Consider the following 222063-nt stretch of genomic DNA (forward strand, 5'->3'; position numbering starts at 1 on the left):
TCACCGCCAATCAGGGGCGGCTGGACACGCGCATCGTCGAGGTGAAGGACGGCAAGCCGCGCGTCGTCGCCAATCTCGCGGGCATTGGTTCGTTGCGCGGCTCGCATAACGCGCAAAATGCGGCGGCGGCCTTCGCCGCCTGCTCGGCATTGGGCCTGAGCGCGGAAGAGATCGCCGAGGGCTTCAGGACCTATCCGGGGCTGGCGCATCGCATGGAGGAGCTCGGCCGGATCGGCCGCGTCGTCTTCATCAACGATTCCAAGGCGACCAATGCGGACTCGACCGAAAAGGCGCTGACCTCCTTCCACGGCATCTTCTGGATACTCGGGGGCAAGGCCAAGGACGGTGGCATCGAGTCGCTTCGCCGCTATTTCCCGAACATCGCCCGCGCCTACCTGATCGGGGCGGCGAGCGATCTCTTCGCCGCGACCTTCGACGATGACGGACGCGTCGGCTACGAGCGCAGCGTCACGCTCGACAAGGCCGTGGCCGATGCCGCGCGCGACGCGCTGGCAGCGACAGGCGAGGGCGAGATCGCGGTGCTGCTCTCGCCGGCCTGCGCCTCCTTCGACCAGTTCCCGAATTTCGAGGTCCGGGGCGATGCCTTCCGCAAGCTGGTGACAGACCTGCCGGGCTTCGAGCCGTTCGGCAAGACGAAGCCGCGATAGGTCGCGGCGCTTCCGTCATTCCGGCACGCGGCCCGTGAGCCGGAAGAACAGGTTGGACGTCACCTGCACGGCAGGATCGGACAGGTGGCTCTCCAGCGCCGCCATCTCCTTGTCGAGATCGGCCCGCGCGATGAAGCCTCCATCGACGAGCTTGTCACGGATGTTGTCGATGAGACCGCGCGGGAACCAGCGGCGTTCATGGCCGGCGGGAAAGACGTGGAGAATGGCGTCGACCTCGATATCGATCACGCCTGCATCCCGGAACAGCCGATGGATCTTCCGGCCGACCGACAGATCGATCCCCTGTGCCCGCGCATAGGCCGCGTAAGCCTCGATCAGGCGGCTCCAGGCCGGCAGGGGCGGATCGAGGCAGTGCGGAAGATAATCGGCCTCGAAGTTCGCGACCCAGCCGCCGGGCCGCACGAGGGAGACCAATTCGCGTACGATCCGCTCGGGCTCTGGCACATTGACCAGCAGCAGCCGCATATGGGCGCCGTCGAAGGACGCTCGCGGCAGGCCGGTCTCGTAGGCATCGCCCTCGCGCAGTTCGACCTGGGGCAATCCGCGATCGGCGATGAAATGGCGCGCCAACTCGACAAAATGGCTGCCGCGGTCGATGCCGAGGACCGAACCCGTCGGGCCGACATGCTCTGCCAGCAGATGCAGGACACCTCCGGGGCCGCAACCGAGATCGACGACGTGCTCCCCGCGCTTTATGCCGATCCGATCGAGCTGTGCCCGGGAGTCGGGTGCGAGATTCAGGATCTGACGTTTGAGCCGATCGACTTCGGCCTCGGCCCGCCCAAGCAGATAGATGTCCGGTTTCGTCATCACGCCTCCATTCTGGTCCGCCGGGGGCCGTTTCCGACCCGGCTGACCGTTATGGTTTCATGACCTCGCTTCTCGCCGGGGCGAGGCCGCGTTCGATGGGCTCGAAAGCCGCTCCAGGAGATCGCTTCAGCCGCGCCGGGCGGCCTCGATCTTTGCGACGTCGATCTTCTGCATCGTCATCATCGCGGCGAAGGCGCGCTTGGCCTCCTCGCCACCGACGGCGAGCGCTTCGCTCAGGACGCGCGGGGTGATCTGCCAGGACAGGCCCCATTTGTCCTTGCACCAGCCGCATTCGCTCTCCTGGCCGCCATTGCCGACGATGGCGTTCCAGTAGCGATCGGTTTCCGCCTGGTCCTCGGTGGCGATCTGGAAGGAGAAGGCCTCGCTGTGCTTGAACATCGGCCCGCCATTGATGCCCAGGCAGGGAATGCCGAGGACCGTGAAGGTGACGGTCAGCGCGTCGCCGGCCTTGCCGGAGGGGAAGTCGGTGGGGGCGCGGAAGACCTCCTTCACGGCGCTGTCCGGAAAGGTCTCGGCATAAAAGCGGGCGGCGGCCTCGGCGTCCTTGTCGTACCACAGGCAGATCGTGTTCTTGGCGATGGCCATGATCAGTCCTTTCGCTGTCGAAACTGGTGCAGGGTGCAACTCCTCCCATGGGACGACAATGCGTGTCAGGAGCGGCCTTTGCATCTGACCGGCCGCGTGAGACCGATTTGAGGCGCGCGGCTGATCGAAATGGGCGAGCCTGCGTCGAAGAGGCTGTAAAACGCGGCGCGCCGCTGTGGATCGTGATGCGCTGAGCTCGTCGATCCCGCGCATCGGAATCAATCGGTTAACCATTCATTGACAGAGTGATTCGTCACGCAAGCGCGGCCTCAGCCGCGCCGAATTTGTCGATGGGATGCCCGTCATGGTCTCGCGCGCGGAACCTTCTCTCAGCGGCCGCTGGTGGTGGTCGATCGACCGCCTCATCCTGACCGCACTCGTCGCCCTGATGGTCTCGGGCGTCGTGCTGCTGATGGCAGGCGGGCCGCCGGTGGCGGAGCGGCTCGGGCTCTCGACCTTCCATTTCGTCAACCGGCAGGCCGCCTACCTCGTCGTCGCGATGGCCATCTTTCTCGGGGTGTCGCTGATGACGCCGCGCCAGGTGCGCCGCGCTGCGCTGCTGATCTACCTTGGCTCGCTCGTCATGGTGGTGGCGACGCTTTATTTCGGCGTCGAGGTGAAGGGCGCGAAACGCTGGCTGACGCTCGGGCCGCTGGGCTCGGTCCAGCCATCCGAGTTCCTCAAGCCCGCTTTCGTCGTGATGGCGGCCTGGGCCTTCGCCGAGGGCACGCGCCGGCCCGACCTGCCGGGCACCATCCTGGCGCTGCTCCTGCTGCCTTTCACCATCGTGCCGCTCGTCCTGCAGCCGGATTTCGGCCAGACCATGCTGGTCAGCCTGGTCTGGTGCGGGCTGTTCTTCGTCGCGGGCCTGCACTGGTTCTGGGTGATCGGCCTCGGCGGCGTCGGCGCCGCCGGCATCTTCGTCGCCTATGAGCTGGTGCCGCATGTCCGCGCCCGCATCGAGCGCTTCATGGACAAGGGCTCGGGCGACTCGTTCCAGGTCGACACGGCGCTGGAGAGCTTCGCGCAGGGCGGCTGGCTCGGGAAGGGACCGGGCGAGGGGACGGTGAAGCGCATCCTGCCCGACGCCCATACCGACTTCATCTTCGCGGTCACGGCCGAGGAATTCGGCATCGTCGTCTGCATGCTGCTGGTGGCGCTCTTCGCGGTGATCGTGATCCGCGCGCTGTTCGTGGCGCAGAAGGCGGAGGACCCGTTCATCCGCCTCGCCGTCACCGGCCTTGCCCTGCTCTTCGGCATCCAGGCGGCGATCAACATGATGGTCAACCTGCACATGATGCCGGCCAAGGGCATGACGCTGCCCTTCATCTCCTATGGTGGCTCCTCGCTGCTCTCGCTCGCGGTCGGGACGGGCTTCCTGCTGGCATTGACCCGGCGGCGGCCGCGCTCGGTCGAATTCGGGCGCTGATCCGATGGCGACGGACACGCTCGTCATGCTGGCGGCCGGGGGAACCGGCGGCCATCTCTTCCCGGCCGAGGCATTGAGCCACGCGTTGCATGCCAAGGGCATGCGCGTGGTGCTGATGACCGATACGCGCGCCGCCGAATACGCCGGGAGCTTTCCGGCCGAGGCGGTGCATGCCGTGCCGGCGGCGACGCCGTCCGGCCGCTCGCCATTGCAGAAGGCGGCGGCGCTGTTCAATATCGCCAAGGGCACTTTCGCGGCGCGCGGGATCATCAAGCAAGTCAGGCCGGCCGTCGTCGTCGGCTTCGGCGGCTATCCGACGGTGCCGCCGGTGCTGGGCGCCTCGCTGGCCGGGGTGCGCACCCTGATCCACGAGCAGAACGCCGTGATCGGCCGGGCCAATCGCTTCCTCGCCGGCCGTGCCGACGTGATCGCGACCGGCTTCGCGGAGGTCGGCGGGCTCTCGGAGGCGCAGCAGGCCAAGTGCCGCCATGTCGGCAACCCCGTGCGCCCCGCGGTGATCGCGGCGGCCGGCCACGATTATGACCAGCCGGGCGAAGGCAGGATCAGGCTCCTGGTCTTCGGTGGCAGCCAGGGCGCGCGCATCATGGCCGATATCGTGCCGCCGGCGATCCAGCTCCTCACCGATGCCGAGCGGGCGCGCCTGACCATCGCCCAGCAGGCGAGGCCTGAGGACGACGAGCGCGTGCGCGGGATCTACGAGAAGCTCGGCGTCAAGGCGACGATCGCGCCCTTCTTCAAGGACCTGCCGGTGCAGATGGCGGCGTCGCAGCTCGTCATCGCCCGCTCCGGCGCCTCGACCGTGGCGGAACTCACCGTGATCGGCCGCCCGGCCCTGCTGGTGCCGCTGCCGGGCTCGCTCGATCAGGACCAGGCGGCCAACGCGGCCTTCCTCGAAGGCGTGGGCGGAGCTGTCCGCATCCTCCAGCCGGACTTCACGCCGCGCCATCTTGCCGCCGAATTGTCGAAGCTTATCGCGCAGCCCGCCCACTTGACGACGATGGCCGCAAACGCGAAGAGCGCCGGCATCCCCGATGCCGCCGACCGCCTGGCCGATCTCGTGATCGCCACGGCCAACCTCCCGCACTGACAGGATTCACGACCCATGAAGCTGCCGCCGAAGCTCGGCTCCATCCATTTCGTCGGCATCGGCGGCATCGGCATGTCCGGCATCGCCGAGGTCTTGCACAATCTCGGCTACAAGGTGCAGGGCTCGGACGCTTCCGACGGGGCCAACGTCAAGCGCCTCGCCGACAAGGGCATCACCACCTTCGTCGGGCACAAGGCGGAAAACATCGGCGAAGCCGAGGTCGTCGTGGTCTCGACCGCGATCAAGCGGGACAATCCCGAATTGCTGGCCGCCCGTGAGCAGCGCCTGCCCGTGGTGCGCCGGGCGGAGATGCTGGCCGAGCTGATGCGCCTGAAGAGCTGCGTCGCCATCGCCGGCACCCATGGCAAGACGACCACGACCTCGCTCGTCGCGACGCTCCTGGAGAAGGGCGGGCTCGACCCGACCGTGATCAATGGCGGCATCATCAACGCCTACGGCACCAATGCCCGCATGGGCGAGAGCGACTGGATGGTGGTCGAGGCCGACGAATCGGACGGCACCTTCCTGAAGCTGCCGGCGGACGTCGCGATCGTCACCAATATCGATCCCGAGCATCTCGACCATTTCGGCACTTTCGACGCGATCAAGGCGGCCTTCCGCTCCTTCGTCGAGAACCTGCCCTTCTACGGCTTTGCGGTGATGTGCATCGACCACCCGACGGTGCAGGGGCTCGTCGGCCAGATCACTGACCGCCGCGTCGTCACCTATGGCGAGAACCCGCAGGCCGACTTCCGCCTGATCGACATCGATCTCTCGGGCGGGCAGGCCCAATTCACGCTGCTGATCCGTGACCGCAAGACCGGCCGTGACGAGGTGATCCGCGATCTCGTCATGCCGATGCCGGGCCATCACAACGCGCTGAACGCGACGGCCGCGATCGCGGTCGCCTATGACCTCGGCATTCCGGTGCCCCGCATCCGCGAGGCGCTCGCCGGCTTCGGCGGCGTCAAGCGCCGTTTCACCAAGACCGGCGAATGGAATGGCGCGCTGATCTTCGACGATTACGGGCACCATCCAGTCGAGATCGCCGCTGTGCTCAAGGCCGCGCGGGCCTCGACCAGGAGCAAGGTGATCGCGATCGTCCAGCCGCATCGCTACACCCGCTTGTCGAGCCTGTTCGACGATTTCGCCGCTTGCTTCAACGATGCCGACACGGTGATCGTGGCCGACACCTACGCGGCCGGCGAAGCGCCGATCGCGGGTGCCGACCGTGATTCGCTCGTCGCCGGGATCAAGGCGCGCGGCCATCGCCATGCGCTGCCGCTGGAAGCGTCCGACAAGCTCGCCGGCATGGTCGCGGAGCTGGCCGGGCCGGGCGACTATGTCGTCTGCTTGGGCGCCGGCAACATCACCCAATGGGCCTATGCGCTGCCGGGGGAACTGGCTGCGCTGAAGGGGTGAGGCACGGCACGCCGCAATTGCGCCGTCATGCTCGGGCCTGACCCGCGCATGACGGGCTGTTCCGTCCCGGACCATCATGTTCTAAAGCGACGCCATGCCCTTCGCAGACCTCTCTTCCGATATCCGCGCCTCGGCTCCCGATCTCAGGGGCCGGCTTCTCGCCAATCAGGAGCTTTCGGGCCTGACCTGGTTTCGCGTCGGCGGCCCGGCGCAGATCCTGTTCACGCCGGCCGATGACGAGGATCTCGCCTATCTGCTCTCGAAGCTGCCGGAGGACGTTCCGGTCACGGTGATCGGGCTCGGCTCCAACCTGATCGTGCGTGATGGCGGCATTCCGGGCGTCGTGGTCAGGCTCGGTGGCAAGGCCTTCGGCGAGATCGCGCTGGAAAGCGGCGACCGTCTGCGCGCCGGCACGGCCGTGCCGGACGTCAAGGTCGCGCGCGCTGCGGGCGATGCCTCGCTTGACGGGCTTGCCTTCTATCGCGGCATCCCCGGCTCGATCGGCGGGGCGCTGCGGATGAATGCAGGTGCCCATGGCGGCGAGACCACCGATGTGCTGGTCTCCGCGCGCGGCGTCACCCGCAAGGGCGAGATCGTGACGCTCTCCCATGCCGAGATGGGCTTCACCTATCGCAACAGCGCGGCCTCGACCCGCGACATCATCTTCACTTCCGCCCTGTTCCAGGGCCGGCCAGGCGACCAGGCTCTGATCCAGGCCGAGATGGACCGGGTGACGCAGGCGCGCGAGGCGGCGCAGCCGATCAAGGAGCGCACCGGTGGCTCGACCTTCAAGAACCCCGAGGGCGGCAAGGCCTGGCAGCTGATCGACGCGGCCGGCTGCCGCGGCCTGCGGGTCGGCGGCGCGCAGGTCTCGGAGATGCACTGCAACTTCCTGATCAACACCGGCGGCGCGACAGCAGCCGATGTCGAAGGGCTCGGCGAGGAGGTCCGCCGCCGGGTCAAGGACAATTCGGGCTTCGAGCTCCAGTGGGAGATCAAGCGGCTCGGCGTTGCGGCGTAGCTGCCGGGCTTTGAAAAGGGCAGGGGCACTGCAAGTCGGTTAACTCCCCGTTAACCAAGTTTAACGAGGTTGGACGCATCGCAGGAGCGAAGCGTCGATGACCAAACATGTTGCAGTGCTGATGGGCGGTTGGTCCGTCGAGCGGGAGGTCAGCCTCAACAGCGGCGCGGCTTGCGCGCGGGCGCTGGAGAGCGTCGGCTACCGTGTCACTCGCGTCGACGTCCAGCGCGACGTCGCCGAGGTGCTGGCGAAGCTCAAGCCCGATGTCGCTTTCAACGCCCTGCATGGCCGCTTCGGCGAGGACGGCACGATCCAGGGCGTGCTCGAAATCCTGCGCATTCCCTATAGCCATTCCGGCGTGCTGGCCTCGGCGCTGGCGATCCGCAAGGACCGGGCGAAGACGGTGGTGAAGGCGGCCGGCGTGCCGGTCGCCCACGGCGTCAACGTCTCGCGATTCGCGGCTGCCAGGACGCATGTGCTGCCGCCGCCCTACGTGCTCAAGCCGATCGACGAGGGCTCCTCCGTCGGCGTCGTGATCGTGAAGAAGGGCAGGGAGCACCCACCCCAGGAAATCGCCCGGCCGGACTGGCCTTGCGGCGAGATGCTGCTGGCTGAAACCTTCATCGCCGGGCGCGAACTGACCTGCGCCGTGATGGGCGACCGGAGCCTCGGTGTGACCGAAATACAAGCCGCAACCGGTGAGTTTTACGACTACGACGCGAAGTACGCGAAAGGCGGCTCGATCCACATCTGTCCGGCTCAAATTTTACCGAAAATTTACCAGCAGATCGAAGAGTGTGCGTTAACGGCGCATCAAGCAATCGGATGCCGGGGCGTCAGCCGATCTGACTTCCGCTACCACGACGAGAGCGACACGCTCGTCTGGCTGGAGGTCAATACGCAGCCCGGGATGACCGAGACCAGCCTGGTGCCCGAGTTGGCTGCCCATGCGGGCCTGGATTTCGGTGAGCTCGTCAAATGGATGGTGGAGGACGCCTCCCTCGATCGGTGAAAGCGATGTCGGCGAAGACCGTTGCCATGCCCCGATTCGCGCCTGCCCGGCCGCTCTCCCGGCTCCCGGTCGCGCACGCCGCCCCCCAGCTTCTGGTGGGTGAGCAGCGCCAGGGCCGCTGGATGCGCCGCTCGCGCCGCAGCGCCATCGCGGTGCCACTCGCCCAGCGCTTGCCGGCGAGCCTCGGCACCTGGCTGGCGCTCGGCTTCCTGACGCTCAGCCTCGGCACGGGCTTCGTGCTCGGCGGCCACTGGCAGACCATGCAGGACAATTACGGCGAGCCGCGCCACATGATCGCGCGGGCGCTCGGCTTCGGCATCGACCGCGTCACCATCTCCGGCCTCTCGGGACTGTCCGAGCAGGAGGTCCTGGTCGCGGCCGGCATCGACTCGAAGACCTCCCTGGTGTTCTTCGACGCCGACGAGGCCCGCAAGCAGCTGGAAGCCACGCCGCTGATTCGCGAGGCCGCCGTTCGCAAGCTTTATCCGGGCGAGGTCTCGATCCAGCTCACCGAGCGCGAGCCCTATGCGCTCTGGCAGGTGAAGGGCGAGCGCTTCGTGATTGCAGCCGACGGCACGGTGATCGACAAGATGGATGACGGCCGCTTCGCCTATCTGCCGCTGGTCGTCGGCAAGGACGCCAATAACCGGGCCGCCGAATATCTGGCGATCCGCAACCAGGCCGGCGCCTTCGCCCAGCATATCCGCGCCGCGACCCTGGTCTCCGGGCGTCGCTGGAACCTGAAACTCGACAACGGCATGGATGTGCGCTTGCCCGAGACCAAGCCGGAAGCCGCGGTGCAGCGCCTCGTCTCCCTGGAGAGCGATTATCGCATCCTCGAGAAGGACGTGCTCGCCATCGACCTGCGCCAGCCCGATCGGGTGACGATGCGGCTCTCGGAAGAGGCGGCCGCGGCCCGCGCCGACCAGCTCAAGAGCAAGTCCAGGAAGAAGAGAGGCGAGGCGTGAACCACGTCACCTCCCAGGGTCTGACCCCGCGAATGCGTCCGCTCTCGTCGCGCAAGAGCGCGACCTTGTCGATCCTCGATATCGGCACCAGCAAGGTCGTCTGCCTGATCGCCGAGCTCAGCCCGGCCGAGACCAACGAGCGGCTGCGTGGGCGCACCCATGTCGCCCGCATCATCGGCATCGGCCATCAGCGCTCGCTCGGCCTGAAGGGCGGCGCGATCGTCGATCTCGAAAGCGCCGAGCGCGCGATCCGCGCTGCCGTGGACGCAGCCGAGCGCATGGCCAAGGTCGAGGTCCAGTCGGTCATCGTCAACCTGACCGGCGGGCGCATCGGCTCGCAGCACTACGCCGCCAGCGTCGACCTGCGCTCCGGCTCCGTCGGCGACGCCGATGTGAAGCGCGTGCTGGCGACTGCCGCGACCCATGCCCTGCGCCCCGGCAAGGCCGTGCTCCATGCCCTGCCGACCGGCTATGCGCTGGACGGCGTGCCGGGCGTGCTCGATCCGCGCGGGCTGATCGGCGGCAAGCTTTCGGTCGACATGCATGTCGTCGCCAGCGAAGCGGCGGCGGCGCGCAACGTCATGCTCGCGGTCGAGCGCTGCCATCTCGAAGTCGAGGCTGTGGTCGCGACCCCCTATGCGTCCGGCCTCTCGGTCCTCGTCGACGACGAATCGGAGATGGGCGTCGTCCTCGTCGATCTCGGCGGCGGCTCGACCTCGCTCGGCGTGTTCTCGGGCGGGCATCTCGTCCATGCCGACGCGATCGCCGTCGGCGGCAACCACATCACCATGGACGTGGCGCGCGGCCTCTCGACCCGCGTCTCGGCGGCCGAGCGACTCAAGACGCTGCACGGTTCCTGCATCGCCAGCGCTTCCGACGAGCGCGACATGATCTCGGTGCCGCAGGTCGATGACGACGAACGCGACATGCCGAACCATCTCGCCAAGTCGCATCTGGTCCGGATCATCAAGCCGCGCGTCGAGGAGATCCTCGAACTGGTGCGCGACCGTCTGAACAATGCCGGCTTCTCGGCTCAGGCCGGGCGACGTGTCGTCCTCACCGGCGGCGCCTGCCAGCTGACCGGCCTGCCGGAAGTGGCGCGGCGCATCCTCGGCGGTCAGGTCCGTACCGGCCGTCCGCTCGGGATCAAGGGTTTGCCGGAAGCGGGCAAGGGCCCGGCCTTCGCGGCGGCGGTCGGCCTGCTGGTCTATCCGCAGGTCGCCCATGTCGAGCATTTCGAGCCGCGTGCTGCCGGTGCGCGTTACTTCGCAACCGGGACGGACGGCTACTTCTCGCGTGTCGGGCGGTGGCTGAAGGACAGTTTCTAGTGAGTACGGCTCGCCCAGAGGGCGGGCCGCGGCGTCAAACGTAGCAATCGGGACGGCTCCCGCCAGGCGCCGGACAAGGGATCAAAAGAGGCAACCATGGCGATGAATCTGCAAGCCCCGGACATCCGGGAACTGAAGCCCCGGATCACGGTGTTCGGCGTCGGCGGTGCCGGCGGCAATGCGGTCAACAACATGATCGAGGCCGGCCTCGACGGCGTCGACTTCGTCGTCGCCAACACCGATGCGCAGGCTCTCGCCCTGTCGCGCGCCTCCCGCATCGTCCAGATGGGCCTGCAGGTCACCGAAGGTCTCGGCGCCGGCTCGCAGCCGGAAGTCGGCCGTGCGGCGGCCGAAGAGGTCATCGACGAGATCCGTGACCATCTGGCGGGCGCCCATATGGTGTTCATCACCGCCGGCATGGGCGGCGGCACCGGCACCGGCGCGGCCCCCGCGATCGCTCGCGTCGCCCGCGACATGGGCATCCTCACCGTCGGCGTCGTCACCAAGCCGTTCCAGTTCGAAGGCCAGCGCCGCATGCGCATGGCGGAGGCCGGCATCGGCGAGCTGAACGAGGCGGTCGATACCCTGATCGTCATCCCGAACCAGAACCTGTTCCGCGTCGCCAACGAGACCACCGGCTTCGCCGACGCCTTCGGCATGGCCGACCAGGTGCTCTATTCGGGCGTCGCCTGCATCACCGACCTGATGGTCCGCCCGGGCCTGATCAATCTCGACTTCGCCGACGTGCGCGCCGTGATGCGCGGCATGGGCAAGGCGATGATGGGTACCGGCGAGGCGCAGGGCGAGAAGCGTGCACTGACCGCGGCCCAGGCCGCGATCAACAACCCGCTGCTCGACGATGTCTCGATGAAGGGTGCGCGCGGCCTGCTGATCTCGATCACCGGCGGGCGCGACATGAAGCTCTATGAGGTCGACGAGGCCGCCACCCGCATCCGCGAGGAGGTCGATTCCGAGGCCAACATCATCGTCGGCGCCACCTTCGACGAATCGCTCGAAGGCACCGTGCGCGTCTCCGTCGTCGCCACCGGCATCGACAAGCCGATCTCGTCCCAGGCCGAGAACGACGACACCGAGGCGCGCATCGCCCAGGTGGCGGAGCGCCTGAAGGCCGAAGCCCGCCTGCGCAGCAACGCCGCTGTTGCCGCTGCTCGCCCGGTCGCGCCGCCCGTGCCCGCGATCGAGACGGCCCGCGTCGCCCCGCTGCCGGAGCCTGCTCCGGTCGCCCATGCCGCGCAGGACATCCGCATCGAGCCGGTGCAGCCGCGTCCGGTGTTGGCGGCTCCGGCGCCGGAACCCGTCCAGCATGCCGAGCCGAGCCTGAATTTCGACGAGAGCTTCATCCCGCCGATGCCGGAGCGGGCCGTCGTCCGCCCGACCCGCATGCCCCGCGTCGAGGACCTGCCGGCCCCCGGCCAGGCCCAGCTCAATGCGCATCGCGGCGTCCAGCCCGCGCCGCAGCCGCCCAGCGCCGTCGAGCAGAAGCGGATGTCGCTGATGCAGCGCCTCGCCTCGGTCGGCTTCGGCGGCCGCAAGGACGATGAGATGACCGAGCCGCAGCAGGCGCCGGTGCGCCAGGCCCAGGCTCCGGTCGCCCCGCCGATGCCGCAGGCCCCGGCGCCGAGCGCTGCCCATGCCGAGTACATGCGCCGCCCGGTGCAGCAGCAGCCGGCCTCGCGCCCGGCGCAGGGCCAGCTCGACCCGCATGGCCGTGCTGCCCCGACTCGCTCCAGCGAGGAAGATCATCTCGAGATCCCGGCCTTCCTCCGCCGCCAGGCGAACTGAGTCGGAAGGCGCCCGCCAGCGCCCTCTCACGGCTTTGCAACACAACCCGCCGCGGTATTCCGCGGCGGGTTTTGGCGTGTTAAAAAATCGTTATCTTTCAGCTTGTTATAGTCCGTCCGTGATCGCTTCCCCGCTGTAACACAGCGAAAGAAAGCGTGATTTTGAGAGGCGGCCTCAAAAGCTTATGTTGCGGCCGCATCGGGACAACGGCCTCGTCGGGACCATTCCGGCCTGGCCTTGAAGACATCGCCGGCTGGACGATCCCTGCATCTGCAGGTGACCGCGGCCTTCGCGATCAGGATTGGATAACGGTATGACCTTCGATCGGCAGACGACCTTGCGGGCAGCCGTGACCCTGACCGGGATCGGCGTTCATTCCGGAGCCCCCGCCAGCATCTGCCTGAAGCCGTCCAGCGCCAATACCGGCGTCGTCTTCCTGCGGACGGGCATCGAGGGCATGCCGCCCCAGCTCATTCACGCCAAGCATACCAAGGTCAGTGCCACGGAGCTCTGCACCGTGATCGGCGACCGCGGCCCGGCCTCGGTCTCGACGATCGAGCACCTGATGTCGGCCTGCGCCGGCCTCGGCCTCGACAACGTGCTCGTCGAGATCGACGGGCCGGAAATGCCGATCATGGACGGCAGCGCCCGCGAATTCGTGGTTGCCATCGAGGCGACCGGCATGACGACGCTCACCGCGCCGCGCCGCTACCTCAAGGTCCTCCAGCCGGTCCGCATCGAGCAGGGCCGCGCCTTCGCCGAACTGGCCCCGGCCGAGCACGGCTTCCGCCTCGATGTCGAGATCGATTTCGACAGCGTCGTGATCGGCCGCCAGCGCAAGATCTTCGATCTCGATGCGCAGGCCTATGCCAGCGAGATTTCGAAGGCCCGTACCTTCGGTTTCATGCGTGATGTCGAGCAGCTCTGGAAGGCGGGCTTCGCTCAGGGCGCTTCGCTCGAGAACACCGTCGCGGTCGGCGACGACAAGGTTATCAACCCCGAGGGGCTGCGCTACGGCGACGAGTTCGTGCGCCACAAGGTGCTCGACGCGATCGGCGACCTCGCGCTGGCCGGCTATCCGATCATCGGCGAGTTCCGCTCCTATTGCGGTGGCCACCGGATGAATGTCCGCATCCTCGAGGCGCTTTTCGCCGACCGCGCGAATTTCGCGATCGTCGAATCCCAGCCGGTCTTCGCGACGCCGCGCGCCGTGCAGATGGCTGCGGCTGCTCCGGCCGCCTTCGCGCCGGATTTGCACTGAAGCACGGCGAAACGCGGCTTCGCCTTCCATTCGCCTGTTTTCTGTCCCAGATGCCGCAGCGACGCGGAATCACGTCATAACCGGTTTTCGGCAGTGGCGCGGGGGAAGCGTCTGAGGTAAGGCATGCTTCCCGGAAGTTGGATCGCCACGCGTCCTACCAGACGCGATGTGGCGATCCGGTTCTTGGTTTCAGCATCGGATTGTCCCGAAAAGTGGTTTCCACTTTTCGGGACAATCCGATGCTCGAGGGACGATCGAAAGAGGACGGACGACGTGAGCGTGACGCGGCAAAGCCTTCCGGCAATCCATCGCGGTCTTTCGCCACGCAGGGGCATCGCCCTTGCGCTGGGTGCCGCCATGCTGCTCGGCGGCTGCGATACCCTGTCCTCGCTCAATCCCTTCGACAAGCCCGAGGTCTACAAGCCGGACCTGACGCCGCCGACGCCGGCCGACAAGCTCTACAACGAAGGCCTGGCCCGCCTGCAGAACGGCGACAGCGAGGGCGCCTCGAAGAAGTTCGAGGACATCGACAAGACCGCGCCGTTCTCGCCCTATGCCCGCAAGGGCCTGCTGATGACGGCCTATACCAATTTCCAGGCCTCGAAGTGGGAGGAGGCGATCACCGCCTCGAAGCGCTTCATCGCCCAGAACCCGGCGAGCCCCGACGCCGCCTACGCGCAGTACATCCTGGCGATGTCCTATTACAACCAGATCCCGGACGCGACCCGCGATCAGGAGCGGACGGCCCAGGCGATCCAGGCGCTGGAGCAGCTCATCGCCACCTATCCGAAGTCGGAATACGTTCTCGACGCCAGGGAAAAGCTCCTGGTGGCGCGGGACCAGCTCGCCGGCAAGGAGATGAATGTCGGGCGCTATTATCTGGAGAAGCGCAACTATACCGGCGCGGTGAACCGTTTCCGCGAAGTCATCATCAAGTACCAGACCACGCGCCATGTCGAGGAGGCGCTGATGCGCCTGACCGAGGTCTATATGGCGATGGGCATCACCAACGAGGCGCAGACGGCGGCGGCCGTCCTCGGGCACAACTTCCCCGACAGCCAGTGGTACAAGGACTCCTACGCCCTGCTGCAGAGCGGCGGCCTGGAGCCGCGTGAGGATCGTGGTTCCTATATCAGCCGCGCCTTCCAGGGCTTCTCGCGCACGGTCGGCGGCCTGGTCGGACTGAACCGCCTCTGACGAGCGAGGGCGCCCCTTGCATGACGAGCCACGGGCGATCCTGCCGGCTCCGAAGGATGGGTTGAGCGTCGATGCTGGCGCAGCTCTCGATTCGCGACATCGTCCTGATCGACAGGCTCGACCTCGGCTTCCATGAGGGGCTGAGCGTCCTGACCGGTGAGACCGGCGCCGGCAAGTCGATCCTGCTCGACGGCTTCGCACTGGCGCTCGGCGGGCGCGGTGATGGCTCGCTCGTGCGCCATGGCGAGGCCCAGGGGCAGGTCAGCGCCGTCTTCGACCTGCCGATGACGCATCCGGCCCGCAAGCTCGCCCAGGCGCAGGAGATCGACACCGACGGCGATCTCATCCTGCGCCGCGTGCAATATGCCGACGGGCGCACCCGCGCCTTCATCAACGACCAGCCGGTCTCGGTGCAAATCCTGCGGATGGTGGGCACCGCCATCGTCGAGATCCATGGCCAGCATGACGACCGCGCCCTGACCGACCCGGCGCAGCACCGCACGATTCTCGACGGTTTCGGCGCGCTGGAGGCGCAGGCCGAAGCGGTCGCCGGGGCGAGCGAGGCGCTGAAACGGGCGCGGCAGGCCCTGCAGTCGCAGCGCTTGCGCGTCGAGGCGGCACGCAAGGAAGCGGATTTCCTGCGCCATGCCGTCGAGGAGCTCGGCAAGCTCGCACCGCAAGCGGGCGAGGAGGAGGCGCTCGCCGCCTCCCGTCAGGCGATGATGCAGGCGGAGAAGGTCGCGCGCGATCTCAACGAGGCCTATGAGGCGGTCGGCGGACAATCCTCCGCCGTGCCGACGCTCGCCGCCGTGCTGCGCCGGCTAGAGCGCCGTGCGAGCCAGGCACCGGAGCTGGTCGACCCCTCGATCGCGGCGCTCAACACCGCGATCGTCGCTTTGGAAGAGGCCGGCGAGGCGCTCGCCGCCGCGACGCGTGCCGCCGAATACGATCCGCGCGAGCAGGAACGCACCGAGGAGCGGTTGTTCGCGCTCAGGGCCGCCGGCCGCAAATACGATGTGCCGGTCGATGGCCTGTCCATCCTGGCGGCGACGATGGCGAGCGACCTTGCCGCGCTCGATGAAAGCGAGACCTCGCTCTCGCGGCTCGAAGCGGAGCTGACGGAGGCCGAGGCGGCCTTCGTCGGGCAGGCGCAGGCCCTGTCCGAGGCCCGCCAGGCGGCTGCGGCACGGCTGGATACGGCCGTGAAGGCCGAATTGCCGCCGCTCAAGCTGGAGCGGGCGCGTTTCATCACCCGGATCGAAAGCGACGCGAACGCGCGCGGGCCCGAGGGTTTCGACAAGGTCGAATTCTGGGTCGAGACCAATCCCGGCACGCGGCCGGGGCCGATGATGAAAGTCGCCTCCGGGGGCGAGCTCTCGCGCTTCATGCTGGCTCTCAAGGTGGTGCTGGCCGAGCGCGGTTCCGCCCCGACGCTCGTCTTCGACGAGATCGACACCGGTGTCGGCGGTGCGGTCGCCGATGCGATTGGCGAGCGGCTGGCGCGATTGGCCGGTCAGGTGCAGGTGATCTCGGTCACGCATGCGCCGCAGGTCGCGGCCAAGGCCGGGCAGCATTTCCTGATCGCCAAATCGGCGGAGGAGGGCGAGGCCTCACGCACGGTGACGCGGGTCACGGCGCTGGAAGACCAGGCGCGGCGTGAGGAGATCGCACGGATGCTGGCCGGCGCCTCGATCACCGAGGAAGCGCGCGCGGCGGCCGGGCGCCTGCTGCAGGCGGCTGGCCTGCGCGGCTGAGGCTGTCAGGCCGGCTGCAATTCGTAGCCCGTGCCCTTCCTGACCACCCTCCTGAACCCCTCGACATGGCCACCCGAGACGAGCCAGTTCTCGTGCGCGGCGCGTTCCAGGATACCGCGGCGCGAAGCCACCGCGGTCGCGGCGTCGAAATCATAGACGAAGCCGATAGCCGGGTCTGAAGCCTGGAGATCGGAGAGATGCAGCGCATCGCCCCAGAGCAGCAGGCTCTCGCCATCACCCTCTATCAGGTAGCCGCTATGGCCGTAGGTGTGGCCGGGCAGGGGGATCAACGTGATGCCGGCCTGCGCCTCGCCCGCCGGAACCGAACGGATGCGGCCGGCATAATGCTTCTTCAAAGTCGCGGCGATGGCGAAGGCGCCCTGCTTCTTTTCCGGCGTCCGAGCGCGATTGGCCTCGTCACCATAGAAGCCGAAATCGGCCTCGGGCACGATGATCTCGGCATTCGGGAAGAAGGGCTTGTCGCCGTCGAACAGGCCGAGTGCGTGGTCGCCATGGAGATGCGTGATCAGAACACGGGCGACGTCTTCGGGCGCGATGCCTGCAGCCTCCATTGCAGCCGGGGCATGGCCCATCGCTTTGCCCCAGGAGGGGCCGGTGCCGGCATCGACGAGGGTGATCCCGTCCGCTCCCTTCAGCGCGAAGCAGTTCACGATAATGCTGACCTTCGGTTTGCCCCAGCGCGCGACGGCCTCATTGCGGGCCACCTCCCCATCCGCATGGATCAGGACGTCGAGCGGCGCCTCGAAGACGCCGTCATGCAGGATCGAGACATCGAAGGCGCCGATGCGGCGGGACTGCTGGACCATGGCTATTCTCCGCTTCGGCGTCGCACGGGGTCGGCGAGGTCCGGAAGCTAGTGGGCGCCGGACCTCGCCGGCAAGGCGCGTCCGGCCCGGCTCAGCCCTGCGCCGGGCGCGGGAATGCCGCATTTCCTTTTGTATCACTTTGCTTTATGAGCCGCTGTCATCCGATGGTGCAGCTGCCCGTTAGATCGCCATGAGTCCTTTCGGACGCTCTGGGGGGCGATTTAACTATTTGTTTTGGCATCGGATTTTCCGGAAAGTGAACCCCGCTTTTCGGTCCGATGCTCTAGTGCCGCCTGAACCCATCGCCACGCTTCGCGCCGTTCCTTCATCTTACGCCGCAACCTTTAGGCCCATATCGCATGTCCTTTTCTCTCACGAGCCCGCCGCTCGCGCGCGCGCTCGCCGATCGCAATTACTCCGACCCGACGCCGGTGCAGAGCGCCGTCCTCGAAGACGCCGCCCGCGGGCGCGACCTCCTGGTTTCCTCGCAGACCGGCTCCGGCAAGACCATCGCTTATGGCCTGGCCATCGGCGAGACCCTGCTGGGCACGGCCGAGAAGCTCGGTCCCGCCGCCGAGCCGCTCGCCCTGATCATCGCGCCGACGCGCGAGCTTGCGCTCCAGGTGCAGCGCGAGCTTGCCTGGCTCTATGCCCAGACCGGCGCGCGGGTGATCTCCTGCGTCGGCGGCATGGATCCGCGCCGCGAGGCGATGCTGCTCGACGAGGGCGCGCATATCGTCGTCGGCACGCCCGGCCGTCTGCGCGATCATATCGAGCGCCGTCGCCTCGATGTGTCCGCGCTGAAGGCGGTCGTGCTCGACGAGGCTGATGAGATGCTCGATCTCGGCTTCCGCGACGACCTCGAATACATCCTGAAGACCACCCCGGCGGAGCGCCGCAGCCTGCTGTTCTCGGCGACCTTCCCGAAGGCGATCGTCCAACTCGCGCAGAGCTACCAGCGCGACGCGCTGCGCATCGAGGTGGAAGCGACGCGGCGCGGCCATGCCGACATCGCCTACAAGGCCGTGCGCGTCTTCCCGAAGGAGGCCGAGCTCGCGGTCGTCAACCTGCTGCGCTTCCACAATGCGCCGGTGGCGCTGGTCTTCTGCAACACCCGCAATGCGGTACGCCATCTCGAGGCGATCCTGCTCGAGCGCGGCTTCACCTCCGTCGCGCTCTCGGGCGAACTCGGCCAGAACGAGCGCAACGCGGCGCTGCAGGCGCTGCGCGACGGCCGGGCGCGGGTTTGCGTCGCGACCGACGTCGCGGCGCGCGGCATCGACCTGCCCGGGCTCGACCTCGTCATCCATGCGGAGCTGCCGAACGATTCCGAAGTGATGCAGCATCGCTCGGGCCGCACCGGCCGCGCCGGCAACAAGGGCACGAGCGTCCTGCTGGTGCCGCAGTCGCGCCGCCGCAAGGCCGAGCGCCTGCTGATGGAAGGCAAGGTCGAGGCCGAGTGGATCGGTCCTCCGACTGAAGAGGAAATCCGCGTCCTTGATCAGGAGCGGCTGCTCTCCGATCCGCTGCTCAACGGCGATGGCTCCGAGGACGATGCCGGCATGATCGAGGCGCTGATGGCGGGCCGCGAGGCCCGCGATATCGCCGCCGCGCTGGTCCGACTCTATCGTGCCCGCCTGCCGGCGGCGGAAGAGGTTGGCGATCCTGGCTTCGGCCGCGACGAGCACCGTCCGGTCCGGACCAACGAGGATTATGCTGCCAAGCGCCGCCCGTTCGGCGCGGGGCGCGAGGAGGGCGAGGATGGCGAGCGCCCACGCAAGCCTGCCGGCCCACGCGGCGATACCGTCTGGTTCCGTCTCGATATCGGCCGCAAACAGGGCGCCGATCCGCGCCAGCTCCTGCCGATGCTGTGCCGCCGCGGCCGGATCACCCGCGACGAGGTCGGTGCGATCCGCATCTTCGACCGCGAGACCAAGGTCGAGATCGATGCCGATGTGGCCGATCGCTTTTATGACTCGGTGCGCATCCCGGACCGCGACAAGATCGTGATCGAGCCGACGACCGAAGCCGAGCGTCGCCCGGCGAAGGCTTTCGGGGACAAGGCCGAGCGTCCGGCTGCGCCGCGAAAGAGCTGGGGAGATGAGCAGGCTGCCGGAGACAGGCCGCAGCGGCCGCGATTCGAGCCGAGGGACGCGAATCAACGCGCGCCGCGGAGCGATGAGCGCAAGCCGTATCGCGCCGACAGCAGGCCGCCGCGCGACGACGCGCGCCCGCCGCGCCGTGACGACGGCAAGCTGGGTGGCGGTTTCAAGAAGCCCTATGAGGGCAAGGGCAAGCCCTTCGCTGGCAAGCCTGCCGGCGGGCGCCCGGCCGGTGGCAAGCCCTTCGGCAAGGGCAAGCCGCGCGGCGACAATCGCGGCTGAGTTTCAGCCTCCGCAAAAAAAACGCGCTGTCATTCCGGGTCAAGCCGGGAGTGACAGCGCGAATTCTTTGAAGGACAGCAGGCTTCGAGCGCTGCAGCGTGCGCTCCCGTTCGCCTTCCTCAGCGCAGGCCGAGGAAGGAGAGGATCGCGAGAACGACGACGATAAGACCGACGATATAAATGATGTTGTTCATGAAAAGCCCCCTGGCTGAATGGAGCCTTGCGGCTCGATCTGACAGGGGTTGAACCCGATCCGGGGTGCAATGGTTCCCGCCGGAGCTTTCGAGAGCCTGCGGAGATGACGGAAACCGGCGCCTTCTCGTCCCGGGAATGACGGGGCTGGCCGCTCTCAGTCCACGAGCTTGCGGTAGAGATGCCAGGTGGCATGGCCGAGCACCGGCATGACCACGATCAGGCCGACCAGCATCGGCAGGCAGCCGAGCACGAGCAAGCCCGTCACCGTCAGGCCCCAATACATCATCACGCGCGGATTGGCCTCGACGGCGGCGATCGAGGTGCGGATGGCTGTGGGGGCGTCGACATGCCGGTCGATGATCAGCGGGAAAGATACCACCGAGATCGAGAAGGCGAGGATCGCCAGCAAGAGCCCGATCGCATTGCCGATCACCATCATGATCCAGCCATCCGCGGTGGTGAATACCGCCCGCAGGAAATCGGTGGTCGAGACATCGGCGGGCAGGCCGAGCAGGCCACGATAGAGGAACCAGGCGCTGAACAGCCAGGCGAGGAAGAGCCCGGTCAGCATCGCGCCGAGCAGGGCGATCTGTCCGATCGACCGCGAGCGGAGCACCGCGAAAGCATGGACCCAGGACGTGTCCATGCCCTTCTCGCGCCGGCGGCTGATCTCGTAGAGCCCGATCGCGGCGAAGGGGCCGAGCAATGCGAAGCCCGAGAGCAGCGGGAAGAGCAGGGGGAAGATGTTGTAGCTGACCGTGAGCTGCGCCAGCAGGATGCCGGCGACGGGATAGATCAGCGCGATGAAGACGAGGTGGCTCGGCTGCGCCTTGAAATCGTCCCAGCCGCGCAGCAGCGCCTCGTGCAGATCCCGCGTGGTGATGGTCCTGATGCGCGGTTGCGAGAGCGCGGCAATGTCATGAACTGTGCCGTCGAGATTGGCCATGGCGTGTCTCCCGGTTCCGGCCCGGTTCGCCATATGGCTGTCGACGTGAACCTTGGTGTCAACGGCCTGCGGCGTCGAGCTTCCAATTCCCAGCCCGCAAACTATACGCGCCAAAGCGCGGTTTGTCGCAAGCTTTCGGGGCGGCACAGCCTTGCATGGGCCGCAAAAAGGCTGCTGCCCTTCCTCGTCACGATCATCTCGCCTAATGCTGTGCCATGAGCGACGCCGACGATTCCGCCCCCTCCGAAACGCCGATCGCGGAGCTGACGCCGCGCAAGGCGAAGGCCGAGCACAAGCTGCTGGCCGCAGCGGTGCAGGCGGCGAACGACGCCTATTTCCAGGACGACCAGCCGATCATGGACGACGCCGCCTATGACGCGAAGCGTCGCCGGCTCGTCGCGCTGGAAGAAGCCTTTCCGGCGCTGAAGCAGGAGAGCGACGTCAGCGCCAAAGTCGGTGCCAAGCCTTCCGGCAAGTTCGCCAAGATCCGGCATCGCGTACCGATGCTCTCGCTCGACAATGCTTTCTCGGACGAGGCCGTGGCCGAGTTCGCGGCCCGCGTCTATCGCTTCCTCGGCCGCAAGGAGGAGGACGGCATCGCCTTCACCGCCGAGCCCAAGATCGACGGGCTGTCGCTCTCGCTGCGCTACGAGAAGGGTGAGCTGGTCGCGGCCGCGACGCGCGGCGACGGCGAGGAGGGCGAGGATGTCACGCTGAACGCCCGCACCATCTCCGAAATTCCCAAGACGCTCGCCGGGCCGGACGTGCCTGAGATCGCCGAGGTGCGCGGCGAGGTCTATCTAGGCCATGCCGATTTCGCCGGGATCAACGAGCGCCAGCGCGAGAAGGGGCTGCCCGAATTCGCCAATCCGCGCAATGCGGCGGCGGGCTCACTGCGTCAGCTCGATGTCGGCGTCACCGCCGCGCGGCCCTTGCGCTTCTTCGCCTATGCCTGGGGCGAGATGCCGGCCCTGCCGGCGCCGACGCAATCGGGCGTGGTCGAGGCCTTCAGGCGCTGGGGCTTCCGCACCAACCCGCTGATGAAGCGCTGCGAGAGCGTTGCCGAGCTGATCGCGCAATATCGGCTGATCGAGAGCCAGCGCGCCACGCTCGGCTATGATATCGACGGCGTCGTCTACAAGGTCGACGATCTCGCGCTGCAGGCGCGGCTCGGCTTCGTCTCGCGGGCGCCACGCTGGGCGATCGCGCATAAATTCCCGGCCGAGCTGGCGACGACCGTTCTGGAGGCCATCGACATCCAGGTTGGCCGCACCGGCGCGCTCTCGCCGGTGGCGCGCCTGAAGCCGGTGACGGTCGGCGGCGTCGTCGTGACCAATGCGACGCTGCATAACGAGGACTATATCCGCGGCTTCGATTCCAAGGGGCTGCCGATCCGCGACGGCACCGATATCCGTATCGGCGACACTGTGACGGTGAAGCGGGCGGGCGACGTGATCCCGCGCGTCGAGGCGGTCGATCTTTCGAAGCGCCCGGCGGATTCGAAGCCCTACGAGTTCCCGACGCTCTGCCCGGCCTGCGGCAGCCATGCGACGCGTGAACTCAATCCCCGCACCGGCAAGGAAGACGCCATCCGCCGCTGCACCGGCGGCCTGATCTGCCCGGCGCAGGCGGTCGAGCGGCTCAAGCATTTCGTCTCGCGCGACGCGATGGACATCGACGGGCTTGGCGACAAGCAGATCGAGTTCTTCCATGGCGATCCCGAGCTGCCCGTCAGGGAGCCAGCCGATATCTTTACGCTCGCCGCGCGCGACGCTGCCAATCCCTTGAAAAAGCTCAAGGCCAAGGAAGGCTTCGGCGCCCAGAGCGTCGCCAAGCTGTTCGATGCGATCGAGGACCGGCGCACCCCGCCGCTCAACCGCTTCATCTTCGGGCTCGGCATCCGCCATATCGGCGAAACGACGGCGCGTCTGCTGGCGCGGCATTACGGCTCGTTCGAAGCGCTCAGGGCGGCCGGCATCGCCGCTGCCGACGAGGCCTCGCCCGAGCGGCAGGAACTCGACGCCATCGACGGCATCGGGCCGACCGTGGTCGAGGCGCTGATCGAATTCTTCGGCGAGCCGCATAACGAGGAATTGCTCGACCGCTTGCTGGTGCAGGTCTCGCCCCAGCCGCTGGAGGCGGTGGCCTCGGCCAGCCCCGTCGCCGGGAAGATCGTGGTCTTCACCGGCGCGCTGGAGCGGATGACCCGCGACGAGGCCAAGGCGATGGCCGAGCGGCTTGGCGCCAAGGTGGCAGGCTCGGTCTCGTCGAAGACCGACCTGCTCGTCGCCGGGCCGGGAGCGGGCTCGAAGCTCAAGGATGCTGCCAAGCATGGCGTCGAGGTGATCGACGAGGCCGGCTGGTTCGATCTGGTGGGCGGCTGAGGTCTACTCGGCCGCTTCCGCCGGCGGTGTGAACATCGCCACGGGAGAGGCCTCGCCCGCTGCCCGCACCTGACTCGGCGCCAGCCCGGTGATGCGCTTGAAGGCGCGGCTGAACGAGGCTTCCGACTCGTAACCGAGGCGCTGCGCCACCACCGCGATCCGCAATTTATCACGCGCCAGCCATTGCCGGGCCTGATGCATCCGGACCTGCGCGACATAGCGGGCCGGCGTCTCGCCGACGACCTCGGCGAAGCGCTCGGCGAAGCCGGAGCGCGAGGCGCCCATCAGCTCGGCGAGGCTCTCGACCGTCCAGTCGGTTTCGGGATGGGCGTGGATCGCCGCCAGCACCTTGCCGACCGTTGGGCAGCGCGCCGCCGCGACCCAGCCCTTGGCAGCGCCGCAGCCGCCCTCGACCCAGGCACGGATGATCGCGGCGGCCAGCACGTCGGCGAGGCGTGCCAACATGCCGCCGGCGCCGACCCGGTCCATCGCGACCTCGCGGCCCATCGCGTCGAGCAGATGCGGGATGCTGGGCTCATATGCGATGAAATCGCTCATCCGCATCAGGTCCGGCATCAACCGCAGCAATGGGTGATCGAGATCGACATTGAAGGTCATGCGGCCGGTGAAGACGAGCATATGCGCGCCGGCGCCGCCGCCCTCGACATCGAAGATGTTGCCATAGGCTTCCAGAACCCGGCAGTCGCAGGGTGGGGAGGCGACGACATCCGGCGAGCTCGCCAGGACATGGCCACCGCCACGCGGCAGCAGCACGGCGTCGCCGTCGGCGAGCTCCAGCCATTCGCCGGCCGGCGTCTTCAGCCAGCAGTGGCCGCGCGAGATGAAATGGAAATAGGCCTGATGGGTCGGCGGATAGACGACGCCCCAGGGCGCGGCCAACTGGCAGCGGCTGTAATCGACGCCGTCGAGCCGCAAGCCCCGGAGCATCTCGGTCAGGTGGTCGGCGGAAGCGGTCATGGCATTCCTGGACGAACGGTCATGAGATGCGGATGATATAGCATGGAAACTCCATGGGGCCACGCCCATCTTCCGGCCACCTGATGGAGACCCCCATGTCAGATTCCCTGTCTGCCACGACCCTTGAATTCGACGGTACAGCCGAGGAGGCCCGCGACAAGCCGGCCTGGGCTGCCGTCACATCCCTGACCTTCGGCGTCTTCGGTCTCGTCACGGCCGAGTTCCTGCCGGCAAGCCTGCTGACGCCGATGGCGGCGGATGTCGGCGTGTCCGTCGGCGCCGCCGGGCAGGCTGTGACCGCGACTGCCGTGGTCGGCGCCATTGCCGGTCTGGCCGCCGCCATCGTGACGCGCGGCATCGACCGGCGCATCGTGATCTGGTCGCTGACCGGCCTGCTGATCGTTTCCAGCGTCATCGCGGCGCTTGCCACCAACCTGACGACGCTGCTCTTCGCCCGCGTCCTGCTCGGTATCGGGCTCGGCGCCTTCTGGTCGATGGTCGCGGCGACCGCGATGCGGCTCGTGCCGCCCAGTGCCTTGCCCAAGGCGATGTCGCTGATCTTCGCCGGCGTCTCCCTCGCCACCGTCAGCGCCGCGCCGATCGGCGCCTATCTCGGCAACGTGATGGGCTGGCGCTTCGTGTTCTGGCTCTCGGCGCTGGTCGGGGTTGCCGCACTCGTCATCCAGATGGCGGTTCTGCCGCGGCTGCCGGCGCGCGGCTCGCCCGATATCCGCACGCTGTTCCGGCTGCTCGGCCAGCCCAGCATCGCGCTCGTGCTTGCCGGCATTGTCGTGGTGATCTCCGGCCATTTCGCCGGTTTCACCTATGTCCGCCCGTTCCTGGAGCAGATCCCCAAGCTGTCGGTCGAGGCGATCTCGCTCGTCCTGCTGGCCTATGGAATCGGCGGCTTCTTCGGTAATTTCGCGGGCGGGGCGATCACGGCGCGCAGCGCCAAGGCCTCGGTGATCTTCGGCGCCTTCATGCTCGCGCTGGTGAGCATGAGCCTGCTCTTCGTCGGCACGTCGCCGATCGCTTCGGCCGTGGCGGTCGGGCTCTGGGGCTTCGCCTTCGGTGCGCTGCCGGTCGGTTTCCAGACCTGGCTGGTGCGCGTCGCGCCGGAGGATGAAGCCGAGTCGGCGGGGGGGCTGATCGTCGCAGCCTTCCAGATCGCGATCGCGAGCGGTGCGGTCTTCGGCGGCCTGCTGGTCGATGGCTTCGGCACGCTCGGCGTGATCGCCTATGCCATGGTCGCGACGCTGGTCGGCGGACTGGGCGTGTTGCTGCTGGGGTCCAGGAGTCCCGAGCGGGTCGGCGCTGGCGCTGCCGCGCATGCCCTCTGAGGCTACAATAACCGATGACTGAACCGATCGGGCGCGTGATGCGCCCGATCACTTTTCTTCAAGACAGCAATGACGCGAGAGGGTTTATGCTTGCGCCATGGAAGCAGTCACCCAAGGTGAAACATTAGGCCTCGAACCGCTCGTCGCCGGCGAGCGGGCGAAGCTGTTTCCAGCCGAGCGTTTCGACGGGCTGGACTGCCTTGCCGCGACCTTCCGCCAACACGCCTATGCGCCGCATCAGCACGACAGCTATGTGATGGGTGTCATCGAGGCCGGCTGCGAAACCTTCCGGGTTCGCGGAGTGCGTCATTATGCGCGGCCGGGCCAGATCACCTTCGTCAATCCGCTCGAGACGCATGATGGCGAGCCCTATGGTCCGGGCTACAGCTATCGGATGACCTATCCGGAGGTCGGGCTGATCCGCGAGGTCGCGGCTTCGCTCAGCGGCCGGGATGGGATCGGGACACCGTTCTTCCCGCAGCCTCTGGTGGATGATGCCGAGGGGGCTGCGCTGTTCGCGGCGGCTCATCGCGCCATCGAGGATGGCGGGGACCTGCTGGCCGGCGAGGAAATGCTGCTGCGCTTCTATGCTCGCTGCCTGACGCATCACGCGGATCTCGCCGTCCGGCCGGTGGGCGTGGAGAGCGGATCCGTCGCCCGGGCCCGCGAGGTCTTCGAGGCCCGCTATGAAGAGGACCTGTCGTTGGCCGATCTGGCGCGGCTCACCGGGCTGCCGCGCCACCACCTGATCCGCGCCTTCCGGCGCGAAACCGGGCTGACGCCCCATGCCTATCTGGTCGATGTCCGCGTGCGGCGGGCGCGCGAGCGATTGCGGCGTGGCGAGAAGCCTGGCGACGTCGCGGCAGCGACCGGCTTCTGCGACCAGCCGCATCTGACACGCGCTTTCAAGGCCCGCTTCGGCGTCACGCCTGGGGCCTTCCGCACGGCGCATGCCGCCTGAATAGGTTTTTGAGAGAACATTTCCATGTCAACGATGCGCGACGACATCAGGCGCGGCCTGAACGATATCTGGCCGGCTGCGGTGGCCGCGGCGCCGATCGGGCTGCTCTTCGGCGCGGTCGCGGCCAGCAAGGGGCTCTCGCCCTTCGAAGTCTTCCTGATGAGCATCATGGTCTTCGCCGGCGGGGCGCAGTTTGCCGCGATCGAGCTCTGGGCGAGCCCGGCGCCGGTTGCCGCGCTGGTGTTCTCGACGCTGCTGATCAATGCGCGCCATGTGCTGATGGGCGCTTCGCTTGCGCCGAAGCTCCAGGGTTTCAGCCGCTGGCAGAAATTCCTCGGCCTCTACTACATGGCCGACGAGAATTGGGCGCTGGCCGAGAAGCGCGCCCGCACCCATCGTCTGACGCCGGCCTACTGGTTCGCGATGGTGATCCCCTTCGTCGCGGGCTGGCTGGTCAATTCGACGCTCGGCGCGATGATCGGCGCCGTGCTCGGCGATCCCAAACGGCTCGGCGCGGATTTCGCCTTCACGGCGCTGTTCATCGCGCTCGTCGCCGCCTTCTGGAAGGGCCGGGTGACGTTCTGGACGGTCGCAGCCGCCGGCATCGCCTCGGCCGTGACCTATCGGCTGGCCGGGCCGCCCTGGCATGTCGCGGCGGGCGCGCTCTGCGGATTGCTGGCTGCATGGCTTGCGGCGGGTAGCGAAGAACAGCCGGCGACCGAGGAGGCCAAGGCGTGAGCGTCGACCCGATCAATCTCCTCGCCTTCCTCGGCATGGCGATCGTGACCTATTTCACGCGCGTCGCCGGGCTGGCGCTGGCCGGGCGGCTCAGCCTCTCGCCGCGCGCGCAGGCCGCCTTCGACGCGATCCCGCCGGCCGTGCTGATCGCGGTGATCGCGCCGAGCGCGCTCGCGACCGGCTGGGCTGAGACGGCGGCGGCGGCGATCACCGCGCTTGCCGCGACGCGGTTGCCCTTGCTGGGCGTGGTGGCGGTCGGGGTTGTCGCGGTGGTCGGTTTCAGGATGGTAATGTGACGTTCTTGCCTTCTCGCCCTGAGGGGAGAAGGCAACCAATCACAACGGCCGGCAGGCCGCCTCCAGCCACGCCTTCGCCTCGCCCTCGACCTGCGGCGAGAGCTTCTCCCAGACCTCCGCGTGATAGGCGTCGATCCAGGCGATCTCGCCAGCATCGAGCGTGTCTTTCTCGATCAGGGCGCGCTCATAGGGGCACCAGGTGATGGTCTCGAAGCCGTAGATCACGCGCTCGGCCCCCGGAATCTGGCGCTCCTCGACGACGATCAGGTTCTCGATGCGGATGCCGTATTCGCCCTGCTTGTAGTAGCCGGGCTCGTTGGAGAGGATCATGCCCGGCTCCAATGGCGTGGTGCCGAGCTTGGAGAGCCGCTGCGGCCCCTCATGCACCGAGAGATAGCTGCCGACGCCATGGCCGGTGCCGTGATCGAAATCGAAGCCACCTTGCCAGAGCGGCAGCCGCGCGAAGGCGTCGAGCTGCGCGCCCGAGGTTCCCTTGACGAAGACCAGCCGCGAGATCGCGAGATGGCCCTTGAGCACGCGGGTATAGCGGTCGCGCATCTCCGGCGTCGGTGTGCCGATCACCATGGTGCGGGTGATGTCGGTGGTGCCGTCCTCGTACTGGCCGCCTGAATCGACCAGGAAGATACCAGGCTCCAGCTTGCGGTTGGTCGCTTCGCTGACGCGGTAATGCGGCAGCGCAGCATTGGGGCCGGCGCCAGCGATGGTGGTGAAGGAGACGTCCTTGAGCAGGCCGGTCTTCAGTCGCTCGGCTTCGAGCGCGGCCACCGCATCGATCTCGGTCAGGCCGCCCTTCGGCGCTTCGCGCGCCAGCCAGGAGAGATAGCGGACCATGACGGCGCCATCGCGCAGATGGGCGTTGCGGGCGCCGTCGAGCTCGGCCGCGTTCTTGCGCGCCTTCATCAGGGCGATCGGATCGGCGCCGGCATCGGGCGTGCCGCCGGCATCGCGGATCAGGGTCGCCAGCGCGGAGGCTGCGGTCGTGGCGTCCAACCGGACCTTGGCCTTGGCCGCGCCGAGCTTCGCGATCTGCCTGTCGAGCTCGGCCGGAGGGGCGATCTCGCCGACGGCGCCGATCGCATCGCCGGCCTCGTTGGTGATCTTCTCCGGTGCGAGGAAGACGGTCGGCCGGCCCTCGCGCGGGACGATGGAATAGCCGAGCGGTAGCGGCGTGTGCTCGACATCGCCGCCGCGGATGTTGAAGACCCAGGCCAGCGCATGCGGATCGGAGACGACGAGCGCGTCGACCTTGGCGTCGGTCAGCGCCTTCTGGATGCGGGCGAGCTTCGAGACGCTGTCCTCGCCGGCGAAGGCGGCCGGATGGGCCTTGACCGGCGCGGTGGGCGAGGCAGGGCGGTCGCTCCAGAGCGCATCGATCGGGTTGGCCTTGACAGCGACGAGGCTGCCGCCGGCTGCTGCCGCCGCCTTTTCGAGGCGGGCGAGGCCGTCCACCGTATGCAGCCAGGGATCGTAGCCGATCTTGCCTCCTGTCGGCAGGTTCTGCTCGACCCAGCGCTCCAGCGGCGTCTCCTCCATGCGGACCGGCGAGACGATCTTGGTGTCGGTCTGCTCGGCCGACTGGATCGTGTAGCGGCCGTCGACGATCAGCGCGGCCTTGTCGGCCAGCACCACGGCATTGCCGGCCGAGCCGGTGAAGCCGGTCAGCCATGCCAAGCGGGCCATATGGGCCGGGACATATTCGCCCTGGTGCTCGTCCGCGCGCGGGATGACGAAGCCGTCGAGCCCCTGCGCGGCCAGCGTCTTGCGCAAGGCGGCGACGCGGCCGGCAACCAGCTTCGGGTCGCTCGGTTCGGAGAAGGACTGGAAACGGCAGGTCGGCAGGGTCGAATCGGTCATGGCGGGGTCCGGCACAGAATTGCGCCATGGTCGCCTCGCACCAGCAAAAGCGCCAGCGCAAATCCGTCGGTTTGGAGATGCCTGTTTGGTAGGGCCGCGCTGCCTCCGCGTTCCGCATTGTGCCGATTGGTTATGCAATCGACGCAAACATTAATGGATATGGACGGATCGCATGCGTTTTCTGCATATCTTGCATATGCGAACATATCTTCTCGCAAGTGCGAAATGACCCCATCTTGATCGCATAAGAGAACGAGGAAGCGACCGGGACTGTCCTTCGTTTTTCGGAGATAGACCCATGACTTACGTGTTGAACAATGCCGATGTGCTGCCCGTACCGGTTCGGACCAGGACCGAGACTCGCGCCAGCAAGCCGGGCCTGATGCAGCGCTTCTATGCGGCGCTCGTCGCGAGCCGCGAGCGTTCCGCAGACCGCCAGTTGCGTGCCCGCAACCTCCTCGTCAACGAGGCCGAGATCGTGCTGGGCGGCTTCCCGTCCGCAACGCTGTCGAGCGACGTCTCGCTGCCTTTCAACCGCTGAATTCGCGCCGCTGCGGCCTCGAGTCGCGTGGCTGAAAACCTCAAGGATTTTCCATCATGATCGCCATCATCAAGCATATCGTCGAACAGATCGCCGACGCCGCGAAGTTCACTGCCGCCGTCTGGCACGATGCCCGCAGCCTGCAGGCCGAGGCCGAGAAGAAGTACGGCTATATCGGCTTCTGAGCCGAGCGAGTAACGATCTCGCGCTTCCCCGGAAGCGCCGGAGGTCAGGCAAGGCGGCGCGGCCTCGGGGCTGCGCCGCCTTTTTTCATGACCAGCGTCGCCCAGCCTTCGCGCAGCGAATGGCTGGCGAGATGGACGCCCTGGTGCCGGTAGGCCGAGACCACGCCAGCCACGTCCATCGCCAGCAGGCCGGACAGGATCAGCGTGCCGTTCGACGAGAGCACGCGCGCGATCGACGGGGCGAGGCGCTTCAGCGGGCCGGCCAGAATATTGGCGAAGACGAAGTCGAAATGGCCGGGGCGCCAGGCCTTGGCATGGCGCAGGCCCGGCGCGACATAGAGATCCAGCGCGTTCGGTGCATGGTTGAGCCGGGCGTTATGGGCGGAGACTTCGACCGCGACCGCGTCGATATCACCGGCGACGACCTTGCGCTTGATCTGCTTGGCGAGCGCCAGCCCGAGAATGCCGGTGCCGGTGCCGACATCGATGGCGTGGCGCGGGCGGCGCTTCTTCAGTTCGGCGTCAAGCGCGAGCAGGCAGCCGGCGGTGGTGCCGTGATGGCCGGTGCCGAAGGCCAGCGCGGCCTCGATCTCGATCGCGATATCGTTGGTCCGGACGACGTGCCGGTCATGCGCGCCATGGACGAGGACGCGGCCGGCGCGGACGGGCTTCAAGCCGTCGAGGCTGTTGGCGACCCAATCCTTGGTGTTCACCGTCGTGAACGGCGTCTTGTCGACGAGCTCGCCGACGATCGGGCGCAGCAGATCGCGCACCGCATCCTCATCGGGCGGGTTGGCGAAATAGATCTCCACCTTCCACGGGATGTTCATCGAGAGCGTGGTGATGCCGTCCTCGACCTCGAAGGCCGAGATCGCCGTCTCGGTGGGGTCGAAGATCTCGCCGAGCAATTCGGTGAGGGCCCGGGCCTGTTCGCCCGAGGTGGAGAGTTCGAGGACGGTCGCGACCGTCGCTGGCAGGAGGCCTTCGCGCATGGCGCGGGCTTAGCAGGCGCATCCGCCGCTGTCATCGGAAATGGCCGGGGGCGGCGTAGCTAAACCCGGCGTTCAGCATTCCCTGCTACCCGCAGGCCATGACGGCCTCGACGCGCGCGATCATTCTGAAGGCAAGCCTTGCGACAGCGCTGTCGATCGCGGCTTCGCTCGGCCTGGCGCTGACCGTCGTGCCGATGCTCGGCGGGGTCGTGGACGGCACCGCCTGGCTGATGTGCATTCTCTGTCCGCTATTGATCGCCTGGCCGGCCAGCGCCTGGCAATTCCGGCAGGCACAGCGCCTGAAGGACGCCCATGGCGAGATCGCGCGGCTGCACGGCGCGTTGTCGGCGGCGCATGAGGCCTTGCTGGAAAGGGCGCGCCGCGATGGCCTGACCGGGCTCCTGAACCGCGAAAGTTTCCTGGTCGATCTGGGGCAGGCGATGACGGCCGATAGCAAGGGGACGCTGCTCTTCATCGACGCCGATCACTTCAAGCAGGTCAATGACCGCTTCGGCCATCCAGTCGGCGACGATGCCTTGCGAAGACTGGCGCAGGCGATTGCGGGCGCGGTGGGCGCGAGCGGCTTCTCAGGGCGGCTCTGCGGCGAGGAATTCGCGGTCTATCTCCCGCAAACCGTCCTGACGGAGGCGGAGGCCGTCGCGAAGCAGGTTCTCGATGCGGTTCGGCGCCTCCGGATCGAGGCACCGGGCGGCGAGCCGGTCAGCCTGACCGTGAGCATCGGTGCCGCCGGCTGGGCCGGCGGCACGACAATCGAGCACTTGATCGCCGAGGCCGATGCACAGCTCTACCGCGCAAAGATGCAGGGCCGGAATCGGGCCGCCTGCGCTTTGAACATGGCTGCGGTGGCCTGAGGAGCGCCTGCGTCAGGCGTGTTGCGCGTTCAGCGCCGCAAAGACCTGGCTGAAGCTGCCGGTCGCTTCGGCGAAGCGCAGCGGCTTGCAGCGCTCGACGATGACCTCGCCGGCCTCCGGCTGCGTTTCGAGGATCGTCATCACCTCGCTGGTGAAATCGGCGAGCGGCATCGCGGCCGGATCGACCGCCTGATGCGGGCCGAGCAGTTCGGTCTGCACATAGGGCGGGGCGATCTCGATGACCTCGACCGATGTATCCTTGAGCTGCTCGCGCAGGCCGATCGACCAGGAATGGATCGCGGCCTTGGTCGCGCTGTAGGTCGGGGTCGCCGCCAGCGGCACGAAGGCGAGGCCCGACGAGACGGTCAGGACCGTGGCGCGCGGCTGCTTCAGGAAATGCGGCAGCAGCGACGTCGTCAGGCGGATCGGCCCGAGCAGGTTGGTCGCGATCGTCTCCTCGGCGATGGCGAGATTGTCGGCGGCCGGGACGTTCTCCGGCTTCATGATGCCGGCATTGTTGATGACGGCGTTCAGACTCGGGAAGCGCTCGACCGCCTGCCGGGCGAAGGCTGCGATATCGGCCTCGTCCTGGATGTCGAGCAGCATCGATTCCATGCCGGGATTGGCAGCGGTGACCGCATCGAGCACGGCTTCGCGGCGCCCGGCGATGACGACCTTGTTGCCCTTGGCGTGCAGCGCCTCGGCGAGCGCGCGGCCGATGCCCGAGCCGCCGCCGGTGATGAGGATGGTGTTTCCGGAAATCTTCATGGCAAAGCCTTCTCGTGGTTGCGTGAAACGAGATGGCGCCGATACTCTTCATTGGAAAGAAGGCGCTCGAAAGTGCCATACGCACCAAAAGGAGAGTGTAAGATGCAGGCGATCCGGACCGCGATGGCGGCGATGCATCAGCGCAGCGAGGCGATCCCTCCGGTCAGCCCGGCGGTGGAATCGCTGGTGCGGCAGGTCATCGCGCAGGTCGCCGACAAATGGACGATGCTGGTGCTGGAGGCGCTTGAAGAGCATAGCACGCTGCGCTTCACCGAGGTCGGCCGGATCGTCGGCGGCATTAGCCAGAAGATGCTGACCAAGACATTGCGCGAGATGGAGCGCGACGGGCTGGTCGTTCGCACCGTCCACCCGGTGATCCCGCCGCATGTCGATTACACGCTGACGGAACTCGGGCGCGAGCTCAGCGCCGCCTTTTGCGGGGTCTGGACCTGGGCCGAGACCTACTACGCCGAGGTTTCGGCCGCGCGAAAAGCCTTCCGCGAGCGGGAGGAGGCTTAAGCGCCGGCGTGGCCGGCGTCGCTCCTCCATGGTTTCGTAGGTCAGGCTGAGGCCGCCCCGCCTGTCCTGCGCAGGTAGACGATCTGGGCGCCGACCCCGATGACGAGCGCGGCCAGAATGCCCGCCTGCACCCCAAGCAGGAGCGGGGATTTCAGGTCGGTGACGAAGGGATGGCCATCCGGGACGCGGCGCAGGATCTCGGTGGCCGTCGGCAGCATGAGCAGGAAGGCCGTCACGCTCAGGACGATTGTCTCGATATAGGCGACGGCGCGCGCGGGGAGCGGGGTCCGGCCGATGGTGTAGCCGATGGCGAGCAGCAGGAGCGTCAGCGCGCCGATGATGTGACCGGCAGGCATATGCGTGACGAAAAAGACGGTGACGGCGCCGATCAGCATCGAGACGAGGTAGACGATGCCCGCAGTCGAGCGCGGCACGATCCGGCCATGGATCGCGAACATATAGGCTGCTGCGGGGATGGCCGGCAGGCTGCCCAGCGTATGGACCCAGCCGAGCGGGGTGATGCCAAACATGAGAATGTCCTTTTGTCGCGCCTGTCGCCGATCGCGAGGGCGCCTGGGTTGTGGGGAGAATCTATCTACTAATAGGTAGGTACCTGCGGCGCGTTTCATTCGCCGGGCCGGTGAGGTTCAGTGCCGTGCCATGAGACGCTCCAGCAGAGGGCGGGTGATGACACCGAAGATCGCCGGGTCGCCATAAGCGCGGGCTGAAAGCATCGCGCCGTGGACGCCCGCCATGAAAGCCTCCGCTTCGGCCCTGGCCGTCCCGGTGAAACGCAGGTCGCCCTGTGCCGCGCCACGTTCGAGGACCGAGGCCAGCCAGGCGGAGAGGGCTCGGAAATGGGCGCGGACTTCCAGGGTGACGTCCTGCGGAAGGACCGGGATCTGGCTGGCGAGAAGCGCGCAAAGGCAGAACGGAGCGCTCGAATCGGCGATGCAGGCCTCCCAATAGCCGATATAGGCCCGCAGTTGCCGAGCCGGATCGGGAACCTGCTGCTCCAAAGCGGCGATGCCGGCCTCGGCCTCCTCCCGGTATCGGGCGACGAGCGTGCGGACGAGGTCGGACTTGCTGGGGAAATGGTGGTGGATGCTCGCATTGCGAATGCCGACCACCTTCGCGATGTCGGCATAGCTGAAGCCATTATACCCACCCTGGATCAGGAGGGAGCGGGCGCAGCGCAGGATTTCGTCGGATGTCGAGCCGGTCATGATCCATATCTACCTACTAGTAAGTAGGCAATCAAGCCAAGTCACAGCTTTGTGCAGATGGCTCACCCCGCCTTCTGCACGAACGAGTCCAGCACCATCTTCCGCCCGGCCTTGTCGAAATCGACGGTCAGCTTGTTGCCGTCGACGCTGGCGACCGAGCCGGGGCCGAATTTGACGTGGAAGACGCGGGCGCCGGTGCCGTAGGCGGATTCGCCGGATGATTTCGCCGTCAGCTCGCCCTCGATCATGAGCGGGCCGCGCTGGCGCGAGGAGCTGCCGAAACCGCCCTGGCCGAAGCCGCGGCCGCTTTCCGAGAAGCCGCTGCCGCCGCCGCTGTTCTTCGCGCGGTTCTCCTGCGCACGCTGCCAGCCCGGCGTGTTGTAGCTGGAGCCGAAGCTCTCCATCCGGTCGAAGCGCGAGGCGCCGTAGCCGCCCTGCGAATAGCTGCTCGCTGCCTGCTCGACCTCGACATGCTCCTCCGGCAGTTCGTCGATGAAGCGGGAGGGCAGGCTGGTCTGCCAGAGGCCGTGGATGCGCCGGTTCGAGGCGAAATAGAGCTTCAGCTTCTTGCGGGCGCGGGTGAGGCCGACATGGGCGAGGCGGCGCTCCTCCTCCAGACCGGCGCGACCGCTCTCGTCGAGCGCGCGCTGGTTCGGGAACAGGCCTTCCTCCCAGCCGGGCAGGAAGACCGTGTCGAATTCCAGCCCCTTGGCGGCGTGCAGCGTCATGATCGAGGCGCGGGCCTCGGCCTCGCCATCGGCGACATCCATCACCAGCGAGACGTGTTCGAGGAAGGACGGCAGGTCGGGAAACTCGTCGAGCGAGCGGACGAGTTCCTTGAGGTTTTCCAGGCGCCCGGCCGCATCGGCCGAGCGGTCCTTCTTCCACATCTCGGTATAGCCGCTCTCTTCCAGAACCAGCTCGGCGAGCTCGCCCTGCGGCATATGCTCGGCGCGGGTCGACCAGCGGCCGAAGGCATCGACCAGCTCGCGCAGCGCGGTACGGGCCTTGGGCTTCAACTCGTCGCTCTCGACCGCGGCGCGGGCCGACTGCATCAGCGAGAAGCCGGTGGCGCGGGCATGGTTGTGCAGGAGCTGGACCGTCGCGTCGCCGAGCCCGCGCTTGGGCACGTTGACGATGCGCTCGAAGGCGAGGTCGTCGGTGGCTGAGACGACGCAGCGCAAATAGGCGAGCGCATCGCGGATTTCGGCACGCTCGTAGAAGCGCGGGCCGCCGATGACGCGATAGGGCACGCCGGCCTGGACGAAGCGCTCCTCGATCTCGCGCATCTGCGCGGAGATGCGCACGAGCACCGCGACCTGGCCGAGATCCTGGCCCTTCGCCTGCATCGCCTCGATCTCGTCGGAGATCAGGCGGGCTTCCTCCTGGCTGTCCCAGGCGCCGGTGATGGTGACCTTCTCGCCGAGCGCGTCCTCGGTGCGCAGCGTCTTGCCGAGGCGGCCCTCGTTGCGGGCGATCAGCTTGGAGGCGGTGGCGAGGATATGGCCGGTCGAGCGGTAGTTGCGCTCCAGCCGGATCACGGTCGCGCCCGGAAAATCGTGCTCGAAGCGCAGGATGTTGTCGACCTCGGCGCCGCGCCAGCCATAGATCGACTGGTCGTCGTCGCCGACGCAGCAGATGTTGCGACGGCCCTGGGCGAGAAGTCTCAGCCAGAGATACTGCGCCGTGTTGGTGTCCTGGTACTCGTCGACGAGGATGTAGCGGAAGCGGTCGTGATAGGTCTGGAGCACGTCCGGATAGTCGCGGAACAGCGTCAGGCAATGCAGCAGCAGATCGCCGAAATCGACGGCGTTCAGCGCCTTCAGCCGCTCCTGATAGGCGGCGTAGAGCTTGCCGCCCTTGCCATGGGCGAAGACGGCGGCCTCGCCGGCGGGCACGTCCTTAGGGCTGAGGCCGCGGTTCTTCCAGCTATCGATGAAGCCGGCCAGCATGCGGCCGGGCCAGCGCTTCTCGTCGATGTTCTCGGCCTGGATCACCTGCTTCATCAGGCGGATCTGGTCGTCTGTGTCGAGGATGGTGAAATCGCTGCGCAGGTCGAGCAGTTCGGCATGGCGGCGCAGGAGCTTGGCCGAGATCGAATGGAAGGTGCCGAGCCATGGCATGCCCTCGGCGACCGGGCCGACGAGATGGGCGACGCGCTCCTTCATCTCGCGCGCCGCCTTGTTGGTGAAGGTCACGGCGAGGATCTGCGAGGGATAGGCGCGGCTGGTCGAGATCAGGTGGCCGATGCGGGTGGTCAGCACGCGGGTCTTGCCGGTGCCGGCACCGGCGAGCACCAGTACAGGACCGTCCGTCGCCTCGACCGCCTGGCGCTGCTCCGGGTTCAGCCCCGCCAGATAGCCGGCCGCAGGCTGCGCGGCAGCGCGCGCGGCAAGGCCGCCGGGGCGAGGCGGGGGAGCGGAAAAAGGATCGGTCTCGGACAAGGGTGCGCGGTGCTCGTGCGTGATTCGTTCTCCGGCGAATATAGGGCGTCGATGTCAGGATTGCGCCCTGCCGGAGCGATCATTTTATACTCCGCTCCACAGGGAGGTGGCAGCATCCCCCCGCCTGTCGGCTCAGCGCGCCGGCAGCAGGTATTTCAGGCCCTGCGTGAAGCCGCGCGGCGCGACGCTGAGGTGATCCTCATCGTCGAGGACGACGGACTTCAGATTCAAGCTCGGATATTTCCGGCCGCGCAATGCGGCTTCAAGAGCCCGGTTGTCGGCGACCATATCGACCGTCTGGCTGTAGCGCCGGTCGTTTTTGCGTTGCGCCTCATAGGCGCCGACATAGAGATAGACCTTGGCCGGCAGGTCCTTGCTCCGGGCGGCGTAGCGCGCTTCCAGCTCCAAAGCGTGGCGCTTGTCGTACCAGAGCGAGGGGCTGCCGAGGATATAGCCGCTGAACAGGCCGGGCTCGGTGAACAGGATCTGCGCGCCCAGCAGGGAGCCGTAGGAATGGCCGAGAAAGAGCGCCCTGGCGGGATCGATTCGATAGCGGGCGGCGATGAACGGCTTCACCTGATCGCGGAGATAGGTCTGGTAGGCTGGCCCCTGGCCGTGAACCGCGCCGGCCGGTGCTGTGCGCGGCCCGTTCGGTGTCGGCGTGTAGTCGCGCCGGCGGCTGACAGCGCCATCTTCGCCCTTGGCATAGGACAGCCCGACCAGGATGAAGTCCTCCACCTTGGGTCCTTCGAGGTTCAGGCGGCGGCTGATCTGGCGGAGGATCGGGAAGGCATAGTCGGCGTCGGTGACGTAGAGCACCGGATAACGCCGCTGCGGCTCCTTCGCATAGGAGGGCGGCAAGGCGACGAAAACCTGATAGCCGCGGCGCGAGACCGGATCGGGCACGTCCCAGACCTCGCTGTCGGCAATTTCGTAGGGGCGGCCGTCACCTGCCTGAACCTTCAGCACCGGTTGGGCCTGGGCGTGCGCGGGAGCGACGGAGGCACTGAGGCCGGCGATGAGGGCAATCAGCAGGGTATTCGAAAGGCGTCGCTGCACGTGAGATCTCCGTCGTCACGCACCGGTCGCAGCGCGCGGGGCGAGGTGAGGGAGGAACTCGGGCAGCAATCGGGCGGATTCGCAATCGGCGGATGCCGGCATAGTCTGGTGGTTAACGACGCGGATCGGAGGGAAGGCCATGGCGCAGATGCCGTATGCCGATCAGGTGACCAACCAGGTGCCGGTGCTGGCGGATTACGACGCCTTCGGCGCCGATCCGGTGCTGCCGGGGATCGTTTCTGCTTTCGGGGCGGACTGGGCGCGCGAGCGGCTGCACGAAGCCGGGCGGACGGTCGGCTCCGCCAGAGTGCAGGAGCTGGCCTGGCTCGCCAATCGCTACACGCCCGAATTGAAGGCGTTCGACCGCTTCGGCAACCGCATCGACGAGATCGGCTTTCATCCGGCCTGGCACGAGTTGATGGGGCTCGCCATCGGGCAGGAGACGCATGCGCTCGCCTGGAACCGTCCCGAGCTCGGCGCGCAGGTGGCACGGGCGGCCCTGCAATATCTCTGGTACGGCGCGGAAAGCGGCATCTGCTGCCCGATCAGCATGACCTATGCTGCCGTGCCGGTGCTGAAGCAGGACGCGGCTTTGTGGGAGCGATGGGGCTCGCTCGTCACTTCCGGTCGCTACGATCCGCGACAAGGGCCGGCGCATCTCAAGACGGGCGCGACTGTCGGCACGGCGATGACGGAAACGCAAGGCGGCTCGGATCTGCGCCAGACCCAGACCGTGGCCGAGGATAATCGCGACGGGACGTGGTCGCTGCATGGCAGGAAGTGGTTCTTCTCGGTGCCGCATTCCGACGTCTTCCTCACGCTGGCGCGGACGGGCGAGGGCATCTCCTGCTTCGTCGTGCCGGGCTGGCTGCCGGATGGGACGCGCAACGGCGTCGCGATCCAGCGACTCAAGGACAAGGTCGGCAATCGCTCGAATGCCTCTTCGGAGGTCGAGTTCAGGGGAGCTATCGGCCATCTCATCGGCGAGCTAGGCAGGGGCATCCGCACCGGTCTTTCGATGAACCATAATTCGCGCCTCGATATCGCGGCGGCCTCGTCCGGGCTGATGCGGATGGCGGTCTCGCTCGCGGCGCATCATGCCCAGCATCGCCGCGCCTTCCAGAAGGCGCTGATCGACCAGCCGATCATGCAGAACGTGCTGGCCGATATCGCCATCGAGGCGGAAGCCGCGGCCTGGCTTGCCTTCCGGCTATTCGCGGCGCTTGACCGGCAGGAGGCGTCTGAGAGCGAACGCCTGTTGGCGCGGGTTGGCGCGCCGATCGCGAAATACTGGATCACGCGGCGGGCGCCGGCCGTCGTCGCCGAGGCGCTGGAATGCCATGGCGGCAACGGGTTCATCGAGGAAAATCCCATGGCCCGGCTCTATCGGGAGGCACCGCTGAACGCGATCTGGGAAGGCTCCGGCAATGTCATCTGTCTCGATGTGCTGCGCTCGCTGGCGCGCGAGGAGGGGGCAGTCGACGTGCTGCGGGCGGAGATGATGGCGGCTGCCGGGGCGGACCGGCGCTATGACGTGGCGCTGAAGCGTTTGGAGAGCGAATTGCCGGAGATGATGCGCAACGAGGGGCAGGCAAGGCGATTGACGGAGCGGCTTGCGCTGCTGCTGCAGGGCTCGTTGCTGCTGCGCTTTGCGCCGGCCGCCGTGGCGGATGCGTTCATCGCGACGCGGCTGGGTGAGAGCTGGTCAGGGCAATTCGGCGATCTGCCGCCAGGTGTCGATGCGGCGGCGCTGACACGACGGGCCGTCCCCGCTGTCTGAAACGTCATGCTCGGGTCAAGCCCGAGCATGACGGCGTTGTCAGGCTGCTTCCGGCTCGAAATCCATCGCCACGCCGTTGATGCAGTAGCGCAGGCCGGTGGGTGGCGGGCCGTCCGGGAAGACGTGGCCGAGATGGCCGCCGCAATTGGCGCAATGCACCTCGACGCGGACCATGCCGAACTTGCGGTCCTCGCTGGTCTCGACCGCGCCTTCCAGCGGCTGGTCGAAGCTCGGCCAGCCGGTGCCGCTCTCGAATTTCTTGCCCGATTTGAACAGCTTCTGGCCGCAGCCGGCGCAGGAGAAGGTGCCGGCGCGCTTCTCGTAATTGAGCGCGCAGGAGCCGGCCCGCTCCGTGCCATGGCCGCGCAGGACCTGATACTGCTCCGGCGTCAGCCGCGCGCGCCACTCGGCGTCCGTGAGCTGGAAGGGGAAACTCTCGTCCTGCTTCTTCGGCTCGCCGAACATGCTCATCAGACCCATTGCGATCTCCTTGTCAGCGGGGGCGGCGCCTCATCGGCTTTCGTGCCCCAATATGGCGCTTTGCACCCGAGATTTCAGCCCTGTCGAGTCCAGGCAGCCTCACGATGCCGTGGCAGCGCAACGCAAGACGTCACCTGACCGTCACGCGACTCCTCTAGCAGCCCGGCCACCCGCAAAGGGAGGAAAACCGGTGACGCAACAGGCGACCCAAACGGCCCGCGCAGCCCGCCGCATGACCAGCTCCGGTCTGGGGCAGGCCGTCCGGCGCAGCAAGACGCTGTCCAAGGCCGGCCTACTGGAATGGCTGTTCGCCCGCGCCTTTTCCGGCCTGGTCTATCCGCAGATCTGGGAGGACCCCGTCGTCGACATGGCGGCACTCGGGCTCAAGGCCGACGACCATGTCGTGGCGATCGCGTCCGGCTCCTGCAACATCCTCTCCTATCTGACGGCGGCGCCTATCCGGGTCAGCGCGGTCGATCTCAACGCCACCCATATCGCGCTGGGCCGCCTCAAGCTCGCGGCGCTGGCGCGGATGGAGCGGCAGGAGGATTTCCTGCGCTTCTTCGGCCGGGCGAAGGATAGTGCCAATGTCGCGCTCTACGACCGCGAGATCGCCGGTCATCTCGATGTCGTCTCGCGCGGTTACTGGGAGGGGCGGGGGCTGAACGGGCGGCGCCGGATCAACCTCTTTGCTCGGGGCTTCCACCGCTACGGGCTGCTCGGCCGCTTCATCGGCACGGGTCATATGCTGGCGCGGCTGCTCGGTGGCAATCCCAGGGCGATGCTGGCGGCGCGCGACCGGGCCGAGCAGCGGGCGCTCTACGACAGGCATCTCGCGCCGGTCTTCGAGCGCAAGCTGATCCGCTGGCTGGTGCGCCAGCCGGCCTCGCTCTACGGGCTGGGCATCCCGCCGGCGCAGTACAAGGCACTGTCCGCCGATGGCGAGGACGGCATTCTCGGTGCGCTGAAGCTCCGGCTGGAACGGCTGGCCTGTGATTTCGACCTCAAGGACAACTACTTTGCCCAGCAGGCCTTTGGCCGGCGCTATGGCGAGGGGCCGGATGCAGCCTTCCCGCCTTATCTTCAGCCGGAACATTTCGCGGCGGTGAAGGCGCGGGCCTCGGGCGTGTCCTATCGCCAGAGCGCGGTCACGGACTTCCTGGAGGGCGAGCCGGCCGAGAGCTGCGACGCCTATGTGCTGCTCGATGCGCAGGACTGGATGAACGACGCCGATCTGACGGCGTTGTGGTCGCAGATCACGCGCACGGCCCGGCCGGGCGCGCGGGTGATCTTCCGCACGGCGGCCGACGAGAGATTGCTGCCCGGCCGCGTGCCCGCGGCGATCCTCGACCAGTGGCATTACGAGGAGGAGACGAGCCGCGAGCTCTGCCGGCAGGACCGCTCGGCAATCTATGGCGGCTTCCACCTCTATGTCCTGAAGGGCCAGGGCCGGTGAGCGCGGCGGAGACGCCGGCCGGCCCGGCCGCCGGGCTGATGGACCGAATCTACCGGCACCAGCGCCATATCTACGATGCCAGCCGGAAATTCTATCTGCTCGGCCGCGACCAGCTCATCGACGGGTTGCAGCCCCCGGCCGGCGCGACCGTGCTGGAGATCGGCTGCGGCACCGGACGCAACCTGATCCGGATCGCCCGGCGCTATCCGGATTGCGCCTGCTACGGACTCGACGTTTCCAGCGCGATGCTGGCGACGGCGAAGATATCGGTTGCGAAGGCGGGCCTCGATGACCGGATCAGGCTTGCCCAGGCCGATGCCACTGCTTTGGATCCTCAAGCGCTGTTCGGCCTTGCCGGCTTCGATCGGATCGTCATCTCCTATGCGCTGTCGATGATCCCGCCCTGGCAGGGCGTCGTCGCCGAGGCGCTGCGCCGGCTCGCTGCCGGCGGCTCGCTGCATATCGTCGATTTCGGCGACCAGGCCGGATTGCCGGGGCCGTTCAAGGCCGTGCTGCTGCGCTGGCTCGCGCTGTTCCATGTCACGCCGCGGGAGAACCTGCCGCAGGCCGTGCGGGCCATTGCCGAAGCGGCCGGGGCCGATTGCCGGCTTGACGCGCCCTATCGCGGTTATGCGGTGCATGCCGTCGTCACGCACCGCCGGGCGGCGTAGCGGCACGCCGCGTGAATGCCTATGCTGCCGGCGATGGATTCAGCCGACCCCTCCGACGAAAGCCGCTTCGAGGTTCTCCGCGACCGGCTGCGTCAGCTCTATCACGGCCGCTCGCCCGCCGCGTTGCGCTTCCAGGCGGTGACGACGGTCGTCGATCTCCTGATCATCGCCTTCTTCATCCTGACGCCATTGCTCAGGGAGAATGCGGCCTTCCTCTGGATCGATTACTCGGTCGCGGTGATCATGGTCGCCGAGATCGCGGCGCGCCTGCTGGCCTCGACCAACATGCTCCGGCTGCTGCGCCAGCCGACCATGCTGCTCGACCTCTTCATCCTGCTGACGCTGCTCATGCCGCAATGGCTGGAGAATTTCGGCTTCCTGCGCATCCTCAGGCTGTGGTCGCTGTCGCATAAGGGCATCGTCTGGGCCCAGTTCCGCGAAACCCGCTTCCGCGAATGGGAGAATGTGGTCCGCGCGCTCGGCAATATCGCGACCTTCCTCTTCGTGGTGACCGGCTTCGTCTACACCTTCTTCTTCCGGCAGGAGGGCGGGCTCGAAAGCTACGTCCAGGCGCTCTACTTCACGGTCGCGACGGTGACCACGACAGGGTTCGGCGACGTGGTCCTGCCGGGCATCGCCGGCAAGCTGACCTCGATCCTGGTGATGATCGTCGGGATCACGCTGTTCGTGCGCCTGGCGCAGGCGCTGTTCCGCCCGAACAAAGTGCTGTTTCCCTGCCCGGAATGCGCGCTCCAGCGCCACGAGCCCGACGCGGTCTATTGCAAGGCCTGCGGGCACAAGCTCAAGATTCCCGACGACGATCCCTGAGGCGGCGATTGTTCAATGCCGGGTTTCGGTCTCGGTCTCGCGCTCTTCAGCCGTGTCCTCGACCCGGATCGCCGATTTTCGGGGCATGCCGATGATGCGGCCGATCGTGACTGGCAGCGGCATCATGCTGTGCGCGGCCTTCATCAGGGCGATATTGGCAAGGATATCGGCCGGGAAGGGCGTGACCTTCCGACTGATCATGTCGACATGCAGCGACAGGTTCTCGCTGGTCGCCGCAAGCCAGCCCTCGTTGGCGTGCCGCATCTCAAGATAGTAATGCAGGCGCTTGTCGTCGAAGGCGATGAGCTGCGCGGTGATGCGGACGAGATCGCCCTCGGTCAACTCGCGCTTGTAGAGGATGTGGCACTCCGCCGCGAAGGTGGAGGCGTGGCGCGTCTCGACATAGTCGCGGGTGAGGCCGACCAGCGAGAAGACCTCGTCGACCGCGCGGTCGAACAGCACATGGTAATAGGCCATGTTGAGATGGCCGTTATAGTCGATCCATTGCGGCTCGACCCGCATCGCCGAGGAGACGAAGGGGGCGAAGAACAGCGCCGGGGCGCGCGTATCGTGTTTCATGATCGCCTCCCTGACAGGCGCCTCGTTCAAGGGCCGGCGGCATTATTGCCGCTGCCCATTTCATCGTCGCATGATCTAGTATGCATCGCTCGCAAGCGGCGTCAGCATCTTGGACCGGCCAGTATGGCAGGACCATGTCGAAGCGTAACCAATTGCGAAACCGATCTGTTCCAAGTCTAAGCGCCCAACCTGGATGTTGACAATGAGCCTGCCCAGCGCCGCCCCTCATGCCAGCCCTGCCTCCGCCGCAGTGCTGCCGCCCTCGCCGGAGGCGATCGCGGCGGTAACGCAAGGCTTGGCGGCAAGCTTCGGCAACCGGCTGGTCACCAGCCTCGCCGTGCGCCAGCAGCACGGCCATACGCTGACCTGGATCCCGAACCAGCCCCCGGATGCGGTGGTGTTCCCGCAGAGCACGGACGAGGTCTCGCAGATCGTGAAGCTCTGTGCCGCCCATGGCGTGCCCGTCATCGCCTTCGGCACCGGCACTTCGCTGGAGGGCCATGTCAACGCCGTCTTCGGCGGCGTCTGCATCGACATGTCGCAGATGAAGCGGATCATCGCGGTTCATGCCGAGGATCTCGACGTCGTCGTCGAGGCCGGCGTCACCCGCAAGGAGCTCAACGAGCATCTGCGCGACCAGGGCCTGATGTTCCCGATCGATCCCGGCGCCGACGCCTCGATCGGCGGCATGGCGGCGACGCGCGCCTCCGGCACCAATGCGGTCCGCTATGGCACGATGAAAGACAATGTCCTGGCGCTGACCGCGGTGATGGCCGACGGCTCGGTCGTCAAGACCTCGACGCGGGCCCGCAAGACCTCGGCCGGCTACGACCTCACCCGCCTGCTGGTCGGCTCGGAAGGCACGCTCGGCATCATCACCGAGGTGACGCTGAAGCTGCACGGCATCCCGGAGGCGGTCTCTGCCGGCGTCTGTCCGTTCCCTTCGGTGAAGGCGGCCTGCGACGCGACGATCCTGACGATCCAGACCGGCCTGCCGGTCGCGCGCATCGAATTGCTCGACGACGTGATGATCCGCGGCGTCAATCTGCACGCCAAGCTCGGCCTGGCCGAGACGACGATGCTGTTCGTCGAGTTCCACGGGACCGAAGCGGGCGTGAAGGAGCAGTCCGAGCGCTTCGGCGAGATCGCGGCCGAATTCGGCGGCGGCCCGTTCGAATGGGCGACCAAGGCGGAAGACCGCTCCAAGCTCTGGCAGGCGCGCCATGACGCCTATTGGGCGGCGAAGGCCCTGCGCCCCGGCTTCGATTCGGTCGCGACCGATGTCTGCGTGCCGATCTCCCGCCTGGCCGAATGCGTCGAGGAGACCAAGCGCGACATCGAAGCCACCGGCCTGATCGCGCCGATCGCCGGGCATGTCGGCGACGGCAATTTCCACACGCAGCCGCTGGTCGATCTCGCTGATGCCGCCGAGGTCGAGCGGGCGCAGGGCTTCATCGACCGGCTGGTGAAGCGGGCGCTCGCCATGGGCGGCACCTGCACCGGCGAGCACGGCGTCGGTCAGAAGAAGATGAAGTATCTCGAGCTGGAGCACGGGGCCGAGGCGCTCGCGGTGATGCGGGTGCTGAAACGGTCGCTCGACCCGCGCAATATCCTCAATCCCGGAAAAATCGTCGCCCTGTGATGTCGTTACGGCTTGCGCCCTTGGTTTCCTTCGCCGAAATGTCGTGATCTCGCCGCGACTTGCGGGCAGGATGGGATATTCCGGCGCAGACCGTCCTTGCGACGAAACGGACCCGTCATTCCGGGGCAACTGCGGGATGACGGCGTGGTTCGGTCGCAAGGTCGGGGTAGGCTGAAAAGCGGCGCCGCTCCACGAGCGACAGGGGTAGACAGCGGAATTTGCGTGAGAGTCTCACAGTTCTGGCCGGCCTGCTGGTGCTGGCGCTGCTGGCGGCCCTGATCGGCCCCGGTTTCGTCGACTGGCAGGCCTATCGGCCGCAGATCGAGGCGCGGCTGAGCGAGGCGCTCGGCGTCGAGACGCAGATCGGTGGCGGGATCGGCCTGCGGCTGCTGCCATCGCCACGCATTGCGCTCGAGGATGTGCGGATCGGGCCGGGCGACGGCTCGGCAAGTTCAGCGACGGCCGAACATGTGACCGTGGAATTGGCGCTGGCGGCGCTCGCCCGCGGCGATTTTCGTTTCTCCGAAGCGCGGCTCGACGGTGCGGCGGTTTCTCTCTTGCTGGACGAGGCGGGCTTCATTCGCCTGCCCAAGCGAAGCGGCAAGGGCATTCCGGCAGGGGCGAGCCTCGATCGCCTGACGATCAGCCGTTCGACCCTGATCTGGCGCGAGGCCAGGAAACCAGCCGTCACGCTCTCGCCGATCGCGGCTGAAATGTCGGCGGTGAGCCTTGCCGGCCCGTGGCGCTTCGAGGGCGAGGTCGCGGGGGCGTCGCTGCGTGTCACGACCGGAGAGATGGAGGCCGACGGGCGGCTGCGGACCAAGGCCTATCTCACCGGCGAGGACCTGCAGCTCGGCTTCGACGGCGCGCTGCTCTTCCCGAAAGGGGCGGAAGGCTTCGGGGCGGAACTGGACGGCGCCTTCAATCTCTCGCCGGGCGGGGCAGTCGCGCTGACCGGGCGCGTCAAGGGCGGCAGCAGGCAGCTCGATCTCGCCGGGCTCACGCTCGATGTCGCGGGCGGGGCGGCACGGCTGGAAGGCGAGGGGCAATACCTGCCCGGAACGGGCAAGGGCTCGCTGGCGCTGCGCGCGCGGCGGCTCGATGCCGATGCGCTGATGACGGCGCTGGCTGAGCGGCAGGGCTTCGAACGCGCCTTGCAGGGCCTGCCCGGCGCTTTCGATGTCAGCCTCGATCTCGACCAGTTGATCTGGCGCGGCGAGGATTTCTCGACGCTCGCCCTGCGCGGGCGCCTGCATGACGGCGGCCTGAGCGATGCCTCTGCTTCGGTGCGCGTGGCCGGCGCGTTGCTGGGCGCGAGCGGCAGCCTGAGTTCGGAAGGGGCCTCGGGCCGGTTCAACCTCAAGGCCGACGATGCCCGCCGTGTCGGGCTGGTATTGGCGCGGGCCGGGCTCGACCCGGCGCTGGCCGATTTCATTGCGCGCCTCGGTCGGATCGATGCCGATGCCGTCGGCGCCTGGACGGGCCAGGGCGGCCGGTTCCAGCGCCTGCTGGTCGCGGGCTCGGCGGGTTTGCGGCTCGAGGCTTCCGGCGAGATCGCACCGAACCGGATCGCGGCGAAGGCCTCCGTGAATGGGCTTTCGCTCGATACCCTGCCGCCCGGCACCAGTCTCTCCGGCCTGTTGCGGCAGCGCGATGTGGCGCTGGAGCTCGTGCTCACCAATCTGCGCTTCCGCAACGCGCCGCCGGGCTCGGCCAATCTCGACCTCCGTCGCGAGGGCGATATCTGGCGGCTGAGCCGGCTTTCGGTCGAAGGCTTCGGTGGTGTGGCGGTCACCGGTGCCGGCGCGCTGCTGGCGGAGGGCGGCGAGATTTCCGGCCGGGTGCGGGCGCCGCGCTTCGAGACATTGACGGCGCTGGCCGGACCGCTGCTGCCGGAAACCGCGGTGCAGGCGCTCCAGCGCGTCGGCGAGGGATTGGCGCGGCTCGATACCGGTTTCCGCCTGACGCGCGCGGCTTCGGGCGAGACCAGCCTGTCCGCCGAAGGCACGGCCGCAGCCGGCAAGCTCAAGCTCGACGGACGGATCGACCGGGCCGGCAACTGGAGCCGGGCGGCTTTGGGCTTCGAGCTCAACGACCGGCGGCAGGCCTTTGCGGCTCTCGGCCTGCCGCTGCCGCAGCAGGGTGGCGCGGGGCAGTTCAACCTCGAACTGGACCGGGGCAAGGCAACGGGCTCGCTGGCGGGGCAGGGGCTGTCGGTTGTCGTCGAGGATAGCGGACAGGGGCCTCAACTGAGCATGCAGGCGGATGGGCCGGGACAGATCCTTGCCGAGGGGCCAGCGCGATTGCTGCCGGACGGCGTCATCGATGCGCATGCGCGGCTCACCATTGCCGAGGAGGCGATCCGGCTCGACGAGATCACCGCCCATCTCGGCGGGATGGCGGTAAGCGGCTCGCTGCTGCTGCCGCGTGAGGGGCGCTCGTCAGGTCGTATCGCGGTCCCGACCGTCGATCTGCGTCCGCTGATGAATGCGGCGCTCGGGCAAGTCGCCGTTGCTCCCGGTGCGATCTGGTCGACCGGGCGCTTCGGACGCATTGCCGGGTTCCCCGATTTCGACATCGCAGTCGAGACCGGCGCGCTGCTCGCCTTCGAGGACGGCACCATCCGCAATGCCGCTTTCACCCTGCGGACGGACCAGGACGGCCTCAGGATCGACGATATACGCGGCAGCTATGGCGGCGGGCAGGTCGCCGGGCGACTCGGCCTGCGGCGCGATGGCGGGCTCGCCCAAATCAATGGCCGGCTCAGCGCGATGGCGATCGATCTCGGCGAATTGACCAGGGGCGCCGTCGGCGGCAAGACCTCGGGGCAGATCGAGTTCGGCGGTTCGGGCGAGACGCCGGCGCGGCTGGTCGCGGGCCTGAGCGGTGCCGGCAGCCTGGCGCTCAACGGCACGCGCCTCGCCCGCTTCGACCCCAACGCCTATGCGAGGATCATCGCAGGGACCGGCGAGGATGCGTCCGAGAGCGACGCGTCGCGCTTGCGGGACCGTCTCAGCGAGGCGCTCGACAAGGATGCCTGGGCTCTCGGCGACATTACATTGCCGTTCACCTTGGCCGGCGGGTTGATCCGGCTCCAGCCCTTCGCCTTCGAGCGCAGCGGGTTGCGTGCCGAGGCGAGCGGCGTTCTCGACCTGCGCGCGCTGACCGCCGATCTCAGGCTCGGCCTGAAGCCGCTGGGTGCCCTGCCCAAGGGCTGGCCGGGCGATGCGCCGCAGATCGGCATCGCCTGGCGAGGACCGCTGTCGAGCCTCCGGCGCGAGAGCGATGTCAGCGCCTTGTCGAACACCGTTGCGGCGCGGGCGCTGGCGCGCGAGATCGAGCGGGTCGAGGCTTTCGAGGCCGATGCGCGCGAGCGTTCGCTGCATGCGCGCCGGCTCCGGGCCGAGCGCGAGATGCGTGAGAACGAGCGCAAGCTGGGCGAGTTCCTGAAGGCGCAGGAGGAGGCTCGCCTCGCCGAGGAGAAACGCCAGGAAGAGGCGCGGCGCATCGAGGAGGAACGGCGTCTGGCCGAAGAGAAGCGCGCCGAGGAGATCAGGCGCGCCGAGCAGGCTCGCGCCGAGCTGGAAGCGCGCCGACGAGCGGAAGCCGAAGAGCGCGCCCGGGCCGCAGCCGAGCGGGCGGCTGCGCAATCGGCGGCGCCGCAAGCTCAGCCACAACCGCAGCCCGGCCCGCTCGTGCTGCCGGGGGCGCCGCGCAGCAGCTCGCCGGAAGGAGCGGTCCAGCCGCCGACCGGTGGCGTCGCGCCATTGCCGCCGCCGATGCAGATCCAGCCTGTGCCGCAGCCGCGCAGCGCGCCGGCGCGTTGAGAGCTCGATTCAACGGATTCGCGATTTGATTCCGGATCTTTCGATAAGCGCCTGACCAAGAACGGTATTCTGATTGGCGATGCCGGTTTGTCGATGGCTGGCAATCGACCGCGCCGTCTCAGGCGCCGCCCGCCAACCGCCGGTAATGCGCCAGCGCATGCAGCCGCAGGGCGGAGGAGAGGTTCAGCTCGCCTCGCCCGGAATCGACCTCGGCGACAAGCGCGGCAATCGGGCGATCTTCGCTCGCCGCGATCTCCTTCAGTGCCTCCCAGAAGGGGGCTTCCAGCGAGATGCTGGTGCGGTGGCCGGCGATGCTGAGCGAGCGCTTGCGCTCCGGCTTCATGCCGGCTCCGGCTCGTCGTCGCCGCGGTTGAGCCTGTGCCCGTCGATATGGCGGGCGGCCTTGTCGCGTTCGGCCTCGGTCAGCTTGCGCTCGGCCTTGGTCCGGCCGAAGGAGATGCGGTTCTGCTCGGCCGTCTTCTCAGCCGTGGCGCGCGCCTTCTGCTTGCGCGCCTGACGGAGGTTGATGATCTCGGCCACCGGGCGAGCCTCGTGTCAGGCCGGGCCGAGCATCAGCTCGGGCTTGACCGTGCTGTCGAAGAGCTCGGCGTCGACGCCGGCCTTCAGCGCTTCCTCGCGCAGCGTCGTACCGTTGTGATGGGCGGCCTTGGCGATGCTGGCGGCCTTGTCGTAGCCGATCGCCGGCGCGAGCGCCGTCACCAGCATCAGCGAGCGCGAGAGCAGCTCCTTGAGCTGAGCCTCGTTGGCCTCGATGCCCTCGACGCAGTTGACGCGGAAGCTCTCGGCCGCGTCGGCGAGCAGCCGAACCGATTGCAGGAAGGCGGCTGCGATCACCGGCTTGAAGACGTTGAGCTCGAAATGGCCCTGCGAGGCCGCGAAGCCGATCGTCGCCTGGTTGCCGTGGACCTGGGTCGCGACCATGGTCAGCGCTTCGGCCTGGGTCGGATTGACCTTGCCCGGCATGATCGAGGAGCCGGGCTCGTTCTCCGGCAGGCTGATCTCGCCGAGGCCCGAGCGCGGGCCGGAGCCCATCAGGCGGATGTCGTTGGCGATCTTGAACAGGTCGGAAGCGAGCGCCGCCAGCGCACCATGGGCAGCGGCGAGCGCGCCATGGCTCGCCAGCGCCTCGAACTTGTTGTCGGCGCTGCGGAAGGGCAGGCCGGTCAGCGTCGCGGTTTCCTTGGCGAAGAAGGCGGCGAAGTCCGGATGGGTGTTGAGCCCGGTGCCGACGGCCGTGCCGCCCTGCGCCAGCGCGTAGAGCCCGCCGAGCGCCGCCTCGATCCGGCCGATGCCAAGATGAAGCTGCATCGCATAGCCGGAGAATTCCTGGCCGAGCGTGACGGGGGTCGCGTCCTGAAGATGGGTGCGACCGATCTTGACCAGATGCTTGAAGGCCTCGACCTTGGCGTTCAGCGCCTTTTCAAGGCTGCGCAAGGCGGGCAGCAGGCGGCGCGTGATCTCCAGCACCGCCGCGATATGCATCGCGGTCGGGAAGGAATCGTTCGAGGACTGGCCGCGATTGACATGGTCGTTGGGATGGACCGGGCTCTTGGAGCCGAGGCCCGCACCAAGCAACTCGTTGGCGCGGTTCGCCAGGACCTCGTTGGCATTCATGTTGGACTGGGTGCCCGACCCGGTCTGCCAGATCACCAGCGGGAAATGCCCGTCGAATTGGCCGGCGAGCGCCTCGTCCGCCGCATGGGCGATCGCGCCGGCGACGCGCTGGTCGAGCAGGCCGAGCTTGGCGTTGACATGGGCGGCAGCCTTCTTGACCAGCACCAGCGCATGGACCAGCGGCAGCGGCATGCGCTCGCTCTCGCCGCCGATACGGAAATTCTCCAGGGAGCGCTGCGTCTGCGCACCCCAGTATCGATCCGCGGGCACCGCGATCGGGCCGAAGGAATCGGTTTCGGTGCGCGTTTCGGTCATGGCGTCCGTCGTCGAGGTTTCTTGCGTCAGGGCTTCTTGCGGAAGGAATCGAGGCTGACCACTTCGGCGCCGCCGCGTTCATCGTCACCTTCCACGGCAGGCTCGGCCTTCGCCGGCGCTGCGGCTGCCTCAGCCGCGGGCGCCTTGCCCTTGGTGGCCGGAAGGGCGGCCGGCACGATCCGGGCCGGCGCGGGCGGCGCTTCGGCCGGCTCGGCTTCCTGCATGGCGGCGGCATCCTCGGGCTCGCCCTGGGCCTCGAACTTCAGGCCGAACTGGACCGAAGGGTCGAAGAAGGTCGAGATCGCGTCGAAGGGAACGAGCAGCCGTTCCGGCACGCCGGAGAAGGACAGGCCGACCTCGAAGGAATGGTCGCCGACGCTCAAATCCCAGAACTGATGCTGCAGGACGATCGTCATCTCGTCGGGATGCTTCTCGCGCAGGCGCTGCGACAGGCGCACGCCCGGCGCCTGTGTGCGGAACGTCACATAGAAATGGTGCTCGCCCGGCAGCCCGTCCCGCGCGGCCTCCGTCAGGATCTTGCGGACCACGCCCTTCAGCGCATCCTGCACCATGAGATCGTAACGAAGAACATCCTTGGACATCGAGGCGCGATTTCCGCTTGTTGCGTTCCGGCGGGAACAGCCGGCAGGCCGTCAGAAAAAGAAGTGGAGGCTTCTGTTGCCAGGCGCCTCCGAGCCCCGCCTTACGCGGCTAAACGCAAGGGCTTTGGTTTGGGAACCAGCACCGCTTACGCGGCGACGGCGACCCGAGCATTGTTGTCGTTGGCAACTATGCTTTGGCCCGATAACGGCGGAACCATGCCGAGCAAAAGGATAACCTTTACACCCTCGTCGATCCTGTTTCGCCCCCGCCGCAGCCCTGCAACCGCTCGGCCGCAAGTTCCTGCTGCTCGCGCCGCAGGGCTGGGGTGGAGGCGCCGGGTACTGCCCCCGGGTCCGAAAGGCTTATTTCGAGATCCGTTTATCGCCATAGCCGTTCTTGCGAGCGGCACCTGCGAATATAGGGAAGCCCGTGGCGTTGGGAAAGGGTTCTCATGCGTTTTCGACAAAGAGTGAGGCTTCACCGCCTCAATCGAGAATGCGACCATTTCTGATGTCGATGTCGAGGCTCATCTCGTCGTCCTCTGCGGTGCGGCCGGCAACCTCCCAGCGATCACCGGAACGGACGATCTCCTCGACATGGACAAGCCCGGCGCTCCAGGCGATGTCGCGGGCCTGCCGCTCCGAGATTGTCGCGCCGGCATAGGTCTCCTCGGCATGGGCGGACAGCACGATCAGGGCGTTGAGAGCGAGCGCCGCCAGCAGACGGCGCGGCGGGTTCAGGGTCGGCATGTCGACTATCCCTACGAATCAAGCGCGCGATGAGCGGCGCCGATTGGGGCGGGTTTGCGGACGGAGGAGCCTCACGGGCCGTCGCGTTTGCGTGAGGAGACAGGTTCCCGCCATACGCTGACAGGATGTGCGGCAAAGGCTGGGGATGCCTGCCTGCCGGACAGGGCCAAGCGATGCGTCAGCCGCTATAGTCGCGCGCCTTCCAGAGAGTCGCCATGCGCCAGTATCACGACCTGCTCCAACGCGTCCTGACCGAGGGCGTCCGCAAGGACGACCGCACCAGCACCGGCACGCTGGCCGTCTTCGGCCACCAGATGCGCTTCGACCTGTCGGAGGGGTTTCCGCTGGTCACGACCAAGAAGCTGCACCTGAAATCGATCATCCACGAGCTGATCTGGTTCCTGCGCGGCGACACCAATGTGCGCTACCTGCAGGAGAACGGCGTCACGATCTGGGACGAATGGGCCGATGCGAACGGCGATCTCGGCCCGGTCTATGGCCGGCAGTGGCGGAGCTGGGCGGCGCCCGACGGGCAGGTGATCGACCAGATCGCCTGGCTGGTGAGCGAGATCCGCCGCAATCCCGATTCGCGCCGGCTGATCGTCTCGGCCTGGAACCCGGCCGATATCCCGAAGATGGCGCTGGCGCCGTGCCATTGCCTGTTCCAGTTCTTCGTCGCCAACGGCAAGCTCTCCTGCCAGCTTTATCAGCGCTCGGCCGACGTCTTCCTCGGGGTGCCCTTCAATATCGCGAGCTATGCGCTGCTGACCCATATGGTGGCGCAGGTGACGGGCCTGGGCGTCGGTGATTTCGTGCATTCCTTCGGCGACACCCATCTCTATGTGAACCATCTCGACCAGACCCGGTTGCAGCTTTCGCGCGAGCCCCGCGCGTTGCCGAAGCTCACACTCAACCCGGCGGTGACGCGGCTGGAGGATTTCCAGTTCGCGGACGTCACGATCACCGATTACGACCCGCATCCCGGCATCAAGGCTCCGATCGCAGTATGACCCTCACCATCCGCTCCGCCCGTCCCGGCGAGGCCGGGCTCGTGCTCGGCTTCATCCGCGAGCTCGCCGAATACGAGAAGCTGCTGCATGAGGTCGTCGCGACCGAGGCCGAGATCGAGGCCGCGCTGTTCGGGCCGGACCCGAAGGCGTTTTGCGACATCGCCGAATGGGATGGTCAGGCGGTTGGCTTCGCCGTCTGGTTCTACACCTATTCGACCTTCAGCGGCCGGCACGGGATCTGGCTGGAAGACCTCTTCGTCCGGCCGGACCAGCGCGGGCGCGGCATCGGCAAGGCGCTGATCGCCGGGCTTGCGCGGCGCTGTGTCGCGGAGAAACTGCCGCGCCTGGCCTGGTGGGTGCTGAACTGGAACGAGCCCTCGCGCGTTTTCTATCGGGCGCTCGGCGCCACGGCGCAGGACGAGTGGACCGTGAAGCGGCTGGAGGGCGAGGCGCTCGCGCGATTGGGCGCGGAGGTTTGAACCATGGAGAAACGTCCGATCGTTTTGATCGCGGCCGTCGCCGACAACAATGTGATCGGTGACGACAACCGGCTGATCTGGCGGTTGAAGACCGACCTCAAGCACTTTCGCAGCCTGACGCTGGGACGGCCGGTGCTGATGGGGCGCAAGACCTTCCTGTCGATCGGCAAGCCCTTGCCGGGGCGCGAAATCGTCGTGCTGAGCCGGGATGCCGGCTTTTCGGCGGAGGGGGTGAGCGTCGCGCGTTCGCTCGACGAAGGGCTGGAGATCGGGCAGCGGCTGGCTGCGGCCAGCGGCGCGGATTCCGTCGTGATCGCCGGTGGCGCCGAGGTCTATCGCCAGGCCCTGCCGCTGGCCGACCGGCTGGAGTTGACTCTCGTGCATGCGAAGCCATCAGGCGACGCACTCTTCCCCGACTGGGAGCACGACGCCTTCGAGGCCGGTGCCAACGACCACCACCCGGCCGACGCCGAGAACGAGCACCCCTATACCTTCGTCACCTGGCGCCGACGCAGCTGATCGCCGCTTTCCATTCACGATGAATGGCTTGCGCCGTTGACGAATCCATGGCCCATGACCAAGTCAGCCCAGCGCCTTCGGCCGAAGGCGCTGACAAGCGGCCGTCATTTGCTTATGGCTTGGCCTCGACAGAACGAAAGGGAACGGCTCGAGAATGCCTTGGAGCAATCAGAGCGGCGGTGGCAGCGGCGGGGGAGGTCCCTGGGGTCAGCGCGGAGGTAGTGGTGGCGGCGGTCCCTGGGGCGGCGGTTCAGGCGGCGGTGGGGGCAACGGCAACCCGCCCGATCTCGAGGAAATCCTGCGGCGCAGCCAGGACCGGCTGAAGAACCTGGTTCCCGGCGGCAATATTGGCGGGCGCGGCCTGCTTCTCGGCATCCTGGCGCTGATCCTGATCTGGCTCGGCTCCGGCATCTATTTCGTGCGGCCCAACGAGGTCGGCCTCAACGTCGTGTTCGGCCGCTTCGCCGGCAAGACCGGCGAAGGCCCGAACTGGAACTGGCCCTATCCGATCGGCAGCGTGATCAAGCCGCAGGTGACGAACGTCATCACCACCGAGGTCGGCTTCCGGACGGTCGAATCGATCCGGACTTCGCGCCAGACCGACGTCACCGAAGAAAGCCTGATGCTCACCGGCGACGAGAACATCGTCGACATCGATTTCATCGTGCAGTGGCAGATCGACCCGGCCGCGCCCGAGAACTACGTCTTCAACATCCAGGACCCGTCCGGCACGGTGAAGGCCGTGGCCGAGAGCGCGATGCGCGAGATCATCGGCCGGCGCAACATCCAGCCGGTGCTGACGACCGATCGCGGCGCGATCGAGACCGAGGTGCGCCAGCTGATGCAGGACACGCTCAACGGCTATAATGCCGGCGTGCGGATCAGCCTCGTCCAGCTCCAGAAGGTCGACCCGCCGCAGCAGGTCATCGACGCCTTCCGCGACGTCCAGGCGGCGCGTGCCGACCAGGAACGCCTGCGCAACGAGGCGCAGACCTATGCCAACCGCGTCGTACCCGAGGCACGCGGCCGTGCCGCGCAGCTGACGCAGGCGGCTGAAGCCTTCAAGGAGCAGACCGTCGCCGAGGCACGCGGTCAGGCGAGCCGCTTCAACGCGGTCTACGAGCAATACAAGAACGCTCCGGCCGTGACGCGCGAGCGTCTCTTCCTGGAGACGATGGAACGCGTGATGGGCGGGACCGACAAGATCATCCTCGACTCGACGGGCAACGGGCAGGGCGTCGTGCCCTATCTGCCGCTCGACCAGCTCCAGCAACGGCGCCCGGCTCCGGGCCAGCAGCAGGGAGGGGCTCTGCGATGAACTCCCCCGTGTTGCGCGGCGTGCTCTTCTTCGCCGTCGTCGTCGTCGCCATCGTGCTCTACGCGTCGACCTTCGTGGTCTCGCAGACGCAGTCGGCCCTCGTCCTGCGCCTCGGCGCGATCCGCAGCGTCGTCACGGCGCCGGGGCTGTATTTCAAGCTGCCGGCTCCGTTCGAGCAGGTCACCCTGCTTGATAACCGCATCCTCGATCTCGACCTCCCGGCCCAGGAAATCATCGCCTCGGACCAGAAGCGTCTCGTCGTCGATGCCTTCACCCGCTACCGGATCTCCGATCCGCTGCGCTTCTACCAGGCGGTCAACAATATCCCGCGGGCGAACTCGCAGCTTGCCTCGATCGTGAACGGCAACGTTCGCTCGGTGCTGGCGGAGGCCACCTTCACGGCGATGGTCCGCACGGACCGGACGCGGCTGATGAACCGCATCCGCGACGACGTGAACCGCGAGGCCGCGCGCTTCGGCATGACCGTGGTGGATGTCCGGCTGCGGCGCGTCGATCTGCCGGCGGCCAACTCGGCGGCGGTGTTCCAGCGCATGCAGACGGAGCGCCAGCGCGAGGCGGCGGAAGCACGCGCGCTTGGCGGCCAGCAGTCGCAGGAGATCAAGGCCCGGGCCGATAGGGACTCGACCGTGATCGTGGCGGAGGCGCAGCAGCACTCCGACGAAATCCGCGGCGCGGGCGAGGCGGAGCGCAACAAGGTCTTCGCCGAAGCCTTCGGCAAGGACCCTGAATTCTTCGCCTTCTACCGCTCGATGCAGGCCTATGAAGCCAGCATCAAGCCGGGGGATACGCGGATGGTGCTGACGCCGGATTCGCCGTTCTTCCGTTTCTTCAACGGCCCGAACGCGCAGCGTCAGGACGGCCAGGTTACCGCTCCGGCGGCGCCTGCCCAGCCTGCGCCTGCCCGGCCCTGATCATGGCGAGCGACGCGGATGCTTGATTTCGTCGCGGCGCTCGGCCTGGTCTTCGCTATCGAGGGCATTCTCTTCGCCGCGATCCCGCATCTGGCGAAGGATGCCCTGCGCAGCGCGGCGGAAACCCCGCCGGACCGGATGCGGCTCATCGGCATCGGCTCGGCGGTGCTGGGCGTGATCCTGGTCTGGGTCGCGCGCGGCATCTGGTAGAAAGGGGGGGCAGGCACAGGATCGTGTTCGATGACATGATCGTGCGTCGCCCTTCCGCCGCATTTCGGAGTTCAATCAACGGGCGCGCCCGTCTGCCTCGCATGGTCCGGGCGCGCCTGCCTGCATCGATCGGCCCGTATCTTTCCGACATGAGGACCCCTATGGCATCGAACACCCTTTCCGCAGCCCGGCCTGTCCGCATCGCTCTCGCTGCCGGCGTCGCCGGCCTCGCGCTGCTGGCTTCGCCGGTGCTGGCGCCGGGGCATGCGCAGGCCAACACGCCGCTCCTGCAGGGGCAGACCTCGCTTGCCGATCTCGTCGACAAGGTCATGCCGGCGGTGGTCAACATCGCCGCCGTCACCACCAACGACCAGAAGGGCCGCAACCTGCCGCAGTTGCCGCAGCTCGGCCCCGATACGCCCTTCGGCGACCTGTTCGAGGAATTCTTCAACCGCCGCAACCAGCAGGGCGAGCGTCAGGCACCGCAGCAGCGCCGTTCGCAATCGGCCGGCTCGGGCTTCGTCATCGATCCGTCTGGCATCGTGGTCACCAACAACCACGTCATCGGCGACGCCAACGAGATCACGGTGATCTTCAACGACGGCCTCAGGCTCAAGGCCGAGGTTATCGGCAAGGACACCAAGGTCGACCTCGCGGTGCTGCGCGTGAAGCACGACAAGCCGCTGCCGGCAGTGAAGTTCGGCGATTCCGACAAGATGCGGATCGGCGATCCCGTGATGGCGATCGGCAACCCGTTCGGCTTGGGCGGCTCGGTCTCCTCCGGCATCGTATCGGCGCGCAACCGCGACATCAGCCAGGGCCCCTATGACACCTATATCCAGACCGACGCGGCCATCAACAAGGGCAACTCGGGTGGCCCGCTGTTCAACATGGCCGGCGAGGTCATCGGCATCAACACGGCGATCCTGTCGCCGACGGGCGGCTCGGTCGGCATCGGTTTCGCGGTGCCCTCGACGCTGGCGACCAATGTCGTCGACCAGCTCAAGGAGTTCGGCGAGACCCGGCGCGGCTGGCTCGGCGTGCGTATCCAGACGGTCGATGACGCCACTGCCGAGGCGCTGGGCCTCGGCACGGCGCGCGGCGCGCTCGTCGCCGGCGTCGACGAGAAGGGCCCGGCCAAGCCGGCCGGCCTCGAAACCGGCGACGTGATCGTCAAGTTCGACGGCAAGGACGTGAAGGATTCGCGCGATCTGCCGCGCATCGTCGCGGCGACGCCGGTCGGCAAGGACGTGCCGATCGCGATCATCCGCAAGGGCAAGGAAGAGACCAAGACCGTCAAGCTCGGTCGTCTCGAGGATGGCGAGAAGGTCCAGTCGGCCTCGGCGAACAAGCCGGCGGCGGAGCCGGCCAAGCCGTCCGTGACGACCGCACTCGGCCTCGAATTCTCGCCGCAGACCGACGAGCTCAGGAAGCGTTACACGATCAAGGACGGCGTCAAGGGCGTGGTCATCACCAAGGTGGACGCCAACTCGAATGCTGCCGACAAGCGCATCCTCGTCGGCGAGCTGATCGTCGAGGTCGGCCAGGAGCCGGTCAATGCGCCGCAGGACGTGACCAAGCGGCTCGATGCGCTGAAGAAGGAGGGCAAGAAATCCGCTCTCCTGCTCGTCTCGAACGGCCAGGGCGAGGTCCGCTTCGTCGCGGTGTCGATGAACTGAGACCGGTTGCACCGGCAGAATGTGAAGGGCGGTCCATTGGGCCGCCCTTTTTCATGCCCTGTCCGCAGACCGGCGGCGAGGTGCGTGCGCTGGCGCAGACCGGCCGAACGCGGGTAGAGCTTGGCGACGGCGCCTGGAGAGACCGAGATGAAGATCAGCGACATCCCCTTCGTCACCACCGACTGGTCGACGGTTCCCATCGAACGCCATGCCGGCGACAGCGGCGAGGCGACCTGGCGCGTCCAGTATTTCGGCCCCGAGGACAATCGCATCCGGGTGCGGATGGTCGAGTATTCGCCGGGCTATGTCGCCGATCACTGGTGCTCGAAGGGGCACATCATCCTGTGCCTCGAAGGCGAGATGGAGACTACGCTCGCCGACGGGCGCGTGCAGCCGCTCCGGGCCGGGATGAGCTATCAGGTTGCGGACAATGCCGAGGCGCATCGCTCCGCGACCAAGACCGGCGCGAAGCTCTTCATCGTCGATTGAGCAAGCCTTATCCAGAAACGCGGGTCATCCCGGGCGACCGCAGGGAGACCCGGGATCCATTCCGGAACGCTTCCGATAAAGGTTCCGGAATGGATCCCGGATCTTCGCTTCGCTCCGTCCGGGATGACCCGCGGTTTTGAACGTAAGGTCAGCCCCGGACGATCTCGCTGCCCGTATAACCCTGGGCATAGAGCAGCGCGGTGAGATCGGCATGGTCGAGCCGGGCATCGGCTGCGGCGGCCACCGCCGGCTTGGCACGGAAGGCCGCACCCAGTCCCGCTTCGCCCAGCATGGCGAGGTCGTTGGCGCCGTCGCCGACGGCCATTGTCTGCTCGGGTGCGAGCTTGAAGCGAGCGCGCAATTCGACGAGCGCATCGAGCTTGGCCTGCTTGCCGAGGATCGGATCGGCGACCTCGCCGTTGAGGATGCCGTCATCGGCAAGCAGCGTGTTGGAGCGATGTTCGTCGAAGCCGATGGTCTGGCCGATCGGCCCGGTGAAGACGGTGAAGCCGCCCGAGACGAGGGCCGTGTAGCCGCCATTCGCCCGCATCGTCTGGACGAGAGCCCGCCCGCCCGGCGTCAACGTGATGCGGTCGCGGATGATCTCGCCGACGACGGAAAGCGGCACGCCCTTGAGCAGGGCGACACGTTCGCGCAAAGCCGGCTCGAAATCGATCTCGCCGCGCATGGCGCGTTCGGTGATCGCTGAGACATGCTCCTTGAGTCCCACGAAAGCAGCGAGCTCGTCGATGCATTCCTGGCCGATCATGGTCGAATCCATGTCGGCGAGGAACAGCGCCTTGCGGCGCGTCGCTGCCGGCTGGACGATGACGTCGATCGCGGCGCCCTCCAGCGCCGTGCGGATATCGGCTTCGAGCTTGCGCGCGTCGGCGGCTTCCGCGAAGAGGTCGGCAGCGACCGCGCCATCGAGCACGGCCGTGCGGCTGATGCCGGGGACGGAACGGGTGAGGCGGGCGAGCAGGGCGTCGTCGACGAGCGCCTGGGCGTGGGCGGATACGAGTGTGGCGACGAGCATGTGAGGAACCGGGTGAAGACGGAAGGGCAGTTCGGCGCGGTGCTCATCGCAGGTCCGACCGCGAGCGGCAAGTCGGCGCTGGCGATCGAGATCGCGCGCCGCACCGGCGGCACCGTCGTCAACGCCGATTCCATGCAGGTCTATGCCGATCTGCGCGTTCTCTCGGCCCGGCCGAGCGCGGCGGAGGAGGCGATGGTGCCGCATCGCCTCTACGGCCATGTCGATGGCGCGGTGAACTATTCGGCGATGCGTTATGCCGCCGATGTCGCCACGCTGCTCGAAGAGCTGCGCGCGAATGGCTCGTTGCCGATTCTGGTCGGCGGTACCGGGCTCTACTTCAAGGCCGTGACAGAAGGCTTCTCGGTGATGCCGCCCGTGCCTGAGGATGTCCGGGCTGCCTTCCGTGCCGATGCCGAAGGGCGCGAGACGGCCGCGCTCCATGCCGAGCTTGCGGTCTGCGACTCCGCCATGGCGGAGCGGTTGCGCCCGAGCGACCGGATGCGGATCATGCGGGCGCTGGAGGTTTTTCGCGCTACGGGGCGTTCGCTGGCGAGCTTCCACGGCGAGCGCGAACCGGGGCCGCTGGGCGGCGTGCCGATGCTGCGACTGTTCGTGCATCCCGACCGCGAGGCAGTGAAGGAGCGGATCGACCGGCGTTTCGAGGTGATGATGGGCGAGGGGGCACTCGACGAGGTCATGCGCTTGAAGCAGCGCGGGCTCGACCCGCTGCTGCCGATCATGCGTGCCCATGGCGTGCCCGGCCTGATCGCCCATCTTGATGGCGAGATCACCTTGGACGAGGCGATCCGGCGCGGCCAGGCCGACACGCGTGCCTATGCCAAAAGGCAGGTGACGTGGTTCCGCCACCAGATGGAAGGCTGGGAGGCGGTTGCGCCAGCAGCTGCGCTGGAGGCGGCCGTCCGGCGCCTCGGCTGCTGAAGGTCAGGCCGCTTCGGCGACAGGAAGCGGGTCGGCGAGGCCGAGGCGGTTGCGGCCCTCGTTCTTGGCGCGATAGAGCGCCTGGTCGGCACGGGCCGTCAGCGATGCCAGCGCTTCGCCGGGGTGGCGGGCCGCGATGCCAAGGCTCGCCGTCACCTTGAGCGCCAGGGTTTCGGAGACCGGCATCGCACGGCTGAGCAGGGCGTCCTGGATCTGACGGGCACTCGCTGTGGCGGAAGCCAGGTCGCAGCCCTGCAGGAGGATGCCGAACTCCTCGCCACCGAAACGGCCGACCAGATTGTGCTCGCTGCGGTACTGGCCGAGCAGGAGGTCGGCGCAGGCGCGGATCACGGCATCGCCGGCCGGGTGGCCATAGGTATCGTTGACCTGCTTGAAATGGTCGAGATCGACGATGATCATCGCCAGAGCGGTGCCATCCGCCTCGCTCGCCGCGATGGCGGCATTCGCCTTGTCGGTGAAGGAGCGGCGGTTGAGCAGCGCAGTCAGCGGATCGGTCTCGGCGAGGCGGCGGAGCTCTTCCTCACGCTCCTCGCGCAGGCAGATCTCCTCGGAAAGGGCGCGGCGGGTGGCCCGTTCGCGGCCGATCTCGAGCGCCAGCGTGGCGGCGCGCATCTGCAAGGTCTGGTTGGCGACGGTGAGGTCGGTGATATCGGTCAGCGTCAGCAGCAACCCGTCGCCCAGGGGGGCGATCGCGACCCTGAGCCAGGTCGTCGTGCCGTCATGCGTGAAGAAGGTTTCCAGGGTGTCGGCGCGCTGCAGGTCGATGGCGCAGAGGCAGCGGCGCCAGACCGAAAGGTCGGACAGGAAGGTCAGGCTCTCGCGGCCGTCGGTATCGAGCAGGTCGGTTTCGGGGCGTCCGCTCAATTCGGCGGCACGCCGGTTGGCCGTGACGACGACGGCTTGCTCGATCTGGCCGGCCGCGTCGCGGATGGCGCGCAGGGCGACGATGCCGCTGGGCGAGCTTTCAAGCACGGCATTGAGCAGATCCTCGCGAAACTGCAACGGCCGGCTGAAGGCGACGACGAAGCGGCGCCCGTCATGCGTGACCGTCGGCAGGACGAGGCGCTCCCACAGGGCGACGCGCACCGTCTCGGTCGAGCGATGCACGGTGTAGAGCGGCCGGTCCTCGGCCAGGGCCTGGTCGAAGCTGTCGGCCGAGAAGCGGGCGACCTGCTCGCGCATCCCCGAGAGACGCTGCCCGAGACGGCTGGCGCCGGAATAGCGGATGATCTCGCGCCCGAAATGCAGCCAGCGATAGTCGCCGTCGTCGGTCGGCTCGAGGATCATCAGGTCCTCACCGAAATCCGGGAGCAACGCGGGTGCGAGTTCTTCATAGATCACGGCCGAGCCGTCGCGGCGATGAAGCGCGAAGCGGCGCAGGATCTGCGCGATCTCCGGCGCGTGTCCGCGCGCCGCGATATTCTCGGTGTGGACTTCGTAATACATATCCGTCCCGGTTCGAGCGCGCAGACGCTAAGGGGGAACGCATTGAAAAATCGTTCTGCCACGGCAGCGGATTTTCCGGTGTGGCGCAGACCGGTCGGTAACCATGTTGTTGATGCTTGACCGGCCGCGCGTGCTCCGCTAGCGTTCGGCAACTTTCGTCAAGGATCACGAGCGCGATGCGCAAGCTTATTCTCGTAGAGGTGCGCTGGTAGGGGCCGGTTTTCGAACCGGGCGTCCCCAACGCCAGCGCACGCCCAGGCCCCTCCGAGGGCCTTTTTTATTGCCCGCATTCCAGACAGACCAGAAGACCAGCCGCAGGAGAGCGTAATGAGCGAGATGATGACCGGCGCCGAGATGGTCGTCCGCGCGCTTCAGGATCAAGGTGTCGAGCACCTGTTCGGTTATCCGGGCGGCGCCGTACTTCCGATCTACGACGCCATCTTCCAGCAGGACAAGGTCAAGCACGTGCTCGTCCGCCACGAGCAGGGTGCGGTTCACGCCGCCGAGGGCTATGCCCGCTCCGGCCCGGGCAAGGTCGGCTGCGTGCTCGTCACCTCCGGCCCTGGCGCGACCAACGCCGTCACCGGCCTGACCGACGCGCTGCTCGACTCGATCCCGCTCGTCGTCATCACCGGCCAGGTCCCGACGCATCTGATCGGCTCCGACGCCTTCCAGGAATGCGACACGGTCGGCATCACCCGCTCCTGCACCAAGCACAACTACCTGGTGAAGAGCATCCACGACCTGCCGCGCATCCTGCACGAGGCGTTCTACGTCGCCGCCAACGGCCGCCCGGGCCCGGTCGTGATCGACATCCCCAAGGACATCCAGTTCGCGTCCGGCACCTATAGCCGCCCGCGCGACAACCAGCACAAGACCTACCGCCCGGTGGTCAAGGGCGACCTGAACAAGATCAAGGCCGCGGTCGAGCTGATCGCCGGCGCCAAGCGGCCGGTCTTCTATACCGGTGGCGGCGTGATCAATGCCGGCCCCCACGCCTCGGCGCTGCTGCGCGAGCTGGCGCGGCTGACCGGTTTCCCGGTCACCTCGACGCTGATGGGGCTGGGCGCCTTCCCGGCGGCCGACAAGCAGTGGCTCGGCATGCTCGGCATGCACGGCACCTACGAAGCGAACCTCGCGATGCATGACTGCGACGTCATGATCAATATCGGCGCGCGCTTCGACGACCGCATCACCGGGCGCATCGACGGCTTCTCGCCGCGCTCGAAGAAGATCCATATCGACATCGACCCGTCCTCGATCAACAAGACGGTCAAGGTCGATATCGGCATCGTCGGCGATTGCGCCCATGTGCTCGAGGACATGGTCCGGATCTGGCGCGAGACCGGCGCACAGGCCGACAAGACCGCGCTCGCCGCCTGGTGGACGCAGATCGAGGGCTGGCGCGGCCGCAAGAGCCTCGCCTACAAGCGTTCGGACACGATCATCAAGCCGCAATATGCGCTGGAGCGCCTCTACGAGCTGACCAAGGATCGCGACACCTACATCACGACCGAGGTCGGCCAGCACCAGATGTGGGCGGCGCAGTACCTGCACTTCCAGGAGCCGAACCGCTGGATGACCTCGGGCGGCCTCGGCACGATGGGCTACGGCCTGCCGGCGGCCATCGGCGTGCAGATGAAGCATCCCGAGGCTCTCGTCATCGACGTCGCCGGCGAGGCCTCGATCCTGATGAACATGCAGGAGATGTCGACGGCGGTGCAGTACCGGCTGCCGGTGAAGATCTTCATCCTCAACAACGAGTACATGGGCATGGTGCGCCAGTGGCAGGAACTGCTGCATGGCGGGCGCTATTCCGAGAGCTATTCGCAGTCCCTGCCGGACTTCGTGAAGCTGGCGGAGGCCTATGGCGGCCACGGCATCCGCTGCTCCGACCCGGCCAAGCTCGACGACGCGATCATGGAGATGATCGAGACGCCCGGCCCGGTGATCTTCGACTGCCTCGTCGCCAAGGAAGAGAACTGCTTCCCGATGATCCCGTCGGGCAAGGCCCATAACGAGATGATCCTGCCTGATTTCGAGGGTGATACCGGCGAGATCATCGACGCCAAGGGCAAGCAGCTCGTCTGATCGGGACCTTCCCGTCATTGCGAGCGTAGCGAAGCAATCCAGGGACGGCAGCGCTCTAGGTCCCCCTGGATTGCTTCGTCGCTGACGCTCCTCGCAATGACGACAGAGCAAGGTGAGGAACACCATGGCTACCATCGGTCTGATCGGCGGGATGAGCTGGGAATCGACCGCGGTCTATTACCGGCTCCTCAACGAGGGCGTGCGCGCCCGTTCGGGCGGGCTGCATTCGGCCGACGTGCTCATGCATTCGGTCGATTTCGCTCCCATCGCGGAGATGCAGGCGAAGGGCGACTGGGCGGCGGCTGGCGCGGCGCTGGCTGCGAGCGCGCGCCGCCTGGAACAGGGCGGGGCCTCCTGCCTCGTGCTCTGCACCAACACGATGCACAAGGTCGCGGACCAGATCATCGCCGCGACCAAGCTGCCCTTCCTGCACCTCGCCGATGTCACGGCGCGGGCTGTGCTGGCTTCGCCCGCGCGCCGACCGCTCTTGCTGGCGACCCGTTTCACCATGGAGCAGGGCTTCTATCGCGACCGGCTGAAGGCCTTCGGCGTCGAGGCGCTAGTGCCGCAGCCCCAGGAGCGGGATGAGGTTCATCGGATCATCTATGAGGAGCTTTGCCGAGGGCGGATCGAAGCGTCCTCGCGCGAGCGCTATCGCGCCATCGTCGCGCGCGCGGCCAGGGAGGAGGGCGCCGACGGCGTCATCCTCGGCTGCACCGAGATCGGGCTCCTGCTCTCGCAGGGGGATGTTGCCGTCCCGGTGTTCGACACGACGGCCTTGCATGTCGCGGCGGCGCTGGATTTCGTCGACGAATGGGAGGTTGCCGCGGCATGAAGCTTCTGATCGGCAACAAATGCTATTCGTCCTGGTCGCTCAGGGCCTGGCTCCTGATGCGGGTGACCGGCATCGCCTTCACCGAGCAGCTCGTGCTGCTCGACGAGCCCGGCTTCAAGGAGGCGATCTTCGCGGCCGCGCCCGGCAGCGGCGGCACCGTGCCGACTCTGATCGATGGCGAGATCGCGGTCTGGGAGACGCTGGCGATCTGCGAATATCTGCATGACACGCAGCCGCAGGCCGGCATCTGGCCGCGCGACAAGGCAGCCCGTGCCCATGCGCGCGCGATCTCCAGCGAGATGCATGCGGGCTTCACGGCTTTGCGCGGCGCCTGCCCGATGAATCTCGGCAAGCGTTTCGCGGCGCGCGACCGCGGCCCCGGCGTCGCCCGCGATGTCGAGAGGCTGACCGGCCTGTGGCGGCAGGCGCGCGAGCGCTTCGGCGCCGGCGGGCCTTTCCTCTACGGAGCCTTCTCGGCGGCGGATGCGATGTATGCGCCGGTCGTCACAAGGCTCGATACCTACGGGATCGCCGTCGATCCGGTCTCGCGGGATTACATGCAGGCCGTGCTCGCGCTGCCCGCCTATCGCGAATGGCTTGCCGCTGCGCTGGCCGAGCCCTGGATCGTAGCGCAGGACGAGGTCGACGAACCCGCCCTCGTCAATCTCCGCTGAGCCCGATCTTTCTTCGATTTCATTCGCTCCAACTGCCTCACAGGTCCGTCATGTCGAAGCCCGCCACCCACTACCCGAATGCTCCCAAGGCACAGCCGACCGCGCGCCACACCCTGGCGGTCATCGTCGACAACGAACCGGGTGTTCTTGCCCGCATCGCCGGGCTGTTCTCGGGCCGTGGCTACAATATCGAAAGCCTCACCGTCTCCGAGACCGAGCATGAGAAGCATCTCTCGCGCATCACGGTGGTGACCTCGGGCACGGCCAATGTCATCGACCAGATCAAGGCGCATCTCGACCGGCTGGTGCCGGTGCATCGCGTCGTCGACCTGACCGAGCAGGGCGAAGCGATCGAGCGCGAGCTGGCGCTGATCAAGGTCGTCGGCAAGGGCGATCACCGTGTCGAGGCGATGCGCCTCGCTTCGGCCTTCGGCGCGCGCGTGCTCGATGCCTCGCTGACCTCCTTCGTCTTCGAACTGACCGGCGCGACCGAGGAGATCGAACGCTTCATCAAGACGATGACCGCGGTGGGGTTGACCGAGGTCTCGCGCACCGGCATCGCCGCGATGAGCCGCGGCCCGGACTCGATGTGACCACCGGCTCTTGCCGGTGACGCGCCGCTACGAGATCGCAGTGGCCGGCTGCGGGCCGGCAGGGCTTGCGGCTGCGCTCCTGCTGGAGCGCGCCGGGCATCGGGTGACGCTTGTCGAGCGCTTCGCGACGCCGCAGCCGCTCGGCTCCGGCCTCATCCTCCAGCCGACCGGACTTGCCGTGCTGCGCGAGCTCGACCTTGCCGAGGCGCTGATCGCACGCGGCAGCAGGCTCGACCGGCTCTATGGATTGGGCGCGGCTACAGGCTCTGTCGTGCTCGACGTGCGCTATGCGGCGCTCGGCCCTGACGCCTTCGGCCTCGGCATCCATCGCGGCAGCCTGTTCGAGGCGCTGTTTGCCGCGGTGATGGCACGCGGCATCGCGGTCGAGACCGGCTGCGAGATTGTCGACGTCGAGAATGGCAGCGGCGGGCGGGCCTCGCTCATTCTGGAGAATGGCCGAAGGCTCGGGCCGTTCGATCTTGCCATCGACGCGCTGGGTGCGCGTTCGCCCCTGATCGGCCGGGCCTTGCGGCCGGTGCGGCAGCGGCCGCTGGCCTATGGCGCGGTCTGGGCCAATGCGCCGCTGGCGGAAGGGTTCGATCCGCATGCGCTGGAGCAGCGCTATCGCCGCGCCAGCGTGATGGTCGGTGTGCTGCCGATCGGCCGGCGGCCCGACGACGAGACATTGCTCGCCTCCTTCTTCTGGAGCCTGAAGCCTGCCGAGCACGCGCAGTGGCAGGTGCGCGGTCTCGATGCCTGGAAGGCCGATGTGCTCCGGCACTGGCCGCAGACGGCACCGATGCTGGAGAGCATCACGTCATCCGAGCAATTGCTGCTGGCGTCCTACCGGCATCATACCTTGCCGGTCCCAGCCGGGCATGGCCTCGCCTTCATCGGCGATTCCGCCCATTCGACCAGCCCGCAGCTTGGACAGGGCGCCAATATGGGTTTGCTCGATGCCTATGCGCTTGCGAACGCCGTGAACGAGGCTGCGGATATCGCCGGGGCGCTCGAGCGTTATGCGCGGCTGCGGCGTTTCCATGTCCGGCTCTATCAGGCTGCGAGCCGCCTGTTCACGCCGTTCTACCAGTCGGACAGCGTCCTGCTGCCGCTGCTCCGCGACCGGCTCGTGCCGCCGCTGGCGCGCCTGCCGGGGATCGACAGGCAACTGGCCCTGCTCGTCGCGGGGCTGTATGGCGATCCCCTGCGGGCCCTGAAGCTGGGGCCGGCTTTCCCGACAAATCCCACTCTGGCGAGCGTAAGGGCATGACGACACCGAGCCTCGAACAGATCGCACTTCTCCTCGGCATCGCCGGCTTCGGCTGCTTCGCCTGGCCGATCATGATGCGCCTCTCCGGCAAGGGGCAGGCTGAGCCGCTCGGCAGCGGCAAGAGCCTGCGCTCGCCGCTCTGGTGGACCGGTTTCCTGCTGACGATCGCGGCGATCTTCCTGCAGCGCATCGCCAGCCAGCAGGCCGGCTGAGCCTCAGCCGCTGAAACCGCCTTCGTCGAGGAACACGCGCTCCTGCGCCGTGGTCTCGCGGCCGAGCACGGGGTTGCGATGCGGGAAACGGCCGAAATCGCGGATGATGTCGCGGTGGATCTCGGCATATTTCACGCCATCGGCATCATCGGCGGCGGCGCAGAGCGCGATGCAGCGCTCCTGATCTTCCAGTCCTTCGGAATGCATGAAGGGCATGTAGAAGAAGCGCTTCTCCGGCGGCTGATAGGCCTCGTCGAAGCCGCGGGCGATCGCGCGCTCCGCGACTTCAACCGCTTGCGCATCGGTGGCGAAGGCACGCGGGCTGCCGCGGAACATGTTGCGCGGGAACTGGTCGAGCAGGATCAGCAGAGCATAGACGCCTTCGGCCGTTTCCTCCCAATCGGCGAGCTTGCCTGCGGCGGCGGCTTCATGGGCGGGCAGGAAGCGCCTGGTGATCTCGGCGTCGAAGCCGTCGTTCTTCAGAAACCATTTCTCGGGGCCGGCCTCGCGCCAGAAGCTGACGACGGTATTGGCGCTGGGCAGGGTCATGAGTGGCTCCGTTCCTCGAACTCAGGTGATCGAGAGATAATTCTTCTTCGGTCATGCGCCAGTCGTGAATAACGCTTGCGGGCTGCCCGTCCCTGCGATAGATGCCTGAACCGTAACGTACGGTACTGGATCGTTCCCGCCCCATGACGCGAACTGCCGCAGAGACGCAAGGCGAGGCGCTGACGGCGCGCCAGCAAGCCGTGCTCGATGCCGTGCTGAGCCTGATGGTCGAGAAGGGCAGCGGCCTCACCATGACGGCTGTGGCGCGCCGGGCGAGCTGCTCCAAGGAAACCCTCTACAAGTGGTTCGGCGACCGCGACGGCCTCCTGACCGCCACCGTGCAATGGCAGGCCTCGAAGGTCCGGGCGGGCAATTACGAGCGCCAGACGTTCGATGCCGGCGCGCTGCGCGAGAGCCTGAAGGGTTTCGCCGCGAACTGGCTGGAGGTCATCGCCTCGCCGACCTCGATCGCGCTCAATCGCATCGGCATCAGCCAGGCGGCTTCGCGCGACGGGAATCTCGGCTCGATCGTGCTGGCCAACGGCCGCTTTGCCATCGGCGAGCGCCTCAAGCCCGTACTGGATGCCGGGCGCGAGGCGGGTCTGCTCGCCTTCGACGATACCGAAACCGCCTTCCGTACCTTCTTCGGTCTCGCCGGCCGCGACGTCCAGATCCGGCTCCTGCTCGGCGATACGCTGACGCTGAGCCGGGCCGAGATCGCCGCTGATGCCGAGCGGGCGACCGAACAGTTTCTCACCCTCTACGGCGCGGGGCGGCATGCCTCGGGCCGGGACAAGTCCAACGCGTGACAAAGGAGACACCCATGCGCGTTTATTACGATCGTGATGCCGATATCAACCTGATCAAGGGCAAGAAGGTCTGCATCGTGGGCTACGGCTCGCAGGGCCATGCGCACGCGCTCAACCTGCGCGATTCCGGCGTCAAGGAGATCATCATCGCGCTCAAGGCCGGCTCGGCCACGCGCAAGAAGGCCGAAGAGGCCGGCTTCAAGGTCATGACCCCGTCGGAGGCCGCCAAGGTCTCGGACATCATGATGATGCTGACCCCGGACGAGCTGCAGGGCGACATCTATCGCGACGAGCTGCATGCCAACATGAAGGAAGGCGCCGCCCTCCTGTTCGCGCACGGCCTCAACGTGCATTTCAACCTGATCGAGCCGCGCAAGGACCTCGACGTGCTGATGGTCGCCCCGAAGGGCCCCGGCCACACCGTCCGCTCCGAGTATCAGCGTGGCGGCGGCGTGCCGACCCTGATCGCGATCCACCAGGACGCGACCGGCAACGCCCATGATCTCGGCCTGTCCTATGCCTCGGCGAATGGCGGCGGTCGCGCCGGCATCATCGAGACCACCTTCAAGGAAGAGTGCGAGACCGACCTCTTCGGCGAGCAGGTCGTGCTCTGCGGCGGCCTGGTCGAGCTGATCAAGGCCGGCTACGAGACTCTGACCGAGGCCGGCTACGCCCCCGAGATGGCCTATTTCGAGTGCCTCCACGAGGTGAAGCTGATCGTGGACCTGATCTACGAAGGCGGCATCGCCAACATGAACTACTCGATCTCGAACACCGCCGAGTACGGCGAGTACGTCACCGGCCCGCGGATCATCACGGCCGAGACCAAGGCCGAGATGAAGCGCGTCCTGACTGACATCCAGTCGGGCAAGTTCACCCGCGACTGGATGCTCGAGAACAAGGTCAACCAGACCTCGTTCAAGGCGACCCGCGCCCGCTACGCCGCCCATCCGATCGAGGAAGTCGGCGCCAAGCTCCGCGACATGATGCCCTGGATCAAGGCCAAGGCCCTGGTCGACAAGACCAAGAACTGAGCTGGTGGCCGCCCGCGCCGACGATCGTCGGTGCGGGCTTCCAAGATTGATTCAAGGAGCTCCGAATCTGATTCCGGACCGCCTTGCAGTCAACTGATATCAAACGACTTTCTGTTTGCGGGCGGTGGCCGGGAGGCCGCCGCCCGCTTTCTTTGAAGCGCTGGCAGGAACCGTACCGGTGCTGGAGCGTTTTCCTTGCGGTGCATGGCCCATCGGGCCTGCGAGACCTCAAGGAGACGGTCATGACGGTCGATACCCGACCCAGAGTGCCGGTCGAGGATCTGGACAAGGCCCGCGGCGGCGATCCGATTCCGCCGATGCGCGCCGACGATCACAGCGATGCGGACCCGGCTGTGGAGACACCGATCGAGGCGCGGCAGGGCTTTCTCGGCCGCCCGGTCCTGATGGTGCTGGTTGGTGGGCTCGTGCTCGTGACGATCGCGTGGTTCGCCGTGGAGAAGCTGGTCTACTGAGTTTTGCGAAACCGTTCGTGTTTGCCCGATGCAGGGGAGGCAGTGATGGAACTCTTACGCATTCTTGAAACGCCCGTGGCGATCCGCGTCGTGATGGCGCTGTCGCTCGCGATGATGCTGGCGGTGATCCTCGGTCTCGCCTGACCCACCGCTTCGAGAGACCCGAAATGATGAAGCCTCCGGCGCCTGGCGCCGGAGGCCTTTTTGCATCTGGGGGCCGATCAAAAGGTGATCTTGTCCTTGATCTCGGCCTCGACATTGGCGGGCAGAGTGCCGCGCTTCACCAGATCGGCGAAATCCTTGAACTTCGCCTTGCCGCGCTCCTCGATGATCTTCTTGGAACGGGCCTCGCCGATGCCCTTGAGCGTGTCGAGCTCGGCAGCGGTCGCAGTGTTGATGTTGATCTTCTTGGCCTGGGTCGCTGCGGGCTGGGCAGCAGCCGGGGCCGCGGGCTTCATCGCAGGCGCGGCCGGCGCGGTGACAGGCGCAGCGGGCTTGGCGGGGGTCGCTGGCGTCGCGGTCTGGGCGAAGGCCTGGCCGCCCATGGCGGCAAGCGCGACGAGGGGGATCAGGAAGCGGGACATCGTCATGACTGGGACCTCGCGGGTCGGCCCGGATCATCGCATCCGCCGGGGGCCGGGTCCCTCCGCCGGACGACGCTGGCGGCACGAGGCCGTTCAGCGTGTCGCGCCGGGCTCGCCACGGTGGCGTGCCGCGATGCGACGACGTGAAGAAGCGCCTTTCGGCTTGAACGGTCGCCGAATGGCGCGTTCACCGGGCAGTCAGGTTTCCGGCGGCCTCAGCGGGCCAGGAATTCGCTGAGGCGCCCGACGCCGTAGAGCAGGCCGAAACCCCAGGCGAAGGAGGCCAGCCAGTTGGCGAGCTGGAACTGCCAGGACGGCATCGCGACGATGCCGGCGACGATAGCGATCACGGCGCGCAACGGCCCGAAGAAATGGCCGATCAGGATGCTGGCGATGCCCCATTTCTCGAAGAAGGCATGGCCACGATCGAGCAGTTGCGGGTTCTTCCTGAACGGCCAGTAGTCATGGACGCGCGGTCCGAGCAGGAGCCCGGCCCGGTAGGACACCCAGAAACCGCTGCCCGCGCCGAGCGAGGCTGCCAGCGCCAACGGCACGAGATTGAGACCGGAGGCGCCTGCGACGGCACCGAAGGTGGTAAAGAACACCGTGGCCGGCACCAGCCAGGACAGAATCGCGACGCATTCGGCAAAGGCGACGGCGAAGACGATCGGGACGGCCCATTGCTGATGGGCCTGCATGAAGTCGACGAGCGCCTTCATGGCTTGCTCAAGTTCGGCCATGGCGTTCGGCTCGGCTCCTGCGGGGTCGGGTCGGTCACGCCATATGGCTGGGTCACTGGTACGATGCAAGCGACGGGCCGCCGCATGGGCATCGTTGCCTTCCCCGGACGATCGCCTATTAATTCCGGCAACGCGGAAAAGCTGGCGGCCCGGCACAAGACGGCGCCTGACGGGGAAACGGATTTCATGGAGTTGCAGGATCGCCCGCACCAGGGTGCGGGAGCAGGGCCGGGTCCGTCGGGCGATCCGGCGGTCAAGCTCGGCGGCGTCGACATCACCTTCCATCTCGCCGATGGCGGTCGCTACCAGGCAGTGAAGGGCATCGATCTCAAGGTTCATCCCGGCGAGTTCGTCTCGATCGTCGGGCCGACCGGCTGCGGCAAGTCCACGCTGCTGAATGCGGCGGCGGGGCTGCTCTCGCCCTCGGCCGGCTCGGTCGGGATCTTCGGCAAGCCATTGTCCGGGCTGAACCGGCGCGCCGGCTATCTCTTCCAGCAGGATGCGCTGATGCCGTGGAAGACGGCGCTGGACAACGTCAAGGTCGCGCTGGAACCGATGGGCGTGTCGAATCAGGAGGCTGACCAGCGCGCCCGCGAATGGCTCGGCCGCGTGGGCTTGAGGACCTTCGTCGACCGCTATCCGCACATGCTCTCGGGCGGGCAGCGCAAGCGCGTCAGCCTGGCGCAGATGCTGATCCGCAATCCCGAGATCCTGCTGATGGACGAGCCCTTCGGGCCGCTCGACGCGCAGACCCGGCAGATCATGGGCAATCTCCTGCTCGACCTGTGGTCGCGCGACCGCAAGGCGCTGATGTTCGTGACCCATGACCTCGAGGAGGCGATCGCGCTCTCCGACCGGGTCGTGGTGATGTCGGCGGGGCCTGCGGCGGGGATCGTCGCCGATTACAAGGTCGACCTGCCGCGCCCGCGCGACATTGCCGATATCCGGCTGGAGAAGGCCTTCCACGAGATCCATCGCGACATCTGGTCCTCGCTGCGCGTCGAGGTGCAGAAGGCCTATGCGATGGGCGAGGGCCGGGAACTCGTCGGAGGAGACGCATCATGAAGCGGGTGAAGCTCCTCTTCCTCCAGGTCCTGGTGATGGTGGCCTTCCTGGCGATCTGGCATGTCGCGACGACGACGAGCCTGTTCGGCGACGTGAAGACGATCCAGTTCTTCTTCTCGACGCCGGTCGCAGTGCTGACGCGCACCTTCAAGCAGCTCACCAGCGCGGACATCTACTGGCATCTCGGCATCACGCTGACCGAGACGGTGCTGGCCTTCGTCATCGGCTCGCTCGCCGGCATCCTGTTCGGCTTCGCTTTTGCGCGGCGTGAGCTGCTCTCGGCGGTGTTCGACCCCTATATCAAGGCGGCGAACGCCCTGCCGCGCGTCGTGCTGGCGCCGATCTTCGCGCTCTGGTTCGGCCTGGGCATCTGGTCGAAGGTCGCGCTCGGCTTCACGCTCGTCTTCTTCATCGTGTTCTTCAACGTCTATCAGGGCGTGCGCGAGGTCTCGCCGACGATCCTGGCCAATGCCCGCATGCTCGGCATGAACGAGCGCCAGCTCTTCAAGCATGTCTACTGGCCGTCCGCGCTGACCTGGATGTTCTCGTCGCTGCACACCTCCGTCGGTTTCGCGCTGGTTGGTGCAGTGGTCGGCGAATATCTCGGTTCGTCGGCGGGGCTGGGCTACAAGATCCACGAGGCCGAGAGCGTGTTCGACGTCACCGGCGTGTTCTCGGGCATGCTGATCCTGACGATCTTCGTCATCGCGATCGATGCGCTGGTGACGCTGGTCGAGAAGCGATTGCTGGTCTGGCGACCCGGCCAGAGTGCGACCACGACGACATGAAGGAGGGGGCGATGCGGATCCCGGCGCTGCTCCTGTCCTCCGCGGTGGTGGCCGGCCTGTGCTGCGCGGCGCTTCCGGCGCAGGCGCGGACGGAGGCGATGCTCCAAGTCAATTCCGACGGGCGCGCCAACGCCAAGCGCAACCGCCTCGTGCTGACCAGCAAGGCGAGCGGCGGCCGCGACGTGATGGTTGTAATCTCCTGCCGCGTCGACGACATGTCGACTTATGGCGTCGCGCTCGATTTCGGAGCGGGCGCCGTCTGGGCGGTCGAGGGCGAGGACGTTACGATCTCGCGCGACGGGGGCGAGGACATCGTCCAGCACATGGACAGCCGCGACGACTACCTGACGCTGGGCGGGAGCAAGGCGATCGGGCTCTTCCGGCAGTTGCTCGCCGGCAAGTCGATGGCGTTCGCGGTCAAACGCAAGTTCACCGCCTCCTTCGACCTCGCGCAGGTTGAGCGCCATGTCTCGCGCTTCCGGCAATTGTGCAATCCCCGTTAGATTTCGCTCGCTTGCCGTGGACAAATGATCTCGCCTATCGTTACGGCGAGTGCGCCATCGAGAAGCGCCTTCTTCATTCGACCGGAGGTTTCGCCATGAAGTTTACCCGCCGCGGCGCATTGGCCGTGCTCGCTCTTTCCACCGCTCTCGGCGCTGCGCCGTATGCCGCGCTCGCCCAGAATGCCGAGAAGCCGAAGCTCACGCTCGGTGTCGGCGGCAAGCAGCTCCTCTATTATCTTCCGCTGACGGTCGCGGAGAGGAAGGGCTATTTCAAGGACCAGGGCCTCGATGTCGAGATCAACGATTTCGGCGGCGGTGCGAAATCGCTGCAGGCGCTGGTCGGCGGTTCGGTCGATGTCGTGACGGGTGCCTATGAGCACACCATCCGCATGCAGGCGAAGGGCCAGGATATCCGCGCCGTGATCGAGCTCGGGCGCTTCCCGGCGATCACCATCGCCGTGCGCAAGGACCTCGCCGACAAGGTCAAGTCGGCTGCCGATTTCAAGGGCCTCAAGATCGGCGTGACGGCGCCGGGCTCCTCGACGGCGCTGACCGCGCAATACGCCATGGTCAAGGCGGGCCTGAAGGCGACGGATGCCGCGATCATCGGCGTCGGTGCCGGCGCCAGCGCGGTCGCAGCGATCAAGCAGAAGCAGGTCGACCTGATCTCGCATCTCGATCCCGTCACCTCGAAGCTCGAGGCCGATGGCGACATCGTCTCGCTGATCGACACCCGCACCGAGGCTGGCACCAAGGCGCTGTTCGGCGGCTCGAACCCGGCGGCGGTGCTCTATCTCAAGAACGATTTCGCCGAGAAGAACCCGGTCACGACCCAGAAGCTGGTCAACGCGCTGATGAAGTCGCTGAAATGGCTGGAGACGGCGAAGCCCGAGGATGTCGCGGCGCTGGTGCCGGAGGAGTACCTGCTCGGCGACAAGGCGCTCTATATCCGCGCGGTCAAGAACTCGCAGGAGAGCTATTCGCGCACCGGCATCGCGACGCCCGACGCGATGAAGAGCATGTACGACTCGCTCAAGCTGCTCGACCCCGAACTGACCAACTCGAATGTCGACCTGACGAAGACCTTCATCGACAGCTTCGCCAAGAAGGCGGCCTCCGGCTCGTGATCGTGGATGCGGGCGCGGCGCCTGTCTTTTGACGTCGCGCCCGCTCCGCCTTCCGTGCATGCTGCGCCGATTCGCGCTGGGGGAAACACGTGAACGGCGAAACGGCCTTTCTGGATGGCGGCGGCGAGATGGCCGCTGCCATTCAAGTGCATGACTGGAGTTCCACGCCGCTCGGGCCGATCGCCCGCTGGCCTGCCGCGCTCAAGATTGCCGTCGGCATGATGGTCAATTCGCGCTTTCCCAAATGCATTGTCTGGGGCGCCGATCTGATCACGATCCATAACGATGCCTTCCTTCCGATTCTCGGCGACAAGCCCTGCGCGCTCGGGCGTTCCTTCCGGGACATCTGGCTAGAGGTCTGGGACGAGATCGGGCCGCTGGTCGACAAGGCCTTCGCGGGCGAGGCCACCTTCATCGAGGATTTTCCGCTCACGATCGATCGCTATGGCCACGCCGAGGAGGTCTGGTTCACCTTCTGCTACAGCCCGATCCGCGACGAGACAGGCCGCGTTCTCGGCATCATCGACACGGTGATGGAGACGACGGGCAAGATGGAGGCGGAGCGCAACGGCCGCCTGCTCAATGCCGAGCTCGCCCATCGCATGAAGAACACGCTGGCGATGATCGCCGCGATCGCCAGCCAGACATTCCGTTCGGCCGAGACGCTGGAAGAGGCGCAGTCGATCCTCAGCGACCGCATCGCGACCTTGGGCGAGGCGCACAGCATCCTGACCCGGTCGAGCTGGAGCAGCGCGCCGATCCGCGCCGTGATCGACGGGGCTTTGGCGCCGCATCGCTCCGATATCGGCACGATCCGCGTCGAGGGGCCGCCGCTGCAATTGACGGCCGACCAGGCGATGACGCTCGCGCTTGCCGCCAACGAACTTGCGACCAATGCGGTCAAATACGGCGCGCTCTCGGTCGAGACCGGCGAGGTCTCGGTCCGCTGGAGCGTCGGGCGGCCGCAGACCGAGGATGCTTTCCGCTTCGAATGGATCGAGCGCGGCGGGCCGCCGGTCGCGAAGCCACGGCGGCAAGGGTTTGGCTCGCGACTGGTGGAGCGCGTCATGGCGCAGAAATTCCAGGGCGAGGTCGAGCTGGACTATAGGCCGGAAGGCCTGCGCTACGTCCTGACCACGACGATGGCCAATATCGCGCCGCGGGAGTAACCGCTCTGCGTGAGCGATGGAACGCTTCACCGCTTTCGATTTGCGCCTCGCGCCGGAGCCGTTAGGTTCGCGCTCCCACCGCGAACGGGGTATCGCTTCGGACCATGAATATTCTCTCGATCCAGTCCCATGTCGCCTATGGCCATGTGGGCAACGCCTCCGCAACCTTTCCGATGCAGCGGCTCGGCGTCGATGTCTGGCCGATCCACACGGTGCAGTTCTCGAACCATACCGGCTACGGCAACTGGAAGGGCCGCGTCTTCGACGGCGGCATGATCGACGAGGTGATGGAGGGTATCGCCGAGCGCGGCGTGCTCGCCAATTGCGACGGTGTGATCTCCGGCTATATGGGCTCGGCCGATATCGGCCATGCGATCCTCTCGGCGGTGGAGCGGGTGCGGGCGGCCAATCCCAAGGCCCTCTACTGCTGCGACCCGGTGATCGGCGATGTCGGGCGCGGTGTCTTCGTGCGGCCGGGCATTCCCGAGTTCATGCGCGAGCAGGCGGTGCCGGCCGCCGATATCGTGACGCCCAACCAGTTCGAGCTGGAGCTGCTGACCGATGTCAAGATCAAGACGCTGGCCGATGCGCATCGCGCCGTGGAAGCGCTGCGCGATGCCGGCCCGAAGGTCGTCATGGTGACCTCGCTCGAGACCGAGGAGACACCCGCCGACTCGATCGACCTGATGGCGGCCGATGCGAAGGGCAGCTGGCGGGTGCGCACGCCCAAGCTCGATGTCAGCGTCAATGGCGCGGGCGATGCGATCGCGGCGCTGTTCTTCACGCATTACCTGCGCGACGAATCGGCGGCGGCTGCGCTGTCGAAGGCGGCGTCCTCGATCTATGGGCTGCTGAGGCGCACCAAGGAGGCGGGCTCGCGCGAGATCCTGACGGTCGCGGCGCAGGACGAGTTCGTGACCCCCTCGCAGGTCTTCGCGCCGGAAGCGATCTGAGCGCATTGCGATGAAGCTGCGCGTCGGCACCTTCAATGTCGAGAACCTGCTGACGCGGCACCACTTCGAGCCGGGCGGGCGCACCGAGACCGCCGCCGCGATGTCGCTGTTCCACTTCCCGCGGGCCGACGAGCGCGACGCGGTGGAGCGCTCGCTCGCGGTTGCGCTGGAGGACGACAAGCGCCAGATGACCGCGCTCGCCATTGCCGAGGCGCAGGCCGATCTCTGGATGCTGCAGGAGGTCGATTCGCTGGCGAGCCTGCAGGCCTTCTTCGCCAACTATGTCCACCGCATCGCCGATCATCGCTACGGCCATTTCACGCTGATCGACGGCAATGACCGTCGCAGCATCGATATCGGCTTCGCGGCCCGGCGCGACCTGTTCGGGCAGGGGCAGGTCACGGTGCGCTCGCACAAGGACCTGACCTTCGCACAGGCCGGCGTGCATGACCGCGAACTCGCCCTGTTCGGCATCGGGCCGCAGGCCAAGGTGTTCGCGCGGGATTGCCTGGAGGTGGAGCTGACGCTCGACGGACGACGGCTCAGCCTGTTCGGCTGCCATCTCAAGTCGATGAACAATGGCCGCGAGGATGGGCGGATCGCCACGCTGCCGGTGCGCCGCGCCGAGGCACGGGCCGTGCGCTGGCTGGTCCAGCAGCGCTTCGGCGGCGGCTGGCGCGAAGCCAACTGGATCGTGCTGGGCGATCTCAACGGTTATCGCCATGGCCTCGGCCCACGCGCCGAACTGGTCGATGAGGGCGATAGCGGTATCGAGCCTTTGCTCGATGATTTCGCCGTCGATCCGATGCAGACCCTGCCGGTGCATGAGCGATGGACGCATTTCCGGCGTTACTGGTCGGAAAGCCAGGACAGGCTGGTCGACAGCCATATGCCGCTCGACCGCATCCTGCTCTCGCCTACGCTGGCGGCGGCCAATCCAAAGCCGGCCATGCAGATGATCCGGCGCGGACTGCCTTACCGCGTGCCGCTCGATCCGCGCGAGCCGGACCGCTCGATGGCGAAGCTCGCGACCTGTGCGAACCGCTATCCACGCGTCGGCTGGGACCGGCCCAAGGCCTCCGACCATTGCCCGCTTACCATCGATCTCGACATCCCGGAAGGGTGACCTGATGAAACGCCGCTTCGTCACGCTCGACGTCTTCACCACGCGCCGCCATGCCGGCAATCCGCTCGCCGTGGTGCTCCAGTCCGAAGGGCTCGACACCGAGGCGATGCAGGCCATCGCCCGGGAATTCAACCTGTCCGAAACGGTCTTCGTCGCGCCGCCGGAGAAGCCGGAGCACCGCGCCTCCGTCCGCATCTTCACGCCGGGAGGCGAACTGCCCTTCGCCGGCCATCCGACGGTCGGCACGGCGGTCTGGCTGGCGCTGGCCGACGAGGCTGAGGGCAAGCCTGCCGACATGCTGGTGCTGGAAGAGAAGGTCGGGCCGGTCTCCTGCGCGGTCTCGATCAAGGGCAGTCATGCCGGCCATGCCACCTTTACCCTGCCGCGCCTGCCGGAGCTGCTCCCGCAATCCGTCACGGAGGCACAACTGGCGGAGGCGCTCGGGCTCGATCCGGCCGATCTCGGCTTTGATGCGCATCGACCGAGCGTCTTTTCGGCTGGCGTCGCCTATACGACCGTGCCCGTCGCCGGCCGCGAGGCGATCGCCAAGGCGAGGGTTTCCGGTGCGTTCGAGCGGGTGATGGCGGCGACGCCGAACGGCAACGCCTTCATCTACAGCCGCGAGACTGCCGAGGTCGGGCATCACTACCATGCCCGCATGTTCTGGCCAGGCGCCGGGGTCGTCGAGGATCCGGCGACGGGCAGTGCGGCTGCAGCCTTTGCCGGCGCGATCATGGCCTATGACAAGCCCGAGGATGGCGACCACCGCCTCGTCATCGAGCAGGGCTACGAGATGGGCCGGCCGTCGCAGATCACGCTGGAGCTGAGCGTGCGCGGCGGCATGCTCGCCTCCGCGCGGATCGGTGGCTCGGCAATCGTAGTGAGCGAGGGCGTGCTGCTGTGAGCGATGGTGTCGAGAACGGCACGATCGTCTCGCTGTCGCGGGTCGATGCCCTGGTCGAGCCCTATGACTGGGCCTTCGCGCGCGAGAATGCAGAGCAGATCGCGACACATTGGGCTGAGATCAGCGCCGGCAAGCCGGCGATGTTCAACGGCCGCATCATGCTCCAGCATCGCGCCGCGATCCGCGACGGCGTGTTCGAGGCCGGCTATTTCGAGACCGATTATGCGGCCTTCATGACGTGGCGCGACGCAGGCCATCCCGGCCCGGTCATCCGCAACGGCTTCGCCATGGCGGCGCTCCGGGCCAATGACGGCGCCTTTCTCTGCGGCAGGATGGGCGACCACACGGCCAATGCCGGCAAGGTCTATTTCGCCGCCGGCACGCCGGATCGCGATGACGCCCGCCCGGACGGCACGCTCGATCTCGCCGGCAGCGTCACGCGCGAGCTCGGCGAGGAGACGGGCCTGCGCGTCGAGGAGCTGCAGGTCGGCGAGGGCTGGACGGCATTGATCGAGCAGGGCCGCATCGCCTTCATGCGCGAGGTCAAGATCGATCTGCCGGCGGACGAGGCACGGGCGCTGATGCTGGAGCGGATGAAGCACCTCGAGGAGGAGGAGCTGTCCGACATCGTCATCGTGCGCGATCTCACCGATACCGAAAACCACGACATGCCGCCCTTCATGCGCCGCTATCTCGCACATATCTTCGACGGCAAGTGATCCTGCCTGCCTCACGAAAGTGATCCGATGACTTCTGTTGAAACTGCTTATCCCGAGGCTCTTGTGCTGCCGGCGGAGAACCCCTTCGCCACGCGCTGGGAGACGCCGTTCCGCCTGCCGCCCTTCGCTGCGATCAAGCCGGAGCATATCCGCCCGGCTTTCGAGGCGGCGCTGGCCAAGCACAAAGCCGAGATCGCGGCGATCGTTGCGGATAAGGCAGAGCCGGACTTCGCCAATACGATCGAGGCTCTGGAGCGGGCAGGGCGCGCGCTCTCCCGCGTCGGCGGCGTGTTCTACAACCTGACCGGTGCCGATACGAACGAAGCCTTGCAGGCGATCGAGCGCGAGATGTCGCCGATCACGTCGCGGCACTGGTCGGCGATCATGATGGACGAGGGGCTCTTCGCCCGCGTCGATGCGGTCAATGCCAGGCGCGATGGGCTCGGTCTGAACCCGGAGCAGGCGCGCCTGCTGGAGCGGAGCTACAAGGGCTTCATCCGCTCGGGCGCGAAGCTCGGCTCCGAAGACAAGAAGCACCTCGCCGCGATCAACGAGCGGCTGGCGGGGCTCGGCACGCAGTTCAGCCAGAACGTGCTGAAGGACGAATCCTCCTATGCGCTCTTCATCGCGGACGAGGCTGGCCTCGCCGGCCTGCCTGACTTCGTGAAGGCGGCGATGGCGCGCGCTGCTGCCGATCGCGGCAAGCCTGGCCAGCACGCGGTGACGCTGTCGCGCTCGATCATCGAGCCGTTCCTGACCTTCTCGACCCGCCGCGACCTGCGCGAAGAGGCCTTCATCGCCTGGAGCAAGCGCGGCGAGAACGGCGGTGAGAGCGACAACCGCGCGATCGTTGCCGAGATGGTGAAGCTTCGGGCCGAGAAGGCGAAGCTGCTGGGCTATCCGACCTTCGCGCATTTCAAGCTCGACGATGCCATGGCGAAGACGCCGGAGCACGTGCGCGGGCTGCTGGAGCTGGTCTGGAAGCCGGCCAAGGCGCGCGCGGCGCGTGAGGCGGCCGATCTCGCGGCGCTGGCGCAGAGCGAGGGCGAGAACGGCCCGATCCGCCCCTGGGACTGGCGCCACTACGCCGAGAAGGTCCGGCAGAAGACCTATGCGCTCGATGAGGCCGTGCTGAAGCAGTATCTCCAGCTCGACCGCGTGAGGCAGGCGGCTTTCGACGTCGCCGGCAAGCTGTTCGGGCTCTCCTTCGCGGAGCGGCCGGAACTCAAGGGCTATCACCCGGACGTGCGCATCTTCGAGGTCAAGGAGACCGCGAGCGGGCGCCATATCGGCCTGTTCGTCGGCGACTACTTCGCCCGCGCGTCGAAGCGCTCCGGCGCCTGGATGAGCGCCTTCCGGGGCCAGCGCAAGCTCGACGGCGAGACCCGGCCGATCATCGTCAATGTCTGCAATTTCGCGAAGCCCGCCGAGGGCAAGCCGGCGCTGCTCTCGCTCGACGATGCGCGCACGCTCTTCCACGAGTTCGGCCACGCGCTGCACGGGCTGCTCTCGGACGTGACCTATGGCTCGCTCGCGGGCACGTCGGTTGCGCGCGATTTCGTCGAACTGCCCTCGCAGCTCTACGAGCACTGGTTCATGACGCGCGAGGTGATGCGCGAATATTGCCACCATGCCGAAACGGGCGAGCCGATCCCGGAGGCGCTGATCGAGAAGATCGAAAAGGCGCAGACCTTCAACCAGGGTTTCGCCACGGTGGAATACACCTCATCGGCGCTCGTCGATCTCGCCTTCCATTCGCTGGAGGCCCCGGCCGAGGTCGATCCGCTCGCCTTCGAGGCGGCGGAGCTTGCCCGCCTCGGCATGCCCGCCGAGATCACGATGCGCCACCGCACGCCGCATTTCACCCATGTTTTCTCGGGCGACGGCTATTCGGCCGGCTATTACAGCTATCTCTGGTCGGAGGTGATGGATGCCGACGCCTTCAACGCCTTCACCGAGACCGGCGACGTCTTCTCGCCCGCGGTCGCGGAGAAGCTGAAGCGCTACATCTATTCGGCCGGCGACACCCGCGATGCGGCTGAGGCCTATACGCTCTTCCGCGGGCGGCTGCCGACGCCGGATGCGCTGCTGGAGAAGCGGGGACTGGCGGCTTAAGCCGCCGCATTCCGTCATGGTCGGGCTCGTCCCGACCATCCACGTCTTCTCTCGGGCAATGTTCAAGACGTGGATGCTCGCCCACAAGGGCGAGCATGACGGTGCTGGCTTTTTGGCTCAGCCGGGATAACCGAACTTCGCCTTGGTCGCCCTGATCTGGCCGATCGCGCCGGCATCGTTGCCGCCTGAGCAGGTCGTGCGGGCGCGTGCAATCTCGCTGCTGACCCGGTCATGCACGCCCTTGGTTGTGTGGCCGGTGTTGAAGTCGTTATCGATCACCGCCTGGAAGCGCTCGACCTCACCGGAGCAGCCGGTGCCCGAGGGCATGCGGAAGGTATTCGGCGTCACGCCGGGCGCGGCCTGCGACGGCGACGGCGCCGGGGGCGGGCCGCCCGATGGCGTCTGGCAGGCGGAGAGCAGGAGCGCGGCGAAAGCCGGGATAAGGATGGTAGAGACGCGCATCGGGGAGGCTCCGGCTGATCAAGCTGGGAGCATGCCCGATTCCGCGGGGCCGGCAAAGCTGCTGTCAGTCGGGCTCGGGCATGAAGAGCGCCACGACCGTGAAGAGGGCGGCGGCGCCTGCGGCCAGCCAGACCGCATCGAGCCCGATGCGGCCATGCGCGACAGCGCCGGCGATGGCGCCGCTGAGCAGACCGAGCCAGAGCACGAAATGGCGCAGGAAGGCGAGCTTCGGCCCGCCGAGCAGGGCGCCGGCGATGCGCTGCCCCATCTTCACCAGCGTTCCTGTCATATAGGTCAGGCCGATCGTGACCTCGCCGTCGCGCTGGAAGACGCTGTTCTCCGCGCCCATTGCGATGGCGAGGACGCCGGCGCCGGCGATGCCCAGCCCGATCGAGTCGAGGCCGGCCGAGATCAGCAGGGCGAGCGTGACGAAGGCGAGAACTGCCGCCTTGCGCTGGCGCCCGGCGAAATGCCCCGCGAGCGAGCCGCCGACCACGCCGAGGACGAAGAGCCCTAGGATCGTCACGGCGAGCAGGATGCCGCCGGCGTGGCGCCCGGCGAGCTCGATGGCGAAGCGGGTGGTGTTGCCGCTCATGAAGGAGACGAAGAAGCCGCCGAGGCTGAGGAATCCGAGCGCATCGACAAAGCCCGCCAGGCCGGACAGGCAGAAGGCAAGGCCGATGACAGGCCGGTCATAGCGCATCATGCGCGGCGCTCCGACATTCTGGCCAGCCCCCCAATGTCGCGCGACCGCCGGCCGAATCGCGCTGCGCCATCCTAATTCACAGGAGCCGTCTGTTCTTAATTCAAATCGGCATGCGACATATGCTTGCGCTGGACCCCGTGCTTCGGTTACATCCTGTCCTGTCGATGTGAGGAACGCCCGTGGTTTCGACCGCCCGCCATGACCTGACGAAGGACTGCGCCGCTGCGCAGGTCGTCGGCATGCGCGCTCGCGCTCCGTTCTCGCTTCTTGGCCTTCTTCTCCTTAGCTGCCCCTGAGGGCCGGCCGGGCATGTTGCCTGGGCGCTCAGGGGAGTGACGAGAACCGCCGACAGAAAACCCAGCGCCCGCCTTTTCCAAAATTCCGCGGCGCGCCGACACCCGGAAGCAGAACCATGACCAACCCGACCCAGTCCGGCTCCGTCCAGAAGCCCTCGGACAAGGACCGCGTCCTGATCTTCGACACCACCTTGCGCGACGGCGAGCAGTGCCCCGGCGCCACCATGACCTTCGAGGAGAAGCTGGAGATCGCCGAGATGCTGGACGCCATGGGCGTCGACATCATCGAGGCCGGCTTCCCGATCGCGTCCGACGGCGATTTCGAGGCGGTGTCCGAGATCGCCCGCCGCCTGAAGCGCGCGACCGTCGCCGGTCTCGCCCGCGCCATCAGCGCCGATATCGCCCGGGCCGGCGAGGCGGTGCGCCATGCGGTGAAGCCGCGCATCCACACCTTCGTCTCGACCTCGCCGATCCATCTGGAACACCAGATGCGCAAGACGCAGGAGCAGGTGCTGGAGATCATCACCGGGACGGTGACCCAGGCGCGCAACCTAGTCGAGGATGTCGAGTGGTCGGCGATGGATGCCACCCGCACGCCGATCGACTATCTCTGCCGCACGGTCGAGGCCGCGATCAGGGCGGGCGCGACCACGATCAACCTGCCCGACACGGTCGGCTATGCCACGCCGGACGAGTATCGCGCCATGTTCAAGGCCGTCCGCGAGCGCGTGCCGAACGCCGACAAGGCGATCTTCTCGGCGCACTGCCATAATGATCTGGGCCTGGCCGTCGCGAATTCGCTGGCGGGGATCGAGGGTGGTGTCCGGCAAGTCGAATGCACGGTCAACGGCATCGGCGAGCGCGCCGGCAATGCCGCGCTGGAAGAGATCGTGATGGCGCTGCGCGTGCGCGCCGACGTCTTGCCCTACGACACCGGCATCGACGCGACGCAGTTGATGCGCGTCTCCAAGGCCGTCTCGACCGCCTGCTCCTTCCCGGTGCAGTACAACAAGGCGATCGTCGGCCGGAACGCCTTCGCCCATGAGAGCGGCATCCACCAGGACGGCATGCTGAAGAACAACACGACCTACGAGATCATGACGCCGGAATCGGTCGGCGTGACCAAGACCTCGCTGGTGATGGGCAAGCATTCGGGCCGCGCCGCCTTCCGTTCGAAGCTGAAGGAGATGGGCTACGATCTCGGCGACAACCAGCTGGAAGACGCCTTCACCCGCTTCAAGGCGCTGGCCGACCGCAAGAAGCATGTCTATGACGAGGATATCGAGGCGCTGGTCGACGAGAACATCGCCACCGCCCATGACCGCATCAAGCTGGAATCGCTGACGGTGATCGCCGGCACGCGCGGCCCGCAGCGCGCGACCATGAAGCTCGATGTCGAGGGCAAGCACGTCACCGAGGAGGTCGAGGGCAACGGCCCGATCGACGCGATCTTCAATGCGATCAAGGCGATCGTGCCGCATGAGGTGACGATGGAGCTCTACGATGTCCATGCGGTGACCGAGGGCACCGATGCGCAGGCGGAGGTTTCCGTCAGGCTGTCGCGCGACGGCTCGTCGGTGACCGGCCGCGGCGCCGATCCCGATACGCTGGTCGCTTCGGCGAAGGCCTATCTCGCCGCGCTCAACAAGCTGATCGCGCGGGGCGGCCGCCTGCACGCGCAGGCTGCGGAGTAAGCGAGGGCGCCCTTGGTGAAAGGGTGTCATCCCGTGCGCGCTGCAGCGTGAAACGCTGCGGCGCAGACACGGGACCGCGTGCCGCGCAGGGCTCCTTTCGTCGTGCTCTCCGCAAGGGCGCCTCTTCCTGAACACGGTCCCGTGTCAGCGCAGCGGCATTTCATGCCGCAGCGCGCACGGGATGACAGCCCGGCATCGACCAGTTGATCGTACGCAGCACGTGACGCTTCGATTCCGGTGGATGACGCCGGCGCGATCTGGCGCCGGCTCGCTTTTTGCCTTCATCTGCGCTTCCGGTGCGGTCGCTCCCCCGGCGACCCTGGGGAGCGCGATGCCGATGGGCTATTTTCCGAACTGGACCTTGAAGACCTCCGGCGCCGTGATGCCGGATGAGCGGCTGCCGACCGGCCAGACGGTCGTGGCTGGCCTGCAGCATGTCGTGGCCATGTTCGGCTCGACAGTGCTCGCGCCGGTGCTGATGGGCTTCGACCCGAATGTCGCGATCTTCTTCTCAGGGCTGGCGACGCTGCTCTTCTTCGTCATCACGCGCGGGCAGCTGCCGAGCTATCTCGGCTCCTCCTTCGCCTTCATCGGCGTCGTCATCGCAGCGACGGGCTATGCCGGCTCCGGCCCCAATCCGAATATCGCGGTCGCGCTCGGCGGTATCATCGCCTGCGGCGCGGTCTATGCCGTGATCGGCCTAATCGTGCAGGGCGTCGGCACCGCCTGGATCGAGAAGCTGCTGCCGCCGGTCGTGACCGGCGCGGTCGTGGCCGCCATCGGCCTCAACCTGACCTCGGTCGCGATCAGCATGATCTCGGCCAGCCCCTACACGAAATGGATCGCGCTGTTCACGGTCGTCGCGGTCGCATTGGTTGCAGTCTATGCGCGCGGGTTGCCGCAGCGCCTGCCGATCCTGATCGGTGGGCTTGCCGCCTACATCCTCTATGCGCTGACGGCATCGAGCTTCGGTGCGCCGACGATCGATTTCGGCAAGATCGGCGCGGCCGCCTGGTTCGGCCTGCCGCAATTCGTGGCGCCGGTCTTCGAGATGAAGGCGATCACGCTGATCGTGCCGGTCGCGATCATCCTGGTCGCGGAGAATCTCGGCCATATCAAGGGCATCTCGGTGATGACCGGGCGCAATTTCGACCGCCTGATCGGGCGCGGCTTCTTCGCCGACGGTCTTGGCACCATGATCGCCGGCTCGGGCGGCGGCACGGGCGTCACCACCTATGCCGAGAACATGGGCGTGATGGCGGTGACCCGGGTCTATTCCACGCTGGTCTTCGTCGCGGCCGGCATCATCGCGTTGCTGCTTGGCTTCTCGCCGAAGTTCGGCGCGGTGATCGGCACCATCCCCGTCGCGGTGCTCGGCGGCCTCGCCGTCGTGGTCTTCGGCCTGATCGCGGCGACCGCCGGCCGGATCTGGGTCGAGAACAAGGTCGACTTTTCGGAGCCGAAGAACCTGATCACGGTGGCGACCGCGCTGATCCTCGGCGCCGGCGACCTGAAGCTGCCGATCTTCGGCTATGAGCTCGGTGGAATCGGCACCGCGACCTTCGGCGCGATCGTGCTCTATCACCTGCTGAACCGCCGCACGGCCTGACAATCCACAGCGCGGCCGGGCTATTCCGGCCGCGTATGAAAAATCTGTCACGGATGGGTGGACAGGGGGCGGGGCCTTTGCTACACGCCCCCTGCCTGACGCGGCTAACGCCGCTGACCGGCGGCGCTTCGTGGCGTATGGGTGATTAGCTCAGTTGGTAGAGCAGCTGACTCTTAATCAGCGGGTCGTAGGTTCGAGCCCTACATCACCCACCACGACCTTCCTTGAAATAGCTAACGTTTGGCTTCCCAGCGGTTTTCTGTCGTGAGAACGTGCGGGGAACAGATGACGCCGTATGAGCGATCACAAACGTCACATGTATGACTTCTGTTCTCATCCCTGCTTGCGGCGCGGTTCCGCCGGCGCCTCGGCGTCGTCCTCCTCCTGATTCCAGACTAGGCGCGGACCCATCAATCCCGGCGATCCGGCGGCTGCGGCCCGCGGAGATCCGGGAGATCCGCCAGGCATCGCGCTTCATATTTCCGCGACGCGCGATCGCGCTCTCGCGGGCGAAGGCTGACATGCTCCAGCTTGATCATGACGCGGGCCATCCTTCGGATGATTCAACAAGCGGCGGCTTGTCCAGATTTTAGATTCGGCGGTGCACAAGTGCCGTGCTGCGACGAAGTTCGCGCCCACGCGTGAAAGCGGCAGCTATCTTCCGTTTGGGGAGGGCCGCCGATGAGCGCTGTCGAGGCCGCATTCAAGCCAGCGAAAGAGTCGGTCAGTTGGGCAGAGGAGGCTGTGGCGGAGCTGAACGCCGCCACGGCTGCATGGCTGCGGGGTGACATTGCAGAAATCGTCACCGAGTTCGACACGCAATCCGGAGAGAATGTCCGGAAGTTGCGTTTGCGGGAGGGCCCTCCCGGGGCTTTGCGTCGTAAGGCAACCGAGGCGCTTGTCACCACGCGGCATGCCTTCGACCAAGCGACCTTCGCGGCGCGAAACTTGATATCGGGGCCACCGAAGAAGCGCTCCACCAATTTCCCCTGGTCGGCTAACCCAACGGACCTGGTGCGCCTCCTGAAAGAAAAAGGGATCGATGAGCGGCTGTGGGACGTATTCGCGGCCCATCACCCATATCCGCGATCGGAGACATATGCCGGCGGTAATGACGTGTTGAGAACGCTCGCCACCATGGCCAACGACAAGCACACGGTCGGCCTGAGTGTCACGGCCGATATCGTCAGCACGAGCTCCCCTCCGATCATTGGCCGTTACGTCCAGAGCCTGACCATGCTTAATCCCGAGTGGGACCCTGTAAAGAATGAGGCTGAACTGGTCCGCTGGATCGGCGATGTCGATATCGAGGGCGATTATGAGTTCGGATTCCAGGTAATTCTTCAGGATGCCCGGCTTCCTCAGACGGTGAATGCCGCCACCGGGCTGTCTGGCTTCGCGCGCAAGGCGAAGCTGGTCATAGAACACCTGCAGGCTCGCTGCGCTCAACTGAACGCTCACGCCGCGGCCCCGTAGTGCTGCTCGAGCGCCAAGCGCTGGCGCTTGAGCACCCACGACCTTTCCTGAACATCGCTGAATAGATGCCTCGCTGAAGCGAGCGGCTGGCATGTGCTGCCGCCGCCCGTTCCGCATCGTGCCGGGCTCAGCGGGCCGCGGCGAGGGCTGCGATCATGCCCGTGATGCTGTTGATCAGAATGAACTGATTATCGACCCTGACCCAGCGCTGGCCGCGGCCCGGCGCACGCAGATGGTAGCGGTGATAATCCCGCACATAGCTCTGCCGGTACTGCCGGGGCAGGGCATGCCCGCGCGCCCAACGATCCTTGCGGACGATGACCTTCTTCGTCACATGCTTCTCGACACGGACCGGGCCGTGACGAGCGGGGCCGTGATGCTGTGCCCGGTAAGACTGAGCGAAGCTGGGAGCGGTTGCTCCGAGTAGAAAAGCGCCCGCGATTGCCGAGGCGATAATTTTTTTCATAACGATATCTCCTGTTCTCGATGGAGTTATCGTGAAGCATCGTCATTAAACGGGAGATGAATAGTTGGATTAATTCTCTGTAATGTTCCTGTAAGCTGTAATGAGTTTTTCATTTTCGATCGTTGCTTGACCGCGCTTGGCGTTGCTCTGACGGAGTGGCGTTTTCCGGGGGAGAGGGAGCCTTTCGGCGGCTCGGGCGTTCCTGTCCGAAAGGACAGTTTTCGCATGATGCAATTCGATCAAGGCCTCACGGCCGCGCCTGGCAATACGCCCGCCATCCCCGATCCGCCACCCGAGGCGCCGCCCCTGACGCCGGGCGAGGTGCCGCCGGCTCCGCCGGTCGAATCGCCACCGGACGAGGAACCGCAGGGCATCCCGACCGAGCCACCGCCGGAACTGCCGCCGAATGCGCCGCCGGAGGCTCCCCCGGCGACGCCGATCGATCTGCCGCCGGGGCGCGATCCGCGCCAGCCGCAGGAATAGTCCGCTTAGACCTTCGGGGCGTTGTCCGAACCGATATCCCAGTAGAGCCCGGCCATGGCGACGAGGCCTTCGCGGGCGATGGCGGCCGGCAGGTGCTCGTCCGGGGCGTGCTGCGAGCAGCCGGGATAGGAGTGCGGCACCCAGATCGTGCGCAGCTTCAGGATCTCGGCGAAGATATCGTTCGGGAGCGAGCCGCCGAGATTGGGCAGCAGGGCCGGCTTCTTGCCGGTGCTCTCCGCGATCGACGCGATGGTGAAGCGGACCCAGGCATCGTCGGGGTCGAGCCGCGTCGCACCGAAGCGCTCGGTGCCCGGCATGACGATCTCGACCATGTCGAAGCCATGGCGATCGAGATGGCGGCGGAGCGCCGGGGCGACGTCGCGCGGATCGATGCCGACGACGAAGCGCAAGGCGACGCGGGCCCAAGCACTCGGCGGCACGGCGTTGACCGGGGTTTCCGGGACGCCGGATTTCATCGCCAGCACGTCGAAGGAGCACCAGCCGAAGACCTGTTCGGCCGGGGAGAGGCCGGGCTCGCCCCAGTTCGGATCGATGGTCGGGCCGCCCGGGCCGCCATCGATCTCGCAATCGGCGAGCGCGCGACGCACCCCGGCGGGCAGCTCCTTCGGCACCCATTCATGGATGCGGATCTGGCCAGTGGGCGAGGTGATCGAGGCGATGGCATGGGCGAGCTGGATCGCCGGATCGGAGAGGATGCCGCCCCAGTTGCCGGAATGGTGACCGCCATCGCGCGCCTTGATCTGCAGGTCGAAGGTGATGACGCCGCGGGCGCCGAGGAAGACGGTGGGGCGCTCGGCATTGAGGCGCGGCCCGTCCGAGGCGATCAGGATATCGGCCTTGAGCAGTTCGGCCTCATCCTCGCAGAGTTCGCGCAGGCCGGGCGAGCCGGATTCCTCGCCCATCTCGATCAGATACTTGGCGTTGAAGCCGAGCTTGCCGCGCGTCTCCAGCACGGCGCGCAGGCCGTTGATGTTGATGAGGTGCTGGCCCTTGTTGTCGACGACGCCGCGGCCGTACCAGCGGCCGTCACGCTCGACGAGCTTCCACGGGGAAAGGCCTTCGCTCCATTGTGCGTCGAGGCCGCGGATGACGTCGCCATGGCCATAGCCGAGGATGGTCGGCAGGGCAGGGTCCTCGATGCGCTCGGCATAGAGGAAGGGGCCGCGCGCCTTGGCATGGGTCAGGATGCGGCAGGTGAAGCCGAGCGATTCGAGCAGGGGCTGCATCTCCTTGTCGAGATACTCGCCCAGCACGGGAGCACGGTCGGGGTTCTGGCTTTCGGTCGGGATCGCGACGAGCCGGCCGAGATCGGTCTTCATCCGGCCTGAATCGAAATAGTCCTGAGCTTTCGCGATCGCCTGCGCGCGGGTCATGGTCTTGTGGTCTCCCCAATAAGTGGCCGGCACAGTGCCGGTGGACGGAAGCGAACGCCAGTGCCAAGAGAGCCGGGCGCGCCATGCCTGCCGGGCAGGGCGGGCGCCGCGCCGACCGACAAGGCTCCTCCGACCGCATGATCATGATCCCGCATCCGCACCAGCTCGTCGCTCGCGACGCCATCCTGGCGGCGCGGGCCAAGGGCGCGGCGGGTTTCCTGCTTGGCGACCTCACCGGGCTCGGCAAGACGCTCTCGGCCTGGCTCGCACTCTCGGCCATGCCGGAAGAGGAGGTGCTAGTGATCTGCCCGAAGGGCGCGATCCCGCAATGGCGGCGGACCATGACGCTGTCCGGCCTGCCGGCGAAGCGCGTGACGCTGATGAATTTCGAGAAGACGAAGTCGCTGCTCGCGCCTGTCGCCGACAGCAAGAAGCGCTCGACGCGGGCGAAGAACAACGAGATCGCCAAGCATGGCCGCCCTAAGCGTGCCTGGCCGCTCGTCGTGATCGACGAGGCGCACCGCATCCGCAATCCCAACTCGCAGCAGGGGCTGGTCTGCCGGCAGATGGCGGAAGCCGCCGATTTCACGATCTATATGAGTGCGACGGCCGGCCAGTCGCCGCATGAGCTGTCCTATCTCGCGGGGTTGCTGGCCAAGGCGGCGGGCATGCCCACAGCCGATCTCGACGGGTTTCGCGTGCTGATGAAGCGGCTGAAGATCGGCCGGGCCAAGGGGCGCTGGAAGAACTGGAGCTGGGAGCCGAACGAGGCCGATAGGAAGGTGATGGCCGATCTGCTCTATCGCGGCGCTAACGCCATCGGCCTGCGCCGCCGGCCGGAGGAGATCGCGGGCTGGCCCGAGGTGCAGCGGGAGCTGGCGCCGGTCGCGCTCGATACGGCGGCACGCAAGCTCTATGACGCGACCTGGCGCGAGTTCCGGAAGGAATTGGGGCTGGCCGGCGGCTCGACGCGCAAGCCGCAGGGCTGGGCCGCCGATCTGCGCTTCCGCCAGAAGGCGAGCCTGCTGCGTATCCCCGGTACGGCCGATTTCTGCGAGGACCTCTTGGGCAATGACGAGCAGGTGGCGATTTCCGTCGCCTTCCTCGAAACCAGTGCGATGCTTGCCGATACGCTCAGGGGGCGCGGCTGGCGGACGGCCGAGATCAACGGCGAGCGCTCGGGTCTGCAGAACGAGGAGACCCGCATCGCCTTCCAGACCGGTCAGCTCGACGCGGTGATCTTTACCGTCACCGAGTCGATCTCATTGCATCGGGGCGAGATGCCGGGCGGCGAGCGCGAGCGGGCGCTCGTCATCCACGACATGCGCCACAGCGCGATTCAGCTCCAGCAGATCGAGGGCCGCTGCCATCGCGACGGCCAGCACGCGACGATCTTCTATGCCTATGCCGAGGACACGGTGGAGGAGGCGATCGCCGGTACGGTGATCCAGCGCATGGCGGCGATGGAAGGGCTCGCCGGCGACGATACGCGGATGCTGGAGGCGATCGCCGGGATCGTCGAGGGGCGGGCGGCCGCGTAAGGCTCAGTTGCGGGCGCGCTCGCCGAGTTCCTTGGCGCCCTCGACCGATGAGCCGGTGAGGCGAACGATGCTGTTCCAGGCGTCGCGCGTATAGGCGCCCTGATGGACGACGGCGTCATAGCCGACGACGAGCACGATGATGACCAGAAGCAGTCGGAACACGAACGGAAACCCTCCTCGATAGCGCACCATCAACGCCGCGATCGAAGGACGGTTCCAGTCTGGGCGGGCTTAGCCCGGCGGCAGCAATTCCTTCAGCCGGAACAGGGCGATCTTCTCGACCTCGGCCAGCGCCGTCGCGGTTTCCTGCTCCGGCGTGTTCTTGAGCCGCGCATCGAAGGCGGCGAGGATCTGGGCCTTGGTCGCCCCCTTCACCGCCATGATGAAGGGGATGCCGAAGCGGGCCTTGTAGGCCTCGTTCAGCGCGGTGAAGCGGACGCGCTCGTCGCTGCTGAGGCGGTCGAGCCCGGCGCCGGCCTGCTCCTGCGTCGATTCAGGTGTGAGCTCGCCTGCGGCGGCGAGCTTGCCGGCGAGGTCGGGATGGGCCGCGAGCAAGGATTTCTGCTGTTCGGCTGACCCCTTGCGCATGCTTGAGACCATCGCCGCGTGCAGGCTTTCCGCCGTGTCATGGTTTGCGCCGATGCCGGCGTCGTGGGCGGCCTCAGTGATCCAGGGCGAATGCTCCCAGACGCGGCCGAAGACCTCGGTGAACAGCGCCTTAGGCAGCTTCGAGGGTACATAACCGCCAGCCGGCGGCTGCGTCCTGACCCAGTGACGGGCGATGTCGAGGCGGGTCGCGACCCAGATCCGCTCATGGCTCTGTACATAGTCGAGGAAGCGGGCGAGCGCGGCGGCGCGTCCGGGGCGGCCGACGAGGCGGCAATGCAGGCCGATCGACATCATCTTCGGCGCGGTCTCGCCCTCGGCATAGAGCGTGTCGAACGAGTCCTTAAGGTAGGTGAAGAACTGCTCGCCGGTGTTGAAGCCCTGCGGCGTGGCGAAGCGCATGTCGTTGGCGTCGAGCGTGTAGGGCACGGCGAGCTGCGGTCCCTTCGGTCCGCTTAGCCAATAGGGCAGTTCGTCGGCATAGACATCGGCCGTGTAGAGGAAGCCGCCTTCCTCCATCGTCAGGGGAATGGTGTTCTCGGAGGTGCGGCCCTGATAGCAGCCGAGCGGGCGTGTCCCCGCGAGCTCGGTCTGGATGCGGATCGCTTCCAGGATATCGGCGCGCTCGCGCTCCTTCGGCGTATCGCGATAGTCGATCCATTTCAGGCCGTGGGTCGCGATCTCCCAGCCGGCCTCCTGCATCGAGCCGACGATCTCGGGATAGCGGGCGAGCGCCGAAGCGACGGCGAAGACGGTGACGGGCATGTTCCGCTGCGTGAACATCCGCCAGAGCCGCCAGTAGCCGGCGCGGGAGCCGTATTCGTAGATCGACTCCATGTTCATGTGGCGCTGGCCCGGCCAGGGCGCGGCGCCGACGATCTCGGAGAGGAAGGCTTCAGAGGCCGCATCGCCATGGAGGATGCAGTTCTCGCCGCCTTCCTCGTAATTGATCACGAACTGGACGGCGATGCGGGCCTCGCCCGGCCAGTGCGGATGCGGAGCCGCGCGGCCATAGCCCTTCATGTCGCGCGGATAGGTGGTCTGGCTCATGATGGTCTAGCTGCCGCGATAGGTGGAATAGCTCCAGGGCGAAGCCAGGAGCGGGACGTGGTAGCGCCCCTCCGGCTCGGCAATGCCGAAGCGGACGGGGACGAGGTCGAGGAAGGCGGGCTGCGGCAAGGCGGTGCCGAGGCCGCGGAAATAGGCGCCGATCGCGAAGGTCAGTTCATAGGTGCCGGGCACCAGCGTTCCCGAGAGCAAAGCTGAATCGGTGCGGCCATCGGCATTGGTCACGGCCTCGGCCAGCCGCTCGCGCGTGCCGTCGGCCCTGAGCCGATCCAGCGACACCGCGATGCCGGCGCCCGGGCGACCGTTGACCGTGTCCAGCACATGCGTCGAAAGATGTCCCATGCGCCGGCTTCTCCTGAAGGCGTCGATATCCGGCGGGCGCCGATTCCGGCGTGGCCACGGACCTTCGCGACTGTAAAGCGACCGGCGCGAAAATCGATAGCAGCATGTTCGCCAGGATCGTCTTTCCGGAAGGTCGGCGCGGGGGCGATTTCAGAGACGGCGAAAGCAGGCTAGTTTCCGCCTTCGAAGCCGCATCTTCCGGATTCGGGACGATCATCAGCCTTCGCGGAGCGCAGCGCCATGCTTGCAGCTTATCTGATGGAATGGGGCGGCATGATGCTGCGCTGGCTCCATGTCATCACGGCGATCGCCTGGATCGGAGCCTCCTTCTTCTTCATCCATCTCGATGCCTCGCTGAAGCCGGCCGAGGATATCCCGCCCGGCACAGGTGGCCGCGCCTGGCAGGTCCATGGCGGCGGCTTCTACGAGATGCGCAAATACATGGTCGCGCCGGCCGTGATGCCGGCCGAGCTGACCTGGCACAAGTGGCAGAGCTACTGGACCTGGATCTCGGGCTTCTTCCTGCTGGTCTGGGTCTATTACGCGCAGTCGGAGCTCTACCTGATCGATCCGGCGGTGATGCAGCTGTCGCCTTTTGCCGCGGGCGCGATCGGCATCGCGGCGCTGGTGGTCGGCTGGCTGATCTACGACCTGCTCTGCAAGTCGCCGCTCGGCCGGCATGACGTGTGGCTGGGCCTCGTCGGCTTCGGCTATGTCGTCGCGGCGAGCTGGGCCTTCGCCAATGTTTTCTCCGGGCGCGGGGCGCTGATCCATACCGGCGCGCTGATGGCGACGATCATGACCGCCAATGTCTTCTTCAACATCATGCCCGGCCAGCGGACGGTGATCGCTGCGCTCGTCGCCGGCGAGAAGCCCGATCCGAAATACGGCAAGGCCGCCAAGCAGCGCTCGACGCATAACAACTACATCACCCTGCCGGTGCTGTTCCTGATGCTGTCGAACCACTATCCGGTGACCTACGCCAATTCGAGCGTGATCCCGCTGCTGGTGGCGCTGGTGATCGTGGCCGGAGCGCTGATCCGGCATTTCTTCAATATCCGCCATGCCGACCACGCGAAATCGCCCTGGTGGTGCTGGGCGGTGGCGATCCTGGCGCTCTGGCTCGCGTTCTGGGTGGCGATGTCGTCCTCGCCGGGCGGGCGCGAGCAGCTCGGCCTGAAGCCACAGGATGCGGCCAAGCTCGTCCTGCTGGCGGGCATGACACTGCCGCCGACCGAAGTCTCGAACATCGTGACCGGGCGTTGCGCCATGTGCCATGCGCCGGAGCCGTCCTGGCCGGGCATCCAGATCGCGCCGAAGGGTGTGCTGCTGCATGAGCCCGAACAGATCGCGATCCATGCCCGCGCCATTCGGACGCAAGCCGTGATGACCCATGCGATGCCGCCGAACAACCTCTCCGGGATGACCCCGGCCGAGCGGAAGGCACTGGCGGGCTGGCTTGCTGCCGCGCGCTGAGGCGTTGCGCCGTCATGCTCGCCCTTGTGGCGAGCATCCACGCCTTGAACACATCCCTTGAACAGCGAAGACGTGGATGGGCGGGACAGGCCCGACCATGACGGATGCGTGCTTCGGGGCGCCGTGACCTCGTCCTTCACACATCCATTTCCTCTTTCTTCAGCCTGTCGGCATCCCCGCTCACGGACGCGTGATCGCGTTCAGATTCGGTTCAGGTACGCGGCGTCATGGTCCCGCCACTGACAGGGCTGGAGGCAGGATCCCAGAACGGGACCGTTCGTGCCGAGGACCGTGGGGGTCCAAGTTGAGACGCGTGGATGCAAGGGGCGCCGGTTACCTGCTGGCCGCCATCGGTTTCGTCGTGGCATGGGGCATCCTGTGCTGGCCCTGGCTTTCGGGGGCGGTGACGATTCCGTTCGACGCCAAGGCGCATTTCCAGGCGCAGGTGCAGTTCCTCGCCAACGCGATCCATACCGGCCAGTCGCCCTTCTGGAATCACAACGTCTTTGCCGGCTCGCCGCAGATCGCCGATCCGCAATCGCTGATCTTCTCGCCCGCGATCCTGCTCGCGCTGATCTCGCCGGAACCGAGCTTCCGCGAGGTCGATGCCTATGTGCTGGCGCATCTGCTGGCCGGCGGGCTCGCGCTCATCCTGTTCTTCCGCGATCGCGGCTGGCATGCGGCCGGCGGGCTGATGGCGGCGCTGGTCTTCGCCTTCGGGGCGTCGGCGGCCTGGCGCGTCCAGCATGTCGGGCAGATCGCGAGCTATGCCTTCTTCGCCATCGCCTTCTGGCTGACGGCGCGGATGCTGCAGCGTTCATCCGTCCTGTCCGGTGTCTTCGCCGGCCTTGCCGCCGGCATGATGGTGCTGGAGCCGGACCAGGTCGCGCTGCTCGCCTGCTATGTGCTGATCGCCATGGTGGTGGCGCATTGGATCTCCGGCGGCTGGGCGGCCTTCAAGGCGAGCCTGCTGCCGATCGCCGCGGCAAGCGTGGTCGGCCTCGCCGTTATCGCCATGCCGCTGATCTGGACCTGGCTCTTCGCCGAGGCGACGACGCGGCCCGAGATCGATTTCGCGTTCGCGGGCCGTGGCTCGCTGCATCCGGTGTCGCTGCTGTCCGCCTTCGTCGGCGACCTGTTCGGCGCCAAGGACCCGGCCGTCGAATTCTGGGGCCCGTACGGCAATCCGCAGGTGCTCTATCTCTCCCAGAACATGGCGCAGGTCTATTTCGGCGCGCTGCCGCTGCTGCTGCTGCTGGCGCCCGGCCTGACGCGCGGCTGGCTCTGGGACAAGTCGGTTCGCCCGCTGACGCTGATGCTTGCCTTCATGGTGCTGTTCGCGCTCGGTCGCTACACGCCGCTGTTCCATCTCGCCTACGAATATCTTCCGGGCGTGAAGCAGTTCCGCCGGCCGGCCGACGCGACCTTCCTGATCGGCGGCATCGCAGCGATCCTTTCGGGCTATGTGCTGCATCGCATCCTGACGGCGGAGGCGGGAACCTCGTTCCGCCGCGACATGCTGATCGGGGCGGGTCTGGTGCTCGGCACGCTCGTGCTCGCGCTCGCGGTCTCGCGCGGCTGGGGGCATCTGGCTGATGCCTGGAAGCCGGTCGCAATGGCGCTCGGCTGGTTTGCGGTCGCGGGCGGAGCGTTCTTCATCCTGCAGCGCTGGCGCGGCGCGCTCGGCACTGCCGCCGCGGCGGTCCTGGTCACCGGCGTCGTCGCCGCCGATCTCGGCGTCAACAATGGCCCCAACGAATCGACCGCGCTCGCGCCGCAGCTCTACGACGTGCTGGAGCCGGGCACGAAGAACGACACCATCGCGCTCCTGAAGCACCTGACCTCCCAGCCAGAGGGTTCACCGCGCCGCGACCGGGTCGAATTGCTCGGCATGGGCTTCGAATGGCCGAATGCCGGCATGGTTCACGGCTTCGACCACACGCTCGGTTACAACCCGCTGCGGCTGGAGGATTTCTCCGAGGCTGTCGGCACGGGCGACGGCATCGCCAGGCCGGCCGACCGCAAGTTCACCCCGCTCTTCCCGTCCTATCGCTGCCGTCTCGCGAACCTGCTGGGCTTGCGCTACATCGCCTCGCCGGTTCCGATCGAGCAGGTCGACCACAACCTTGGCGAGAACGATCTCACCCTGATCGCCCGGACGAAGCAGGGCTACGTCTACGAAAACCCGCGGGCCCTGCCGCGCGTGCAGTTCGTCGGCGGCTGGCAGTTCGCCGATTTCGAGAGCATGAAGCTGTCGGGCCGCTGGCCGGAGACCGACCCGACGCAGGCCGTCCTGCTCGATGTCGAGCCACCCGTCGCGACGCCGGAGGGGCCGGTCGCGACCCAGGCCGAGGTCAAGCTGACGCGTTATCGCAATGCCCAGGTCGAGATCGAGGTCACGACGCCTGTCGCCGGCTTCGTCGTGCTCAACGACATCTGGCATCCCTGGTGGAAGGCCGAGGTCGACGGCGTCGAGAGCGAGATCCTGCGGGCCAACGTGCTGTTCCGTGCGGTGCAGGTACCGGCCGGCACGCACAAGGTGCGCTTCAGCTTCCAGCCGCTCTGGGGCGCGCTGGCAGAGCTCAGGGCGCGGATCGAACCGCAGGAGCCGGATGACATGTTGCCGCCTGCTCCAAGGCATGACGAGCCGCAGATCGTCACCGCGCCGGGCGAGATGCCGAGGCTGGCGGGACCGTCCGAAAGCGTCCGCAATTCGCTGGGTCTGGGCACCGCCCAGGTTCCGCCGGCGCGCAACGGCACGGCCGCCGCACATATCCCCGGCGACGCCATCGCGCATTGAAAAAGCCGCGGCGGGGGCCGCTGCTTTCAAGTAAGCGATGTCATCCCGTGCGCGCTGCGGCATGTGAATGCCGCTGCGCAGACACGGGACCGTTTCCCGGAAAAGGCGCCCATGCGGAGGCCGTAAGGACGGGAGCCCCAAGCGTCACGCGGTCCCGTGTCTGCGCAGCAGCGTTTCACGCTGCGGCGCGCACGGGATGACAGGCAATCGTCCGAAACGCCCCGCTCAGGCGACGCCGAGCTTCTTCTGCAAGCTGCTGGAAGAGGTCGTATACTGGAAGGTCAGCCGCTTCTCCGGATAGACGTAGCGGTGGACCTTCTGGGCGCAGAGCGCAGCCTCGTGGAAACCCGAGAGGATGAGCTTGAGCTTGCCCGGATAGGTGTTGATGTCGCCGACGGCGAAGATGCCGGGCACGCTGGTCTCGAATTTCTCGGTATCGACCGGGACGAGGTTCTCGTTGAGGTTCAGGCCCCAGTCGGCGATCGGGCCGAGCTTCATGGTCAGCCCGAAGAAGGGCAGCAGCGTATCGCAGGCGATGTCGAAGGGCTCGTTGTCGGTGCCGCGACAGACCACCGCCTCGAGCTTGCCGTTCTCGCCCTTGAGCCCGGTGACCTGGCCGAGCTTCATGTCCATCTTGCCGTCGGCGACGAGGCTGCGCATCTGTTCGACCGAATGCGGCGCGGCGCGGAAATCGTCGCGGCGATGCATCAGCGTGACGCGATTGGCGATCGGCTGGAGGTTCAGCGTCCAGTCGAGGGCGGAATCGCCGCCGCCGACGATCAGGATGTTGCGGCCGCGGAAGGCCTCCATCTTGCGCACGGCGTAGAAGACCGAGCCGTTCTCATAGCCTTCGATGCCGGGAATCGGCGGCTTCTTCGGCTGGAAGGAGCCGCCGCCGGCGGCAATGATCACGCTCTTGGTGTCGAACACGGTGCCGGCATCGGTGGTGACGCGGAAGCGCGGCGCCTCCTGCGTGCCGGTCGGCTCGACCGCCTCGATCATCTGGTTGAGATGGAAGGTCGGCCCGAACGGCTTGATCTGCTCGAGCAGGTTGTCGACCAGCGCCTGGCCGGTGACCATCGGGAAGCCGGGGATGTCGTAGATCGGCTTCTCCGGATAGAGCTCCGCGCATTGCCCGCCGACCTTCGGCAGGATGTCGACGAGATGCGCGCGGATATCGAGCAGGCCGAGCTCGAAGACGGCAAAAAGGCCGCAGGGGCCGGCGCCGACGATGACGACGTCGGTGGTGATGACTTCGTTTTCGTTGGCGGCAGCCGCGTCGCTCATGATTCTACCTTCGAGCCGGTCCAAACTGTCCGATTTAACGAACTCGCGCGCAGGACATGAGGCTTCGAAGGCCGGTTTGCAAGTGCAAAGTGCTGAAACAGGGGCCCGACCGGGGGGAGGGAAAAAGCCTTCTCTTTCCCCCGGCCGCGGTAGCGGAATCAGGCTCCCGTATCGGCCTTGAGCCCGGCGGCGGCGATGCCGGCGCAGGCAGCGGCCTCGTCATTGTCGGAGGTGTCGCCGGAGATGCCGGCGGCGCCGAGGACTGCGCCCTCGGGCGAGCGGATCAGCACGCCGCCGGGCACCGGCACCAGCGAACCGCCGACGGCATGGGTCGCCGCTTCCACGAAATAGGGCCGATCCAGCGCCATCTTGTGGAGGGCGCGCGAACCCAGGCCGAGCGCGACCACGCCATGCGCCTTGCCGAGCGCGATCTCGCCACGCTTCAGGCTGGTGCCGTCCTGAGCGGCGAAAGCTTTCTGCGCGCCGCGCGCGTCGAGAACGGCAATGGCGAGCGGCTTGAAGCCGGCGGCTTCGGCATGGGCCAGCGCGGTCTGGAGAATGGTCTGGGCCTGGGCGAGGGTCAGCATGGCGAGAACTCCGGTTTCGTCGGCGACGTTCTTGCCAGCCGCGAGAGGTGCGGGAAAGGCCGGTGGGGTCCGCTTTGCGCGATTGGTGCTAGCCGGCAAGCAAAACACCTTTTCCGTAGCCGCTTGCATAGGGCGGCGCGACAGGGCTTGATAGCACACCGACACGAGGAGATTTGCCCATGGGTCTGTTCAGTTTCATCAAGGATGCCGGCGCCAAGATATTCGGCGGCTCGGCCAAGGCGGCGACCGCCGACGATCTGCAGAAGGAGCTCGCCGGGCACGGCCTGCCTGCTGACGTCAACATCCAGATCGACGGCGACAAGGTGAAGGTCTCCGGCAAGGCCGTTTCGACTGAGGAGGCCGAGAAGATCATTCTCGCGCTCGGCAACACCACGGGCGTGGCCCAGGTCGAATCGGACCTCGCCGTGACCAAGGAGGCCGCGGCGGCTGTGTTCTACACGGTCAAGAAGGGCGACACGCTCTGGAAGATCGCCGAGGAGCATTACGGCAAGGGCCAGGGCGCCAAGTACACCGAGATCGTCAAGGCCAACACGCCGCCGGTCAAGAATCCCGACCTGATCCAGCCGGGCTGGGTCCTGCGCATTCCGCCGAAGGGCTGAGGCGCCTCGCCGACAAGGCAGTCGCGCGCCTCGTGCCCGCGGCTGCTTTTTATTTTCGGCACCCGGAAGCGCGGCCGAGCGGTGGCGTTTCCCGGACTGCCGCCCTATCTCAACGGCTCGCCCGACCGGGCTGGAGTGGCCTGCCCATGATCGTGAACGACCTCGATATCGACGCCATCAAGGCGGGGTTGGGCGATGGCTCCATCCTTCTGGTCGACGTGCGCGAGCCGCATGAATTCGCCGCCGGGCATATTCCCGGTTCGGTCTCGCGGCCTTTGTCGCAATTCGACCCCGCGGACCTGCCGAACGAGCCCGGCAAGCGCATCGTCTTGTCCTGCGCGGCGGGCGTGCGCTCGCGGCGGGCACTGGAATTCGCCCAGTCGGCGGGGCTCGACATCGACAGCCACTATGCCGGCGGCTTCAAGGACTGGCTGATGCACGGCGAGCCGGTGGAGCAGGATTGAGGCCCTGAGGCCTCATCCACGCCCACGCCGCCCGTAGACCAAGGATAAAACCATGCTGATCCGAACTTTCTTCTACGGTGCGGCCTGCGCCACCGCGCTGCTCCTGGCCGCTCCGGGAGCCGGCTGGGCGCAGAGCGCCGCGACCGTTCCCGCCGGCAGCGCCAGCAAGGCCGCCGATGACGATCTCCAGGCCGCGATCACCAAGTCGAACGCCTATACCGGACTGATGAACCGCACGCTGCGGGCGATCCAGTCCTGGGAGCGCTATGACAGCTGGGTCGACATGAAGAAGGGCCCGACCGGCAAGGAGCGCTACATCACCTACGGGCTCTACAGCCTTTACGACGTCAACAGCGAGATCAAGAAGGCCGAGGAGGCGATGGCGCGGGAGCCGAAGCTGCCGGCGATCGACGAGACCATGGGCCGCTATATCAAGGCCTATCAGGAGCTGGCGCCGCTGGTCACCAGGGCCGAGCGCTACTACGACCGCAAGGACTATCGCGACGACAATCTCGCGGAGGGCCAGAAGCTGCACGCGCTTATGGTGCCGGCGGCGAAGACCTTCCTCGAGGAGCGGGCCAAGGTGGATGCGCTGATGCGCGTCTACAAGCGCGGGCTCGACCAGCGCGAGCTTGCCTCGGTCGAGCAGCGCGAGGGCAAGTCGGCCCGCTGGCAGGTGCGCAACATCATGATCAACGCGCGTGCCGTGATGGACCTGATGCCGAGCAACGAGAGCCCGATCGTCGACCTCAAGTCCTTCAACGCCGCGATTGCCGACTATGCCGCCGCCGTCCGCGAGATGGACGCGTTCAAGGACAAGGAGCCCAAGGGCGTGCCCTTCATCGAGAGTCAGGCGAGCTCCTGGCTCGGCAAGCTGCGCGATTTCAGCGACAAGCTCGCCAAGAGCAAGGGCGATGTTCGGCGCGGCGCGGCGAACGACGCCAACTGGCTGGTGAGCAGCTACAACACCATGGTCTCGCTGTCGGAGACGGCGGTGCGCATGTCGCGTTGAGTTCGATGCGTGCGGCGCAGCCCCGGCGCGTGGTGTGCCGGGGCTGACGTGGCGCGGTTTATGCTCCAGTCTTTCATTAGACCTAACTGAGGATATGCCTCATGCGTCCCATGAAATTCGGTTTCGGCCAGCCGGTGCGGCGGGTCGAGGATCAGCGCCTGACGACCGGCGCCGGCCGCTATACGGATGACATCGCAGCCGAGGGTGCCCTGCACGCCTTCGTCCTGCGCTCGCCTTACGCCCATGCGCGCTTCGCCGTCGCCGATGTCGAGACGGCCCGCAAGATGAAGGGCGTCAAGCTCATCCTGACCGGTGCGGATGTCTCGGGGTATGGCGATCTGCCGTGCAAGGGGCATGTGAAGACCACCTCCGGCGAGATGTCGGAATCCTTGCCCGTTCCGGTGCTGCCGACCGACACGGTGCGCCATGTCGGCGAGGCCGTCGCCTTCATCGTCGCGGAGACGCTGGCGCAGGCGCGCGACGCGGCCGAGGCCATCGCGATCGACTGGGACCCGCTGCCGGCCGTGACCGGCATTGCCGAGGCGCTGGAAAAGGGCGCGCCGCAGGTCTGGCCCGACCGCAAGGGCAATGTCGCCTTCGAGGCCGAGCAGGGCGACCGCGCCAAGACCGAGAAGGCCTTCGCCAAGGCGGTGCGCACCGTCTCGCTGACGGTCGTCAACAACCGGCTCGCCTCCAACTACATGGAGACGCGGGCCTGCATCGCCGAATACGACAAGGCCGACAAGCGCTGGACCCTGACCCTGGGCAGCCAGGGCAGCCACGGCATGCGCGACCTGATCGCGACCTATGTGCTCAAGGTCGATCCCAAGCGCATCCGCGTGGTGACGCCGGATGTCGGCGGCGGCTTCGGCACCAAGATCTTCCTCTATCGCGAATATCCGCTGGCGATGATCGCGGCCGAAAAACTCAAGCGCCCGGTGCGCTGGGTCGCCGATCGCAACGAGCATTTCCTCGCCGATACGCATGGCCGCGCCAATCTCGCGACGGCGACGATGGCGCTCGACGCCAAGGGCCGTTTCATCGGCCTCAAGGTCGATCTCTCGGCCGAGATGGGCGCCTGGCTCTCGCAATACGGGCCCTTCATCCCGTGGGTCGGCACGACGATGACGCCCGGCTGCTACAGCATTCCGGCCGTGCATGTCGTCTTCCGGGGCGTGCTGACCCACACTACCCCGGTCGATGCCTATCGCGGCGCCGGCCGTCCCGAGGCAGCCTATCTGATCGAGCGGCTGGTCGACGCGATCGCGCGCGAGATCGGCAAGGCGCCGGAGGCGGTCAGGGCGCAGAACTTCGTCAAGCCGACGGAGATGCCGCATTCGACGCAGACCGGCCCGGTCTACGATTCCGGTGAGTTCGAGGGCCATATGCGCCGTGCCATGGATGTCGCCGACTGGAAGGGCTTCAAGGCCCGCCAGAAGGCATCGGCCAAGGCCGGCAAGATCCGCGGCATCGGCCTGGCCTGCTATATCGAGGCCTGCGGCGGCGGCGGGCCGGAGAGTTCGACCGTGATCCTGGAAAAGGACGGCACCGTCACGGTGCTGATCGGCACGCAGTCGAACGGGCAGGGGCATGAGACGGCCTATTCGCAGCTCGTCTCGCAGCATCTCGATATCCCGATGGACCGCATCCGCGTCGTCCAGGGCGACACCGACCGGGTCGAGACCGGCTCGGGCACTGGCGGCTCACGCTCGATTCCGGTTGGAGGGGCGGCGCTCGACAAGGCGACAGGCATCCTGACCGACAATCTCAAGCAGCTCGCCTCGGAGAAGCTTGAGGCGGCGGTCGGCGATCTCGAGATCACCGAGGGCGCAGTGCGCATCGTCGGCACCGACAAGTCGCTCGACCTCGCCGCGATCGCGGCGCTGCCGGGCGCGACGCCGGCCATGCTCAAGGTGCACCAGAGTTGGCAGCCGCCGGAGGCGACCTATCCGAACGGCACCCATGTCTGCGAGCTGGAGATCGATCCCGGCACCGGCGGCACGGAGATCCTCAACTATGTCGTCGTCGATGATTTCGGCGTGACGCTGAACCCGCTGATGCTGCAGGGCCAGGTCCATGGCGGTGCGGCCCAGGGCATCGGCCAGGCATTGATGGAGGAGATTCGCTTCGATCCGGACGGGCAGATGCTGACCGCGACGTTCATGGACTATGCCCTGCCGCGCGCCGTCGACATCCCGAACTTCCATTTCGAGACGCGCAATGTCCGCTGCCTGACCAACGCCATCGGCGTGAAGGGCGCGGGCGAGGCCGGAGCGATCGGCGCCTGCCCGGCGGTGATGAACGCGATGGTCGATGCGCTCGACCGTGCGGCCGGCATCAAGGCGATGGACATGCCGGCGACGCCGCTCAAGGTGTTCACGGCTCTGAAGGAGGCCGGATATCGGCTTTGATGCAAGGTCGGTCTTGCGGCGTTGCAAGCCCGTTCACGCAAAAGCGACTGGCTTAGGTTGTGATCATCGTTTGATCTGGACGAGTTCAAAACAGCGCCGGATGGCGCGGACTTGTCTTTGAGGGGAACTGAATGATCCGCACCGCTCTCGTTCTTGCCGGCCTCGGGCTCGGCCTTACCGCCGTGATGGCGCAGTCGAACCCGATCACGGAGCGCCAGCAGACGATGAAGGGCGTCGGCGGGGCCACGCGCGAGGGGGCGGCGATGGCCAAGGGCGAAGCCGCCTTCGATGCCGCCAAGGCGCAGGCGATCTTCAAGACCTATGCCGATGCGGCCAAGAAGATGCCCACCCTGTTCCCGGATTCCTCCAGGACCGGCGGCGAGACCACGGCCGCTCCGAAGATCTGGGAGGATCAGGCCGGCTTCAAGGCGGCCTTCGCCAAGTTCGAGACCGATGCCGCCGCTGGCGCGAGCGTCGCCAATCTCGATGGTTTCCGCACCGCCTTCGGCGCGGCCACGAAGAACTGCGGCACCTGCCACGAGGCCTACCGCATCAAGAAGTGATCGGCTTCGCGGCCGGTTCCGGAAGCGGGCGCCAGCGATGGCGGCCCGCTTTTTCGTGCGCGGGGGAGCCTTCGCCGCTTACGAGCGTTGGAAACGTGCCAGTCTGGAATTGCTGCGTTTTCAGGGTTGCCGATGAAGTGCCGGCCCGTCCAATCTGCCGGACGTCCTGACGGGAGACCTCGATGCTGTTGCTGCGCCGCCTTTTCGTGACCCTCGTCCTTCTGGCGGCCGTCGCTTTCGCGGGCTTCTACGTGCTGACCGACCCGCGCGTGGTTTCGCCCTCGCCGGAGATCGGGGCGTTGCCGGCAGCGGATGTCGAGAACGGCAAGCTGCTGTTTTCGGCCGGCGGCTGCACCTCCTGCCATGCGACGCCCGGACAGGACGACAAGCTCAGGCTCGGTGGCGGGCTCGCGCTGGAATCGCCTTTCGGCACCTTCCATGCTCCCAATATCTCGCCGCATACGCGCGACGGCATCGGCAACTGGGGCGTGCAGGATTTCGTCGATGCGATGGCCGCCGGCGTCTCGCCGTCCGGGCAGCATCTCTACCCGTCCTTCCCCTATACCTCCTACCGGCTGATGCCGCCGAAGGCGCTGGCCGATCTCTTCGCCTATATCCGCACGCTGCCGCCGGTCGAGGGCAAGGCGGCTGCGCATGACCTGCGCTTCCCCTTCAACATCCGCCGGGTCGTCGGCGGCTGGAAGCTGCTGTTCTTCGAGCGCACGCCGTTCCGGCCCGATCCGAGCCAGAGCGAGGCCTGGAACCGCGGCGCCTATCTGGTCAACGGCCCCGGCCATTGCGCAGAGTGCCATTCCAACCGGAACGCGCTTGGCGCCATCGTCCCGGCAACCCGCTTCGCCGGCGGCCCCGATCCCGAAGGCAAGGGCTGGGTGCCGAACATCACACAATCGGAGAACGGTCTCGCCAAGTGGTCGAAGGAGGAGATCGCGGAACTGCTGAAGACCGGTTTCACGCCGGATTTCGACAGCGTCGGCGGCTCGATGGCGTCGGTCGTGCGCAATATCGCGCAGTTGCCCGAGGGCGATCGGATGGCGATGGCGGAATACCTGAAGTCGCTGCCAGCGGTGGAAGGGCCGGCGCGGCCGCAGGCCAAGGCGCCCTGAAGCGCCGCAGCGAGGCAGCATGCGCTTCAAGGCCGTCATGGTCGACGTCGATGGCGTCGTGATCGCACACCCCGATCCGCGGGGCTGGTCGGCGCATCTCGAACGCGATCTCGGCCTGTCGAAGACACTGCTCCAGTCGGCATTCTTCGAACCGCATTGGCAGGACGTCATTCTCGGGCGAGCGGGCCTGCGGGAGCGTCTCGGGCCGGTGCTGGCCGAGATCGCACCAGGGCTCGGCGTCGACAGGCTGATCCGCTACTGGTTCGAGAACGATGCCCATCTCGATCAAGGGCTGCTGGTGCAGCTCGCGCCGATCCGGGCCGGTGGCGTGACGTTGCATCTCGCGACCGTGCAGGAGCATGAGCGCGCCCGCTACATCTGGGACGCGCTCGGGCTGAAGCAGCATTTCGACGGGATGCACTATGCGGCCGAACTCGGCTGGGCCAAGCCCGCAGCGCAGTTCTTCCAGGCCGCAGCGGCGCGATCCGGCTTTGCGCCGGATGAGATCTTCTTCATCGACGACAAGCAGGCGAATGTCGACGCGGCGCGCGCGGAAGGCTGGAGTGCGGCCCTGTGGGATGGTACCCGGCCACTGGCTGCGCTGATGGCCGAAGCGGCGGAGCGCCCGCCGCCTACTCCATCACCGCGGCCTTGAGGATGCAGACCATCAGGGCGGTTCCGGGCTCGCTGCCGACACAGCGGACGACATGGCGGCGGTCGCAGCGATAGCGCAGCGTCTCGCCGGCCTTGGCGCGCTGGATGATGTCACCGACCTCGACCTCGAATTCGCCTGACGTCACCGAGAGCGATTCGATTGAGCCACGCTGATGGCCCTCGGAATCGAGCTCACCGCCGGGCTCGGACGAGACCTCGTACCATTGCAGCCATTCCACCGTCTTGATCCAGCCGACGATGGCGAGGCGCAGCTTGCCGTCCTCGGAGACGAGGATCGGCGTGTCGGCGCGGGTGGTCTTGTCGATGAAGGGCTCTTCCTCTCCGCTGGAGAGGACGCGCTCGATCGAGATGTCGAGCGCCTGTGACAGCCGCCAGATCGTGGCCAGCGTCGGGTTGGTCTCGTTGCGCTCGATCTGGCTGATGATCGACTTGGCGACGCCGGACTGCTCGGCGAGGTCGGAGAGCGAGAAGTTGTAGGCCTTGCGCAGGCGCTGGATGGTCTTGCCGAGCTGGCCCGAGATGACCTGAGCCCCGGATTCAAGCTCCCGCCCGCCGCGCTCCTTGGTCTCGATTCCCATCCGTCCGGCCCCTGTTCGACTGTGAAATCGTTTGTAACGGCGGACGATCGTTTGAACAAGCGAACTGTGCCGGAGCCGGCCGATGCCGTCAGGTCATGCGGCTGGGGCCGACTTCGCGCTGCTCGCGGCGGGCAAGGCCGAGCTGGCGTTCGCGCAGGATCACGTAGATGCCCGAGGCGATGACGATGGTCGCGCCGATCAGGATCGCCAGAGCCGGCCATTCGCCGAACCAGAACCAGCCGATCGCAACCGCCCAGAGCATGGTCGAGTATTCGAAGGGCGCGATCAGCGAGGCATCGCCGTAGCGATAGGCCTGGACGATCAGGATCTGGCCGAGACCGCCGAGGATACCGATCAGGACCATCATCGCCGCATCCTGGAGGTTGGGCATGTTCCAGCCGAGCAGGATGGTCGAGAGGCCGAGCAGGCTGGTCAGCAGCATGAAGTAGAAGACGATGGCGCCGGTGCGCTCGGTCGAGGTCAGGAGGCGCACCTCGACCGAGGCGAAGGCCGAGCAGAAGGCGCCGGCCAGGCCCAGCATGGCTCCAAGCGCGGCGTTGCTGCCGACCGGATGAGCGCCGGCGCCGAGATGCGGCGAGAGCATGATGAGCACGCCGACGAAACCGATCGTCACTGCGCTCCAGCGATAGATGCGCACCCGTTCCTTGAGGACGAGCGCGGCCAGCACGACGACGGCCAGCGGAGCGGCATAGCCGATCGCGACGGCCTCCGAGAGCGGCAGGAACTGCAGTGCCGCGAAGCCGCAGAACATGCCGGTCGAGCCCATGATGCCGCGCTTGAGATGGCCGCGCAGGTTGTCGGTCTTCAGGGCAGCCGGCAGCTCGGAGCGCCAGGCCAGCCAGATGAGCAGCGGGATCATCGCGAAGAAGGAGCGGATGAAGACGATCTCGCCGGTCGGATAGCGCGTCGAGATCGACTTGATCCCCGCCGACATCAGCGTGAAGGCCAGCGCCGAGACCAGCTTGAGGGTGATGCCGAGAAGAGGGGACAAAGCGCGCGGCCGAGGAGCTTGGGATGGTTTCGAGCAAAACCGTTCGCTTCTTAGATCATGTCGAAGCCGGGAAGCGAAGCGTGAACGTCGCAACCCGGCTAGGTCATTGGCGTGGGACCGCCCTCAGAACGTGCCGCGGAAAGAACCGCCGTCGATCAGGAAGTTCTGGCCGGTGATGTAGCCGGCATGGGCGCTGGCGATGAAGCCGCAGAGCTTGCCGAACTCGTCGGGCGTTCCGAGGCGGCCGGCAGGTACGGCGGCGAGCCGGTTCTTGGTGGCTTGCTCGATGCTGATGCCCTGCATCTCGGCGACCTTGTTGGTCGCGGTCTTGATCCGGTCGGTGTCGAACACGCCCGGCAGGATGTTGTTGATGGTGACATTGGCATGCGCGACCTCGCGGGCAACGCCCGAGAGAAAGGCGGTGAGGCCGGCGCGGGCGGCCGAGGAGACGTCGAGCCCGGTCAGCGGGGTCACCACGCTCGCCGAGGTGATGTTGATGATCCGGCCGAAGCCGCGTTCGACCATGCCGTCGATGACGCGCTGCACCAGCTCCAGCGGGGTTGCCATGTTCTGGACGACGCCTTCGAGCAGCCCCTCGCGCGTCACCTGCCGGAAGGGCTTGGGCGGCGGGCCGCCATTGTTGTTGACGAGGATGTCGGGATTGGGCGCCGCTGCCAGCAGCGCATCCTGGCCGGCCCTGGTCGAGACGTCGGCGACGACGGCGATGACGGTCGCGCCGGTCGCGGCGCGAATCGCGGTGGCGGTGGCTTCGAGCGTCTTGGCGTCGCGGCCGTTGATCACGACGGTGCAGCCGGCCTGGGCCAGCGCTTCGGCGCAGCCGCGGCCCAGCCCCTTGCTGGAGGCGCAGACGATGGCCGTGCGGCCGGCAATTCCCAGATCCATGATGGTCTCCGATCAGAGGCGAGGTGTTCGTGGCTTACCCTGAGCACGGATCGGTCGCGCCGTCATCAAAGCGCAACGCAAATCAGACACACGGCCCTCGCATCGCAGCAGCAGGGGCTTTCCGGCATGAGCGACGAGGATAACAGCAAGCGGGTCCGCAGCATCTTCATCTCGGATCTGCACCTGGGCACCCGCGGAGCCCAGGCCGATCTCGTGCTGGAGTTCCTGCGCGCCTATGATGCGCCGCAGATCTATCTCGTCGGCGATATCATCGACGGCTGGCGCCTGAAGAGCGGCTGGTACTTCCCGCAGACCCATAACGACGTGATCCAGAAGCTGCTGCGCAAGGTCCGCAAGGGCTCGAAGCTGATCTACGTCACCGGCAACCACGACGATTTCCTGCGCGACTTCACCGGCCTGCAGTTCGGCGGCATCACGCTGGTCGACGAGATCGTCCACGAGACGGCCGACGGCAAGCGCCTGCTCGTCATCCATGGCGACCTGTTCGACCTCGTGGTGCGCAATGCCAAATGGCTCGCGCTGCTGGGCGACTGGGCCTACACGGTCGCGCTCGCGCTCAACATGGCGATCAATCGGGTGCGCCGCGTGCTCAGGCTGCCGCACTGGTCGCTCTCGGCCTGGGCGAAGGCCAAGGTCAAGAACGCCGTGAACTATATCGGCGAGTTCGAGGGCTGCCTTGCCGCCGAGGCGCGCCGCCACAAGGCCGACGGCGTGATCTGCGGCCATATCCACCATGCCGCCCAGCGCGAGATCGATGGCCTCACCTATATCAATACCGGCGACTGGGTCGAAAGCTGCACCGCCTTCGTCGAGCACGAGGATGGCCGCTTCGAACTGATCCGCTGGCCGCAGGGGCGGATGAAGACGACGCCTGCCGAGCCGGTTTCGATGCCGGCGCGCCCGGCTCCGGTCCGGGACCTGATCGAGGCCGCGTGATGCGCGTCCTGGTCGCGACCGATGCCTGGCGGCCCCAGGTCAACGGCGTCGTGCGCTCGCTGGAGCAGATGATCGCGGCGGCGCCCGGGCTCGGCATCACGGCGCGGACGCTGACGCCGGAAGGGTTCCATCAGGTCGGCCTGCCCAGCTACCCCGATATTCGTCTGGCGCTGGCGACGCGCCGGGCGCTCGCCGCGCGCATCGCCGATTTCGCGCCCGACCATGTCCATATCGCGACCGAAGGGCCGATCGGCTGGTTGACACGGGCGGCCTGCCTTGCCGAGAAGCGACCGTTCACGACGAGCTACCACACGCGCTTTCCGCAATATGTCGCGGCGCGCTGGCCGATCCCCGAGAGCTGGAGCTACCGGCTGCTGCGCCGCTTCCATGGCCCGGCCGCTGCGGTGATGGTTTCGACCGGGACGGTGGAAGAGGAGCTGCGCCAGCACGGCTTCGAGAATCTGGTGCGCTGGGGGCGCGGCGTTGATCTCAGCCTGTTCCATCCGCGCTCGCAGAGTCTGCTCGACCTGCCGCGGCCGATCTTCCTCTATGTCGGGCGTGTCGCGGTCGAGAAGAATGTCGAGGCCTTCCTGTCGCTCACGCTGCCGGGCAGCAAGGTCGTGGTCGGCGACGGGCCGGCGCGGGCCGATCTCGCGCGCGCCTTTCCCGAGGCCCGCTTCCTCGGCCTGAAGGAGGGCGAGGAACTGGCCGGAATCTACGCGTCCTCCGATGTCTTCGTCTTCCCGAGCCTGACCGATACCTTCGGCATCGTCCTGCTGGAAGCGGCGGCGAGCGGGCTGCCGGTCGCCGCCTTTCCGGTCCAGGGGCCGCGTGATGTCTTCGCCGGCAGCGGTGCGGCCGTGCTCGACGAGGACCTGCGCCGCGCTGCCATGCAGGCGCTCAGAGTGCCGCGCGCGGCCTGTCTGGAGCTGGCGGCTCGCCATAGCTGGGCAGCGAGTGCCGCGCAGTTCTACGGCCATATCCGGCGCGTGGCGCGCGAGGCCGGCTACCTGCCGCGCGAGGCCGAAGGCTCGACCGCTGCGCTCACAGCCTTCGCGAGCGGGCGTGGCGGGGAAGGGCGCGGGCTGCCGCGGCGCCTGACGGCTTGAGCTGGGCGCGGAAGCCGTCGCGCCGCTCATGGACGGAGGCGATGACGAGGCCCATCGGTACGCCGAGCCCAACCAGCGCCGCTTCCGACAGTTGCAGGCTGGCCTCGATGGTTTCGGGGACCGCGTCGTTCACGCCGAGCTCATAGAGATGGCGGGCATGGGCCGCATCGCGCGCACGGGCGACGATGACGATGTCGGGACGTAGCGAGCGGGCGGCGAGGACGATGGCATCGACGGCGCGGGAATTGTCGATCGTCACGATCAGCGCGGTCGCTTCCTCCAGGCCGCAGAGGCGCAGGAATTCCGGCTTGGTCGCATCGCCGTAATAGGTGGGGCGCCCGGCGCGGCGTTGCGCGGTGATCAGCGAGGCATCGGAGTCGATGACGATGTGGGACTTGCCGTGTTCGTCCAGCATCGAGCCGACAAGGCGGCCGACGCGCCCGCCGCCGACGACGATGGCGCGCGGCGTGCGATCGCCCGGGGGCAGCACGGTGGCCTCATCGGGAAGCGTGACCGGGGCTGCGAGCTTCTGGGCGAGATTGCGGGCGATCCGGGCCAGCAGCGGCAGCGCGACCATGGTGAGCGAGACGGCGGCGAGCACGATGCTGGTGGCGGCGGGATCGATCAATTGAGCGCCGGTCGCGGCATTGAGCAGCACGAAGGCGAATTCGCCGCCCGGCGCGACCATGATCGCGGTTTCGAGCGCGGTCGCCGTCGCCAGCCGGAAGCGGCGTGCCAGCACGAAGATGATAACTCCCTTGACCAGGACGAGGCCGAGCGCCCCGCCGAGGATCGCGAAGGGATGAGCTGCGATATCGGCCGGGTTCACGCCCATGCCGACGGTGAGGAAGAAGACGCCGATCAGCAGCGACTTGAACGGGTCGATCGTGACCTCGATCGCGCGGCGGAACTCGGTCTCGGCCAGCAGCAGCCCGGCGATGAAGGCGCCCAGCCCCATCGACAGACCAGCGGCCGCGGCAATGAGGCCGGTTCCGAGAGCGACCAGCAGCGTCGCCGCCATGAAGCTCTCGGTCGAATCGGTCGAGGCGACCAGACGAAACAGCGGACGCAGCGCCAGCCGCCCGATGACGACGATGGTGGCGATGGCCGCGAAGGCCTGGATGAAGGCCTGCGCGAGACCGGCGAGCAGCGAGCCCGAGCCGTTCTGGGCGTCGAGCACGCTGATCAGGAAGAGCAGCGGGATGACCGCAAGGTCCTGGCAGAGCAGGATCGCGAAGCTGGAGCGGCCGGCCGAAGTCGTCATCCGCTTCTTCGCCGCCAGCAATTCGACGACCATCGCCGTCGAGGACAGGGCGAGGCCGAAGCCGATGATGAGGGCTGCCGCGGCCGGCTGGCCGAGCGCATAGGCGGCAAGCCCGATCGCGGCGGCGCAGAGCCCGACCTGGCCAAGGCCGAGACCGAAGACCAGGCGCTTCATCGTCATCAGGCGCTCGAAGGAGAGTTCCAGCCCGATGACGAAAAGCAGGAAGGCGACGCCGAGCTCGGCCGGGCCGGCCAACGCTTCGGCATTCGAGACGGTGATCGTGCTCAGCAGCGGAAGCTTGGAGACCAGGCCGCCAAGGCCGAACGGGCCGAGCAGGGCGCCGCAGGCGACGAAGGCGATGATCGAGTTGACCCTGAGGCTCTTGGCCAACGGCACGACCACGCCGGCCGTCGCGAGCACGACGACGGCGTCCTTGTAGACGGAAGGGTCGACTGTTCCGGCCAAAGGACTGACCTTGCGATTCGGGGCTTGCGGGATGCGTCGGCAATTCTTGCGGTTTGCGGCGGCGCAGCACAACCTTGGAATCGCTGCGGCGGAAAGAAATTCGCCTTGCGGCGCGAGCCTTTAGGCAGGGGTGCTCAGGTGCCGCGGGCGAAAAAGCGGTTTCCGCGCCCGCAAAGGATGGGCTAGCGTCCCGCCATTGGCTCAGAAGGACCGTCCATGCGTTTTGCCGGCACCGAAAACTACGTCGCGACCGAGGATCTCACCGTCGCCGTCAATGCCGCAATCCGGCTGGAGCGCCCGCTGCTGGTGAAGGGCGAGCCCGGGACAGGCAAGACGGTGCTGGCCGAGGAGATCGCGGTTGCGCTCGGCGCTCCGCTGATCACCTGGCACATCAAGTCGACGACCAAGGCGCAGCAGGGCCTTTACGAATATGATGCGGTGAGCCGCCTGCGCGACAGCCAGCTCGGCGACTCCCGCGTCTCCGAGATCGGCAACTACATCAAGCGCGGCAAGCTCTGGGAGGCCTTCGTCGCGCCAGTCCGGCCGGTGCTGCTGATCGACGAGATCGACAAGGCCGATATCGAGTTCCCGAACGATCTGCTGCTCGAGCTCGACCGCATGGAATTCCATGTCTACGAGACCGGTGAGACCATCAAGGCGGCGCAGAGGCCGGTGATGATCATCACCTCCAACAACGAGAAGGAGCTGCCGGATGCGTTCCTGCGCCGCTGCTTCTTCCACTACATCCGCTTTCCCGATGCCGAGACGATGCAGCAGATCGTCGAGGTGCATTTCCCCGGCATCAAGAAGCGCCTGATGGAGGAGGCGCTGCGCCTGTTCTTCGAGGTGCGCGAGGTGCCCGGCCTGAAGAAGAAGCCCTCGACTTCGGAGCTGCTCGACTGGCTGAAGCTGCTCGTCGCCGAGGATATCGGGCCGGAGGTGCTGCGCGAGCGCGACCCGCGCAAGCTGATCCCGCCGCTGCACGGCGCGCTGCTCAAGAACGAGCAGGACGTCTCGCTGTTCGAGAAGCTTGCCTTCATGACGCGGCGGGAGAGTCGCTGAGCGCCCCTCGCAAATCGGCTCCAGCATCGCTAGGTTCTGCTCATGCGACGCCTCATGCTTCTGCGCCACGCCAAGTCCCACTGGCCCACGGGTGTGGCCGACCGCGACCGACCGCTCGCGGCGCGCGGGCGCGAGGCCGCCCCGGTGATGGGGCGCTATCTCGCCGATGAATTGCTGCTGCCCGACCTGGTGCTGATCTCGCCGGCCAAGCGGACGGCCGAAACCTGGGAGATGGTGGCGCCGATGCTGCCCGAGAAGCCGGCGACGCAGTACGAGCCGCGCATCTACGAAGCCAAGGTCGAGCGCCTGCTCGATGTCGTGCAGGAGGTCGAGGGCGATGTCCGGACGCTCCTGCTCATCGGCCACAATCCAGGCTTCGAGGAGCTGGCCCATCTGCTGACCGGCCACGGTGATCGCTATGCCTCGGCGCGGATGAGCCAGAAATACCCGACCTGCGGGCTGGCCGTGATCGATTTCGCCACCGAGCACTGGTACGCGGTTGCCGCGCGGGAAGGCAGGCTCGACCGTTTCGTCACGCCGGGTTCGCTCGGCGAAGGCCCGGACGAGTGAGCGCCGCGGCGCCGTGAGCGACACCTCCTATCTCGACAGCGCCCGCAATGCGGCTCTCGCCTTCGGCGACAGCGTGCTCGGATTCGCACGCCCGCGCCTGCGGATCGGCGTCACCGGGTTGTCGCGCTCGGGCAAGACGGTCTTCACAACCGCGCTGATCCAGAACCTGATCGAAGGCGCGAAGCTGCCGGTGCTGAAGGCGGCCTCCGAGGGCCGCATCGCCCGCGTCAGGCTCGCGCCGCAGCCCGACCCAGAGGTGCCGCGCTTTCCCTACGAGGCGCATCGCGCGGCGATGAACGGGCCAGACCGTCGCTGGCCGGAATCGACGCGGCGCATCTCCGAGCTCAGGATCGAGATCGACTACGAGCGGGCCGCCGGCTGGTTCAAGGGGCCGGCGACGCTGACGCTCGATATCGTCGACTATCCCGGCGAGTGGCTCCTCGATCTCGCGCTGATCGGGCAGGACTACAAGGCCTGGTCGACGCAGGCCGTCGCGGATGCACGCAAGGCGCATCGGCGTGAAGCCGCTGCGGAATGGCTGGCGGATCTGCCGGAGCGGGACCCGGACGGGGAGCCGGACGAGCTTGCGGCGGAAGCCGCGAGCGACCTGTTCAAGGGCTATCTCGCCCGGCTGCGCGCCGATCCTGAAGCGGTCGCGGTGACGCCGCCCGGGCGCTTCCTGATGCCGGGCGATCTCGAAGGCTCGCCGGCGCTGACTTTCGCGCCACTCGATCTCGGCCATGACCGGGACGTGCGGCCGGGCACGCTCGCGGCGCTGATGGCGGAGCGTTTCGAGGCCTATAAGCGGGTCGTCGTGACGCCGTTCTTCCGCGACCATTTCGCGAGGCTCGACCGGCAGATCGTGCTGGTCGACGTGCTCGCCGCGCTCGATGCCGGGGCACCAGCCCTGGCCGATCTCGAAACCGCGCTGGGGCAGGCGCTCGCCGCTTTTTCCGTAGGCCGCAATTCCTGGCTGTCGAGCCTGTTCGCGCCGCGCATCGAGCGCGTGCTCTTCGCCGCGACCAAGGCTGACCATATCCACCATTCGAGCCATGACCGGCTGGCGGCGGTGATGTCGCATCTGGTCGGGCGGGCGCTGTCGCGGGCGCAAGGCGCCGGCGCGCGGGTCGAGGCGATGGCGCTGGCGGCCGTGCGGGCGACGCATGAGGTCCGGATCAAGGAAGGCCGCGAGGAATTGCCGGCCATCGCCGGTGTGCCGGAGGCTGGCGAGACGATCGACGGGCAGGTCTTCGACGGCATCGCGGAAGCGGCCGTGTTTCCCGGCGAACTGCCTGAGCGGCCGGAAGCCATCTTCGATCCCAAGGCGCATTGGCAGGTCCGGGCGCCGCGCTTCCGGCCGCCAATGGTGGCACCGGATGCGGGCGGGCGCCTCAGGCCGCCGCCGCAGATCCGCCTCGACCGTGCGCTGGAATTCCTGATCGGCGACAGGCTGGCATGAGGATGTCGGCATGAACGGGGTTTCGCGATGAGCAAGGCACCGCGCGCGATCCGCCTCGATGGCCCGCAGGCGGGCGAGTCCGCCGGAGAGGCCCCGCTTCGGCGCGGCGACCTCGCGATCCTACCCGAGAGCGAGCCGATCGATGCCGCCGTTCCTGCGGTGTCCGCCAAACCCAGGCGTCGCTTCTCCTGGGGTTCGCTCTTCGTGGCGGGGCTGTCCGGCTTTCTGGCGCTGGCGGCCGGCGTCTGGGTCGAGAACACGATCCGCTCGCTGATGAGCCAAAATCCGGCACTCGGCTATGCCGCGCTGGTCTGTGCGGCGATCGCGACGCTGGCGCTGCTGGTCATGCTGGGCCGGGTGCTGCGCGACATCCTGCGCGAGCGCAAGGTCGAGGCGTTGCGCGAGCGGGCCGTCGCGGCGCTGGCGGGCGGCACGCCCGACGAGGGCCGGGCGATCGCCGACGAACTTGTCTCGCTTTACAAGGGGCGGGCGCAGACGGCTCAGGGCCGCGCCGCCCTACAGGAGGCGCTGCCGCAGCTCTTCGCCGCGCGCGACATGCTGACGGTGGCGGAACGCAGCCTGCTCGCACCGCTCGATGCGCTGGCCACCGCCCAGATCGCGATGGCCGCGCGGCGCGTCTCGCTGGTCACTGCGGTCAGCCCGCGGGCGCTGGTCGATGTCGTCTTCGTGCTGGTCGCCTGCGCGCGGCTGCTGCGCTCCATCGCCGGGATCTATGCCGGGCGGCCCGGCACGCTCGGCCTGCTCCGGCTGGCGCGGCAGGTGATGAACCATCTCGTCCTGACCGGCGGCATGGCGGCCGGCGATGCCGTGATCCAGCAGGTGGTGGGGCAGGGGCTCGCGGCGAGGCTTTCGGCCAAGCTCGGCGAGGGCGTGATCAACGGGATGTTGACGGCCAGGATCGGGCTCGCGGCGCTCGCGGTCTGCCGGCCGCTGCCTTTCGTCGAGGCGGTGGCACCGACCCTGTCCGATGTCGCGGGCGATCTCGGCGGATGGCGCGGCGACAAGGATGGGGAAGCCTGAGCCCGGCAGATTCTGCCGGGCCAGCGGTTTCTGCCCGGCTCCGACTGCCGTTTTACCTTTCGTAAACGATCCAACCCCTTGAAATAGCACGGTGCTGCGCATGGCACGCCCCGTGCAGATACCGCCTCGAAGTTGTGGGCCGCCCTTGGGGGGCTGCCGGTCGAGGTGAGGGTTCCATGGGTGTTTTCAGTGCGCTGACCACGGCGGTTTCGGGGATGACGGCGCAGTCCTATGCGCTCGAGAACATTTCCGGAAACATCGCCAACTCGCGGACGGCGGGCTACAAGCGGGTCGATACCGCCTTCGCCGATCTCGTGCCCGACGCGGCGCTGAACCGCCAGGTCGCCGGCTCGGTCGCGGCCTTCAGCCAGGCGACGAACTCGATCCAGGGCGATCTCAACCCGACCCGCATCGACACCAACATCGCGATCAACGGCGACGGCTTCTTCGTGGTCGACCAGCGCCAGAGCGGCGTCGGCGCCAACACCCAGTTCTCCAACAGCAACCTCTATACGCGGCGCGGCGATTTCGACTTCGACGCCAACGGCTACCTCGTCAACGGCGCCGGCTACTATCTCAAGGGCCTGAAGATCGACCAGGTGACCGGCCAGCTCGTCGGGACGCAGCCGGACGTGCTGCGCATCACCAAGGAGCAGTTCCCGGCCAAGGCGACGAGCTCGATCGAGTACCGCGCCAATATTCCGGCTGTGCCGGCGACGACGCAGAAAAGCCAGGGCGGTACCGAATTCCTGAACCCTGCCTCGGTCACGGCGGCAGGTGCGGCGCCGAACCCCTATGCCGGCAACGCCGCGGTGATGGGCAACAATATCAGCAGCTTCCTGGCGACCTCGATCCCGGGCGGCTCCGTGACCGTCTATGACGAGCTCGGCAAGGCCACCAGCGTCGAGATGCGCTGGGCCAAGATCGACAACGGCAACCCGGCTGCGAACCCGGCCACATCCGGCACCTGGGGCCTGTTCGTCGCCCAGGACACCAGTGCGACCGCGGCGGGCGACGTCGCCTATGTCCAGGCCGGCCAGACCGTCAGCTTCGGCTCCACCGGGCAGATGGTTTCCCCGGCCAGCGGCGACATCACGCTGCCGACCATGACGATCAACGGAACCACCATCACCGGCATCAACCTGACGACCGGCGGCAATGGCGTGACCCAGAACGGCGATGTCAGCGGCCAGATCGACGCCCGCAGCATCCGCCAGGACGGCTACACCGCCGGCACGCTCGATCGCGTCTCGGTCTCGGCCGAAGGCGCGGTGATCGGTACCTTCAGCAATGGCCAGGTCGTGGCGCTGGCCCAGGTCTCGGTCGCCCGCTTCAATGCCGACAACTCGCTGAAGCGGCTCGACGGCGGTGCCTTCGAGGAGACGATCGAATCCGGCCCGCCGATCATCGGCTTGGGCACCTCGCAGATGGTCGGCGGTAGCGTCGAGCAGTCGAACACCGATATCGCCGACGAATTCTCCAAGATGATCGTCACCCAGCAGGCCTACTCGGCCAACACCAAGGTCATCACCACGGCCCAGGAGATGCTGACCGCGGTGTTCAACATCATCCGCTGAGCGACGCATCTGCCTAAGCTGCGGCCCAGGAGGGCCGCATCTCGCAACAGGAGTTGACGATGGGCCTGAGCACTTCCCTGAACACCGCGATCGGCGGCCTCAACGCCGCGCAGGTCGGCATCGGCATCGTTTCGCAGAACGTCGCCAATGCGGGAACGACGGGCTATGTCCGCCGGACCGTTTCGACCGCCGACAGCCTGAGCGGGCTGACGGTCGGCGTGCAGAGCACGCAGGTCCAGCGGCTCCTCGACAAGATCGTCCAGCATCAGCTCTGGCAGGAGGCTTCGGGGGCGGCCTATACGTCGACCCGCGCGAACTCGCTGTCCAATCTCGACAAGCTCTATGGCGCGCCGGGCAGCGCCACGGCGCTGGATACGATCTTCAACAAGTTCACCGGCGCGCTGCAATCGCTCCAGAACGATCCGTCGTCCTACAGCCTGCGCGCGCAGGTGCTCGACAACGCGACGCAGCTGGCGCGCCAGCTCAACACGCTCTCCAACGGCGTGCAGGCCCTGCGCAGCCAGGCCGAGAGCGGCATCGCCACCGCGGTCACCAAGGTCAATGACCTGCTCAGCGCGCTCTCCAAGGTCAATACCCGCATCGTCGGCAGCCCGAACGACAGCGCGACGGCGGGGCTGAAGGACCAGCGCGACCTGATCCTCTCCGAGCTGTCGCAGTATGTCGACATCAAGACGACGGAGGATGCACGGGGCTCGGTCAGCGTCGTGACGGGTTCCGGGACGCAGCTCTTCGATGGGCAGGCGGCCGTCACCTTCAAGTTCGACGAGCATGCCGGTCTGGGGCCGGACGACCAGTGGGACATCGACCCGGCCAAGCGCAGCGTCGGCACGATCAAGATCATCGATGCCTCCGGCAACGCCTCGGACGCCATCGCCAACCGGATCTTCCGCTCCGGCGAAATCGCGGCCAATATCGAATTGCGCGACAAGACGCTGGTCCAGGCGCAGGCGCAGCTCGACGAGATCGCCGCGCAGATGTCGAAGGCGCTCTCGGAGAATTCCCTCCCGAGCGCGGCCTATCCGCCGTCGCCGGCGGCGCAGACCGGCCTCGATCTCGATCTCGGCTTCGATGCCACAAAGCAGCGCCTGAACACGCTGATTTTCGACTACACGCCGACACCTCCCGGCCCGACGCAGCGCTTCACCTTCGTCAACGCGCCTGCCGGAACAGTCCTGCCGATCGGCAGCGACCCGTCCAACAAGACGATCGCGATCGATTTCTCGGCCGGCCCCGCTTCGGTCGCCGCCCAGATCCAGAACGCGCTCGACACGAACGGTGCGACGGGCTTCACGGTGGGCAATCCCAGTGGCTCGCTGCTGCGGATCACCGAGCCGGGCGGCCGCGTCGCCGGGCTCGGCGCCAAGACCGGTGTGCTCGCCGCCGATTCCGCGACCTCCGGGATGCCCCTCTTCGTCGATGCGGACAACAAGCCCTTCATCGGCTCCTATGACGACGCCACGCGCAAGGTCGGGCTGGCGGGCCGGATCGCGGTCAATGCCGACGTCATCCGGAACAGCGCGCTGCTGGTCGGCCCGGCCGGCACCGCGGCCGGCGATGCGACGCGGCCCAAGGCGCTGCTCGAGAGCCTGACGAGCAGCGTCCGCAGCTTCGACAACAGCTCCTCGCCGGACGGGGCGACGGCATCCTTTTCCGGCACGATCACCAATTTCGTCCAGCGCGTGGTCTCCTCGCAGGGGCAGGCGGTCGAGGCTGCCAAGCGCCTCGACGAGGGCCAGCAGGTCGCGCTCGCATCGATCCAGAGCCGCTTCCAGGAGACGTCCCAGGTCAATGTCGACCAGGAGATGTCGATGCTGATCGAACTCCAGACCGCCTATGCCGCCAATGCCCGCATCATCTCCACGATGAAGGAGATGATGGACGTGCTGATGAGAGTGTGAGGCCGCGATGACCATCACCGCTTACGGAACCGGCGCCTATCGCGCGGCCAAGCCCAACGAGTTCGTTTCGACCCGGGCCCAGTTCGACGATCTCCAGCGCCAGCTCGACACCAAGCAGCGCAGCACGAGCTATGGCGACCTCGGCATCGACCGGCGCGTCAGCCTCGATCTCAACGCCAAGGTTTCGCAGCTCGATTCCTGGCTCAGCGGCATCGAGCTGACCAACGTGAATCTGAAGCTCTCGTCACAGAGCGTCGAGAACTTCGCCAAGCTCGTCAACGAGACGCGTACCGATACCCGTTCCAACAGCTACGTGCCGAGCGCCAGTGGCCGCTCCGCGCCGCAATTGCTGGCCGAGGAGAAGTTCAAGCAGGCGCTCGACCTGCTGAACACCGATGTCAACGGGCGCTATCTCTTCTCGGGCAAGACTTCCGATACCGAGCCGACTGCGGGCTTCGACGAGATCATGAACGGAGACGGCGCCGGCAAGGCCGGGCTCAGGCAATTGATCGACGAGCGCAAGCAGGCCGATCTCGGCTCCGGTCTCGGACGGCTGACGACCGGCATCTCCGGCACGACGAGCGTCACGGTCGCCGACGAGAACCATGTTTACGGCTTCAAGCTGGCGGGAGCCACGTCGAGCTCCTCGGCCCTTGCCGTGACCTATAATGCGGGTACTCCGGCGAATCTCGCCGTCGACGTGACGGCGCAGCCCCAGCCGGGCGACAAGGTGACCCTCAAGCTGACCTTGCCCGATGGAACGCAGGAAGAGGTGACCCTCACCGCCCGGGCCGCCGGAACCGATGGCTCGGCCGCCGACAGCTTCCAGATCGGCGCGACGCCGGCCGATACCGCGACGGCGCTGAAAGCCTCGATCGACGCTGCCCTTGGCAGGGAAGCGAAGACGACGCTCCCTGCCGCCTCCGCGCAGGTGGCGGCCGAGGATTTCTTCGCCGGCAGCCCAAGCAATCCGCCGAAGCGGGTGCCGGGCCCGAACTTCGCGACGGCGACCGCACCGCCGAGCAATGCCGGTACGGCTGCGACGACGGTGACCTGGTATCGCGGCGATGACGGCAGCGACCCTGCCCGCAATACGGCGACGGTCCAGATCGACCAGGGGCAGGTCGTGGGGACGGGTGCGCGGGCCAACGAGCAGGCCTTCCGCGTCGGCCTCGCCCAGTTCGCGATCATGGCGACCGAGACCTTCCCGGCCAGCGACGCGAATGCGCAGGCAGGTTACGAAGCGATGGCGTCGCGGGTCGGCGACAAGCTCGGTTTCGGCGACTCCGTCCAGAAGCCGGCTGAGATCATCACCGAGCTCGGCTCGGCCCAGACCGCGCTCGCCAGCGCCAAGGAACGCCACCAGAGCACCAAGAACTACCTGATCTCGACACTCTCCGGCGTCGAGAACGTGACGACGGAGGAGGTCGCGACGCAGATCCTGTCGCTGCAGACGCAGTTGCAGGCGAGCTATCAGGTCACCTCGATGCTGTCGAAGCTGTCCCTGACCAATTACCTCTGAACGCAGAGAAATCCGCTAACAGAAACGCCGCCCATCGGGCGGCGTTTCTGTTTTCAGGTCTTCCGCGGAAAGGTATCAGCGGCCGCGCAAACCTGCGGCGATTTCCCGGTTGATGCTGATCAGCGCACCGAGGCCCTGCGGCTGCGGATCAGCCGAGATCTTGAACGTCTGATTGAAGATGAAATTGGCCAGACCGAGGATGTTGGTCTTGATGCCGACCGGCAGAGGGTTGTCCTCGGCGATCATGGCGGAGACCAGCAGGGTCCAGAGGCGCCGGTTGTAGGTGAGGGCTTCGTCGACATCTCGCCCGCGCGCCTCCCAGTCGTCGGCGACGGCCTGAAGCCGGGTCGCGGCCTTGATCAGCAGGGAGGCTTCAAGTTCGCGGGGCGAAACGACGGATTGGGCAGTCTTGGCCGCGGCGGCGTAGGCGTTAAACCCGTTTTGCATTCTCGATCAATTCCGCTTCATAGGCGATCAGCTTTCTGGCCGCCTTCAGAGCCTTGTACAGGTCGTCGCTTAAGATGCGGTTATTGATCTCATGAACATGCGGCAGAGCGCTGGGCGCTGCATTGATGAACTCGCGCACGAGCTGGAAATAGGTCTCGTGCTCATGCGTCGGGTCCTGCGCCAGGTACATCAGCTGGATGGCGAGGTAGATCTTCTTGGCCGGGGTGTCGGCGCTGGCTGCGGTGAGAATGTCCTTCTCGCGCAGGATGGGCGCATCGCCCTCGATGAAGAAGCGCGTGCGCTGCTCGTCGTTGCGGATCACCACCTGGCCGATGATGATGCGCTCCTTGGGCTTGAGCTCGACCTTGAGGGCCATGTCTTGTCCTTGCCTTCTGGCGGAGGGGAGGGCTGTGCCGTCTTCGGCGTCAGCCGAAGAGCCGGAGCACGCCCTGGTCGGCCTGCGAGGCCAGCGACAGCGCCGTCTGCGAGAGCTGCTGGCGGGTGTTGAGCGCGAGCAGCTTGGCGCCTTCCTCGTTGGAATCGGCGAGAACGAGGTTGTCGGCGCCGATGGTCAAGGTGTTGATCATGTTCTTGGTGAAGTCCTGACGGGTCTGGATCACCGAGAGCTGCGAGCCGAGCGACGAGGCCGAGCTGCGCAGCGAGGTCAGCGCGTTGGTCAAGGCGTCGGAGGCATTGGCCAGGGCGTTGTCGTTCTGGAAATCGATGTCGCCGACGGCGGATCCCGCCTGGGCGATGCCGAGATTGGTCGCGCTGATCTCCTCGCCCTGGATGTCCAGCTTGTTCTGGGCCGCTCCGGTCTTCTCGTTGAAGACGACCGAGAGAGCGTCGCCGGCCAGCAGGTTGATGCCGTTGAAGCCGGCGTCCTTGGCGAGCTCGTTGATCTGGCTGCGCAGCTCGTTGAACTGGTCGACGAGATTGGCGCGGATATCCGAATTGCCGGCGGCGACGACAGCGGCGGCGTCGCTGCCGGCCGCGCCGGTCACGGCGTCCGCGCCGGCGATCGTGAGTGCGTCCGAACCCGTACCCTTGATCGTCAGTTCGCCGGAGTTGTTGACCGTCGCGGTGGCGATGCCGGAATCATTGATCTTGTTGACGACGTCGCGGATCGTCTCGGTGGCGCCGATCGCCACAGTATATTCAGTGTTCCCGGCCGTGATCACGATGTTGCCCGCGGCAGCGACGGTTTTCGCGAGAGCCGCAGCCTTGGTCGCGGCGATGGCGGCACCCGTGGTGCTCGGACGGTTCTGGGCGGCGTCGGCCTGGGCCTGCTTGATGGTCGACTGGGCCGACTGCACCAGCTTGACGATCGCGTCGATACCTTTCGATGCCGTCTGAATCGTCTGAATGCCGTTGGAGATTCCATCCAGCAAGCCACCGAGCTGGTTGGACCGGTCGTTCAGGCCGGCTGCGGTGAAGAAATTGATCGGGTTGTCGATGGCCGAATTGACGCGCCGTCCGGTCGCCAGGCGATTCTGGATCGCGCCCTGCTCGGCGGTGGTCTGCTGGAGCGTCAGCAGGTTGTTGCGCACGCCGCTGGTGAGAATCGTATTGGCCATGTCTGGGTCCTCTGAACGCGCGGCGCTACGCCCGCCCGGATTGCTTTGGACCGATCATTGTTTGTTAAGGCTAATAAACGGTTAATCGCGACGGAGAATCCTTGCTTGTAACGAAGAAAGCGGCGGAGCTTGCGCTCCGCCGCTTTCTTTTGTCTTCGGCCCAAATTCTGTGGGCAAGCCCGCTTCTGCGGACGAAGGATCAGAACAGGCGCAGGACGGCCTGATCGGCCTGGCTCGAAAGCGACAGGGCGGTCTGGGAGAGCTGCTGGCGGGTCTGCAGAGCGAGCAGCTTGGCGCCTTCTTCGTTGGTGTCGGCCAGCACCAGGTTGTCGGCACCCTGGGTCAGGGTGTTGATCAGGTCCTTGGTGAAGTCCTGGCGGGTCTGGACGACGCCCAGGCTGGAGCCCAGCGACGAGGCCGTCGAGCGCAACGAGGTGAGGGCGTTGGTCAGGGAGTCGGCAGCGGTGGCGAGCTGCGTATCATTCTGGAAGTCGATGTCGGTACCAGCTTGGCCGATGCCGAGGTTCGTGGCGCTGATTTCCTCACCCTGAACCTTGAGCTCGTTCTTGGCGGCACCGGTCTTCTCGTTGAAGACGACGGAGAGTGCGTCGCCGGCGAGAAGATTGATGCCGTTGAAGCCGGCGTCCTTGGCGAGTTCATCGATCTGCGTGCGCAGGTCGTTGAACTGATCGACGAGGCTGGCGCGAACGTCGGAGTTGGCAGTGGCCGTCACGGCGGCCTGGTCGTTTCCGACCACGCCGGTAACAGCGTCGGCACCGGCGATCGTCAGAGCGTCCGAACCCGTGCCCTTGATCGTCAGCTTGCCATCGTTGCTGACCGAAGCGGTCGCAATGCCCGACTTGTTGATGTTGTTGACGACGTCGCGGATCGTGTCGGTCGCGGTTGCAGTGACGGTGTATTCCGTCGCGCCGGCGGTGATCGTGATGTCGCCGGCTGCGGCGACGGTCTTGGCCAAGGCCGCAGCCTTGGTCGTATCGATCGCGGCGCTGACGGTGCTCGGACGGTTCTGGGCGGCGTCGGCCTGGGCCTGCTTGATCGTCGACTGGGCCGACTGGACCAGCTTGGTGATCGCGTCGATACCCTTCGAGGCGGCCGTGATGGTCTGGACGCCGTTCGAGATGCCGTCGAGCAGGTTGGTGAACTGGCCGGCGCGATCGTTCAGGCCGGCGGCGGTGAAGAAGTTGACCGCGTTGTCGACGGCGGAGTTGACCTTCTTGCCGGTGGCGAGACGGAACTGACCCTGCTGCGAGGCGGCGGTGGTCGAGGAGAGCGAGGAGAGCGCGTTGCGCACGCCAGCGGAGAGAGAGATCGTCGAGGCCATAATGAGAAACCCTTCTGGGATGATGCCTTCTGGCGTCGTGGCCGTTCTGGCCGCGACGAAAGGACCCTGCCGCGGCGCTTCGTAACGAGACGTAAATTTCGACGTTAGAATGCGCCGCTGACGGGGCAGCCTGCCGGCATGGTGAACGGCGGATTAAGGGCGGCGAGGGAGCCTTGAAACGACGAAGGCCCGCTTGCGCGGGCCTTGCGGGAGGCAACCGAGACGTCGTGGAGCAGGCCGGCTTCAGGCGGTCCGTTCGACCTGATGGGCCTCGCTGGCCTCGCGCGCCCGTTCGCTGAGCTCGCGCGAATAGGCGCGGAGTTTCAGGAGGACTTCGTCCGGCAGTTGCGAGATCGTCTCGCCGGTGTGCGGGTCCTTCTTCTGCAGCACGATCGCGCGCGTCTTGGGATCGATGATCAGCTTGCGCTCGACCGTCTCGTCGGCGGTGCGCGTGGCGGCGCGATCGTTCCGGTCGTTGGCGAATGCCCGGCGCTCGCCATCGGCGCGGCTCTGGGCGTCGCGTGCCTCGGCGCGGACCTCGACATTGACGGCCGCGCCGGCAGAGGCGGATTGCACGGTCTTTTCGGGGGGAAGGTCCACGGCGACGCTGCCGGCCTGCGCCGTAACGTCCGAGCGGGTGACGGGCGGCGCGGCGGTCACGGCCGCGAGCCTGGGGGCGTTGCCAAAATCCATGACCACTCCTTCTGGAGTCGTTCACGGCGCCGTTGCGCCGTTCTCGTCCGGTGCCGGGAGCAGGACGTGCTACCCGACGCTGCGAGGATTGGCAGAAAAGATTGAATCCGGCGTCAAGAAATTAGGTAAATCTTTAGGGTTTCCGGCGCAGCCGGCGCGTAAACCCTTTATATACCAAGGGCCTGGTGGCTGCCGACGGCGAGCCCGCCAGAGCAGGGCGCCGATCAAAGCCGGCGCGAGACGACCAGCGGCCCGGAATTGGGACGGGCGAAGACACCGGCGCCGACAGTCGCGGTCGGGCCGTAGCCATTGGCCCGCATCGGCCGGTTGGCGTCGGCCGCGAGATCGCGAATGACGGATTCCGAAACGGCGCGCGCCGTCGCCAGCACGATCTGGTTGGTTTCGATCAGGCCCTGGAAGGCGTTGTGAGCCTCCTTCAACCGCTTGACCTGGTCCGGCACGAAGCGCGCAAGCGCCACGGCATTCAGCTTCACCTGCTCGACGCCGCGCATGTAGATGCCGGCGAGTTCGGTCTTGCGCGGCTCGCGGGTCATCGCTTCCGGCAGGCGGCCGGCACGAACCAGCTCGGTCTCCTCGCCGACGAGATGCGAGAGGGCGCCGAGCGCCTCCAGGACGGCTTCGATCAGGGCTCGGGCACCAAGCGCGTCGGCGATGCGCGGGCGTTCGTCGAGGACAGGCTTAGCGACCGGCATTCTGGACTCCGCCCGCGGCCTGTTCCTGGAGATTGATCAGGTCGCGCATGATCTGGTTGGAGAGGCCGATGCCGCCGGCCTGCTGGATCTGCTTGGCGTATTGCTGGGTGAGCTGCGAGCGCCAGATGCCGCCGCCGGTGCCGTTCTCGCCGAGCGGGCCTTCGGTGCCCTCGCTGGCGAAGAGCTTCTCGGTCATCTGCTCGAGGAACATGGTCTCGAAATCGTCGGCCTGCTTCTTCGCCTTGGCCTTGGCCGGGTCGAGCGCATCGGCAATGCCGCTGGCGACCTTGCCGGCGACGCCGAGGGCGAGATTCGCGGCGGGAAGCGCGAGGGCAGCAGTCATCACATCACCTCGATTTCGGCCTGCAGCGCGCCTGCCGACTTGATGGCCTGGAGAATGGAGATCAGGTCGCGCGGGCCGATGCCCAGCGCATTGAGCCCGTCGACCAGCTCGGCCAGCGTCACGCTTTCCTTGACCAGGGCGAGCTTGTTGCCGCCGCCGGTATCGACCTTGACGTTGGTCCGGGGCGTCACGACGGTCTGGCCGCGCCCGAAGGGCTCCGGCTGCGAGACCTGCGGCTGTTCGCTGATCGTGACGGTGAGGTTGCCCTGCGCCACGGCGACGGTGGAGACGCGGACATCCTTGCCCATGACGATGATGCCGGAGCGCTCGTCGATGACGATGCGGGCGAGCTGGTCGGGCTCGACGCGCAGCTGCTCGATATCGGTGAGCAGCTTGATCATGTTGCCCTTGAAGCGGGCCGGAATCTGCAAGGCCACGGTCGAAGGATCGGTCGGCTCGGCCGAGTCGCCGCCGACGAATTCGTTGATCGCGGCGGCCATGCGGCGAGCGGTGGTCAGGTCGGGATTGCGCAGCGACAGGCGCAGCGTCTGGAGCTTGTTCAGCGCGAAGTCGATCTCGCGCTCGACGACGCCGCCATTGGCGATGCGGCCGACGGTCGGCACGCCGCGGGTGATCTTGCTGGCCTCGCCCTCGGCCGAGAAGCCGGAGATCGCGACCGGGCCCTGCGACACCGCATAGACCTCGCCATCGGCACCGAGCAGCGGCGTAACCAGGAGCGTGCCGCCCTGCAGCGACTTGGAATCGCCCATGGCCGAGACGGTGACGTCGACGCGGGTGCCCTGCGTGGCGAAGGGCGGCAGGTTTGCGGTCACCATCACGGCGGCGACGTTGGCGGTGCGCATGTTGGCGCCGCGGGTGTTGACGCCGAGACGCTCCAGCATCGCCTGCAGCGACTGCTTGGTGAAGGGCGTGTTGTTGAGGGTGTCGCCGGTGCCGTTGAGGCCGACGACGATGCCGTAGCCGAGCAACTGGTTGGTGCGCACGCCCTCGACCGAGGCGAGATCCTTGATGCGCGAGAGCGCGAACACCGGCTGGGACGACAGGCCGACGACCACGGCCAGCAGAGCGGCCAGCGGCTTCAGCAGCGTCTTCAGGGCGGGGTTGCGGAACATGCGTCTGGCACCAGGGGTGGTTGAACTCATCCGACCCTTGCGAGGGGCGTGCCAAACCGCTCGAATTTGAAAAGCCTTGTTTGTCAGTCCTTTGCAGTTCGGCTTCATGGTTGGGAGGCTCTTGCGGAGCCTGCGCTTCCTGCCGGGGCGGCAGTTTCTGCCGGGTCGTTTACCGGCTGTTAACCGTCTTCCGACAAGGTTTCATTAACCCTTCACGAGGCCGCCGATGATCAGGATCGACCAGCGCGCGCCCGTTTCGAATGCCGGCCCGGCCAGTTCCGCGAGGCGCTCGAGCGGCGCGGCCTTCACGCTTCCGATGCAGGATTCCGCCACCGCGACCCGCAGCAGCGGCGTCAGCGCGGCCGGCCCGCTCGATACGCTGCTCGCCGTTCAGGCGCAGGAGGACACGCAGGACCGCAAGCGCCGGCAGGCAAGGCGCGGGCACGACCTGCTCGACGGGCTCGACCGGCTGAAGGCGGCGCTGCTCTCCGGCCGGGTTTTGCCCTCCGAGCTGGAGCGGCTGCGCACGACGCTGGCGCTCAGGCGCGAGACCACCGACGATCCACGCCTCGACGAGGTTCTGGCGCATATCGAACTGCGTGCGGCTGTGGAGCTGGCGAAGCTGAAGCGCTGAGGCGTGCGCAGGGCGTCAAGCTCGGGCTTGACCCGAGCATCTCGGAAACCAGTATCTTCTCGTCTTGAGATTCTCGGGTCTGCGCTTCGCTTCGCCCGAGAATGACGGCGCCTGGTGTCGGCCGATCTAGCGGATGAACTGATCGACATACTCCGCACCCAGCCCGTTCTGCGCATAATGCGCCCGGCACTTGTCGATGCGGGTGAAGGTGTCGTCATAGCCGAGGCATTTGCCGTCGGGGTCGACATAGATCATCGCGCCGTTCACCTGGAACATGGTGATCATCTCCTCGACGTCGGGATCGACCACCAGCGTGTGGGTCTCGCCGGGCGCCTCATAGACATAGGAGCCCTCGGTCGCGACCCAGTCATGCTCCAGATAGCGCCATTGGCCCTTCAGTACGTAGCCGTGGACCGGCAGCGGGTGGCGGTGGCGCGAGAGCACGCCGGCGCGGCGGACCTTGAGCAGGTTCATCCAGTAGCCGCGCGAGACGCAGAAGAGCAGCGGGCGGAACCAGACATTGTCATCGACCGGCACCCAGACGCGCTCGTCGGTCGGGATCACGTTCGGGACGATCAGCTCCGGCGGCGATTCCTTCGGCTGGGGATGGCGATAGGGCGTCCAGCGCTCCTCCTGGGTGGCCGCGACGGGGATCGGGCTCGTCGTCGTGTTCATGGCGTCTCTCCCGGGCTGATGTTCTGATTCAATACGCTTGCAATTCGATTCAGGTTTCCGGCTCAAGCTGTTGAGCCGGAGGCACTTTCCTAGACCGCGAGATAGCCGCCATCGACCGGCAGGATCGCGCCGGTGACGAATTGTGCGGCATCCGAAAGCAGGAAGGCGATGGCGCCACCAACATCGCCGGGCTTGCCCCAGCGGCCCATCGGCGTGCGAGCGATGATGGGCGCCGAGCGCTCGGCATCCTCGACCAGCGGCCGGGTCAGCTCGGTCTCGATCCAGCCGGGCGCGACCGCGTTGACGCGGATGCCGTCCGGGGCCCAGGCGGCGGCGAGCGACTTGGTGAGCTGGCCGATGCCGCCCTTCGAGGCGGCATAACCCGGCGCGAAGGCGGAGCCGTGGAAGGTCAGCATCGAGGCGATGTTGACGATGGCGCCGCCGGTCTTGTCCGCCCCCCTGGCGGCGAGCTTGTCCCTGGCGGCGACGCACATCCGCATCGTGCCGTTGAGATTGACCTCGATGGTCAGGCGGAAGGCGTCGATCTCGAATTCCTTGCCGCCGCGCTGGATCATGCCTGCGCAGTTCACCAGGGCATCGAGACGCGGGCAGGTCGCGACGATGGCGGCGACCTCGGCGTCGCGGGTCACGTCGAGCCGGGCATGCCGGATCGCAGGATGGGCCGGGGCCGCTGCCACCTCCTCCTCGGTCAGGCCGGTGGCGAGAACGTCGTAGCCGGCCTGTGCCAGGGCAAGCGCGGCGCCGGCGCCGATGCCGCGGGTGCCGCCGGTAACGAGAGCGAATTTGGTCGAAGCCGGGTTTGTCATGGAGCGAGGCTAGAGCGCTCCGGGCCCATGGGAAAGACTGGATGACGCAGGCCGCCATGCGATGGCGGCCGTGCCGGTCAGTCCCACTTGTATTTCAAGGAGAGCATGGCCCGGCCCTGCGTCTCGAAATCACTGGCGACGAGCGGCACCTTGCGCGCCAGCGTCAGGTCGAAGGAGGTCTGCCAGGGCAGGTCGGCGAGCCTGGCGAGATCGACCGAGAGCTTCATCTCCGGTGTGAATGCCGTGTGGAAGCCGTCGCCCGGCGCGAAGACGTAATTGCCGGCCATGGCGAGCTGGGAGGTCAGGGTGAGATGCGGGAACAATTCCTGCCGGTAGCCGATCACGGCCTCGCCGGTCTGTTCGGGATTGCCGTAGAGCGAGCCACCGCCGCCGGTCGCGAGGCTCCAGATGAAGCCCTTCCGGGCTACCGCCGGCTTGCCCAGCCGCCAGCGCAGCTCCGCGTCGCGCGTCGCACCGACGCTCGCCGGGTCGAAGATCGTGGTCGAGAGCGAGAAGATGTCCTGCCCGAGCTTGAAGCCGACGGAGCGGTCCTGCGCTGCGCTCGTCATGGTCTGGCGCGCGGCGAAGCCCTTGCGGATGATGTCGACGGGAATCGGCGCCCGCGCCCGCAGATGGGCGCCGGACGCCGCTGCCGCCCGGCCGAGCGCGGCCAGTCCCGGATCGAAGACGAGAGCATCGGGGTCATCCGCGGCGAGTGCCGGAGCCGCCATCACGTCGGCATCGGGATCGATCAGCGCGCCGCGGGGGACCGGCAGCGGGATCGTCGGTGCTTGCTCGGCCGTGATCGGCGCGGAGGCGAGGGCGGGGCCGAACGTCGCCGCCAGAAGGATCGCGGCCGGCTGAAGACCGGCGCTGAGGTCATGAATGAAACGGAACACGTCGTTCGTCCTGTCGCTATGACGAGCGGCAGAACAGACTAGGCCGGAAAGATGCCGATTTTGCGGCAATGCAGCATAATTCGGTGCGCAGCAGATTGGGCGAAAGCTGCGCTTCCCCCGCCGGCTCTAACGAGCTAGGAAGCGACCCAGCCGCGGGCCGCGGCCAGAAGCCGGCCCCGGATCGTTCTATCTGGAGAGAACAGGGGTCATCGCATGAGCAAGATCAAGGTCGCCAACCCGGTCGTCGACATGGACGGCGACGAGATGACCCGGATCATCTGGCAGAAGATCAAGGACACCCTGATCTTCCCGTATCTGGATCTCGAGCTCGATTATTACGACCTCTCGGTCGAGAACCGCGACGCGACCGACGACCAGGTCACGATCGACGCCGCCAACGCCACCAAGAAGCATGGCGTCGCGGTGAAGTGCGCCACCATCACGCCGGACGAGGGCCGCGTGAAGGAGTTCAACCTCAAGTCGATGTGGAAGTCGCCGAACGGCACGATCCGCAACATCCTCGGTGGCGTGATCTTCCGCGAGCCGATCATCTGCAAGAACGTGCCGCGCCTGGTTCCCGGCTGGACCCAGCCGATCGTCATCGGCCGCCATGCCTATGGCGACCAGTACCGCGCCACCGATTTCAAGTTCCCGAGCAAGGGCACGCTGTCGATCAAGTTCGTCGGCGAGGACGGCAACGTCATCGAGAAGGAGGTCTTCAAGGCCCCCGAGGCCGGCGTCGCCATGGCGATGTACAATCTCGACGAGTCGATCCGCGACTTCGCCCGCGCTTCGCTGAACTACGGCCTGATCCGCAAGTACCCGGTCTATCTCTCGACCAAGAACACCATCCTCAAGACCTATGACGGGCGCTTCAAGGATATCTTCGAGGAGATTTACCAGGCTGAATTCAAGGCCGAATTCGACAAGCTCGGCATCACCTACGAGCACCGCCTGATCGACGACATGGTCGCTTCCGCGATGAAGTGGTCGGGCGGCTATGTCTGGGCCTGCAAGAACTACGACGGCGACGTGCAGTCCGACACCGTGGCGCAGGGCTTTGGCTCGCTCGGCCTGATGACCTCGGTTCTGATGACGCCGGACGGCAAGACCGTCGAGGCCGAGGCCGCGCACGGCACGGTGACCCGCCACTACCGCGAGCACCAGAAGGGCAAGGAGACCTCGACGAACTCGATCGCCTCGATCTTCGCCTGGACCCGTGGCCTCGCGCACCGCGCCAAGCTCGACAACAATGCCGAGCTCGCCAAGTTCGCTGCGCTGCTGGAGAAGGTCACGGTCGACACTGTCGAGGCCGGCGACATGACCAAGGACCTCGCCCTGCTGGTCGGCGCCGAGCAGAAGTGGCTCTCGACCACCGGCTTCCTCGAGAAGGTCAGCGACAACATGCGCAAGGCGATGGCCGCCTGATTACCGGCGCATCGTTGCGTGGAATGAGAAGCCCGGCCGAAAGGCCGGGCTTTTTTCATCAGCGGTGACGGCAGGACGTCATGACTTGAACCTGCCCCATCGCTGCGCGATCAGGTCAATTGACGGCGAAGCAGTAAAGCCGCCCGGCGCCGCCCGTGCCTTTCAGGGCGTCCTGGCTGCAGCCGCCGCGCGAGGCATGTGAGCTGTTCCAGGATTTCGCGGGTGGCGACTCGTCGAGCCCGGTGCGGTCATGGTGGCCCATCATCACCGCGCCCTCCGCGCCGCTTTTCGTATAGTTCCCGCAAGTGCGATCCTCGCCCGGGGCGAAGGCCGTGCCGTCGGGCTGCGAGCCCGTCAGGATGTCATGCTCGTTGGGCGTGTCGCCGCGGCCGTTGACGGCTGCGCCCTTCTCGGTGAGCGCCGTCTGCTTGGTGAGGTTCGCCGCGCCGCCATGCAGGTCCGCGACGCTGTTCGCGATCACCGCACCCTTGGCATTGCGCCAGGGGCCGGCGCCGATCCGATCGCGCGCATTGACCGCGGCGGTGCCGCCGGCTGCCTGCGTCGACAGATAGGCGTGCCAGGTCTTGCTGCCGGCGCCGGCCGCCTGGGCGAGGCGCTGGCAAATCGCATCGGCACCCGCCAGCCCGCCGAGATCCGCGCCCTTGCCGGAGCCAGCGCTCGTGATGAAAAAGGTCATATCCGAGGTCTGAGCCTGGGCGGTGCTGCCGGTTAGCGCCAGCAATCCGAAGGTCGCAGCAAGCGTGACGTATTTTGCGCTCATCGTTCGGTCTCCCTGGTCTTCTTCGCTCTTGGCTACGTTCGTTCAGCGACGCCCGCAGCCGGTGCAGGGGCAGCCTAACATGGCTTTCGGCCTGTTGGGGGCGGCCTCGGCATAGTCGCAAGGAAGTGACTGAAGGGGGCAGGTCAGGCGGCGGGGCGGTTTCGCTCAAGCCGCATCGCGATATGCCCGGTCATTCCACCCTGACCGGCCGCCGCGCCAGGATGCGATGCTCCGCCAGCGGCGCATGCAGGATGTAGCGCAATTCATAGACACCCGGCTGGTCCGGCGCTTCCAGCGTTGCCTCGACATTCTCCGCGGGGAAGAAGCGCGGGCCGTCCGTGTCGGCCGGCGCGTCCGGCTTCACCAGCATCACGCGGTCCTGCTCGCCATTGGGGCCGATGCCGCGCACCGGCACGCCCTGGCCGCGGCCGACACGCTCGGGCGCAGCCAGCGTCGCACTCGGCTCTGTCGTCGCGAGCGGCTGGCGCAGCAGGATCGTGGGCGCGCCGGCCTTTTCCACCGTCAGGCGCAGTTCGTAAGTCCCGACGGCGCCGGGGGTGGGGAGAGCCGGCACCGTGGTCCTGGGCTCGACGACGACGATCGCCTTGTCTGCCGGATCATCCGGGCGCGCGATGGCGAGGCGCGCGCCTTGCGGCATGCGCGTGAGGAAGACGCTGAGCGGCGCGCCGGCGACGATGGTCCGCGCCGCGGAAAGGGCGGGGGCATCGTTACGGCGTTGGGCGGGCTTCGTCTGCGCGGCGGCGAGCGCCGGCAGGAGCAGGGCGGCAAGCCCGATCAGGAAACGGCGTTTCACGTTCATCCTCTCGCCAGCGTCCGGATGCGCTCGGCAAGCCGGGGATGGCGTGTGGTGAGTGCCCGGAAATCGATGGGGTCGAGCACCAGAAGCTTGGAAGGAGCCGTCGCCACCGCCGCTTGCGGGCAGGGCGAGTGGCTCGCGATGGCGATATCATCAAGCTGGAGTTCGCCGAAAAAATGGCCTTCGTCGAGCCGGTCGCGACTGTTGGCGAGCGCGACCTCGACCTCGCCGCTGGCGATGAAATACAGTGCCCGGCCGGGCTCGCCCTGATGCATGATGACGGCGCCGCTGCGCACCGTCTGGGCGCGCAGGAATTGCATTACGGCGGCGATTTCGTTCGCATCCAGCGCGCCGAACAGCGGCACGCGCGCGATCATGCTCCAGGTGACCACGAATTCGCGCCGATGGATCTCCTGTGCGAAGGCGGTGGCGACGATGCCGACCGGCAGGGCGAGCATGACGAGGCCGAGCACCGCGGTGACGGCCGCCACCGCCTTGCCGGCTGCCGTGACCGGGAAGACATCGCCGTAACCGACCGTGGTCAGGGTGATGATCGCCCACCACATCGCATCGGGGATGGTGCCGAACTTGTCGGGCTGGGCCTCGTGCTCGACCAGATGCATCGCGCTCGCCGCCACCAGCATCACGCCCATCAGGATGACGAAGCAGGCGACCAGCGCCTTGCGCTCGGAGGCCAGCGCTGCGGCGAGCGAGGCCATGCCGGGCGAATAGCGGCCGAGCTTGAAGAAGCGCAGCAGCCGCAGCAGCAGCAGGATCCTGATCTCGCCGAAGCCGATGAGACTGGCGGCGAGCGGCAGGATCGCGAGTAGATCGATGATGGCTGGGACGGAGCGGAGATAGTCGAGCCGCGCCCGTGTCGCGCTCAGGCCGCGATAGCGGGCATGCTCGGGCGTGATCCAGATGCGGATGGCATATTCGAGGGTGAAGACCGCGAGCGAGGCGCGCTCTAGCAGGTCGAAACCGGGGCCGAAGCGGGCGGCGAGCGTGGGAACGGATTCCAGCACGATCGCCAGCACGTTGGCTGAGATCAGCGCGACCAGCGCCCGGTGGATTACGGTGGCGACGAGATCATCGCCGGCACCATGATCGAACCACAGGTGAACCTGCCGCCGCCAGCCCTGTTCAGGCGTGGCGGCGGCCATATCCCTGTCAGCCCATCGCAGCCGCGACGGCATCGAGCGCGGCTTGCGCCTTGCTGCCGTCCGGCCCACCGGCCTGGGCCATGTCGCGGCGTCCGCCACCGCCCTTGCCGCCGAGCTGCTCGGAGGCCGCGCGGACCAGTGCGACCGCGTCGAAACGCTCGGTCAGGTCGGGCGTGACGCCGACGACAACGCCGGCCTTGCCGTCATCGGCCACACCAACGATGGCGACGACGCCGGAGCCGACGCGGGCCTTGGCCTCGTCGGCGAGGCTCTTCAGGTCCTTCATCTCGACACCGGTGACGGCGCGGGCCAGCAGCTTGGCGCCCGCGATCTCCTGGATGGGCTCCTCGGCCGCACCGCCGCCACCCATGGCGAGCTTCTTGCGAGCCTCGGTCAGTTCGCGGTCGAGCTTGCGGCGTTCCTCGATCAGCGCGGCCAGGCGGTTGCCGGCCTCGGCGGCGGGGACCTTGAGCAGGCTCGCCAGCCCGTCGAGCAGGCGCGATTCCTCGTTGAGGCGCAGGCGGGCTCCATTACCCGTCATGGCTTCGAGCCGGCGTACGCCGGCCGCGACGGCGCTCTCGCCGACTACGCTGACGAGGCCGATATCGCCGGTGCGCGCAGCATGGGTGCCGCCGCAGAGCTCGACCGAATAGGCGCGGCCGGCCGGGTTGGTGCCCATCGCGACGACGCGGACCTCGTCGCCGTATTTCTCGCCGAACAGGGCGCGTGCGCCGGAGGCGATCGCCTCGTCGACGCTCATCAGGCGGGTCGTGACCGGCTCATTCTGGAGGATGATCGCGTTGGCGATCTCCTCGACCTCGCGCAGTTCCTCGGCGCTGATCGGCTTGGGATGCGAGAAATCGAAGCGCAGGCGATCGGCCGAGACCAGCGAGCCCTTCTGCGCGACATGGTCGCCGAGGACGAGGCGCAGCGCCTCGTGCAGCAGATGCGTCGCCGAGTGGTTGGCGCGGATCGCGGAACGGCGCTCATGATCGACGACGAGCTCGACGGCGGCGCCGAGCTTCAATTCGCCTTCCTTGACCGTGATGCTGTGGGCGAAGACGTCGCCGAGCTTCTTCTGGACGTCGGAAACCTCGACCAGCGCGCCCGGCGCCTTCGCCACGCCGGCATCGCCGACCTGGCCGCCGGATTCGCCGTAGAACGGTGTCTGGTTGACCAGCATGAAGCCGCTCTCGCCGGCCTTCAGCGCGGGGACCTCGGCATTGTCGCGGATCAGCGCGGTGACCACGCCCTCGGCAATCTCGGTGTCGTAGCCGAGGAACTCGGTGGCGCCGACCTTGTCGCGCAGCGGGAACCAGAGCGCCTCGGTCGCGGCCTCGCCGGTGCCGGCCCAGGCGGCGCGTGCCTTGGCCTTCTGCTGTTGCATGGCGGCATCGAAGCCCTCGGTATCGACCGTGATCTCGCGGGCGCGCAGCGCGTCCTGCGTCAGGTCGAGCGGGAAGCCGTAGGTGTCGTAGAGCGTGAAGGCGACGTCGCCCTTGAGGCTCTGGCCGGCGGTCAGGTCCTTCGAGGCGTCGTCGAGCAGCGTGAGGCCACGCGCCAGCGTGGTGCGGAAGCGGGTCTCCTCCAGCTTCAGCGTCTCGGTGATGAGCGCTTCGGCACGCAGCAGTTCGGGATAGGCGCGGCCCATCTCGCGGGTCAGCGCCGGGACGAGCTTGTGGAGCAGCGGCTCCTTGGCACCGAGGAGCTGCGCATGGCGCATGCCGCGACGCATGATCCGGCGCAGCACATAGCCGCGGCCCTCGTTCGACGGCAGCACGCCGTCGGCGATCAGGAAGGCCGAGCAGCGCAGATGGTCGGCGATGACGCGGTGGCTCGCCTTCATCGGCCCGTCCGGATCGACCGAGGTCAGGTCGGCGATGGCCGTGATCAGGGCGCGGAACAGGTCGATATTGTAGTTGTCATGCGTGCCCTGGAGCACGGCCGCGATGCGCTCCAGCCCCATGCCGGTGTCGATCGAGGGGCGAGGCAGGTTGGTGCGGATGCCGCCCGCGGCCTCCTCGTACTGCATGAACACGAGATTCCAGATCTCGATGAATCGATCGCCATCCTCCTCGGCCGAGCCGGGCGGGCCGCCCCAGATATGGTCGCCATGGTCGTAGAAGATCTCGGAGCAGGGGCCGCAGGGACCGGTATCGCCCATGCGCCAGAAATTATCCGAGGTCGCGATGCGGATGATCTTGTCGTCGGTCAGGCCGGCGATCTTCTTCCAGAGAGCGTGCGCCTCGTCGTCCTCGGAATAGACGGTGACCGTCAGCTTGTCCTTGGGCAGGCCGAATTCGCGGGTGACCAGGGTCCAGGCGTGATGGATCGCCTGTTCCTTAAAATAGTCGCCGAAGGAGAAATTCCCCAGCATCTCGAAGAAGGTGTGATGGCGCGCGGTATAGCCGACATTGTCGAGGTCGTTGTGCTTGCCGCCGGCGCGGACGCATTTCTGGGCGGTTGTGGCGCGCGAATAGGGGCGCTTCTCCTGGCCGGTGAAGACGTTCTTGAATTGCACCATGCCCGAATTGGCGAACATCAGCGTCGGGTCGTTGCGCGGCACGAGCGGGCTCGACGGCACGATCTCGTGGCCCTGGGACTTGAAGTAGTCGAGGAAGGTCGACCGGATATCGTTGACGCCGCTCATCGCTCTTTTGCGCTCTGATCTGGGGCAGGAGGCCGGGCGCGCCCGGCAGGAAGGACCGGTTCTAGTCAGGCGGCTTGCCGCTGTCCAGAAAGCTTGACGCAGCGCACACCGGGCAAGGCCTTATCCGCAAACGAAAAGGGCGGCCCGAAGGCCGCCCGTGTCTTCGTCCGGGACAGTACAGGCCGTGATCAGGCCTCGCCTTCGTCGAGATCGTCCGCGGTCGGGTCCGCCTGATCGAGGATGCGGTCTGCGACGAGGCCGGAATTCTGCCGGATCGTGGCCTCGATCTTGGAGGCCAGGTCAGGGTTGTTCTTGAGGAAGGTCTTGGCGTTCTCGCGGCCCTGGCCGAGGCGCTGGCTGTCGAAGGAGAACCACGCGCCCGCTTTCTCGACCATGCCGGCCTTGACGCCGAGATCGATAAGTTCGCCGACCTTCGAGATGCCCTCGCCGAACATGATGTCGAACTCGACCTGCTTGAAGGGCGGCGCGACCTTGTTCTTGACGACCTTGACGCGGACCTGGTTGCCGGTCGCCTCGTCGCGCTCCTTCAGCGTCGAGACGCGGCGGATGTCGAGGCGCACGGAGGCGTAGAACTTCAGTGCGTTGCCGCCGGTGGTGGTCTCCGGGGAACCGTACATCACGCCGATCTTCATGCGGATCTGGTTGATGAAGATGACCATGCAGTTCGAGCGCGAGATCGAGGCGGTGAGCTTGCGCAGGGCCTGGCTCATCAGGCGGGCCTGCAGGCCGGGCTGGACATCGCCCATCTCGCCCTCGATCTCGGCGCGGGGCGTAAGCGCGGCGACGGAGTCGATGACCAGCACGTCAATGGCGCCGGAGCGGACGAGGGTATCGGTGATCTCGAGCGCCTGCTCGCCGGTATCGGGCTGCGAGATCAGCAGGTCGTCGAGATTGACGCCGAGCTTGCGGGCATAGACCGGATCGAGCGCGTGCTCGGCATCGACGAAAGCGCAGACGCCACCCTTCTTCTGGGCTTCGGCGATGGTGTGCAGCGCCAGCGTGGTCTTGCCGGAGGATTCCGGTCCGTAGATCTCGACGATGCGGCCCTTGGGCAGGCCGCCGACGCCGAGCGCAATGTCGAGCCCGAGCGAACCCGTGGAAATCGTCTCGATCTCGATCGACGGCGCGTTCTTGCCGAGCCGCATGATCGAACCCTTGCCGAAGGCGCGTTCGATCTGGGAGAGCGCTGCATCGAGCGCCTTGGCCTTGTCCATCGAGGAGCCTTCCACGAGTTTGAGATTCGCCTGATTCACGGTTCGGGCTCCTTATGGCAGGGCGACGGGGACATCTCAATGCGTCTTGACATGAGGATGGTCACGCTTTGTTCTTGTTCGCAAGTTCTTTTTTTGTTCTCGGTGTCGGTTTTTGTCAGGAGGGGTGTCAGGAGCTGTCACCGGCAGGGCGGCCACAGCGGAGTACGGCGCCCGAATGCGGGCGCCGTCGGCCTCAGCCCATCGCCGCCTTCACGGTCTCGACGAGCTGCTTCATCGTGAAGGGCTTGGGCAGGAAGTGGAATTCCTCGCCCTCGGGCAGGTTCTTGCGGAAGGCCTCCTCGGCATAGCCGGAGACGAAGACGACCTTGGTGTCCGGGTTGCGCTTGCGGAGTTCGCCGAGCAGGGTCGGGCCGTCCATTTCCGGCATCACCACGTCGGAGACGACGAGGTCGATCTTGCCGTCGTTCTGCAGGAAAAGATCGAGGGCCTCGACGCCCGAGGCTGCCTCGTGGACGGTATAGCCGCGCGAGACTAGCATGCGGGCGTTGAGCGCGCGCACCGCATCCTCGTCCTCGACCAGCAGGATGACGCCGGCGCCGGTATGATCGGCGGCGAGCTTCTTCGGCGCTTCCTTGGCCGCGGCCTCGGCGGCGATATCCTCCTGGCTCGGGACATGGCGCGGCAGGAAGATGCGGAAGTTCGTGCCCTTGCCGATGGTCGAGTCGACGAAGACATAGCCGCCGGTCTGCTTGACGATGCCATAGACCATCGAGAGGCCGAGGCCGGTGCCCTTGCCGACCTCCTTGGTAGTGAAGAAGGGCTCGAAGATCTTGTCGAGATATTCCTGCGGGATGCCGGTGCCGCTGTCCTCGACCTCCAGCAGGACGTAGTCGTCGGCGGGCAGGGCGTCCTGACCGAAGGAGGCGCAGTCCTCGCGGGTGACGTTGCGGGTGCGGACCGCGAGCTTGCCGCCGTCCGGCATCGCGTCGCGGGCATTGACCGCGAGGTTGACGATGACCTGTTCGAGCTGGCCGAGATCGGCCTTGACCGGCCAGAGGTCGCGGCCCTGGCGGACGTCGAGCGTGACCTTGTCGGCGACGACGCGCTTCAGCATCAGCGAGAGATCGGAGAGCACCTCGCCGAGTTCCAGCACCTGCGGGCGCAGCGTCTGGCGGCGCGAGAAGGCGAGCAGCTGCCGCACCAGCGCCGCGGCACGGTAGGCGTTCTGCTTGATCTGCATGATGTCCGGGAAGGACGGGTCGGTCGGCCGGTGGCTCGCCAGCAGGAACTCGGAGGCGTTGATGATGACCTGCAGCACGTTGTTGAAGTCGTGCGCGATGCCGCCGGCGAGCTGGCCGACCGCCTGCATCTTGCCGGCCTGGTCCATGTTGTCGCGCAGCTTGCGCTCGGCCGTGGTCTCCAGCGCGTAGACGATGGCGCGCTCGCCGTCGCCGCCTTCGGTGCCGGCGACCGGGGTGAGGTAGAGCTTGGCCGAGCGGCCATCCTCGCCGGCGAGCGCCAGATCGAGCGGGGCGCCACCCGAGCGCCCGGCCACCACCTCTGCCAGCGCCGCATCGAGGCCGGCACCGGAGGCGACGAGGTCGTGGATGGTCTGCGGCCGCAGGCCCGCCGGGATCAGGCGGGCGAAGGCGGCGTTGGAATGCAGGATGGCGCCGGTCTCGTCGATGGTGGCGATCGCCATCGGCGTCGAATGGAAGAAGCGGGCGAAGCGGACCTCGGCGTCGCTGCCGCCGTCGGAGCCGGCCTCGCCGGCAGTGCGGTTGAGGACGAGGGTGCGCGAGGGGCCGGCGCGGCCATCCTGCCCGAAGGCAACCTGATGGTGCAGGCGCACGGGCAGGGGCGCGCCGTTGCGGCGCTTCAGGTCGACATCGAGAACTTCGACGCGGACATCACCGGGCTGGCCGCGGATCGCCTGGAGCAGGGCGGCGGCGGAGGGCGTGCAGACATCGTCGAGATGCAGGCCGCCGGAGCCGAAGCGGGCGAGATCGAAATCGAGCCAGCCGGAGAGCGTCGCGTTGAGATAGGAGATCTCGCCATCGGCATCGATCGAGATGAACCCGGCCGGCGCGTGGTCGAGATAGTCGATCGCGTGCTGGAGTTCCTGGAAGGCGTTTTCCTGGCGCTCGCGGTCGGGCGTGATGTCGGCGACCGACCAGAGCGTCGCGGTCGAGGTCTCGCGGCGGACGGGCGAGACCCGGACGCGGTACCAGCCGACCTCGCTGCGTCCGTTCAGGGCGGGCTCAAGGCGGACCTCCTCGACCAGGCGGCGATGCTCGCGGGCTGCGGTGGCGAGCCGGTAGATCGCTTCGGAGACGTCGGCGCGGCCGGTCAGCAGGCGGCCGACGGGCTTGAGGTCGTTGGCGCCGGTCGCGCCCGCCAGCGCCAGATAGGCCTCGTTGGCATAGACGATCTCGTTTTCGCTCTCGGTCACCACGATGCCGTCATCGGCGCCATCGACGACAGCCTTGGTCAGGTCGTTGCGGGCGGCGCGGCCGGAAAACTGCACGAGTCCGATGGCGAAGGCGAAGAGCCCGAAGACGCCGACGACCGAGAGCAGGGCCAGCAGGCCGAGGATCAGCGGCTGCGCCCATTCATTGGCGAGGAAGCCGAGCGCGATCGCCGCGCCCACAAGCAGGGCGGCCACGAACAGGATGATCCCGATATGGCCGGGCTTGTCGGAGCGATCGATCGTATTGGTCGCCGTGGTGCCGCTCATTGCGGTGGAGTCCGTTCGCTTGGGGCCGCTGCGGAAACTCCGCGGCCATCCTTCCTTCGCATCCCTGCCGAGTTAGGCGCGCCGACCCTTCAGGCGCAAGACGTATCCGATGACTTCGGCGACGGCCTGATAGTGTTCGACAGGAATTTCTTCGTCGATGTCGACCGTGGCGTAAAGCGCACGCGCCAAAGGCGGGTTCTCGATGATCGGCACGCGGTGCTCGCCGGCGACCTCGCGGATCTTCAGGGCCATGGTGTCGACGCCCTTGGCGAGGCAGAGCGGCGCCGCCATGCCGGGCTCGTATTGCAGGGCGACGGCGAAGTGGGTCGGGTTGGTGATGATCACCGTCGCCTTGGGCACGGCCGCCATCATGCGCTTGCGGACGCGGCTGGCGCGGATCTGGCGCAGCTTCGCCTTGACCTCGGGATTGCCCTCCGAGTTCTTGAACTCGTCCTTCATCTCCTGCTTCGTCATCTTCTGGCGCTGGTACCAGGAGAAGCGCTGCCAGCCGAAATCGCCGATGGCAATGATGGCGAAAAGGGCAAGCACCGCACCCATCAATTGGATGGCGAGAGACAGCGTCGCCGGCATCAGCGCCTCGACGCTCATCTGCGCGAAGCCTTCGAGCCGGTCGTGCTGGCCCCAGAGCGTGTACCAGACCACGACGCCGATCAGCGTCGTCTTGGCCAGGCCCTTGGCGAAGTTGACCCAGGCCTCCTTGCCGAAGAGCCGCTTGGCGCCGGCCATCGGCGAGATCCGGTTGAACTTCGGCATCAGCGGCTCGAAGGTCCAGAGCGGCTTGTGCTGGAGCATCGCGCCGGCGAGGCCGGCGCAGAGGATGAAGGCGAAAGGCAGGCCCAGCGCCATGAAGCCGGTGAGCACGCCGCGCTGCGTGACCTGCATGAACGAGGCGCCGTCGGACGGGACCTGATGCGCGTTCATCAGGAAGGAGCGCAAGGACAGCATCGCCTCGCGGGCAGACCAGCCGGCAGCCACCATCAAGGCGAGCGTGAAGCCGCAGAGCACGAAGAAGGTCCCGATCTCCTGCGATTTGGGGACGTCGCCTTTCTCGGTGGCTTCGTCCAGCTTTCGCTGGGTCGGGTCTTCTGTTCTGTCTTCGTTTTCGGCTTCCTCGGACATTGCGCCCCTCAGCCGGTGAACTGACGGAGGAAGGCGCCGAGGTCGTCGATGAAGACGCTCATCATCACGCCGAGCACGACGAGCATGACGAGCATGCCGCCCATGATCGAGGCCGGCACGGCGAGGAAGAAGACCTGCAATTGCGGCATCATCCGCGCGAGCACGCCGAGGCCGAGATTGAACAACAGGCCGAAGACGAGAAAGGGCGCCGAGATCTGGATGGCCAGGGCGAAGCCGCGCGCTGTCGAGCGGATCGCCAGCGCCATCACGTCGGTCATGTCGACGGCGCCGCCCGGCGGCAGCAGGCGATAGCTCTCATGGATCGCGGCGATGGCGATGTGGTGCAGGTCCGTGGTCAGGATCAGCGTGATGCCGAGCATCGTCAGGAAGTTGCCGATCGAGGGATTCTGCATGCCGCCGGTCGGATCGACGGTCATGGCGAAGCCCAGCCCCATGGTCTGCGCGACGAGCGTGCCGGCGGTCTGCAGGCAGGCCATCACCAGCCGGGCGCAGAGCCCGATGACGAGGCCGATCAGCAATTCGCCGACGAGCAGGGTGACGACGCCGGAGACGTCGCCGGGCACGCGCAGGGAAGGGCGGGCGACGGGCACGATCATCAGGGCGATGAAGAAGGCGAGCGACAGCCGCGCCCGCGAGAAGATGAAGCGCTCGCCGATGCCGGGCATCAGCATGACGAGCGTACCGACCCGCGCGAAGACGAGCACGAAAAGGGCGCTGATCTCTGGCAGGATCGCGATCTGCATCGTGCCGCGGGGACCTTCACGCCAAGGATTTGCACGCCAGGACGGGCGCCACGGCCCCGCGCCGGCCAGGGCCGGCAGCAGGCGCGACGGGCTCATCCGCCCGTGGCGATTCGGGCGGCGACTCGCCCCATATAACCCGCCAGCGCGCTTCCCATGAACGGAAGAAACAGCAGCAATCCGGCAAAGACGGCGATGATCTTCGGCACGAAGACCAGCGTCTGTTCCTGGATCTGCGTCAGCGCCTGCACCAGCGAGACGATGAGGCCGACCGCGAGCGCGATCAGCATCAGCGGGCCGCCGACCTTGAGGAAGACGACGATGCCGTCGCGGGCGATGTCGAGAATGGCTCCGGAAGTCATAATGCTCGTCCGATCCTGTCGCCGTCAGACCGGCATCCGCATGATTTCCTCATAGGCCGCGATGACCCGGTCGCGCACGGCGACCAGGGTCTCGATCGCGGCCTCGCTCTCGGCCACCGCCGTCACGACATTGACGATGTCGGCCCGCCCGCCGGCGACGCTTGCGGTCTGGGCATCGGCCTCACGTCCGGTAGTGGCGGTGGCGTCGAGCGCCTTGCCGAGCAGGGCGGAGAAATCCGGCCCGCCCGCTTCCGCTGCGCCCGTGGCGAGCGGCTTGCGCATCAGATTGCCGGCACCCATCCCCTGGATGGAGGCGTAGGCGCCTGCGGCGAAACCCGGAGTGGCCATGGCGGTCTAGTCCCCTTCTGGAGTGCTTGTTTCGGTCGCCGGGCGGTTCAGGCGCGCAGGATGTCGATGGTGCGCTGGATCATCCGGCGCGTCGAAGAGATCAGGTTGAGATTGGCCTCGTAGCTGCGCTGGGCCTCGCGCATGTCGACCATCTCGACCAGCGAATTGACGTTCGGCATCTGCACGTCGCCTTTGGCGTCGGCTGCGGGGTTGCCCGGATCGTGCTTGACCCTGAAGGCGCTCTGGTCGCGCTGGACCTTGCCGAGCGCGACGAGCTGGGCGTCGAGGGTGCGGTCGAAATGGCGCTGGAAGGTCGGGACCTTGCGCCGATAGGGCTCGGCGCCGGCGCGCTCCGGGCCGGAATCGGCGTTGGCGATGTTCTCGGAGATGACGCGCATGCGCCCCGACTGGCTGCGCAGGCCTGAAGCGGCGACGGCGATGCTCTTGATCAGGTCCATGATCAGCGCCCTTTCCCGATCGCGATCTTCATCAGGCCGAGGCCCTTGCTGTAGAGCGAGGCGGCGAGCTGGTAGTCCGACTGGTTCTGCGCGACCTTGAGCATCTCGTCCTCGAGGTTCACCGCGTTGCCGTTGGGTGTGGTCTCGAAGCGCGGGGCACCGGTGCCGTCGAAGCCGCCATTGGTGCTGGTCAGGCTCATATGGCCGGCATTGGTCTGGGCGAGCGCCACGCCGGCGCGCGCCGGATCGACGCTCGGCGGCTTGAGGTCGACCGGGCGGAAACCGGGGCTGTCGGCATTGGCGACGTTCTCGGCGAGGATCTTCTGGCGCGACTGCTGGTAGTGCATCCGCGTCTTCAGCGCCTGCATCAGGCCGCCGCTGACGCTCAAGCCGTCATTCGCCATGGCTCCCGCTCCCCGTTTTCGCCACCGGCGAGGCCGGTCCACTCGGCAAATCCTGCCGGGTGCATGGTTAATATCCGGTTAAGGAGCGGTGTTTCGCAGGTGTGGTTAACCACACGTTCACCATGTTTCCCGATAGCGAAAGCGTTATGCTATAGCCAAGGTGTTCAACCATGGGCGGGACTTAACGGCCGTCCGGGCGGCCGTCGCGTAAGAGGCAGACCTTGCAGAGCTTGTTCGGATTGGAACTCTCCACCGCGCAGAAGGTGATCGTCGCCTCTGTCGTCATTCTCGTGCTGCTCGCCCTGCTGGGCCTGTTCGTGCGGCAGATCCAGGGCGGGCGGCTTCGGCTGCGCGGCCAGGCCGGGGGGCGGCAGCGCCAGCCCCGTCTCGGCGTGGTCGATACCTACGACCTCGACCGCCAGCGCCAGCTCGTCCTGATCCGGCGGGACAATATCGAGCACCTCGTCATGATCGGCGGCGCGTCGGATGTCGTGGTCGAGACCAATATCCTGCGCAGCGGCGGTCGCGCTGCGGCGCCGGCCTATGTCGACACCGCCACAGCGGATCGGCCGCTGCCGCCGTTCGAGACGCTGGTGCCTCCGAGCGAGCCTGCGATGCGGGCGGGGGATGAGGCGCGCCGCGCCGGTTATGCTCCCGAAGGACCGGAGCTGCTGCCGCCTTTGCCGACGCGTCCGGCTTCAGTCCCGGTCGAGCCGGCGGCGCCGACCCCTGCGGCTGCGACCGCTGCCTCGGCAGGTGTTGCCGCCGCTCTGGGCGTTGCAGCCGCCGAGGCGGTTTCGGCCGCTGCCAAGCCGGTCATACCCGCGATGCCGGCGCCGCCCGTCACCACCGGACCCGCGCCCAGCTTTGCACGCGAACATGCGCCGCAGCCCACCGTCAGCCCTGGCGAGCTCGACGACATGACGCGCCAGCTCGAGGAGGCGCTGAAGCGGCCCTTCTCCGCCGTGCGCCCGGCCAATCTCGGCGGCGAGGCGCCGGCCGAGAATGCTGCGCCGGCCGTGGAGCCCCCTGTTCCGGCAGAGAAGCTTTTCCCGGCGCCTGTCGTCGAGGAGGAAGCGCCGCCGGCGGAAGCGGCAGCGCCCGTGGTCGAGCCGTCGGCCCCCGAGCCCGAGATCGAGCCGGAGCCCGAGCCGGCCGCTGCACCGGTTCCGGCCGCTGCGCCGCGCCAGAAGCCGATTCCGAGCGATGTCGAGGCCGAGCTTGCCGCGGCACTCGGGCTGACGCTGGATCGTCCCCTTTCGAAAGCGCCCGAGCCCCGGCCATTCGAGGCCAAGCCGGCCGAGATGCATCATCCGGAGCCGGAACCGGCGCCCGAATCCGAATCGATCGGCGAGGAGGAGGCCGCTCCCGCGGAGCCGGGCCGTGCCGCCAGCGTGGACGAGCCGGCCCCGGCCGAGAGCCCGAAGGCACAGCCCGAGCCGGAAAAGCCGGCCGAGCCGGCTGCAAAGGAGATCGATCCCTTCTCGGTCGACGCGATCGAAGCCGAATTCGCCCGGCTGCTCGGCCGCGATCCCAAGGCCAAATCCTGAGGCGGCAAGCAGCAGGCTGAAGGCCGGCAGCCCGAAGGCGGCCGACCATCAACAGGATACTCGGCCATCCCGGCTCATCGACGCCGCGCATCGGTTGCGCGGCGTTTTCGCATCGGTAGCCTCGGTGCGCCCGGTCGCTCGAGTCGGGCAGTGGCGGCGCGCGTGAATTTCATCGGCGGACGAACGAGACGGTTTCGAAGCGGGCGCACCCTGGCGGCGGCCGCGCTGCTGCTCGCGCTTCAGACGGTGCCGGCGCTGCCGCAGACGCTGTCGCTCGATCTCGGGCAGGGCGGTGGCGTGGCGGAGCGGGCGCTGCAGCTCATCGCCGTCATCACGGTCCTGTCGCTAGCGCCGTCGATCCTGATCATGGTGACGTCGTTCACCCGGATCGTCGTGGTGCTGTCGCTGCTGCGCTCGGCGCTGGGCACGCAGACCGCCCCGCCGAACGCGGTAATCCTCGGGCTGTCGCTGTTCCTGACCGGCTTCGTCATGGCGCCGACACTGCGCGAGGCCTACACGACGGCCGTCCAGCCGCTGGTCGCCGGCCAGATCCAGCCGCAGGAGGCCTATAACCGCGGCGTCGTCCCGTTCAAGACCTTCATGCTCAAGCATGTCAGGGAGAAGGACCTGGAGCTGTTCCTCGACATGTCGCAGGCGCCGCGCCCGCAGCAGCCGCAGGATGTCGGCGTCGAGGTCCTGGTACCGGCCTTCATGATCTCGGAACTGCGCCGGGCCTTCGAGATCGGCTTCCTGCTCTTCGTGCCCTTCCTGATCATCGACCTCGTCGTCGCCTCGATCCTGATGTCGGTGGGCATGATGATGCTGCCGCCGGTGACGGTGGCGCTGCCGTTCAAGCTGATCTTCTTCGTGCTGGTCGACGGCTGGGGGCTGGTCGCGGGATCGCTGGTGAAAAGCTACGGCAGCGGGTGAGAATCCACGAGAATACGAATCCTGTCAGCCGCGTAAGCGCAGTTCTTCAGAATGCGATTCAGGGCCCGCGCCGCTCGATGGTGCGGGTCGGGTAGCCAGCGCCCCGCCGGGTTTCAGCCCACGACCACCCGGCCGCGCTGGATGCGCAGGCTGAGCGAGCCGTCCTTCAGCGCCAATGCCTTCTCGCCAAAGACGCTGCGACGCCAACCCTGCAGGGCTGGCACCTCGGCAAGATCATCGGAGGCGATCGCCTCGAGATCGTCGGTGGAGGCGATGATCTTGGGCGCGACGCGCTCGGCATCGGCGACCGCCTTGAGCAGCACCTTGAGCAGGTCGAGCACGGCGGCGCTGGTCGGCCGGCCACGCTCGCGCTCCAGCCGGGGCAGGGTCTTCGGATCGATGGCGGCGGCGCGCTCGATCGCGGCGAGGACCTCGGCGCCGTTGCGCGAGCGTTCGAAGCCGTTGGGAACGGAGCGCAGCTCCGCCAGCGCCTCGACCGAACGCGGGCCGCGCTGGACGATATCCATCAGCGCGTCGTCCTTGAGCACGCGCTGGCGCGGCACGTCGCGGGTCTGCGCCTCGCGCTCGCGCCAGGCGGCGATCTCCATCAGGTTCGGCAGTTCGCGCGGCTTGCGGATGCGGCCCTTGAGGCGCAGCCAGGCATTCTCCGGCTTGACCTCATAGGTCCCCGGCGAGGTCAGCACGGACATTTCCTCGGCGACCCAGCTCTCGCGGCCGCTGGCGTCGAGATCGGCCTTCAGGGCGAGGTAGATGTCGCGCAGATGGGTGACGTCGGCCTCGGCATAGACGAGTTGCGCCTCGTTGAGGGGACGGCGCGACCAGTCGGTGAAGCGCGAGGACTTGTCGATGCGCGCCTTGGCGAGGTCGTTGGCGAGCTGTTCGTAGCCGACCGAGTCGCCATAGCCGCAGACCATGGCCGCGACCTGCGTGTCGAAGAGCGGCGTCGGCAAGACACGCCCGAGCAGCCAGACGATTTCGAGGTCCTGCCGGGCGGCGTGGAAGACCTTCACGACGGCGTCGTTGACCATCAGCCCGAAGAAGGGGGCGAGGTCGAGATCGGGCGAGAGCGGGTCGACCAGCACCGCCTCGTCCGGCGAGGCGAGCTGGATCAGGCACAGCTTCGGGTAATAGGTGGTCTCGCGCAGGAACTCGGTGTCGACCGTGACGAAGGGGTGGGTCGCGAGGCGGTCGCAGGCGGCGGAGAGCGCGGCGGTATCGGAAATGAGATGCATGGCTTCGGCTTAGCGGAGGAAGCAGGCTTTCGTCGAGTCTCGAAGCTGTCAGCGACTGATGCCGCATTGGCTCCACAGTTCACCCTGATAGGCGCGTCCGGCGCTCGCGACCCAATGGTTCCGGCGACCATCCGGATGTGGCCTCGCGTGCCTTGCGAAAACGCCGGCGAAGCAGCCCGGGTGGGCGTAGCCGCGCTTGCGTGCGATGTTCAGGCCCGCGCTGTAGGCACTGCCGCGATCTTGTGCCTGCGCGGAGGCATCCGCACCGGCGAGCAGCATGGCGGCGAGAGAAAGCGGCGCCAGCGGCTTCATTATCGCTAATCGGACCATGTCGACCCTTCCACGCGCTGTCCGGATACCTCCATGCGAGGCTAGCAGTGCGCCTACCGGATGTCGCGGCCGTTCTTGACATTTCGGGCGCGCGCGTGTGCTTAGCCGCAAGCTGCGGCTGGTCCTACGGACCGGCCTTTGACGTATTTCCGAAAGACCGATCCCGTGACCCTGCATCGCTATCGTTCCCATACCTGTGGCGCACTCCGTGACAGCGATATCGGCCAGAATGTGCGCCTGTCCGGCTGGTGCCATCGCATCCGCGACCATGGCGGCGTGCTCTTCATCGATCTGCGCGACCATTACGGCATGACACAGGTGGTGATCGATCCTGATTCGCCGGCCTTCGCGGATGCCGAGACGCTGCGCTCGGAATGGGTCGTGCGCATCGACGGCAAGGTCAAGGCCCGCCTCGAAGGCACCGAGAACGCCAACCTGCCGACCGGTGCGGTCGAGGTCTTCGCGACGGCGATCGAGGTGCTCGGCCCGTCGGCGGAACTGCCGCTGCCGGTTTTCGGCGATCTCGAATATCCCGAGGATACCCGCCTCAAGTACCGCTTCCTCGACCTGCGTCGCGAGAAGCTGCACAACAACATCATGCTGCGTACGAAGGTCATCGACTCGATGCGCCGCCGCATGAAGGATTCGGGCTTCTCCGAGTTCCAGACGCCGATCCTGACGGCCTCTTCGCCGGAAGGCGCGCGCGACTTCCTGGTGCCGAGCCGCCTGCATGCCGGCAAGTTCTATGCGCTGCCGCAGGCGCCGCAGCAGTACAAGCAGCTCCTGATGATGGCGGGCTTCGACCGCTATTTCCAGATCGCGCCCTGCTTCCGCGACGAGGACCCGCGCGCCGACCGTCTGCCGGGCGAGTTCTATCAGCTCGACGTCGAGATGAGCTTCGTCGAACAGGAGGACGTGTTCGCGACGATGGAGCCGGTCATCACCGGCGTCTTCGAGGAGTTCGCCGAAGGCAAGACGGTCGCCCGCAACTGGCCGCGCATTCCCTATGCCGAGGCGATCGCCAAATACGGCTCCGACAAGCCGGACCTGCGCAACCCGCTGATCATGCAGGACGTCTCCGAGCCTTTCCGCGGCTCGGGCTTCAAGGTCTTCGCGCGCATTCTCGAAGGCGAGAAGAACCGCGTCTGGGCTATCCCTGGGCCCAAGGGTGGCTCGCGCGCCTTCTGCGACCGGATGAACTCCTGGGCGCAGGGTGAGGGACAGCCGGGCCTCGGCTACCTGATGGTCAAGGAAGACGGCGAGGGCCAGGGGCCGATCGCCAACAACATCGGCCCGGAGCGCGTCGCCGCGATCATCAAGCAGATGGGGCTGAAGGGCGGCGATGCCTGCTTCTTCGTCGCGGGCGATCCGGACAAGTTCTACAAGTTCGCCGGCAGCGCCCGTAACAAGGTCGGCCAGGATCTCGGGCTGATCGACGAGAACGCCTATGCCTTCGCCTGGATCGTCGACTTCCCGATGTTCGAGTACAACGAGGACGAGAAGAAGGTCGATTTCTCGCACAACCCCTTCTCGATGCCGCAGGGCGGCCTGAAGGCGCTGACCGAGGAAGACCCGCTCTCGCTCAAGGCTTTCCAGTACGACATCGCCTGCAACGGCTTCGAACTCGCCTCCGGCGGCATCCGCAACCACCGTCCCGAGGCGATGGTGAAGGCGTTCGAGATCGCCGGTTATGGCGAGGAGACGGTGATCGAGCGCTTCGGCGGCATGTATCGCGCCTTCCAGTACGGCGCGCCGCCGCATGGCGGCATGGCTGCCGGTGTCGACCGCATCATCATGCTGCTGGCTGGCGCCACGAACCTGCGCGAGGTCGCTCTGTTCCCGATGAACCAGCAGGCTGTCGATCTCTTGATGGGCGCCCCGGCGGAAGCCTCGCCCAAGCAGCTGCGCGAGGCGCATCTGCGCGTCAATCCGCCCGAGAAGAACGGCTGACCCCATGCCTTCCCTGCCTGCCGGGCGAGCCCTCTCGCTTGCCTGCCTCCTGACGCCGCTGCTCGGCGCCTGCGTCGCCCATGGCGAGAGCAGCAGCGGGCGCGCTTCGGCGCTTGCGACGACGGTGTCGCGCGCCATCACCTGCAAGGCGGGCTCGCCGCAGCGCACGACGCTCGACCGCTTCCTCGCGGCTGAAAAAGCGCGCGGCGCCGACGATCAGCAGATCGCGGCGGCGCGTGCGGCCTATATCGGCGTCTCCGAGGCCGAGATGGTCAATCAGGGTGTGCGACCGCAGGCCTGCACGGCCGAAGAGCGGGCAGAACTGAAGGCACGGATGGGCCGCATCCGGGCCGGGGATTTCAACACGCTCTGAGCCCCGCGATGCCGACGCCTTCGATCCTGAAACCCGCCGCGGCGGTTCTGCTTGCGGCGCTCGGCGCCTGCACGGTTGCCGGGCCGATGCCGGGCACGGTGGAGTATGCCGCCGCGACGGTCTCGCGCGCCTATGATTGCGGCCTGCGCGTCGATCGCCACCGCATCATCGCGCGGCTCAACGGACGGGATCGGCAACGCTTCATCGCGGCCAATGCCGGCTATGCCGTGAAGTCCTACAAGGCGCCGCATCGCTGCGAGAGTGCCGAGCGCGAGCGGATCAAGGGCGAGATCGGTACGCTCGCCCGCCGCTGAAATCGCTTGCTTCGAGCACCGCGACATGGCCACAAGGCCGCAATGCCCGCCGCCGCCATCACCGCCATCGTCGTCAGCTATGACAGCGCCGAGGTCCTGCCCGCCTGCCTCGATGCGCTGGCCGGGGAGGGCGTGGGGGCTATCGTCGTCGACAATGCCAGCGGGGACGACAGCCGCGCGATCGCCGCGGCGAAGGGCGCGCGGGTGATCTCGAATGCCCGCAACGAGGGCTATGGCCGGGCCAACAATATCGGCGTCGCGGCAGCCGAGACGCCCTATGTGCTGATCGTCAATCCAGATCTCGAACTCGGGCGCGGCGCCGCTACGGCGTTGCTGGCGGGGGCCGAGCGCTATCCCGATGCCGGGATGCTGGCGCCACGCATCGTCGAGCCTTCGGGGCGTGTCTTCCTGCAGCCGCGCTCGCTGCTCTCGCCACCGCATCTCAATCGCTCCGGCACGATGGCGATCCCGGAGGGCGATGCCTGCCTGCCTTTCCTGTCGGGGGCCTGCCTGCTGATCCGGCGGGAGCTGTTCATCAGGCTCGGCGGCTTCGATCCGGCGATCTTCCTGTTCTATGAGGATGACGACCTGTGCCGGCGCATGCGCGATGCCGGCCATGCCCTCGTCCATGTTCATGAAGCGGAGGCGCGGCATGGCCGGGGCCGTTCGACGGCGCCGTCGCTGCAACGGCGCTTCAAGGCACGCTGGCACCTTGCCTGGTCCGAGCATTACATCGCCCGGAAATACGGGCTGGCCGGGCCGCGGCCGATCCGCCTGCTGGAGAATATCGGCAAGGCTGCGGGCTACGGGCTGCTGCTCAGGCGCGAGAAGATGTTTGCACATGCGGGCTCGGCTGCCGGTGCCCGTGCCTGGCGGCGCGGCGTGACGGCATTGGCGCATGAAGGGCTGAGGGAAACGCCATGAGCCGGCCCACGGTCGCAGAGGCGCTCGCCAACCCGCATAACAATTTCGGGCTGCTCCGGCTGGTGATGGCGCTTGCCGTTGTCGTGTCGCATGCCTTCAGCGTGACCGATGGGCGGGTGGAGCAGGAGCCCTGGTTCCAGACCACCGGGTTCACGCTGGGCGAGCACGCCGTCAACGGCTTCTTCGCGATCTCCGGCTTCCTGGTGACGATGAGCTTCGTCCGGCGCGGCTGGCGCGACTATGTCGTCGCGCGCTTTCTGCGAATCGCGCCGGGGCTGATCGCGGCGACGCTGGTCGTGGCGCTCGTGCTGGGCGGGCTGATGACGACGCTCGACCGATCCGCCTATTTCAGCGACCCGCGTTTGTGGCGCTTCATCACGGGCACGCTGACCACCTTCAAAAGCGCGGCAGCCTTGCCGGGCGTCTTCGAGAGCAACCCGCTGCCTTTCCCGCTGGGAACGGTCTGGACGCTGAAATACGAGACCTTGTGCTATCTCGGCGTGCTGGCTGCCGGTCTCGCCGGGCTTCTAGCCCGCCCGCGTCTCGCGCTGGCCGCAATGCTGGCGCTGACCCTCGCCGTCGTCCTGCGCGAGGTTATGGCGCCGCATGGGTCCAAAGGCACCGAGACGGCTTTGCGCCTGCCCCTGATCTTCCTCGCCGGTGGCGTCGTCTATCTTTATCGCGAGAAGGTGCCGCTTTCGCTGCCGCTGCTGGCTGTGGCTCTCTTGGCGTTGGTACCCCTGTCCTTCACGCCGCTCTACAAGGCGGCGCTCTATCTCGTCACGGCCTGGGGCGTCCTCGTGCTGGCGCTGGCGCCGGCCCTGACGCGGCGCTCGATCGAGCCGCCGGCCGATCTCTCCTATGGCGTCTATCTTTATGGCTGGCCGGTGCAGCAGGCCCTGCACGCGCTCTACCCGTCGCTCGGCGCGGTGGCGCTGCTCTGGCCGTCGCTCGCGGTGACGGTCGTCGTCGCGGCGCTGTCCTGGTACCTGATCGAGAAGCCGGCGCTCGGGCTCAAGCGCCGGTTGATGGGCGCTTCCTGAGCGCTTCCAGCAGCTGGTCGATCCGCTCGGAGAGCAGAAGCGGGATCAGGCGTTCGATCTCGGCGCGGGGGCGGTTCCACCATGCGGTTTCGAGCAAGGATGCGATCCGGGCCTCGTCGAAGCGCAACCTGACGACCCGTGCCGGGTTTCCGGCGACGATCGCATAGGGCGGCACGTCGCGCGTGACGACCGCGCGCGCCGCCACCACGGCGCCATGACCGATGGTGACGCCGGACATCACCATGCATTGCGATCCGAGCCAGACATCGTGGCCGATCACGACATCGCCGCGGGTCGTGTCATGGCCAGTCATCCCGGCAGCGGGAGGCCAGAGGCGAGGCAAAGCAGGGAAGGGGTAGGTCGTCGCCCAGTCGAGCCGGTGATTGCCGCCGAGCAGGATCTCGACGCCATCCGCGATGGAGCCGTAGCGCCCGATCACGAGCCGGGCGCCGCTTTCGGGAAAGCGCACTTTCGGACGACCATAGGTATAGGGGCAGATGGTGAATTGCCCCGGCCGCCGCGCGACGAGCTTCGCGAGGTGCAGCCGGGTCTGGTTGTCGGGGTTCAGCCGCTTGCGCAGCCAGCCGCGGGGAACCTGCGGCAGGCCTGCCCACCAGGCCTGAAGGCCTGACGGACGCCAGTGGCTGTCCTCGGGCGCGATCACACCCTGTTCTTCACTGCGCATCGGCCTTGAGATCGATCTTCTCGAAGATCTCCGTCGGCTCCGTCATGGTGATGACGTCCGCAAGGCCCAGCCCCGTCGCCGACTTGGCGTTGGCGGAGACCGTCAGGGTGCCGGGCTTGGCGACGAAGCGGGAGGCGGCGCCTGCCACGGCCTTGGCTCCGTCGGAGGGGCCGAGAATGGCGGCCAGCCCGAGGCTCGCGACCATCGTGAATTGCTGGCGGACGTCCTCCACCTTGCGCTTGGACTTGCGCGCCTCGTTCTCGATGAGCTTCTCGACCAGCCCGAAATTCTGCAGCTTGACCTGCAGGTTGCGGGCGGTGGCGCCGAGCGCGGCCACCTGGGCGAGGGCGAGGTCGCTGGCGAACAGGTCCTTGGTGACGTTGCCGAGCGTGCCGGAGGCCTCGATCTGGGCAAGGCCGGCGCTGCCGAAGGAGAGCGTGCGGATGGCGATCTCGTTCTTCGCGGCTTCCCAGGCGAGATCAAGCTTGGCCGAGAGATCGAGCGAGCGGATGCCCATCGCGATCATGTCCTTGGCCGCCGGGTTGCCGGTCGCCTCGGAGACCGGAGTGACGAGTTTGTCGATCGTCAGCGCGAGGCTGGTCGGGATGCCGTTGAGCTGCTCGCCCGCCTTGATCTCGAAGGTGCCGAGCGAGATCTTGACCGGCTCCTTGCCGGTGATGATTGCCGGTGCGTCGATCGAGATGCCCGCGAGGCGCACCGTGCCGAGCGTCGGGATGAAGCGGCGGAAATCGACCTCGTCCATCGGCTTGTCCGGTTCGGCCAGCGCCGCCCGCAACTCGCGGATGACGGAGCCGAAGGCGAAGCCGGAATAGGCGATCGAATCGATGCCGCCCTTGGCTTCGCCCGAGCGGAACTGGAAGCCTTCCATGGCGAAGCCGGATTTCGCCGGGGTGTTTTCGCCGAAGGCCATGCGGGCGATCCGCATGTCGACCGCGTCGACCTTGGCGCTGGCCTTCGGCGGCGGGCTCACGGTCATGACGAGATCGCGGGCCTCGCCGCTGCCGTATTCGAACATGTCGAAGAGCGCGAGCATCGAAAGGCCGAGCTGCCGTTCGGCCTCGGTCTTGGCCGGCGGCTTGTCGGCGTCGGTCTCCTTGTCGTCCTGCTTGCGCTCGACTTCCTCGCTCGCCTTGGCCAGTCGCGAGACCACGTCGAGGAGCGGCTCGGGGCCGACCCTGGCGGCAAAGCCGCGCGCCGTCGTCTTGCCGAGCGACATCTTGCCGGCCTTGCCCATGTCCAGGTTGTAGCCGTCCTGCTCGAAATTCCCGATGACGGGAAGCATCGCCTCGCTGGCGCCGGGCGCGGCCTTCTCGGTCAGCACGCGCGTGATCTGGCGCAGGTCGAAGGCGTCGAAGGCGGTGCGCTTCAATTCGCCCTTCATCGGGCCTGTGGCAGCGCCGTCGGCGGTGATGCTGGCGCTCGCCGATTCGCCATGGCCGATCTTGCCCTCGCGGATATCGGTCAGGCGGATGTCGCGGTAGACCGTGGTCTGCTTCTGGTCGCCGACCGTCTGTTCCAGCGACAGTTCGGGCGCGCTGATCTCGGCGGCGTTCAGTCGTGCAGCCCTGGCCGAAGCGGATTCGCTGGCGGAGGCGCCGGTGAACAGCGCCAGGAAGGCGTCCTTTTCCAGCGTCGAGCCCTTGATCGCGATCTTCGGCGCGTTGATCACGAGCTTGCCGAGGTCGATCCTGACATTGTCGAGCTGGAAATCGGCGGCCCAGGCGGAGGAGGCGAAGGACATCAGGACAGCCACCAGGGCCGTGCCGGCAAGGTGCGTCGTCCGACGAGGGCGCGCAACGATCATGGATATCTCCTGCTTCAATAGCCCGGCGAAACTGCCGCAAGCGGATGACGAAAGAAAGCCGTCAGGGGACGCCGCGTGGCATCCCGCATTCATATGATGACGAAAGGCTTGACCGAAAGGCGGCGAAGGCGGCCATCTGCCGAAGATTTGCCATCGGCCCCTTCTAGAGCGCAAGAGGTCATGGCCGCCACGGAGCCCAAAGCGATGCATGCCCTCAGAAACGCCCTCGCCGCCTTCGCGCTGGCGCTGGTCGCATTGGCACCGGCCGGACTGCAAGCGCAGGGCCAGCCGGCTGCTGCCGGGGGAGCGGGCCTCGAATCGCTCGTCATCGTCAGCGGCGACACGCGCCATGCCTTCCAGGTCGAGGTCATGCGCACGCCGGACCAGCGGGCCAAGGGCCTGATGTTCCGCAATTACATGCCGGCCGATCGCGGGATGCTGTTCGATTTCGCAGTGAGCGAGCCGGTGGCGATGTGGATGCAGAACACCTACATCTCTCTCGATATGCTGTTCATCCGGGCGGACGGCACGATCGCGCGCATCGCCGAGCGCACCGAGCCGCTCTCGACGCGGACGATTCCCTCGGGCGAGCCGGTGCTCTCCGTGTTGGAGATCAATGGCGGCGTCAGCAAGCAGCTCGGCATCAAGGCCGGCGACAAGGTCGAGCACGTGCTGTTCAAGCGTTGAGGGTGCCGGCGGCTGCGTCGCTGCACAAGCTGATGCCGCATGATTGGCTTTCGCTTGCGGGTTGCGCCTGTGGCATGATAGCGAACCGCAACGTTTCGAGTGCCGTCGGGGTATAGCGCAGCCCGGTAGCGCATCTGCTTTGGGAGCAGAGGGTCCCAGGTTCGAATCCTGGTGCCCCGACCACTGGAAACGTCATGCGGCAGCCCGATGTCGGGCTGCAGGGATTTTGGTGACGGCAGAGCGCTTTCATGACCGCACGCATTTATCGCCCGGCCCGCACGGCCATGCAGTCCGGCACGGCCAAGACCGAGCGCTGGCTGCTCGAATACGAGCCGGAGGCGCCGCGCCAGATCGAGCCTCTGATGGGCTGGACCTCGTCGTCGGACATGAAGAGCCAGCTCAAGCTCTGGTTCGACAGCGAAGCCGAGGCCGTCGCCTATGCCACGCGCAACGGCATCGCCTATCGCGTCGAGCAGCCGAACGAGGCCAAGCGCCGTTCACTGTCCTATTCCGATAATTTCAAGTTCTCGCGCGTCGGTCAGTGGACGCATTGAAGCCGACAGGCGAGGGGACATCCTCGCTTTCGGGCCCGTAGCTCAGATGGATAGAGCAGCAGCCTTCTAAGCTGCTGGTCGCTGGTTCGAATCCAGCCGGGCTCGCCATTTTCTTCAGAAATCCCAGACGCTTGCGCGTTCTGGCATCTGGGATTGCTACCGACATGCCAGGTCGGGGTAGCGCCGGGTAGCGCTCAACTGCTGGCTTCTTCAATCTGCTGATCCTCCCATTCGAAGACCGCGCCGGCTGACAGCGAGCGCGTCTCCGCCGCCGGCAGAGTCTCGCCGTGTCGTCAGTTTGAAGGATGCCCGACGCCGTTAGCGGTTCCTATCCTGCTTGGCGAGACGACACAGAACCACTGCCACCCGTGCATGTCGACATCCGGGTTTCGCAGAAGAGGATGTGCGGTTCGGGGAAGGCGAAAAGCGATGCTTCAAACGACCTTCATGCCGGCGATCCAAGGTTATCATTTCAGCAACAGCGACATAAAATGGGAGCTGCATCCCGGCGGGCCGCACGGAGAGAATCTGTGCGGCGGGATGGTCTACAGCGCGCTCGATCATCATTACGCCCGGAAATCCATCCCGAAGGATTCCGATCCTCCGCCGGTTCGTACGCCGCTCAACGCACACATCTATTCGCGCCAGGTAAGCGCCCATGCGTACACGGTGCCCCGCCTGATGCGCAGCACGATCTTTTTCATGTTCCATCAGTTGTATGTCGACAGCGTCGCCAGCGAATACGATTTGATCCGCCGCTCGATCGCCGCCAACCGGCCGGTTCCTCTTTTCCTGATCAAGCTCGGCGCATTCACAGGCCACCATGTCTTGGTCAGCGCCTGCCAAAGCTCGCCATCGCCGGGCGGGCCGATCCTCAAGCTCTACGACCCCAATAACGAGAACACCACAACCTTCATCTACGCGCATCCGACAACGAAGCGCTTCACGATCAGCGCATTGAACGCAACCGACTATCAGATCCGCGGGTTCTTCGTGGACCGGAACTACAGCTTCAAGCCGCCGCCGGACTTCCCCAAGCCGGCGCCGCCTCCCGGCCCTGCGCCCACGCCGCCACCAGGCCCGCGGCCGCCGCCCAGCCCGCCGCCTTTGCCAGGTCCGGTATCGAGGACGCACACGGTACAGCGAGGCGAAAACCTCAGTATGATCTCCCAGAAATATTATGGGACGCAGTCGAAATGGTCGGTGATCTACGCCGCAAACAGGGCGGTCATCGGCAACAATCCGAATCTCATCAAGCCGGGGCAGGTGCTGACGATCCCACCCTGATCGCGGCGTCGCCGCTGCAGTTCGCGCGGAGTCGCTTGACCTGATTCCGGAACGAGTCGCAGCTCTGCATCGATCCGGACTGGAAGCCGCTGGTGAACCATTTCATGCGCTGCGACGAGGAGCGCCGTTCGGCGCTCGCGTGCCAGTTGCTCGCCGCGACAATTCCGGTCGCTGGCGAGCATGGCCCGGGCAACTATCCCGGGATCGGAATCAACCTGTGTGGCTACCACCGGCGGCAAGGGACGCCGCCGCAGCCAAAGGATGACGCCGGCGGCTGAAGCCGCACTCCACCCCCATAGCGCGGGCCGTTGCCATAGCCTCGGTTGTACCCGCCGCGACCATAGCCATAGCCGTAGCCTCCACCGCCGCGGCCATAGCCGCCACCGCGGTAATGCCGCTGCCGGGCCGTGTTCTGCTGAATGATCATCAGACGTTCGCGTTTCGCAGCCGTCATCGAGAATTCGACGGGTGCGTTGTCGAGGCGCTGCGCGACACCAGAGGGTAAGGCTTCGCCTGCTTGAGCCGAGGCCACGATTGCAGCTAGGCCGATCCCCAGGAGGGCAGAGGTTACACCGCGATGCATGGCATTCTCCTTTTGCTTCAACGACAGAAGCACGCGGAAGCATAACGCAGGCTGAACGGAATTGTTCTCCTGCGTCGTCCAGTTCCCTCGCTTCCATCCGACGGAACAGGCGACCTTCACCCCGGTTATAGGAGCGGGGGCCGATGCGGAGTACAGCCATGTTGCGGTTCGTCGCCATCACCGCCCTCGCGGCGGCTCTTTCGTCCCCGGCCCTCGCGGAGCCCGGTTTCGTCAAGACGGTGAGCCTGGCCCCGCTTGGCTCCTCGTATGGGGTCGCTCCGAAGGCAGCGTGCGAACTGCCCGTCGATCTGTCGGCCCTTACAGCCCCGGTGGCGCCGGCAACGAGTCGGGCGATGACCTTGTCGCCGCGGATGATTCAGGCAATTCGAATCGGCGAAGACTCGTCCGACGATTGACGGCCTGCGTCGGCATTGCTGCCCCGTCATGCTTGCCGACCCTTCCCCGGCAGCGTAAACCCGCGCGGCCTCGCCTTGATCGCGCCCGAAAGGCCCGCCATCGGGCGGGAATCGACTTTCAGGACAGGTGCGGCCGGGCGGCCGCGGGGATGGATGATGTTTTCGCTCACGCCAGCGATCGACCGGGTCAGGGATGCGGCCTCCGGCAGCCATCTGCGCGCCTGCATCTTCCTCCTGCTCCTGTCGCTCGCCGCCTTCCTGCCAGGCTTCAGCACGCTCCAGCCGCTCGATCGCGACGAACCGCGCTTCGCGCAGGCGAGCAAGCAGATGCTCGAAACCGGCGATTTCGTCGATATCCGCTTTCAGGACGAAGCCCGCCACAAGAAGCCGGTCGGGATCTACTGGCTGCAGAGCGCGGCGGTGCGGGCGGGTGAGGCCGTCGGCATCCCCGAGGCGCGCACGCAGATCTGGCTCTATCGCATTCCCTCGCTGATCGGCGCGACCGCAACGGTGCTGCTGACCTATTGGGCGCTGCTGGCCTTCCTTTCGCCGCCACTCGCCCTGCTCGGCGGCGCCTTGATGGCGGCTGCGGTACTGCTCGGCGTCGAGGCGCGGATCGCCAAGACGGATGCGCTGCTGGCGGCCTGCGCCGTCGCGACGATGGGCGCGCTGGCGCGGACCTGGCTCGACTGGACGCGCTCGCTCGCCTTCGTGCCGGACCGGCGCAACTGGCTGGTGTTCTGGGGGGCAACCGCACTCGGCCTGCTGATCAAGGGGCCGATCGTGCCAATGGTCTGGGGCCTCGCCATTCTCGTTCTCAGCGCGAGCCAGCGCTCCTTCCGCTGGCTGAAGCCGCTGCGCTTCGGCCCTGGCCTGCTGCTTTGCCTCGTCGTCGCCTTGCCCTGGTTCGTCGCCATCATGGTCAAGACCGGCGGCAGCTTCTTCGCCGAGAGCGTCGGGCAGGACATGCTCGGCAAGGTCGCCGAGGGGCAGGAGAAGCATTGGGGGCCGCCCGGGCTCTACCTGCTGTTCTTCTTCGCGACCTATTGGCCGGCGGCAGCCTTCGCGGCGATGGCGGTGCCCTTCGCCTGGGTCAGGCGCAAGGAGCCGCAGATCCTGTTCCTGATCGCCTGGATCGTGCCGTCCTGGCTGGTTTTCGAGGCGGTGCCGACGAAGTTGCCGCATTACGTGCTGCCGCTCTATCCGGCGATCACCGCGCTGCTGCTGCTGGCGGTGCTGAACGGGGGAATCGACCGCCATCGACGCGGCGCCGTGCTGACCGCCTGCCTCGTCGTGATCGTGCCGCTGGCGCTGATGGCGACGATCCTGTTCGGCAACTGGACGCTCGACCGGGCGGTGCCGTGGCTGGCATTGCCGTTCTTCGCGCTCGTCCTGCTCTGCGCCGGCAGCGTCGTCGCGGCCTTCCGGCGGCTCGATTTCGAAGGCGCGCTCTGGCGCTGCGTGCTCGCGAGCCTGCTGCTGACGATCGCCGTCTATCCCTTCGCCATCGAGAGCCTGCGCTCGCTGAAGCTGTCGCCGCGTCTGGCGGAGACGCTCAAGGCTGCCGGCTGCGCCGATCCGGCCGTGGTAACGCTGGGCTATCGCGAGCCGAGCCTCGTCTTCCTGACCGGGACGAAGCTCGCGATGGCTGCAAGCGGCGCGGACGCGGCGGCCTTCCTGAATCAGCCCGGCTGCCGCGTCGCCTTCGTCGAAAGCCGCTTCGCCGACGATTTCAAGGCGGCCCTGGCGAGCCAGCCGGCGAAGCCGCGCCTGGTGACCACGATCAACGGTTTCAACCTCAATGGCGGGCGCAAGCTTGAGATCGCCGTGTTCGCCCGTTCGCCCGGTTGAGGCACCCTTGCTCTCGAAGCTCTTGCCCTATTCGCCGCGCTGACGCAGTTTGCGGGCCGTTTTTCCGGATGATGCCCCTTTGACCGAAACCTCTTCCCATCCGCTGCTCAGCGTCGTCGTGCCGGTGCGCAACGAAGTCGGCAACATCGCGCCGCTCGTCGCCGATATCGAGAAGGCCTGCGCGGCGATCGGCGCCTTCGAGGTCGTCTATGTCAATGACGGCTCGACCGACGGCACGGCTGCGGCGCTGGCCGAGCTCGCCGCGACGCGGCCCTGGCTGCGCGTCGTCACACACGCCCAGTCCTGCGGCCAGAGCGCGGCGGTGCGCAGCGGCGTGCGCCATGCCCGTTCGGCCATCGTCGCGACGCTCGACGGCGATGGCCAGAACGATCCCGCCTTCCTGCCGGAAATGGTCGAGGCCTTGCAGAAGGGCGGGCTCCAGGCCGGGATGGTGCAGGGGCAGCGCGTCGGGCGCAAGGATACCGGCTTCAAGCGCTGGCAATCGAAGGTCGCCAACGGCGTGCGTGTGCGGGTGCTGAAGGATGATACGCGCGACACCGGCTGCGGGCTGAAATGCTTCCGGCGCGAGGCCTATCTCGCCTTGCCGTATTTCGATGCGCTGCACCGCTTCATGCCAGCGCTGATGGCACGCGAGGGGCACAAGGTCCTGCATGTCGACGTGCGGGACCGGCCCCGGCTGACCGGCGTCTCGAATTACGGTTTCTTCGACCGGCTCTGGGTCGGCATCCTCGACCTGGCCGGCGTGTGGTGGCTGATCCGCCGGCGCAAGCGCGTGCCGCAGATCGTCTCGGAGACGATGTGATGCTGATCGATCTGCAGCAGACCATCGGCCGCTATTTCCACGATGTGTTCGTCAATAATGTCGACTGGTGGGTCCTGCTCGGCGTGGTCGCGCAGGGGCTCTTCACCATGCGCTTCGTGGTGCAGTGGTGGGCGAGCGAGAAGGCCCAGCGCTCGGTCGTGCCGATGACCTTCTGGTGGTTCTCGATCGGCGGCGGCCTGCTGCTGCTGATGTATGCGCTCTATCGGCGCGACCCCGTCTTCATCCTCGGCCAGGGCTTCGGCGTCTTCGTCTATATCCGCAACCTGCAATTCGTCCTGCGCGCCCGGGCGCGCGGCGAGGATACGAATTCCGGGCCGGGTTAGGCGGCCGCCTCAGCTCCGCGACGGTGCCGCCGGCTCGGCCGCCGCACCGTCGGCGGGCGAGGGCAGCTTGTCGGCTGCGGGCGGCTGTGGCTTGCGCATCGCGGCGGAGTAGGCCGGGTAGCGCTCGCGATAGGCCTTCAGGAATTCCGAAAGCGTGTCGGCATTGGCGGTGGCGCGCGCCATCTCGCGGATGTCGGAGGCGCGCGTCCGGTCGGCCCCGGTGACGAAGGCGAAGGTCCTTGCATCGGCGCCCCGCGCCATCTTCGGGGCGAACTTGCTGCGAAGCCGGTCGAGCGACAGGCTCTCGCTCGCCATCACATAGGAGACGCCGGCCCGCATCACGTCGGCGCGCTCGCCGTCGCCGAGCGCGTCGTCGCCGCGCCAGCTTTCGTCGAGCAGGCGCTCATAAGCCTCGCCCGCCTCGCGCCAGCGGCGCCCCGTCCAGTAGATGTCGGCGCGCAGCCTGTCGATCTCGGGGCCGCGCTCGGCTTCCAGCATCTCCAGCGCCTGGTCGGTGCGTGAGAGATCGGAGAGCGCCTTGGCCTCGAGCAGCAGGCGCGCGCGCTTGACGTCGGCGGGCAGTTCGACGAGCCGGGTGGTGTTGAGCGCGCGGATCGCATCGGCCGGCTTGCCGTTCATCAGGTCGATCATGGCAAGCCGGGCCGCGACCGTGGAACGCGCCGCGCCGGTGAGACGCCGGTCCATCTGGTACTTCAGGATCTCCGAGGCCTGGTCGAGCAGGTCGAGCTCGACGAGGCGATCGGCGAGCAGGCGGGTGATCTCGTCGCCGCGCCGGCCGATCGGCAGGAATTCCTTGAAATCGTAGAACAGGGCGAGCGCCTCGATGCGCGGCAGCTTGCCGAGCCCGCTGCCGCTGAACAGCTCTGCAAAGCGTTGGGCGGTCTCATCATGCATGCGCCGCGTCAGCGGATCATCGGTGAAGTTCTCGTTGGCGCGGCGCGCGACCATGAAGGCGTCGCGCCAGCGCTGCTGGTCGGCATAGAGCCGGCCGAGCTCGGCCAGAGCCTCGATCTCCAAGCGGCCGCCGCGCCAGATGACGGAGACCGTCTCCAGCCGGGCGATGGCTTCCTCGGGCTTGATGTCGGTGCGCTTCTCGGTGTCCGCGAGCTTGACCGCGCGCAATTGTGCTTCCGCTGCGATCGGACGGCTCTTCGCCTCGAAGAGCGGCTTGTAGCCGTTCATCGCCGCTTCCGGGCGGCCGCCGACATCGTCGAGCCGCGCCTGCAGCAGGGCGAGATGCTCCTGGTCGAAGCTGCCGCGCGGCATGTCGGCCAGCGCCTGGATCTGACGCTCGGCGACGCCGATATCCTGCTGGGTCAGAGCAGCGCGGGCCATCGCCTCGCGGAACTCGCCCTGGAGGTCGGCCGGGTAGTGGTCGAGCACGGCTTCGGCGCGGCGGAAGCCGACCAGGGCCTGGGCGTTGCGATTCAGGCGCTGCTCGATCAGCGCCCGCCAGAGTCCCGTCTCGGCATCGTCCTTGATCGGGCCGGCATCGAAGGCGGTCAATGCCTGCTGGTCCCGGTGCATCCCGGCGGCGATGACGCCCTTGAGGAAGAGCGCCTCGCGGTTGCCGCGCATGGAGGCATCGTCGGCCAGGAGGGCATTCAGCGGGCCGGCAGCCTCGGGCATCAGGCCGTTGGCGGCATAGAAGCGGGCAAGCGCCAGCCGGGCTTCGGATTTGCGGCTGCGCGAGGCATCGGTGACGTCGAGCAGCAGCGCACGGGCGCGGTCGCGCGGGTTGCCGATGCGCAGCTTGGCCCAGGCATCGCCGTCGAGCAGCGGCGCGGCGTCCTGTTTCCCGGCCGTCTCCTCGGCCTTCCCGCTGGGCTCGCCGATATCGAGGGAGACGTTGAGCCCGCCATTGCGGCCGACCCGGACCTGCTCGGTGCCGGCACGGACGGCGACATCGTCGGCATGCGGCTGGATTGCCAATCCCTGCGCGGTCTGAAGCAGGCCGAATTCGACGAACTGATAGGGTTTGGGTGTCAGCCTTGTCGGGCCTGTCGCGGTGGCGACGGCGACAGGCAGGCCGGCTGGGCCCGATTCGAGCCAGTGAATGCCGGTCAGGCCGGCGAGCGGCACGGCGACGATGGTCTGGCCGCGGTCGTCCATGCTGCGCTGCGGCTCGACCGGAGCGGCGGGCCGGCCGGCATCCTCGCCGAGGTCGAGCGACCAGACCGGGCCGTTGTCGAAGATCCGCGTCAGCGGCTGGCCGGCAAGCCTGAGCCTGACCAGCGTGACCTTGCCCTCGCGGGTCACCGTGCTGTCCTCGATCAGCTTGGGCATCAGCCCGGCGAGCTTGGCGGGGTCGATGGTGTCGCGGGTGTCGAAGACCAGCGTCATCACGCCGGCATCGAGGAAGGCCGCCGCGCCGGTCGGCCGGGTGAAGCGGAAGTCGAGGCGCTTGCCCTCGACCGTGATCGCGACCGGGCCCGGCGGCACCTCGGGAGCGGCAGGAGTTGCGACAGCGGCTTGGGTGACAGGCTCTGCCGGCTTGACCACGGGCGCGGTTGCCGCGGGCTTGGCGGGGGGCTCCGCTGCTGCCGGCGTTGTGCCCGGGACGGGGGCCGGTGGGGGGGACGGCTTGCTCAGATCGGCGAGCGACAGCGCTTCCTGCTTCACTGGCCGGAGCAGGTCGACCACCAGCCCGGTCTCATCGCTGAAGCTGCGGGCCTGCCAGTCCTTGGGCAGGGTCAGGGCCAGGCTCAGCGCCTCCTTGCCGGCATCCAGCCCGGCGAAGCCGATATCGGCCGGCAGGGCGCTGCGGATGGCACCGGCCTCGACATTCATCGGCCGGTCGAAGACCAGCTTCAGCGTTCCATCCGACAGGTCGCTGGTGAGCTTCGTCTCGGCCGGGGCCTTGAAGATCAGGCGCTCCAGCGTCGGGAGGCTCGCCACGCGCATCGTCAGCACCGCCGGAGGCGCGACCGGCTGGCGTGCGGCTTCCCTGGCGCGGGCCTCGGCGAGGCGCAGGCGCTCGGTGAGCTCGGCGATGGCTTCCGGCGGAGGGCCGGGCATGACGCCGGTCCAAGTCTGCGGCAGCAGATCGATGAAGGCCTTGTCGCCGGCCTCGATCAGATTGGCCTTGTAGGCTTGCGTCAGCGCGAAGCGCATGCCGCGCCCGTCGGGGTCGACGCGGGCAATGGAGATGTAATTGGGCAATTCGCGGGCGATGCGTGCGGCATCGACCTGGACCTGGCCGCCGAAGGCGACGATCAGCACGCCGCTGGAGACGCGGATGCGGGTCTGGATCGGCTCATCGAAGGTGAGGGACAGGCGGCCGAAGCCGGCCGGCATGGCCTCGCCGCGCAGTTTCGCGCCAGCCGCAAGGGCACGCGTATCCAGGCCGGCGGCGAGCGCGAGAGCGGCCAGCCCGATACCGAAGGCGAGGGAGCGCGACAGACGCAAACCGTGATACTCGACCCAACGCGACACTGGGCCTCGCCACGCCCTGAGATGTGGCGGCCCTCCGGCACGCTAGCGCGTCAACCATAATGGCGTCTTAACGCTCTCATCTCTCAGACCCCAATGTTTACGGGTTTTTTGGCCAGTCGGCTTTTCACTGCTTAAGAAATTTTGCGGAGGCATGTTCTTCGCCCGTTCCGCGAGAGGCCAGACGCTGGTCAATGTGGCCGCGGTATTTCATCACCATCTGGATCGACATGCCGACCATCGCGGCGATCTGCTGATAACTCTATCGCGCGGACGACCCGGGCGAAGCGCGGGGCTGCCTGACAGATCGCTCGGAACGCCCTTCGCAAGCGCGCGGCCAATCGTCCGCGCGTCGGGAAGCCCGATCGTCAAAGTCCGCTGGATGGATTGCGCTTCGCCGGTCGATGCTCCGACCATCTGCTTATTGGAGGAAGCCTAGCAGGTTGTGGCGTTGACGATCACCCGGTGTGCATCAACATCCAGACCGCAGGTTGGCCGGCTTCCAGGGCTGGCGCGATCGAGCCGGATCGGCCCAACAAGTCTTCCGCTGCGCACCGCAATTGGCCCCTTGCCGCCCTGGAAGTTCGCCCTCGCAACACTAATGTCGGAGACGTCCTGGTCGTAACCATCAACTCCAATGTTCGCCGCGCCCGCACCTCGGCCATTGATCTCTTCGAACCGGATGCTTCGCAAAGGTCCGCGCGCGTAATTGGCCTGCGGAGTAGTATTGAGCCAGACGTGGTGCCGGACCGGCCGGTCTGAATCCAAGCGTCCAACAGACGAATCGGTCACGCTCGAGAGATGCACCGCATCATGACTAGATGTGCCGTCTCGCGCTTCCCTGACACCAATTGAGATATGGCCGGCCTGGAACCCGTCGGTGCATTCGATCAGCACACCTTGCTCGTTCGTGCTCGGAGCGTTGCCAAAGTGGCAGTCATAGATTTCAGCCCGCTTGAGGGTGATGTTTCGAGCCCTGGACCCGTCGCGGCCTGGCTTGCACTTGAACCCGGAGCGGCGAGAGCGACGCGAGATGAAGAGCTCAACCGTGATGCCGGCCGATTCCAGTTCGAAGGTGTTCTTGATCGGACCGCCAATTCGCATCCCGTGCGAGGGGGTGTCGTTTGCCTCGATCCGGCGGAACGTCAGATCTCTGGCACCGTTGCAGAGAACCGCATTGCCGCCGACCTCGGCAGGCTCGGCTCCGTCCGCAAAGCCGGTCTGCTGAACGTCCTCAATGGTTCCCGTTTGGACATTGCGGAGATATAGGCCAAGGACGGCCTTCTTGAAGCGACACGTCCCGATTGAGACGTCTCGCAAGGGATTGGGTTGCCCGGCAGCCACCGAGAATTGAGTAAAAAGAACGGCGGAGTCGATATTTTCTGTTTCTATTCTGCTCAGACGGAAATGGCCTGCGCTATCGTCGGAAGGAGTCGGTCTGCTCTGGTTGCCGACAAAGAGGATCGCGGCATCGAGATCCGAAACCTTGTTCTTCATCCGGCGCGCGGCATGAACCTTGATCGAGTCGACGTTCGCTCGGTCGAAAAAGCGAACCAGACGATTGAAGTTCGCCCCTTCGCTGAGTTCGATATCGAGATCGTTCACCGCGGCATCGGTGCCGAACGTCATCAGATAGCGCCCGCGAGCGATTGGCTTCGTTCGGAGGAAGCGCGCGCCGGCAAGGTCTAGTCGGCAGCCATCGGGTATTTCAACCATCGCATCGCTATCGAGGCGGTAGACATCACCCTTATTTCCTCTGATCAGCGCGCTGGGCTGCTGCCGAGCTTGCTTCGTGAGAGCCAACCACCCCTCTGTTTCGTCCGCCAATCCATCGCCGCGAATGCCGAAATCGCGCACATTCAGCGCTGTATGGCCGCGAGCCTTCGGTGTGAGCGCTAGGCTCCCGAGCCCCGCTAGAAACAGTCGCCGCGTGGCTACCATCTTACCTCGTAAATTGCCGCTGCTAACGCAATCCGATCTATGAACGCACCGGCTACGAACCGCTCATTGGGATGCTTGGACGATTGATCGCTCGGGCGTCCTAGTGCCCAAAGGGCCAATTCCGCATGCATTTCTGGATGGATGCATGCCTTTATGTCCGGGAAAACGTGGCTATCGAGAATAAGTTGGGCAGCTTTTTGCCTACGGGCGTTTGGCGATATTTGGTCTGCGTCCATCTGGAATGCTCTTTTATTGTTTGTGAATTGTACGAGCTTGTCGAATTCCATAGGCTGACGCGGTTTAAATCCGTCCTGATAATTGTGATCGCTATCGGCGAATTTCATTTCACGAGGAAATCTGTCAAAACGCCAGATTGCTCCGAATAGAGGCGTATCGGCGATGCTGGGTGCCAGCTTCTTGATCGCTCCAAAGACCACGCGCTCTGACAATCGGTCGAAAGCATACAGCGCTGCGGCAAACTGAGCCACCCGTTCATCCAACAGCGGGTAACACATGAACGCTTTCGAGGTGAGATCGAGAGCGCTTGGCGCGCTAAACAGACCGAGCCGAAAATCACGGTTTGGGTAAAAGTGAACGTCTAGAGGTTCTTTTGCCAGATGTGGAAGGCGGTCTCTCAAATAGGTATCAATGGTTCGCGTGGTCGTGTCGGTAGCTGATGCTGTCGCCAGTGGAGAGATAATTGCATTGTGCATGGCCCGATTTAGTATTTTGGGGTCGCGCGACATGGTTCGTTGTGACCCGCCTCGAAGCAGGTGTCCGTGCCCATGGAAGTTCGCGTGGTGAGAAGTGAAGGCTAATTCGTGACAGTATGCGTATTGAGCGGAGAAGGATGGTCCTAGGCCATCTGAACACAGCAGCGCGTGCGAGAGGGCATTGAGGGGGTCGGTGATCAGCGCCTGATCGCGAAACTCGAAGTCTGCGCCAACGGCGGTTGCAATCTCCCGGGCAACGACCCCTTCACCAGTCAAGCCGTTACCAAAATTGAACGCTGAGAGCCCTCTGGGTCCAACGCTGCGCAAGGCAGCTATCACCGTGCGGCTGTCCTTGCCGCCGGACATAAATATTCCTGAAGTGGCCCGCTCTGCCGGCCAACAAGCATCCCTAAGAATTTCAGCCAAAGCTGCGGCCTTCTCATCAAGCGGCCGATCTTGCGGAATGGGGTCGAGTGGCGGTGTCGGATGCTCCGCAAATGTGTATTCGCCAGCGCGTAGCAGCACGCTAGTGCCAGGCGGGAGTGCTCGTGTGTTTTGGAATGGGGACAGGCCGTCGACCGCATATCCCGCGGCAATGTACTTCGGCAGGTAATCGATCTCGGGTCTAAAGCCCTTCGACAGAACCGAGGCAGCGTAGGTCAGGCGCGGCCGATTGCCGGCGACACAGAAGCCATCACGATTCTTGGCGACGAACGTCGTGATAGCCGGCGGGGTCGTGCTCCATGCCGTGGCAGTGTTGGCGTCCGGCGCGATCCAGGCCCAGGAGGCTACCCCGCCAGGGCTTTCTGAGAACGAGAGCCGTCCATTCTTGACGTGGGATATTCGATTGATCCCTCCCGTGAGGCCGAGCAATCCTCGGCCTGCATAGTTGGAGCAGAGGAAGGTGCCCTTGTCGTTGGACGAATAATGACCAGGGTTCACGTCTCCGACGAGCGATGCGTAAGGCGTCGCCCAGTAGCAGAGCAGAACTTTGTCCGAAGGTTGAATGATGGTCGGCGCTGTGAAGCCGGATGGCAAAAGTGACGACGCTGAAGAGATGAAATGGCCAATGTCTACAAGATATGCCGGGTTCCTTATGGAGAAAAGTAGGTAGGCATACATTCGGCTTCTCTCGCCTCCCGAGGCAAAGAATGATCTCGGAATCTTTGAGGCATCCCACGGGCACTAGCAAGAGGGTTCACGGTCTGGGCGGCTGCGGCTCCTATAGTAGGTAAAGTACTCTTGCCTTAAATCCGCCGCCAACCGGGAGCGTCTGCAATCATCTGCCGGTCTGGAGCCCGTCATGGACGACCTGTCCTACATCATCCATGACCTCGTTACGAAAGCGCGGCGGATTTCGCGAGGCGCAGGCTACTGCGCTGTAGCTATCGTCGTGGCCTTCTTCGCTTGGCGATGGAGCCACTGACGGTCCCGGTCGGGCCATTCTCCTGGTTGGGGATGGTCTGCGGCGTGATCCTTTCAGCCACGGGAACGCTCGTCGCCGCCGCGGGCAAGGCGCCGGTTCCGATCGCGGCCTTCTTCGTGCTGGTCACGCTGGTGCTGGCCCTGCACATCATCACCGAACGCGTGCGCTGGATCGGCGAGCGGATCGAACGCGGGACGATGTTCCTGCGGGAGCGATGCCTGTCATGGTGCGAGCTCTCGCAGTTCGGTGTGGAACCGACGGGCTACTGCTGGACTTCCGGCTTTGCCGGTCCCCGAATCCGCTTTTCGCCCTATGATAACGGCTTCGATCAGCTCGTGGCGAAGGTGCGCCGCCATCTGCCTGACGACACGCTGCCGGCCGAGGGCATGTCGAATACCGAGCATGCTCTCGCCCTCGTCAAATCGGGCTGAGACGCCATCTTCGCGCTCAGCGCTGCGGCGCGGGGGCGATCGCCGGGAGTTCGTTGCCGGGCAGGGGGGCTTCGTTCGCCACGCGCTCGATGCCGGCGCCGCGCCCGCCCGTCGCGAGCGCGACGGTCAGCTTCTCGGCGCGGTCGGGCGACATCGCCGCCATCACCTCGGACATCTTGCGCGGGTTCATCTGCTGGACCACCGGCACGAGCACGTCGAGGCCGAGACGGTCGAAGACACGGGCGGCGTCCTTCGGCTTCATCGCCTCGTACATGATGACGAGGTTTTTGATCGCCTTGGCTTCCTCGACAGCGAGCTTGCCGGCCGGGCCGCCGGCCTTCTCTTCGAGGACCTTGAGGTCGCCGACGCGTCCGTCGAGCTTCTTCTCGGCGGAGTTCAGCAGGCGCTCGCGCATCTCGAGCTCGCGCATCCGGCCTTCCAGCTCCTCGCGCCGTTCGCCGAGGCGCTCCAGGAGAGCCTTCTCGGCCGGCGATACCGGCTGGACCGAGCCGTTCATGATGCCGGCCTTGTTGTTGGGGTTGGCGGCGCGTGTGGCTTCGGCCTTGGCCTCGGCTTCCTTCTTCTCCTGCTCCTTCTTCGAATCGGGAGCAGGTACGGAGCCGGTCGTCTCGGGATCGAAGACGTCGGGCGCATGGGCCCGCGCGATGATCTTGGCGAGACCCCAGATCTTGGGATCGTTCATGGCCCCGTCCTTGACCGTGGGGGTTTGTGCCATGAGCGGCAGATCGGCCGGAATGTGGCCGGGGGCGGGCTCCGCCGTCCAGGCAAGCAGCTTCAGCGCCAGGAGACCCATGGCGCCGAGAATCACTGCTGGCAGGAGGCGGGGCCGTTCGATCACGCAGCCTGTTCCTCGAGGCGGCGGGCAGCGCGGGCGCGGATGGCGGCGGCGGACTGGGCCGCGCTCTCAAGGCGGGAGACCGGTGCGGGAGCGGCGGGCGCCTCGACCGGGACCTCCTTGGCGCCGACGAGGGTCGCGGCGCTGACGATCTGGCCGATGCGCTCCATCACCGCCTGGCCGGCTTCGACCTGGGCGGCGAGATCGGCGGCGTAGCGCTCGGCCGTGCGCAGGCGCTCTTCCAGCGTCCGGTCGCAATCGCCCAGCGTCGACTTGAGGCCGGCGATGGCGCGCTCGGCATTGTCCGTCGCGGTGATCAGTGCGCCGACGGTCTGGCGCATGCCGGCCTCGTCCGCCTTCAGGCGCTCGATGCGCCTGGTCAGAATGAAGCAGGTGACGATGGTGGCGACGAGGAGGCTGGCGACAAGCACGTCGGCGATGAGATTGATCGTCATGTGTCCTCTTCAGGTCGTGGCGCCGAGATGGCTGGCGAGGCTGTCGAAAGCGGCGATGGTGGTCTTGGAGCGGCGCAAGGGGCTGACGACCTGGACGGCGATCTTGCCGTCGACCCGGCCGATGCGGCCTTCGGTGACGATGAAGTCGCCGCAGCGCAGCGAGACGGTGGCATCCGGGCGGGCGTCGAACATCAGGGTATCGCCGATTTCGAGCTTCATGACGCGCTTAAGCGGCATCCGGGTCTCGTGCAGCACGCAGGTGACGTCGACATCGGCCTGCCAGACCTCGGTCGCGAGATGGTTCTCCCAGGTCGGATCGCGGCCCAGCTTCTCGCCCATGAAGCTTTCGAGCAGCAATTCGCGGATCGGCTCGATCGTGGCGTAGGGCAGGACGATGTGCAGCGCGCCGCCGCGGCCTTCCATGTCGAACTTGAGCTCGACGCGGATCGCGGCATTGGCCGGGCGGGAGATCGAGACGAAGCGCGGATTGGATTCGACGCGGTCGACGTTGAAGCGCACCGGCGAGAGCGGCTTGAAGGCGGCCTCGGCATCGCCCAGCACCAGTTCGATGACGCGGCGGATCATGCGGATTTCGATGGAGGTGAAGGGGCGGCCGTCGATGCGCGGTGCCGGCTGGCCGCGCTTGCCGCCGAACATCGCGTCGAGGACCGAGTAGATCAGCGACGATTCGATGGTGATCAGGCCGAAATTGTCCCATTCCTCGGCCTTGAACACCGAGAGCAGCGCCGGCTGCGAGATCGAGTTGACATAGTCGCCGAAGCGCACCGAGCGGATGCTCTCCAGCGTGACCTCGACATTGTCCGTGAAGAAGTTGCGCAGGCTGGTCGAGAGCAGGCGCACCAGACGCTCGAAGATGATCTCGAGCATCGGCAGGCGCTCATAGGCGACCGAGCCGGAATCGACGATCGCCTGGATGCCGTTGCGGCCGTCCTTCTCGTCGCCGCTGGAGAAACCGAGCATCGTGTCGATTTCGTCCTGCGACATCAGGCGGTCGGTACCGCCTTCCTGTTCGCCGTCGTCCTCCACCATGTCGGGCATGGCGGTCCAGCCGGCCGCCATCCCTTCCGGGGTCAGCGGCTCGTCGCTCGGTACGGAGGTGTCGCGTTCGGTGCTCATCGTTCCGCCGTCATCTCGGTGCGGTCAGCCGGTTGCGGCTCACTGGACCAGCAGTTCCTTGAACAGCACGGCGTCGACCTTGGCCGGATAGACGGTCAGGTTGACGCGACGCAGAAGCTCTTCCTTGAGGCGGTACATGCCGGCCGAGCCTTCGAGATCGGACGGACGCAATTCGCGCATGAAGACCTGGAAGGCGTCCTCGACGCGCGGTAGCAGCGGCTTGACCTGGTCGGCCGCCTTCGCATCGGCGATCTCCAGCACGACCTTGATCTTCATGATCGGCTGGCGGTCCTGCTGGCCGCCATTGGACATGCCGATCATCATGTCCTTCATGTCCAGGAAGGCGATGGGATTCTTGGCCTTCGCCGCGGCTTCGGCGGCTGCGATCTGTTCGGGCGAGGGCTTCTTCAGGAAGAACCAGCCGCCACCGCCGGCCGCTGCCAGCAGCACGACGCCGATGATCATGAAGAGCTTCTTCCTGCTCTTCGGCGCCTCATCACCGGAGGCGCCTTCCTCTTCCGTCTTGGCTTTCTTCGCCATCTCGTCACGCGCCCCGGCAGCCGGGCCGCGTTCTGCCGCCCGTTCGGTCACCTTCGTCCGTTACGGTTAACGCGTCGTTAAGGGCGGCAGAATTTGCCGGGCTGTTCTTGCCGCTTCAGCAGCATGTGCCGGGCCGTGACGGGAGGTGTCATCCGCTCTGTTCTCAACAATATCAATATCTTGTGCCGATTAACCATGTTGGCACGCCGCTTGCCGGTACTGGGCCGTGGCGACTGCGCTGGGGAGCGTCGAGGTTGCCGCGGGACATGATCGGGAGATAAGCCGTGGAGAACGCGCTTCTCATCGGCCTGTCGCGTCAGGTGGCTCTGGCGCGCGAGCTGGACGTCATCGCCAACAACGTGGCGAATGTCGGCACCAATGGATTCAAGGCGCGCAGCGCGCGCTTCACCGAATTCCTCATGCCTGTCGCGAAGGCCGACGCCTTCAAGCCGGCCGACCGGCCGCTGTCCTATGTCATCGACAAGGGCACGCCGCTCGACCTGTCGCAGGGCATGGTGGAGCTCACCGGCAATCCGCTCGACGTCGCTCTGAAGGGCGACAACTATCTCGTCGTGCAGACGCCGAACGGCGAACGCTATACCCGCGCCGGCTCCCTGAGCCTCGACCGGCAGGGCCGGCTCGTCACCCAGACCGGCCTGCCGGTGATGGGCGAGGCCGGGCCGATCGTCTTCGGCTCCAGCGAACATTCCATGCGCATCGCCGCCGACGGCACCGTCAGCAGCGACCAGGGCACGCGCGGCAAGCTGCGGCAGGTGCGCTTCGCCGATCCGGCGGCGCTGGCGAGCGAAGGCACCAACCTGTTCTCCTCCGCCACGCCGCCCCAGGCGGCGGGCGTCGAGGCGCGGCTGGAGCCGGGCGCGATCGAGCGCTCCAACGTCAAGGCCGTGGTCGAATTGACCCGCCTGATGGAGGTGCAGCGCAACTACCAGAGCGTCGCCAATATGATGAGCAAATCCGATGAGCTGCGCAGCCGGGCGATCTCGCGCCTGGCGGACCAGCAGGCCTGATAGGGAGCGAGCACCATGCGCGCCATGCAGACAGCCGCGACCGGCATGATGGCCCAGGAGATGAACGTCCAGGTCATCTCCAACAACATCGCCAACGTCCGGACCACCGGCTACAAGCGCCAGCAGGTTCATTTCCAGGACCTGCTCTACGAGAATTTCCGGCGCGCCGGCTCGGCCACCTCGGACCAGAACACCCAGGCTCCGGCCGGCACCTTCATCGGTTCCGGCGTCAAGACGGTCTCGACCGGCCGCGTCATGACGCAGGGCAATATCAGCCCGACGGAGAAGCCCTACGACGTCGCCATCCGCGGCGAGGGCTTCTTCCGCATCCGCATGCCCGATGGCCGCACCACCTATAGCCGCGACGGTTCCTTCGATCTCGACGCGCAGGGCCAGCTCGTCACCCGCGACGGCTACCAGGTCGAGCCCGGCATCACCGTGCCGAACAACGCCTCCAGCGTCAGCATCAACGCGCAGGGCATTGTGGAGGCGATGGTGCCGGGGCAGACCGCCCCGCAGCAGCTCGGCCAGATCCAGCTCGTGCGCTTCGTCAACAAGGTCGGCCTCGAGTCGATCGGCGACAATCTCTATATCGAGACCGCGGCCTCGGGCCAGCCGATCGACGGCTTCGGCGGCGGCGAGGGCTTCGGCACGCTGCAGCAGAACTACCTCGAGGAAGGCAACGTCCAGGCGGTCACCGAGCTGTCCTCGCTGATCGCCGCGCAGCGCGCCTACGAGATGAATTCCAAGGTCATCACCGCCGCCGACCAGATGATGTCGGCGACGACGCAGATGTTCCGCGGCTAAGGGGGGCGCATCATGATCCGCCTCTCCCTGATCGCCCTGGCTCTCTCCGGCACCGCCGCTCTGGCCGCGCCGCAGCAGGCTCAGCCCGCCCCGGTCGCGGTCGCCTCCGCCGTTGCGGCTCCTGCGGCCGCAGCGCTGCCGTCCAGGCTGCAATTGCGCTCCGAGGTCAATCTCGGGCGCGATCTCGTCACCTTCGGCGATCTCATTCCCGGCCTTTCCGGCGAGGCTGCCGCGACGGCGGCCTTCCGGGCGCCGGCGCTGGGCGAGACCGGCACGATCCAGGTCGCCCGCATCGTCGAGGCCGCCCGCGCGGCTGGCATCGTCCACGATGCCAGCGAGTTCCGGAGCCAGGGTTTCGCACAGGTGGTGGTGACGCGCTCCGCCCGTCGCATCACCGCCATGGACCTCGAAGCCGCCGTGAAGACCGGACTGCAGGAGCGCTTCGGCGTCGATGCCCGCATCTTCGCTCTGGCGATCGATGGCGGAGCACCGAGCATCGCCGTCGAGCCCGAGCTGACGGGCGACGTCGCCGTGGTCGAACTCTCCTTCGATGCCCGCTCGCGGCGCCTGCAGGCCCGGCTCGCGGTGCCCGGCAGCACGGCGATGCGGCTGAAGCCGCTGCGCATCTCCGGCCAGCTCGTCGAGACCATGGAGGTCGTGGTGCCCAGGCGCCTGATCGCCCGTGGCGAGACGCTCGGCAAGGACGATGTCGTCATCGAGCGCCGCCAGCGCGAGGCGCAGGGCGGCGAGGTCATCGGCGATATCCGCGCTGCCATCGACAAGGTCGCGCGCCGCGCCCTGCTTGCCGGCGTGCCGCTGCGCGCAAGCGACGTCCAGCGCGAGGAGATCGTCGGCAAGGGCGATCTCGTCACCATCGTCTACGAGACGCCAGGCCTGCTGCTTACCCTGCGCGGCCGGGCCAACGAGGCCGGCGCGATGGGCGATGTCATCTCCATCACCAATCCCCAGTCCAAGCGCGTGCTGCAGGGCAAGGTGAGCGGTCCCGGGCGGGTTTCCGTCCAGCCTTCCGCCGCCGGCCGCGTCGCCAGCGCTCAGTAAAGTTCCGTGGAAACCGCCATGTCCGCCAACCGCTTCGCCAAGTTCACCGGGCTCCTGCTGCTGACCGCCTCGCTCGGCGCCTGCGGCATCGGCGACCGCCTCGCCAATGTCGGCCAGGCGCCGACGCTGTCGCCGGTCGAGGACCCGACCGCCGCCAAGGGCTACAAGCCGGTGCAGATGCCGATGCCGGAGGTGTCGCACGCCTCCTATGCGCCGAACTCGCTCTGGCGCACCGGCTCGCGCGCCTTCTTCAAGGACCAGCGCGCCCGCAGGGTCGGCGACCTCGTCACCGTCAAGGTCAAGGTCACCGACAAGGCCCAGCTCAACAACACGACCAAGCGCAGCCGCAAGAACGGCGAGGATCTCGGCGCCGAGAACGCCTTCGGCTTCGAGAACAAGCTCGATGCTTTCCTGCCCAACGGCGCCAAGGCCTCCTCCCTGCTCAAGCTGGAATCCGACGGTTCCAGCGAGGGCGCGGGCTCGGTCAACCGCTCCGAGACGCTGGCGACCAATGTCGCGGCGGTCGTCACCCAGAACCTGCCCAATGGCAACCTGGTGATCGAGGGCAAGCAGGAGATCCGCGTCAATTTCGAGGTGCGCGAACTGATCGTCGCCGGCGTGATCCGGCCGGAGGACATCGAGTCCGACAACACCATCGATTCAACCAAGATCGCCCAGGCCCGCATCGCCTATGGCGGCCGCGGCCAGATCACCGATGTCCAGCAGCCGCGCTACGGCCAGCAGGTGATGGATATCCTGCTGCCCTTCTAATCTTTCAACCCTTCCCACCGGAATCCCGGACGGCGCGGAACGCTCCCCCTTGTCTCCGCGCCGGCCGGCCGGCGGTCTCTCCCGAGCCGCCACCCTCCCGGCTGCCTGCCACGCTCCCCAAGCTTTACAAAGGTCGGCGGCCAGAAGCCCCGCGTCCTCCCGACGCGGGGCTTTCCCACGTCAGTCAGAGGTAGCGCCCCCCGGTTCACGCTCACCGTCAGTGGCCGGCCGCGAGCGCCGCATCGCCCTCATGCCGCGAGGCCTGGCAAATTCATGCGGCGGAGCAACGACGCCGGGCGCGAGGGCTATGCGAGCTTCTTCGAGCCGGCGCCTGGGAACGATGGTTCGGCCTGTTGCCGACTGCATTCGGTGAGGTCGCCATTCGAGGTCTTGTGCGTGTGGCAGCGCGCATCGTCGCGGGTGCAAGCCGACACCGTGAGCATCAGAAGCAGGCAGGCGGCCAGATTTCGCGACATGATCGACGGTTCTCCGTTAGACCTCGGAGCGGTTTGCGGCGCCACGATCGCGCTCGTAACGCTTCTTTAGCGGGAAGGGCGGCAGCCAGGCTTCGCGGCGGATGGTCCAGAGCTCGTAGGTCGGCATCAGCTGGTCCGGGGCGTCGAGCGATCCGAGGTTTACCTCGGTCTCGTCGCCGGAGCGCCCGAAGACCGGCGAGCCGCAGCGCGGGCAGAAGAAGCGCCCCTCATAGTCGCGCGCTTCGCCCTCGATCGCCACCGCCTCCTGCGGGAATATTGCGGACGCGTGGAAAAGGGCGCCGTGATGCTTGCGGCAGTCGAGGCAGTGGCAAATGCCGACCCGGTAAGGGCGCCCCGACGCCACGATCCGCAGATTGCCGCACCGGCATCCGCCCGTGAAACGATCCATGCTGCGCGTCCTCCTCGATTGGCGGTTGTCGCCGCGAGGTTAGGGCAGGCCGCTTCCTGACGGTAACGGGCCGTCGAGATAGGGGGCTTCACGCAAAAGGCCCCGCGCCTGTCGACGCGGGGCCTCTTGGACAAGTCGGGCAAGCCTGTCGCGGCTCAATCGTCGCGGAAGACGCGCTCGTTGCGCTCGTGACGCTCCTGCGCCTCCAGCGAAAGCGTCGCGATCGGGCGGGCTTCCAGACGCTTCAGCGAGATCGGCTCGCCGGTCTCCTCGCAATAGCCGTAGGTCGCATCATCGATCCGGGCGATGGCCGCGTCGATCTTGGCGATCAGCTTGCGCTGCCGGTCGCGGGCGCGCAGCTCGATGGCGCGGTCTGTTTCGGATGAGGCCCGGTCGGCGATGTCCGGGTGATTCTCGCTCTCTTTCTGCAAGGTCAGCAGGGTTTCCCTGGCTTCCCGCAGGATCTCGTCCTTCCAGGCGAGGAGCTTGCCGCGGAAATACTCGCGTTGACGGTCGTTCATGAACGGCTCGTCATCGCTCGGCTTGTAATCCGCCTCGAGGATGATCTGCTTCGACATGGGCGCTCTCTCAGTTGTCGGCTCACGCACCCATCGGCTGTGCCGCGGAAGGGGAGCCGATTTGGCGCCCTTATAGCGATCCGTTTCAACTGGAACAATCGCTTCCGACAGGACTTCAACGGCTTCGTGAAAACGCGCGATCCGGCGCCCATTTTCGATGAAAATGGCCGGATTTGCGTCAATTCAGCTTGCGGATCGCGTCGGCGATGTCGGCTTCGACCAATCTGGCGATCGGTTGCCGATAATGACTATGGTCGAAGAACAGCTTCGGATCGCGCAGTTCAGGCCTGTCGACCCGCCAATCGACCAGCGCCGTGCGTGGGCGGCGGGCCGCCAGGTCGGCGAAGGCCTTGCGGCAGGCCGCATCGGCCGCGGCATCGCGCGTGCCGGGCTTCGACAGGGCGGTGACATAGACTGGCGGGCGCAGGAGAATCAGCACGGTCTCAGCCGGGGCCGCCTTCATCAGCTCTTCCAGACCCGTCGCCGCCGGGAAGGCGCCGTCGACATTGCCGCCGCCGGCCTCGATCGGCTTCTGCAACCGGGCGATGATCTCCGGATTGGTGCCGTAGCCCTGCACGCCGTAGCCCGATTCGTAGTCCCAGTAGCCGTCCGGGCGTGCGCGCTCGGCCTTGCCCGACGTCAGGTAGCCGATTCGGCGGGGCAGTTCCTCCAGCAGGTCGAAGCGCATCAGCCCGCCGAGATAGTCGGGCAGGCTGCGGCTCAACAGCCAGAATGGGAAGGGCTTCTCGTTGGGCAGGGCCGGGTTCGCGGTGCACCAGTAATTGTCGATGCCGACCACGATCGCCTGCGGTGGCGCCGCGCGGTGGTGGCGCAGGAACCAGTCGATCGTTGCGAAGGTCTCCTTGGGCTGCGTCGCCGGGGCGATCAGCGAGACGAAGGGGATGCCGGTCTTCGCATGCAGCTCCTCCGGTGAGATCAGCTGGATATGCGAGTTGCCGAAGATGGCGCCGGTGAAGCGCGGGTCGCGCCCGCGGCTCGCCAGCGCCGTGCGCGGGCCCTGCGGGCGCACGCCTTCCCCGAGCTTCAGCGGCGAGCGGCCGGAATCATAGGGATCGATCAGGAAGGCGGCCGTCAGGAAGGCGACCGCGATCAGCACCGCTGCGCTGAGGAAGGCGCCGGTGAAGCCCGTCCACTTCGCCGCCCGAGCGGCCTGCTCAGAACTGGAAGTAGATGAACTCATAATTGGCGTCTTCGCCGATCTTCAGCAGGATGATGACGAACAGGAGCCCGGCGAGGATCGCGAGCCAGCGGGCCGGCGGCAATTTATGGACGAGGTTCCAGGCGGTGGGGCCGATGATGGCGAAGGCGGCTGCCGGCAGCAAAGCCCGCCATTTGAAGCCGGTGCCGACGGGGCCGAGCCCGAACAGGCCCTTGTAGATCGCGAGCGCGGCCTCGAAATTCGTCGCCCGGAACAGCACCCAGCAGAGCATCACGAACAGGAAGGTCAGGACCCAGCCGAGAGCAGCCGGCATCGGCAGGCCGGCGCGGCGCCAGAACAGGGCGACGATCAGCGCCAGTCCGTGCGCCACGCCCCAGGCGACGAAGGTCAGGCCGGCGCCGTGCCAGAGCCCGCCCAGCGCCATGGTCGCGAACAGCGCCCAGATCTGCGTCGGCAGGCCGCTGCGCGAGCCGCCGAGCGGGATGTAGAGGTAATCGCGCAGGAAGCGCGACAGTGTCATGTGCCAGCGGCGCCAGAAATCCTGGATCGAGAGCGAGCGATAGGGCGCCTCGAAATTCTGCGGCAGCACGATGCCGAAGAGCAGGGCGAGGCCCAGCGCCATGTCGGTATAGCCGGAGAAGTCGAAATAGATCTGGAAGGTGAAGGCGAGCGTCGCCTGCCAGGCCTCCATCAGGCTGATGACCTTGCCGGCCGCCGCGGCCGCGAAGACCGGGTTGGCGTATTCGGCGAGGGGGTCGCCGATCAGCACCTTCTTGGCGAGGCCGGCGGTGAGCAGCAGCAGGCCGCGCGCGATCCGCTCGGCCGCGTCCGGGCGCTGATAGGGCCGCTCGTCGAGCTGGTGCATGATCTCGCGCCAGCGCACCAGGGGGCCGGCGAGCACCTGTGGGAAGAAGGCGATGTAGAGCGCGTAGCGGACGAGATCGTAGCGCGGCGCCTGCCCGCGCCGCAGATCCGTCAGGTACATGATGTGGTGGAAGGTGAAGAAGGAGATGCCGAGCGGCAGTGCGATGTCGAATTTCGGGGCCGGCAATCCGGGAATCATTCCAGCGAGATCGGCGAAGAAGTTGAAGTACTTGAACACCGCGAGGACAGCGAGGTTCAGGACGATCGCAAGCGTGATCAGCGCGCCGGACTTCGTCTTCTGGAAGGCCTCGGCGATCAGCCAGTTCAGCCCGATCGAGAGCACGAGCAGCGGCAGGAAGCGCCAGTCCCAATAGCCGTAGAAGGCGAAGGACAGCGCCACCAGCACCGGCAGGCGCCAGCGCGGCGCAAAGCGTTCCGCCGCCCAGTGGAGGGCGAGCGCCAGCGGCAGGAAGGCAAGCAGGAAGACGAAGGAGTTGAAAAGCATCGGGCGGGGAGCGGATCACAGGATGGGTGCCGCCTTAGACCATTATGGACGACGAGTCATGTCGGGGCTGGTGCGGCGCAGGAGGGCGGAAGAAGGCACAGGCGGCGGGCGCTTGTCCCCGCTATTTCAATCAATCGATTGATTGAAATAGCGGGCGATGATATGGATGCGGCATGAAAGCTATTTCCGAGAGCGATGCCGGGACACGCGAAGCGCTGATCCGGGCCGGGCTCGACCTGTTCGGGCGGCATGGATTTGAGGCGAGCTCGATCCGCCAGATCGCCCAGGCGGCCGGGGTCAACAGCGCCGGTATCGCCTATCATTTCGGTGGCAAGGACGGTTTGCGCCAGGCCTGTGCCGAGGCGATCGTCGCGACGATGAAGCAGCGGGTCTTCGGCGCCGCCGCGGCGATGCCGCCGCTCGACGAGCTCGCGCCGGAGGCGGCAGCCGAGCTGCTGTTCGGCATCGTCGGCCGGGTCACGGCCTTCGCGACGCAGGCGCAGGAAAGCGAGACGATCGCTCGCTTCGTCCTGCGTGAGATGATGGAACCGACCCCGGCCTTCGAGACGCTCTATGAGGGGCTGGTCGGGCCGGTCCATGGCCATCTCTGCCGGCTCTGGGCGGCTGCGACCGGGATGGAGCCGGAGGGGGAGGCAACCAAGCTCGCGGTCTTCGCGACGATCGGGCAGGTGCTTTACTTCCGGCTGGCGCGGCCGGCCGTGATGCGGCGCATGGGCTGGAGCGCGATCAACACGGCTGAGAGCGAGGCGATCGCCGGCGTCATCCGCGCCAATCTCCGCGCCAGTATCGCCAGCATGCGGGAGAACAGGTCATGATCCTCGGCTTCCTCTGTTCCTTCGGGCTGATCGCGGCGAGCTTTTCCGCCTGCGGCGGCGATACGGCCCGCATCGCTGGCTATGTCGAGGGCGAATATGTCCGGCTCGGGCCGATCGATACGGCCCGGATCGAGCGCATCGATGTCCGCCGGGGCGACCGCGTCGAGGCCGGCCAGGCCGTGGCGGGGCTCGAACGGACCGATGCCGAGAATGCCGTTGCCGAGGCCGAGGCGCGGCTGGTGCAGGCGCGGGCGCAGCTCGACAATCTGAAGAGCGGCAAGCGCCCGGAAGAGATCGCGGTGATCGAGGCGAGTCTCGCCTCCGCCAAGGCGCAGGAGCGCGAAGCCGACCGGGCGCTCGACCGGCGGCAGGACCTGTTCCGCCGGGGCGTCTCCACCCAGGCCGATCTCGACCAGGCGGTGACGGCGCGCGACGTCGCCGGCGCGCGGGTCCGCGAGATCGGTGCCAATCTTGGCGTGGCGCGGCTGGCGGCAAGGCCTGACGAGATCAAGGCCAGCGAGAATCAGGTCGAGCAGGCGAAATCCGCACTGGCACAGGCGCAGTGGAAGCTGTCGCAGCGCCAGCTCATCGCGCCCGCGGCCGGGCGGATCAGCGACGTCCTGCGCCGGGTCGGCGAACTCGCCGGGCCGAGCGCGCCGGCGCTCCTGATGCTGCCGGACGGCGCCGCCAAGCTGATGCTCTATGTGCCGGAGATCAGGATCTCAGGCGTGACGACCGGCATGAAGCTCGATGTCCGCTGCGATGGCTGTGCGCCCGGCCTGACCGCCACCGTGACTTATGTCTCACCGGAGCCCGAATTCACGCCGCCGGTGATCTATTCGGCGCAGACGCGCCAGAAGCTGGTCTATCTGGTCGAGGCACGGCCGGATGGCGGGCCGCAATCGGCGCTTCAACCCGGCCAGATCGTCGACGTCACGCTCAGGGCGCAGCGGTGAGCGCGCCGCTCGCCATCGATGTGCGGGGGATGACCAAGCGCTTCGGCAAGCGCACCGTGGTCGACGATGTCGATCTCGCGGTCGCGACGGGCGAGATCGTCGGCTTCCTCGGCCCCAACGGCTCGGGCAAGACGACGACGATCCGGATGATCTGCGGCTTGCTCAGGCCCGATGCCGGGGAGGGCACCGTGCTCGGGCTCGATGTCCGCACCCAGAGCGCCGCGATCAAGCGCCAGGTTGGCTACATGACGCAGCGCTTTTCCTTCTACGAAGACCTGACCATCGCCGAGAACCTGACCTTCGTCGCCCGGCTCTACGAGCTCGATCCCGTAGACGAGGCCGTGGCGAAGACGCTGGACAGGCTGGGCCTGACTTCGCGCAAGGACCAGCTTGCCGGCACGCTCTCGGGCGGCTGGAAGCAGCGGCTGGCGCTGGCCGCCTGCATCATGCACCAGCCCAAGCTCCTGCTGCTCGACGAGCCGACCGCGGGCGTCGATCCCAAGGCGCGGCGCGAGTTCTGGGACGAGATCCATCGGCTGGCCGGCGACGGGCTGACGGTGCTGGTCTCGACCCATTACATGGACGAAGCCGAGCGCTGCCACCGCATTGGTTACATCGCCTATGGCCGGATGTTGGCGACGGGAACCGTCGAGGAGGTCGTGAAGGGCTCCGGCCTCGTTACCTTCGTCGTCCATGGCGCATTGAAGCCGGCCCAGATCAGGTCGCTCGAGGCGACTGACGGCGTCGAGCAGGTCGCCCCCTTCGGCGCGACGCTGCATGTCGTTGGCACCGACCGTGGCAAGCTGGAAGCGGCGCTCGAACCGTTGAAGCGCGAGGCCGGGATCAAGGTCGAGCCCGGCGAGACCAGCCTCGAGGACGTCTTCATCAAGTTCATGACCGGCGCGCAGGAGCGGGCGGCATGATTGCGCTGTTTTCCCCACGCCGGCTCGGCGCGATCCTGGCCAAGGAGTTCGTGCAGATGCGGCGCGACCGCATCACCTTCGCCATGATGCTGGCGGTGCCGATCGTCCAGCTCCTGCTCTTCGGCTATGCGATCAACAACGACCCGCGCGGCCTGCCGGCGGCGGTCCTGGCGCTCGGGCAGGACCAATATACCCGCGCCGTGGTCTCGGCGCTGGAGGTCTCGAACTATTATCGCTTCGGCGAGCGGCCGCAGAGCGCGGCCGAGGCCGAGAGCCTGATGGCGAAGGGCGAAATCTCCTTCCTCGTCACCATTCCCAGCGATTTCGGCACCCGCGTCGAGCGGGCGGACGAGCCGCGCATCCTGGTCGAGGCCGATGCGACCGACCCGGCAGCGGCGAGCGGGGCTGTCTCGGCGCTCGGCACGATCGCGAGCCGGGCCTTGCTGCGGGCGCAGGGGCGCGAGCCGGTGACCGATCCCGCAGGGGCCAGTGGCGACAGCCTCTCCTTCGTCGTGCACCGGCGCTACAACCCGGAGAACATCACCCAGTACAACATCGTGCCGGGCCTGCTCGGCGTCATCCTGCAGATGACCATGGTGATGATGACGGCGATGGCGCTGACCCGCGAGATCGAGCGTGGCACCATGGAGAACCTGCTCGCCATGCCGGCGACGGCCGGCGAGATCATGCTCGGCAAGGTGCTGCCCTATCTCGCAATCGGTGCGGTGCAGGTGGTGATCGTGCTGGGAGCGGCGAAGCTGCTCTTCGCCGTGCCCTTCCTCGGCGGGCTTGGGCTGCTGCTCACCTGCGTGCTGGTCTTCGTGCTGGCACTGGTGCTGCTTGGCTACACGATCTCGACGGTGGCGCGCACGCAGCTCCAGGCGATGCAGCTGACCTTCTTCTTCTTCCTGCCCTCGCTGATGCTGTCGGGCTTCATGTTCCCCTTCGCCGGCATGCCGGGCTGGGCGCAGGCACTGGGCGAACTGTTCCCGCTGACGCATTTCCTGCGGATCATCCGCGCGATCATGCTGAAGGGCGCAGGCTTGAGCGATATCGGCGACGAGGTGCTCTATCTCAGCCTGTTCGTGCCGGTCTATGCGGGTCTGGCTCTGATGCGGTTCCGGAGCACGCTGGATTAGCAGGTCAGGCCGTCATTCTCGGGCGGAGCGAAGCGCAGACCCAAGAATCTCTTGACGAGATGGTGCGGCTGGAGCCTCACGCGGCCTGAGATGCTCGGGTCAAGCCCGAGCATGACGCGCGTTGCGATGTCAGAGCGGAATGTTGTCGTGCTTCCGCCAGGGCCGCTCGACGTTCTTGGTCCTGAGCATCGCGAGGGCCCGCGCGATGCGGCGTCGCGTCGAATGCGGCATGATGACTTCGTCGATATAGCCGCGCTCGGCCGCGACGAAGGGCGACATGAAGCGGTCCTCGTATTCCTTGGTCTGGCGCGCGATCGTCTCGGCATCGCCGCCGCGGAAGATGATCTCGACCGCGCCCTTGGCGCCCATCACCGCGATCTGCGCCGTCGGCCAGGCATAGTTCACGTCCGCCCCGATATGCTTCGAGGCCATCACGTCATAGGCGCCGCCGAAGGCCTTGCGCGTGATGATCGTGACCAGCGGCACGGTGCATTCGCTATAGGCGAAAAGCAGCTTGGCGCCGTGTTTGATCAGGCCGCCATATTCCTGCGCGGTGCCGGGCAGGAAGCCGGGAACGTCGACGAGCGAGACGATCGGGATCTCAAAGGCGTCGCAATAGCGCACGAAGCGCGCCGCCTTGCGCGAGGCGTCGGAATCGAGCACGCCGGCCAGCACCATCGGCTGGTTCGCGACGATGCCGACGGTGCGGCCCTCGATGCGGCCGAAGCCGGTGACGATATTGCCGGCATAGGCGGCCTGAATCTCGAAGAAGTCACCCTCGTCGACCGTCTTCAGGATCAGCTCCTTGATATCGTAGGGCTTGTTCGGGTTGTCGGGGACCAGCGTGTCGAGGCTCATGTCGACACGGTCGGGCACGTCGAATGACGGCCATTCCGGCACGCCGGCCGTGTTGTTGGCGGGGAGGAAGTCGAGCAGGCGGCGCACCTGCAGCAGCGCCTCGACATCGTTCTCGAAGGAGCCGTCGGCGACCGAGGACTTCGAAGTGTGGACCTTGGCGCCGCCGAGCTCTTCGGAGGTCACGGTCTCGTTGGTGACGGTCTTCACCACCTCCGGGCCGGTGACAAACATGTAGGAGGTGTCGCGGACCATGAAGATGAAATCGGTCATCGCCGGCGAATAGACGTCGCCGCCGGCGCAGGGGCCCATGATCACGGAGATCTGCGGGATGACGCCCGAAGCCTGGACGTTCCGCTTGAAGACCTCGCCATAGCCGCCGAGCGCCGCGACGCCCTCCTGGATGCGGGCGCCGCCGGCATCGAACAGACCGACGATCGGCGCGCGCATCTTCAGCGCCATGTCCTGGATCTTGATGATCTTCTGGGCGTGGGTCTCGGAGAGCGAGCCGCCGAAGACGGTGAAGTCCTTGGAGAAGACGAAGACGGTGCGGCCATTGACCGTGCCCCAGCCGGTGACGACGCCGTCGCCGGGGATCTTCTCGGCCTTGTCCATGCCGAAATCGACGGCGCGGTGCTGCACGAACATGTCGAACTCCTCGAAGGAGTCCTTGTCGAGCAGGAGCTCGACGCGCTCGCGCGCCGTCAGCTTGCCGCGCTTGTGCTGCGCCTCGATGCGGCGCTCGCCGCCACCCTTGCGGGCGCCCTCGCGCCGGGATTCGAGCTGTTCGAGAATATCCTTCATGGCGGCAGGCTCCCGGCGGGCAAAACGCGTCTCAAAGCCGGCTTAAGCGGCGAAAGGGGATGAGTCCATGACGACGTTTGCGCAAGCCGGAACCGCAATCATGCGGAACGATGGAGGCTGGGCTATCGGAGCGAGGCTGGTGCGATCAGCCGTCGTCGCCGCCTACCCCTTCAGCAGCAGGAGCACCGCAGCGTCGAATTCACGGCGGCGGATGACGCGGCGCTCGGCCGCTTCCTCGTCCTGTCCCCAAATCCCGATCTGGTAGTCTTCGTCGAGATGAGCAGCATCCCAGACCGCGTCCGAATCGATCAGCCCGTTCGCCAGTGCGAGCATCAGGATGGCCGAGCCGGTCAGGGTCATGACGTTATGGGCGCCCGCCAGCGCCAGCGGGGCGGGGATCTTCCCGACCTGATGGGTCACGGCAGCGAGCGTGCCTTCCGGCTGCTGCGCGAAGACGATGCCTTCCGCCAAGAGGAAGCGGGCGCCGATCAGCGCCTCGATATCGCCGAGGATCGGCTGCCAGACCTGGTTCTGCCGTTCGACGAGCGCCTCGGGCTCGCCGGCGCGGTAGCAGAGCGCGTCGGAGCCGGCATAGCGGACGATTTCGGCGCGCACGGCCTCCTGCTGGTCCTCGACGCCGTCGAGTGCCGAGTTGACGAGCCGGGTCAGCGGCATCCGTGCGGGATCGATCCGTTCGCTTTGGGCCTGCCATTCGGCCGCGAGGGCCTCGGCTACCGGGCGCGAGCCGACCGCGAGAGGCTTGCGGGCCGGGGTCCGCGCCGTCTTGCCGTCGAGAGCGACATGGAAGAGGCCGTCGCGCTCCAGCACGCCGGCCTCCTTGTAGAAGCGGGCGGGCAGGGGATTGCGCATCGCCTGCTGGGCCGCGGCGACGGGGTCCGGCTGGCTGGCGCCGGGGGAGCCGAAACGGGCGAGGAAATCGTCGGTGGACATGGCCCCGCCATAGCGCATTCGCGCTCGGCAGGAAACGGTAGCTCAGGCGGCGCGGATGCGGCCGAGGAACTGGGCGACCTCGCTGTCGAGATGCACGGACTGGAGCGAAAGCTTGTCGGCGGATTCGGCGACATGGCCCGCAGCCTCGTCGGTTTCGGCGGCGATGCGGCTGACGATGTCGATATGGCCGGCGGCGAAGACGGTCTCGTCGGCGGCGCGCCGGATGATCTGGGCGATGCCCGCGGCCGCGGCATTCTGCTGCTCGACCACGGTCGCGACATTGCCGGAGATCTGGTTGAGCGAGCCGACCGTCGCGTTCATCGCGTCGATCGCATCGATCGCCTCGGTGCTGGAATCGCGGATCGCGCCGATCTGGCTCTGAATCTCCTCCGTTGCACGCCAGGTCTGGTTGGCGAGCGACTTGATCTCCTGGGCGACGACGGTGAAGCCGCCGCCGGAGCGGCCGAGACGGGCAGCCTCGATCGAGGCGTTGAGCGCCAGCAGGTTGGTGTGCTTGGCAATGGTCGAGATCGCGTCGGTGATATCGCCGACCTGGCCGGCCTTGCGCGACAATTCACCGACCGTGTCGAGCACGGCGCGGGCCTGTCGCGTGGTCTCGCCGACGACGCGGGTGGTTTCCGCGACCTGGCGGTCGACCTCGGCGAATGAATGCGCCAGTTCCGCCGTGCCCTGCGTGACGGCGACGACATTGGACGAGGTCTGGCGCGAGGACTGCGAGGCGGCGCTGGAGCGTTCGGAGACTTCGAGGGCGCCGGCCTTCATCTGCTGCGACGCGATGCGCAGGGATTGCACGGAGGCGATGACGTCGCGGGCGATCCCGGCGATCTCGCGTTCGAAATCGTCGGCCACGGCGTGCAGGACCTGGCGGCGAACCAGTGCGCTCCTCTCCGTGGTTTCGGCGAGATTGCGCCTGGCCTCGTCCGCCGCAGCGCGGGCGACATCGGCCTCGTGGCGTTCGCGCTCCGAGACTTCGAGCGACTGGCGCAGCGACCAGACCACCCAGCTCAGCGCGACCGACTGCACAGCGACGATCGCGCCATGCAGCAGGACGCGGTCGATCTGGTTGCCGCCGAGGAAGACGCCGCTGGGTTGCAGCAGGCTGAAGACGAGGTGATGCAGGACGATGGCGAGAGTCGCCGGGATGAAGATGCGCCAGTCGAGCCAGCCGGCGAGCACAGCCAGCATGGCGAAGAAATACATGTGCATGTCGGACTGATAGGGATGCCCGGCGAAGGCATAGACCAGCAGCATGACCTGGCCCATGGTCACGATGCTGGAAACCTCGCGGGTCATCCAGCCGGTGCGGTCTATGCGCCAGATCATCGTTCCGAGAGCGGCCAGCGCGATGCCTGCCAGCGTGATCGCAGGGCCGTGCAGCGGCGAGAAGGCAGGCGTTCCGACCGCCAGCACGGCGGCATTCGCCCAGAGGATCGCGATCAGGAAACGGGAGAAGCGCTCGCGAAAGCGCGTGACGGCGTTCATCGGCTGCTCCCTGCGGCGCTTCCGGTGCAAAGCCGGGCAAAGGCGGCGTCGATGACGAGCCAGGCTCCGGCTCCGTAGAGGGATGAGACGAAACCGTCGCGCTCGCCCATCGTGAAGGCGACGGCGGCGGCGGTATCGATCTGCAGGAGGCTGCCGCTGGCCTCGGTGACGGCTTGCGCGATATCGGCCGATGCGGTTCCAGCGGGGAAAAAGGCGGCGATCGGTCGTCCCGGCACCGGCCAGGCCGCAATCAGGAGCGCGGCGATCGCCATAGCGACACCGCAGACCAGGCCGAAGCCGATCTCGCGCATAGGGTCCCCCCGGTTGTCCGATCATAAAACGGAAACCTAGGCGGGCAGATTACGGAGGTCGGCTTTATGCTTGGTAAATTACTCCATTACGTTGCGGCATGTTTTCAGGATCGGCTCAATGCCCGAAACGATCCCGCCAGGCAGGCCTGGCGCCGGCGAAGGGCAGGGCCGTTGCCGCGTGGACGCCGCGCGCCACGGCGCGGGCCAGCACATCGGCGGCCGTGGCGCAGAGCTCCGTCATCGCGAAAGCGTCCGAGGGTGCGCCGCTGTAACCCGTTGCGGCGGCGAAGACGATGTCGCCGTCCAACGGGGCATGGGCAGGGCGCAAGGCACGGGCGAGGCCATCATGCGCGGCGAGCGCGAGGCGCCGGGCCTGCGGCTTGGTCAGGACGGCGTCGGTCGCGACCAGCGCGATCGTGGTGTTCTGGCCGGTGCCGCCCTTGAAGCGCAAAGCGGTGTCGTCCGACGTGATTGCGGCAGGCCAACCGATGCCGCCGAACTCACCATCGCACTCATAGGGTGCTGCCCAGAAATGGGGGCCGTCGCCGATCGTGGCCGTGCCGACGGCGTTGACCGCAACCAGTGCGCCGACGATCTGCCCTGTCGCGGCCCGCGCGCTCGCCGAGCCGAGACCGCCCTTGAGATTGGCGGTGGTCGCGCCGTAGCCGGCACCGGCGGTTCCGAGCGCGAATCTGGCGGACGCCGCGGCAGCAGCCTCGGCCCCGAGCCGGGCATAGGGCGTTTCGCCTTCGCCGCGGGCCCAAGGCTTGTCGCCGCCATTCATCAGGTCGAACAGGATGGCCTGCGGGACGATCGGCACGCGGAAGGCGCCGACCGGAAAGCCGCGCCCCTCCTTCGCCAGCCAGCGCATCACGCCATCGGCGGCCCCGAGCCCCCAGGCCGAGCCGCCGGAGAGAACGATGGCGTCGACATGCTCGACGGTCATCTCCGGATCGAGCAGCGCGGTATCGCGGGTGCCGGGCGCGCCGCCGAGCACGGCGGCGGAGGCGATGGTCGGGCGCTCGAAGATCGCGGCGGTGACGCCCGTCCCTGCTGCAACGTCATGCGCATGGCCGACGAGCAGGCCGCGGACATCGGTGATGAGATTTTGCATTGAAAACCCGATGGCGAACCGAATCGCGCCGAAGGCGTTGTCGCTACATTACGATCTTTTCATCCGCTGGCCATTGCCGGGTCAGGCCGGCAGGATCAGGTTCACGCTATCGCCAATCGGCTTCGAGACCCGCTGCGCGACGCTTCGACTGGACTGTTCCAAGGAGATTGCCCGTGAAACCCATTGCCCTCATCGCCGCATCGTCGATCGCGATGCTCGCCGGCAGCTTCGCCCTGGCGCAGCCGCAGCCGGTTCCGCCCGCGGGTGGCAGCGACCAGAAGCAGGAACGCAGCGAAAGCCGTGAACAGCGTCGCGACGAATGGCGCGAGCGTCGGGCCGAGCGCGCCAAGGAGCGGATGGAAGAGCGCTTGTCCAAGGTGCGCGCCGATCTCAAGCTCAGCCCGGAGCAGACGGCTCTCTTCGACAAGGTCGAGGGGCTGATCAAGCAGCGCAGCTCCGAGCGCGGCGAGCGCTGGCAAGCGATGCGCGAGCGGCGCGAGGCGCTGCGCCATGCCGATCTGATGGAGCGCCTCGACGCCACCGCCAACCGGCAGGGCGAGCGTGCAGCCCGCTCCAAGGAATTGGCCGATGCCGTGCGCCCGCTCTGGACGACACTCAGCGACGAGCAGAAGACGGTGCTGCGCCGCTCGGTGCGCGAGGCCATGGCGGAAGGGCGCGAGCGCTTCCGCGAGATGCGCGGCTGGCGTGGTGGCTGGCATGACAACGACCGTGGCGACCGCTGGGAGCGCGGCGATCGTGGTGACCGCGATGGGCGCAGGCACTGGCGGGATCGCGACGACCGGAACGACGACTGAGCGCTGACGTCGGCCCATTCCCAACAGGTCCATGACTGAAAAGAGCCGCACCCTGTCTGGGCGCGGCTCTTCGCTTCTGGCTCGCGGGCGCCCGGTCTCAGCCGCCGACCGCGTCCGAGACGCATTTCTTGGTGAAGCTGTTCTTGGCGGCGCCGGCCAGCTTCCTGTCGGCGGCCTGCTTGTCGCAGGCGGCGCCCGCATCCTTCTCGCATTTGGTCAGGAAGCTCGTCTTCGCCGCACCGGCCAGCTTCTTGTCCGTGGCCTGAAGGTTGCAGCTTTGCGCCTGGGCGGCGCCGGCCATGCAGCACACAGCGAACGCGGTCAGCAGAAGTCTTTTCATGCGAATCTCCTCTCCGGGGAGATGACGCTACGCTACCGTACGGCTGGGAGATATGGACAGGAGCGCTTTCCGCCCTGCTTTCGCCAAAATCCCTAACACACGGAATTCAAAAGGAATTCAGGCATTTACCATATCCATTCAGGTTGGATTCACGCCTCGCCGTTTACGCTTTGTCAGTGATTGCGATGCGAGAGGTGAGCCATGAAGCAGACATGGTCATGTTGGGCGATGCGGGCCTTCATCGGCTCGGTCTTCATCGTCTGCCTGTTCGGGCCCTATGCGCTGTCGATCCTGATCGGCTGCGTGGGAGTGGGCTGCTATTTCTTCCGCAACGAAGTCGGCTCGCATCTCTGAGCCGTTGCACGCCTGGTTCCATTCCCGGCCGAAACCGCTTTTCGTCGCCCAGCCGCGCGCGGCGCATTCTACCTGATCCGGCGCAGGTGACAGGTCTTCACCTTGCCGCCACGGCCATCCGAGCGCCAGACGCAGCCTGAACGGGCCGGGGCGCGATCATAGAGATAGATCTCCGCGCGCCGCTTACGATTGAAGCTTTGATTGGAAAAGTCGTGCCCGCCGACGCGGACATTGCGTCCGAAGCGGACTTCGGCCGACGCGCCTGATGATAGCGCCACGTTCCATCCCACCGCCATCGAGAGCAGGAACGCGGCGGTCGCCAAAGCGCCGAACGTCGCTTTCAAAACCCTCATGCCATTCTCCCGGTCGCGATCGGTGGGCGCATCATGCCGCCAAACCGGCTATCGCCAGAACGAAAAAGGGGACGGCCCGAAGGCCGTCCCCTGAATGTCGTCTGCGCCCCGAAAGGCCAGGGGCGTTGTCGCCGATCAGCGCGAGTAGAACTCGATTTTTGAAGCACGTACCTCATTGAAGATATTGACGTTGAACCCCTTTTTGATACGCATGTGGGGTAGAATACGTGGGGGAGGGTGTGGGGTGGTCAAGGTTGCTGGCTATCTTGAGAAGCGCGGGCCGGGCTTCGTGGCGGTGGTCGAAGTGCCCCCGGCGAAGCGCGTGGCAGTTGGTGCGAAGCGGTTGAAGAAAGGGCTTGCCACACGTGACAAACACGTCGCCGAGGCACGACTTCCAAAGGCCCTGCTGGAGCTGCACGCTCGCATTGACGAACTCTGCCGGCGACGACCAGAGACCGACCTCTTGACTGCCGAGGCGCTGGCGTTGCGCGAGCATCTTCAAGGCGTGAAGTCTGGGGGAGGAGTGTACACCACAACCCGACTGTTCGACCCTGACACGGGCCGCGACGAAGACATTGAGGTGGAAATCGCGGGGGATGTCCTCGTCGATCAAATCCAAACCCGAGGCGAGGCGATCCAGCAAGAGCAGGGGGCAGCTCGCGCCAAAGCCTTCGCGGACATGGCGTTTGGAAGAGCGACCCCACTGCTTCATCATATGGAAACGTGGCTTGGCGAGCCGGGAAAGCGCGGAACGCTGCGGGCTCCCCGGACTGTTCGCGAGTACCGGGGGATGATGGAAGCCTTCCGCGACTGGCTTGGTGCGGAAGGGCATGGCAGCACGGTGGAGGCTGTCAGCCGCAAGGTTGCGGGCGGATACGTCAGCTCACTGCTCAAAGATGGTCTCAGCCCCGCTCGCATCAGGGACATCGCATCAGCGTTCTCGACCTATTGGGTGTGGCTGGAAAGGCGGGGCATCGCCGCTGAGGGCAGCAACCCGTGGCGTGATCAGGGCGTCCCCAAGGTAGCTAAGAGGGAGGTCTTCCTTGTCGGCGAGGATGCCGACGACGACAAGCCTCGTCCGTTCACTGATGACGAGCTGATAAAGCTCTTTGGCACGGCAGACGACGCGGGGCTGCGCGACCTAATGCTGTTGTCGTTACTGTCCGGGCTGAGGATCAATGAGGCGTGCTGCCTTACCAAAGGCCAATGTGGGGGCGGGGAGTTTGATGTGCGGGGGACGAAGACCCGTGCAGCGAGACGCAAGGTCCCCATTCATCCCGAGCTGATGGCCCTCGTGAAGCGGCGTACCGCCGACTGCAACCCCGATGAGTGGTTGTTCCCGGAGGCCGGAGAGCCCGACCAAGACGGGAAACGCGGCGCGAACATGAGTGCTTATTTCTACCGTCTGCGATTAGACGCTGGCGTGGACGACAGGCCGGGAGGTGTTGGTAAGTCCCGTGTTGATTTCCATTCATTCCGGCGTTGGTTCATTACGCAGGCGATCTTGGCCGGACAGCCGCCGCATGTTGTTCGACAGGTTGTCGGACATGAGCAGCCGAAGAACGACCCGACGCTCGGAACCTATTTCAAGGGGGAAATGACGGCGGCAAAGCGCGTCTGCGTCGATGCCGTGCAACTGCCATCAGCAGTACGCGAAGCCTATGAGGCAGCGTTAGAGCCGGCGATGTCTGACTAAAAATCCGAGGCCCCTGCTCGTACAGGCGGAACCGCAGCTTCCCCCGTAGGGCCGCCCTCACTGCCCTTCACGGGCACCGGCCGGGCGCATGACGAATGCCCTGCCGTCAGGCTAATGGCCTGTTGGGGGACCCGGTCGAGGGGATGGACACTGTCGCGTTGTCCCAAACAAAAGGGCACCCCCTGTTTCCAGAAGGTGCCCTAATGCATTCTCAGTCAGTGAAACCAGAAGAGCCAAGAAACCAAACGTGGATGAAATCCACATATGACCCGAAGGCGATAGCTTCTGCTATTCTCCGACTGGCTGGCTTCGAGAGTGAGTGTCGCGAACACGTTCGCTTCTCCATCTATCTCGATTGTGCGAGGGCCCTTGGTGTAGCCGCCGACGCACACAGACCAGCTGTGGGGGAGTTTTCAGTGGCCCTGTGGTGATCCCCCAACACGCTGCGGCTATATCGCGCGGTCAATCCGCTGCGGGCGAAATGGGGAGTCGCGTTCCGAGTTGCAAGAGGCGTGTTGGTCGATGCACCCTGCCTGCGACCTCAATGGCCTTTACCGGGTATGCCGGGTCCGACCGTAGAGCCCGGCCGCGACCGCCCCGGCTACTACCCTATCTGACATGGCAACAGCGGTTCCTGATGAGCAATCCGCGAGCTGCCCTCTACCGTACGATGGTGCAAGTACCGGTCACGACCGTTGAGAGGCTGAATGCGTAGAAGGTGACCATCGGCTTGCCGTCCCATGCCCGCACCCTGAGTACCTCCATGGATGCGGAGACTGGAGTGTTGCGGGGTGTCGCCACAAAATCATCTGTGCCCGAGCCCCGCTGCACGATGACCATTTGCTCTGGCTTGGCCGTGCCGTACCGAAGAACCCCTGTGGCCGTATCCACCAAGACATTCGTCCAATAGTCGGTCCAGAAGCTATTCTCATAAGGCCCCAATGTGCCGTCGTCTTTCGTGGTGAGGACCGTCTTTGCAGAGCACCGATACAGAGCATCGGTAGCGGACGCCGACGACACCGCGAGACCAGCAGAGACCATTGCTAAGATTACAGAGCGCACCAGTTCCTCCCGACCCGTTCGAGGTGACTGTTCGCACACACGGTTGAAACCGCAAGCGGCCAAGGGCTGTCACTTCGGGGTGCACTCTGCGGCGACATCGGAATGTTACGCCCAGAGCGTCACATCAGGGTTGACATCGGCCATTTGTTACGCCAACCGTTGTGGGTCTAAACCCTGATGTTGCACGAGGCTCTGCCATGACGAAGATCGGATACGCCCGCGTCTCGACTACGGACCAAGACTATGAGGGGCAGGTTGACCGGCTGAAGGCCGAAGGCTGCACCATCATCCGCAAGGAGAAAGTCAGCGCCGCAAGCCGGGATGGCCGTGACGAGTTGGCCGCAATCCTCGACTTCCTCCGCCCCGGTGACGAGCTGATGGTGACCCGGCTCGACAGGCTCGGCCGTTCGACACGGGACGTTCTCAACATCGTCTACGAGTGCGACCTGAAGGGGGCCTCACTCACCGTTCTGGAGCCCCATGTTTCGACCCGAGGCGATACGGGTCGGATCGTGCTCACTGTGCTTGGTATGGTTGCAGAAATGGAGCGGGGCTTCATCAAAGCTCGCCAGCGCGATGGCATTGCAAAAGCGAAGGCCGCTGGGGTTTACTCCGGCGGAAGGCGCAGGATCGACCCGAACAAGGTGCTGAGCCTCCGTGCAGAAGGCAAAGGGCCGTCAGAGATTGCTAAGACGCTTGGCATTAGCCGGATGCAGGCTCATCGCCTCCTGAAGGCGGGAGCGGCAGAGCACGTTCAAGAGCCGGGTGCAGAATAGCGGACCCAAGTAAAATTTTGGGTCGGGGCAGAGCCGTGGTTGTCTCCGCATGTTCAGGGCGTGGCAGTGCCTCACAACTCGATCTCAACGGCCAGACAAGAGGCATCGTCGTCGAGTTTCACGGAATCGATCGCGGCGAGTACAGATGTCCAGAATGTGGTGAAGTCCAAATTTGAGGAGGACAGCTCGGCAATCTGTCCACGTAACAATTTGCCGTGAAATCCATCCGTGGTCAGCAATAATCTATCCCCATTTTCAACCGTGAAATTTGTTTCAAACAAATCATAGTCTCGTCCCGCCGACATGGCTGAAAGCAGAACGTTTCGCCGTGGATATCTACGTGCTTGGTTCTTAGTAAGAACGCCATCATCGAGAAGTTTCTGCACTTCTGTTTGATCTCTGGTTCGCCCGAGAACTCCGGCCCCTCGATAATGCGAAATGCGCGTGTCCCCAACATGTCCAATAAATGCTTGGTCGCCGCTTATTCGTAAGACCGACAGCGTAGTGCTGATCGACTTTGCGGTTGGGTTCTCTGCTGCAATCTGTGAAAGCTTCTTGCTCACCTTAGCAAAAAGATCTGACATCGTTTCATCGTTAGAAGCCTGTTTGACCACTTCAAGACTGCTCCGTGCAGCCAGCCCGCCGAGTGCAGAAGAGCCTACGCCATCTGCAATTGCACACCAAACAGAATTTCCCGCTTGAAATGGGTAAAGAATGGCGTCTTGATTCTCGCCCTTTGGTCCCATTAGGCTACAGTGATGAAATTTCATGCGGGGCTCGCCGCAACGAGTTCATGGAGGACTGGATGAAGCTGATCTGAAGTGATTCTTATCGATCCCTCGACATGTCGAATACGCTGTGTAAATGGAAATGATCGAGCAACAATTTCAATCTTAATTCGCTCCGCGAGAGAGGCGTCGCATTCGTGTCCGGCCATCCGCATGAATTGCCGCTCAACGAGCCATCGATTGTGACTTGTGCCGAGATCAAGCATTGCAAGTGCAATCTTCGCCTTCAGGTTAAGATCTCCATGATCAAAGAAAATCTGCGCTTTATCGGAGATTACGTCGCAATAATCAAAATCAAAAGCGTTCACAGATGCGTAATCAGCATAAATTTCGCCGAGCCCATGAAACATATCAGGAGAGCTGTCATTCAGCGATTTGATATGACTGAGCGACAGCGTTCGCATAATGTTTGCATTTGATATGTTCTTGTCAGCGTTGTCATCAATCAAATTAAAGGTCCTGTCCCATTCGTCGTCGGACAAAGTTTCTTTGGCTTTGAGTATCGAAATCACTTCTTCCTCTTCTTGGGAGAAGAATTGGAGCACGGTATTGTCGAGAACGTCGAACAGGTCCTCACGGAGAGCGGCAATCGATCGGTAGCGACGGCGCGTGCTCGATTTCGTGCATTTCTCGATTATTGGCTTCAGAGGTCCGGCGACAGTCAGCTCGCTGTGCGGAATCCGCCCAGTTCCACCCCCAAAGATGTCGTGGAGGATCGCGCCGAACGAGTAGATGTCAGCTTGTTCCGTTGCGCGACGGAAATTGTTGGCGCATTCCGGCGGGCGGTAGAGCGGTGTGCCACCCGCCATGTTTGACACGGTAAGAGTTGAGGTCTGGCCAACTCCGGGGGTCGTTAAGCCGAAATCTGAAATGCTGTATCGGATCGTGCCATCTGGCTGTGGAAATTTTAAAACGTTCGCAGGCTTCAGGTCGCGGTGACGAAGTCCCTTTTGGTGCAGGGCCTCAAGACCGGCCAGAATGTCGAAGAGCGGCTTTTTGGGCGCACCCCCGAGTGTTCTGTCCGCCTCGAGATCGTCCTTCAGACTGCCAGCCGCCCGTGGCATCGCAAACCAAGGGGGACTGGCCGTCAGGTTATGCGCAACTACACGTACAACATTTGGGTGGTCCACCATCTGCTGGTATCTGACCTCACGCTCAAATCGCCGATTGAGGAGCGCGTGATCTTGCTGCTGAAATGCAGAGGGGTTCAGGTATTTAAGGGCATATTGGTTTCCGTCGTCTCCAACGGCCGCGTACACGATGCCGAAGCCGCCTCGGCCAATCTCCATTCCGGGTGTGAAATTCATTTGACCGTCGCCATCGCCAGAGTTGCTCGCAGTCAGCGCCTTTAGCACTTACGTGTTGGAGGTTGTAGAGACCTGTTCACGTAGCCCGGCCACGGGAAGTGGAGGGCTTCGAAGCACACAGCGCCGCATCACAAATCGGAATCGGTCGTGGCTGATCGATTCACTCTTGTCATTGGACGGTCCCGCCCCCGGCACGGCACAAATCTGCCACGGCCAATCCCGGCCTTGGACAGAGACCATGACGACACTGCGCACAGGCTTCCTTTCGCTGCCCCTTATCGGCTCCGCTCACGCCGCCCGTTGGGGTCATTCCCACGGCTTCCGCCTGTCCCTCGACCGCGCCACTGGCGAGGCCACCGCATGGCTCGGCCGTTGGGAAATCAATGCCAGCGGTATGAGCCGGGTCGGCATCGTCGCGGCGCTCCCTCTCCTGACAATGGGGGCCATGCTGGCGGCCCTCGCTGGGGTCCTGAAGGTGTCCCGAGCATGAGGCTGCGGGCAACTCAGCAGTTCCGCTTGTTCGGCGTCATCGGCGTGGCGCTGGTGCTCTCGGCTTGCTCGACCACGCAGACCGTCGTGCCGCTCGCGACAGACACCATACAGGTCACCGTCGCGGCCCATGGCGAATGCGACTTGGAGGCCGCCCGGAAGATCGCGGCCAAGCGCATCGCAGTCGAGACAATCCGGCGCGGCTTTGATGCCTACACGATCACCGGCAGCAGCTCGCGGTCCTTCAACCCGCAGCAGGAGTACACCGCGCGGCTCTACAAGGCAGGCGAAAGGCCCACGGCGTTAGACGCCCGCGCAATGCTCGGGACCGGTTGGTCGAAGGTCGTCGCTGAGCACGATGAACGAAGCTGCCGGGCCTGAGCACGGCGGCAAACAGCGACACCTGAAAGCCCCCTCTGCGGGGCTTTTTCTTTTCAGGGCAGCCATCTGCCGGACGGCCAGCGCCACCGCGCCGTTAGCCCCCACCTCCACTGCAACAAGCCAGAGGACCCACCAGCGTCATGCCCGATATCCCACTCACCAAGGCCATCGGTCTTGTCGAAGAACTACGGAAAATAGACCCCGAGTTGCCGATGCAGGTCGCCCACGTGCTGCTTGTCATCGCGAGATACCCCGGCCTCTGCCAGCGTGAGGTAGCCGCGCGGACGAAGATCGGCAAATCCAGCGCCTCCCGTATCATCGAAGGCTTGTCCGCGAGCGGGCGGGGCCTCGTGAGCGCGACTGAAGACACAGTAGACCGCCGCGTGAAGTTGCTCATGCTAACCGATCAGGGCCACCGGGTGGTGCGGAGGATGGTGAGCGGTCTCTAACGAGCCGCGCCTCGCGACCTCACGTCGATTAACCGCCACCTCCAGCCATAGGAGAACCCTTTGGCCGGGGGCTCAGTCGCGACAACGCCACCTATCACTCATGCGAGCATGGGGGGTAGGGGGGCTTGTCTGTCGTTCAAGACATTATTTCGAGTGAAGCTACTCGTATAGCAGCAGAAGTGCAGTGACTGCACCGGAGCGGGTCAGTGCAGTGGAGCTGCACTTCGATTTCCATCCACCATCACCCTTATCGGGGTAGACATCCTCTTATTATGATCTTGAAGAGTCGCCTTCAGGTGCCCGTATCGTGTTCACTTAGAGAACGCCTCCACTACATCCTTCCAAGAACAATCTCACTGTAGATTGATAGGGGGTGGCTCGGAGGTCTCAGACCACACCGGCGCTCAAAGGCCCACTACATCCGGCTTCGTCTTTCACCATCCGTCTCAACCATCACACCAGCAATCCAATCCCAATGACCCACATCCCCCTTCGTCCGACACGGCGAGGCGTTGATGAGAGGGGCCGCCCCGTCGTGCGCGTGCCACTCGCCTCGATCAACGCCCATGCCCTCCTCGACGCTGCCGACTTCGACGCGCTCATGGCACTCGGGGTCTCAGCAAACTGGAGCTTTTCCGGTCAGACCGTCCGCGTGGCGTGTCCGCCTCTCAACACTCAACGAGTGGCCCGGCTGATCGTGAACCCTCCCAATGGACACGCCGTCCGTCACCGCAATCGGAACGGCCTCGACCTCCGCAGGGAGAACCTCTTCACGGTCCCGCTAAAGCGCCACCCTGCGCCACCGCTAACCGGCAATCACCGGCCCCTTTAACGCACCGCTCGAAAACGGCCGTTCCGTCCCCAGCCTCGGCAACCCTACCACCGAGCCGACGACGGCCGTCGTAAGTCGCACCCGCACAGCAAGAACAGCCATCTATGATCATCACCATCTCCCCAGCCGGGAGAGGGCGCTTCCGCGCCTGCCTCGGCACCCGTCTCCTCTGCACATCCAACTCCCCATTCCTGTCCTCCGCCCGTATTCTTGTGCGAGAGGGCGTGCCCCCTGATACGCCTCTTGAAATGACCCGAGAGGGCAGCAGCGCCGTAGACATGCGTGGCACCGTAGGGGAAGCCGCCCGTTGGACCCTCGTTGAAAATGAACGCATCGGGCCGATCCTTCGCCCCTACCGGCCGTTGCCCGCCAGCCTTCGAAACAAGTCGCAGGAGCTGCCAGCATGTGCGTAGCCGCCGCAGCGGCTGTGATCGGAACCGCCGCAGGCATCGGCGGCCAGATCATAGGCTATCAGGCTCAGAACAAAGCTGCGTGGGAGCATCGGGCATACAATGCCCAAGTTGAGGCCCAGCAGCTCAAATACCGCGCCGAACTCATCAAGTACCAAAACGTCACCTACCAGCAGGAGGTGGACCACGGGCACAAGGTTCGGGAGTGGAAGGAGACCGAGTTCGATCGACAGGCTACGTTCCGAGCCAATGCCCAAGACAGCATCCAAAAGAACCTGTTCGCCCAGTACGCCACCCTGCTTCAGCGGCAGGTGGAAGAGGGCATGGCCTTCACGTTCGACAGCGTCAACACCGCCAAGGACGCCGCTGCGCTGCGGGCAAAGGGCCAAGTTGCGGCGGACGCAAAGGGCATCGAAGGCTCCAGCATCGAGCAGCTCATCGACGACGTATCGCGGCAGGAAGGGGACACCCGAACTGTCATGCAGATGAACCGGAGCGCCACGCAGCGTCAGCTTGCGTTGGAGGCAATGGGGCTCAAGGCGTCCGCCGATCAGCAGCTCTATAACCTGCCGACGAACGTCTTCCAGCCGGAAGCTGCGCTCAACCCGCCGCAGCCCGTCAACCCGGTCAGCCCAGCCGCCCCGGTCGCCAGCCCGAATAAGGGCGCGGTCATCGCCAACGTTGTCGGCAGTGTGGTCTCAGGCATGTCCAACTATGCCTCGTGGTCGGGGCAATCGATGGCGAACGCCTTCAAGTTCTGAAGCCGCCAGAGATCGCCCCCGCAAATCCCATCGCCCCGTCGTGCCCCGTGCTCGGCGGGGTCTTTTTCGTTAGCAACCAAAGGAAGCGCCCAGATGCCCGAAAATACACAGAACCGAACTGAGGAGCGCAGGAGGTACATGCGCGACTTAATGCGAAAGCGGCGAGCCCTCGCACGCGCCCAAACCGGTGTTAGCGTTCCGGCCGTTAGCACTCTCGCTCCGGTTAGCACCCCGGAACCCGTTAGCACCGTCGTTAGCTCGACACCGGCCGTTAGCACCGGAGCGCAGCCCGGCGCCCCGAACAAGCCTCGCGTCGTTTTCCGCCCCGCTGTACATCCGCCGACGGGGCTCACCCCGATAGTGAAGGCGAGAGCCAAGAAGATCTTCCCACTTTTTGCTCACGGCGGCACGGCGGGTGAGCGGGATGCGGCCCGGCTGCGGCTTCACGACATGGCCACGAAAGCGGGGGTGCCCGTCGCGGAACTCCTGGCCGCCATCGGTGCCCCGCCCGATGCATTGGAGATGCCCCATGCGTGACCTGTCACGGACCCTTGCCGTGGACATTCCGGCCGATGATGTCGCCGGCAGACGGGCATTTATTGAGCAGGGCTTGGTGCATCTCAGGGGCAAGCGAGAGGCCGGTTCATTGTCCCCGGAAGAGGCCCTCTTGCTCCGCAGGATGGAAGCCTTTGATGAGGCGCTGCGGGACGGCGCGGCTGTGCAGGCGCGGCTTGAAAGTCTGTTCGCAGAGATTGACCGAGACGAGCGGGGGTAGGCCGGAAGGCTCCAATAGGCCGAAGTCGCGGGCGCAGTTGTCGCGGTGTGCCCAGCCCTGCCTTGGGGGGGGCGAATAGCGCGTTAGGGGCTCCCCAGCCGATCCCACGCTTCCCGGTAAGCCTCCGTGGCATAAGCCTTGGGCTGGAGCCAGTATGACAGTTTCCCGGCCGCGTTCACGCCCTGATGTGCAGCAGCTTTCACCTCCTCCAGCGTGAGGACGTAACAGGTCGGCAAATCTGAGTTGGCATTGATCGTCACTACCCACCAATACGAGCGTAGGTTGTCGAGCGAGTTGCCAAGCGGGACCGGGACGCGCTTCGACAATGCCTTCGACTGAATAGGCAACACACGGGTCTCGTCGTCGCTCGCGGCATACAGGTCGGCACCCCGAGCGTTCCGCACGGTCGGCATGACGTGCCAGCCGCGTCGCGATAGCTCTCGCGCTACATGATAGAGGCCGGCGTTGCCGGTCAGTTGGTGTCGCACAGTTCGGGCATCCAGCGTGGGCCAAGTAAGCACGGGTTCACCGGCTCTATCAGGCGCGAGCGCCGTTAGGCGTCAGCGCATAAGCTCTTGCCGCCGGTACTGCTCGGCCTCAACAGAAGTTGCAAACCTTCGCGTCGCGGAAATCCTGCCGTCAATCCAAACCTCCACATGGAATGCGGTAGCGGGTGGAGTTCCGGGCTTGATCACAACCCGCTTGCCGTTTTTCGGTGCATCGCCGAACGTCAGTTCTGACACGCCAATCTCCCTGCTAAATCTTCAGCCAAATAAATCTGGTTGCTTCTCTTCATCCAGCCGCAGCACCCCAAGCAACTGCCACGTGCGCGGCCTCTTGGCCTGATTTCCAATGGCGAAGACCATACCGGCCTTCGGGTACTTCTCGTTGAAGGTCTCGTCCATCCAGTGAAGGGCCCGGCTTGCGCTGGTCCTTTTGGTCTCCCGCCAAAACATAGTGTGCGCTTCCCAGTCCCCGCATGTGTACGTGTGGGGACCGGCGTCATCCTCGAACGAGAAGCTGAAATGATAGGGTGAAGGCTCAATGGCCGCGAGCTGTGCGTCAAACATCCCCATCTGACGTGCTGCACGGTCGAAGGCGGCCTTCTCGGCATCAATAACGCCGGCCGGCTTTGGCTTTGACCTGAACCGGGTATTGCGCGGCCGGATCAATGCGAGCGATTGACCCTTGGCCATCGCCGCTTCTGCCGAACCTAAAATCAGGGGAGAGAGAAGGCGTATGCGCTCTTGGTCGCCGAGCGAGCCGTCTACCTTGATACTCTCTTCGTGGACGTGGCAGCTCTCAGCCCTCGTGTCCGACTTCGGGCGGCCGTACTCGAACCTGACGAAATCCCATCGCTTGAACTCGCTGCCGCCGTTTAGGTGCCGGAACCGGACAGGATACAGCCGCTTCCACTCACCGGTCTCTGTGACGCCGGCACAGCAGACCGTCTCGCCATACCTACTACTCGGCTGCGGGAGAGCCTTAACGAGGATTGCCGTTCGGCAGCTTTGAGGCATGGCGCAAGTACCTGCCCGGCTCATCTCCGAATAGGTCGAAGATCGTAGCCCCGCGTTCCGCAAGGGCTTTCGCGACGATAGTCCGGTGACAGACCTTCGGGTCTCTCTCAAAACACATCAAGCAGGTTGGCTTGCTGTCCACAACTTCGCCGAGAGAAACGAGGTTTGCTTGTGCTTCCGCGCGACGAAAGTGCTCGCCATAGATGCGCCGGAAGTCATCATACCGACCTTCTCGCGCAGCCTCGCGGCCCGGCTTGGGGTCGCCGAGTTCGGAAAAATGAAGGTACGCGATGCCGACCGCGTTGAGGCGTTCTCGCAGGCCATTCTTTGAGAAGCCCTTCTTCCGCGAGACGGTGACCGCGCGTACGTCAGCAAGCACCTCAACACCCACGTGCTGGAGCGTCTGTACGAACCGCTCGATGTCGGTTCCCTCGTATCCGATGGTGTAGACGACGGCCATGGCGGGAATGTCGCTCTGTGGCGGGGGCGTCGTAGGGCAGGGCGAGCGCCAGCTAATCCCCCCTTACCCTCATGTGGGGTAGAACCTGTGGGGGTATATGTGGGGGAGGGCAATCTCTCGCCCTCGCCCAAGTATTTCATGTTGAACGGATATTTTGATCCGCTCCGACCGGCTCAGCGCGAGTAGAACTCGATGACCAGGTTCGGCTCCATCTGCACCGCGTAGGGCACGTCCGACAGGGTCGGGGTGCGGGTGTAGGTGGCCGAGAACTTGGTGTGGTCGGCGTCGATGTAATCGGGCACGTCACGCTCGGCCAGCGCGGCCGACTCGATGACGATGGCGAGCTGCTTCGACGAATCCTTGACCGCGATCACGTCGCCCGGCTTCACCTGATAGGAGGCGATGTTGACGCGCTTGCCGTTCACGGTGATGTGGCCGTGGTTGACGAACTGGCGGGCCGCGAAGACGGTCGGGACGAACTTGGCGCGGTAGATCACCGCGTCGAGACGACGCTCGAGCAGGCCGACGAGGTTCTCGCCCGAGTCGCCCTTCAGGCGGATCGCCTCGGCGTAGTAGCGGCGGAACTGCTTCTCGGAGATCGAGCCGTAATAGCCCTTCAGCTTCTGCTTGGCGCGCAGCTGCGTGCCGAAGTCAGACGGCTTGCCCTTGCGGCGCTGGCCGTGCTGGCCGGGGCCGTATTCACGACGGTTGACCGGGGACTTCGGGCGGCCCCAGATGTTCTGACCGAGGCGGCGGTCAATCTTGTACTTCGCCTCATGGCGCTTCGACATGTCGCGTGTCCTCTCAGGTTCGCGAGTTGAGGACCGCGCCCTCCTGTCCCCTTGCGGGGCGACAGATCCAGCTTCCGAAGAAGAGCGGATCACGGGTGCGGAAAAAGCCACGCGGCCCCGTGAGGAGCCGCGCGACGAGAGGGCGTATGACGGAAAGCCGGCTTCGAGTCAATTCCGGACAGGCGGAAAGCCGCAATCAGCGCCAGTAGCCATAGGGTCGATAATAATAATGGTGGCGCCGCGGACGGTGCTTGTACCAGCCATAGTGATGGCCGCGATTCCAGCCATGGTGGCGGCGTGGCCCGTGGCCGTAGAAGCCGTGATGCCCGTGGCCTCCGCGCCAGCCATGGGGCTTCGCCTGCGCTTCCGTGCTTGTGCCGACGCCGGCGAAGGCGAGGCTGGCGGCAAGCGCCGACAGCAATAGCAGCTTTCTCATGAGGCTGGCTCCTTCTGCGATGGTCGCCGGAACCCTAAACGCTTCGGGGTCGGGCTGGTTCCCTCAGTTCGCCAGGGGCATGGGCTCGACGACGACCTGTGCCAGGCCATAGCCGGCCAAGGCGATCCGCAAGGGGCCGGTCAGGCCGGAACCATTCGTGAAGACCGCGGTCGCGTCGTGGCAGGCCGGATCGGGCTCGCGGGCGCCGGACAGGAGGTCGGCGACACGGCGCGCGATCGCCGGCGCCGGGTCGATCCACTCGACCGACCAGGGCGCGAGCCGCTTCATCCGCTCCAGCAGCAGGGGATAATGCGTGCAGGACAGGGTGACGACATCGGTGCGGCGGCCATCCTCCTCGATGAAGCAGGGGGCGATCTCGGCAGCAAGGATCGCGTCGTCGACGGCCTCGCCCTTCAGCGCCTGCTCGGCAAGACCGGCGAGCCGCGTCGCGCCGACGAGCGTGACGCGGTGGCTGGCCGCATAGGTCTCGATCAGCTCGCGGGTGTAGTCGCGCGCCACGGTGCCGGGCGTGGCCAGCACCGAGATCATGCCGCTGCGGGTCGCGGCTGCGGCCGGCTTGATCGCGGGGACGGTTCCGACGAAGGGGATGGCGAAGCGTGCCCTGAGCGCCGGGAGCACCAGCGTCGAGGCCGTGTTGCAGGCGATGACGACGAGATCGGGATGGAAGCGCGCAATGAGGCGCTCCATCACGGCGAGCACGCGGGTGACGAGTTCGCCCTCGCCCAGCCGGCCATAGGGAAAGCCGGCATCGTCGGCGGCGTAGACGATATGGGCGCCGGGGCAGGCCTGGGTGGTGCGCGCGAGCACGGTGAGGCCGCCGAGGCCGGAATCGAAGACGAGGATGGTGGGCCGGGGCCGGGGGATCGCGAAGGGGCGGTGGCCCGCGCCGGCGAGGAGATCGACTTGCATTGAGAGTGCCGCAAACGCCAAAGCGCGACTCCGCCAGAGACCGGTTAAGGGACGGTCAACGACGGGTTCAGCGGCTGTCTCGAATTTAGTTGACTATGTCCACTAAATCGGTTGGCATCTGGAGGAGTTCAGCAAAAGTGAGCAGCGGTTTTGCGCCCGGAACTGCGTCGAAACAAAGAGATAGAGCTTTGGAGGCGAACGGGTGCTCGCCGGAAATGCTCTAGCTGGAGGTGCGCCATGGAAACCACCGAGACCGCCGTCGCCGCGATCCGCCGCTTCAACCGCTTCCATACCCGCTGGGTCGGGGCGCTCGGCGGGAGCCTGCACGGCTCGGGCCTCGCGCTCGCCGAGGCGCGCGTGCTTTACGAGTTGGCGCAGCGCGACGACTGGCAGGCGGCCGAGATGGCCAAGTCGCTCGATCTCGATCCGGCCTATCTCTCCCGCATCCTCAAGCGCTTCGCAGGGCAGGGCTGGCTCGAACGCAGCCGCTCGGTAGCCGATGGCCGGGCCTGGCGCCTGCGCCTGACGGCGAAGGGCAGAGCGGCCTTCCGGCCGCTCGACGAGGCTTCGAGCGCGCAGGCGGGGGCGATCCTGGGGCGGCTGGCACCGCTCGAGCAGGCGAGGCTTGTCGATGCGCTCGCCGATACCGAGCGGCTTCTCACCGGCGATGTTCGTGATCGTTCCGCGCCGGTTATCCGTGAGCATCGGGCCGGCGACATGGGTTGGGTCATCGGCGCCCATGGCCGGCTCTATGCCGAGGACTACGGCTGGGATCTGAGTTTCGAGGCGCTCGTAGCGGAAATCGCCGCGAAGTTCCTGCGCGAGTTCAAGCCCGACCGCGAGCGCTGCTTCATCGCCGAGCTCGATGGCCAGCCCGTCGGTTCCGCCTTCGTCGTGCAGGAGGACGAGACGACGGCGAAGCTCAGGCTTGTGCTGGTCGAGAAGCGTGCGCATGGACTGGGGCTCGGCAAGCGGCTGGTCCGCGAGGCCATCGGTTTCGCGCGCGCTGCCGGCTACCGGCGCATGGTGCTCTGGACCAACGACATCCTGCATGCAGCACGCGGCATCTATGTCGGCGAAGGCTTCAGGCTGGTGGCGGAGGAGAAGCACCACTCCTTCGGGCAGGATCTCGTCGGTCAGAACTGGGAACTGGCGCTTCGGCCGAGCGCGGCCTGATACCCGTTAAGCCTTCAGGCGCGTCAGCGCCGCTGCCGCAGCGCGACCGGCGAGCGTCGCGCCGCCGACCGTCATGGCGCCGCCTCCGGCCGTCGCCTCGCCGGCGATGAAGAGGCGGTTGCCGATCGGCTGGGCGAGGGCGTCGCGCGCCGCCTCGTGGCCGGGATCGCAGATCGAATAGGAGCCGCGGGCGAAGGGATCGGTCCACCAGGCCGGGAAGGAGACCGCCTTCACCGCCTTCCGGAAGTCCGAACCGACCATCCTCGCCAGCAGGTCGACGAGATGGGCGCGGGCCTCGTCGGTGCCGGCCTCGGAGAGCTTGCGGGCATAGTCGCCGCCGCAATAGCCGATGACGATGTCCTGCCCGCCGGGGAACATGTCGAGATTCATCAGGCGTTCGGGCGCGGCCGCTTCGAGGAAGCTCGCGCCCGGCGCGATGCCGAAACGGTCGCCCTCGACCTTCAGCGCGATCTTGGTCAGCGCACCCATATGCAAGCCGGCAAGGGCGTCGCGCGTCGCGGCCGGCAGCTCCGGGATGAAGCGGATCGTCCCGGCCTTCAGCACGCCGACCGGGACCGTGACGATGCAGGCATTGGCCCGCAGCGTGCCCGAACGCGTGGTGACGGTGACGCCCGGTCCGTCCCAGCGGACCGTCTCGACCTGCTCGTTCAGGCGGATGTCCAGCCCGGTGGCCGAGCGCGCGACGAGATTGCCGTAGCCGGAGGGGACGACGAGATCGTCTCCAGACCACAGGCGCTGATAGTCGCGCGCGGAGATGCGGCTCGATTCCTCGCCAATGGAAAGCAGCAGGCCGGATGCGGCGACGGGCGCGAGCTCCGGGCCGAGATCTCCCAAGAGCTCGGCGATCGACATGTCGCGTTGCGTGAGATCGACCGTTTCCAGCCGGCGGTCGATCTGGCCGAATGCGCTCCGGCGCCGGTTGCGGTCGGAATCGGCCATCGGTCGGCCGTCGGCGAAGACCTTGAAGCCGCTGCCCCAGGATTCGGCAGGGGTGGCGATGCCGAGATCGCGGGCGATCTGGACCCAGGGGTTGCGCTCGGCCCAGTGGATGAACATCGCGCCCGCATCGTAGGCCGGGCCGAGCGAGGCATCGGTGAAGGCGCGCCCTCCGACGCGGTCCCGCGCTTCGAGTACGACGGCCTGGCGCCCGGCGCCGCGCAGGGCCTGCGCCGCGGCGATGCCGGCCGCGCCGGCGCCGATCACGACGACGTCGGTATCAGACGCGGCTGCCGCCCGGCCGGCCATGGCGAAGCTCGTGGCCAAGGCGCCTGTTCCCGTCAACATCGTCCGGCGGTCGAGCATCTGTAGCGTCCCTTGATGCTCCGCATGTTGGAGCCCTGCCGCTGCATTGCAACGGGAAGCTGGCGGGCGAGGGGCAGGATGCGATCACGAGATCGGGAGCCGGTGAGCCTCGGCTGCAGGCTTCAGCTTAGAACGATGCGATCAAATATTATTGTTTAGATGAATTCTACTATTGTGTTCTTCATGCATCGGAAGATGTCCTTCGTGTGGCAGGCAATTGACAGTCATCGAGTCGCTCAATATCCGAATATTGTCTTATCGTGGCAGGTAAGACCTTGTTTGTATTAATTTAAAACTATTGGGGCGCGGCGGCTTTGACCCGCAGCGTTCAGAAGGACGGGTCAAGGCCATGGGGATGCATTCCGGTACATTGCGCGAAGGGGTCGCGCTCGGCAGCTTGATGGTGGTTCTGCTGGCATCGCCCGCCATCGCGCAGCAGCAGAGCCGGGCCCGCACCGCCCCCGTGGCGCAGAATGCGGACACGCCCGTTGTGCTCGACCAGATCAACGTCCAGGGCGAGGGGCAGCCGGGTGGCGCGCTGCTGGGCGGCCCGACGACGACGCGCACGACGCGCGAGGAGCTTGACCGCCAGCAGATCCAGAGCATCGCAGATCTGTCGCAGCGGCTCGAGGCCGGCATCTCCTTCAACCGGGTGAACGGCTCGGTGAACATCCGTGGCCTGGACGGCGCGCGCGTGCTGACCACGGTCGACGGCATCCGCCAGCCCTTCATCCAGGACACCCGCATCGACCGCAGCATCGGCACGGCCTTCGATTTCGACTCGCTGTCGACGCTCGACCTCCTGCGCGGCGGCAGCGGCGGCAGCACGCTCGGCTCGGGCTCGCTCGGCGGCGCCCTTGCGGTGCGAACGCTTGATCCGGAAGACCTGATCCGCCCAGGCAAGACGGTCGGCGGTCTCGCGAAGACCGGGTTCGACACGACCGACAAGGCCTGGTTCGGCAGCGGCGCGGTGGCCGGCCGGTTCCACAATACCTGGGCGCTGTTGCAGGGGGGCTTCCGGAGAGGGCACGAGGTCGACAACCGCGGCTCGAATCCGACGATCGGCGCTGCTCGCACCGAGCCGAACCCGGCCGATTTCAATCAGTACAGCTTCCTCGCCAAGCTGCATCAGTATGTGAACGAGGTGCATCGCTTCGGGCTGACCGGCGAGATCTTCAAGCGCGACGAGAAGATCCAGACGCGGACCAACGCGGTCTCGCTGACCGGAAACTATCGTCCCGGCGCGCACCAGACCCAGGAGGACGTGGAGCGCAAGCGCGTTTCGCTGACCTATGACTACAAGCAGCCCGGCGGCTTCATCGACGAGGCGCACGCCAATCTCTACTGGCAGGGCGTGAAGCGGAACTCGATCCTCAACGCCTATCGCTACACCAGCGTCGTCGGTCCCTTTGCCCGCAACAACGAGGTCGAGGAAAAGTCCTTCGGCTTCAACGGCCACCTGATCAAGAGCTTCATCACCGGCCCGGTCTCGCACAAGCTGACGCTCGGCACCGAACTGCGCGCATCGACGCTCGACCAGTATTCAGCCGGGCTGGACGGTTGCCGCCCGCCCTATGCGCCTTTCTCGGCCTGCAACAACCTGCATACCAACCAGTCCGACACGCCGCGCGTCGAGGGCAATATGGTGGCGTTCTACGCGCATCATCAGTTCGGATTCCTCAACGACACGCTGCGCCTGACGCCGGGCGTCCGCTTCGATCGGTATGAGGAAAAGCCGAAGGCGACGGCGTCCTATCTCGGGAGTTCGTCCTATGCGGGAATGCCGGCCGCATCCAGCGACGACGCCTGGTCGCCGCGCGTCCGGCTGGAATACGACATCATCAAGAACGCGCCCTACCTGAAGGACGTCACCCTGTTCGCGCAATGGTCGAAGGGCTTCCGGGCTCCGACCGCAAGCGAGCTCTATGCGAATTTCGGCGCGGTCGGCACCTATCTGCGCAGGGGCAACCCTGACCTGCGCCCGGAAACCAGCAACGGAATCGATGTCGGGTTCCGCTTCGGCGACAAGGCGTTCGGCGGTTCGGTGACCTTCTTCCACACGAACTACCGCAACTTCATCGAGACGGTGCAGATCGCGCCTCCGGGCGGGCTCTATCCGCAGGGTGGCATCCAGGGCCCGCAGAACGTGGCGCGCGTCGGGATTTCCGGCGTCGAGGCGAACATGCAATACGCTTTCGCGCCGAACTGGCTGGTGCGCGGCTCCTTCGCCTATACCGATGGCAAGAACAAGATCACCGGCATCGGCCTCAACTCGATCCCGCCGGTGCAGGGCATCCTCGCCATCGCCTATGGCAACGAGAACTGGGGCGGCGAGCTGTCGACCAAGCTGGCCGGTGCCCGCAAGAGCGTCGCCACGACGGGCTCGACGCAGGGCTTCCAGGCGCCGGGCTATGCGATCTTCAGCGCCATGGCCTGGTGGCGGCCGATGCCGCAGATCGCAGACCTTGAATTGCAGGTCGGCGTCTACAATATCTTCGACAGGAAATATTGGGATGCCGTGACGGTGCCGACGGGCGTTCTGGCCCAGGCCCGCGACTATTACAGCGAGCCGGGCCGTACCGTGAAGGCGACGCTGAAGTACCAATTCTGACCGGGCGTTTCGAGACCCCCCGACCAGACGAGCCGGCCCTTCGGGGCCGGCTTTTTTATTCTTCGGCCTCTTCGGCCTGCCTTGCCAGGAGACGTGCCTTCTTCGGCCCCTCGACCAGCGACTTGAAGACGCCACGCAGCGTCCGGGCTTCCTGCTCGGTCATGTCGAGCCGATGCAGGACATCGCGCAGGTTGGCGGTCATCACCGGTTTCTTGCCGGGCGGGAAGAAGCCGCAGAGATCGAGCTCGGCTTCGAGATAATCGAACATCGACAGGATCATCTCGCGCTTGGCCGGCGGCGAGGGGTTGTTCTCGCGGAAGGGCGGCTCGCCATGGGTCGTCTTGAACCACTCATAGCCGTTGAGCAGCACGGCCTGGGCGAGGTTCAGCGAGGCGAAGGCGGGATTGACCGGGAAGGTCAGGATCGCATCGGCGAGGCTGATCTCCTCGTTGGTCAGGCCGATGCGCTCGCGTCCGAACAGGATGCCGACGCGCTCGCCGGAGCCGATGCGCCCGGCGACCTCCGGCATCGCCTCCGCCGGGGTCAGCACGCGCTTCATCTGGCCGCGCTCGCGGGCGGTCGTCGCCAGCACATGGTTGAGGTCGGCGATGGCCTCGGCGGCGCTGTCATAGAGCCGGGCGTTTTCCAGGATATGCGTCGCGCCCGAGGCGGCCGCTGTGGCGCCCTTCTTGAGGCCGCCGCCGGTCGGCCAGCCGTCGCGCGGAGCGACGAGGCGCATCTCGGAGAGGCCGAAATTCGCCATGGCGCGGGCACACATGCCGATATTCTCGGCGAGCTGCGGCTCGACCAGGATGACGACGGGGGCGGGGGCCTGGACGGCCGGGCGGGTGCGGTCGGTGCCGGAACCGGTCATGGGAGGATCGTTTCGTCTGGTCTTCAGTGCGGCCTCCAAACGGGCCGCCGCGGCACGGCATACGTCAAGCAGGGTTCCATGGCGAGCCCGGTCCCGGTGATGGGAGCCGCGGATGGGGCGTGACTCAAAAACTTCCGAGAGCTCGTCCGTCAACTTTAGTTGACGGACGAATCTGCGTCAACTAAAGTTGACGGATGGATGACTTGCGCAACATCGCCATCCCGACGGATCCCGATGAAGCTCTGGCCGCTGTCGTCGCCTTGCGGCGCTTGGCGGACCGGATCGAGCGCGGGGCCGTGCGGTCGGCCCTGCAACAAGGCTGGTCGTGGTCGAGGATTGCCCAAGCGCTCGGGGTTACCAAGCAAGCCGCCCATAAAAGGCTTTCGGACGTGGTCGCGGACGACCGCTTCGCATAAGGGGAATATGATGTTCAAACGCATCAGATCGAAGCTCGACGACATGAGCACGATCAAGCGCCTCTGCGAGCGGGCGGAAGCCCATGCCTTGCACGATCAGCAGCGAGAGCCCGGGGCGGAGCATTTTCTGTTGGCCGCGCTCGACCTTCCCGATGGTACGGCCCGTCTCGCCTTCGAGCGGGCCGGGGCGGAGCCCGATGCGCTGAAGGCTGCGATCGAGCGGCAATATGGCGACGCCCTTCTCTCGATTGGCCTGACAGTGGATACGCCCCCTGACATGCCTGTTTCGGCCAATTCCGGCGCCTATCAAGCCGCGCCGTCCGGGCAGGCCATCATGCAGGAACTGGCGGCAACCCGACGAGATCACGCGCCCTTGCTCGGCGCTCACGTCGTCAGCATCGTGGCCGCCATGCCGCAGGGCGTGGCGCCTCGGGCGCTGCGTGCTCTGGGCGTCGATCCCGTCATCCTGAAATCGCGTGCCGACGCGATCGTCGGGACAAGCGGTCGCTGATCCCCTGCGCTTTCGGGCCGTAGCGCGATTGAGACCGGGGCAAGACGCATCTGCACCCCGGAAAATGCAAGTTTGCGGCTGCCCATGCGTTCCCGCACGGGCAGCGACCAAGCCGGCCGGATGTACCGGCTGATAGCCCCGCTCGAACTACCCTGCCGCCGCTTCAACGGCGCGCAGCACGCGCAGCATGTTGCCGCCGGCGAGCTTGGTCAGGTTTTCCTCCGACCAGCCGCGACGGATCAGCTCCGCGATCACCGACGGGAAGGTCGTGGTGTCCTCGAGCCCGTCCGGATTGACCCAGCCGAAGAAATCCGAGCCGATGCCGACATGGTCATGGCCGATGCGCTTGGCGAGGTATTCGACATGGTCGCAATACTCCGGCAGCGTCGCCTTCGGACGCGGACCGGACTTGGCGGCGATCTCGGCCTCGACCTTGTCATGGTCCACGCCTTCGGGGCTCTTGCCGTACTGGTCCTTGGCCGGGCGATGCCAGTCGCGCGAGGCCTGGCTGATGAAATCCGGCACGAAGGTCGCCATCACGACGCCGCCATTGCCGGCGACGCGGTCGAGCACGTCGTCGGGGACGTTGCGCGGGTGGTCGCAGAGCGTGAAGGCGTTCGAATGCGACCAGACCAGCGGGGCGCTGGAAACGTCGAGCGCGTCATGCATCACCTTCGGCGCGACATGGGCGAGGTCGATCACCATGCCGAGCTTGTTCATCCTCCGCAGCACGTCCTTGCCGAAACCGGTGAGGCCGTTATGGCGCGGGGCGTCGGTCGCGGAATCGCACCAGTCGGTGGTGTCGTTGTGGCAGAGCGTCATCAGGCGCACGCCGAGATCGTAATAGGCGTCGAGCGCATCGAGTTCGCCATCGACCGCCGAGCCGTTCTCGATGGTCATGAACAGGGCGATGCGCCCCTCGGCCTTGGCGGCCTCGACATCCGCGGCGGAGAGGCCCGGACGGAACGCGTCGGCATGGCGCTTGAGGATGCCGCGCATCAGCGCGATCTGGGCGAGCGCGAAGCCGGCGGGATTGGTCTGCTTCGGCGGGACATAGGCCGCGAAGAACTGCGCCGCCATCTTGCCGGCCTGCATGCGCGGGATGTCGGTGTCGCCCTCGGCATGGACCTTGTCGAGGCCGTAGGTGGCGACATCGCCCTTCGCCTTGCCGTCCTTGCGAATGACATAGGGCAGGTCGTTATGGCCGTCGATCAGCGGGACGCGGTCGAGCAAAGCGAGCGCGGCGGCGTAGGCATTGTCCTGGACGGGCGGTTTGGCGAGGGCCATGGCAAGGTCTCGGTCGGGAATCGGGAGCCGGATCGTGGCAGGGAGTGCGGCGGACGGCGAGGGGGCAGGACGCAGGTCTGTCATCCCGCATGCGCTGCCATAGTGTCATCCCGCACGCGCTGCGGCACGCAGTGCTGCTGCGCAGATGCGGGATCGTGCGACGAGAGGGCGCCTTTTCCGGGTGGCGGTCCCGTGTCTGCGCAGCAGCGTTGCACGCTGCGGCGCGCACGGGATGACAGTGCTCTTCAGCGGGCGTGCGCCTCAGGCGAACCGCGCCGGCGCAAACGGAGCCGGGTCCACGAAAACCTTCTGGCCGGTCACCATTTCCGCGATCATGCGGCCGGTGACAGCAGCCAGCGTCAGGCCGTGATGGGCGTGGCCGAAGGAGAACCACAGGCCCTTGTGCTTCGGCGCAGGGCCGATGATCGGCATCATGTCAGGCGTACAGGGGCGGCGGCCGAGCCAGGGCTCGGCATCGAGACGCTCACCGAGCGGGAACAGGGCCTTGGCGATCGGCTCGGCGCGGGCGAGCTGCACCGGCGTTTTCGGCGCGTCTCGGTCGGCGAATTCGGCACCGGTGGTCAGGCGCACGCCCTGCAGCATCGGGGCCAGGAAATAGCCGCGCTCGGTGTCGAGCACCGGATGGTTGAGCACGGCATTGCCCTGCGGCTTGTAATGCATGTGATAGCCGCGCTTGACCGCGAGCGGCAGGCGGTAGCCGAGCTTGTTGCTGAGCACATCGGCCCAGGGGCCGAGCGCGACGACGACATCCTTGGCCTCGGCCGTGGTGCCGTCGGCGAGGGTGACGGTCCAGCCGGCGCCGTTCTGCTGGAGCGTGCCGGCATCGCCGATGGCGAGCTTCCCGCCGAGCTTCTCGAACAGCGCGACATAGGCCTTCGACAGGCCGAGCGGATCGACGACGGTCGTCGGGTCGGTCCAGTGCAGGCCGCCGATCAGGCTGCCATGGTCGAGATGCGGTTCCTCGGCCTTGAGGGTCGCCATGTCGAGCGCGCGATAGTTCAGGCCGAATTCGCGGTTCCAGCGGGCGGCCTCGGCGAGGCGGGTGTCGCGCTCCTTCTCGGTGCGGAATACCTTCATCCAGCCGTCGCGGCGCAGCAGGTTGGTGGCGCCGGCTTCCTGTGCGAGGGCGTCATGCTCGGTGACGCAGTGCTCGATCAGCGTCGCGTATTTATGGGCGATCGCCTCGTGCTGCGAGGCGCGCGAATGCATCCAGTAGGAGAACAGGAACGGGGCGAGCTTCGGGATCGCGCTCCAATGGTAATGTGCGTCGATGGTGTTGTTCATCGCGTAGCGGATGAGCGCGCCGAAATCATGCGGGAAGCCGTAAGGGTAGACGCCCTCGCGCTGGATCAGGCCGGCATTGCCGTAGCTGGTTTCCTCGCCCGGAGCGCGACGGTCGACCAGCAAGGTGGCGCGCCCGGCCTTCTGGAGATGAAGCGCGACCGAAATGCCGACGACACCGGCGCCGAGAACGATCGTATCCACCTTCATGACCTGCTCCTGCCAACCCCTTTTCCCGCAAGGATAGCGGTTTGCGCGGGCTTGTCAGCGTCACGACCGGATTTTGCGCGAAACAGCGCAATCTTTCGCAATTTCTGCGTCTGTTTTTGGGATGGGTCCATGACGTCTTGTTTTTGGCTGTCCAGTGCGCAATTTTGTGCCGGCGCAGGACCGGGCTGCCTTCCCCGCAGGTGACGCTGGGCGCACCTTCAGCCAGTGTGCGTCTGTCTCGCGCGTGATTCCAGAGCCCAACCGATGCACCCTGCCGCCTTCCTCGCTGCCGCGCTCGCGTGGCTTGGCCGTCACGGCACGCAAGGCTTCGCGCTCTCGATCTTCCTGGGCCTGGCACTGCCGCAATTCTCGGCGATGGCGCGGCCGGCGCTGCCGATCACGATCTTCTGCTTCACCACGGTCGTGTTCATGCGGCTCGACATGAGCGTGACGCTCGGGCTGCTCCGGCGCCCGGCCAAGCTCGCTGCGAGCTGCCTCTGGCTGATCGCCGGGCCGGTGCTGCTGATCGGTGGAGCGCTCCTGCTGGTCGGGCGCGAAAATCTCGATCCCGGCATCGTGCTCGGGCTCGCCATCATGGGCGCGGCGCCGCCGATCATGTCCTCGCCGGCGGTCGCTATCCTCTACGGCTTCGAGCCCTCGCTGATCATCGCCAGCGTCATCCTGACCACGATCGTGAGCCCGATCGTCGCACCGATCATGGTCGAACTGCTCGCCGGGGGGGCGGTCCCTCTCGATCGCTGGGCGCTGACGCTGCGCCTGCTGATCTTCATCGGCGGCGGCATGGCGGTGGCTGCCGCGATCCGGATGTGGCTTGGGCTGGCGCGCGTCAAGGCGATGAAGGCCAATCTCGATGGCTTCGGCGTGCTGATGTATTTCATCTTCGCCATCGCCGCGATGGACGGCGTGACCAACGCTGCGCTCGACGATCCCAGACTCGTCCTGTTCGTGCTCGGTTGCGTCTTCGCGGTTTCGGCCGCGGGCCTGATCTCGAGCTGGATTATTCTGCGGCGGCTGCCAGCCTCCGAGCGCTTCATGATCGGTTACGGCGCCGGGCAGCGGAACATGGGCCTTCTCGTCGCAGCGCTGGGGGCGGGCGTCTCGCCGAAGACCTTCCTCTATTTCGCTCTGGCACAGTTCCCGATCTACCTGCTGCCCTGGCTGCTTGGCGGCATCGCGGCCCATATCCGGCGCCGGGAGGCTGCTGACGGGCGCTGACGCAGGGGCTTGCGAGGCTTTCTCCGTCGCAGGAGAGCCGCGCCATGATCACCCTCTATTCCGGGCCGCTGAGCCTGTTCTCACGCAAGGTCGAGATCGCGCTGACCGAGAAGGGCCTCGCCTTCCAGCGCGTCGTGGTGCCGTTCAACCAGACGACCGGCTACGATCCCCGGCATCCCGAGGTCTTGGCGCTCAATCCGAAGCGGCAGGTGCCGGTGCTGACCGATTGCGGGCTCGTGCTCTACGATTCCACGGTGATCAACGAATATCTCGACGAGGCCTATCCCGAGCCGAAGCTGATGCCGGATTCACCCGTCGAGCGGGCGCGTTGCCGGCTCGACGAGCTCTATGGCGACGAGATCCTGTTCCAGGCCCTGAAGCCCTTGATGCATCGCACCGAGCCGCCCGCGCCGGATCGCGACCGCCGCATCGCGCAGGAGGCCGACGCGCTGATCGCCGAGGAGGGGCTGCTGCGCCATTACGACGTGCTGGAGCAGAAGCTGGCGGGGCGTCCGTTCTTCGGTGGCCGGCTTTCCGTGGCCGATATCGCCCTGTTCATGAGCGTGCTCTTCATCCGCCGCCTGGGCGGGCCGTCGCTCGATGGCTATCCGGGGCTGGCCGAGTGGTATGCGCGCTTGAAGCTGCGTCCGGCTTTCGCGCAAGTTGTCGCCGAGATGGCGGAAGCGGACCGCAGGCTGTCCTTTCCGGTGAAACTGCGCTCCGCCTGATTGCGGCAGGCGGCTTGGGGCGTTAAACCCCCGGCCATGACCAGCCCCATCCGCATCGCCCCGTCGATCCTCTCGGCCGATTTCGCCAAGCTCGGCGAGGAGGTGCGCGCGATCGACGCCGCAGGTGCCGACTGGATCCACTGCGACGTGATGGACGGGCATTTCGTGCCGAACATCACCTTCGGCCCGGATGTGCTGAAGGCGATCCGCCCGCACAGCAAGAAGTTCTTCGACGTGCATCTGATGATCGCGCCCGTCGATCCCTACATCGAAGCCTTCGCCAAGGCCGGCGCCGACCTGATCTCCTTCCATGTCGAGGCGGGCCCGCATCCGCACCGCACGCTGCAGGCGATCAAGGCGCAGGGGAAACAAGCCGGCATCGTCCTCAATCCCGGTACGCCGGCGAGCGCTGCCGAAGCGCTGATCGGGGATGTCGACCTCATCCTGTTGATGACGGTCAATCCGGGTTTTGGCGGGCAGAGCTTCATCCACTCGGTGGTCGAGAAGGTCGCGCAGGTGAAGGCGCTGATCGGCGACCGGCCGATCGCACTCGAGATCGATGGCGGGGTGACGCCCGAGACCGCGCCGCTGGTCGTCAAGGCCGGCGCCGATGCGCTGGTCGCCGGCTCGGCCGTGTTCAAGGGTGGGCCTTCGGCCTATGCCGGAAATATCGAAGCGATCCGCAAGGCGGCCGAGGCTGCGCGCGGGTCGTGGGTTTGAGATTTGAAACGCTGACATCATCAGTGGAAGGCCAGAGATGATCCCGCGCTATTCCCGCCCCGAGATGGTCGCCATCTGGGAGCCGCAGACCCGCTTCCGCATCTGGTTCGAGATCGAGGCGCATGCGACCGACAAGCTCGCGGAACTCGGCGTCGTGCCGAAGGAAGCGGCCGCGACGATCTGGGCCAAGGCCAAGGATGCCGTCTTCGACGTTGCGCGCATCGACGAGATCGAGCGCGTCACCAAGCATGACGTCATCGCCTTCCTGACGCATCTGGCCGAGATCGTCGGGCCGGAGGCGCGCTTCGTCCATCAGGGCATGACCTCGTCTGATATCCTCGACACGACGCTTTCGGTCCAGCTCGCGCGCGCCACCGACATTCTGATCGCCGATGTCGACGCGCTGCTCGCCGCGATCCGCCGCCGCGCCTTCGAGCACAAGCTGACCCCGACCATCGGCCGCTCGCACGGCATCCATGCCGAGCCGGTGACCTTCGGACTGAAGCTGGCGCAGGCCTATGCCGAGTTCGATCGCTGCCGCGCCCGCCTCATTGCGGCCCGCGCCGAAATCGCGACCTGCGCCATCTCGGGCGCCGTCGGCACCTTCGCCAATATCGACCCGCAGGTCGAAGCCTATGTCGCTGAGAAGATGGGGCTCGCCGTCGAGCCGGTCTCGACCCAGGTGATCCCGCGCGACCGGCACGCGATGTATTTCGCGACGCTGGGCGTCGTCGCCTCCAGCGTGGAGCGCCTGGCGATCGAGATCCGGCATCTGCAGCGCACCGAAGTCTATGAAGCCGAAGAGTTTTTCTCGCCGGGCCAGAAGGGCTCCTCGGCGATGCCGCACAAGCGCAATCCGGTGCTCACCGAGAACCTGACCGGGCTTGCCCGCCTCGTGCGCGGCATGGTCACGCCGGCGCTCGAGAATGTGGCGCTCTGGCACGAGCGCGACATCTCGCATTCTAGCGTCGAGCGCATGATCGGGCCGGATGCGACCGTGACGCTCGATTTCGCGCTGGCGCGGCTCACCGGCGTCGTCGACAAGCTGCTGGTCTACCCGCAGAACATGCGCAAGAACCTCGACAGGCTCGGCGGGCTGCACAATTCGCAGCGCGTGCTG

General features: G+C 66.5%; 217 protein-coding genes, 3 tRNA genes and 1 other RNA gene (2 of these 221 cut by a window edge). 125 read left to right on the forward strand and 96 right to left on the reverse strand.

Annotated features, from left to right (window positions below; translation table 11 throughout):
- A protein-coding gene (gene murD, locus ASE61_RS10150) for a UDP-N-acetylmuramoyl-L-alanine--D-glutamate ligase (RefSeq protein ID WP_061966775.1) crosses the window boundary here: on the forward strand, positions 1-668 show its 3' end. The gene continues 772 nt to the left of window position 1, outside the view; only the last 668 of its 1440 coding nucleotides appear in the window; the start codon falls outside the window, past its left edge; its stop codon occupies positions 666-668.
- Positions 669-683: 15 nt separating this feature from the next.
- Here the strand turns inward: murD and ASE61_RS10155 are convergent, their stop codons facing one another.
- Complete coding sequence (locus tag ASE61_RS10155) at positions 684-1499, reverse strand: methyltransferase domain-containing protein (RefSeq protein WP_061966776.1); 816 nt, start codon at positions 1497-1499, stop codon at positions 684-686.
- A gap of 126 nt (positions 1500-1625) precedes the next feature.
- Positions 1626-2105: a VOC family protein gene (locus ASE61_RS10160; protein WP_061966777.1), complete on the reverse strand. Its 480-nt coding sequence runs from the start codon at positions 2103-2105 to the stop codon at positions 1626-1628.
- 304 nt (positions 2106-2409) lie between these two features.
- Between ASE61_RS10160 and ASE61_RS10165 the strand changes: the two genes are divergently transcribed.
- From ASE61_RS10165 to recN, 11 genes are all read left to right on the forward strand, one after another.
- Positions 2410-3534: an FtsW/RodA/SpoVE family cell cycle protein gene (locus tag ASE61_RS10165; RefSeq protein WP_061966778.1), complete on the forward strand. Its 1125-nt coding sequence runs from the start codon at positions 2410-2412 to the stop codon at positions 3532-3534.
- Between the two features lie 4 nt (positions 3535-3538).
- The gene (gene murG, locus ASE61_RS10170) at positions 3539-4642 is read left to right on the forward strand and encodes an undecaprenyldiphospho-muramoylpentapeptide beta-N-acetylglucosaminyltransferase (protein ID WP_061966779.1); all 1104 of its coding nucleotides are present in this window, start codon (positions 3539-3541) and stop codon (positions 4640-4642) included.
- Positions 4643-4657: 15 nt separating this feature from the next.
- Positions 4658-6064, forward strand: a complete 1407-nt coding sequence (gene murC / locus ASE61_RS10175; RefSeq protein ID WP_061966780.1) for a UDP-N-acetylmuramate--L-alanine ligase — start codon at positions 4658-4660, stop codon at positions 6062-6064.
- A gap of 94 nt (positions 6065-6158) precedes the next feature.
- On the forward strand, positions 6159-7085 hold the full coding sequence (murB, locus tag ASE61_RS10180) for a UDP-N-acetylmuramate dehydrogenase (RefSeq protein ID WP_061966781.1): 927 nt from the start codon (positions 6159-6161) through the stop codon (positions 7083-7085).
- Between the two features lie 97 nt (positions 7086-7182).
- Complete coding sequence (locus tag ASE61_RS10185) at positions 7183-8097, forward strand: D-alanine--D-alanine ligase (protein WP_061966782.1); 915 nt, start codon at positions 7183-7185, stop codon at positions 8095-8097.
- 26 nt (positions 8098-8123) lie between these two features.
- Positions 8124-9065: a cell division protein FtsQ/DivIB gene (locus ASE61_RS10190; protein WP_244492789.1), complete on the forward strand. Its 942-nt coding sequence runs from the start codon at positions 8124-8126 to the stop codon at positions 9063-9065.
- A gap of 32 nt (positions 9066-9097) precedes the next feature.
- Complete coding sequence (ftsA, locus tag ASE61_RS10195; protein ID WP_061966784.1) at positions 9098-10393, forward strand: cell division protein FtsA; 1296 nt, start codon at positions 9098-9100, stop codon at positions 10391-10393.
- Between the two features lie 96 nt (positions 10394-10489).
- Positions 10490-12196, forward strand: a complete 1707-nt coding sequence (ftsZ, locus tag ASE61_RS10200) for a cell division protein FtsZ (RefSeq protein ID WP_061966785.1) — start codon at positions 10490-10492, stop codon at positions 12194-12196.
- A 313-nt stretch (positions 12197-12509) separates the two neighbouring features.
- Complete coding sequence (lpxC, locus tag ASE61_RS10205; RefSeq protein WP_061966786.1) at positions 12510-13457, forward strand: UDP-3-O-acyl-N-acetylglucosamine deacetylase; 948 nt, start codon at positions 12510-12512, stop codon at positions 13455-13457.
- A 303-nt stretch (positions 13458-13760) separates the two neighbouring features.
- On the forward strand, positions 13761-14654 hold the full coding sequence (locus ASE61_RS10210) for an outer membrane protein assembly factor BamD (protein WP_061967239.1): 894 nt from the start codon (positions 13761-13763) through the stop codon (positions 14652-14654).
- A gap of 71 nt (positions 14655-14725) precedes the next feature.
- The gene (recN, locus tag ASE61_RS10215) at positions 14726-16408 is read left to right on the forward strand and encodes a DNA repair protein RecN (protein ID WP_061966787.1); all 1683 of its coding nucleotides are present in this window, start codon (positions 14726-14728) and stop codon (positions 16406-16408) included.
- A 5-nt stretch (positions 16409-16413) separates the two neighbouring features.
- Here the strand turns inward: recN and aidB are convergent, their stop codons facing one another.
- A complete protein-coding gene (gene aidB / locus ASE61_RS10220; protein WP_061966788.1) occupies positions 16414-17235 on the reverse strand; it encodes an AidB family quorum-quenching N-acyl homoserine lactonase in 822 nt (273 codons plus the stop codon).
- Between the two features lie 359 nt (positions 17236-17594).
- On the opposite strand from aidB, the gene ASE61_RS10225 reads away from it, so the two are divergent.
- Positions 17595-19619, forward strand: coding sequence for a DEAD/DEAH box helicase (locus ASE61_RS10225; RefSeq protein ID WP_082617349.1), 2025 nt, complete (start codon positions 17595-17597; stop codon positions 19617-19619).
- Between the two features lie 349 nt (positions 19620-19968).
- Here the strand turns inward: ASE61_RS10225 and ASE61_RS10230 are convergent, their stop codons facing one another.
- A complete protein-coding gene (locus tag ASE61_RS10230; protein ID WP_061966789.1) occupies positions 19969-20760 on the reverse strand; it encodes a DUF2189 domain-containing protein in 792 nt (263 codons plus the stop codon).
- 215 nt (positions 20761-20975) lie between these two features.
- On the opposite strand from ASE61_RS10230, the gene ligA reads away from it, so the two are divergent.
- Positions 20976-23144, forward strand: coding sequence for an NAD-dependent DNA ligase LigA (gene ligA / locus ASE61_RS10235; RefSeq protein ID WP_061966790.1), 2169 nt, complete (start codon positions 20976-20978; stop codon positions 23142-23144).
- A gap of 3 nt (positions 23145-23147) precedes the next feature.
- Here the strand turns inward: ligA and ASE61_RS10240 are convergent, their stop codons facing one another.
- Complete coding sequence (locus ASE61_RS10240; RefSeq protein ID WP_244492790.1) at positions 23148-24122, reverse strand: AraC family transcriptional regulator; 975 nt, start codon at positions 24120-24122, stop codon at positions 23148-23150.
- A gap of 95 nt (positions 24123-24217) precedes the next feature.
- Between ASE61_RS10240 and ASE61_RS10245 the strand changes: the two genes are divergently transcribed.
- From ASE61_RS10245 to ASE61_RS10260, 4 genes are all read left to right on the forward strand, one after another.
- Entirely contained in the window at positions 24218-25462 is a 1245-nt protein-coding gene (locus ASE61_RS10245; protein ID WP_061966792.1) for an MFS transporter, read from the forward strand.
- A 97-nt stretch (positions 25463-25559) separates the two neighbouring features.
- Entirely contained in the window at positions 25560-26423 is an 864-nt protein-coding gene (locus tag ASE61_RS10250; protein WP_061966793.1) for an AraC family transcriptional regulator, read from the forward strand.
- A 24-nt stretch (positions 26424-26447) separates the two neighbouring features.
- Positions 26448-27161 carry an AzlC family ABC transporter permease gene (locus ASE61_RS10255; protein WP_082617350.1) on the forward strand — a complete coding sequence of 238 codons (714 nt, stop codon included), beginning with the start codon at positions 26448-26450 and terminating at the stop codon, positions 27159-27161.
- Positions 27158-27457, forward strand: coding sequence for an AzlD family protein (locus tag ASE61_RS10260; RefSeq protein WP_061966795.1), 300 nt, complete (start codon positions 27158-27160; stop codon positions 27455-27457). The genes ASE61_RS10255 and ASE61_RS10260 overlap by 4 nt, the downstream gene beginning before the upstream one ends.
- Positions 27458-27496: 39 nt before the next feature.
- Here ASE61_RS10260 and ASE61_RS10265 read toward each other — a convergent pair whose 3' ends face one another.
- The gene (locus ASE61_RS10265) at positions 27497-29332 is read right to left on the reverse strand and encodes an aminopeptidase P family protein (protein WP_061966796.1); all 1836 of its coding nucleotides are present in this window, start codon (positions 29330-29332) and stop codon (positions 27497-27499) included.
- 298 nt (positions 29333-29630) lie between these two features.
- On the opposite strand from ASE61_RS10265, the gene ASE61_RS10270 reads away from it, so the two are divergent.
- Positions 29631-29873 (forward strand): hypothetical protein, encoded by a 243-nt coding sequence (locus ASE61_RS10270; RefSeq protein WP_061966797.1) that lies wholly within the window; start codon positions 29631-29633, stop codon positions 29871-29873.
- Positions 29874-29929: 56 nt separating this feature from the next.
- Positions 29930-30058 carry a hypothetical protein gene (locus ASE61_RS27405; protein WP_274532863.1) on the forward strand — a complete coding sequence of 43 codons (129 nt, stop codon included), beginning with the start codon at positions 29930-29932 and terminating at the stop codon, positions 30056-30058.
- Positions 30059-30102: 44 nt separating this feature from the next.
- Here ASE61_RS27405 and ASE61_RS10275 read toward each other — a convergent pair whose 3' ends face one another.
- A complete protein-coding gene (locus ASE61_RS10275; protein WP_061966798.1) occupies positions 30103-31050 on the reverse strand; it encodes a 50S ribosomal protein L11 methyltransferase in 948 nt (315 codons plus the stop codon).
- A 98-nt stretch (positions 31051-31148) separates the two neighbouring features.
- Between ASE61_RS10275 and ASE61_RS10280 the strand changes: the two genes are divergently transcribed.
- The gene (locus ASE61_RS10280; protein WP_061966799.1) at positions 31149-31922 is read left to right on the forward strand and encodes a GGDEF domain-containing protein; all 774 of its coding nucleotides are present in this window, start codon (positions 31149-31151) and stop codon (positions 31920-31922) included.
- Between the two features lie 12 nt (positions 31923-31934).
- Here the strand turns inward: ASE61_RS10280 and ASE61_RS10285 are convergent, their stop codons facing one another.
- The gene (locus ASE61_RS10285) at positions 31935-32690 is read right to left on the reverse strand and encodes an SDR family oxidoreductase (protein ID WP_061966800.1); all 756 of its coding nucleotides are present in this window, start codon (positions 32688-32690) and stop codon (positions 31935-31937) included.
- 102 nt (positions 32691-32792) lie between these two features.
- Here ASE61_RS10285 and ASE61_RS10290 point away from each other — a divergent pair, with 102 nt between their 5' ends.
- Positions 32793-33209, forward strand: a complete 417-nt coding sequence (locus tag ASE61_RS10290; protein WP_082617351.1) for a winged helix-turn-helix transcriptional regulator — start codon at positions 32793-32795, stop codon at positions 33207-33209.
- 41 nt (positions 33210-33250) lie between these two features.
- On the opposite strand, the gene ASE61_RS10295 is transcribed toward ASE61_RS10290, so the two are convergent.
- The 4 genes from ASE61_RS10295 to ASE61_RS10310 all read right to left on the reverse strand — a co-directional run bounded on the left by ASE61_RS10295 (position 33251) and on the right by ASE61_RS10310 (position 37938).
- A complete protein-coding gene (locus ASE61_RS10295) occupies positions 33251-33739 on the reverse strand; it encodes a hypothetical protein (RefSeq protein WP_061966801.1) in 489 nt (162 codons plus the stop codon).
- 117 nt (positions 33740-33856) lie between these two features.
- Positions 33857-34435: a TetR/AcrR family transcriptional regulator gene (locus tag ASE61_RS10300; RefSeq protein ID WP_061966802.1), complete on the reverse strand. Its 579-nt coding sequence runs from the start codon at positions 34433-34435 to the stop codon at positions 33857-33859.
- Positions 34436-34497: 62 nt separating this feature from the next.
- A complete protein-coding gene (locus ASE61_RS10305) occupies positions 34498-36879 on the reverse strand; it encodes an ATP-dependent helicase (RefSeq protein ID WP_061966803.1) in 2382 nt (793 codons plus the stop codon).
- A gap of 132 nt (positions 36880-37011) precedes the next feature.
- On the reverse strand, positions 37012-37938 hold the full coding sequence (locus tag ASE61_RS10310) for an alpha/beta hydrolase (protein ID WP_082617353.1): 927 nt from the start codon (positions 37936-37938) through the stop codon (positions 37012-37014).
- A 139-nt stretch (positions 37939-38077) separates the two neighbouring features.
- Here ASE61_RS10310 and ASE61_RS10315 point away from each other — a divergent pair, with 139 nt between their 5' ends.
- A complete protein-coding gene (locus ASE61_RS10315; protein WP_244492791.1) occupies positions 38078-39718 on the forward strand; it encodes an acyl-CoA dehydrogenase family protein in 1641 nt (546 codons plus the stop codon).
- Between the two features lie 39 nt (positions 39719-39757).
- Here ASE61_RS10315 and msrB read toward each other — a convergent pair whose 3' ends face one another.
- The gene (gene msrB / locus ASE61_RS10320; protein WP_244492809.1) at positions 39758-40189 is read right to left on the reverse strand and encodes a peptide-methionine (R)-S-oxide reductase MsrB; all 432 of its coding nucleotides are present in this window, start codon (positions 40187-40189) and stop codon (positions 39758-39760) included.
- 241 nt (positions 40190-40430) lie between these two features.
- On the opposite strand from msrB, the gene ASE61_RS10325 reads away from it, so the two are divergent.
- Genes ASE61_RS10325 through ASE61_RS10335 form a run of 3 tightly spaced genes read left to right on the forward strand, consistent with a single transcriptional unit; the run spans position 40431 to position 43153 of the window.
- A complete protein-coding gene (locus ASE61_RS10325; RefSeq protein ID WP_061967248.1) occupies positions 40431-41654 on the forward strand; it encodes a DUF3419 family protein in 1224 nt (407 codons plus the stop codon).
- Complete coding sequence (locus ASE61_RS10330; RefSeq protein WP_413813533.1) at positions 41651-42325, forward strand: class I SAM-dependent methyltransferase; 675 nt, start codon at positions 41651-41653, stop codon at positions 42323-42325. The genes ASE61_RS10325 and ASE61_RS10330 overlap by 4 nt, the downstream gene beginning before the upstream one ends.
- 33 nt (positions 42326-42358) lie before the next feature.
- On the forward strand, positions 42359-43153 hold the full coding sequence (locus ASE61_RS10335) for a potassium channel family protein (protein WP_061967251.1): 795 nt from the start codon (positions 42359-42361) through the stop codon (positions 43151-43153).
- Between the two features lie 12 nt (positions 43154-43165).
- On the opposite strand, the gene ASE61_RS10340 is transcribed toward ASE61_RS10335, so the two are convergent.
- Positions 43166-43732, reverse strand: coding sequence for a thioesterase family protein (locus ASE61_RS10340; RefSeq protein ID WP_061967252.1), 567 nt, complete (start codon positions 43730-43732; stop codon positions 43166-43168).
- A gap of 202 nt (positions 43733-43934) precedes the next feature.
- Here ASE61_RS10340 and ASE61_RS10345 point away from each other — a divergent pair, with 202 nt between their 5' ends.
- Both ASE61_RS10345 and ASE61_RS10350 read left to right on the forward strand, forming a co-directional pair.
- A complete protein-coding gene (locus ASE61_RS10345; protein WP_061966804.1) occupies positions 43935-45374 on the forward strand; it encodes an FAD-binding oxidoreductase in 1440 nt (479 codons plus the stop codon).
- A 218-nt stretch (positions 45375-45592) separates the two neighbouring features.
- The gene (locus ASE61_RS10350; protein WP_082617355.1) at positions 45593-49201 is read left to right on the forward strand and encodes an AsmA family protein; all 3609 of its coding nucleotides are present in this window, start codon (positions 45593-45595) and stop codon (positions 49199-49201) included.
- Between the two features lie 118 nt (positions 49202-49319).
- Here ASE61_RS10350 and ASE61_RS10355 read toward each other — a convergent pair whose 3' ends face one another.
- The 6 genes from ASE61_RS10355 to ASE61_RS10380 form a co-directional block, all read right to left on the reverse strand.
- A complete protein-coding gene (locus tag ASE61_RS10355; protein ID WP_061966806.1) occupies positions 49320-49544 on the reverse strand; it encodes a ribbon-helix-helix domain-containing protein in 225 nt (74 codons plus the stop codon).
- The gene (locus ASE61_RS10360; protein WP_061966807.1) at positions 49541-49741 is read right to left on the reverse strand and encodes a DUF4169 family protein; all 201 of its coding nucleotides are present in this window, start codon (positions 49739-49741) and stop codon (positions 49541-49543) included. The genes ASE61_RS10355 and ASE61_RS10360 overlap by 4 nt, the downstream gene beginning before the upstream one ends.
- A 15-nt stretch (positions 49742-49756) precedes the next feature.
- A complete protein-coding gene (gene fumC / locus ASE61_RS10365; protein WP_061966808.1) occupies positions 49757-51151 on the reverse strand; it encodes a class II fumarate hydratase in 1395 nt (464 codons plus the stop codon).
- 26 nt (positions 51152-51177) lie between these two features.
- Positions 51178-51753 carry an SspB family protein gene (locus ASE61_RS10370; RefSeq protein ID WP_061966809.1) on the reverse strand — a complete coding sequence of 192 codons (576 nt, stop codon included), beginning with the start codon at positions 51751-51753 and terminating at the stop codon, positions 51178-51180.
- A gap of 62 nt (positions 51754-51815) precedes the next feature.
- Positions 51816-52201: a transfer-messenger RNA gene (gene ssrA, locus ASE61_RS10375) on the reverse strand.
- Between the two features lie 38 nt (positions 52202-52239).
- Positions 52240-52503, reverse strand: coding sequence for a PepSY domain-containing protein (locus ASE61_RS10380; RefSeq protein ID WP_061966810.1), 264 nt, complete (start codon positions 52501-52503; stop codon positions 52240-52242).
- Between the two features lie 215 nt (positions 52504-52718).
- Between ASE61_RS10380 and ASE61_RS10385 the strand changes: the two genes are divergently transcribed.
- From ASE61_RS10385 to ASE61_RS10420, 8 genes are all read left to right on the forward strand, one after another.
- The gene (locus ASE61_RS10385; protein ID WP_061966811.1) at positions 52719-53513 is read left to right on the forward strand and encodes a thymidylate synthase; all 795 of its coding nucleotides are present in this window, start codon (positions 52719-52721) and stop codon (positions 53511-53513) included.
- Entirely contained in the window at positions 53510-53992 is a 483-nt protein-coding gene (locus ASE61_RS10390; RefSeq protein WP_061966812.1) for a GNAT family N-acetyltransferase, read from the forward strand. The genes ASE61_RS10385 and ASE61_RS10390 overlap by 4 nt, the downstream gene beginning before the upstream one ends.
- Before the next feature lie 3 nt (positions 53993-53995).
- The gene (locus ASE61_RS10395) at positions 53996-54511 is read left to right on the forward strand and encodes a dihydrofolate reductase (RefSeq protein ID WP_061966813.1); all 516 of its coding nucleotides are present in this window, start codon (positions 53996-53998) and stop codon (positions 54509-54511) included.
- A gap of 154 nt (positions 54512-54665) precedes the next feature.
- Entirely contained in the window at positions 54666-55829 is a 1164-nt protein-coding gene (hflK, locus tag ASE61_RS10400; RefSeq protein WP_061966814.1) for an FtsH protease activity modulator HflK, read from the forward strand.
- The gene (gene hflC, locus ASE61_RS10405; protein WP_061966815.1) at positions 55826-56761 is read left to right on the forward strand and encodes a protease modulator HflC; all 936 of its coding nucleotides are present in this window, start codon (positions 55826-55828) and stop codon (positions 56759-56761) included. The genes hflK and hflC overlap by 4 nt, the downstream gene beginning before the upstream one ends.
- 18 nt (positions 56762-56779) lie before the next feature.
- A complete protein-coding gene (locus ASE61_RS10410; RefSeq protein ID WP_061966816.1) occupies positions 56780-56971 on the forward strand; it encodes a DUF2065 domain-containing protein in 192 nt (63 codons plus the stop codon).
- A 161-nt stretch (positions 56972-57132) separates the two neighbouring features.
- Positions 57133-58650: a DegQ family serine endoprotease gene (locus ASE61_RS10415; protein ID WP_091856473.1), complete on the forward strand. Its 1518-nt coding sequence runs from the start codon at positions 57133-57135 to the stop codon at positions 58648-58650.
- A 147-nt stretch (positions 58651-58797) separates the two neighbouring features.
- Positions 58798-59139 carry a DHCW motif cupin fold protein gene (locus tag ASE61_RS10420; protein WP_061966817.1) on the forward strand — a complete coding sequence of 114 codons (342 nt, stop codon included), beginning with the start codon at positions 58798-58800 and terminating at the stop codon, positions 59137-59139.
- Between the two features lie 148 nt (positions 59140-59287).
- Here the strand turns inward: ASE61_RS10420 and serB are convergent, their stop codons facing one another.
- Positions 59288-60175 (reverse strand): phosphoserine phosphatase SerB, encoded by an 888-nt coding sequence (gene serB, locus ASE61_RS10425; protein ID WP_061966818.1) that lies wholly within the window; start codon positions 60173-60175, stop codon positions 59288-59290.
- Positions 60176-60187: 12 nt separating this feature from the next.
- Here serB and miaA point away from each other — a divergent pair, with 12 nt between their 5' ends.
- Positions 60188-61114 carry a tRNA (adenosine(37)-N6)-dimethylallyltransferase MiaA gene (gene miaA / locus ASE61_RS10430; RefSeq protein WP_061966819.1) on the forward strand — a complete coding sequence of 309 codons (927 nt, stop codon included), beginning with the start codon at positions 60188-60190 and terminating at the stop codon, positions 61112-61114.
- Positions 61115-61117: 3 nt separating this feature from the next.
- Here the strand turns inward: miaA and ASE61_RS10435 are convergent, their stop codons facing one another.
- On the reverse strand, positions 61118-62581 hold the full coding sequence (locus ASE61_RS10435) for a sensor domain-containing diguanylate cyclase (protein ID WP_061966820.1): 1464 nt from the start codon (positions 62579-62581) through the stop codon (positions 61118-61120).
- A 327-nt stretch (positions 62582-62908) separates the two neighbouring features.
- Between ASE61_RS10435 and ASE61_RS10440 the strand changes: the two genes are divergently transcribed.
- The 6 genes from ASE61_RS10440 to ASE61_RS10465 all read left to right on the forward strand — a co-directional run bounded on the left by ASE61_RS10440 (position 62909) and on the right by ASE61_RS10465 (position 68256).
- Complete coding sequence (locus ASE61_RS10440; protein ID WP_061966821.1) at positions 62909-64672, forward strand: acetolactate synthase 3 large subunit; 1764 nt, start codon at positions 62909-62911, stop codon at positions 64670-64672.
- A gap of 124 nt (positions 64673-64796) precedes the next feature.
- The gene (locus ASE61_RS10445; protein ID WP_061966822.1) at positions 64797-65507 is read left to right on the forward strand and encodes an aspartate/glutamate racemase family protein; all 711 of its coding nucleotides are present in this window, start codon (positions 64797-64799) and stop codon (positions 65505-65507) included.
- On the forward strand, positions 65504-66181 hold the full coding sequence (locus tag ASE61_RS10450; protein ID WP_061966823.1) for a glutathione S-transferase family protein: 678 nt from the start codon (positions 65504-65506) through the stop codon (positions 66179-66181). The genes ASE61_RS10445 and ASE61_RS10450 overlap by 4 nt, the downstream gene beginning before the upstream one ends.
- Positions 66182-66231: 50 nt before the next feature.
- Positions 66232-66774: an acetolactate synthase small subunit gene (gene ilvN, locus ASE61_RS10455; RefSeq protein WP_061966824.1), complete on the forward strand. Its 543-nt coding sequence runs from the start codon at positions 66232-66234 to the stop codon at positions 66772-66774.
- Positions 66775-66790: 16 nt separating this feature from the next.
- Positions 66791-68044: an FAD-dependent oxidoreductase gene (locus ASE61_RS10460; protein ID WP_061967255.1), complete on the forward strand. Its 1254-nt coding sequence runs from the start codon at positions 66791-66793 to the stop codon at positions 68042-68044.
- The gene (locus ASE61_RS10465; protein ID WP_061966825.1) at positions 68041-68256 is read left to right on the forward strand and encodes a hypothetical protein; all 216 of its coding nucleotides are present in this window, start codon (positions 68041-68043) and stop codon (positions 68254-68256) included. Before ASE61_RS10460 ends, ASE61_RS10465 begins: the two co-directional genes overlap by 4 nt.
- Positions 68257-68259: 3 nt before the next feature.
- On the opposite strand, the gene ASE61_RS10470 is transcribed toward ASE61_RS10465, so the two are convergent.
- Positions 68260-68805, reverse strand: coding sequence for a DUF924 family protein (locus ASE61_RS10470; RefSeq protein WP_061966826.1), 546 nt, complete (start codon positions 68803-68805; stop codon positions 68260-68262).
- Positions 68806-68948: 143 nt separating this feature from the next.
- Here ASE61_RS10470 and ASE61_RS10475 point away from each other — a divergent pair, with 143 nt between their 5' ends.
- The 3 genes from ASE61_RS10475 to ASE61_RS10485 all read left to right on the forward strand — a co-directional run bounded on the left by ASE61_RS10475 (position 68949) and on the right by ASE61_RS10485 (position 71121).
- A complete protein-coding gene (locus ASE61_RS10475; RefSeq protein ID WP_061966827.1) occupies positions 68949-69614 on the forward strand; it encodes a TetR/AcrR family transcriptional regulator C-terminal domain-containing protein in 666 nt (221 codons plus the stop codon).
- 14 nt (positions 69615-69628) lie between these two features.
- Positions 69629-70648 (forward strand): ketol-acid reductoisomerase, encoded by a 1020-nt coding sequence (ilvC, locus tag ASE61_RS10480; protein ID WP_061966828.1) that lies wholly within the window; start codon positions 69629-69631, stop codon positions 70646-70648.
- Between the two features lie 242 nt (positions 70649-70890).
- Positions 70891-71121, forward strand: coding sequence for a hypothetical protein (locus tag ASE61_RS10485; RefSeq protein WP_061966829.1), 231 nt, complete (start codon positions 70891-70893; stop codon positions 71119-71121).
- 221 nt (positions 71122-71342) lie between these two features.
- Here ASE61_RS10485 and ASE61_RS10490 read toward each other — a convergent pair whose 3' ends face one another.
- Together ASE61_RS10490 and ASE61_RS10495 are read right to left on the reverse strand one after the other, a co-directional pair.
- Entirely contained in the window at positions 71343-71711 is a 369-nt protein-coding gene (locus ASE61_RS10490; RefSeq protein WP_061966830.1) for a ComEA family DNA-binding protein, read from the reverse strand.
- Between the two features lie 209 nt (positions 71712-71920).
- Complete coding sequence (locus ASE61_RS10495) at positions 71921-72445, reverse strand: DedA family protein (RefSeq protein WP_061966831.1); 525 nt, start codon at positions 72443-72445, stop codon at positions 71921-71923.
- 186 nt (positions 72446-72631) lie between these two features.
- On the opposite strand from ASE61_RS10495, the gene ASE61_RS10500 reads away from it, so the two are divergent.
- The 10 genes from ASE61_RS10500 to ASE61_RS10545 all read left to right on the forward strand — a co-directional run bounded on the left by ASE61_RS10500 (position 72632) and on the right by ASE61_RS10545 (position 82914).
- Complete coding sequence (locus ASE61_RS10500) at positions 72632-73510, forward strand: ABC transporter ATP-binding protein (protein ID WP_082617393.1); 879 nt, start codon at positions 72632-72634, stop codon at positions 73508-73510.
- Positions 73507-74298: an ABC transporter permease gene (locus tag ASE61_RS10505; protein WP_061966832.1), complete on the forward strand. Its 792-nt coding sequence runs from the start codon at positions 73507-73509 to the stop codon at positions 74296-74298. The genes ASE61_RS10500 and ASE61_RS10505 overlap by 4 nt, the downstream gene beginning before the upstream one ends.
- A gap of 11 nt (positions 74299-74309) precedes the next feature.
- Entirely contained in the window at positions 74310-74801 is a 492-nt protein-coding gene (locus ASE61_RS10510; protein WP_061966833.1) for a hypothetical protein, read from the forward strand.
- A gap of 95 nt (positions 74802-74896) precedes the next feature.
- Positions 74897-75928 carry an ABC transporter substrate-binding protein gene (locus ASE61_RS10515; protein WP_061967258.1) on the forward strand — a complete coding sequence of 344 codons (1032 nt, stop codon included), beginning with the start codon at positions 74897-74899 and terminating at the stop codon, positions 75926-75928.
- Positions 75929-76017: 89 nt separating this feature from the next.
- Positions 76018-77097 (forward strand): sensor histidine kinase, encoded by a 1080-nt coding sequence (locus ASE61_RS10520; protein WP_244492792.1) that lies wholly within the window; start codon positions 76018-76020, stop codon positions 77095-77097.
- A 104-nt stretch (positions 77098-77201) separates the two neighbouring features.
- The gene (pdxY, locus tag ASE61_RS10525) at positions 77202-78050 is read left to right on the forward strand and encodes a pyridoxal kinase PdxY (RefSeq protein WP_061966834.1); all 849 of its coding nucleotides are present in this window, start codon (positions 77202-77204) and stop codon (positions 78048-78050) included.
- Between the two features lie 10 nt (positions 78051-78060).
- Positions 78061-79176, forward strand: a complete 1116-nt coding sequence (locus ASE61_RS10530; RefSeq protein ID WP_061966835.1) for an endonuclease/exonuclease/phosphatase family protein — start codon at positions 78061-78063, stop codon at positions 79174-79176.
- 4 nt (positions 79177-79180) lie between these two features.
- Positions 79181-80080 carry a PhzF family phenazine biosynthesis protein gene (locus tag ASE61_RS10535; protein ID WP_061966836.1) on the forward strand — a complete coding sequence of 300 codons (900 nt, stop codon included), beginning with the start codon at positions 79181-79183 and terminating at the stop codon, positions 80078-80080.
- A complete protein-coding gene (locus tag ASE61_RS10540; protein WP_061966837.1) occupies positions 80077-80799 on the forward strand; it encodes a hypothetical protein in 723 nt (240 codons plus the stop codon). Before ASE61_RS10535 ends, ASE61_RS10540 begins: the two co-directional genes overlap by 4 nt.
- A gap of 27 nt (positions 80800-80826) precedes the next feature.
- A complete protein-coding gene (locus ASE61_RS10545) occupies positions 80827-82914 on the forward strand; it encodes a M3 family metallopeptidase (RefSeq protein WP_082617357.1) in 2088 nt (695 codons plus the stop codon).
- A gap of 117 nt (positions 82915-83031) precedes the next feature.
- Here the strand turns inward: ASE61_RS10545 and ASE61_RS10550 are convergent, their stop codons facing one another.
- Positions 83032-83376 carry a hypothetical protein gene (locus ASE61_RS10550; protein ID WP_061966839.1) on the reverse strand — a complete coding sequence of 115 codons (345 nt, stop codon included), beginning with the start codon at positions 83374-83376 and terminating at the stop codon, positions 83032-83034.
- A 64-nt stretch (positions 83377-83440) separates the two neighbouring features.
- A complete protein-coding gene (locus ASE61_RS10555) occupies positions 83441-84082 on the reverse strand; it encodes a YoaK family protein (protein ID WP_061966840.1) in 642 nt (213 codons plus the stop codon).
- Between the two features lie 412 nt (positions 84083-84494).
- Here ASE61_RS10555 and ASE61_RS10560 point away from each other — a divergent pair, with 412 nt between their 5' ends.
- The 4 genes from ASE61_RS10560 (at position 84495) to ASE61_RS10575 (ending at position 89157) form a co-directional block, all read left to right on the forward strand.
- Positions 84495-86072: a 2-isopropylmalate synthase gene (locus tag ASE61_RS10560; RefSeq protein ID WP_061966841.1), complete on the forward strand. Its 1578-nt coding sequence runs from the start codon at positions 84495-84497 to the stop codon at positions 86070-86072.
- A 331-nt stretch (positions 86073-86403) separates the two neighbouring features.
- Entirely contained in the window at positions 86404-87681 is a 1278-nt protein-coding gene (locus ASE61_RS10565; protein ID WP_061967262.1) for a solute carrier family 23 protein, read from the forward strand.
- Positions 87682-87820: 139 nt separating this feature from the next.
- Positions 87821-87896 (forward strand) — tRNA-Lys (locus ASE61_RS10570).
- Between the two features lie 466 nt (positions 87897-88362).
- Positions 88363-89157, forward strand: a complete 795-nt coding sequence (locus ASE61_RS10575) for a hypothetical protein (RefSeq protein ID WP_061966842.1) — start codon at positions 88363-88365, stop codon at positions 89155-89157.
- A 127-nt stretch (positions 89158-89284) separates the two neighbouring features.
- Here ASE61_RS10575 and ASE61_RS27485 read toward each other — a convergent pair whose 3' ends face one another.
- Positions 89285-89623 carry an RcnB family protein gene (locus tag ASE61_RS27485; RefSeq protein ID WP_061966843.1) on the reverse strand — a complete coding sequence of 113 codons (339 nt, stop codon included), beginning with the start codon at positions 89621-89623 and terminating at the stop codon, positions 89285-89287.
- Positions 89624-89848: 225 nt separating this feature from the next.
- Here ASE61_RS27485 and ASE61_RS10585 point away from each other — a divergent pair, with 225 nt between their 5' ends.
- A complete protein-coding gene (locus ASE61_RS10585) occupies positions 89849-90106 on the forward strand; it encodes a hypothetical protein (protein WP_061966844.1) in 258 nt (85 codons plus the stop codon).
- A 5-nt stretch (positions 90107-90111) separates the two neighbouring features.
- Here ASE61_RS10585 and ASE61_RS10590 read toward each other — a convergent pair whose 3' ends face one another.
- Positions 90112-91500, reverse strand: coding sequence for a M20 family metallopeptidase (locus ASE61_RS10590; RefSeq protein ID WP_061966845.1), 1389 nt, complete (start codon positions 91498-91500; stop codon positions 90112-90114).
- 83 nt (positions 91501-91583) lie between these two features.
- Here ASE61_RS10590 and ASE61_RS10595 point away from each other — a divergent pair, with 83 nt between their 5' ends.
- On the forward strand, positions 91584-93041 hold the full coding sequence (locus ASE61_RS10595; protein ID WP_244492795.1) for an SNF2-related protein: 1458 nt from the start codon (positions 91584-91586) through the stop codon (positions 93039-93041).
- 3 nt (positions 93042-93044) lie between these two features.
- Here the strand turns inward: ASE61_RS10595 and ASE61_RS10600 are convergent, their stop codons facing one another.
- The 3 genes from ASE61_RS10600 to uraH form a co-directional block, all read right to left on the reverse strand.
- Positions 93045-93203: a hypothetical protein gene (locus ASE61_RS10600; RefSeq protein WP_156407041.1), complete on the reverse strand. Its 159-nt coding sequence runs from the start codon at positions 93201-93203 to the stop codon at positions 93045-93047.
- A 69-nt stretch (positions 93204-93272) separates the two neighbouring features.
- Entirely contained in the window at positions 93273-94697 is a 1425-nt protein-coding gene (gene puuE / locus ASE61_RS10605) for an allantoinase PuuE (RefSeq protein WP_061966847.1), read from the reverse strand.
- Positions 94698-94703: 6 nt separating this feature from the next.
- Positions 94704-95057: a hydroxyisourate hydrolase gene (uraH, locus tag ASE61_RS10610; protein ID WP_061966848.1), complete on the reverse strand. Its 354-nt coding sequence runs from the start codon at positions 95055-95057 to the stop codon at positions 94704-94706.
- A gap of 240 nt (positions 95058-95297) precedes the next feature.
- Here uraH and ASE61_RS10615 point away from each other — a divergent pair, with 240 nt between their 5' ends.
- Together ASE61_RS10615 and ASE61_RS10620 are read left to right on the forward strand one after the other, a co-directional pair.
- Entirely contained in the window at positions 95298-96533 is a 1236-nt protein-coding gene (locus ASE61_RS10615; RefSeq protein ID WP_061966849.1) for a urate hydroxylase PuuD, read from the forward strand.
- 304 nt (positions 96534-96837) lie between these two features.
- Entirely contained in the window at positions 96838-99333 is a 2496-nt protein-coding gene (locus ASE61_RS10620) for a hypothetical protein (RefSeq protein WP_156407042.1), read from the forward strand.
- Between the two features lie 225 nt (positions 99334-99558).
- Here the strand turns inward: ASE61_RS10620 and ASE61_RS10625 are convergent, their stop codons facing one another.
- Together ASE61_RS10625 and ASE61_RS10630 are read right to left on the reverse strand one after the other, a co-directional pair.
- Positions 99559-100620, reverse strand: a complete 1062-nt coding sequence (locus tag ASE61_RS10625; protein WP_061966851.1) for an NAD(P)/FAD-dependent oxidoreductase — start codon at positions 100618-100620, stop codon at positions 99559-99561.
- Between the two features lie 158 nt (positions 100621-100778).
- The gene (locus tag ASE61_RS10630) at positions 100779-101207 is read right to left on the reverse strand and encodes a GlcG/HbpS family heme-binding protein (protein ID WP_061966852.1); all 429 of its coding nucleotides are present in this window, start codon (positions 101205-101207) and stop codon (positions 100779-100781) included.
- Between the two features lie 179 nt (positions 101208-101386).
- Here ASE61_RS10630 and lysM point away from each other — a divergent pair, with 179 nt between their 5' ends.
- The 7 genes from lysM to ASE61_RS10665 all read left to right on the forward strand — a co-directional run bounded on the left by lysM (position 101387) and on the right by ASE61_RS10665 (position 108056).
- Complete coding sequence (gene lysM / locus ASE61_RS10635) at positions 101387-101827, forward strand: peptidoglycan-binding protein LysM (protein ID WP_061966853.1); 441 nt, start codon at positions 101387-101389, stop codon at positions 101825-101827.
- 146 nt (positions 101828-101973) lie between these two features.
- A complete protein-coding gene (locus ASE61_RS10640; RefSeq protein ID WP_061966854.1) occupies positions 101974-102291 on the forward strand; it encodes a rhodanese-like domain-containing protein in 318 nt (105 codons plus the stop codon).
- A 52-nt stretch (positions 102292-102343) separates the two neighbouring features.
- Positions 102344-103303, forward strand: a complete 960-nt coding sequence (locus ASE61_RS10645; protein WP_061966855.1) for a DUF3829 domain-containing protein — start codon at positions 102344-102346, stop codon at positions 103301-103303.
- A gap of 101 nt (positions 103304-103404) precedes the next feature.
- Positions 103405-105714, forward strand: coding sequence for a xanthine dehydrogenase family protein molybdopterin-binding subunit (locus tag ASE61_RS10650; RefSeq protein WP_061966856.1), 2310 nt, complete (start codon positions 103405-103407; stop codon positions 105712-105714).
- Positions 105715-105845: 131 nt separating this feature from the next.
- A complete protein-coding gene (locus ASE61_RS10655; RefSeq protein WP_061966857.1) occupies positions 105846-106277 on the forward strand; it encodes a c-type cytochrome in 432 nt (143 codons plus the stop codon).
- Positions 106278-106459: 182 nt separating this feature from the next.
- Positions 106460-107401, forward strand: coding sequence for a c-type cytochrome (locus tag ASE61_RS10660; protein ID WP_082617358.1), 942 nt, complete (start codon positions 106460-106462; stop codon positions 107399-107401).
- 19 nt (positions 107402-107420) lie between these two features.
- Entirely contained in the window at positions 107421-108056 is a 636-nt protein-coding gene (locus ASE61_RS10665; RefSeq protein ID WP_061966858.1) for an HAD-IA family hydrolase, read from the forward strand.
- Here the strand turns inward: ASE61_RS10665 and ASE61_RS10670 are convergent.
- The 3 genes from ASE61_RS10670 to ASE61_RS10680 form a co-directional block, all read right to left on the reverse strand.
- Positions 108034-108654, reverse strand: coding sequence for a helix-turn-helix domain-containing protein (locus ASE61_RS10670; protein WP_061966859.1), 621 nt, complete (start codon positions 108652-108654; stop codon positions 108034-108036). The two genes, ASE61_RS10665 and ASE61_RS10670, sit on opposite strands and share 23 nt — an antisense overlap.
- A gap of 88 nt (positions 108655-108742) precedes the next feature.
- The gene (locus ASE61_RS10675) at positions 108743-109666 is read right to left on the reverse strand and encodes a DMT family transporter (protein WP_061966860.1); all 924 of its coding nucleotides are present in this window, start codon (positions 109664-109666) and stop codon (positions 108743-108745) included.
- Between the two features lie 123 nt (positions 109667-109789).
- Positions 109790-110569 (reverse strand): SDR family oxidoreductase, encoded by a 780-nt coding sequence (locus tag ASE61_RS10680; RefSeq protein WP_061966861.1) that lies wholly within the window; start codon positions 110567-110569, stop codon positions 109790-109792.
- Positions 110570-110695: 126 nt separating this feature from the next.
- Here ASE61_RS10680 and ASE61_RS10685 point away from each other — a divergent pair, with 126 nt between their 5' ends.
- Both ASE61_RS10685 and ASE61_RS10690 read left to right on the forward strand, forming a co-directional pair.
- Positions 110696-111526: a UDP-2,3-diacylglucosamine diphosphatase gene (locus tag ASE61_RS10685; RefSeq protein WP_061966862.1), complete on the forward strand. Its 831-nt coding sequence runs from the start codon at positions 110696-110698 to the stop codon at positions 111524-111526.
- Positions 111526-112635 (forward strand): glycosyltransferase family 4 protein, encoded by a 1110-nt coding sequence (locus tag ASE61_RS10690; protein WP_082617359.1) that lies wholly within the window; start codon positions 111526-111528, stop codon positions 112633-112635. The genes ASE61_RS10685 and ASE61_RS10690 overlap by 1 nt, the downstream gene beginning before the upstream one ends.
- Here ASE61_RS10690 and ASE61_RS10695 read toward each other — a convergent pair.
- The gene (locus ASE61_RS10695) at positions 112571-114364 is read right to left on the reverse strand and encodes a cation:proton antiporter (RefSeq protein WP_061966863.1); all 1794 of its coding nucleotides are present in this window, start codon (positions 114362-114364) and stop codon (positions 112571-112573) included. The genes ASE61_RS10690 and ASE61_RS10695 overlap by 65 nt on opposite strands.
- Before the next feature lie 216 nt (positions 114365-114580).
- Here ASE61_RS10695 and ASE61_RS10700 point away from each other — a divergent pair, with 216 nt between their 5' ends.
- From ASE61_RS10700 to ASE61_RS10730, 7 genes are all read left to right on the forward strand, one after another.
- Positions 114581-115426, forward strand: a complete 846-nt coding sequence (locus ASE61_RS10700; RefSeq protein ID WP_061966864.1) for an AAA family ATPase — start codon at positions 114581-114583, stop codon at positions 115424-115426.
- A gap of 42 nt (positions 115427-115468) precedes the next feature.
- Positions 115469-115996, forward strand: coding sequence for a SixA phosphatase family protein (locus tag ASE61_RS10705; RefSeq protein WP_061966865.1), 528 nt, complete (start codon positions 115469-115471; stop codon positions 115994-115996).
- Positions 115997-116009: 13 nt separating this feature from the next.
- Positions 116010-117455 (forward strand): YcjX family protein, encoded by a 1446-nt coding sequence (locus tag ASE61_RS10710; protein WP_061966866.1) that lies wholly within the window; start codon positions 116010-116012, stop codon positions 117453-117455.
- 27 nt (positions 117456-117482) lie between these two features.
- Complete coding sequence (locus ASE61_RS10715) at positions 117483-118496, forward strand: YcjF family protein (RefSeq protein WP_061966867.1); 1014 nt, start codon at positions 117483-117485, stop codon at positions 118494-118496.
- A gap of 176 nt (positions 118497-118672) precedes the next feature.
- Positions 118673-120073, forward strand: coding sequence for a flagellar hook protein FlgE (locus tag ASE61_RS10720; protein WP_061966868.1), 1401 nt, complete (start codon positions 118673-118675; stop codon positions 120071-120073).
- Positions 120074-120132: 59 nt separating this feature from the next.
- Entirely contained in the window at positions 120133-121992 is a 1860-nt protein-coding gene (gene flgK, locus ASE61_RS10725; protein ID WP_061966869.1) for a flagellar hook-associated protein FlgK, read from the forward strand.
- A gap of 7 nt (positions 121993-121999) precedes the next feature.
- Positions 122000-123514, forward strand: coding sequence for a flagellin (locus ASE61_RS10730; RefSeq protein WP_061966870.1), 1515 nt, complete (start codon positions 122000-122002; stop codon positions 123512-123514).
- A gap of 75 nt (positions 123515-123589) precedes the next feature.
- Here the strand turns inward: ASE61_RS10730 and flaF are convergent, their stop codons facing one another.
- The 8 genes from flaF to ASE61_RS10770 form a co-directional block, all read right to left on the reverse strand.
- Positions 123590-123961, reverse strand: a complete 372-nt coding sequence (gene flaF, locus ASE61_RS10735; RefSeq protein WP_061966871.1) for a flagellar biosynthesis regulator FlaF — start codon at positions 123959-123961, stop codon at positions 123590-123592.
- Complete coding sequence (gene flbT, locus ASE61_RS10740) at positions 123945-124337, reverse strand: flagellar biosynthesis repressor FlbT (RefSeq protein WP_061966872.1); 393 nt, start codon at positions 124335-124337, stop codon at positions 123945-123947. The genes flaF and flbT overlap by 17 nt, the downstream gene beginning before the upstream one ends.
- A gap of 49 nt (positions 124338-124386) precedes the next feature.
- Positions 124387-125538, reverse strand: a complete 1152-nt coding sequence (locus ASE61_RS10745; protein WP_061966873.1) for a flagellin — start codon at positions 125536-125538, stop codon at positions 124387-124389.
- 199 nt (positions 125539-125737) lie between these two features.
- Positions 125738-126880, reverse strand: coding sequence for a flagellin (locus tag ASE61_RS10750; RefSeq protein ID WP_061966874.1), 1143 nt, complete (start codon positions 126878-126880; stop codon positions 125738-125740).
- A gap of 243 nt (positions 126881-127123) precedes the next feature.
- Complete coding sequence (locus tag ASE61_RS10755; RefSeq protein WP_061966875.1) at positions 127124-127573, reverse strand: hypothetical protein; 450 nt, start codon at positions 127571-127573, stop codon at positions 127124-127126.
- Positions 127574-127797: 224 nt separating this feature from the next.
- Positions 127798-128286: a hypothetical protein gene (locus tag ASE61_RS10760; RefSeq protein ID WP_061966876.1), complete on the reverse strand. Its 489-nt coding sequence runs from the start codon at positions 128284-128286 to the stop codon at positions 127798-127800.
- Entirely contained in the window at positions 128273-128629 is a 357-nt protein-coding gene (locus ASE61_RS10765) for a rod-binding protein (RefSeq protein WP_061966877.1), read from the reverse strand. Before ASE61_RS10765 ends, ASE61_RS10760 begins: the two co-directional genes overlap by 14 nt.
- Positions 128629-129762, reverse strand: coding sequence for a flagellar basal body P-ring protein FlgI (locus tag ASE61_RS10770; RefSeq protein WP_061966878.1), 1134 nt, complete (start codon positions 129760-129762; stop codon positions 128629-128631). Before ASE61_RS10770 ends, ASE61_RS10765 begins: the two co-directional genes overlap by 1 nt.
- A 226-nt stretch (positions 129763-129988) precedes the next feature.
- Between ASE61_RS10770 and ASE61_RS10775 the strand changes: the two genes are divergently transcribed.
- The gene (locus ASE61_RS10775) at positions 129989-130396 is read left to right on the forward strand and encodes a flagellar assembly protein FliX (protein WP_244492796.1); all 408 of its coding nucleotides are present in this window, start codon (positions 129989-129991) and stop codon (positions 130394-130396) included.
- Between the two features lie 126 nt (positions 130397-130522).
- Here the strand turns inward: ASE61_RS10775 and ASE61_RS10780 are convergent, their stop codons facing one another.
- The 3 genes from ASE61_RS10780 to ASE61_RS10790 form a co-directional block, all read right to left on the reverse strand.
- Positions 130523-131071 (reverse strand): 2,4'-dihydroxyacetophenone dioxygenase family protein, encoded by a 549-nt coding sequence (locus tag ASE61_RS10780; protein WP_061966879.1) that lies wholly within the window; start codon positions 131069-131071, stop codon positions 130523-130525.
- A gap of 89 nt (positions 131072-131160) precedes the next feature.
- Positions 131161-131898 carry an SDR family NAD(P)-dependent oxidoreductase gene (locus ASE61_RS10785; RefSeq protein ID WP_061966880.1) on the reverse strand — a complete coding sequence of 246 codons (738 nt, stop codon included), beginning with the start codon at positions 131896-131898 and terminating at the stop codon, positions 131161-131163.
- Between the two features lie 77 nt (positions 131899-131975).
- Positions 131976-132797 (reverse strand): hypothetical protein, encoded by an 822-nt coding sequence (locus tag ASE61_RS10790; protein ID WP_061966881.1) that lies wholly within the window; start codon positions 132795-132797, stop codon positions 131976-131978.
- A 213-nt stretch (positions 132798-133010) separates the two neighbouring features.
- Here ASE61_RS10790 and ASE61_RS10795 point away from each other — a divergent pair, with 213 nt between their 5' ends.
- Positions 133011-134225, forward strand: a complete 1215-nt coding sequence (locus ASE61_RS10795; RefSeq protein ID WP_061966882.1) for an NADP-dependent isocitrate dehydrogenase — start codon at positions 133011-133013, stop codon at positions 134223-134225.
- A gap of 115 nt (positions 134226-134340) precedes the next feature.
- Here ASE61_RS10795 and ASE61_RS10800 read toward each other — a convergent pair whose 3' ends face one another.
- The 12 genes from ASE61_RS10800 to flgB all read right to left on the reverse strand — a co-directional run bounded on the left by ASE61_RS10800 (position 134341) and on the right by flgB (position 147081).
- Positions 134341-135006, reverse strand: a complete 666-nt coding sequence (locus tag ASE61_RS10800) for a hypothetical protein (RefSeq protein ID WP_061966883.1) — start codon at positions 135004-135006, stop codon at positions 134341-134343.
- Between the two features lie 190 nt (positions 135007-135196).
- Positions 135197-135820, reverse strand: coding sequence for a hypothetical protein (locus tag ASE61_RS10805; protein WP_142112472.1), 624 nt, complete (start codon positions 135818-135820; stop codon positions 135197-135199).
- Between the two features lie 2 nt (positions 135821-135822).
- Positions 135823-136986, reverse strand: a complete 1164-nt coding sequence (locus tag ASE61_RS10810; protein WP_061966885.1) for a cyclic nucleotide-gated ion channel — start codon at positions 136984-136986, stop codon at positions 135823-135825.
- Positions 136987-136993: 7 nt separating this feature from the next.
- Positions 136994-139636, reverse strand: a complete 2643-nt coding sequence (gene alaS, locus ASE61_RS10815) for an alanine--tRNA ligase (protein WP_061966886.1) — start codon at positions 139634-139636, stop codon at positions 136994-136996.
- 188 nt (positions 139637-139824) lie between these two features.
- Positions 139825-140910 carry a recombinase RecA gene (gene recA, locus ASE61_RS10820; protein ID WP_061966887.1) on the reverse strand — a complete coding sequence of 362 codons (1086 nt, stop codon included), beginning with the start codon at positions 140908-140910 and terminating at the stop codon, positions 139825-139827.
- 193 nt (positions 140911-141103) lie between these two features.
- The gene (cckA, locus tag ASE61_RS10825; protein WP_061966888.1) at positions 141104-143608 is read right to left on the reverse strand and encodes a cell cycle histidine kinase CckA; all 2505 of its coding nucleotides are present in this window, start codon (positions 143606-143608) and stop codon (positions 141104-141106) included.
- 72 nt (positions 143609-143680) lie between these two features.
- Positions 143681-144748, reverse strand: coding sequence for a flagellar biosynthesis protein FlhB (gene flhB / locus ASE61_RS10830; RefSeq protein ID WP_061966889.1), 1068 nt, complete (start codon positions 144746-144748; stop codon positions 143681-143683).
- An 8-nt stretch (positions 144749-144756) separates the two neighbouring features.
- Complete coding sequence (fliR, locus tag ASE61_RS10835; protein WP_061966890.1) at positions 144757-145512, reverse strand: flagellar biosynthetic protein FliR; 756 nt, start codon at positions 145510-145512, stop codon at positions 144757-144759.
- 92 nt (positions 145513-145604) lie between these two features.
- Positions 145605-145871 carry a flagellar biosynthesis protein FliQ gene (gene fliQ / locus ASE61_RS10840; protein ID WP_061966891.1) on the reverse strand — a complete coding sequence of 89 codons (267 nt, stop codon included), beginning with the start codon at positions 145869-145871 and terminating at the stop codon, positions 145605-145607.
- A 24-nt stretch (positions 145872-145895) separates the two neighbouring features.
- A complete protein-coding gene (locus ASE61_RS10845; RefSeq protein WP_061966892.1) occupies positions 145896-146219 on the reverse strand; it encodes a flagellar hook-basal body complex protein FliE in 324 nt (107 codons plus the stop codon).
- A gap of 47 nt (positions 146220-146266) precedes the next feature.
- Positions 146267-146677, reverse strand: coding sequence for a flagellar basal body rod protein FlgC (gene flgC, locus ASE61_RS10850; protein WP_061966893.1), 411 nt, complete (start codon positions 146675-146677; stop codon positions 146267-146269).
- Between the two features lie 2 nt (positions 146678-146679).
- Entirely contained in the window at positions 146680-147081 is a 402-nt protein-coding gene (flgB, locus tag ASE61_RS10855; RefSeq protein WP_061966894.1) for a flagellar basal body rod protein FlgB, read from the reverse strand.
- A gap of 221 nt (positions 147082-147302) precedes the next feature.
- Here flgB and ASE61_RS10860 point away from each other — a divergent pair, with 221 nt between their 5' ends.
- Complete coding sequence (locus ASE61_RS10860) at positions 147303-148631, forward strand: flagellar biosynthetic protein FliO (protein ID WP_156407044.1); 1329 nt, start codon at positions 147303-147305, stop codon at positions 148629-148631.
- A gap of 162 nt (positions 148632-148793) precedes the next feature.
- A complete protein-coding gene (gene fliP, locus ASE61_RS10865; protein WP_061967269.1) occupies positions 148794-149561 on the forward strand; it encodes a flagellar type III secretion system pore protein FliP in 768 nt (255 codons plus the stop codon).
- A 113-nt stretch (positions 149562-149674) separates the two neighbouring features.
- On the opposite strand, the gene rnd is transcribed toward fliP, so the two are convergent.
- Positions 149675-150814: a ribonuclease D gene (rnd, locus tag ASE61_RS10870; protein WP_061966896.1), complete on the reverse strand. Its 1140-nt coding sequence runs from the start codon at positions 150812-150814 to the stop codon at positions 149675-149677.
- Positions 150815-150862: 48 nt separating this feature from the next.
- Complete coding sequence (locus ASE61_RS10875) at positions 150863-151126, reverse strand: hypothetical protein (RefSeq protein ID WP_061966897.1); 264 nt, start codon at positions 151124-151126, stop codon at positions 150863-150865.
- 189 nt (positions 151127-151315) lie between these two features.
- Between ASE61_RS10875 and aspS the strand changes: the two genes are divergently transcribed.
- Genes aspS through ASE61_RS10900 form a run of 5 tightly spaced genes read left to right on the forward strand, consistent with a single transcriptional unit; the run spans position 151316 to position 155748 of the window.
- Positions 151316-153094, forward strand: a complete 1779-nt coding sequence (aspS, locus tag ASE61_RS10880) for an aspartate--tRNA ligase (protein ID WP_061967270.1) — start codon at positions 151316-151318, stop codon at positions 153092-153094.
- Between the two features lie 4 nt (positions 153095-153098).
- A complete protein-coding gene (locus tag ASE61_RS10885; protein ID WP_061966898.1) occupies positions 153099-153467 on the forward strand; it encodes a hypothetical protein in 369 nt (122 codons plus the stop codon).
- Positions 153468-153475: 8 nt separating this feature from the next.
- A complete protein-coding gene (locus tag ASE61_RS10890; RefSeq protein WP_061966899.1) occupies positions 153476-153781 on the forward strand; it encodes a hypothetical protein in 306 nt (101 codons plus the stop codon).
- A 42-nt stretch (positions 153782-153823) separates the two neighbouring features.
- Positions 153824-154705: a glycosyltransferase family 2 protein gene (locus tag ASE61_RS10895; RefSeq protein ID WP_061966900.1), complete on the forward strand. Its 882-nt coding sequence runs from the start codon at positions 153824-153826 to the stop codon at positions 154703-154705.
- The gene (locus ASE61_RS10900; RefSeq protein WP_061966901.1) at positions 154702-155748 is read left to right on the forward strand and encodes an acyltransferase family protein; all 1047 of its coding nucleotides are present in this window, start codon (positions 154702-154704) and stop codon (positions 155746-155748) included. The genes ASE61_RS10895 and ASE61_RS10900 overlap by 4 nt, the downstream gene beginning before the upstream one ends.
- Here ASE61_RS10900 and ASE61_RS10905 read toward each other — a convergent pair.
- Together ASE61_RS10905 and ASE61_RS10910 are read right to left on the reverse strand one after the other, a co-directional pair.
- Positions 155720-156433, reverse strand: a complete 714-nt coding sequence (locus ASE61_RS10905; protein ID WP_082617360.1) for a CatB-related O-acetyltransferase — start codon at positions 156431-156433, stop codon at positions 155720-155722. The two genes, ASE61_RS10900 and ASE61_RS10905, sit on opposite strands and share 29 nt — an antisense overlap.
- Entirely contained in the window at positions 156423-158258 is a 1836-nt protein-coding gene (locus tag ASE61_RS10910; RefSeq protein WP_061966902.1) for a hypothetical protein, read from the reverse strand. The genes ASE61_RS10905 and ASE61_RS10910 overlap by 11 nt, the downstream gene beginning before the upstream one ends.
- 204 nt (positions 158259-158462) lie before the next feature.
- On the opposite strand from ASE61_RS10910, the gene ASE61_RS10915 reads away from it, so the two are divergent.
- From ASE61_RS10915 to ASE61_RS10935, 5 genes are all read left to right on the forward strand, one after another.
- On the forward strand, positions 158463-158945 hold the full coding sequence (locus ASE61_RS10915) for a DUF192 domain-containing protein (protein ID WP_082617397.1): 483 nt from the start codon (positions 158463-158465) through the stop codon (positions 158943-158945).
- 106 nt (positions 158946-159051) lie between these two features.
- Positions 159052-159128, forward strand: a tRNA-Pro gene (locus ASE61_RS10920).
- Positions 159129-159193: 65 nt separating this feature from the next.
- Complete coding sequence (locus ASE61_RS10925) at positions 159194-159499, forward strand: ETC complex I subunit (RefSeq protein WP_061966904.1); 306 nt, start codon at positions 159194-159196, stop codon at positions 159497-159499.
- A gap of 31 nt (positions 159500-159530) precedes the next feature.
- Positions 159531-159607: transfer RNA gene (locus tag ASE61_RS10930), tRNA-Arg, on the forward strand.
- A gap of 321 nt (positions 159608-159928) precedes the next feature.
- A complete protein-coding gene (locus tag ASE61_RS10935; protein WP_061966905.1) occupies positions 159929-160786 on the forward strand; it encodes a LysM peptidoglycan-binding domain-containing protein in 858 nt (285 codons plus the stop codon).
- Here ASE61_RS10935 and ASE61_RS27560 read toward each other — a convergent pair.
- Complete coding sequence (locus ASE61_RS27560) at positions 160752-160892, reverse strand: hypothetical protein (protein ID WP_156407045.1); 141 nt, start codon at positions 160890-160892, stop codon at positions 160752-160754. The genes ASE61_RS10935 and ASE61_RS27560 overlap by 35 nt on opposite strands.
- Between ASE61_RS27560 and ASE61_RS26800 the strand changes: the two genes are divergently transcribed.
- From ASE61_RS26800 to ASE61_RS10960, 5 genes are all read left to right on the forward strand, one after another.
- Positions 160879-161064, forward strand: a complete 186-nt coding sequence (locus ASE61_RS26800) for a hypothetical protein (protein ID WP_061966906.1) — start codon at positions 160879-160881, stop codon at positions 161062-161064. The genes ASE61_RS27560 and ASE61_RS26800 overlap by 14 nt on opposite strands.
- 463 nt (positions 161065-161527) lie before the next feature.
- Positions 161528-161785 (forward strand): hypothetical protein, encoded by a 258-nt coding sequence (locus ASE61_RS10945; RefSeq protein ID WP_156407046.1) that lies wholly within the window; start codon positions 161528-161530, stop codon positions 161783-161785.
- Positions 161786-161941: 156 nt separating this feature from the next.
- Positions 161942-163636: an ArnT family glycosyltransferase gene (locus tag ASE61_RS10950; RefSeq protein WP_244492797.1), complete on the forward strand. Its 1695-nt coding sequence runs from the start codon at positions 161942-161944 to the stop codon at positions 163634-163636.
- 79 nt (positions 163637-163715) lie between these two features.
- Complete coding sequence (locus ASE61_RS10955) at positions 163716-164459, forward strand: glycosyltransferase family 2 protein (protein WP_061966909.1); 744 nt, start codon at positions 163716-163718, stop codon at positions 164457-164459.
- Positions 164459-164803 (forward strand): lipid-A-disaccharide synthase N-terminal domain-containing protein, encoded by a 345-nt coding sequence (locus ASE61_RS10960; RefSeq protein WP_091856542.1) that lies wholly within the window; start codon positions 164459-164461, stop codon positions 164801-164803. The genes ASE61_RS10955 and ASE61_RS10960 overlap by 1 nt, the downstream gene beginning before the upstream one ends.
- 9 nt (positions 164804-164812) lie before the next feature.
- Here ASE61_RS10960 and ASE61_RS10965 read toward each other — a convergent pair whose 3' ends face one another.
- From ASE61_RS10965 to ASE61_RS26405, 3 genes are all read right to left on the reverse strand, one after another.
- Positions 164813-168259 carry a tetratricopeptide repeat protein gene (locus ASE61_RS10965; RefSeq protein ID WP_156407047.1) on the reverse strand — a complete coding sequence of 1149 codons (3447 nt, stop codon included), beginning with the start codon at positions 168257-168259 and terminating at the stop codon, positions 164813-164815.
- Positions 168260-168691: 432 nt separating this feature from the next.
- On the reverse strand, positions 168692-170113 hold the full coding sequence (locus ASE61_RS10970; protein WP_156407048.1) for a hypothetical protein: 1422 nt from the start codon (positions 170111-170113) through the stop codon (positions 168692-168694).
- Positions 170114-170190: 77 nt separating this feature from the next.
- Positions 170191-172032, reverse strand: a complete 1842-nt coding sequence (locus ASE61_RS26405) for a hypothetical protein (protein WP_156407049.1) — start codon at positions 172030-172032, stop codon at positions 170191-170193.
- A 348-nt stretch (positions 172033-172380) separates the two neighbouring features.
- Here ASE61_RS26405 and ASE61_RS10980 point away from each other — a divergent pair, with 348 nt between their 5' ends.
- A complete protein-coding gene (locus ASE61_RS10980) occupies positions 172381-172767 on the forward strand; it encodes a hypothetical protein (protein WP_156407050.1) in 387 nt (128 codons plus the stop codon).
- Between the two features lie 16 nt (positions 172768-172783).
- Here ASE61_RS10980 and ASE61_RS10985 read toward each other — a convergent pair whose 3' ends face one another.
- The 4 genes from ASE61_RS10985 to fliL are packed head-to-tail and all read right to left on the reverse strand — an operon-like array spanning position 172784 to position 175755.
- Entirely contained in the window at positions 172784-173626 is an 843-nt protein-coding gene (locus ASE61_RS10985) for a MotE family protein (RefSeq protein WP_061966914.1), read from the reverse strand.
- On the reverse strand, positions 173623-174078 hold the full coding sequence (locus ASE61_RS10990; protein ID WP_061966915.1) for a DUF6468 domain-containing protein: 456 nt from the start codon (positions 174076-174078) through the stop codon (positions 173623-173625). Before ASE61_RS10990 ends, ASE61_RS10985 begins: the two co-directional genes overlap by 4 nt.
- Before the next feature lie 9 nt (positions 174079-174087).
- On the reverse strand, positions 174088-175215 hold the full coding sequence (fliM, locus tag ASE61_RS10995; RefSeq protein WP_061966916.1) for a flagellar motor switch protein FliM: 1128 nt from the start codon (positions 175213-175215) through the stop codon (positions 174088-174090).
- A 39-nt stretch (positions 175216-175254) separates the two neighbouring features.
- Complete coding sequence (gene fliL / locus ASE61_RS11000) at positions 175255-175755, reverse strand: flagellar basal body-associated protein FliL (RefSeq protein ID WP_061966917.1); 501 nt, start codon at positions 175753-175755, stop codon at positions 175255-175257.
- A 284-nt stretch (positions 175756-176039) separates the two neighbouring features.
- Between fliL and flgF the strand changes: the two genes are divergently transcribed.
- From flgF to flgH, 4 genes are read left to right on the forward strand one after another with little or no spacing between them, the layout of a single operon-like run.
- Positions 176040-176783: a flagellar basal-body rod protein FlgF gene (flgF, locus tag ASE61_RS11005; protein WP_061966918.1), complete on the forward strand. Its 744-nt coding sequence runs from the start codon at positions 176040-176042 to the stop codon at positions 176781-176783.
- A gap of 15 nt (positions 176784-176798) precedes the next feature.
- Entirely contained in the window at positions 176799-177590 is a 792-nt protein-coding gene (gene flgG, locus ASE61_RS11010; protein WP_061966919.1) for a flagellar basal-body rod protein FlgG, read from the forward strand.
- Between the two features lie 12 nt (positions 177591-177602).
- Positions 177603-178649, forward strand: a complete 1047-nt coding sequence (flgA, locus tag ASE61_RS11015) for a flagellar basal body P-ring formation chaperone FlgA (protein WP_061966920.1) — start codon at positions 177603-177605, stop codon at positions 178647-178649.
- 18 nt (positions 178650-178667) lie between these two features.
- Positions 178668-179420: a flagellar basal body L-ring protein FlgH gene (flgH, locus tag ASE61_RS11020; protein WP_061966921.1), complete on the forward strand. Its 753-nt coding sequence runs from the start codon at positions 178668-178670 to the stop codon at positions 179418-179420.
- A gap of 492 nt (positions 179421-179912) precedes the next feature.
- Here flgH and ASE61_RS11025 read toward each other — a convergent pair whose 3' ends face one another.
- From ASE61_RS11025 to ASE61_RS11040, 4 genes are all read right to left on the reverse strand, one after another.
- On the reverse strand, positions 179913-180305 hold the full coding sequence (locus tag ASE61_RS11025) for a GFA family protein (protein ID WP_061966922.1): 393 nt from the start codon (positions 180303-180305) through the stop codon (positions 179913-179915).
- A 155-nt stretch (positions 180306-180460) separates the two neighbouring features.
- On the reverse strand, positions 180461-180883 hold the full coding sequence (gene dksA, locus ASE61_RS11030) for an RNA polymerase-binding protein DksA (RefSeq protein ID WP_061966923.1): 423 nt from the start codon (positions 180881-180883) through the stop codon (positions 180461-180463).
- Between the two features lie 178 nt (positions 180884-181061).
- On the reverse strand, positions 181062-182084 hold the full coding sequence (locus tag ASE61_RS11035) for a hypothetical protein (RefSeq protein WP_082617362.1): 1023 nt from the start codon (positions 182082-182084) through the stop codon (positions 181062-181064).
- Positions 182059-183432: an MBOAT family O-acyltransferase gene (locus tag ASE61_RS11040; RefSeq protein ID WP_061966924.1), complete on the reverse strand. Its 1374-nt coding sequence runs from the start codon at positions 183430-183432 to the stop codon at positions 182059-182061. Before ASE61_RS11040 ends, ASE61_RS11035 begins: the two co-directional genes overlap by 26 nt.
- A gap of 173 nt (positions 183433-183605) precedes the next feature.
- Here ASE61_RS11040 and ASE61_RS11045 point away from each other — a divergent pair, with 173 nt between their 5' ends.
- The 4 genes from ASE61_RS11045 to ASE61_RS11060 are packed head-to-tail and all read left to right on the forward strand — an operon-like array spanning position 183606 to position 187286.
- A complete protein-coding gene (locus tag ASE61_RS11045; RefSeq protein WP_061966925.1) occupies positions 183606-184268 on the forward strand; it encodes a CerR family C-terminal domain-containing protein in 663 nt (220 codons plus the stop codon).
- Positions 184265-185224: an HlyD family secretion protein gene (locus ASE61_RS11050; protein ID WP_061966926.1), complete on the forward strand. Its 960-nt coding sequence runs from the start codon at positions 184265-184267 to the stop codon at positions 185222-185224. Before ASE61_RS11045 ends, ASE61_RS11050 begins: the two co-directional genes overlap by 4 nt.
- A gap of 29 nt (positions 185225-185253) precedes the next feature.
- Positions 185254-186147, forward strand: a complete 894-nt coding sequence (locus tag ASE61_RS11055; protein ID WP_061967275.1) for an ABC transporter ATP-binding protein — start codon at positions 185254-185256, stop codon at positions 186145-186147.
- The gene (locus ASE61_RS11060) at positions 186144-187286 is read left to right on the forward strand and encodes an ABC transporter permease (protein ID WP_061966927.1); all 1143 of its coding nucleotides are present in this window, start codon (positions 186144-186146) and stop codon (positions 187284-187286) included. The genes ASE61_RS11055 and ASE61_RS11060 overlap by 4 nt, the downstream gene beginning before the upstream one ends.
- Positions 187287-187415: 129 nt before the next feature.
- Here the strand turns inward: ASE61_RS11060 and ASE61_RS11065 are convergent, their stop codons facing one another.
- The 5 genes from ASE61_RS11065 to ASE61_RS11085 all read right to left on the reverse strand — a co-directional run bounded on the left by ASE61_RS11065 (position 187416) and on the right by ASE61_RS11085 (position 192824).
- On the reverse strand, positions 187416-188945 hold the full coding sequence (locus ASE61_RS11065) for an acyl-CoA carboxylase subunit beta (protein WP_061966928.1): 1530 nt from the start codon (positions 188943-188945) through the stop codon (positions 187416-187418).
- A gap of 162 nt (positions 188946-189107) precedes the next feature.
- Entirely contained in the window at positions 189108-189896 is a 789-nt protein-coding gene (locus ASE61_RS11070; RefSeq protein WP_061967277.1) for an ATP12 family chaperone protein, read from the reverse strand.
- 42 nt (positions 189897-189938) lie between these two features.
- Positions 189939-191399: a methyl-accepting chemotaxis protein gene (locus ASE61_RS11075; protein ID WP_061966929.1), complete on the reverse strand. Its 1461-nt coding sequence runs from the start codon at positions 191397-191399 to the stop codon at positions 189939-189941.
- Complete coding sequence (locus ASE61_RS26805) at positions 191396-191671, reverse strand: hypothetical protein (protein WP_162260090.1); 276 nt, start codon at positions 191669-191671, stop codon at positions 191396-191398. Before ASE61_RS26805 ends, ASE61_RS11075 begins: the two co-directional genes overlap by 4 nt.
- 154 nt (positions 191672-191825) lie before the next feature.
- Complete coding sequence (locus ASE61_RS11085) at positions 191826-192824, reverse strand: P1 family peptidase (protein WP_061966931.1); 999 nt, start codon at positions 192822-192824, stop codon at positions 191826-191828.
- A gap of 173 nt (positions 192825-192997) precedes the next feature.
- Between ASE61_RS11085 and ASE61_RS11090 the strand changes: the two genes are divergently transcribed.
- A complete protein-coding gene (locus ASE61_RS11090) occupies positions 192998-193639 on the forward strand; it encodes a Spy/CpxP family protein refolding chaperone (protein ID WP_061966932.1) in 642 nt (213 codons plus the stop codon).
- Positions 193640-193736: 97 nt separating this feature from the next.
- On the opposite strand, the gene ASE61_RS11095 is transcribed toward ASE61_RS11090, so the two are convergent.
- Positions 193737-193979, reverse strand: coding sequence for a hypothetical protein (locus tag ASE61_RS11095; RefSeq protein ID WP_061966933.1), 243 nt, complete (start codon positions 193977-193979; stop codon positions 193737-193739).
- A gap of 201 nt (positions 193980-194180) precedes the next feature.
- On the opposite strand from ASE61_RS11095, the gene ASE61_RS26410 reads away from it, so the two are divergent.
- On the forward strand, positions 194181-194333 hold the full coding sequence (locus tag ASE61_RS26410; RefSeq protein WP_156407051.1) for a hypothetical protein: 153 nt from the start codon (positions 194181-194183) through the stop codon (positions 194331-194333).
- 68 nt (positions 194334-194401) lie between these two features.
- Here the strand turns inward: ASE61_RS26410 and ASE61_RS11100 are convergent, their stop codons facing one another.
- A complete protein-coding gene (locus ASE61_RS11100; protein WP_200959629.1) occupies positions 194402-194686 on the reverse strand; it encodes a hypothetical protein in 285 nt (94 codons plus the stop codon).
- A gap of 244 nt (positions 194687-194930) precedes the next feature.
- On the opposite strand from ASE61_RS11100, the gene ASE61_RS11105 reads away from it, so the two are divergent.
- Together ASE61_RS11105 and ASE61_RS11115 are read left to right on the forward strand one after the other, a co-directional pair.
- Complete coding sequence (locus ASE61_RS11105) at positions 194931-196382, forward strand: tyrosine-type recombinase/integrase (protein WP_061966934.1); 1452 nt, start codon at positions 194931-194933, stop codon at positions 196380-196382.
- 1259 nt (positions 196383-197641) lie between these two features.
- A complete protein-coding gene (locus ASE61_RS11115) occupies positions 197642-198220 on the forward strand; it encodes a recombinase family protein (protein ID WP_061966936.1) in 579 nt (192 codons plus the stop codon).
- A 71-nt stretch (positions 198221-198291) separates the two neighbouring features.
- On the opposite strand, the gene ASE61_RS25930 is transcribed toward ASE61_RS11115, so the two are convergent.
- Both ASE61_RS25930 and ASE61_RS25935 read right to left on the reverse strand, forming a co-directional pair.
- Positions 198292-198990: a PP2C family protein-serine/threonine phosphatase gene (locus tag ASE61_RS25930; RefSeq protein WP_082617365.1), complete on the reverse strand. Its 699-nt coding sequence runs from the start codon at positions 198988-198990 to the stop codon at positions 198292-198294.
- Positions 198987-200315: a serine/threonine-protein kinase gene (locus ASE61_RS25935; RefSeq protein WP_082617366.1), complete on the reverse strand. Its 1329-nt coding sequence runs from the start codon at positions 200313-200315 to the stop codon at positions 198987-198989. The genes ASE61_RS25930 and ASE61_RS25935 overlap by 4 nt, the downstream gene beginning before the upstream one ends.
- 238 nt (positions 200316-200553) lie before the next feature.
- Between ASE61_RS25935 and ASE61_RS11135 the strand changes: the two genes are divergently transcribed.
- The 5 genes from ASE61_RS11135 to ASE61_RS11160 all read left to right on the forward strand — a co-directional run bounded on the left by ASE61_RS11135 (position 200554) and on the right by ASE61_RS11160 (position 204412).
- The gene (locus tag ASE61_RS11135; RefSeq protein ID WP_061966940.1) at positions 200554-200805 is read left to right on the forward strand and encodes a hypothetical protein; all 252 of its coding nucleotides are present in this window, start codon (positions 200554-200556) and stop codon (positions 200803-200805) included.
- Positions 200806-200831: 26 nt separating this feature from the next.
- Positions 200832-201185 (forward strand): hypothetical protein, encoded by a 354-nt coding sequence (locus tag ASE61_RS11140; RefSeq protein WP_156407053.1) that lies wholly within the window; start codon positions 200832-200834, stop codon positions 201183-201185.
- A gap of 140 nt (positions 201186-201325) precedes the next feature.
- A complete protein-coding gene (locus ASE61_RS11145) occupies positions 201326-201634 on the forward strand; it encodes a MarR family winged helix-turn-helix transcriptional regulator (RefSeq protein WP_061966942.1) in 309 nt (102 codons plus the stop codon).
- 1235 nt (positions 201635-202869) lie between these two features.
- Complete coding sequence (locus ASE61_RS11150; RefSeq protein WP_061966943.1) at positions 202870-203637, forward strand: hypothetical protein; 768 nt, start codon at positions 202870-202872, stop codon at positions 203635-203637.
- 529 nt (positions 203638-204166) lie between these two features.
- Positions 204167-204412 (forward strand): hypothetical protein, encoded by a 246-nt coding sequence (locus ASE61_RS11160; RefSeq protein ID WP_061966945.1) that lies wholly within the window; start codon positions 204167-204169, stop codon positions 204410-204412.
- 560 nt (positions 204413-204972) lie between these two features.
- On the opposite strand, the gene ASE61_RS26415 is transcribed toward ASE61_RS11160, so the two are convergent.
- From ASE61_RS26415 to murI, 6 genes are all read right to left on the reverse strand, one after another.
- Positions 204973-205155: a hypothetical protein gene (locus ASE61_RS26415; protein WP_156407054.1), complete on the reverse strand. Its 183-nt coding sequence runs from the start codon at positions 205153-205155 to the stop codon at positions 204973-204975.
- Positions 205156-205176: 21 nt separating this feature from the next.
- Positions 205177-205608, reverse strand: coding sequence for a hypothetical protein (locus ASE61_RS11170; protein ID WP_244492798.1), 432 nt, complete (start codon positions 205606-205608; stop codon positions 205177-205179).
- 289 nt (positions 205609-205897) lie between these two features.
- Positions 205898-206392 carry a DUF488 family protein gene (locus ASE61_RS11175; protein ID WP_061966946.1) on the reverse strand — a complete coding sequence of 165 codons (495 nt, stop codon included), beginning with the start codon at positions 206390-206392 and terminating at the stop codon, positions 205898-205900.
- Positions 206393-206565: 173 nt separating this feature from the next.
- Positions 206566-207183, reverse strand: a complete 618-nt coding sequence (gene rpsD / locus ASE61_RS11180; RefSeq protein ID WP_061966947.1) for a 30S ribosomal protein S4 — start codon at positions 207181-207183, stop codon at positions 206566-206568.
- A 196-nt stretch (positions 207184-207379) separates the two neighbouring features.
- A complete protein-coding gene (locus ASE61_RS11185; RefSeq protein ID WP_082617368.1) occupies positions 207380-207619 on the reverse strand; it encodes a hypothetical protein in 240 nt (79 codons plus the stop codon).
- 63 nt (positions 207620-207682) lie between these two features.
- Positions 207683-208549 carry a glutamate racemase gene (gene murI / locus ASE61_RS11190; RefSeq protein ID WP_061966949.1) on the reverse strand — a complete coding sequence of 289 codons (867 nt, stop codon included), beginning with the start codon at positions 208547-208549 and terminating at the stop codon, positions 207683-207685.
- A gap of 237 nt (positions 208550-208786) precedes the next feature.
- On the opposite strand from murI, the gene ASE61_RS11195 reads away from it, so the two are divergent.
- Entirely contained in the window at positions 208787-209725 is a 939-nt protein-coding gene (locus ASE61_RS11195; RefSeq protein WP_061966950.1) for a helix-turn-helix domain-containing GNAT family N-acetyltransferase, read from the forward strand.
- 6 nt (positions 209726-209731) lie between these two features.
- Here ASE61_RS11195 and ASE61_RS11200 read toward each other — a convergent pair whose 3' ends face one another.
- Positions 209732-211009 (reverse strand): flavin monoamine oxidase family protein, encoded by a 1278-nt coding sequence (locus ASE61_RS11200; RefSeq protein ID WP_244492799.1) that lies wholly within the window; start codon positions 211007-211009, stop codon positions 209732-209734.
- A 388-nt stretch (positions 211010-211397) separates the two neighbouring features.
- Between ASE61_RS11200 and ASE61_RS11205 the strand changes: the two genes are divergently transcribed.
- Entirely contained in the window at positions 211398-213659 is a 2262-nt protein-coding gene (locus tag ASE61_RS11205; protein WP_061966952.1) for a TonB-dependent hemoglobin/transferrin/lactoferrin family receptor, read from the forward strand.
- 55 nt (positions 213660-213714) lie between these two features.
- Here the strand turns inward: ASE61_RS11205 and ASE61_RS11210 are convergent, their stop codons facing one another.
- Complete coding sequence (locus tag ASE61_RS11210; protein WP_061966953.1) at positions 213715-214533, reverse strand: RNA methyltransferase; 819 nt, start codon at positions 214531-214533, stop codon at positions 213715-213717.
- A 203-nt stretch (positions 214534-214736) separates the two neighbouring features.
- Between ASE61_RS11210 and ASE61_RS11215 the strand changes: the two genes are divergently transcribed.
- Both ASE61_RS11215 and ASE61_RS11220 read left to right on the forward strand, forming a co-directional pair.
- Positions 214737-214949 carry a hypothetical protein gene (locus tag ASE61_RS11215; protein ID WP_211200367.1) on the forward strand — a complete coding sequence of 71 codons (213 nt, stop codon included), beginning with the start codon at positions 214737-214739 and terminating at the stop codon, positions 214947-214949.
- Between the two features lie 43 nt (positions 214950-214992).
- Positions 214993-215460: a Clp protease N-terminal domain-containing protein gene (locus tag ASE61_RS11220; protein ID WP_274532870.1), complete on the forward strand. Its 468-nt coding sequence runs from the start codon at positions 214993-214995 to the stop codon at positions 215458-215460.
- A gap of 147 nt (positions 215461-215607) precedes the next feature.
- On the opposite strand, the gene ASE61_RS11225 is transcribed toward ASE61_RS11220, so the two are convergent.
- Both ASE61_RS11225 and ASE61_RS11230 read right to left on the reverse strand, forming a co-directional pair.
- Positions 215608-216747: a dipeptidase gene (locus ASE61_RS11225; RefSeq protein WP_061966955.1), complete on the reverse strand. Its 1140-nt coding sequence runs from the start codon at positions 216745-216747 to the stop codon at positions 215608-215610.
- A gap of 261 nt (positions 216748-217008) precedes the next feature.
- Complete coding sequence (locus ASE61_RS11230) at positions 217009-218259, reverse strand: NAD(P)/FAD-dependent oxidoreductase (protein WP_061966956.1); 1251 nt, start codon at positions 218257-218259, stop codon at positions 217009-217011.
- A gap of 264 nt (positions 218260-218523) precedes the next feature.
- Here ASE61_RS11230 and ASE61_RS11235 point away from each other — a divergent pair, with 264 nt between their 5' ends.
- The 4 genes in view from ASE61_RS11235 to purB are tightly spaced (at most 44 nt apart) and all read left to right on the forward strand, a layout consistent with a single transcriptional unit that may run on beyond the window.
- Positions 218524-219495, forward strand: coding sequence for a hypothetical protein (locus ASE61_RS11235; protein ID WP_061966957.1), 972 nt, complete (start codon positions 218524-218526; stop codon positions 219493-219495).
- Positions 219496-219539: 44 nt separating this feature from the next.
- A complete protein-coding gene (locus ASE61_RS11240; protein WP_244492801.1) occupies positions 219540-220223 on the forward strand; it encodes a glutathione S-transferase family protein in 684 nt (227 codons plus the stop codon).
- 36 nt (positions 220224-220259) lie between these two features.
- On the forward strand, positions 220260-220943 hold the full coding sequence (gene rpe, locus ASE61_RS11245) for a ribulose-phosphate 3-epimerase (RefSeq protein ID WP_061966958.1): 684 nt from the start codon (positions 220260-220262) through the stop codon (positions 220941-220943).
- Between the two features lie 37 nt (positions 220944-220980).
- Positions 220981-222063 carry the 5' portion of an adenylosuccinate lyase gene (purB, locus tag ASE61_RS11250; RefSeq protein ID WP_061966959.1) on the forward strand. It continues 225 nt past the right edge of the window, so 1083 of the gene's 1308 nt are visible here — the first part of the coding sequence; the start codon lies at positions 220981-220983; the stop codon falls past the right edge of the window.

The sequence above is a fragment of the Allobosea sp. Root670 genome (assembly GCF_001429415.1).
Taxonomy (GTDB): domain Bacteria; phylum Pseudomonadota; class Alphaproteobacteria; order Rhizobiales; family Beijerinckiaceae; genus Allobosea; species Allobosea robiniae.

Excerpts from the sequence above, each read along its gene's own strand:
- ASE61_RS10155 (WP_061966776.1), bottom strand. The coding sequence starts at position 1,499 with ATGACGAAACCGGACATCTATCTGCTTGGGCGGGCCGAGGCCGAAGTC.
- ASE61_RS10160 (WP_061966777.1), bottom strand. The coding sequence starts at position 2,105 with ATGGCCATCGCCAAGAACACGATCTGCCTGTGGTACGACAAGGACGCC.
- ASE61_RS10165 (WP_061966778.1), top strand. The coding sequence starts at position 2,410 with ATGGTCTCGCGCGCGGAACCTTCTCTCAGCGGCCGCTGGTGGTGGTCG.
- murG (WP_061966779.1), top strand. The coding sequence starts at position 3,539 with ATGGCGACGGACACGCTCGTCATGCTGGCGGCCGGGGGAACCGGCGGC.
- murC (WP_061966780.1), top strand. The coding sequence starts at position 4,658 with ATGAAGCTGCCGCCGAAGCTCGGCTCCATCCATTTCGTCGGCATCGGC.
- murB (WP_061966781.1), top strand. The coding sequence starts at position 6,159 with ATGCCCTTCGCAGACCTCTCTTCCGATATCCGCGCCTCGGCTCCCGAT.
- ASE61_RS10185 (WP_061966782.1), top strand. The coding sequence starts at position 7,183 with ATGACCAAACATGTTGCAGTGCTGATGGGCGGTTGGTCCGTCGAGCGG.
- ASE61_RS10190 (WP_244492789.1), top strand. The coding sequence starts at position 8,124 with ATGCCCCGATTCGCGCCTGCCCGGCCGCTCTCCCGGCTCCCGGTCGCG.
- ftsA (WP_061966784.1), top strand. The coding sequence starts at position 9,098 with ATGCGTCCGCTCTCGTCGCGCAAGAGCGCGACCTTGTCGATCCTCGAT.
- ftsZ (WP_061966785.1), top strand. The coding sequence starts at position 10,490 with ATGGCGATGAATCTGCAAGCCCCGGACATCCGGGAACTGAAGCCCCGG.
- lpxC (WP_061966786.1), top strand. The coding sequence starts at position 12,510 with ATGACCTTCGATCGGCAGACGACCTTGCGGGCAGCCGTGACCCTGACC.
- recN (WP_061966787.1), top strand. The coding sequence starts at position 14,726 with ATGCTGGCGCAGCTCTCGATTCGCGACATCGTCCTGATCGACAGGCTC.
- aidB (WP_061966788.1), bottom strand. The coding sequence starts at position 17,235 with ATGGTCCAGCAGTCCCGCCGCATCGGCGCCTTCGATGTCTCGATCCTG.
- ASE61_RS10225 (WP_082617349.1), top strand. The coding sequence starts at position 17,595 with ATGTCCTTTTCTCTCACGAGCCCGCCGCTCGCGCGCGCGCTCGCCGAT.
- ASE61_RS10230 (WP_061966789.1), bottom strand. The coding sequence starts at position 20,760 with ATGGCCAATCTCGACGGCACAGTTCATGACATTGCCGCGCTCTCGCAA.
- ligA (WP_061966790.1), top strand. The coding sequence starts at position 20,976 with ATGAGCGACGCCGACGATTCCGCCCCCTCCGAAACGCCGATCGCGGAG.
- ASE61_RS10240 (WP_244492790.1), bottom strand. The coding sequence starts at position 24,122 with ATGACCGCTTCCGCCGACCACCTGACCGAGATGCTCCGGGGCTTGCGG.
- ASE61_RS10245 (WP_061966792.1), top strand. The coding sequence starts at position 24,218 with ATGTCAGATTCCCTGTCTGCCACGACCCTTGAATTCGACGGTACAGCC.
- ASE61_RS10250 (WP_061966793.1), top strand. The coding sequence starts at position 25,560 with ATGGAAGCAGTCACCCAAGGTGAAACATTAGGCCTCGAACCGCTCGTC.
- ASE61_RS10255 (WP_082617350.1), top strand. The coding sequence starts at position 26,448 with ATGTCAACGATGCGCGACGACATCAGGCGCGGCCTGAACGATATCTGG.
- ASE61_RS10265 (WP_061966796.1), bottom strand. The coding sequence starts at position 29,332 with ATGACCGATTCGACCCTGCCGACCTGCCGTTTCCAGTCCTTCTCCGAA.
- ASE61_RS10270 (WP_061966797.1), top strand. The coding sequence starts at position 29,631 with ATGACTTACGTGTTGAACAATGCCGATGTGCTGCCCGTACCGGTTCGG.
- ASE61_RS27405 (WP_274532863.1), top strand. The coding sequence starts at position 29,930 with ATGATCGCCATCATCAAGCATATCGTCGAACAGATCGCCGACGCCGCG.
- ASE61_RS10275 (WP_061966798.1), bottom strand. The coding sequence starts at position 31,050 with ATGCGCGAAGGCCTCCTGCCAGCGACGGTCGCGACCGTCCTCGAACTC.
- ASE61_RS10280 (WP_061966799.1), top strand. The coding sequence starts at position 31,149 with ATGACGGCCTCGACGCGCGCGATCATTCTGAAGGCAAGCCTTGCGACA.
- ASE61_RS10285 (WP_061966800.1), bottom strand. The coding sequence starts at position 32,690 with ATGAAGATTTCCGGAAACACCATCCTCATCACCGGCGGCGGCTCGGGC.
- ASE61_RS10290 (WP_082617351.1), top strand. The coding sequence starts at position 32,793 with ATGCAGGCGATCCGGACCGCGATGGCGGCGATGCATCAGCGCAGCGAG.
- ASE61_RS10295 (WP_061966801.1), bottom strand. The coding sequence starts at position 33,739 with ATGTTTGGCATCACCCCGCTCGGCTGGGTCCATACGCTGGGCAGCCTG.
- ASE61_RS10300 (WP_061966802.1), bottom strand. The coding sequence starts at position 34,435 with ATGACCGGCTCGACATCCGACGAAATCCTGCGCTGCGCCCGCTCCCTC.
- ASE61_RS10315 (WP_244492791.1), top strand. The coding sequence starts at position 38,078 with ATGGCGCAGATGCCGTATGCCGATCAGGTGACCAACCAGGTGCCGGTG.
- msrB (WP_244492809.1), bottom strand. The coding sequence starts at position 40,189 with ATGAGCATGTTCGGCGAGCCGAAGAAGCAGGACGAGAGTTTCCCCTTC.
- ASE61_RS10325 (WP_061967248.1), top strand. The coding sequence starts at position 40,431 with ATGACCAGCTCCGGTCTGGGGCAGGCCGTCCGGCGCAGCAAGACGCTG.
- ASE61_RS10335 (WP_061967251.1), top strand. The coding sequence starts at position 42,359 with ATGGATTCAGCCGACCCCTCCGACGAAAGCCGCTTCGAGGTTCTCCGC.
- ASE61_RS10340 (WP_061967252.1), bottom strand. The coding sequence starts at position 43,732 with ATGAAACACGATACGCGCGCCCCGGCGCTGTTCTTCGCCCCCTTCGTC.
- ASE61_RS10345 (WP_061966804.1), top strand. The coding sequence starts at position 43,935 with ATGAGCCTGCCCAGCGCCGCCCCTCATGCCAGCCCTGCCTCCGCCGCA.
- ASE61_RS10355 (WP_061966806.1), bottom strand. The coding sequence starts at position 49,544 with ATGAAGCCGGAGCGCAAGCGCTCGCTCAGCATCGCCGGCCACCGCACC.
- fumC (WP_061966808.1), bottom strand. The coding sequence starts at position 51,151 with ATGACCGAAACGCGCACCGAAACCGATTCCTTCGGCCCGATCGCGGTG.
- ASE61_RS10370 (WP_061966809.1), bottom strand. The coding sequence starts at position 51,753 with ATGTCCAAGGATGTTCTTCGTTACGATCTCATGGTGCAGGATGCGCTG.
- ASE61_RS10380 (WP_061966810.1), bottom strand. The coding sequence starts at position 52,503 with ATGCCGACCCTGAACCCGCCGCGCCGTCTGCTGGCGGCGCTCGCTCTC.
- ASE61_RS10385 (WP_061966811.1), top strand. The coding sequence starts at position 52,719 with ATGCGCCAGTATCACGACCTGCTCCAACGCGTCCTGACCGAGGGCGTC.
- ASE61_RS10390 (WP_061966812.1), top strand. The coding sequence starts at position 53,510 with ATGACCCTCACCATCCGCTCCGCCCGTCCCGGCGAGGCCGGGCTCGTG.
- ASE61_RS10395 (WP_061966813.1), top strand. The coding sequence starts at position 53,996 with ATGGAGAAACGTCCGATCGTTTTGATCGCGGCCGTCGCCGACAACAAT.
- hflK (WP_061966814.1), top strand. The coding sequence starts at position 54,666 with ATGCCTTGGAGCAATCAGAGCGGCGGTGGCAGCGGCGGGGGAGGTCCC.
- hflC (WP_061966815.1), top strand. The coding sequence starts at position 55,826 with ATGAACTCCCCCGTGTTGCGCGGCGTGCTCTTCTTCGCCGTCGTCGTC.
- ASE61_RS10410 (WP_061966816.1), top strand. The coding sequence starts at position 56,780 with ATGCTTGATTTCGTCGCGGCGCTCGGCCTGGTCTTCGCTATCGAGGGC.
- ASE61_RS10415 (WP_091856473.1), top strand. The coding sequence starts at position 57,133 with ATGGCATCGAACACCCTTTCCGCAGCCCGGCCTGTCCGCATCGCTCTC.
- ASE61_RS10420 (WP_061966817.1), top strand. The coding sequence starts at position 58,798 with ATGAAGATCAGCGACATCCCCTTCGTCACCACCGACTGGTCGACGGTT.
- serB (WP_061966818.1), bottom strand. The coding sequence starts at position 60,175 with ATGCTCGTCGCCACACTCGTATCCGCCCACGCCCAGGCGCTCGTCGAC.
- ASE61_RS10435 (WP_061966820.1), bottom strand. The coding sequence starts at position 62,581 with ATGTATTACGAAGTCCACACCGAGAATATCGCGGCGCGCGGACACGCG.
- ASE61_RS10440 (WP_061966821.1), top strand. The coding sequence starts at position 62,909 with ATGAGCGAGATGATGACCGGCGCCGAGATGGTCGTCCGCGCGCTTCAG.
- ASE61_RS10445 (WP_061966822.1), top strand. The coding sequence starts at position 64,797 with ATGGCTACCATCGGTCTGATCGGCGGGATGAGCTGGGAATCGACCGCG.
- ASE61_RS10450 (WP_061966823.1), top strand. The coding sequence starts at position 65,504 with ATGAAGCTTCTGATCGGCAACAAATGCTATTCGTCCTGGTCGCTCAGG.
- ilvN (WP_061966824.1), top strand. The coding sequence starts at position 66,232 with ATGTCGAAGCCCGCCACCCACTACCCGAATGCTCCCAAGGCACAGCCG.
- ASE61_RS10465 (WP_061966825.1), top strand. The coding sequence starts at position 68,041 with ATGACGACACCGAGCCTCGAACAGATCGCACTTCTCCTCGGCATCGCC.
- ASE61_RS10470 (WP_061966826.1), bottom strand. The coding sequence starts at position 68,805 with ATGACCCTGCCCAGCGCCAATACCGTCGTCAGCTTCTGGCGCGAGGCC.
- ASE61_RS10475 (WP_061966827.1), top strand. The coding sequence starts at position 68,949 with ATGACGCGAACTGCCGCAGAGACGCAAGGCGAGGCGCTGACGGCGCGC.
- ilvC (WP_061966828.1), top strand. The coding sequence starts at position 69,629 with ATGCGCGTTTATTACGATCGTGATGCCGATATCAACCTGATCAAGGGC.
- ASE61_RS10485 (WP_061966829.1), top strand. The coding sequence starts at position 70,891 with ATGACGGTCGATACCCGACCCAGAGTGCCGGTCGAGGATCTGGACAAG.
- ASE61_RS10490 (WP_061966830.1), bottom strand. The coding sequence starts at position 71,711 with ATGACGATGTCCCGCTTCCTGATCCCCCTCGTCGCGCTTGCCGCCATG.
- ASE61_RS10495 (WP_061966831.1), bottom strand. The coding sequence starts at position 72,445 with ATGGCCGAACTTGAGCAAGCCATGAAGGCGCTCGTCGACTTCATGCAG.
- ASE61_RS10500 (WP_082617393.1), top strand. The coding sequence starts at position 72,632 with ATGGAGTTGCAGGATCGCCCGCACCAGGGTGCGGGAGCAGGGCCGGGT.
- ASE61_RS10505 (WP_061966832.1), top strand. The coding sequence starts at position 73,507 with ATGAAGCGGGTGAAGCTCCTCTTCCTCCAGGTCCTGGTGATGGTGGCC.
- ASE61_RS10510 (WP_061966833.1), top strand. The coding sequence starts at position 74,310 with ATGCGGATCCCGGCGCTGCTCCTGTCCTCCGCGGTGGTGGCCGGCCTG.
- ASE61_RS10515 (WP_061967258.1), top strand. The coding sequence starts at position 74,897 with ATGAAGTTTACCCGCCGCGGCGCATTGGCCGTGCTCGCTCTTTCCACC.
- pdxY (WP_061966834.1), top strand. The coding sequence starts at position 77,202 with ATGAATATTCTCTCGATCCAGTCCCATGTCGCCTATGGCCATGTGGGC.
- ASE61_RS10530 (WP_061966835.1), top strand. The coding sequence starts at position 78,061 with ATGAAGCTGCGCGTCGGCACCTTCAATGTCGAGAACCTGCTGACGCGG.
- ASE61_RS10535 (WP_061966836.1), top strand. The coding sequence starts at position 79,181 with ATGAAACGCCGCTTCGTCACGCTCGACGTCTTCACCACGCGCCGCCAT.
- ASE61_RS10545 (WP_082617357.1), top strand. The coding sequence starts at position 80,827 with ATGACTTCTGTTGAAACTGCTTATCCCGAGGCTCTTGTGCTGCCGGCG.
- ASE61_RS10550 (WP_061966839.1), bottom strand. The coding sequence starts at position 83,376 with ATGCGCGTCTCTACCATCCTTATCCCGGCTTTCGCCGCGCTCCTGCTC.
- ASE61_RS10555 (WP_061966840.1), bottom strand. The coding sequence starts at position 84,082 with ATGATGCGCTATGACCGGCCTGTCATCGGCCTTGCCTTCTGCCTGTCC.
- ASE61_RS10560 (WP_061966841.1), top strand. The coding sequence starts at position 84,495 with ATGACCAACCCGACCCAGTCCGGCTCCGTCCAGAAGCCCTCGGACAAG.
- ASE61_RS10565 (WP_061967262.1), top strand. The coding sequence starts at position 86,404 with ATGCCGATGGGCTATTTTCCGAACTGGACCTTGAAGACCTCCGGCGCC.
- ASE61_RS10575 (WP_061966842.1), top strand. The coding sequence starts at position 88,363 with ATGAGCGCTGTCGAGGCCGCATTCAAGCCAGCGAAAGAGTCGGTCAGT.
- ASE61_RS27485 (WP_061966843.1), bottom strand. The coding sequence starts at position 89,623 with ATGAAAAAAATTATCGCCTCGGCAATCGCGGGCGCTTTTCTACTCGGA.
- ASE61_RS10585 (WP_061966844.1), top strand. The coding sequence starts at position 89,849 with ATGATGCAATTCGATCAAGGCCTCACGGCCGCGCCTGGCAATACGCCC.
- ASE61_RS10590 (WP_061966845.1), bottom strand. The coding sequence starts at position 91,500 with ATGACCCGCGCGCAGGCGATCGCGAAAGCTCAGGACTATTTCGATTCA.
- ASE61_RS10595 (WP_244492795.1), top strand. The coding sequence starts at position 91,584 with ATGCCTGCCGGGCAGGGCGGGCGCCGCGCCGACCGACAAGGCTCCTCC.
- puuE (WP_061966847.1), bottom strand. The coding sequence starts at position 94,697 with ATGAGCCAGACCACCTATCCGCGCGACATGAAGGGCTATGGCCGCGCG.
- uraH (WP_061966848.1), bottom strand. The coding sequence starts at position 95,057 with ATGGGACATCTTTCGACGCATGTGCTGGACACGGTCAACGGTCGCCCG.
- ASE61_RS10615 (WP_061966849.1), top strand. The coding sequence starts at position 95,298 with ATGCTTGCAGCTTATCTGATGGAATGGGGCGGCATGATGCTGCGCTGG.
- ASE61_RS10625 (WP_061966851.1), bottom strand. The coding sequence starts at position 100,620 with ATGAGCGACGCGGCTGCCGCCAACGAAAACGAAGTCATCACCACCGAC.
- ASE61_RS10630 (WP_061966852.1), bottom strand. The coding sequence starts at position 101,207 with ATGCTGACCCTCGCCCAGGCCCAGACCATTCTCCAGACCGCGCTGGCC.
- lysM (WP_061966853.1), top strand. The coding sequence starts at position 101,387 with ATGGGTCTGTTCAGTTTCATCAAGGATGCCGGCGCCAAGATATTCGGC.
- ASE61_RS10640 (WP_061966854.1), top strand. The coding sequence starts at position 101,974 with ATGATCGTGAACGACCTCGATATCGACGCCATCAAGGCGGGGTTGGGC.
- ASE61_RS10645 (WP_061966855.1), top strand. The coding sequence starts at position 102,344 with ATGCTGATCCGAACTTTCTTCTACGGTGCGGCCTGCGCCACCGCGCTG.
- ASE61_RS10650 (WP_061966856.1), top strand. The coding sequence starts at position 103,405 with ATGCGTCCCATGAAATTCGGTTTCGGCCAGCCGGTGCGGCGGGTCGAG.
- ASE61_RS10655 (WP_061966857.1), top strand. The coding sequence starts at position 105,846 with ATGATCCGCACCGCTCTCGTTCTTGCCGGCCTCGGGCTCGGCCTTACC.
- ASE61_RS10660 (WP_082617358.1), top strand. The coding sequence starts at position 106,460 with ATGCTGTTGCTGCGCCGCCTTTTCGTGACCCTCGTCCTTCTGGCGGCC.
- ASE61_RS10665 (WP_061966858.1), top strand. The coding sequence starts at position 107,421 with ATGCGCTTCAAGGCCGTCATGGTCGACGTCGATGGCGTCGTGATCGCA.
- ASE61_RS10670 (WP_061966859.1), bottom strand. The coding sequence starts at position 108,654 with ATGGGAATCGAGACCAAGGAGCGCGGCGGGCGGGAGCTTGAATCCGGG.
- ASE61_RS10680 (WP_061966861.1), bottom strand. The coding sequence starts at position 110,569 with ATGGATCTGGGAATTGCCGGCCGCACGGCCATCGTCTGCGCCTCCAGC.
- ASE61_RS10685 (WP_061966862.1), top strand. The coding sequence starts at position 110,696 with ATGAGCGACGAGGATAACAGCAAGCGGGTCCGCAGCATCTTCATCTCG.
- ASE61_RS10690 (WP_082617359.1), top strand. The coding sequence starts at position 111,526 with ATGCGCGTCCTGGTCGCGACCGATGCCTGGCGGCCCCAGGTCAACGGC.
- ASE61_RS10700 (WP_061966864.1), top strand. The coding sequence starts at position 114,581 with ATGCGTTTTGCCGGCACCGAAAACTACGTCGCGACCGAGGATCTCACC.
- ASE61_RS10705 (WP_061966865.1), top strand. The coding sequence starts at position 115,469 with ATGCGACGCCTCATGCTTCTGCGCCACGCCAAGTCCCACTGGCCCACG.
- ASE61_RS10715 (WP_061966867.1), top strand. The coding sequence starts at position 117,483 with ATGAGCAAGGCACCGCGCGCGATCCGCCTCGATGGCCCGCAGGCGGGC.
- ASE61_RS10720 (WP_061966868.1), top strand. The coding sequence starts at position 118,673 with ATGGGTGTTTTCAGTGCGCTGACCACGGCGGTTTCGGGGATGACGGCG.
- flgK (WP_061966869.1), top strand. The coding sequence starts at position 120,133 with ATGGGCCTGAGCACTTCCCTGAACACCGCGATCGGCGGCCTCAACGCC.
- ASE61_RS10730 (WP_061966870.1), top strand. The coding sequence starts at position 122,000 with ATGACCATCACCGCTTACGGAACCGGCGCCTATCGCGCGGCCAAGCCC.
- flaF (WP_061966871.1), bottom strand. The coding sequence starts at position 123,961 with ATGCAAAACGGGTTTAACGCCTACGCCGCCGCGGCCAAGACTGCCCAA.
- flbT (WP_061966872.1), bottom strand. The coding sequence starts at position 124,337 with ATGGCCCTCAAGGTCGAGCTCAAGCCCAAGGAGCGCATCATCATCGGC.
- ASE61_RS10745 (WP_061966873.1), bottom strand. The coding sequence starts at position 125,538 with ATGGCCAATACGATTCTCACCAGCGGCGTGCGCAACAACCTGCTGACG.
- ASE61_RS10750 (WP_061966874.1), bottom strand. The coding sequence starts at position 126,880 with ATGGCCTCGACGATCTCTCTCTCCGCTGGCGTGCGCAACGCGCTCTCC.
- ASE61_RS10755 (WP_061966875.1), bottom strand. The coding sequence starts at position 127,573 with ATGGATTTTGGCAACGCCCCCAGGCTCGCGGCCGTGACCGCCGCGCCG.
- ASE61_RS10760 (WP_061966876.1), bottom strand. The coding sequence starts at position 128,286 with ATGCCGGTCGCTAAGCCTGTCCTCGACGAACGCCCGCGCATCGCCGAC.
- ASE61_RS10765 (WP_061966877.1), bottom strand. The coding sequence starts at position 128,629 with ATGACTGCTGCCCTCGCGCTTCCCGCCGCGAATCTCGCCCTCGGCGTC.
- ASE61_RS10770 (WP_061966878.1), bottom strand. The coding sequence starts at position 129,762 with ATGTTCCGCAACCCCGCCCTGAAGACGCTGCTGAAGCCGCTGGCCGCT.
- ASE61_RS10775 (WP_244492796.1), top strand. The coding sequence starts at position 129,989 with ATGATCAGGATCGACCAGCGCGCGCCCGTTTCGAATGCCGGCCCGGCC.
- ASE61_RS10780 (WP_061966879.1), bottom strand. The coding sequence starts at position 131,071 with ATGAACACGACGACGAGCCCGATCCCCGTCGCGGCCACCCAGGAGGAG.
- ASE61_RS10785 (WP_061966880.1), bottom strand. The coding sequence starts at position 131,898 with ATGACAAACCCGGCTTCGACCAAATTCGCTCTCGTTACCGGCGGCACC.
- ASE61_RS10795 (WP_061966882.1), top strand. The coding sequence starts at position 133,011 with ATGAGCAAGATCAAGGTCGCCAACCCGGTCGTCGACATGGACGGCGAC.
- ASE61_RS10800 (WP_061966883.1), bottom strand. The coding sequence starts at position 135,006 with ATGAGCGCAAAATACGTCACGCTTGCTGCGACCTTCGGATTGCTGGCG.
- ASE61_RS10810 (WP_061966885.1), bottom strand. The coding sequence starts at position 136,986 with ATGGCCGCCGCCACGCCTGAACAGGGCTGGCGGCGGCAGGTTCACCTG.
- alaS (WP_061966886.1), bottom strand. The coding sequence starts at position 139,636 with ATGAGCGGCGTCAACGATATCCGGTCGACCTTCCTCGACTACTTCAAG.
- cckA (WP_061966888.1), bottom strand. The coding sequence starts at position 143,608 with ATGAGCGGCACCACGGCGACCAATACGATCGATCGCTCCGACAAGCCC.
- flhB (WP_061966889.1), bottom strand. The coding sequence starts at position 144,748 with ATGTCCGAGGAAGCCGAAAACGAAGACAGAACAGAAGACCCGACCCAG.
- fliR (WP_061966890.1), bottom strand. The coding sequence starts at position 145,512 with ATGCAGATCGCGATCCTGCCAGAGATCAGCGCCCTTTTCGTGCTCGTC.
- fliQ (WP_061966891.1), bottom strand. The coding sequence starts at position 145,871 with ATGACTTCCGGAGCCATTCTCGACATCGCCCGCGACGGCATCGTCGTC.
- ASE61_RS10845 (WP_061966892.1), bottom strand. The coding sequence starts at position 146,219 with ATGGCCACTCCGGGTTTCGCCGCAGGCGCCTACGCCTCCATCCAGGGG.
- flgC (WP_061966893.1), bottom strand. The coding sequence starts at position 146,677 with ATGGACCTGATCAAGAGCATCGCCGTCGCCGCTTCAGGCCTGCGCAGC.
- flgB (WP_061966894.1), bottom strand. The coding sequence starts at position 147,081 with ATGGCGAATGACGGCTTGAGCGTCAGCGGCGGCCTGATGCAGGCGCTG.
- rnd (WP_061966896.1), bottom strand. The coding sequence starts at position 150,814 with ATGCATCTCATTTCCGATACCGCCGCGCTCTCCGCCGCCTGCGACCGC.
- ASE61_RS10875 (WP_061966897.1), bottom strand. The coding sequence starts at position 151,126 with ATGAAGCCGCTGGCGCCGCTTTCTCTCGCCGCCATGCTGCTCGCCGGT.
- ASE61_RS10885 (WP_061966898.1), top strand. The coding sequence starts at position 153,099 with ATGCCTTCCCTGCCTGCCGGGCGAGCCCTCTCGCTTGCCTGCCTCCTG.
- ASE61_RS10890 (WP_061966899.1), top strand. The coding sequence starts at position 153,476 with ATGCCGACGCCTTCGATCCTGAAACCCGCCGCGGCGGTTCTGCTTGCG.
- ASE61_RS10895 (WP_061966900.1), top strand. The coding sequence starts at position 153,824 with ATGCCCGCCGCCGCCATCACCGCCATCGTCGTCAGCTATGACAGCGCC.
- ASE61_RS10900 (WP_061966901.1), top strand. The coding sequence starts at position 154,702 with ATGAGCCGGCCCACGGTCGCAGAGGCGCTCGCCAACCCGCATAACAAT.
- ASE61_RS10905 (WP_082617360.1), bottom strand. The coding sequence starts at position 156,433 with ATGCGCAGTGAAGAACAGGGTGTGATCGCGCCCGAGGACAGCCACTGG.
- ASE61_RS10910 (WP_061966902.1), bottom strand. The coding sequence starts at position 158,258 with ATGATCGTTGCGCGCCCTCGTCGGACGACGCACCTTGCCGGCACGGCC.
- ASE61_RS10915 (WP_082617397.1), top strand. The coding sequence starts at position 158,463 with ATGCATGCCCTCAGAAACGCCCTCGCCGCCTTCGCGCTGGCGCTGGTC.
- ASE61_RS10925 (WP_061966904.1), top strand. The coding sequence starts at position 159,194 with ATGACCGCACGCATTTATCGCCCGGCCCGCACGGCCATGCAGTCCGGC.
- ASE61_RS10935 (WP_061966905.1), top strand. The coding sequence starts at position 159,929 with ATGCTTCAAACGACCTTCATGCCGGCGATCCAAGGTTATCATTTCAGC.
- ASE61_RS27560 (WP_156407045.1), bottom strand. The coding sequence starts at position 160,892 with ATGAAATGGTTCACCAGCGGCTTCCAGTCCGGATCGATGCAGAGCTGC.
- ASE61_RS10945 (WP_156407046.1), top strand. The coding sequence starts at position 161,528 with ATGTTGCGGTTCGTCGCCATCACCGCCCTCGCGGCGGCTCTTTCGTCC.
- ASE61_RS10950 (WP_244492797.1), top strand. The coding sequence starts at position 161,942 with ATGTTTTCGCTCACGCCAGCGATCGACCGGGTCAGGGATGCGGCCTCC.
- ASE61_RS10960 (WP_091856542.1), top strand. The coding sequence starts at position 164,459 with ATGCTGATCGATCTGCAGCAGACCATCGGCCGCTATTTCCACGATGTG.
- ASE61_RS26405 (WP_156407049.1), bottom strand. The coding sequence starts at position 172,032 with ATGTATGCCTACCTACTTTTCTCCATAAGGAACCCGGCATATCTTGTA.
- ASE61_RS10990 (WP_061966915.1), bottom strand. The coding sequence starts at position 174,078 with ATGACGATCAATCTCATCGCCGACGTGCTTGTCGCCAGCCTCCTCGTC.
- fliM (WP_061966916.1), bottom strand. The coding sequence starts at position 175,215 with ATGAGCACCGAACGCGACACCTCCGTACCGAGCGACGAGCCGCTGACC.
- fliL (WP_061966917.1), bottom strand. The coding sequence starts at position 175,755 with ATGGCGAAGAAAGCCAAGACGGAAGAGGAAGGCGCCTCCGGTGATGAG.
- flgG (WP_061966919.1), top strand. The coding sequence starts at position 176,799 with ATGCGCGCCATGCAGACAGCCGCGACCGGCATGATGGCCCAGGAGATG.
- flgA (WP_061966920.1), top strand. The coding sequence starts at position 177,603 with ATGATCCGCCTCTCCCTGATCGCCCTGGCTCTCTCCGGCACCGCCGCT.
- flgH (WP_061966921.1), top strand. The coding sequence starts at position 178,668 with ATGTCCGCCAACCGCTTCGCCAAGTTCACCGGGCTCCTGCTGCTGACC.
- ASE61_RS11025 (WP_061966922.1), bottom strand. The coding sequence starts at position 180,305 with ATGGATCGTTTCACGGGCGGATGCCGGTGCGGCAATCTGCGGATCGTG.
- dksA (WP_061966923.1), bottom strand. The coding sequence starts at position 180,883 with ATGTCGAAGCAGATCATCCTCGAGGCGGATTACAAGCCGAGCGATGAC.
- ASE61_RS11035 (WP_082617362.1), bottom strand. The coding sequence starts at position 182,084 with ATGAGTTCATCTACTTCCAGTTCTGAGCAGGCCGCTCGGGCGGCGAAG.
- ASE61_RS11040 (WP_061966924.1), bottom strand. The coding sequence starts at position 183,432 with ATGCTTTTCAACTCCTTCGTCTTCCTGCTTGCCTTCCTGCCGCTGGCG.
- ASE61_RS11045 (WP_061966925.1), top strand. The coding sequence starts at position 183,606 with ATGAAAGCTATTTCCGAGAGCGATGCCGGGACACGCGAAGCGCTGATC.
- ASE61_RS11050 (WP_061966926.1), top strand. The coding sequence starts at position 184,265 with ATGATCCTCGGCTTCCTCTGTTCCTTCGGGCTGATCGCGGCGAGCTTT.
- ASE61_RS11055 (WP_061967275.1), top strand. The coding sequence starts at position 185,254 with ATGACCAAGCGCTTCGGCAAGCGCACCGTGGTCGACGATGTCGATCTC.
- ASE61_RS11060 (WP_061966927.1), top strand. The coding sequence starts at position 186,144 with ATGATTGCGCTGTTTTCCCCACGCCGGCTCGGCGCGATCCTGGCCAAG.
- ASE61_RS11065 (WP_061966928.1), bottom strand. The coding sequence starts at position 188,945 with ATGAAGGATATTCTCGAACAGCTCGAATCCCGGCGCGAGGGCGCCCGC.
- ASE61_RS11070 (WP_061967277.1), bottom strand. The coding sequence starts at position 189,896 with ATGTCCACCGACGATTTCCTCGCCCGTTTCGGCTCCCCCGGCGCCAGC.
- ASE61_RS11075 (WP_061966929.1), bottom strand. The coding sequence starts at position 191,399 with ATGAACGCCGTCACGCGCTTTCGCGAGCGCTTCTCCCGTTTCCTGATC.
- ASE61_RS26805 (WP_162260090.1), bottom strand. The coding sequence starts at position 191,671 with ATGGCGATCGCCGCGCTCCTGATTGCGGCCTGGCCGGTGCCGGGACGA.
- ASE61_RS11085 (WP_061966931.1), bottom strand. The coding sequence starts at position 192,824 with ATGCAAAATCTCATCACCGATGTCCGCGGCCTGCTCGTCGGCCATGCG.
- ASE61_RS11095 (WP_061966933.1), bottom strand. The coding sequence starts at position 193,979 with ATGAAAAGACTTCTGCTGACCGCGTTCGCTGTGTGCTGCATGGCCGGC.
- ASE61_RS26410 (WP_156407051.1), top strand. The coding sequence starts at position 194,181 with ATGAAGCAGACATGGTCATGTTGGGCGATGCGGGCCTTCATCGGCTCG.
- ASE61_RS11100 (WP_200959629.1), bottom strand. The coding sequence starts at position 194,686 with ATGAGGGTTTTGAAAGCGACGTTCGGCGCTTTGGCGACCGCCGCGTTC.
- ASE61_RS11115 (WP_061966936.1), top strand. The coding sequence starts at position 197,642 with ATGACGAAGATCGGATACGCCCGCGTCTCGACTACGGACCAAGACTAT.
- ASE61_RS25930 (WP_082617365.1), bottom strand. The coding sequence starts at position 198,990 with ATGAAATTTCATCACTGTAGCCTAATGGGACCAAAGGGCGAGAATCAA.
- ASE61_RS25935 (WP_082617366.1), bottom strand. The coding sequence starts at position 200,315 with ATGAATTTCACACCCGGAATGGAGATTGGCCGAGGCGGCTTCGGCATC.
- ASE61_RS11135 (WP_061966940.1), top strand. The coding sequence starts at position 200,554 with ATGACGACACTGCGCACAGGCTTCCTTTCGCTGCCCCTTATCGGCTCC.
- ASE61_RS11145 (WP_061966942.1), top strand. The coding sequence starts at position 201,326 with ATGCCCGATATCCCACTCACCAAGGCCATCGGTCTTGTCGAAGAACTA.
- ASE61_RS11150 (WP_061966943.1), top strand. The coding sequence starts at position 202,870 with ATGTGCGTAGCCGCCGCAGCGGCTGTGATCGGAACCGCCGCAGGCATC.
- ASE61_RS11160 (WP_061966945.1), top strand. The coding sequence starts at position 204,167 with ATGCGTGACCTGTCACGGACCCTTGCCGTGGACATTCCGGCCGATGAT.
- ASE61_RS11170 (WP_244492798.1), bottom strand. The coding sequence starts at position 205,608 with ATGGCCAAGGGTCAATCGCTCGCATTGATCCGGCCGCGCAATACCCGG.
- ASE61_RS11175 (WP_061966946.1), bottom strand. The coding sequence starts at position 206,392 with ATGGCCGTCGTCTACACCATCGGATACGAGGGAACCGACATCGAGCGG.
- rpsD (WP_061966947.1), bottom strand. The coding sequence starts at position 207,183 with ATGTCGAAGCGCCATGAGGCGAAGTACAAGATTGACCGCCGCCTCGGT.
- ASE61_RS11185 (WP_082617368.1), bottom strand. The coding sequence starts at position 207,619 with ATGAGAAAGCTGCTATTGCTGTCGGCGCTTGCCGCCAGCCTCGCCTTC.
- murI (WP_061966949.1), bottom strand. The coding sequence starts at position 208,549 with ATGCAAGTCGATCTCCTCGCCGGCGCGGGCCACCGCCCCTTCGCGATC.
- ASE61_RS11195 (WP_061966950.1), top strand. The coding sequence starts at position 208,787 with ATGGAAACCACCGAGACCGCCGTCGCCGCGATCCGCCGCTTCAACCGC.
- ASE61_RS11205 (WP_061966952.1), top strand. The coding sequence starts at position 211,398 with ATGGGGATGCATTCCGGTACATTGCGCGAAGGGGTCGCGCTCGGCAGC.
- ASE61_RS11210 (WP_061966953.1), bottom strand. The coding sequence starts at position 214,533 with ATGACCGGTTCCGGCACCGACCGCACCCGCCCGGCCGTCCAGGCCCCC.
- ASE61_RS11220 (WP_274532870.1), top strand. The coding sequence starts at position 214,993 with ATGAGCACGATCAAGCGCCTCTGCGAGCGGGCGGAAGCCCATGCCTTG.
- ASE61_RS11225 (WP_061966955.1), bottom strand. The coding sequence starts at position 216,747 with ATGGCCCTCGCCAAACCGCCCGTCCAGGACAATGCCTACGCCGCCGCG.
- ASE61_RS11230 (WP_061966956.1), bottom strand. The coding sequence starts at position 218,259 with ATGAAGGTGGATACGATCGTTCTCGGCGCCGGTGTCGTCGGCATTTCG.
- ASE61_RS11235 (WP_061966957.1), top strand. The coding sequence starts at position 218,524 with ATGCACCCTGCCGCCTTCCTCGCTGCCGCGCTCGCGTGGCTTGGCCGT.
- ASE61_RS11240 (WP_244492801.1), top strand. The coding sequence starts at position 219,540 with ATGATCACCCTCTATTCCGGGCCGCTGAGCCTGTTCTCACGCAAGGTC.
- rpe (WP_061966958.1), top strand. The coding sequence starts at position 220,260 with ATGACCAGCCCCATCCGCATCGCCCCGTCGATCCTCTCGGCCGATTTC.